At 67.4% G+C, this 187392-nt stretch carries 159 protein-coding genes, 1 pseudogene and 1 riboswitch; of the genes and pseudogenes, 63 read left to right on the top strand and 97 right to left on the bottom strand.

From position 1 onward, the window contains the following. A partial coding sequence (locus tag VFE83_RS14545) for a hypothetical protein (RefSeq protein WP_324907395.1) occupies positions 1–207 on the bottom strand: 207 nt, incomplete at its 3' end. A gap of 293 nt (positions 208–500) precedes the next feature. On the opposite strand from VFE83_RS14545, the gene VFE83_RS14550 reads away from it, so the two are divergent. From VFE83_RS14550 to VFE83_RS14575, 6 genes are all read left to right on the top strand, one after another. Beyond that, entirely contained in the window at positions 501–2654 is a 2154-nt protein-coding gene (locus VFE83_RS14550) for an alpha-glucuronidase family glycosyl hydrolase (RefSeq protein WP_324907691.1), read from the top strand. 7 nt (positions 2655–2661) lie between these two features. Next, positions 2662–4647, top strand: coding sequence for a sialate O-acetylesterase (locus VFE83_RS14555; protein WP_414674753.1), 1986 nt, complete (start codon positions 2662–2664; stop codon positions 4645–4647). Continuing rightward, entirely contained in the window at positions 4644–5900 is a 1257-nt protein-coding gene (gene manD / locus VFE83_RS14560) for a D-mannonate dehydratase ManD (RefSeq protein WP_324907399.1), read from the top strand. Before VFE83_RS14555 ends, manD begins: the two co-directional genes overlap by 4 nt. A 99-nt stretch (positions 5901–5999) precedes the next feature. Beyond that, a complete protein-coding gene (locus tag VFE83_RS14565) occupies positions 6000–7661 on the top strand; it encodes a glycoside hydrolase family 43 protein (RefSeq protein ID WP_324907401.1) in 1662 nt (553 codons plus the stop codon). A gap of 10 nt (positions 7662–7671) precedes the next feature. Continuing rightward, positions 7672–10368, top strand: coding sequence for a glycoside hydrolase family 3 protein (locus VFE83_RS14570; RefSeq protein WP_324907403.1), 2697 nt, complete (start codon positions 7672–7674; stop codon positions 10366–10368). Between the two features lie 343 nt (positions 10369–10711). Next, positions 10712–12187 carry a mannitol dehydrogenase family protein gene (locus VFE83_RS14575; RefSeq protein ID WP_324907405.1) on the top strand — a complete coding sequence of 492 codons (1476 nt, stop codon included), beginning with the start codon at positions 10712–10714 and terminating at the stop codon, positions 12185–12187. A 220-nt stretch (positions 12188–12407) separates the two neighbouring features. Here the strand turns inward: VFE83_RS14575 and VFE83_RS14580 are convergent, their stop codons facing one another. The 6 genes from VFE83_RS14580 to VFE83_RS14610 all read right to left on the bottom strand — a co-directional run bounded on the left by VFE83_RS14580 (position 12408) and on the right by VFE83_RS14610 (position 24180). Next, a complete protein-coding gene (locus tag VFE83_RS14580; RefSeq protein ID WP_324907407.1) occupies positions 12408–13586 on the bottom strand; it encodes an endo-1,4-beta-xylanase in 1179 nt (392 codons plus the stop codon). Between the two features lie 13 nt (positions 13587–13599). Then, entirely contained in the window at positions 13600–16320 is a 2721-nt protein-coding gene (gene galB / locus VFE83_RS14585) for a beta-galactosidase GalB (protein WP_324907693.1), read from the bottom strand. A gap of 165 nt (positions 16321–16485) precedes the next feature. Beyond that, positions 16486–17904: a glucuronate isomerase gene (uxaC, locus tag VFE83_RS14590; RefSeq protein ID WP_324907409.1), complete on the bottom strand. Its 1419-nt coding sequence runs from the start codon at positions 17902–17904 to the stop codon at positions 16486–16488. 153 nt (positions 17905–18057) lie between these two features. Continuing rightward, positions 18058–20664 carry a glycosyl hydrolase 115 family protein gene (locus VFE83_RS14595; protein WP_414674759.1) on the bottom strand — a complete coding sequence of 869 codons (2607 nt, stop codon included), beginning with the start codon at positions 20662–20664 and terminating at the stop codon, positions 18058–18060. A gap of 20 nt (positions 20665–20684) precedes the next feature. Then, the gene (locus VFE83_RS19515) at positions 20685–22721 is read right to left on the bottom strand and encodes an endo-1,4-beta-xylanase (RefSeq protein ID WP_414674754.1); all 2037 of its coding nucleotides are present in this window, start codon (positions 22719–22721) and stop codon (positions 20685–20687) included. Between the two features lie 136 nt (positions 22722–22857). Next, positions 22858–24180 (bottom strand): MFS transporter, encoded by a 1323-nt coding sequence (locus VFE83_RS14610; protein WP_414674755.1) that lies wholly within the window; start codon positions 24178–24180, stop codon positions 22858–22860. Positions 24181–24610: 430 nt separating this feature from the next. Between VFE83_RS14610 and VFE83_RS14615 the strand changes: the two genes are divergently transcribed. From VFE83_RS14615 to VFE83_RS14635, 5 genes are all read left to right on the top strand, one after another. Continuing rightward, entirely contained in the window at positions 24611–27535 is a 2925-nt protein-coding gene (locus tag VFE83_RS14615) for a TonB-dependent receptor (protein WP_324907697.1), read from the top strand. A 141-nt stretch (positions 27536–27676) separates the two neighbouring features. Then, positions 27677–29164: an MFS transporter gene (locus tag VFE83_RS14620; RefSeq protein ID WP_324907413.1), complete on the top strand. Its 1488-nt coding sequence runs from the start codon at positions 27677–27679 to the stop codon at positions 29162–29164. Positions 29165–29192: 28 nt separating this feature from the next. Then, positions 29193–30206, top strand: a complete 1014-nt coding sequence (locus VFE83_RS14625; protein ID WP_324907415.1) for a glycoside hydrolase family 43 protein — start codon at positions 29193–29195, stop codon at positions 30204–30206. A gap of 16 nt (positions 30207–30222) precedes the next feature. Continuing rightward, the gene (locus tag VFE83_RS14630; RefSeq protein ID WP_324907417.1) at positions 30223–31032 is read left to right on the top strand and encodes an aldose epimerase; all 810 of its coding nucleotides are present in this window, start codon (positions 30223–30225) and stop codon (positions 31030–31032) included. An 87-nt stretch (positions 31033–31119) separates the two neighbouring features. Beyond that, positions 31120–32202, top strand: coding sequence for a metal-dependent hydrolase (locus VFE83_RS14635; RefSeq protein ID WP_324907419.1), 1083 nt, complete (start codon positions 31120–31122; stop codon positions 32200–32202). A gap of 114 nt (positions 32203–32316) precedes the next feature. Here the strand turns inward: VFE83_RS14635 and VFE83_RS14640 are convergent, their stop codons facing one another. From VFE83_RS14640 to VFE83_RS14680, 9 genes are all read right to left on the bottom strand, one after another. After that, complete coding sequence (locus VFE83_RS14640; RefSeq protein ID WP_324907421.1) at positions 32317–32631, bottom strand: hypothetical protein; 315 nt, start codon at positions 32629–32631, stop codon at positions 32317–32319. A 215-nt stretch (positions 32632–32846) separates the two neighbouring features. After that, a complete protein-coding gene (locus tag VFE83_RS14645) occupies positions 32847–33677 on the bottom strand; it encodes a class I SAM-dependent methyltransferase (RefSeq protein WP_324907423.1) in 831 nt (276 codons plus the stop codon). 294 nt (positions 33678–33971) lie between these two features. Next, positions 33972–34982: a tRNA dihydrouridine synthase DusB gene (gene dusB, locus VFE83_RS14650; protein ID WP_324907425.1), complete on the bottom strand. Its 1011-nt coding sequence runs from the start codon at positions 34980–34982 to the stop codon at positions 33972–33974. Positions 34983–35017: 35 nt separating this feature from the next. Continuing rightward, on the bottom strand, positions 35018–36100 hold the full coding sequence (locus VFE83_RS14655; RefSeq protein ID WP_324907427.1) for a PepSY-associated TM helix domain-containing protein: 1083 nt from the start codon (positions 36098–36100) through the stop codon (positions 35018–35020). Positions 36101–36118: 18 nt separating this feature from the next. After that, complete coding sequence (locus VFE83_RS14660) at positions 36119–38299, bottom strand: TonB-dependent receptor (protein WP_324907429.1); 2181 nt, start codon at positions 38297–38299, stop codon at positions 36119–36121. A gap of 193 nt (positions 38300–38492) precedes the next feature. Next, positions 38493–39458 carry a ribokinase gene (locus VFE83_RS14665; RefSeq protein ID WP_324907431.1) on the bottom strand — a complete coding sequence of 322 codons (966 nt, stop codon included), beginning with the start codon at positions 39456–39458 and terminating at the stop codon, positions 38493–38495. 1 nt (position 39459) lies between these two features. Further along, entirely contained in the window at positions 39460–40758 is a 1299-nt protein-coding gene (locus VFE83_RS14670; protein WP_324907433.1) for a NupC/NupG family nucleoside CNT transporter, read from the bottom strand. Positions 40759–40955: 197 nt separating this feature from the next. Further along, the gene (locus VFE83_RS14675) at positions 40956–42059 is read right to left on the bottom strand and encodes a GGDEF domain-containing protein (protein WP_324907435.1); all 1104 of its coding nucleotides are present in this window, start codon (positions 42057–42059) and stop codon (positions 40956–40958) included. A gap of 172 nt (positions 42060–42231) precedes the next feature. Continuing rightward, complete coding sequence (locus VFE83_RS14680; RefSeq protein ID WP_324907437.1) at positions 42232–42810, bottom strand: TMEM165/GDT1 family protein; 579 nt, start codon at positions 42808–42810, stop codon at positions 42232–42234. A 321-nt stretch (positions 42811–43131) separates the two neighbouring features. Between VFE83_RS14680 and VFE83_RS14685 the strand changes: the two genes are divergently transcribed. From VFE83_RS14685 to VFE83_RS14700, 4 genes are all read left to right on the top strand, one after another. Continuing rightward, a complete protein-coding gene (locus VFE83_RS14685) occupies positions 43132–44097 on the top strand; it encodes an aldo/keto reductase (RefSeq protein WP_324907439.1) in 966 nt (321 codons plus the stop codon). A gap of 203 nt (positions 44098–44300) precedes the next feature. Beyond that, positions 44301–44516 (top strand): hemin uptake protein HemP, encoded by a 216-nt coding sequence (locus tag VFE83_RS14690; RefSeq protein WP_324907441.1) that lies wholly within the window; start codon positions 44301–44303, stop codon positions 44514–44516. A gap of 182 nt (positions 44517–44698) precedes the next feature. Beyond that, positions 44699–46996 carry a TonB-dependent hemoglobin/transferrin/lactoferrin family receptor gene (locus VFE83_RS14695; RefSeq protein ID WP_324907443.1) on the top strand — a complete coding sequence of 766 codons (2298 nt, stop codon included), beginning with the start codon at positions 44699–44701 and terminating at the stop codon, positions 46994–46996. 53 nt (positions 46997–47049) lie between these two features. Beyond that, the gene (locus VFE83_RS14700; RefSeq protein WP_324907445.1) at positions 47050–48003 is read left to right on the top strand and encodes a DUF6607 family protein; all 954 of its coding nucleotides are present in this window, start codon (positions 47050–47052) and stop codon (positions 48001–48003) included. A gap of 67 nt (positions 48004–48070) precedes the next feature. Here the strand turns inward: VFE83_RS14700 and VFE83_RS14705 are convergent, their stop codons facing one another. Genes VFE83_RS14705 through VFE83_RS14715 form a run of 3 tightly spaced genes read right to left on the bottom strand, consistent with a single transcriptional unit; the run spans position 48071 to position 50634 of the window. Further along, positions 48071–49189, bottom strand: coding sequence for a PDZ domain-containing protein (locus tag VFE83_RS14705; RefSeq protein WP_324907447.1), 1119 nt, complete (start codon positions 49187–49189; stop codon positions 48071–48073). A 37-nt stretch (positions 49190–49226) separates the two neighbouring features. Next, positions 49227–50051 carry a hypothetical protein gene (locus tag VFE83_RS14710; protein WP_324907449.1) on the bottom strand — a complete coding sequence of 275 codons (825 nt, stop codon included), beginning with the start codon at positions 50049–50051 and terminating at the stop codon, positions 49227–49229. Next, positions 50044–50634 (bottom strand): sigma-70 family RNA polymerase sigma factor, encoded by a 591-nt coding sequence (locus VFE83_RS14715; RefSeq protein WP_324907451.1) that lies wholly within the window; start codon positions 50632–50634, stop codon positions 50044–50046. The genes VFE83_RS14710 and VFE83_RS14715 overlap by 8 nt, the downstream gene beginning before the upstream one ends. Positions 50635–50756: 122 nt before the next feature. Between VFE83_RS14715 and VFE83_RS14720 the strand changes: the two genes are divergently transcribed. From VFE83_RS14720 to VFE83_RS14755, 8 genes are all read left to right on the top strand, one after another. Beyond that, positions 50757–51716, top strand: coding sequence for an SPFH domain-containing protein (locus VFE83_RS14720; RefSeq protein ID WP_324907453.1), 960 nt, complete (start codon positions 50757–50759; stop codon positions 51714–51716). A gap of 1 nt (position 51717) precedes the next feature. After that, positions 51718–52158, top strand: a complete 441-nt coding sequence (locus VFE83_RS14725) for an NfeD family protein (protein WP_324907454.1) — start codon at positions 51718–51720, stop codon at positions 52156–52158. Positions 52159–52177: 19 nt separating this feature from the next. Next, positions 52178–52681, top strand: coding sequence for a hypothetical protein (locus VFE83_RS14730; RefSeq protein ID WP_324907456.1), 504 nt, complete (start codon positions 52178–52180; stop codon positions 52679–52681). Between the two features lie 100 nt (positions 52682–52781). Next, complete coding sequence (gcvT, locus tag VFE83_RS14735; protein ID WP_324907458.1) at positions 52782–53903, top strand: glycine cleavage system aminomethyltransferase GcvT; 1122 nt, start codon at positions 52782–52784, stop codon at positions 53901–53903. Next, the gene (locus VFE83_RS14740; protein ID WP_324907460.1) at positions 53900–54547 is read left to right on the top strand and encodes a 2-hydroxychromene-2-carboxylate isomerase; all 648 of its coding nucleotides are present in this window, start codon (positions 53900–53902) and stop codon (positions 54545–54547) included. Before gcvT ends, VFE83_RS14740 begins: the two co-directional genes overlap by 4 nt. A gap of 85 nt (positions 54548–54632) precedes the next feature. After that, the gene (gcvH, locus tag VFE83_RS14745; RefSeq protein ID WP_324907462.1) at positions 54633–55028 is read left to right on the top strand and encodes a glycine cleavage system protein GcvH; all 396 of its coding nucleotides are present in this window, start codon (positions 54633–54635) and stop codon (positions 55026–55028) included. A gap of 317 nt (positions 55029–55345) precedes the next feature. After that, the gene (locus tag VFE83_RS14750; RefSeq protein ID WP_324907464.1) at positions 55346–55591 is read left to right on the top strand and encodes a hypothetical protein; all 246 of its coding nucleotides are present in this window, start codon (positions 55346–55348) and stop codon (positions 55589–55591) included. Between the two features lie 364 nt (positions 55592–55955). Beyond that, on the top strand, positions 55956–56381 hold the full coding sequence (locus tag VFE83_RS14755; RefSeq protein WP_324907466.1) for a hypothetical protein: 426 nt from the start codon (positions 55956–55958) through the stop codon (positions 56379–56381). A 759-nt stretch (positions 56382–57140) separates the two neighbouring features. Here VFE83_RS14755 and VFE83_RS14760 read toward each other — a convergent pair. Together VFE83_RS14760 and VFE83_RS14765 are read right to left on the bottom strand one after the other, a co-directional pair. Beyond that, positions 57141–58508 carry a serine hydrolase domain-containing protein gene (locus tag VFE83_RS14760; RefSeq protein WP_324907468.1) on the bottom strand — a complete coding sequence of 456 codons (1368 nt, stop codon included), beginning with the start codon at positions 58506–58508 and terminating at the stop codon, positions 57141–57143. A 202-nt stretch (positions 58509–58710) separates the two neighbouring features. Continuing rightward, the gene (locus tag VFE83_RS14765; protein WP_324907470.1) at positions 58711–60291 is read right to left on the bottom strand and encodes a choline dehydrogenase; all 1581 of its coding nucleotides are present in this window, start codon (positions 60289–60291) and stop codon (positions 58711–58713) included. A 170-nt stretch (positions 60292–60461) separates the two neighbouring features. On the opposite strand from VFE83_RS14765, the gene VFE83_RS14770 reads away from it, so the two are divergent. The 3 genes from VFE83_RS14770 (at position 60462) to VFE83_RS14780 (ending at position 63566) form a co-directional block, all read left to right on the top strand. Then, positions 60462–61787 (top strand): NTP/NDP exchange transporter, encoded by a 1326-nt coding sequence (locus VFE83_RS14770; RefSeq protein WP_324907472.1) that lies wholly within the window; start codon positions 60462–60464, stop codon positions 61785–61787. A 179-nt stretch (positions 61788–61966) separates the two neighbouring features. After that, positions 61967–62329, top strand: a complete 363-nt coding sequence (locus VFE83_RS14775; protein WP_324907475.1) for a YciI family protein — start codon at positions 61967–61969, stop codon at positions 62327–62329. Positions 62330–62336: 7 nt separating this feature from the next. After that, entirely contained in the window at positions 62337–63566 is a 1230-nt protein-coding gene (locus VFE83_RS14780; protein ID WP_324907477.1) for an RNA polymerase sigma factor, read from the top strand. A gap of 47 nt (positions 63567–63613) precedes the next feature. On the opposite strand, the gene VFE83_RS14785 is transcribed toward VFE83_RS14780, so the two are convergent. Together VFE83_RS14785 and VFE83_RS14790 are read right to left on the bottom strand one after the other, a co-directional pair. Further along, the gene (locus VFE83_RS14785; RefSeq protein ID WP_324907479.1) at positions 63614–64081 is read right to left on the bottom strand and encodes a hotdog fold domain-containing protein; all 468 of its coding nucleotides are present in this window, start codon (positions 64079–64081) and stop codon (positions 63614–63616) included. 64 nt (positions 64082–64145) lie between these two features. Further along, entirely contained in the window at positions 64146–66614 is a 2469-nt protein-coding gene (locus tag VFE83_RS14790) for an acyl-CoA dehydrogenase (RefSeq protein WP_324907481.1), read from the bottom strand. 205 nt (positions 66615–66819) lie between these two features. On the opposite strand from VFE83_RS14790, the gene VFE83_RS14795 reads away from it, so the two are divergent. The 3 genes from VFE83_RS14795 to VFE83_RS14805 all read left to right on the top strand — a co-directional run bounded on the left by VFE83_RS14795 (position 66820) and on the right by VFE83_RS14805 (position 69947). Beyond that, entirely contained in the window at positions 66820–67467 is a 648-nt protein-coding gene (locus VFE83_RS14795) for a TetR/AcrR family transcriptional regulator (protein WP_324907483.1), read from the top strand. Between the two features lie 64 nt (positions 67468–67531). Next, entirely contained in the window at positions 67532–69337 is a 1806-nt protein-coding gene (locus VFE83_RS14800; protein WP_324907485.1) for a phosphoenolpyruvate carboxykinase (GTP), read from the top strand. Between the two features lie 22 nt (positions 69338–69359). After that, complete coding sequence (locus VFE83_RS14805; protein WP_324907487.1) at positions 69360–69947, top strand: 2OG-Fe(II) oxygenase; 588 nt, start codon at positions 69360–69362, stop codon at positions 69945–69947. A 15-nt stretch (positions 69948–69962) separates the two neighbouring features. Here the strand turns inward: VFE83_RS14805 and VFE83_RS14810 are convergent, their stop codons facing one another. From VFE83_RS14810 to VFE83_RS14840, 7 genes are all read right to left on the bottom strand, one after another. Beyond that, a complete protein-coding gene (locus VFE83_RS14810) occupies positions 69963–70976 on the bottom strand; it encodes a hypothetical protein (protein WP_324907489.1) in 1014 nt (337 codons plus the stop codon). Further along, positions 70963–71646, bottom strand: a complete 684-nt coding sequence (locus tag VFE83_RS14815) for a putative 2OG-Fe(II) oxygenase (RefSeq protein WP_324907491.1) — start codon at positions 71644–71646, stop codon at positions 70963–70965. The genes VFE83_RS14810 and VFE83_RS14815 overlap by 14 nt, the downstream gene beginning before the upstream one ends. 6 nt (positions 71647–71652) lie before the next feature. Further along, entirely contained in the window at positions 71653–73215 is a 1563-nt protein-coding gene (locus VFE83_RS14820; protein ID WP_324907493.1) for a tetratricopeptide repeat-containing sulfotransferase family protein, read from the bottom strand. Positions 73216–73307: 92 nt separating this feature from the next. Next, positions 73308–76253, bottom strand: coding sequence for a TonB-dependent receptor plug domain-containing protein (locus VFE83_RS14825; protein ID WP_324907495.1), 2946 nt, complete (start codon positions 76251–76253; stop codon positions 73308–73310). Between the two features lie 260 nt (positions 76254–76513). Beyond that, entirely contained in the window at positions 76514–79621 is a 3108-nt protein-coding gene (locus VFE83_RS14830; protein WP_324907498.1) for a TonB-dependent receptor domain-containing protein, read from the bottom strand. A gap of 232 nt (positions 79622–79853) precedes the next feature. After that, positions 79854–80717, bottom strand: a complete 864-nt coding sequence (locus tag VFE83_RS14835; RefSeq protein WP_324907500.1) for a hypothetical protein — start codon at positions 80715–80717, stop codon at positions 79854–79856. A gap of 107 nt (positions 80718–80824) precedes the next feature. Then, the gene (locus tag VFE83_RS14840) at positions 80825–81739 is read right to left on the bottom strand and encodes an Hsp33 family molecular chaperone HslO (protein ID WP_324907502.1); all 915 of its coding nucleotides are present in this window, start codon (positions 81737–81739) and stop codon (positions 80825–80827) included. Between the two features lie 108 nt (positions 81740–81847). Here VFE83_RS14840 and mtgA point away from each other — a divergent pair, with 108 nt between their 5' ends. The 3 genes from mtgA to VFE83_RS14855 all read left to right on the top strand — a co-directional run bounded on the left by mtgA (position 81848) and on the right by VFE83_RS14855 (position 84126). Next, the gene (gene mtgA, locus VFE83_RS14845; RefSeq protein WP_324907699.1) at positions 81848–82567 is read left to right on the top strand and encodes a monofunctional biosynthetic peptidoglycan transglycosylase; all 720 of its coding nucleotides are present in this window, start codon (positions 81848–81850) and stop codon (positions 82565–82567) included. A gap of 32 nt (positions 82568–82599) precedes the next feature. Continuing rightward, a complete protein-coding gene (locus tag VFE83_RS14850; protein ID WP_324907504.1) occupies positions 82600–83616 on the top strand; it encodes a glycosyltransferase family 2 protein in 1017 nt (338 codons plus the stop codon). An 81-nt stretch (positions 83617–83697) separates the two neighbouring features. Next, positions 83698–84126 carry a CBS domain-containing protein gene (locus VFE83_RS14855; RefSeq protein WP_324907506.1) on the top strand — a complete coding sequence of 143 codons (429 nt, stop codon included), beginning with the start codon at positions 83698–83700 and terminating at the stop codon, positions 84124–84126. 7 nt (positions 84127–84133) lie between these two features. On the opposite strand, the gene VFE83_RS14860 is transcribed toward VFE83_RS14855, so the two are convergent. The 4 genes from VFE83_RS14860 to VFE83_RS14875 form a co-directional block, all read right to left on the bottom strand. Further along, positions 84134–86089: an AsmA family protein gene (locus tag VFE83_RS14860; protein ID WP_324907509.1), complete on the bottom strand. Its 1956-nt coding sequence runs from the start codon at positions 86087–86089 to the stop codon at positions 84134–84136. Between the two features lie 141 nt (positions 86090–86230). Continuing rightward, complete coding sequence (gene trhA / locus VFE83_RS14865) at positions 86231–86932, bottom strand: PAQR family membrane homeostasis protein TrhA (RefSeq protein WP_324907511.1); 702 nt, start codon at positions 86930–86932, stop codon at positions 86231–86233. Positions 86933–87064: 132 nt separating this feature from the next. Beyond that, positions 87065–87328, bottom strand: coding sequence for a DUF1294 domain-containing protein (locus VFE83_RS14870; protein ID WP_324907513.1), 264 nt, complete (start codon positions 87326–87328; stop codon positions 87065–87067). 10 nt (positions 87329–87338) lie between these two features. After that, positions 87339–88943: a peptide chain release factor 3 gene (locus VFE83_RS14875; protein WP_324907515.1), complete on the bottom strand. Its 1605-nt coding sequence runs from the start codon at positions 88941–88943 to the stop codon at positions 87339–87341. 242 nt (positions 88944–89185) lie between these two features. Here VFE83_RS14875 and VFE83_RS14880 point away from each other — a divergent pair, with 242 nt between their 5' ends. Continuing rightward, complete coding sequence (locus VFE83_RS14880; protein WP_324907517.1) at positions 89186–90265, top strand: HDOD domain-containing protein; 1080 nt, start codon at positions 89186–89188, stop codon at positions 90263–90265. A 779-nt stretch (positions 90266–91044) separates the two neighbouring features. Here the strand turns inward: VFE83_RS14880 and VFE83_RS14885 are convergent. Continuing rightward, the gene (locus tag VFE83_RS14885; protein ID WP_324907519.1) at positions 91045–91953 is read right to left on the bottom strand and encodes a M23 family metallopeptidase; all 909 of its coding nucleotides are present in this window, start codon (positions 91951–91953) and stop codon (positions 91045–91047) included. A 13-nt stretch (positions 91954–91966) separates the two neighbouring features. Then, complete coding sequence (locus tag VFE83_RS14890; RefSeq protein WP_324907522.1) at positions 91967–93085, bottom strand: phytase; 1119 nt, start codon at positions 93083–93085, stop codon at positions 91967–91969. A 118-nt stretch (positions 93086–93203) separates the two neighbouring features. Next, positions 93204–93341: riboswitch (SAM riboswitch) on the top strand. Positions 93342–93412: 71 nt separating this feature from the next. On the opposite strand from VFE83_RS14890, the gene metX reads away from it, so the two are divergent. The 3 genes from metX to VFE83_RS14905 are packed head-to-tail and all read left to right on the top strand — an operon-like array spanning position 93413 to position 96752. Next, positions 93413–94471, top strand: coding sequence for a homoserine O-succinyltransferase MetX (metX, locus tag VFE83_RS14895; RefSeq protein ID WP_324907524.1), 1059 nt, complete (start codon positions 93413–93415; stop codon positions 94469–94471). Beyond that, complete coding sequence (locus VFE83_RS14900; RefSeq protein ID WP_324907526.1) at positions 94468–95658, top strand: O-succinylhomoserine (thiol)-lyase; 1191 nt, start codon at positions 94468–94470, stop codon at positions 95656–95658. The genes metX and VFE83_RS14900 overlap by 4 nt, the downstream gene beginning before the upstream one ends. Further along, on the top strand, positions 95655–96752 hold the full coding sequence (locus VFE83_RS14905) for a homoserine dehydrogenase (RefSeq protein WP_324907528.1): 1098 nt from the start codon (positions 95655–95657) through the stop codon (positions 96750–96752). Before VFE83_RS14900 ends, VFE83_RS14905 begins: the two co-directional genes overlap by 4 nt. 12 nt (positions 96753–96764) lie before the next feature. Here the strand turns inward: VFE83_RS14905 and VFE83_RS14910 are convergent, their stop codons facing one another. After that, positions 96765–97769 (bottom strand): alpha/beta hydrolase, encoded by a 1005-nt coding sequence (locus VFE83_RS14910; protein ID WP_324907530.1) that lies wholly within the window; start codon positions 97767–97769, stop codon positions 96765–96767. A 192-nt stretch (positions 97770–97961) separates the two neighbouring features. Here VFE83_RS14910 and fabA point away from each other — a divergent pair, with 192 nt between their 5' ends. Together fabA and fabB are read left to right on the top strand one after the other, a co-directional pair. Next, positions 97962–98477 carry a 3-hydroxyacyl-[acyl-carrier-protein] dehydratase FabA gene (gene fabA / locus VFE83_RS14915; RefSeq protein ID WP_324907532.1) on the top strand — a complete coding sequence of 172 codons (516 nt, stop codon included), beginning with the start codon at positions 97962–97964 and terminating at the stop codon, positions 98475–98477. Then, positions 98477–99685, top strand: a complete 1209-nt coding sequence (gene fabB, locus VFE83_RS14920; protein WP_324907534.1) for a beta-ketoacyl-ACP synthase I — start codon at positions 98477–98479, stop codon at positions 99683–99685. Before fabA ends, fabB begins: the two co-directional genes overlap by 1 nt. Positions 99686–99781: 96 nt before the next feature. Here fabB and VFE83_RS19520 read toward each other — a convergent pair whose 3' ends face one another. The 4 genes and pseudogenes from VFE83_RS19520 to VFE83_RS14935 form a co-directional block, all read right to left on the bottom strand. Continuing rightward, on the bottom strand, positions 99782–101083 hold the full coding sequence (locus VFE83_RS19520; RefSeq protein WP_414674760.1) for a glycoside hydrolase family 18 protein: 1302 nt from the start codon (positions 101081–101083) through the stop codon (positions 99782–99784). 21 nt (positions 101084–101104) lie between these two features. Continuing rightward, positions 101105–101875 (bottom strand): annotated as a pseudogene (locus VFE83_RS19525) (Ig-like domain-containing protein); the annotation flags it as partial. A gap of 491 nt (positions 101876–102366) precedes the next feature. Then, complete coding sequence (locus VFE83_RS14930) at positions 102367–104763, bottom strand: EAL domain-containing protein (protein ID WP_324907536.1); 2397 nt, start codon at positions 104761–104763, stop codon at positions 102367–102369. Between the two features lie 405 nt (positions 104764–105168). Then, on the bottom strand, positions 105169–106566 hold the full coding sequence (locus VFE83_RS14935; protein WP_324907538.1) for an L-serine ammonia-lyase: 1398 nt from the start codon (positions 106564–106566) through the stop codon (positions 105169–105171). A gap of 105 nt (positions 106567–106671) precedes the next feature. On the opposite strand from VFE83_RS14935, the gene VFE83_RS14940 reads away from it, so the two are divergent. Next, a complete protein-coding gene (locus VFE83_RS14940) occupies positions 106672–106926 on the top strand; it encodes a glutaredoxin family protein (RefSeq protein ID WP_324907540.1) in 255 nt (84 codons plus the stop codon). 534 nt (positions 106927–107460) lie between these two features. Here VFE83_RS14940 and VFE83_RS14945 read toward each other — a convergent pair. From VFE83_RS14945 to VFE83_RS14955, 3 genes are read right to left on the bottom strand one after another with little or no spacing between them, the layout of a single operon-like run. Further along, on the bottom strand, positions 107461–108024 hold the full coding sequence (locus VFE83_RS14945) for a YceI family protein (RefSeq protein WP_414674756.1): 564 nt from the start codon (positions 108022–108024) through the stop codon (positions 107461–107463). Next, positions 108021–108602, bottom strand: a complete 582-nt coding sequence (locus VFE83_RS14950; protein ID WP_324907542.1) for a cytochrome b — start codon at positions 108600–108602, stop codon at positions 108021–108023. The genes VFE83_RS14945 and VFE83_RS14950 overlap by 4 nt, the downstream gene beginning before the upstream one ends. Then, a complete protein-coding gene (locus VFE83_RS14955) occupies positions 108599–109228 on the bottom strand; it encodes a YceI family protein (protein WP_414674761.1) in 630 nt (209 codons plus the stop codon). Before VFE83_RS14955 ends, VFE83_RS14950 begins: the two co-directional genes overlap by 4 nt. 281 nt (positions 109229–109509) lie before the next feature. Here VFE83_RS14955 and VFE83_RS14960 point away from each other — a divergent pair, with 281 nt between their 5' ends. Then, a complete protein-coding gene (locus VFE83_RS14960; RefSeq protein WP_324907544.1) occupies positions 109510–113034 on the top strand; it encodes a ligand-binding sensor domain-containing protein in 3525 nt (1174 codons plus the stop codon). Positions 113035–113432: 398 nt separating this feature from the next. Here VFE83_RS14960 and VFE83_RS14965 read toward each other — a convergent pair whose 3' ends face one another. From VFE83_RS14965 to VFE83_RS14990, 6 genes are all read right to left on the bottom strand, one after another. Then, positions 113433–113687 (bottom strand): hypothetical protein, encoded by a 255-nt coding sequence (locus VFE83_RS14965; RefSeq protein WP_324907546.1) that lies wholly within the window; start codon positions 113685–113687, stop codon positions 113433–113435. A 493-nt stretch (positions 113688–114180) separates the two neighbouring features. Then, positions 114181–115254, bottom strand: a complete 1074-nt coding sequence (hemE, locus tag VFE83_RS14970) for a uroporphyrinogen decarboxylase (RefSeq protein WP_324907548.1) — start codon at positions 115252–115254, stop codon at positions 114181–114183. Between the two features lie 126 nt (positions 115255–115380). Then, positions 115381–115635, bottom strand: a complete 255-nt coding sequence (locus VFE83_RS14975; RefSeq protein ID WP_324907550.1) for a WGR domain-containing protein — start codon at positions 115633–115635, stop codon at positions 115381–115383. A gap of 59 nt (positions 115636–115694) precedes the next feature. Then, positions 115695–116801 (bottom strand): 3-dehydroquinate synthase, encoded by a 1107-nt coding sequence (gene aroB, locus VFE83_RS14980; RefSeq protein WP_324907552.1) that lies wholly within the window; start codon positions 116799–116801, stop codon positions 115695–115697. Next, on the bottom strand, positions 116798–117379 hold the full coding sequence (locus tag VFE83_RS14985; RefSeq protein ID WP_324907554.1) for a shikimate kinase: 582 nt from the start codon (positions 117377–117379) through the stop codon (positions 116798–116800). Before VFE83_RS14985 ends, aroB begins: the two co-directional genes overlap by 4 nt. Positions 117380–117422: 43 nt before the next feature. Then, positions 117423–118235, bottom strand: coding sequence for a kinase (locus VFE83_RS14990; RefSeq protein ID WP_324907556.1), 813 nt, complete (start codon positions 118233–118235; stop codon positions 117423–117425). 17 nt (positions 118236–118252) lie between these two features. Between VFE83_RS14990 and pdxH the strand changes: the two genes are divergently transcribed. From pdxH to VFE83_RS15005, 3 genes are read left to right on the top strand one after another with little or no spacing between them, the layout of a single operon-like run. Next, positions 118253–118855, top strand: coding sequence for a pyridoxamine 5'-phosphate oxidase (gene pdxH / locus VFE83_RS14995; RefSeq protein WP_324907558.1), 603 nt, complete (start codon positions 118253–118255; stop codon positions 118853–118855). A gap of 53 nt (positions 118856–118908) precedes the next feature. Then, positions 118909–119301: an aminoglycoside 6'-N-acetyltransferase gene (aac(6'), locus tag VFE83_RS15000; RefSeq protein ID WP_414674762.1), complete on the top strand. Its 393-nt coding sequence runs from the start codon at positions 118909–118911 to the stop codon at positions 119299–119301. Further along, positions 119298–120098 (top strand): cobalamin-binding protein, encoded by an 801-nt coding sequence (locus VFE83_RS15005; protein ID WP_324907562.1) that lies wholly within the window; start codon positions 119298–119300, stop codon positions 120096–120098. The genes aac(6') and VFE83_RS15005 overlap by 4 nt, the downstream gene beginning before the upstream one ends. A 577-nt stretch (positions 120099–120675) precedes the next feature. Here VFE83_RS15005 and VFE83_RS15010 read toward each other — a convergent pair. The 3 genes from VFE83_RS15010 to VFE83_RS15020 are packed head-to-tail and all read right to left on the bottom strand — an operon-like array spanning position 120676 to position 122793. After that, on the bottom strand, positions 120676–121149 hold the full coding sequence (locus VFE83_RS15010; RefSeq protein ID WP_324907564.1) for a DUF4426 domain-containing protein: 474 nt from the start codon (positions 121147–121149) through the stop codon (positions 120676–120678). Between the two features lie 17 nt (positions 121150–121166). Further along, positions 121167–122018 (bottom strand): pyrroline-5-carboxylate reductase, encoded by an 852-nt coding sequence (gene proC, locus VFE83_RS15015; protein ID WP_324907566.1) that lies wholly within the window; start codon positions 122016–122018, stop codon positions 121167–121169. Between the two features lie 58 nt (positions 122019–122076). Further along, positions 122077–122793, bottom strand: a complete 717-nt coding sequence (locus VFE83_RS15020) for a YggS family pyridoxal phosphate-dependent enzyme (RefSeq protein WP_324907568.1) — start codon at positions 122791–122793, stop codon at positions 122077–122079. Between the two features lie 110 nt (positions 122794–122903). On the opposite strand from VFE83_RS15020, the gene VFE83_RS15025 reads away from it, so the two are divergent. The 4 genes from VFE83_RS15025 to VFE83_RS15040 all read left to right on the top strand — a co-directional run bounded on the left by VFE83_RS15025 (position 122904) and on the right by VFE83_RS15040 (position 126480). Further along, positions 122904–123941 (top strand): type IV pilus twitching motility protein PilT, encoded by a 1038-nt coding sequence (locus VFE83_RS15025; protein WP_324907570.1) that lies wholly within the window; start codon positions 122904–122906, stop codon positions 123939–123941. 98 nt (positions 123942–124039) lie between these two features. Further along, positions 124040–125206 carry a PilT/PilU family type 4a pilus ATPase gene (locus VFE83_RS15030; protein WP_324907572.1) on the top strand — a complete coding sequence of 389 codons (1167 nt, stop codon included), beginning with the start codon at positions 124040–124042 and terminating at the stop codon, positions 125204–125206. 291 nt (positions 125207–125497) lie between these two features. Then, positions 125498–126025: a hypothetical protein gene (locus tag VFE83_RS15035; protein WP_324907574.1), complete on the top strand. Its 528-nt coding sequence runs from the start codon at positions 125498–125500 to the stop codon at positions 126023–126025. Positions 126026–126033: 8 nt separating this feature from the next. Next, positions 126034–126480, top strand: coding sequence for a DUF421 domain-containing protein (locus VFE83_RS15040; RefSeq protein ID WP_324907576.1), 447 nt, complete (start codon positions 126034–126036; stop codon positions 126478–126480). 13 nt (positions 126481–126493) lie between these two features. On the opposite strand, the gene VFE83_RS15045 is transcribed toward VFE83_RS15040, so the two are convergent. Beyond that, positions 126494–127063: a DNA-3-methyladenine glycosylase I gene (locus VFE83_RS15045; RefSeq protein WP_324907705.1), complete on the bottom strand. Its 570-nt coding sequence runs from the start codon at positions 127061–127063 to the stop codon at positions 126494–126496. 270 nt (positions 127064–127333) lie between these two features. Then, positions 127334–129031: a dipeptidyl-peptidase 3 family protein gene (locus VFE83_RS15050; protein WP_324907578.1), complete on the bottom strand. Its 1698-nt coding sequence runs from the start codon at positions 129029–129031 to the stop codon at positions 127334–127336. Positions 129032–129116: 85 nt separating this feature from the next. On the opposite strand from VFE83_RS15050, the gene VFE83_RS15055 reads away from it, so the two are divergent. Genes VFE83_RS15055 through VFE83_RS15065 form a run of 3 tightly spaced genes read left to right on the top strand, consistent with a single transcriptional unit; the run spans position 129117 to position 131130 of the window. Then, positions 129117–129683, top strand: coding sequence for a YqgE/AlgH family protein (locus VFE83_RS15055; RefSeq protein ID WP_324907580.1), 567 nt, complete (start codon positions 129117–129119; stop codon positions 129681–129683). Then, positions 129683–130204, top strand: coding sequence for a Holliday junction resolvase RuvX (gene ruvX, locus VFE83_RS15060; protein ID WP_324907582.1), 522 nt, complete (start codon positions 129683–129685; stop codon positions 130202–130204). Before VFE83_RS15055 ends, ruvX begins: the two co-directional genes overlap by 1 nt. Next, positions 130201–131130: an aspartate carbamoyltransferase catalytic subunit gene (locus VFE83_RS15065; RefSeq protein ID WP_324907584.1), complete on the top strand. Its 930-nt coding sequence runs from the start codon at positions 130201–130203 to the stop codon at positions 131128–131130. Before ruvX ends, VFE83_RS15065 begins: the two co-directional genes overlap by 4 nt. A gap of 247 nt (positions 131131–131377) precedes the next feature. Here the strand turns inward: VFE83_RS15065 and VFE83_RS15070 are convergent, their stop codons facing one another. The 17 genes from VFE83_RS15070 to VFE83_RS15150 all read right to left on the bottom strand — a co-directional run bounded on the left by VFE83_RS15070 (position 131378) and on the right by VFE83_RS15150 (position 145549). After that, positions 131378–132073: a tetratricopeptide repeat protein gene (locus tag VFE83_RS15070; RefSeq protein ID WP_324907586.1), complete on the bottom strand. Its 696-nt coding sequence runs from the start codon at positions 132071–132073 to the stop codon at positions 131378–131380. A gap of 93 nt (positions 132074–132166) precedes the next feature. Continuing rightward, the gene (locus VFE83_RS15075; protein ID WP_324907588.1) at positions 132167–132973 is read right to left on the bottom strand and encodes a prolyl oligopeptidase family serine peptidase; all 807 of its coding nucleotides are present in this window, start codon (positions 132971–132973) and stop codon (positions 132167–132169) included. 103 nt (positions 132974–133076) lie between these two features. After that, a complete protein-coding gene (mgtE, locus tag VFE83_RS15080; protein WP_324907590.1) occupies positions 133077–134438 on the bottom strand; it encodes a magnesium transporter in 1362 nt (453 codons plus the stop codon). Positions 134439–134621: 183 nt separating this feature from the next. Beyond that, on the bottom strand, positions 134622–136343 hold the full coding sequence (gene ptsP, locus VFE83_RS15085) for a phosphoenolpyruvate--protein phosphotransferase (protein ID WP_324907592.1): 1722 nt from the start codon (positions 136341–136343) through the stop codon (positions 134622–134624). 7 nt (positions 136344–136350) lie between these two features. Continuing rightward, entirely contained in the window at positions 136351–136620 is a 270-nt protein-coding gene (locus tag VFE83_RS15090; RefSeq protein ID WP_324907594.1) for an HPr family phosphocarrier protein, read from the bottom strand. Positions 136621–136701: 81 nt separating this feature from the next. After that, positions 136702–137094 carry a PTS sugar transporter subunit IIA gene (locus VFE83_RS15095; protein WP_324907596.1) on the bottom strand — a complete coding sequence of 131 codons (393 nt, stop codon included), beginning with the start codon at positions 137092–137094 and terminating at the stop codon, positions 136702–136704. A gap of 163 nt (positions 137095–137257) precedes the next feature. Beyond that, positions 137258–137569 (bottom strand): hypothetical protein, encoded by a 312-nt coding sequence (locus tag VFE83_RS15100; RefSeq protein WP_324907598.1) that lies wholly within the window; start codon positions 137567–137569, stop codon positions 137258–137260. A gap of 56 nt (positions 137570–137625) precedes the next feature. Further along, entirely contained in the window at positions 137626–137934 is a 309-nt protein-coding gene (locus VFE83_RS15105) for an EF-hand domain-containing protein (RefSeq protein WP_324907600.1), read from the bottom strand. A gap of 178 nt (positions 137935–138112) precedes the next feature. Next, a complete protein-coding gene (gene rapZ / locus VFE83_RS15110; RefSeq protein WP_324907602.1) occupies positions 138113–138994 on the bottom strand; it encodes an RNase adapter RapZ in 882 nt (293 codons plus the stop codon). Between the two features lie 31 nt (positions 138995–139025). Further along, positions 139026–139976: an HPr(Ser) kinase/phosphatase gene (hprK, locus tag VFE83_RS15115; protein WP_324907604.1), complete on the bottom strand. Its 951-nt coding sequence runs from the start codon at positions 139974–139976 to the stop codon at positions 139026–139028. A 135-nt stretch (positions 139977–140111) separates the two neighbouring features. Continuing rightward, positions 140112–140438, bottom strand: coding sequence for a ribosome hibernation-promoting factor, HPF/YfiA family (gene hpf, locus VFE83_RS15120; protein ID WP_324907606.1), 327 nt, complete (start codon positions 140436–140438; stop codon positions 140112–140114). 148 nt (positions 140439–140586) lie between these two features. Further along, a complete protein-coding gene (locus tag VFE83_RS15125) occupies positions 140587–142005 on the bottom strand; it encodes an RNA polymerase factor sigma-54 (RefSeq protein WP_324907608.1) in 1419 nt (472 codons plus the stop codon). A gap of 84 nt (positions 142006–142089) precedes the next feature. Next, entirely contained in the window at positions 142090–142809 is a 720-nt protein-coding gene (gene lptB, locus VFE83_RS15130) for an LPS export ABC transporter ATP-binding protein (protein WP_324907610.1), read from the bottom strand. Next, entirely contained in the window at positions 142809–143309 is a 501-nt protein-coding gene (gene lptA, locus VFE83_RS15135; protein WP_414674757.1) for a lipopolysaccharide transport periplasmic protein LptA, read from the bottom strand. Before lptA ends, lptB begins: the two co-directional genes overlap by 1 nt. Further along, positions 143290–143859: an LPS export ABC transporter periplasmic protein LptC gene (gene lptC, locus VFE83_RS15140; RefSeq protein WP_324907614.1), complete on the bottom strand. Its 570-nt coding sequence runs from the start codon at positions 143857–143859 to the stop codon at positions 143290–143292. Before lptC ends, lptA begins: the two co-directional genes overlap by 20 nt. Beyond that, positions 143856–144437 (bottom strand): phenylphosphate carboxylase subunit delta, encoded by a 582-nt coding sequence (locus VFE83_RS15145; protein WP_324907616.1) that lies wholly within the window; start codon positions 144435–144437, stop codon positions 143856–143858. Before VFE83_RS15145 ends, lptC begins: the two co-directional genes overlap by 4 nt. A 92-nt stretch (positions 144438–144529) precedes the next feature. Further along, complete coding sequence (locus VFE83_RS15150) at positions 144530–145549, bottom strand: KpsF/GutQ family sugar-phosphate isomerase (protein WP_324907618.1); 1020 nt, start codon at positions 145547–145549, stop codon at positions 144530–144532. A 132-nt stretch (positions 145550–145681) separates the two neighbouring features. Between VFE83_RS15150 and VFE83_RS15155 the strand changes: the two genes are divergently transcribed. From VFE83_RS15155 to VFE83_RS15165, 3 genes are all read left to right on the top strand, one after another. After that, on the top strand, positions 145682–145924 hold the full coding sequence (locus VFE83_RS15155) for a BolA family protein (RefSeq protein WP_324907619.1): 243 nt from the start codon (positions 145682–145684) through the stop codon (positions 145922–145924). A gap of 75 nt (positions 145925–145999) precedes the next feature. Then, positions 146000–147295, top strand: a complete 1296-nt coding sequence (gene murA, locus VFE83_RS15160) for a UDP-N-acetylglucosamine 1-carboxyvinyltransferase (protein ID WP_324907621.1) — start codon at positions 146000–146002, stop codon at positions 147293–147295. A gap of 16 nt (positions 147296–147311) precedes the next feature. Continuing rightward, complete coding sequence (locus VFE83_RS15165; RefSeq protein ID WP_414674763.1) at positions 147312–147620, top strand: hypothetical protein; 309 nt, start codon at positions 147312–147314, stop codon at positions 147618–147620. A gap of 65 nt (positions 147621–147685) precedes the next feature. Here the strand turns inward: VFE83_RS15165 and VFE83_RS15170 are convergent, their stop codons facing one another. Genes VFE83_RS15170 through purM form a run of 4 tightly spaced genes read right to left on the bottom strand, consistent with a single transcriptional unit; the run spans position 147686 to position 150876 of the window. Next, on the bottom strand, positions 147686–148387 hold the full coding sequence (locus VFE83_RS15170) for a DUF3108 domain-containing protein (RefSeq protein ID WP_324907623.1): 702 nt from the start codon (positions 148385–148387) through the stop codon (positions 147686–147688). Next, the gene (locus VFE83_RS15175) at positions 148387–149106 is read right to left on the bottom strand and encodes a DUF3108 domain-containing protein (RefSeq protein ID WP_324907625.1); all 720 of its coding nucleotides are present in this window, start codon (positions 149104–149106) and stop codon (positions 148387–148389) included. The genes VFE83_RS15170 and VFE83_RS15175 overlap by 1 nt, the downstream gene beginning before the upstream one ends. A gap of 40 nt (positions 149107–149146) precedes the next feature. Then, positions 149147–149818, bottom strand: coding sequence for a phosphoribosylglycinamide formyltransferase (purN, locus tag VFE83_RS15180; RefSeq protein WP_324907627.1), 672 nt, complete (start codon positions 149816–149818; stop codon positions 149147–149149). Between the two features lie 8 nt (positions 149819–149826). Beyond that, positions 149827–150876, bottom strand: a complete 1050-nt coding sequence (purM, locus tag VFE83_RS15185) for a phosphoribosylformylglycinamidine cyclo-ligase (protein WP_324907628.1) — start codon at positions 150874–150876, stop codon at positions 149827–149829. A 130-nt stretch (positions 150877–151006) separates the two neighbouring features. Between purM and VFE83_RS15190 the strand changes: the two genes are divergently transcribed. Genes VFE83_RS15190 through hda form a run of 3 tightly spaced genes read left to right on the top strand, consistent with a single transcriptional unit; the run spans position 151007 to position 154025 of the window. After that, on the top strand, positions 151007–152134 hold the full coding sequence (locus VFE83_RS15190) for a DUF2066 domain-containing protein (RefSeq protein WP_324907630.1): 1128 nt from the start codon (positions 151007–151009) through the stop codon (positions 152132–152134). An 11-nt stretch (positions 152135–152145) separates the two neighbouring features. Next, a complete protein-coding gene (locus VFE83_RS15195; protein WP_324907632.1) occupies positions 152146–153297 on the top strand; it encodes an AI-2E family transporter in 1152 nt (383 codons plus the stop codon). Positions 153298–153302: 5 nt separating this feature from the next. After that, on the top strand, positions 153303–154025 hold the full coding sequence (gene hda, locus VFE83_RS15200) for a DnaA regulatory inactivator Hda (protein WP_324907634.1): 723 nt from the start codon (positions 153303–153305) through the stop codon (positions 154023–154025). Between the two features lie 813 nt (positions 154026–154838). Here the strand turns inward: hda and murU are convergent. From murU to cysG, 4 genes are all read right to left on the bottom strand, one after another. Then, positions 154839–155543: an N-acetylmuramate alpha-1-phosphate uridylyltransferase MurU gene (murU, locus tag VFE83_RS15205; protein ID WP_324907637.1), complete on the bottom strand. Its 705-nt coding sequence runs from the start codon at positions 155541–155543 to the stop codon at positions 154839–154841. Positions 155544–155565: 22 nt separating this feature from the next. After that, a complete protein-coding gene (locus VFE83_RS15210; protein ID WP_324907709.1) occupies positions 155566–156582 on the bottom strand; it encodes an aminoglycoside phosphotransferase family protein in 1017 nt (338 codons plus the stop codon). Positions 156583–156761: 179 nt separating this feature from the next. After that, on the bottom strand, positions 156762–157739 hold the full coding sequence (cysK, locus tag VFE83_RS15215) for a cysteine synthase A (RefSeq protein ID WP_324907639.1): 978 nt from the start codon (positions 157737–157739) through the stop codon (positions 156762–156764). Positions 157740–157862: 123 nt separating this feature from the next. Next, positions 157863–159287 (bottom strand): siroheme synthase CysG, encoded by a 1425-nt coding sequence (cysG, locus tag VFE83_RS15220; RefSeq protein ID WP_324907641.1) that lies wholly within the window; start codon positions 159285–159287, stop codon positions 157863–157865. 266 nt (positions 159288–159553) lie between these two features. Between cysG and VFE83_RS15225 the strand changes: the two genes are divergently transcribed. From VFE83_RS15225 to VFE83_RS15235, 3 genes are all read left to right on the top strand, one after another. After that, entirely contained in the window at positions 159554–160537 is a 984-nt protein-coding gene (locus VFE83_RS15225; RefSeq protein WP_324907643.1) for a LysR family transcriptional regulator, read from the top strand. 37 nt (positions 160538–160574) lie between these two features. Next, entirely contained in the window at positions 160575–160955 is a 381-nt protein-coding gene (locus tag VFE83_RS15230; RefSeq protein WP_324907646.1) for a tautomerase family protein, read from the top strand. Between the two features lie 84 nt (positions 160956–161039). Beyond that, positions 161040–161234 carry a hypothetical protein gene (locus VFE83_RS15235; protein WP_324907648.1) on the top strand — a complete coding sequence of 65 codons (195 nt, stop codon included), beginning with the start codon at positions 161040–161042 and terminating at the stop codon, positions 161232–161234. Positions 161235–161261: 27 nt separating this feature from the next. Here VFE83_RS15235 and VFE83_RS15240 read toward each other — a convergent pair whose 3' ends face one another. The 3 genes from VFE83_RS15240 to VFE83_RS15250 form a co-directional block, all read right to left on the bottom strand. Beyond that, positions 161262–162002 carry a phosphoadenylyl-sulfate reductase gene (locus tag VFE83_RS15240; protein WP_324907650.1) on the bottom strand — a complete coding sequence of 247 codons (741 nt, stop codon included), beginning with the start codon at positions 162000–162002 and terminating at the stop codon, positions 161262–161264. Further along, a complete protein-coding gene (cysI, locus tag VFE83_RS15245; protein WP_324907652.1) occupies positions 161999–163726 on the bottom strand; it encodes an assimilatory sulfite reductase (NADPH) hemoprotein subunit in 1728 nt (575 codons plus the stop codon). Before cysI ends, VFE83_RS15240 begins: the two co-directional genes overlap by 4 nt. Before the next feature lie 262 nt (positions 163727–163988). Further along, positions 163989–165806, bottom strand: a complete 1818-nt coding sequence (locus tag VFE83_RS15250) for an assimilatory sulfite reductase (NADPH) flavoprotein subunit (protein WP_324907654.1) — start codon at positions 165804–165806, stop codon at positions 163989–163991. A 194-nt stretch (positions 165807–166000) separates the two neighbouring features. Here VFE83_RS15250 and cysD point away from each other — a divergent pair, with 194 nt between their 5' ends. Beyond that, positions 166001–166912, top strand: a complete 912-nt coding sequence (gene cysD, locus VFE83_RS15255) for a sulfate adenylyltransferase subunit CysD (RefSeq protein WP_324907656.1) — start codon at positions 166001–166003, stop codon at positions 166910–166912. Positions 166913–166989: 77 nt separating this feature from the next. Then, complete coding sequence (cysN, locus tag VFE83_RS15260) at positions 166990–168924, top strand: sulfate adenylyltransferase subunit CysN (RefSeq protein ID WP_324907658.1); 1935 nt, start codon at positions 166990–166992, stop codon at positions 168922–168924. 1703 nt (positions 168925–170627) lie between these two features. On the opposite strand, the gene VFE83_RS15265 is transcribed toward cysN, so the two are convergent. Then, positions 170628–172121 (bottom strand): M20 family metallopeptidase, encoded by a 1494-nt coding sequence (locus VFE83_RS15265; RefSeq protein ID WP_324907660.1) that lies wholly within the window; start codon positions 172119–172121, stop codon positions 170628–170630. Positions 172122–172354: 233 nt separating this feature from the next. Between VFE83_RS15265 and VFE83_RS15270 the strand changes: the two genes are divergently transcribed. Then, positions 172355–172750: a ComEA family DNA-binding protein gene (locus VFE83_RS15270; RefSeq protein WP_414674758.1), complete on the top strand. Its 396-nt coding sequence runs from the start codon at positions 172355–172357 to the stop codon at positions 172748–172750. Positions 172751–172875: 125 nt separating this feature from the next. After that, the gene (locus VFE83_RS15275) at positions 172876–173508 is read left to right on the top strand and encodes a HutD family protein (RefSeq protein ID WP_324907664.1); all 633 of its coding nucleotides are present in this window, start codon (positions 172876–172878) and stop codon (positions 173506–173508) included. Here the strand turns inward: VFE83_RS15275 and VFE83_RS15280 are convergent. The 13 genes from VFE83_RS15280 to sufB form a co-directional block, all read right to left on the bottom strand. After that, entirely contained in the window at positions 173502–175148 is a 1647-nt protein-coding gene (locus VFE83_RS15280; protein ID WP_324907666.1) for a sulfite reductase flavoprotein subunit alpha, read from the bottom strand. The two genes, VFE83_RS15275 and VFE83_RS15280, sit on opposite strands and share 7 nt — an antisense overlap. Next, positions 175145–176110 carry an FAD:protein FMN transferase gene (locus VFE83_RS15285; RefSeq protein WP_414674764.1) on the bottom strand — a complete coding sequence of 322 codons (966 nt, stop codon included), beginning with the start codon at positions 176108–176110 and terminating at the stop codon, positions 175145–175147. Before VFE83_RS15285 ends, VFE83_RS15280 begins: the two co-directional genes overlap by 4 nt. Before the next feature lie 117 nt (positions 176111–176227). Continuing rightward, the gene (locus VFE83_RS15290) at positions 176228–177037 is read right to left on the bottom strand and encodes a DUF4198 domain-containing protein (RefSeq protein ID WP_324907670.1); all 810 of its coding nucleotides are present in this window, start codon (positions 177035–177037) and stop codon (positions 176228–176230) included. 104 nt (positions 177038–177141) lie between these two features. Then, positions 177142–177651 (bottom strand): DUF2271 domain-containing protein, encoded by a 510-nt coding sequence (locus VFE83_RS15295; protein ID WP_324907672.1) that lies wholly within the window; start codon positions 177649–177651, stop codon positions 177142–177144. Positions 177652–177671: 20 nt separating this feature from the next. After that, complete coding sequence (locus VFE83_RS15300; RefSeq protein ID WP_324907674.1) at positions 177672–178316, bottom strand: PepSY-associated TM helix domain-containing protein; 645 nt, start codon at positions 178314–178316, stop codon at positions 177672–177674. Between the two features lie 7 nt (positions 178317–178323). Next, positions 178324–179010: a Fe2+-dependent dioxygenase gene (locus VFE83_RS15305; RefSeq protein ID WP_324907676.1), complete on the bottom strand. Its 687-nt coding sequence runs from the start codon at positions 179008–179010 to the stop codon at positions 178324–178326. 64 nt (positions 179011–179074) lie between these two features. Next, positions 179075–181330 (bottom strand): TonB-dependent siderophore receptor, encoded by a 2256-nt coding sequence (locus tag VFE83_RS15310; RefSeq protein ID WP_324907678.1) that lies wholly within the window; start codon positions 181328–181330, stop codon positions 179075–179077. 438 nt (positions 181331–181768) lie between these two features. Beyond that, positions 181769–182107: a non-heme iron oxygenase ferredoxin subunit gene (locus VFE83_RS15315; RefSeq protein WP_324907680.1), complete on the bottom strand. Its 339-nt coding sequence runs from the start codon at positions 182105–182107 to the stop codon at positions 181769–181771. Further along, entirely contained in the window at positions 182104–182646 is a 543-nt protein-coding gene (locus VFE83_RS15320) for a GNAT family N-acetyltransferase (RefSeq protein WP_324907682.1), read from the bottom strand. Before VFE83_RS15320 ends, VFE83_RS15315 begins: the two co-directional genes overlap by 4 nt. Positions 182647–182905: 259 nt before the next feature. After that, entirely contained in the window at positions 182906–184147 is a 1242-nt protein-coding gene (locus tag VFE83_RS15325; protein WP_324907684.1) for a cysteine desulfurase, read from the bottom strand. A gap of 41 nt (positions 184148–184188) precedes the next feature. Beyond that, positions 184189–185484: a Fe-S cluster assembly protein SufD gene (sufD, locus tag VFE83_RS15330; RefSeq protein WP_324907685.1), complete on the bottom strand. Its 1296-nt coding sequence runs from the start codon at positions 185482–185484 to the stop codon at positions 184189–184191. Between the two features lies 1 nt (position 185485). After that, positions 185486–186250 (bottom strand): Fe-S cluster assembly ATPase SufC, encoded by a 765-nt coding sequence (gene sufC / locus VFE83_RS15335; protein ID WP_324907687.1) that lies wholly within the window; start codon positions 186248–186250, stop codon positions 185486–185488. Between the two features lie 149 nt (positions 186251–186399). Continuing rightward, the coding region (gene sufB / locus VFE83_RS15340) for a Fe-S cluster assembly protein SufB (RefSeq protein WP_324907689.1) at positions 186400–187392 on the bottom strand (993 nt) is incomplete at its 5' end.

Here is a 187392-nt window from a genome sequence, read left to right on the forward strand (position 1 = left end):
GCGCGCCGAGGTTTCCAGGCTGCCGCGGTAGCCGGTCACCTGCACGGTCTGGATCGAGCCCTGGGGACTTGGCGCCGCCTCCTGCGCGTACGCTGCCGAAACCAGCCCGGCGAGGATGGTCAGTTGAAGAATGCGGCCGCCGGGTTGACCGGGGCGCAGGAATCGCTGCTGGACCATGATTGTCTCCTGAATATTTTTATGCAACATGTTGTCGGCGACGCGACCAACATTTTCAATAACATAAATGTTATCGCAATCATTTTTAGTCTAAACTTCAACTTTTATACTTGTCAACTAATATATTTGCTGCGAAGGCGACCGCAGAAAAAGCGTGGCGCACACGCGAAATTAGTTACCGTTTAAAAAAGTTTGCGCTAACATCCGGATTCCAACATACGTCGGGCGCAGCTAGGCCGGACAACAAAACGACGGAGACTATCTTGCAGCGATCCCTCGCATCCGTGCTGGTTCGCGCCCTGGCAGCCTTGCTGCTGGGCGCCATGTTCGCAGCCGCCGCCCGCGCCGACGAAGACGGCTACCAACTCTGGCTACGCTATCGCCCCCTGCCTGCCGCCCAGGCAGCCGCAGTGCCGGCCAGTGCGATCGTCACCCTGGCGCCCGAGACCCCGACCGTGCTGGCCGCACGCACCGAACTGCAGCGCGCCCTGGGCGGCATGCTGGGCCGGGTGCCGCAGGCTGCCACCGCCATCCGCGCAGGCAGCGTGGTGCTGGCGCGCAGCGACGGCCTGCCCGCCGGGCTGCCTGCCGAGCTGCGCGGCTCCCTGGACCGCATCGGCCCGGAGGGTTACCTGCTTGCCCGCACCCGGATGCAGGGCCAGGACGTCTTCCTGATCACTGCGAAGAGCGACATCGGCCTCTTGTATGGCAGCTTCGCCTGGCTGCGCGCCCTGCAGGACGGCAGCGCCGCCTCCCTGGTGCGCAGTCCGCTGGTCTCGAACCCTGCCCTGCCGCTGCGCGTGCTGAACCACTGGGACAACCTGGACCGCAGCGTCGAACGCGGCTATGCCGGGCAATCGATCTGGAACTGGTGGGAACTGCCCGCCATCGTCGATCCGCGCTACCTGGACTATGCGCGCGCCAACGCTTCGCTCGGCATCAACGGCACGGTGCTGAACAACGTCAATGCCAAGGCCGAGGTACTGAGCCCGGCCTTCATCGCCAAGGCCGCCGCGGTCGCGAAGGTCCTGCGCCCCTACGGCATCCGGGTGTTCCTCTCGGTGCGCTGGTCGACCCCGCTGGACCTGCGCGAGACCGCCACTGCCGATCCGCTCGACCCGGCGGTGGCCGCCTGGTGGCGCCGCAAGACCGAGGAGATCTACCGCAGCATCCCCGACTTCGGCGGCTTCCTGGTGAAAGCCAACTCGGAAGGCCAGCCCGGCCCGCAGGACTATGGCCGCAACCACGTCGACGGCGCCAACATGCTGGCGCGCGCGCTGGCGCCGCATGGCGGCACCGTGATGTGGCGTGCCTTCGTGTACGAGCCGCCCGAGTCGCGCAAGCGCAAGGGCCTGGGGGACGATCCGAAGCACGACCGCGCCGCCCACGCCTACGACCAGTTCAAGCCGCTGGACGGCAAGTTCGACGCCAACGTGCTGGTGCAGGTAAAGAACGGCGCGATCGACTTCCAGCCGCGCGAGCCCTTCCATCCGCTGTTCGGCGCCATGCCGAAGACGCCGCTGATGATGGAGTTCCAGATCACCAAGGAATACCTGGGCTTCGCCACGCATCTCGCGTACCTCGGGCCGATGTACGAGGAGACCCTGCGCGCGGACACGCACGTGCGCGGCAAGGGCTCGACGGTGGCGAAGGTGGTGGACGGTTCGCTGCACGGCTACAAACTCACCGGAATGGCCGGCGTGGCCAACATCGGTAGCGACCGTAACTGGAGCGGCTCGCATTTCGACCAGGCCAACTGGTACGTCTACGGCCGCCTGGCGTGGAACCCGGCGCTGTCCTCGCGCGACATCGCCGAGGAATGGACGCGCATGACGTTCTCCAACGACGCCGACGTCGTGCAGCCCATCGTCGGCATGATGATGGGCTCGCGCGAGGCGGTCGTGGATTACATGACGCCGATGGGCCTGCACCACCTGATGGGACGCGGTCATCACTATGGCCCCGGTCCGTGGGTGGAAGGCGGTCCGCGCGCGGACTGGACATCGGTGTACTACCACCGCGCGACAAAGGACGGCATCGGTTTCGATCGCACGCGTCGCGGCAGCGATGCGGTGTCGCAGTACGCACCGCCCGTCGCGGCGCAGTTCGACGACGTGAAGAAGACGCCGGAGCAGTTCCTGCTGTGGTTCCACCATCTGCCGTGGGATTACACGACGCAATCCGGCCGTCCCCTGTGGGACGAACTGGTGCACCACTACTCGCGCGGCGTCGATTACGTGCGCGGCATGCGGCGTACCTGGGATGGGCTGGAAGGCCGCATCGACCCCGAGCGCCACGCGCAGGTCGCGACGTTCCTGGCCATCCAGGAGAAGGAAGCGCAGTGGTGGCGCGACGGCAGCATCGCCTACTTCCAGACGTTCTCCGGCCGACCGTTGCCGGCAGGCGAGGCGCTCCCGCCGCACGCGCTGGAGTACTACGAGTCGCTCGAGTTTCCGTTCGCCCCGGGGAATGGCTGAGATGAGGATGCGAGGGATGCGGATGTTGCTGGGCGGCGCACTGCTGGCCGCCGCTTTGAGTTCCAACGCGGCAGACGCGCAGGGTGCGCCGCTGCTGCACGCGATGTTCCAGGACCATGCGGTCGTGCAGCGCAATGCACCGATCCGGGTGTGGGGCCAGGCCGCACCGGGCACTGCGGTGAAGATCACCCTTGCCGGCAAGCGCGCGATGGCACGCGCCGATGCAGGCGGACGCTGGGAGGCGACGCTGCCCGCGATGAAGGCCGGCGGCCCATACCAGCTCACCGCCAGTGCGGGGAGCACGACGCAGACGGCCGACGACGTGCTGATCGGCGACGTGTGGCTGTGCTCGGGCCAGTCGAACATGGAACTGCAGGTGCACCGCACGCTCGATTCGCGCGCGGAGATCGCCGGTGCCGACAACGACCGCATCCGCCTGCTCACCGTGCCGCAGACCGGCAGTGCGGTGCCGCTGGAGACGTTCGCCACGCCGACGCGCTGGCAACCGACCACGCCGGAATCCGTGCGCGATTTCTCCGCGACCTGCTACTACTTCGCGCGCGAGCTGCAGAAGACCGTCGACGTGCCGATGGGGCTGATCAACGCGGCCTGGGGCGGTTCGCGCATCCAGGCGTGGACCAGCGGCGATGCGCTGCGCGCCACCGGCAACCACGATGCGGAACTCGACGTGCTCGCGCAGTACGCGGACGACCCCGTCGGTGCCGCCGCGAAGTGGGGCGAGCTGTGGCAATCGTGGTGGAGCGCGAGCAAGGACATCGCTGCCGACGACCGGCCGTGGAGCCCCGAACGTCCCGCCGGCACCTGGCGCAAGGCACCGCGCGAACTCGTGGCGTGGGAACGGTGGGGCGTGCCGGAACTGGCCGACTTCAACGGCATGGTCTGGTATCGCACGACGGTGAAGCTGACCGCCGAACAGGCGGCGCAGCCCGCCACGCTGGTGCTGGGCAACGTCGACGAGATCGACCAGACCTGGGTGAACGGTCGCGGTGTCGGCAGTGCCTACGGTGGCGCCGACCGCCAGTACACGCTGCCGCCCGGCCTGCTGCACGCCGGCGAGAACACCGTCGTCGTGAACGTGCTCGACACCTATCGCGACGGCGGCCTGTACGGCGATTCGCCGCGCGTGCTGCGCTTCGCCGACGGCTCGACGGTGTCGCTGGACGGCGCGTGGACCTACCGCATCGCGCCAAAGGACGTCGGCTCGCCGCCGCGTGCGCCGTGGCAGACCGCAGCCGGCCTGTCGACGCTGTACAACGGGATGATCGCGCCGATCGGCCGCTACGGCCTGCGCGGCATGCTCTGGTACCAGGGCGAATCGAACACCTGGGAGGCGGGACGTTACCGCGACCTGCTGCGCGTGTTCCGCAACGACTGGCGTTCGCGTTTCGGCAAGGACCTGCCACTGCTGGTGGTGCAGCTGGCCGGCTACGGCGCGGCGAATTCGAAGCCCACGGAGAGCGACACCGCGGCATTGCGTGAAGCGCAGCGCCTGGCCGTCGACGAGGACGCGCGCAGCGGTCTGGCCATCGCCGTGGACATCGGCGACCGCTACGACATCCATCCGGCCAACAAGCAGGAAGTCGGCCGTCGCCTGGCTCGCGCCACGCGCCATGTCGTGTACGGCGAAGCATTGCCGCCGTCGGGTCCGGTCCCGTCCGCCGTGCGTCGCAACGGCGACAGCGTGGACATCGACTTCGACGACGTGACCGGCGAGTTGCTCGCCTACGGCGCCAACGGTCCAGTCGGCTTCGAACTCTGCGGCGTGACGGCCGGCACCTGCCAATACGCCGATGCCACGATCCGCGGCCGCACCGTGTCGCTGCGCGCACCGAATGCCGCCACCGCTACGCGCGTACGCCACTGCTGGGCCGACAGCCCCGTCTGCACGCTTTACGACAGCGCCGGGCTACCGGCCGGTCCCTTCGAACTGCCGGTCACGCCGGCTTCCTCTTCCCACGAGTCCGCACGATGAGCACCGCCACTTCCGTTGAACCGTCCCGCCACAGTTCCGCACGCGATCGCGAGATCGTCGATGCCAGGGTCATCGTCACCTGCCCGGGCCGCAACTTCGTCACGCTGAAGATCACCACGCGCTCCGGCGTGACGGGTCTCGGCGACGCCACGCTCAATGGGCGCGAGCTGTCGGTGGCGTCGTACCTGCAGGACCACGTGGTGCCCAACCTGATCGGCCGCGATGCCGGCCGCATCGAGGACATCTGGCAGTTCTTCTATCGCGGTGCGTACTGGCGCCGCGGTCCGGTGACGATGACGGCGATAGCGGCCGTCGACGTCGCGCTGTGGGACATCCTGGGCAAGATGGCTGGCCTGCCGATCTACCAACTGCTCGGAGGCCGATCGCGCGAAGGCGCGCTGGTGTACGGCCATGCCAACGGTCGCGACATCGCCGAGACCAGCGAAGCCGTCGGCCGCTTCATCGAACAGGGCTTCATCGCCATCCGCGCGCAGTGCGGCGTGCCCGGCATCAAGAAGGCGTACGGCATTTCCACCGGCAGGGCGTACGAGCCGGCCGAAAGCGAGCTGCCGGCCGAAACCGTGTGGAACACGCCGAAGTACCTGCAGGTGGTGCCGAAGCTGTTCGAACAGCTGCGTGCCGATCACGGCCCGGACGTCGAACTGCTGCACGACGTGCACCACCGTCTCACGCCCATCGAGGCCGCGCGCCTGGCGCGCGACCTGGAGCCGTACCGCCTGTTCTGGCTGGAGGACTCCACGCCGGCGGAAAACCAGAAGTCGTTCGAACTGATCCGCCAGCACTCGGTGACGCCGCTCGCGGTGGGCGAGGTGTTCAACTCGATCTGGGACTGCAAGCACCTCATCGAGAACCAGCTGATCGACTACATCCGCACCACCATCGTGCACGGCGGCGGCATCACGCACATCCGCCGGCTCGCCGATTTCGCAGCCCTGCACCAGGTGCGCACCGGTTTCCACGGTGCGACCGACCTGTCGCCGGTGTGCATGGGCGCCGCGCTGCACTTCGATACGTGGGTGCCCAACTTCGGCATCCAGGAATACATGTTCCACAGCGACGAGACCGATGCGGTCTTCCCGCACGACTACGTGCTGCGCGACGGTCGCCTGCACGTGGGCGACACCCCGGGCCACGGCGTGGAGATCGACGAGAAGCTCGCGGCGAAATACCCGTACTCGCCCAAGCAGCTTCCGATCGCGCGCCTGGAAGACGGCGCGATGTGGGACTGGTGATTTCACCTGTAGGAGCCCAGCTTGCTGGCGACCACTGCCATGAGGTTGTCGCCAGCAAGCTGGCTCCTACAGAACAGGCACGTTCTCCCGAGGTTCACGATGAAACGCTTCCAGCTCGCCATTCCGCTTCTGCTGGCCACGTTTGTGTCACAGGCCGCCGAACCCGTCCTCTTCGACTGGTTCGAATACCGCGGACACGACAAGATGTTCGAACAGCCGCTGCCGCCCGGTCGTTACCGCAACCCGATCCTCGCCGGGTTCTATCCCGACCCGAGCGTGACGCGCGCGGATGACAAGTTCTATCTGGTCAACTCGACCTTCACGTACTTCCCGGGCATTCCGGTGTTCGAGAGCGCAGACCTGGTGCACTGGAAGCAGGTCGGCAACGTCATCGACCGGCCGTCGCAGCTCGACTTCGACGGGCTGGGCATGTCGCGCGGTGTGTTCGCGCCCACCATCGAGTACCACGCCGGCACCTTCTACGTGCTCAACACGTCGGTGGACGCCGGCGGCAACTTCATCGCCACCGCGAAGAACCCGGCCGGGCCCTGGTCCGACCCGATCTGGCTCAAGAGCATCGACGGCATCGATCCGTCGCTGTTCTTCGACGAAGGCAAGGTCTACCTCATCAACAACGACGCGCCCGAAGGCACGCCGCTGTACGAAGGCCATCGCGCCATCTGGATGACCGAGCTGGACCCCGACACCCTGCAGCCCGTCGGCCCGCGCAAGGTGCTGATCAACGGTGGCATGGACATCTCCCAGAAGCCGATCTGGATCGAAGGCCCGCACATCTACAAACGCGATGGCTGGTACTACCTGGTTTGCGCCGAGGGCGGCACCAGCCTGCAGCATTCGCAGGTGGTGGCGCGCAGCCGCGACATCTGGGGTCCGTACGCGCCGTACCGGCACAATCCCATCCTGACGCAGCGCGACCTGCCCGAAGACCGCGCGGACGCAATCGGCAACGCCGGCCATGCGGACCTGGTGCAGGCCACCGACGGCACGTGGTGGGCGATCTTCCTTGCAAGCCGCATGTACGACAAGGTGCGCTACAACACCGGACGCGAGACCTTCCTGCTGCCGGTGGAGTGGAAGGACGGCTGGCCGACCATCCTGCCGCACGGCACGCGCATTCCGCAGGTGGTCGACGGCCCCTCGTTCATGGCGCGCGACGCAACGCAGGCGCCTCTGAGCGGCAACTTCACCTGGCGCGACGACTTCGACAAACCGGTGCTGGATACGGCGTGGATGTTCGCGCGCGTGCCGAAGCAGCCGTGGGCCGACCTGAAGTCGCATCCGGGGAAACTGGCTGTCCATCCACTGGACGAAGGGCTGGACACGCTGCGCAATCCCGCGTTCCTCGCGCGGCGCCAGCAGCACCTCGCGTTCGACGCGAGCACGTCGCTGCAGGTGCCCGAGGAAGGCATCGAAGCGGGCCTGGCCGCGTTCCAGAACGAACGCTACTGGCTGGCCTTCGTCGCACGTCGCACGAAGGATGGCGTCGCATTGTCCCTGCGCGAACGGCGCGGCGATGCCACGCGCACGCTTGCCCGGGCAACGCTGCCGCGCGACACACGCGAACTGCGGCTGAAGGTATCCGGCGACGAGGGCGATTACGCCTTCGCCTATGACACCGGCAAGGGCTGGAAAACGCTGAAGCAGGACGTGGACGCGACGCTGCTGAGCACCGACGTCGCCGGCGGATTCGTCGGCGCCACGCTCGGCCCCTACGCGCGCCTGGTGCGCGCCGACCAGTAAGGAGACGGACATGCGCACTGTCGTGTTTCGGACGAAAGGGCTTCGCGTTGCCATCGCGACCGGCCTGCTGCTGATCTCCGCCTCGCTCTGCGCCCAGGGCAAGGCCTCGTCTTCGCCGGCGGAAAAGCCCTGGCTCGACACCACGCGCAGCTTCGAGGATCGCGCCGCGGCGCTGGTCGCGCAGATGACGCTGGAAGAGAAGGCGGCACAGATGGCCAATGGCGCACCGGCGATTCCGCGCCTGGGCGTGCCCGCCTACGACTGGTGGAACGAAGCGCTGCACGGTGTCGCACGCGCGGGCGGGGCGACGGTGTTCCCGCAGGCCATCGGCATGGCGGCGACCTTCGACGTGCCCCTGATGGCGCAGGTCAGCGAGGCGATCAGCGACGAGGCGCGCGCCAAGCACCACGAGTTCGCGCGCCAGGGGCAACGCGGCCGCTATCAGGGCCTGACGTTCTGGTCGCCCAACATCAACATCTTCCGCGACCCGCGCTGGGGCCGTGGCCAGGAAACCTACGGCGAGGATCCGTACCTCACCGCGCGCATGGGCGTGACGTTCGTGAAGGGCTTGCAGGGCGACGACCCGAAGTACCGCAAGCTGGACGCCACCGCCAAGCACTTCGCCGTGCACAGCGGGCCGGAAGCGGACCGCCACACCTTCGACGTGCATCCCAGCGAGCGCGACCTGTACGAGACCTACCTGCCCGCGTTCGAAGTGCTGGTGAAGGAAGGCCAGGTCGATGCGGTGATGGGCGCGTACAACCGTGTCTACGGCGAGTCCGCCAGCGCGAGCAGGTTCCTGCTGCAGGACGTGCTGCGTCGCGACTGGGGCTTCAAGGGCTATGTGGTTTCCGACTGCTGGGCCATCGTCGACATCTGGAAGAACCACAAGATCGTCGCCACCCCGGAAGAAGCCGCCGCACTCGCGGTGAAGAACGGCACCGAGCTGGACTGCGGCGACACCTACGCGCCGTCGATTCCCGTGGCCGTGCGCAAGGGGCTGCTGACCGAAGCCGAAGTCGACCGCGCAGTGACCCAGCTGTTCACCGCGCGCATGCGCCTTGGCATGTTCGACCCGCCGTCGATGGTGCGCTGGGCCGGCATTCCGTACTCGGTGAACCAGTCGCCGCAGCACGACGCGCTGTCGCGCAAGGTGGCGCAGGAATCCATCGTGCTGCTGAAGAACGACGGCGTGCTGCCGCTGTCGCGCGATCTCAAGCGCATCGCCGTCATCGGTCCGACCGCCGACGACACCATGGCGTTGCTCGGCAATTACTACGGCACGCCGGCGGCGCCGGTGACGATCCTGCAGGGCATCCGCGAGGCAGCGCCGCAGGCGCAGGTGGTGCATGCGCGTGGTGTCGACCTGGTCGAAGGCCGCGACGATCCCGCCGCCACGCCGCTGATCGAACCGCAATACCTGCGTCCGGCGGCCGGCTCGACCGAGCGCGGGCTCAAGGGCGAGTACTTCCGCACGCGCGATCTCTCCGGCACGCCCGCGCTGACCCGCGTCGATCCGCAGATCGGCTTCCGCTGGGATCGTGGTTCGCCGACCGACAACCTGATGGCGCGCGGCGAAGCGCACGGCGGCCAGTCCGTACCGTCCGACAATTTCAGCATCCGCTGGAGCGGCCAGCTGCTGCCGCCGGTGTCGGGCCAGTACCGCATCGAAACGGCCGCCAACGACGGCTTCCGCCTCTACCTGGACGGCAAGCTGCTGCTGGATCACTGGGACAAGACCGATCGCCTGCGCGCGGACAGCGCCACGGTGACGTTGCAGACCGGCCGCGCCTACGACCTGCGCCTGGAGTACTACGACGACGAACGCGACGCCGGCGTGCGCCTGGCGTGGAGCATGCCCGGTGCGAAGCCGCCCTTCGAGGAAGCGCTGCAGGTTGCGCGCGAATCGGACGTGGTGATCTTCGTGGGTGGCCTGACCGGCGACGTCGAAGGCGAGGAGATGACGGTCAACTATCCGGGCTTCGCCGGCGGCGACCGAACCGACACGCGCTTGCCAGCGACACAGCGCAAGATGCTCGAAGCGCTGCATGCCACCGGCAAACCGGTCGTGCTGGTGCTGACCGCCGGTTCCGCGCTCGGCGTGGACTGGGCCAAGCAGAACCTGCCGGCGATCGTGCTGGCGTGGTATCCGGGGCAGCGCGGCGGCAACGCCGTGGCGGATGTGCTGTTCGGTGACGTCAGCCCGGCCGGCCGCCTGCCGGTCACGTTCTACAAGGCCGACGAGAAGCTGCCCGCGTTCGACGATTACGCGATGAAGGGCCGCACGTATCGCTATTTCGAAGGCGAGCCGCTGTATCCGTTCGGCCACGGCCTGTCGTACACCCGCTTCGACTATTCGGGCCTGACGCTGGATCGCAGGAAGGCCGGCACGACCGATCGCGTGCAGGCCACCGTCAAGGTCAAGAACACCGGTCAGCGCGCCGGCGACGAAGTGGTGCAGCTGTACCTCAAGCCGGTCGACCCGAAGCGCGAGCGTGCGCGACAGGAACTGCGCGGCTTCCAGCGCATCCACCTGAAGCCGGGTGAGGAGCGCGCCGTGACCTTTACCTTCACGCCTGCGGACGACCTGCGCATCTACGACCCGCAACGCAAGGCGTACACGGTCGACCCCGGCACGTACGAGGTGCGGATCGGCGCGTCGAGTGCGGACATACGGGTGAAGCAGAAGGTCGTGGTGACGGAGTGAGCATGCGGTCGGCTTCTTGAAGCTGACGGCAGAACGGCCGGCTTCTCGAAGTAGAAAGCCCGCCATTCAAAGCTGTCATCCCCGCGAAGGCGGGGTCCAATGTGACGCGACCGTGGCCTTTGATGGTGCCGCCAATCGACGGTCCGGAAGAACCTCGCTTACGTGGGAATGGACAGCAAGAAAGGCGCCGATGTTTTGAAGCCGTCATTCCCGCGGAAGCGGGAATCCATCGGTCCGCTGCCGTACGGTCTCACGAAGGCATGACAAGTCTGGGCCATGGATTCCCGCCTTCGCGGGGATGACGGCTCGAACGGAAACAGCAGAAGCAAGAACAGCAAAGTCCATGACGCAATCGAATCTGCCACGCCTCGATCCAAGCAAGTTGCCTGCCCTACCCAATGCTGTCGCGCGGCCCGCGTACGACCGCGCCGCCACGCAGATCGGCATCGTGCATATCGGCGTCGGCGCATTTCACCGGGCACATCAGGCCGTCTATATCGACGATCTCCTGGCTGCAGAGCCGCGCTGGGCGATCAGTGGCGTGTCGCTGAACAGCCGCGACGTGCGCGATGCGCTGCAGCCTCAGGACGGCCTGTACACGCTGGCACTGCTCGGCGTAACGCCGCAGCTGCGGGTGATCGGCTCAATCCGCGAAGTGCTGGCCGCGCGCGAGCAGGGCGAGCAAGTGCTGCAGCGCCTGGCCGATCCGCACGTCCGTATCGTCATGCTGACCATCACCGAGAAGGGCTATTGCCTCATAGGCGAAAACCTCGACCTGGCGCATCCCGACATCGTCCACGATCTCGCCTCGTCGCAGACGCCCGTCAGCGCCATCGGCTACCTCGTCGAAGGCCTGCGTCGCCGCCGTGAGGAGGATCTTGCGCCGTACACCGTGCTCAGCTGCGACAACCTGGCCGACAACGGCGGGAAGCTGCGCCGCGCGGTGCTGCAGTTCGCGGAGAAGCTGGACGAGGAGCTGGCGCTGTGGATCGCCGGCAACGTGACGTTCCCGCGCTCGATGGTCGACAGCATCACGCCCGCCACCGACGACGCGCTGCGCGAGCGCGTGGATGCGCGACTGGGCGTCCACGATGCCTGGCCCGTGCAACGCGAGCGCTACACGCAATGGGTGATCGAGGACGCGTTCTGCAACGGGCGCCCGGCCTTCGAGCGCGTGGGCGTGACCATCAGCGACGAGATCGCCGGTTATGACCGCGCCAAGCTGCGCCTGCTGAACGCGCCGCACTCGGCGCTGGCATACCTGGGCTCGCTGCTGGAAATCGAAACCGTCACGCAGGCCATGGCTACGCCGGTGCTCGCGCAGTTCGTCGAGCGATTGATGCGCGAAGCCATCGTGCCCAACGTGATCGCGCCGCGCGGATTCGATGCGCAGGCTTACGTGAGCGCCATCCTCGAGCGCTTCCGCAATCCCGCCATCCAGCATCGGCTGGCGCAGATCGCGTGGGATGGCTCGCAGAAGATTCCCGTGCGGTTGCTGGGCACGATCTCCGATGCGCTCACGGCGGAACGCTCCATCGATCTGCTGTGCCTGCCCGTCGCGGGCTGGCTGCAGTTCGTGCGTCGCCAGGCGCGCAATGGCGTGGCGCTGGTCGACCCGCTCGACGCGTCGCTGAGCAGCATCGGCCGCGCGTGCACCGGCGATGCGCAGGCCGATGTCGCGGCGTTCCTTGCACTGGACACGGTATTCGCGCCGATCTCGGGCGATGCACGCTTTGTCCAGGCGCTACAGAACGCCTACGCGGCGTTGGGCGACGGCACGCCGGACGCTGTGTCGCGCGCCCTTCAGGACGCGCGCTGAGCCAGCCAGACGCCTGCCATCGCGCTCAGTCGATGGGGCAGGCGTCGACGCTTTGAGCTCCTCCCCCTGCTTGCAGGGGGAGGTTGGGAGGGGGTTGTGAGGCGCGTCAGCGCCGAGCTCGCCGCGGTGCGGCTCGAACCCCTCCCCAACCCTCCCCTGCACGCAGGGGAGGGAGCAAACCAGCAAAAGCAGGAGCGTCGACGCTTTGAACTCGTGGCTGTCAGCGGTCTGCCGACTGCGGCACCTTGAGCACTGCGTCCAGCGCGGGCTTCGGGTTACGTTCGCGATCGAACAGCAGCGGATAGTTGATGCGATGCGGGATCGGATAGTCGTTCTTCCATGACATTCCGTCGTGGATGCCCCACACACTCACCCGCGTGATCACGTCACGCTTGCGGTGGAAGATGCGGAACAGCTCCGCATAGCGTTCGGTCAGCTGGCGCTGCACGTCTGCCGGCAGACCGGCGCGGTAGGGGTCGAGGAAACGCTTGAACTCGGGCAGCTGGAACTGCGGATGCGCCATGCCGGTGCCGATGATCTGGCCTTCCCTGGTCAGTGGCAGCACGTCCACGTCCAGCTCGGTGATCATCACCTTCAGCCCGAGCGCGGCATAGGCGTCGATGGCGGCCTCGATGTCCGCCGTGGAAGGGTAGTTGAGGCCCCAGTGTCCCTGGATGCCGATGCCGTCGATGCGCACACCCGCCGCCTGCAGCATCTTCACCATGCGCACGATGCCGTCGCGCTTCTCCGGTCGCCACGCGTTGAAGTCGTTGTAGTACAGCTCCGCGTCGGGCGCGTAGCGCTGGGCGAAGGTGAAGGCCAGCCGCACCAGTTCGTCGCCGCTGCCGATGCCGGTCACCCATTTGGTGTCGCGGTATTGGCCATCCTCGCCCATCACCTCGTTGACCACGTCCCAGGCCTGCACGCGGCCCTTGTAACGGCCGGCGACCTGTTCGATGTAGGCGCGCATGCGCTCGATCAGCGCCTCGCGGCCAACCGGTGTGCCGTCCGGCTTCGTGAAGAACCAGTCGGGCGTCTGGTTGTGCCAGACCAGCGTGTGGCCAACGATGAACATGCGGTGGCGCTGGCCGAACTCGACGAAGGCATCCGCGGCCGCGAAGTCGTACACGCCGGGTTTCGGATTGATCACCTCGGCCTTCATCACGTTCTCGGCGGTGATCGCGTTGAAATGCAGGGGCACCAGGGCCTGCGACTTCGCGTCGCGCCCGGCCACGATGTCGTCGTTGACGGCCGTGCCGAGCAGGAATGCATCGGCGTAGGCGTCTTTCAGCGTGGCATGCGCGGCACGAGCGTCCTTCGTGGCCGCGCGGGGCGGGTCCTGCGTCGCATGCGCCGGCAGTGCGAGTGTCGCCAGCAGGAGCGGAATCATTCGGATCATGGGGCGCTTCTCCTCATCGTGCGGTCGGGTCCGCAACGGTTTTCAGTTCGATGGTGGCCGCCGGCAGCCCGTCGGCCTGCGCGCGCAGGATGACCTTGCCCGTGCGGCCGGGCACGCCGCGCACGATCGCCAGCGCCATTCCGCTGAACGCCGCGCGTTCGTGCGACGGAAATGCCTGCATGTCGGTCGGGTCGCCGTTGTCGGTGGCGACGATCTGCGCGGGACCTTCGACGCTGAAGCGGACGAGGTGGTCCGCCGTGGGCACGCGTTGTCCCTTTGCATCGAGCACGCGTACGGTGACGAACGACAGATCCTGTCCGTCGCCGTGGATTTCGCGCCGGTCCGCGACCAGTTCCAGCTTCGCTGCATCGCCGGCGGTACGCGTGCTCGCGCTCGCCCACGGCTTGCCGTCGCGGTAGGCCTGCACACGCAGCTCGCCCGGCGCGTACACCACGTCGTCCCAGCGCAGGCGATATTCGAACGGCGCCTTCCTCTTTCTTCCCTGCGATACGCCGTTGACGAACAGTTCGGCCTCGTCGCCGGAGGTGAACACGTGCACCGGCGTGACCTGGCCTTCGCGGCCGGGCCAGGTCCAGTGCGGCAGCAGATGCGCCATCGGCAGGTCAGGACGCCAGCGAGACTGGTACAGGTAATAGCGATCCTTCGGGAACCCGGCCAGGTCGACGATGCCCGAGTACGAACTGCGTGAGTCGTAGTACGGAGTCGGCTCGCCGAGATAGTCGAAACCGGTCCATACGAACTCGCCGGCCACGAACGGATGGCGATCCAGGCTGGCGAACACCTTGTCCGCGCTGGAGCCGAAGTCCACCGCGTGCAGCTCGTACGCGCTGACCTGGCGGATCGTCGAATCGCCGCCACGGCCATCGCGCACCGGCGCGCTCGTCGCACTCGTCACCGGAAACAGGTACACGCCGCGGCTGCTCAGCGCGGAGGCGGTCTCGGTGCTGACGATGGCCTTGTCCGGGAACCGCGCATGGAACGCGTCGTACTGCGGCGGCGTGCGGATGCGGTCGGTGCCTTCGAACTCCGGTTCCTGGCGGATGCCTTCGCCCTGGTAGTTCAGCCCAATCACGTCGAGTGTGCCCGGCAGCGGCATGTCCGGCTTGGCCCAGTTCATCGCGTTGAGGGTCGGGCGCGTGGGGTCTTCCTCGCGCACGATGGCGTGCAGGCGGCGCGCGATGGCCGCGCCTTCCTCGCCGGTGTACTGCTCGCCGACCTCGTTGCCCACGCCCCACAGAACGATGGATGGATGGTTGCGGTCGCGACGCAGCATCGCGCGCAGGTCGGGCTCGTGCCAGTCGGGAAAGATCAGATGGAAGTCCAGCGGCGTCTTCCTGCGCTCCCATGAGTCGAATATCTCGTCGATGACGAGGAAGCCCATGCGGTCGGCAAGCTCCAGCAACTCCGGTGCCGGCGGGTTGTGCGCCATGCGCACCGCGTTGGCGCCCATCTCGCGCAGGATCTCCAGCTGGCGTTGGGCTGCTCGGATGTTAAACGCGGCGCCCAACGCGCCCAGGTCGTGGTGGTTGTTCACGCCCCGGATGACGATGCGCTCGCCGTTGACGAACAGGCCTTGGCTCGCGTCGAAACGGAGCGAACGGATGCCGAACGGCGTCTCGACGCGATCGACCACGCGGCCGTCGCGCGTGACGGTGGTGACGGCGACGTAGCGGTTCGGCTGCTGCGTCGGCGGCGGGCCCCAGAGCCGCGGGCTGGCTATGGAAGCCGACGCGCTGAGCTTCGTACTGCCCCTCGCGCTGATGCGCGCGCGGCCGCCGTCGAGGCGGGCGACGGCACGTCCCTTCTTCGCGCCGTGTTCGTCCAGCGCGAACAGTTCGGTCGTGACCGCGACGTCGACCGGCGTGGCCGAATCGTTGTCGACTGTCACGTCCAGCGCGACGGTCGCCTGCTCCTTCGATACCTGCGGCGTACTCACGCGCGTACCCCAATGCGCCACGTGCACCGGGTCGGTCTTCACCAACCACACGTTGCGATACAGGCCCGCACCGGGATACCAGCGCGCGGATTCGGGCGGATTGTCCAAGCGGATCGCGAGCTGGTTCTGCCCGCCAGGCACGACATAGGGCGTGAGATCGACGCGCCAGGAGTTGTAGCCGTACGGCCAGCCACCGACGAGCTTGCCGTTGAGCCACACCGCCGAATACGACATGGCGCCGTCAACATCCAGGAACACCGAGCGCCCGCGGTCGCTCGCGGGAATGTCGAGCATGCGCCGGTACCACGCCGGTCCCCACGTCTGCAGCCGGCCCATGCCGCCATACGGGCCGTCCTTGAGGAAAGGGCCTGCGACCGCCCAGTCGTGCGGCAGCGTCACGCGCTGCCACGTGCCGTCGTCGAAGCCGGCCTGCACGAATGGCACGTCGCTGCCCGGATGACCGGGAGGACGTGTGTGACGCTTCGCGGGGTCGGCGATGAGCGGATTGGCGGTGGGCAGTATCCACGGCTTGAGCACGGCACCTGCGGGCGCATCCGCTCTTACCGCTTCGTCGGGCCGCGCATCGGCGTCCTTGCCATCGGCGCTGCGTTCGACCTTCGGACGCACGTTGTAGTCGAGGCCGGTGACGCCGGCCGGATCACCGCGATGGAAGCGCCAGTCGGTGTTGAGTGGCAGGCGTTCGCGTGAGGTGTCGGCGGCGAGGGCCGTGGTCGCATGCGAAGTGCAAAGCAACAGAACAGCGAGCGCCGCACGCATCTTGTCAGGCGAACCCTTCACGAACTTCGGCGTCACGTGTGTTCCTCGCCTTATTGCTGTCATCCCCGCGCAGGCAGGGATCCAACTCTGCCGGCCCGTCACGTTGGATTCCCGCCTACGCGGGAATGACAGCAATAGACCGGCGCGCACCCGCTACTCATCGACTCACAACCGATACGCCTGCTTCGGCAACCGGTACGCAAGGTCCGTGGCGACCTCCATCGCTTCGTCCTCGTCCATCCGGTGTTCGGCGACCAGCTTGGCCAGAACCGCGCAGTCGATGCGGCGCGCGACGTCGTGCCGCGCAGGGATCGAGAGGAACGCGCGCGTGTCGTCGTTGAAGCCGATGGTGTTGTAGAAGCCGGCGCTGGCCAGCGTCTGCTCGCGGAAGCGCCACATGCCTTCAGGCGCGTCGTGGAACCACCACGCCGGGCCGAGGAACAGCGACGGGTAGTGGCCGGCCAGCGGCGCCAGCTCGCGCGAGTAGGTGCTCTCGTCCAGTGTGAACAGTATCAGCGTGAAGTCCGGCTCGTTGCCGAAGCGGTCGAGCAGCGGCTTGAGCGCATGCACGTACTCGGTGCGCAGCGGGATATCGGCGCCCTTGTCGCGTCCGTAACGCTGGAACAGCCCATGGTTGTGGTTGCGAAAGCAACCCGGATGGATCTGCATCACCAGGCCGTCGTCCAGGCTCATCGCGGCCATCTCGGTCAGGATCTGCGCGCGGAACAGTTCGGCGTCCTGCGGCGACACGTTGCCGCGGACGACGCGGTCGAACAGGGCGCTTGCCTCCGTCGGGGACAGATCGGCGGTCGCCGACGTCGGGTGGCCGTGGTCGGTGGACGTGGCGCCCCTCGACTTGAAGAACTCGCGACGCTGGCGGTGTGCGCGCAGGTAGCCGTCCCAGGTGTACACGTTTTCGCCGGTGATCTCGCCGAATTGCTCCAGCGCGCCCGGGAACTGCTCGTGCTCGGGGTCGACCACCGCATCGGGACGATAGGCGGTGATCACGCGCCCATTCCAGCCGCTGTCGCGGATCGCCGCGTGATGCTGTAGCGGATCCAGCGGCGACTCGGTGGTGGCGATCACCTCGATGTTGAAACGCTCGAACAGCGCACGCGGGCGGAAGTCCGGCGTCTGCAGCGCGGCGGTGATCGTGTCGTAGTAATGATCCGACGTGCCCGCATCCAGGCGCACACGTAGGCCGAACACGTCATGGAAGACATGGTTGAGCCACATCGACGACGGCGTGCCGCGAAACAGATGGAAGTTCTGCGCGAACACACGCCAGGCCTCGCGTGGATCGACGCCGGCTCGCGAACCGTCCGCGTGCGGAATGCCGATGGCATCGAGCGGCACGCCCTGGCTGTAGAGCATGCGGAACACATAGTGGTCCGGCACCAGCAGCAGTTCCGTCGCGTTGGCGAAGGCCTCGTTGCCCGCGAACCAGGCCGGATCGGTGTGGCCATGCGGGCTGACGATGGGCAGGTGCGCGACCTGCGTGTACAACCGCCGTGCGATCGCGCGCGTAGGCGCGTCGGGCGGAAAGAGGCGGTCTTCGTGCAGGGCGAGGGGTTTTGCGTTCATCGGTGGGGCTCGAGGCTGGATGTTTCAATCGTCATTCCCGCGAAAGCGGGAATCCGTGTCTTGATGTCTCTCTTGGGCCGTGCGCTGTGGGCAAAGTCGCTGGATCCCGGCCTTCGCGGGGATGACGGCCAATGGCTGTGCGGTGGTCACGCCTCACTTCCGCACACTCTCCGGCGGTCCCAGATAACTCCGCGGTAGCCCGTCGCGTGCGATCTCGATGCGCTGGAACACCACGCCGGGGTCGATGCGCCAGAGCTTCAGCGTCTGTGCTCCTGCCTTCACGCGATGACGCGAGCCGGCGACATGCACGCTGTTGCGTACGGCCTCTTCCCAGGGGCGGAAATCCGGATGGCCCGGGGTCGGGTCCAGTCCGATCCTGACCACCTGTGGCGCGGCATCGCCAACCGACACGCCGAAGCGCAGGCCATCGCCACCACGCACGTCCAGGCTGGGCGAGACGATGACGCGTACCTCGACTTCGCCGTCTTCCTCGAACCACACCGGGTACTCCAGCCACGCCCCTTCCTGGTCCGGCGTTGCGGCCGGCGCGTCGGCGGGGAGTGCGACCACGCCGGACAGCGTACGGCCCAGGTTCGGGATCGTGGTCCATTGCAGGCCGTCGGGCGCCTGCTGGCGCACGTAGTGTGCGGCTTCGATGGCGACGATGCCGTTGCATTCGATGAAGCCGGTCGCGCCGACAGGCGGATCGCAGGGGGGCGCGGTGGAAGCGTCCGCGCTGGCGCTTGCAGGAGCCGTCCTGCCGCCGGAAGCCGCGACCCGCGTGGTGGCTGGTAGCACGTTTCTCTCCGGCTGCTGCCAGCCGGTGTAGCCGATGCGCACCTGCGACATCATGTGTGGCCACTTGCCGCCGGCGACGTCCTGTTCGTAGATGCGCTGCAGTTCGGCGTCGCGATCGAAGCGGCGCTGCACTTCGTCGGCCCAGTGGTTTGCCGATGCGAGCTTCGCGGCGGCATCGCGATGGTTGCGTGCCTGCGCGATGTACATCGAGTTCAGGTTGGCACTGGCGAGCACCGGGTACTCGACCAGCTGGAAGTAGGCATCGTGCATCTGCTGCGGCAGGTCACGCTTGACGGCTTCCGTCCGCTCGACGAGGTCGTTCCACTCCGTTTCCACGCGCGCGGCCTCGCCAAAGTTGTCCAGGCTGTAGGTGCGTGCGTCGATCAGCTCTGGTTTGCGGCGCGCGTTGTACTGCGTATAGCGCGTCAGCAGCTCGCCGATTTCCTGCGCGTGCGCATCGCCGAACTGCTGGGCCGCCCACCGTGCCGGGTACGCCGCCAGGCGGTCGGTCGTGAATTCCTCCGGCTTCCATGCATGGTCCAGGAAGAACGAGATCGGAAATTCCATCGGCTTGATGTCGCCGACGTTGACGATCCACAACCGGTCCACGCCATGCGCGTACGCGCTTTGCATTTGCTCCCAGGTGCGTTCGATCTGCACCGTGTTGAGCCACTTGTAGTTGCGCGGGCCGCCGACGTAATCGAAGTGGTAGTAGACCCCGTAACCACCGGCACGCCGGTCACCGGGGCGGGGCAGGCGGCGGATGTTGCCCCAGTTGTCGTCGGCGAACAGCAGCATCACGTCGTCGGGGACCTTCATGCCGTCGTCGAAGTAGTCCTGCACTTCCTTGTACAGCGCCCACACCTGGGGCGTGCGTTCGGCCGGCTTGCCGGTCACGCCGGCGATGATGTCGCGCTGGTCGGAGACGATGCCTTCCAGCAGTTCGATGGCCGTGTCCTGCGTCATCGGCTCGTCGCCGTCGCCGCGCATACCGATGGTGACCAGGCTCTCGTGCTCGCCCATGCGCTCGATGCCTTCGCGCCAGAACTGCCGCAGCGCAGGCGCGTTGCGCGTGTAATCCCACGGTCCCTGGCCGTGGCGTTCCCACTCCACGTGCGCGCGCATCATCGGCTCGTGGTGGCTGGTGCCGATGACGATGCCGTATTCGTCGGCCAGTTCGGGATTGCGCGGATCGTCGTCGGCGAACGCGCGTCCCCACATCGCCGGCCACAGGTAGTTGCCCTTCAGGCGCAGGATCAGCTGGAACACGCGTTCGTAGAACTGGTGGTTCGGAGTGCCGTACGTGGCGCGGATCCAGCCGCCGAGCGCGGGGTCTTCGTCGTTGATGAAGATGCCGCGGTAGCGCACGGATGGCGCGTCGGCGAAGCGGCCGGGCGCCACGTGCATCGAGGTGCGCCTGGGCACCGGCACGTCGGCCCACCACGTCCATGGCGAAACGCCGAGCCGCCGCGAGAGTTCGTAGATGCCGAAGGTCGTGCCGCGCCGGTCGGCGCCCACGATGAGCAGGGCGCGGTCGAGCCCTGGCTCGGGCCGCTCGACCACCTGGATCAGATGGCCTTCCCAGCGGCCCGCGACGTCACGCGTGTCGATGCCGTGCCCGCGCACGATGCGATCGATACGCGGGCTGCGTCCCAGCGTGCCGACGATGATCGCGGTGCGCGAGGACGGCTTGCCGGTCGAATACGCGGCGTGCGTGCCGGAAACGGCGGACAGGTCCGACTGCAGGTCGCGCGCGGCGCGCAACACCCCGGGATGGTCACGCGAATCGGCCAGCACTTCGATCGGGCGGCCCGCGTCGATCAGCGCGAGCGCACCGGGGACGGCCTGCTCGCAGACCGCGGCCGGTTGGCCGCAGTCCGTGGCGGCATGCAGCGGGGCGCTGGCCAGCAGCACGACCAGCGCAAACGCACTGGTCGCGGCGGCGTGCAACGTCGCGCCCAGTCGATGCCGGCGTTGCGTATTCAAGGCTTCGACCCTTCGTTCGCAGCCTCGGCCAGACGCACGCGGGCGAGCATGTCGACGGAGGTCAGATACAGCGTGCGGCCGTCGTCGCCCAGTGCGCAGTTCGAGATCGCCTTGCCCGTCGCGATAAGCCCCAGCCGCTTTCCATCGGGCGCGAACAGCAACACGCCGCCGGGGGCGCTGGCGAACAGATGCCCATCCGCCGTCACGCACATGCCATCGGGCAGGCCGGGCGCCTTCGGCCCGACCAGGTCCGTGGCATTGGCGAATTCGCGACGCGAGGCGACCTTGCCGGAGGCATCGAGCGAGTACGCCATCCACGCCGGCTGCTTCGCATCGGTGTTGGAGACGTACAGCGTGTTCTGGTCCGGCGACAGCGCGATGCCGTTGGGCATGCTGAGGCGGTCGTCGACCAGTTGTACGGAGCCGTCGCGCGCGATGCGATAGACGCCGTTGAACTTCTGCTCCTTGCGCGGCGACTCGTTGATACCGGCGAGCCCATACGGCGGATCGGTGAAGTAGACGCTGCCGTCCTTGCGTTCGACCAGATCGTTTGGACTGTTGAGGCGTTTGCCGTCGTAACGCGAGGCGAGGGTGGTGCGCTCGCGGGTTTTCAGGTCCATGCGGACCACCGCGCGGTTGCCCGAGTCGGCGAACAGCAGCTTGCCGTCGCCCGTAGGCAGCAGACCGTTGGCGCCGGCCTCGCGCATCGCCGGATCCGGCTTGCCCGCGTAACCCGACGGCTTCTCGAAGATGCCCAGGCCTTCCTCCGTCGACCAGCGATACATGGTGTTGCCCGGTACGTCGGTGAACAGCAGATACTTGCCGTCGGCAATCCACGCCGGACCTTCGGCCCAGGTGAAGCCTTCGGCCAGTTGCTCGACCACCGCACCCTTGGGCACGACGGCATCGAAGGCGGGGCCGAAACGCTCGATGCGGCCGATGACCGGCGGCGTCTCCGGAACCGCCGGCGCCTTCACCTCGCCGCGCACGTACTGGCGCAGCCATGTCAGTGCGGGCCGTTCGCTGCCGTCGGCGCGCACCAGCATGGCGCCTTCCTTCTCGCGCCAGAGGCCGGGGCGATAACCCCACATCGTGATGCCGCGCACCGCCGGATGTTCCCAGAACACCGGGAAGATGCGCTGGTAGTCCCTCAGCTGCTGCACGTCCGTGGCACCGTCGATGTCGAGTTCGGTCACGTAGATCGGCAGTCCGGTTTCGGCCAGCACGTCCAGGTTGGCCTTGTGCACCGACATGGGCACGCCGGGCTTGGTCTCGAACGCATGCGCCTGCACGCCGATGCCGTCGACCAGGTTCTCCTTGCGCAGCAGGTCGATGATTTCGCGGTAGCGTCTGGTCGCGTCCGGCTTGTTGGTGATGTTGTAGTCGTTGATCAGCAGCTTGGAATCCGGGAAGTACCGGCGTGCCATGCGGTACGACTCGACGATCCAGTCCCAGCCGCTGCCGCCGCTGCCGCCCAGTGCATTGACGTAGTTGCCACCGCCTTCGTCGTCCTTGCTTGGCGGATCGTTGAGCGGCTCGTTGACCACCTCGACGAAGTCGGCGTCCGGATAGCGTTTGGCCACCGCGGCGAACCACTCCTCGATCTCCTCGCGCTGCTCGGCCGGCGGAAGCTTCTCCATCCATTCCGGTTGCTGGTTGCCCCACACCATCACGTGCATGTGGAACGGGTAGCCGTGCTGTCGCGCAAACTTGTACGCAGCGTCGAGCGCGCTGAAGTCCATGCGGTCACGCACCGCCTCGACTTCGCCCCACTTGCCCGAGTTCTCCGGCGTGACCTTGTTCCAGTAGGAGCTGAAGTTGCGGATCTGCGTCGGGCTGTATACACCGCCCAGGAACTTGGGTTGGCCCGCCGCGAGCGGCGCGTCCTGCGCGTGCAGGACGAAGGGCGACAGCGTCAGCGCCGCGAACAGGGCGCCCACGATGTAGGAGCGAGCTTGCTCGCGACCCACCTCGCCGCGAACTCTGTCGCCAGCAAGCTGGCTCCTACGGAAGATGCCTGGATGTCTCTTCATGCTGCCCACTCCAGCAAGTTGGTTCTGTCACTGCGCCGATGGTGTCCCCACCCCGTAGGAGCGAGCTTGCTGGCGACCTGATCTTTCGGAAATGCTGTCGCCAGCGACCTGGCTCCTACGAAAGGCACGATGGTTGTCATGCCGAGGTTGCCTTCGCTTCCAGTCGCGCGGGCTGCAGCTTCGGTACCAGCAGGTGCACGACGAGCAGCGCGATCAGGTACGCCGCGCCGGCGATCAGGAAGATGCGTGCGTAGCTGCCGGTGGATTCGAGCTGTGCGCCGGTGAACATCGACATCAGCATGCCGCCCACCGCGCCAGCGAACCCGCCGATGCCCACGACCGACGCGACGGCCTGCCGCGGGAACATGTCGGAGGGCAGGGTGAACACGTTGGCCGACCAGCCCTGGTGTCCGGCCATCGCCAGGCCGATCAGCGCGACCGCGACCCACAGGTTGTCGACCTGCGTGACCAGCACGATCGGCGCCACGCACAGTGCGCACGTCAGCATCGCGCCCTTGCGCGCGCGGTTGACGTCCCATCCCAGCTTGATGAAGCGTCCGGCAAGCCAGCCGCCAGCGACGCTGCCCACGTCCGCCATCAGGTACACCACGATCATCGGCAGGCCGATGGTGCTCAGCGACAGCTTGTATTCGGACGCGAGGAACTTGCCCAGCCAGAACAGGAACAGCCACCACACCGGGTCGGTGATGAACTTGGCCGCGACGAAAGCCCATGCCTGTCGATGGCGCAGCAACTGCAGCCACGGGATCTTCACCGTCGCTTCCGGCGGATCGCTGCGGATATGCGCCAGCTCGGCGGCCGAGAGCTTGGGCTGCTGCTCCGGTGGGCGGTAGGTCAGCAGCCAGCCGGCCAGCCATGCGGCACTGAGCGCGCCGGTGAACAGGAACGCGGCCCGCCAGCCCCAGGTCGCGGCGATGATCGGCACCAGCAGCGGAGCCATGATCGCGCCGATGTTGGAGCCTGCATTGAAGATGCCCACGGCCAGCGCGCGCTCGCGGCGCGGGAACCACTCGGCGACCGTCTTGATCGCAGCCGGAAAGTTGCCGGCCTCGCCAAGCCCCAACGCAAACCGCGCGAGTGCGAAGCCGACGACGCTACCGGCCAGCGAGTGCGCCATCGCCGCCACGCTCCACACGCTGATCGCGATGGCGTAGCCGATGCGCGTGCCGAAACGGTCGATCACCGCGCCCGCGCACAGCAGGCCGATCGCATAGGCCGCCTGGAACGCCGTGACGATGTAGCCGTACTCGATCTCGTTCCAGCCGATCTCGTTCTGCAGGAACGGCGCGAGCACGCCCAGGACCTGGCGGTCGACGTAGTTGATGGTGGTCGCGGCCAGCAGCATCGCGCAGACGCGCCAGCGATACATGCCCGCTTTCGCACTCGTTGCGTTGGCGATGGCGTCGGCGTTTCCGGCGTGGTTGGTCGACTCGCTCATGCGCGAAGGGTTCCCCTTGTGCCCGCCGCATCCTGCGCTGGCGATTGCGTTGATGTTGGTCGGGCTGCGGGACGTGGTGCGCGTGCCCGTCGCATTGTCGTGCTGCAGTGCGCCATCGAATGCCTGGCGCGGTGATACCGCTATCATTAGCACAGCCCAAACGCACGAAGCTACGGAACAGCCCGGACGCCCGTCACGTAAGGCGCAGCAACGTGTTTTGAGCTGAACGCGCAACGCTGCACTGCAGCATGGAATGTGCATCGCGACCGACCGTGATCGAAGGGACTTGCACCACCAATTTGGTAGCGCTACCTTCGCGCCCACTTCGTTGAGCGTTCCACCGTTGTCCTAACCACAAACCAGTCACCGGCGTGCACTGCGTGGGACAAACGCAGGCCGTCTTAGCCACCAGAAACGGGAGGGGAGTATGGTGCAGAGCAGCATCGCAAGAACCGCGTTGTCTCGTGCGTTGAGCCTGGCGATCTTCAGCCTGGCAAGCAGTGCCGCATTCGCGCAGGCGGCCGACCAGACCGCGGCTCCGGCCGCCGCCACCGCGCAGCAGGACCAGGCACCGGCACAGTCGACCGAACAGACGGTCACCGAACTCGACCGCGTGGTTGCCACCGGTTTCCGCCAGAGCCTGGAGTACTCGACGCTGGCCAAGCGCGAGTCCACCGGTTTCGTCGACGCGATCTTCGCCGAGGACATCGGCAAGTTCCCGGACGTCAACATCGCCGAGTCGCTGGCCCGCATCCCGGGCATCCAGCTCAATCGCGACGTCAACAACGAAGGCCTCAACGTCGCCATCCGCGGCCTTCCCAGCAGCTTCACCAAGACCACCATCAACGGCCAGTCCGTGGCCACGGCCTCCATCGGTCTGGACGCGCAGAACGCGAACCGCGAAGTCGACCTGAACCTGTTCCCGACCGAGTTCTTCACCCAGTTGCAGGTCTACAAGTCGCCGACCGCGAATCTGCCCGAGGGCGGCGCGTCCGGCGTGGTCGACATGCGCAACGTGCGTCCGTTCGACAATCCCGAGTCGCAGGTCACCTACGTCCTGCAGGCCGACTACAACGACATCGCCGAAGAAGCGAGCCCGCGCGGCACGTTGATCGGCAGCTGGCTCAATGAAGACAAGACGTTCGGCGTTCTCGCCGGCGTGACGTCGGCACGCGGCAAGCTGGGCGTCGAAGGCTACGAGACGATCGGCTGGACGAATCCGAACCTGACCAATGCGCAATGTGGCAACGGCGCTTCGAACGGCACTGCGTTCCCCGCGCTGGGCCAGCCATGCAACCTGACCGGCGGTAACGGTTGGCGCATCCCCGACACGGTGCCGAACAACGCTTCGACGATCGCCGCGGGCCTGACTCCCGGGCAGCAGATCGACGCCGCGCTGCTGCAGCAGCTCAATCCCGGCCTGACGGCCGCACAGATCGGCGAAGCGCTGATTCCGCGTCTGGGCCGTCCGGTGCACATGTCGGGCGACCGTGATCGCGACGCCTTCCTCGGGTCGGTGCAATGGCGTCCGAACGAGAACACCGACCTGTACATGGATGTCCTGTACACGAAGGCCGAGCGCAGCAACGACCGCATCGACGTGAACCTGATCGGCCGCAACGGCGGCATGATCCCGATCGACATGCAGCTGGACGCCAACAACGTGGTGACCAGTGCCACGTTCACCAATGCGCAGTACTTCCTGGAAGCGCGTCCGTACAACGAGGAAGTGCAGTACTGGCAGGTCACGCCGGGCGGCACGTTCTACTTCGCCGACGACGTCAAGCTCGATTTCGCCGGCAGTTACAGCCGCAGCTGGATGCGTCGCGACTCGCCGACCATCGGCTTCAACTCGCCGTTCACCACCATCCAGTACACGAATGGCGGCGACCTGCCGGCCTGGACCACCGACATCGACCTGAACGACCCGAACGCGGGCTGGACCTGGACGGGCGGCCGCATCTGGGCGCAGAACGAGAAGCGCGTGACCGAGACGAAGGGTCTCAATGCCAGCCTGCGACTCGGCGACGACCGCAACAACGTCAGCTTCGGCATTGCCTACGACGAGAACTACCGCACCATCGTCGGCTTCGGCGACACCGGCACCAGCTGGCAGCCGTATGCGCAGGCGCAGGTGCCCGATTCGGCCCTGGCCGGTTACATCAAGCCAGGTCCGCTCGGCTTCGTGACGGTCGATTTCGACCGGTTCATGGCCGACACGAACTACGCCTTCTACCGCGACAACGCACCCGAGGCCAACAACGCCAACACCAGCGCATCGACCGGCGGCTTCGACGAGGCCAACACCGCGGCCTTCATCATGGTCAACGGCGAGTCGGAGATCTGGAACCGCAACCTGCGCTTCAACATGGGCGTGCGTTACGCGCAGACGGACCAGGACATCAGCGGCCCGGTCACCATCGCCGGCGTGCGCCAGTGGCGGACGCTGAGCAGCGATTACAACGAATGGCTGCCGTCGTTCAGCGCGGCCTGGGACGTGGCCGAGGACGTCGTGCTGCGCACTTCGGCCTCGCGCACCATGACGCGTCCCAATCCGAGCTCGATGTTGCCGGCCACCACCTTCAGCGACATCTCCGCCCAGGTGGCCAGCCAGGGCAACCCGGACCTCACTCCGTACACCTCGACCAACTTCGACATCGGCGGCGAGTGGTATACCGGCGGCGAGGGCTTCGTGGGCCTGACCCTGTTCAACAAGCGCATCGAGGGCTACACGTACCAGGGCGTGACCACCCGTCCGTTCACCGAACTCGGCATTCCGTTCGACACCCTGACCGACTCGCAGCAGGTCGCCATCAACTCGCGCGGTGGCCCGAACGTGGCGACCGTCAACGTGCAGCAGCAGGTCAACGCCGACGCCGAACTGGAGATCCGCGGCTGGGAAGCGATCTGGGTGCAGCCGCTGAGCTTCGTGCTGGACGGCCTGGGCTTCATGGCCAACTACTCGAAGATCGACATCTCCGCCATCGGCAAGGATGCGAAGGCGCTGGAATCCAACGTCTACGGTCTGTCTCCGTCGCTGTGGAACGCCACCGTCTACTGGGAGAACGACGTCGCCGCCGCGCGCCTGTCGTACAACTGGCAGGAAGGCGCGGCCGCCAGCGGCGCCAACCAGCAGGGCATCCCGTTCGCCCAGCTGTACGGCGAGGATCGCGGCCAGCTGGACCTGTCGACCAGCTACACACTGGTCAACGTGAAGTCCAAGCCGCAGATCTTCTTCAACGTCACCAACATCACTGGCGAGGAGCGTCGCTCGTTCTTTGCGTTCGAGAATGCGGTGAACGACTGGTACGACCCGGGCACCACGTACACGCTTGGCGTGCGCGGCACGTTCTGATCGATGCCGTCCTGATCCGGCGCACGTCGTGATCCAACAGCGGTAACCTGCGGCCCGTTCCGGTGCGACAGCACCGGGCGGGCCGCACCGCATCCGGAAGCGCCAGCGCTCCGGATGCAGAACCCCTCATCACCGGTGAACATGAACAGCACTTCCGAAATCCTCTCCGTGCGGGAAAAGGTGGGCTACAGCCTGGGCGACCTGGCGGCCAACCTGATCTTCCAGACGCTGGTCACGTTCCTGGCGTTCTTCTATACCGACGTGTACCGGATCCCGCCGGGCACCGCCGCAACGATCATCTTCATCGTCGGCCTGCTGGGTGCGTTCGTGTTCACGCCGATCATCGGCATTGCCGCCGACCGCACGGTTACGCGCTGGGGCAAGTTCCGGCCATGGATCCTGTGGACGGCGATCCCGTTCGGCGTGTTCTCGCTGCTGGCCTTCAGCACGCCCGACCTGGGGCCGAAGGCCAAGGTCGCCTATGCGTTCGCGACCTACACGCTGCTGGTGCTGGTGTACGCGGCCAACAACCTGCCGTATTCGGCGCTGAGCGGCGTGCTCACCGGCAGCATGGCCCAGCGCAACAGCCTGTCGGCGTACCGCTTCGTCGCGGTGATGGTGGCGCAGTTCATCATCCAGGCGCTGCTGCTGCCGCTGGTGCTGATCCTCGGCGACGGCGACAAAGTACGCGGCTTCCACAACACGATGATGCTGTTCGCCATCGTCGGCACCGTGTTCTTCCTGATCACCTTCTTCACCACGAAGGAGCGCATCGTCCCGGCGCCGGAGCAGAAGTCGAGCATCGGCCAGGACCTCTCCGACCTGGCGAAGAACCGTCCGTGGGTGGTGATGCTGCTGCTCACCGTGCTGGTGTTCATGACGCTCGCGCTGAAGGGCGGCATGTACGTGTACTACTTCAAGTACTACCTCAGCGAACCGCACCTGGCGAAGTTTCTCGATGACGTCGGCTTCAAAAACGGCTTCATCGCCGGACTCAACTCCGTGCTCACCGGCATCGGGCTGACCGAATTCCAGTGGCCGAAGGACGCGCCCACCTCGGCGCTGAGCCTGTTCAATGCCGGCGGCATCATCTTCATGATCCTCGGCATCGGCTTCTCCAAGCGCCTGGCCGACCGCTTCGGCAAGCGTGACGTGTTCGGCGGCGCACTGTTCGTGTCCACGCTGTTCATGCTGGCTTTCTTCGTGTTTCCGCCGCAGGCCACGTGGGTGGTGTTCGTCTCGCAGATCCTGCACGGCTTCTTCTACGGCATCACCATTCCGCTGCTGTGGGCGATGATCGCTGACGTCGCCGACTACTCCGAATGGAAGAACCACCGCCGTGCCACCGCCATCATCTTCTCGGCGATGCTGTGCGGCCTGAAGATCGGCCTGAGTTTCGGCGGCGCGCTCGTCGCGGGCATCCTGGCCTACTACGGCTACAACGCCGACGCCGCGATGCAGGCGCCGCAAACCGTGGACGGCATCCGCATGGCCGTGAGCGTGTACGCGTCGCTGCCGTTCCTGCTGTGCGTGGTCCTGCTGTTCCTGTACGAGATCAACAAGGCGATGGAATCGCGCATCGAGCAGGAGCTGAGCCTGCGCCGCTCGCATGCCGGCGCCGTGACCTGAGTCGACGAGTCCCCACGAGGCAACTGCCATGTCCGACATCGATAACGCCGAGCTGCAGGCGCTGGCCGCCAAGGCCATCTCGCAGCCGCTGGTTACCCACATCTACACGGCCGATCCGTCGGCGCACGTGTTCGAGGGCAAGCTCTACATCTATCCGTCGCACGACATCGACGCGGGCATTCCGTTCGACGACGACGGCTCGCATTTCGGCATGGAGGACTACCACGTCCTGCGCATGGATTCGCCGCGAGGCGAGGTCGTCGACTGCGGCGTCGCGCTGCACGTGAAGGACGTGCCGTGGGCGCAGCGGCAGATGTGGGCGCCCGACGCGGCGACGAAGGACGGCAAGTACTACTTGTACTTCCCGGCGAAGCGGGCCGACGGCATCTTCCAGATCGGCGTCGCGGTGGGCGACCGGCCCGAAGGTCCGTTCGTCGCGGAGCCGGAAGCCATCGCCGGCAGTTATTCGATCGACCCGGCGGTGTTCGCCGACGACGATGGCGCGTACTACATGTACTTCGGCGGACTCTGGGGCGGGCAGCTGCAGAAGTACCGGGACAACGCCTTCGACGCGGGCAACGAGGAACCGGCCGACGACGAGCCGGCACTGGGCCCTAAGATCGCGCGCCTCACCGCAGACATGAAGCAGTTCGCTCAGGCACCACGCGAGGTGGTGATCCTGGACGAAGCCGGCCAGCCGCTGCTCGCGGGCGATCACGACCGCCGCTTCTTCGAGGCCGCTTGGTTGCACAAGTACGAAGGACGCTACTACTTCTCGTATTCCACCGGCAACACGCATTACCTGTGCTACGCGGTGGGCGACAGCCCCTACGGTCCGTTCACCTACCAGGGACGCATCCTCGAGCCGGTGGTGGGCTGGACGACGCACCATTCGATCTGCGAGTTCGACGGCCAGTGGTACCTCTTCTATCACGACTCCATCCTGTCGGGCGGCGTCACGCACCTGCGCTCGATCAAGGTCGCGCCGTTGCAGCACGACGCGGACGGCCGCATCCGCACGCTGCGACCCTATGGCGAGTGATGCAGCGGCGTCGCTCATGCGCGATGCGACGGGACCGCTCGCGCCTGGCGAGCTGATCCAGCTCCATTGCGGCCAGCTGTCGGTGGAGGTCGCACCGGAGGCGGGCGGGCGCATCGCGCAGATCCGCTTCGACGGCATCAAGCAACTGGTCGGTCACGACGAAGCGGGCGGCAGCGCGATCGCCTGGGGCAGCTATCCGATGGCGCCGTGGGCCGGGCGCATCCGCCGCGGCGGTTTCGAATTCGACGGGCGCATGCATCAGTTGCCGATCAACCTTGGCGAGCACGCGATCCACGGCGTGGCGTTCGTACTGCCCTGGCAGGTCGATGCACGATCGTCGCAGCAACTGGAACTCTCGCTGTCGCTGCCCGAAGACGAGCGCTGGCCATTCGGCGGCACGTGCAGGCAGCGGTTGCTGCTGGACGAACGTGAACTGCGGTTGGAGTTGTCGGTGAGCGCCGACGAACGCGCAATGCCGGTGAGCTTTGGCTGGCATCCTTGGTTCCGCAAGCCGGAACGGCTGGAGTTCTCGCCGCAACGCATGTATCCCCGCGATGCGGAGGGTATGACGATCCTGTCTCCGTCCGAAGTTCCGCCGGGCCCGTGGGACGACTGCTTCATCAACGACGCACCGGTGACGTTGCACCGCGCCGGGCAATCCCTACGACTCACGTCCGACTGCACGCACTGGGTCGTCTTCGACGAGCTGGCGCATGCCACCTGTGTCGAGCCGCAGACCGGCCCGCCGGATGCATTCAACCTGGCGCCGCGCGTGCTCGAACCGGGCCAGGCCGCTTGGGCCTGGTACCGGATGGAATGGCTCTGACGAAGACCGTCGTCGTCTTGCGCACGCTGTGACGGATACCCCGTACGGCACACGTGATCGCACGGGCCGGGCGGTTAGCATCGGGGCATGGATTCGCTGACCCAGATCTTCCTCGGGGCCGCCGTCGCCGCGGCCATCGCACCGCCCGAGCATCGCCGCGCCGCATTGCTGGCGGGTGCGGCGCTCGGCACGCTTCCCGACCTTGACGTGCTTCCGATCAACCTGCTCACCGACGACCCGGTGGCGCGCATGACCTGGCACCGCAGCGTTAGCCATTCGTTGCTGGTGCTGCCGTTCGTTGCCTGGGCCATCTGGACCTGGTTCCGTGGTCGCGGCGGTCGGGTGACGCAGTCGCCGGTGCGATGGTTCTGGGCGATGCAGGCGGCACTGCTGACCCACCCGGTGCTGGACGCCTTCACCGTCTACGGCACGCAACTGTGGTGGCCGCTGCCGATCAAGCCGGTCATGTGGTCCAGCGTGTTCATCATCGATCCGCTCTATACAGTGTGGCTGCTGTTGGCGTGTGCGGCGGCCTGGTTCCTGCGCGAGCGGCGCGTCGCCCAGTCGGCGCTGGTGATCGGGCTAGCGATGAGTTCGCTGTACCTGGGCGCTTCGTTGTGGGCCAAGCATGCGGTGGAACAGGAGGCGCAACGCTCGCTGGCGCTGCACAACCTCGAGGACGCCCCGCGTTTCTCGGTCCCGATGCCGTTCAACATCCTGCTCTGGCGTGTCGTGGCGATGACGCCGGATGGCTTCGTCGAGGGCGAGCGCTCACTGGTGGCCGACAGCGGGCCGATACGCTTTCGTGAATACCCGTCGGACGTGCTCGAACTGGCGCGCGTATTCGACTATCCCAGCGTGCAGCGGCTGCACTGGTTCAACCATGGTTTCATGAAGGCGCAGGTGAGCGACGACCGCCTGGTGGTGTCGGACCTGCGCATGGGCGCCGAGCCCGACTACAGCTTCCGTTTTGCGGTTGCCCGTCGCGAGGACGACGGCTGGAACGAGATTCCGCCGGAGCAGCTGGAATGGCCGTGGGAAGCAGGTGATCGCCTCCAGGCGATGTGGCAGCGCATCTGGCGCACGCCCGAAAGGGCCGCCGACGTCGCCGAGATCGGCCGTCGTACCGCGCCGGTCCCGTCGACCGCTACGGCCGAACAACCCCGCTGAGGCCGCTTCGCGCCGCCTGGGCCGCGCGTGTCGCACGCGGCCCATGGTGGAAGTGGCAAGTCATGGTCTGTGTCACCGGTTTGCGTGTCGCACGCGTAAAGCGGGGCCTGGCCGTTACAGCGCGTTCTCTTCGTCCGCCTGCCTCAGCTGCACGATGTACTCGTTGCCGGCCTTGTCGCGCAGTGCCACGCTCTCTCCGTTCATCAGTCGCTGGTAGTTGGTGTCGCCCACGGCTTCGACGAACTTCTCCAGCGCACGGTCATAGGTGTACGGATATTCCGCAAACGCAGTGCGGTTGCCGAGGATCATCTGTACCTTGCGTTCGCTGAGTCCTGTGACTTTCGACAGATCGCCGATGGGATCTTCGGCAGCCCATGCCGGTGCCGCTGCGGCCATCGCCAATGCGATGAAGGCAATCTTCGCTTTCATGGTGGCCTCCTGGTCGCCGAGGCGCCGCAGGGAATCCGCGGTGGGGGAACGCCCCGACGGTGCCAGCTTCCGCCGCTACTGCGCCAATTACATCGGCCGAAGGGGGTTGTTACTTATGGCCTGCACCGCTCGTCGCGATGCGCGCGCATGCACATGCACGTGACGGTTTCATGCGAAACAGCCGTCGCAGCGCGGTGGTTGCGGATGCAACCGTCTCAGTACACCACCGCGCGCGCCTGCACGAACGCGTAGAAGAACACCGCGTTGGGATCGTTCTGCACCTGGTGCATCTCGCGTCGCATGCCGTCGACGATGTCCTGCGTAACCTTGCCCGCCGCAAGCAGCTGGTCGGCGGCCGACAGCAGGAGTTCTTCCCAAAACGCGATCATCGTCTTGCGTCGTGCCGGTTCGCGATTGTCGAAGTAGAACGTCTTGACCTCGGTGGTGACGTCGCGGAATCCGCCCGCCAGCAGCAGGTTGCCGAGCTTCGCGCCGACGAACGGATCGCCGCCGCTGTCGTACTGGAAATCGTTGAAGGCCATCCAGTAGCGCCACACGTTGGGCGAATACGGATCGAGCAGGAACGAGGAATTCATCACCTCGGTAATGTAGACCGGCGAGCCGGGTGCGAGCACGCGACGCACCTCGTTGAGCACGCGTGCGGGGGAGGGCACGTGTTCGAGCACCCAGCACAGGAAGGCCGCGTCGAAACTGCGCGGTTCGAACGGCAGGTTGGTGGCATCGGCGCGGTGCAGTTCGTAGCGGCCTTGCAGCCATGGCATCGCGCCCAGATTGCTGCGCGCTGCGGACAGCTGCGCGTCGTTGAGGTCGACGCAGGTGACCTGCAGCTCGGGGAATCGGCGCAGCAGGATTTCGGTCTGCGCGCCGACGCCGCTGCCCACTTCGAGCAGACGGGTGGCGCCGCCGTAATCGATGTCGTGGAAGATCGTGGACTCGGCCAGTTTTGCCTGCTTGACCAGGCGCGCCTGCTCGGTGGCGGAGAAGCCGTGCAGGTATGGAAAATCGCAGGTGGTGGAGGTCGACATGGTGGCACCGGCGTGTGCGAATCGGGATGCGCCGATGCTGTCACAGGCGGGTGTCAGGCGGTGTGTTGGCGCGTGCAACGATGCGTGGCCGGCAGCGTCCCTTGCCACGCTTTCGTGCGGCCGACAGCCGTCATTCCCGCGAAGGCGGGAATCCTTCTGTCCGCTTCGTTCCGTCCTCCGAACGGCGTGAGACGCCAAATGCATGGATGGTGCCGCCAATCGGCGGCCCAAAAGACCCCGCCTTCGCGGGAATGACGGCACAAAGCGCTCGTGTCTTCTTGTTTCTAAGCCCGGTCAGGCCGCCACACCCAGCGGCTGCACGCCTGCGATCAGCGCATCGAAGTAGTCGCGCGTCAAACGCAACTGGGCCTCCGCGGTTTCGGCGCGATTGACCACGGCGCGGAAGGCCGCGTTCTCGGGACGATCCTTGGCGTACCAGCCCAGGTGCTTGCGCGCGATGCGCACGCCGGACGGCTCGCCGTAGAACGCGTGCAGGTGTTCGAGGTGCTCCAGTAGCACGTCGCGTACTTCGGCCAGCGTGGGCTCGGGCAGGGTCTCGCCGTGCGCCGGGTAATGTGCGACTTCGCGGAAGATCCATGGGCGCCCCTGCGCCGCACGGCCGATCAGCACCGCATCGCATCCGGTATACGCCAGCACCTGCGCGGCCTTCCGCGGCGAATCGATGTCGCCGTTGGCGAACACCGGGATCGACAGCGCCGCCTTCACCTCGGCGATCGTGTCGTACTCGGCCACGCCGGTGTACTGTTGGTCGCGCGTGCGCCCGTGTACGGCCAGCGCGGCGACACCGGCATCCTGCGCGATGCGGGCGATCGCCAGTGCGTTGCGCTGGTCGGCGGCCCAGCCGGTGCGAATCTTCAGCGTAACCGGCACGTCCACGGCGTTCACGACGGCGTCGAGGATGCGCGCCACCAGGTCGGGCTCCCGCATCAGCGCCGAACCCGCCCACGCGTTGCACACCTTCTTGGCCGGGCAGCCCATGTTGATGTCGATGATCTGCGCGCCGTGGTCGACGTTGTGCCGCGCGGCATCGGCCATCACCTCCGGCACCGTGCCGGCGATCTGCACACTGACCGGCGCGGGCTCGCCTTCGTGGTCCATGCGGTGCAGCGACTTGGACGTCTTCCAGAACCGCGGGTCGGAGGTGGTCATCTCCGACACGCACAGCCCGGCGCCGAGGCGCTTGCACAGGATGCGGAACGGCTTGTCCGTCACGCCCGCCATCGGCGCGAGGATCACGCGCGGCGCGATCTCGTGGGATCCGATATGGAAGGAGGCCGTCGACATGCGGCCATTGTACCGGGCCCGGTACGCCGGCCTGTTCAGCGATGGCCGCGCCGGCGCCGCCAGAACAGGAAGCCGGTGACGAGCAGGAAGGCCGGCAGCAGGCCGATGATCGCGGTGATCCACTTCATGATGCTGCCGCCCACTGCACCGATGTGCAGCGGATAGAAGGCCTGGCTCATCCGCATGCCGAGCTTGTGCCCGGTGGCATCGACCGTCTGCAGCACGCGGCCCTGGCGATCCAGCGAGATGGTGCTGCGCCCGACCGGATGCCATTCGCCATTCGCCTGGGCGCGGAAGGAGAGCACGCCCTCGTCCGGATCGGGCACCGATACGCGCGCCACGCGCCCGTCGGGCAGTGCGGTGCGGGCCTGCGCGATGGCGTGGGTCCAGTCGATCGGCGTGGCGTCCGCGGGGCGTTCGGGCGGCTTGACGTTCTCGCCACCGAAGGCCGCGACCAGCACCTTCTGGAATCCCTTCGAATACACCATGCCCACGCCGGTCACCGTGCCCAGCAGCAGCAACGGCAGCAGGATCACGCCGCTGCTGCGATGCCAGGTGAGCCAGCGCCGCACGGGCGGGCCGGCGTGCATCTTCAGCTGCGCGAGATAGCGGCCTCGCTTCGGCCACCACAGGTACAGGCCGATCAGGATCATCGCCAGGCTGATCCAGCCGATCACGCCCCACACTTCGCGCCCGGTCTTGCCGCCCAGCAGGTCCACGTGCCACTCGTGCAGCCACAGCAGCACGTCGTCGTGATGGCTGCGGTAGAGCAGCAGCGCGCCGTCCTCCGGCGCGAAGTACTGGCGATGGCCGTCCTCGAAGTAGGCCTGCCACACCGGCAGTTCCTCGCGCGGCAGGTCGAGCGACCGCATGCCTTCCGGTGCCCAGCGTTCGATCAGTTGCGCCAGCACGCGGCCATCGGCCACCGGCTCATGCTGGGCGAGCTGCGGATGCTGCAGCTTGAGCAGATCGACATGGAACACCAGCACCGCACCCGCCAGCGACGCGAGCGCGAAGACCAGGCCGGCCGTCAGGCCCGTCCACAGGTGCAGCCACGACAGCACCGCCCGCACGCGCCGCCTGGGCGGTGCCTGCGTGGCGGTGCGTGCGGTGGCCATGTCCATGCCGACGGTGTATCAGAAGCGGTGCGACCAGCCCACCGTCAGCACGCGGCCACGGCCGGCGGTGTAGGTGTCCAGGCGCTGGCTGGCGAGGTTCCGCTGGTAGGTCGTCTGCGAGTAGTAAGTGATGTACTGCTCGCCGAACAGGTTCTCGACGCCCACGTTCAGCGCGCCCACCGGCAGCTGGAAGCGCGCCTGCAGGTCGACCGTGGTGTAGCCGTCGAAATCGTCCGGCAGCGTCTGGCCGCGGAAGTCGAACTCGCGGTCGAACGCGCGGCTGGCCTGCAGGCGGGTGGAGATGCCGGGCGTCCAGGTCTGTTCCCAGAACGCAGTCAGGCGATCGGGGCTGACGTTGATGCCGGGCAGGTCGCTGTCTACGCGATCGTCGCCATTGCTGTCGTAGCGTCCGTCGGTCTGCGCATAGGCCAGGCCCGCGCGCGTGTTGTCCGTGAACTGGTAGGCGACGTTGCCTTCGAAGCCCTTGATCTCGGTGCGCTCGCGCACGACGTTGTAGGTCTGCGTGGCGTTGTCGAAGGCCAGGCGCGAACCCAGGTCCGAATCGGACCAGTACGCCGCCAGGTGCACGAGCCAGCGGCCGTCGTCGTAGTCCAGGCCGATTTCCTGGTTGTCGGCGATCACCGGCTGCAGGTCGACCAGGTTGTCCACGCGCTGGTTCGGCTGCGTGATGGCGCGCAGCACGCGGCCGATGTCGGCCACGTTGTAGCCTTCCGAATACGAGGCATACAGCTTCAGCGTGTCCGTTGCTTCCCACACGATGCCGAAGTTCGGCAGCGTTTCGCTGGTCTTCGGCGAGCCACCGGCCACGAAGTAGCGCGTGCCATGGATGCCCGGCGTGGTGCGCTGGTCGGGGATGGTGAGGTAGTCGTCCACCTCGAGCTTGCCGCGCTCGTAGCGCAGGCCGCCGGTCAGCATCACCGAGTCGGCGACCCACCATTCCATCTGCACGAACGGCGACCACGATTCGTAGGTGGTTTCCGGCACCCAGTCGATGCCGGCGCGCACCAGTTCCTGCGCGGTCGTGTCGCGCGCCAGGTCCAGGCCCATCGTCGCGCGCAGGCGCAGCCCGAACAGGTCGCCGCGCGACCAGCTGAACTTGCCGCCCAGCTTCTCGGACACGTTCTGCGACTGGTCGTACCAGCTCAGGTCGCGACCGTCGCCCCAGAAATCGCCCCAGTCGCTGCCGCCGTACAGACCCTTGAAGTCGACCCAGTACAGCTGCGACTGGAAGTAACCGCCGGCGAGCGACTTGTCGGTGTAATCCAGAGTGAGCGAGGTGGAGCGGTTGCGCGGGCCTTCGCCCTCGCTGCCGCCTTCGGCCGACGTCGACGGCACGCACGGCACGCGCGGGCCGGTCGGGCAGATCACGGCGTTGACGGAGTGGTAGTTGTTGTCGCCCTGCAGCTCGTAGCGATTCGCGCTGAGCTGCAGGCGGCGGTCGTCATCGAAGTTCCAGCCGGCCTTGGCGAAGAGGTTGTAGCTCTCCGAATCCATCAGGTCGCCCTGCACGTCGTTGACCGCGATGGAGCGGCCGTCGCCGTCGTAATACAGCCCCTCGCTCGCATACGAGGCGCCGCCGACGAAGTCGAACGCCCCCTGGCGCGTGCCGAACACGTACGAGGCGCGGTAACCGGTGCTGTCGCTCTCGTGTGGAACCGCGGTGCTGGCAGCCACCGAGACGTCCTGGAACGTCTGCCCGTCCTGGCGCGGCGCGCGCTTGGTGATGATGTTGATGATGCCGCCCGATGCGCCCAGGCCCTGCAGCGCGTTGGCGCCGTGGATCACTTCGATGCGTTCGATCATCGCCGGATCGATCGTGTGGCCATCGCGTCCGCCGTCGCGCAGCGGCGTGGACTGCGGCACGCCATCGACCAGATACAGCGGCTTGCGGCCGCGCAGCGTCTCGCCGGCGTTGGTGAGCTTCTGGCGCGACGGAGTGAACGACGGGATCAGGTTGGCCAGGATCTGCGAGATGTCCTGGGTGACCGCGAGCTGCTGCTGCAACTGCTTCTGGTCGATCACCGTGATGGTGTTGGGCAGTGCGGCTTCCGAGTCTGGAATGCGGCTGGTGCTGGCTGAGACGGTCACGCGGTCGATGTCGACGGCGTCCTCGGCGTAGGCGGCAGGTGCGGCGAAAGCGGCCAGCAGAGCGCTGGCAAGGGCATGGCGGCGGAACATTGCGGGATCCGGAGACGGCGACAGCCCGCCATGTTAATGCGAAGCATTCTCGTTTGATAGTGCGCGCGCTCGGTACTGCAGCCGGGGGCATGAGAAGACGATGCTTCTTGGCGTGCCTTGATGACGCGAGAACTCGACAGGTAGCGACGCCCTAAAGTCCCTCTCCCGGTGGGAGAGGGGCTAAAGGAGCTCGTCAGCCAAACCGTGCGCGCACTTCGGCGTCGTGCGGCATCGCCGCAGCCGCGCCAGCGCGCTCTGTGGAGAGCGCGGCGTAGCGGTTGGCGTAATGCAGGTGGTCGGCGAACGCCTGGACGGGACGGCGCGTCCACGATGCGGCCAGCGCACCGTTGAACGCATCGCCGGCGCCGGTCGTGTCCACCGGCCGCACCCGCGCGGCCGGCACGCGGTAATGCTCACGCGCATCGCCGCGCAATACTGTTTCGGCATGCGAGACGAAGCAGCCGGCCGCGCCCAGCGTGACCACCACGGTCCCGTGCGGCAGCAGGCGCCGGCACAGGGCATGTAGCGCGGCGTCGTCCATCGAGCCGACCGAACGCGCGTCGACGCGTTCGCCGGCGTGCTGTTCCAGTTGCGCGCAGAACTCGGTCTCGTTGGGCGTGATCACGTCCGCCAGGGCCAGCAGCGATGCCGGAATGGCCGCATCTGCCGGGGCCGGGTTGAGGACGGTGTACACGCTGGCCGCACGCGCGGCGGCGAAGGCCGCCTCGATCGCCGGCAATGGCGATTCCAGTTGCGCCAGCAGCACGTTGGCGCTGGCGATCAGGTCCGCCTGCGTGGCCACGAATTCCGCCGACAGATCGGCGTTGGCGCCCGGCCCGATCACGATGGAGTTGCGCCCGGATTCGTCCACATAGATACCCGCGGTGCCGGTCGGCGCCTCGCTGGGCAGATCGTGCAGGTCGATGTCGTCGGCGACCGCCAGCGCACGGGCCAGTTGCCCGCCCAGGTCGTCGCCCAGCGCGCAGACGAACGACGCCGCCGCGCCCGCACGCGCCACGGCAGTGGCCTGGTTGAAGCCCTTGCCTCCGGGGCCGGTGTGATAGTGGCCGCTCAGCGTCTCGCCAGGACGGGGTAGATCCGCCACCGTCCACACGTGGTCGACGTTGAACGAGCCGACGACGACGACGCGCGCGCTCATCTCAGCTGCCGAACCAGGTCAGCACGCCCGCGATGGTCGCGGTCATGAACGTCGCGATGGAGCCGCCCAGCACCGCGCGCAGGCCGAAGCGCGCCAGATCCTGGCGGCGCTCCGGCGCGAGGCCGCCGATGCCGCCGATCTGGATCGCGATCGAGCTGAAGTTGGCGAAGCCGCACAACGCGTAAGTGGCGATCAGGCGGCCCTGATCGCTCAGCGTCACGCCGGCGACCTTGCCGTTGACGATGTCGGCCAGCTGCAGGTACGCGACGAACTCGTTGATGACGATCTTCTGGCCGATCAGGCTGCCGACGGTCGGTGCGTCCTGCCACGGCGTGCCGATCACCCACGCCAGCGGCGCGAGCACGTAACCGAAGATCGTCGCCAGGTCGAACGGCTTGCCGATCGCGGCGGCGATGCCGGTGACCTCGCCGAACCACGTCAGCGGCCAGTTCACCAGCGCGATCAGCGCGATGAAGGCCAGCAGCATCGCGCCGATGTTCAGCGCCAGGCGCAGGCCGTCGCCGGCACCGGCAGCGGCGGCGTCGATGATGTTGGCCGTGGTCTTCTCCACTTCCATCTTCACCGTGCCGCGCGTGAGCGGCTCGCCGGTTTCGGGGATGAGGATCTTGGCGATCACCAGCGTCGCCGGCGCGGCCATGATCGACGCCGCCAGCAGATGCTTGGCGTAGAACGCCTGCTGTTCCGGGTCGCCGCCGCCCAGCATGCCCACGTACGCGGCGAGCACGCCGCCGGCGATGTGCGCCATGCCGCCGATCATCATGGTGATCAGCTCGGACTCGGTCATCTTGGGAATGTATGGGCGCACCGTCAGCGGCGCCTCGGTCTGGCCGATGAAGACACTGGCGCAGACGCTGGTGGTCTCCGCGCCGGAGACGCGCATCACCTTGGTGATCACCCACGCCATGGCGCGCACCACGGCCTGCATCACGCCCAGGTGGTACAGCACGCCCATCAGCGCGGCGAAGAAGATGATGGTCGGCAGCACCTGGAAGGCGAAGATGAAGCCGTAGGTGTTCACGTCCATCAGGTTGCCGAAGATGAACTTCGAGCCTTCGCCGACGAAGCTGAGCACCTTCACGAAACCGTGGCCGATCGCGTCGAACGCATCCTTGCCGCCCGGCACCAGCAGCACCAGCGCGGCGAAGGCGACCTGCAGGCCCACGCCGGTGCCGACGAGCTTCCAGTCGACGCGACGCTTGTTGTTCGAGAACAGCCAGGCGATGCCGATCAGCACCGCAAGACCAAACAGGCCGAAGGCCACCCGCGCAATTGCTTCCACTCAGTTCTCCCCATGCAACCGGCGGCCGGCAGCGAAGACGTTGTTGTTCAGATTGATGGCCGCCCTGGCGCCACGCGAGGGGGCGGGCCACGGCTGCGGCGGAGCCTAGTTTACGTGGCGCGCGGCGGACAAGGCGGCGAGGCCGGATTTCGGGGCCCAACGACGTGGGCTTCGGCCGGAACCGCGCGGACGGGTCGTCAACCGTCGCGCGCGATCACCCGGTTGCGGCCCTGCAGCTTGGCCTGCTGCAGGCGGCCGTCGGCCCGGCGCAGCAGGCGCGAGAGGTCGGTGCCCTCATGCGGGAAGCCGGCCAGGCCGGCGCTGAAGCTCAGCGCCACGCTGTCGGCGCCACGCTCGGGCTCGAACGGGCGCTCGCCCAGGCCGCGCCGGATCGCATCCACACGCTCCCACGCGGTGCCGATGGGCTTGCGCATCAGCAGCACGAATTCGGCGCCGCCGATGCGGACCAGCCATTCGCCCGGCTCAGACAGCTCGCGCAGCGACGACACGACATGGCGCAGCGCACGGTCGCCGGCATGGTGGCCGTGGGTGTCGTTGATGCGCTTGAAGTGGTCCAGGTCGATCAGCGCCAGCGTCAGGCTGTCGCCGTCGTGGCGCACGCTGTCGAACAGGCGCGGCACGCGGTACATCAGCCAGGTTCGGTTCGGCAGCCGGGTGAGGCCGTCGGTGCCCGACATCTCAACCAGCCGTTGCATGCGGTAGACGACCATCGCGGTGATCAGCGTGAACACCATCAACAGCAGCACGCGCTGCGCCTGCCCGCCCAGGGTGATCGCGCCGTAGTCGCTGGAAATCAGCTGCTCCGGCGAATCGGCCGTGGCCATCACCACGAGCACCAGCAGGCTGTACTGCGCAATCGCCAACGCACCGGCGAACAGCGCGATGCGCCCGTCGCTGCGCGGCGCGGTCAGCACGATGGCGACCACGTAACCGCACCAGGCGGCGAGGTTGTTGAGGCCGGCTGGCAGGTGGTTCGCGCCCAGGACCATCAGCAGCACCGTCGTGGCGGTGACGTCGAACGCCGACGATGCGAAAGGCAGCCAGCGGAACAGCCGCCGGCGCCGCGCCAGCGCCAGCCACAGGTGGGCGAAGATGTTGACGATGAGCGCACCGCCCAGGCCGATCAGCGTGTCCTTGACGCTCCCGCCGCCCAGCACGTTGGCCAGCGGCAGCACCAGCAGCAGCGCGGCGATCACCACGCGCAGGCGCGCGACCATCAGTTCGCCGCCCGCGCCGATCTCCAGCATGATCTCGTCCGGCCGCGCCAGCAGAGCGGCCATGACGTCGCGCACCCTTCCGCCAGTGCCGAGCATCCGATTCCCCCAGGCGACCCTTTGAACGGCCGCGCCGAGCATAACGCGGCCGCGGCACCGTAGGAGCCAGCTTGCTGGCGACCCGATTCACCCGGCGTGTGCCCAGGTCGCCAGCAAGCTGGCTCCTACGGGAAGCGCGTCAGCCGACGCCGACGATCGCTGCCCAGGCGGCCAGCGCCAGGAACACCACCGCAGCCGTATAACGCGCGGCCTTCAGCGGGAGTCGGTCGGCGAGCTTGCTGCCCAGCAGAACCACCGGAACGTTGGCCAGCAGCATGCCGACGGTGGTGCCGACCACGACTTCCCACAGCGGCTGGTACTTGGCGGCCAGCAGCACCGTGGCGACCTGGGTCTTGTCGCCGATCTCGGCCAGGAAGAAGGCGAACGTGGTCGCGACGAACGCGCCGCGCGCCGGCAGCGCTTCGTCGCCTTCGTCCAGCTTGTCCGGCTTGAGTGTCCATAGCGCGACCGCGAGGAAGCTGCCGGCGACGACCCAGCGCAGCACTTCCGGACTCAGCCACTGTGCGACCAGCGTTCCGAACCAGCCAGCCAGCGCGTGGTTGAGCAGGGTGGCGACGAGGATGCCGGCGATGATCGGCAGCGGCTTGCGGAAACGCGCGGCCAGCAGCAGGGCGAGCAGCTGGGTCTTGTCGCCGATTTCGGCCAGCGCAACGGTGCCGGTGGAAACCGCGGCCGTCATCAAAGGGAAGTGTTCCATCGTGGCTCCAGGGTCGGGCTTCCGCGTGGACGCGAAAGGCAAACGCCACGCGGCCCGACCCGGCTCATGCCAGTTGCTCGCGCGACGCCTGCCTTCGGTCTTGCCCGTGGTCGCTGGCCGGTGATGCCGGCTGGCTGCCGCTCCTGCGCCATGGCCTGCGGGCCAAGTGTGTTGACGCAGATCCCCGCCTGGTGGACGTGCCGACTGGCGGAAGGGCTACTCCCCGGAGGAGGAAGTGCGCGCATTGTACAGGCCGGGCCCTCACCGCGGCAGGGCTAAACTGAACTGGATTGCCGTTTTTCCGCCTTCTGGAGCGCTCTCATGCAATACCGTCGCCTCGGTTCGTCCGGCCTGCAGCTTTCGGCCCTGTCCTTCGGGGCCTGGCTCACCTTCGGTGCGCAGATCGGACGCTCGACCGCCCGCGAGCTGATCGCCGCGGCCTGGGACAATGGCATCAACTTCTTCGACAACGCCGAGGGCTACGCCAACGGCGAGGCGGAGAAGGTCATGGGGGACGTGATCGCCGATCTGCGCCTGCCGCGCGACGGCTTCTGCGTCTCGAGCAAGGTGTTCTTCGGCTCGGCGGCGGAACCCGGCCCCACCCAGCGCGGGCTTTCGCGCAAGCACGTAACCGATGCCTGCCACGCCGCGCTCAAGCGCCTGCGTGTGGACTGTCTGGACCTGTACTACTGCCACCGGCCCGATCCCGACACGCCGATCGAGGAAACCGTCGGCGCGATGGACGTGCTGATCCGGCAGGGCAAGGTGCTGTACTGGGGCACGTCCGAATGGACCGCGGCGCAGATCCGCGAGGCGCACAAGATCGCCCGCGCACGCAACTGGTACGCGCCGACCATGGAGCAGCCGCAGTACAACCTGCTGCATCGCGAGCGCATGGAACTGGAATACGCGCCGCTGTACGCCGAGTACGGCCTGGGCACCACGATCTGGTCGCCGCTGGCTTCGGGCCTGCTCACCGGCAAATACAACGCAGGCGTGCCCAGCGAGGCGCGACTGGGTCGCGAGGGCCTGGGTTGGCTGCAGCGATCCGTGCTGGGCGAAGGCGAAAGGATCGAGCGGGCGCGGCGCTTCGTGGCTACTGCGGAGGAGTTGGGAGTGGCGCCGGCGCCGCTGGCGATCGCGTGGTGCCTGCGCAACCCGCACGTGTCCAGCGTGATCCTGGGGGCCAGCCGGCCGGAGCAACTGGTGCAGAACCTGGAGGCGCTTGAATTGGCAGAACGCCTCGAGGAGGGCCAGTGGCAGCGCGTGGAGGCGGCGGTGGGATGATGGGGCGCCGGGGCGGGTCGCGGGGGCAAGCCCGCTCCTACGCGATAGCTGTATTGGCTTAACGGGTGGTGTTCGTAGGAGCGGGCTTGCCCGCGACCTTGTGCTTCGCCCGGTGACTTTCGGCGGACTTTCCGGCTGCGCCCTGTTGACGCTTAAATGAGAATCATTATCATCAGTAGCTCGTCACCGAACGAGCCACGACCATGTCCCTGCGCCCCACGCTGCTGCAGCTCAAGCCCCGCTCAGAACGCCTGACTTCGCCCGTCGCCGCGGTCGCGTCGCCCGGCCTGCCGTTTGGCGGCGGACTGGTCGACAGCGACGAGCTGCTGCGCGGCAGCCGCGAAGTGCTGATCCGCCACGGCGGCGAGGTCTATCGCCTGCGCCACACGCGTAACGACAAGCTGATCCTCACCAAGTGAGCTGACCCGAGACCTCCCTGCCGCGCCGGCTCACCGGCTGCGGCGCTGTTTCTCCGTTCGCGCGTCCGCCTTGGGGAAGGCGGCGTGCGACGGCCGCACGGCCGCTTTCCAATCTCTCTCCCAAGGCCGCAAGCCCGCCGCACGACGGCTGCCAGCCCGCCTCGGTCTTTCCGAGTACGCGCATGCAACCCGTCCGTAATCCGCTTGTCCTTGCCTGTCTGCTGGCCCTTCCTTCGTTCGCCATGGCGACCGACGTTCCCGATGGCTCCAACGCCGCACCGGGTCTCGCCGCCGCTGCGGCCGCGGCGGGCGCTCCAAACGAGTTCGACCGGATCGTCGTCACCGTCACGCGCACCGAGCGCGCGCTGGACGACGTGCCCAGCGTGGTCACCGCCATCGATCGCGAGCGCATGGACCGCGAACTGGTCCGCAACCTGCGCGATCTGTTCCGTTACGAGCCCGGCATCACCGTGTCGGGCGCGAGCGGGCGCTTCGGCGGCTTCGGCGACATCCGCATCCGCGGCCTGGGCGGCAATCGCGTACGCATCGAAACCGACGGGGTCGCGGTACCCGACGCGTTCGCCATCGGCTCGTTCTCCAGCGCCAACCGCAACTTCGTCGATCTGGACACGCTGAAGGCCGTGGAAGTGGTGCGCGGTCCAGGCAGCGCGTTATATGGCTCCGACGCGCTGGGTGGCGTGGTTTCGTTCGTGACCAGGGATCCGGCGGATTATCTGGTGGAGGGCAAGGACGCCTACTTCGGTTTCAAGCTCGGTTACCTCGGCGAGGACAACGGTCTGTTCGGCAGTGCCACCGCCGCGTTCGGCGGCGAGCGCTGGTCGGGTCTGGTGAACATCGGCCACCACCAGGGCCAGGAGCGCGAGAACATGGGCGAGAACCGCGGCGTCGGTTCGACGCGCACCGCGCCCAACCCGCTGGAGAGCGACGGCCGCAGCCTGTTGACCAAGCTGGTGTTCGCGCCCAGCGCCAACCAGCGCTTCAAGCTGACCGTGGAGGGCAACGGGGACAGTGCGGACATCGACGTGCTGACCGCGCAAGGCGACAGCTCCACGGTGGCGAACACGCCGCCGTCGGTGCGCGTGTACTCGCAGACCGGAGATGACCACCAGACCCGGGCGCGCGTGGCGTTCTCGCACGAGGTGGATGTGCTGGACTCGGGGATCGCCGATTCGCTGCAATGGCAGATCTACCGCCAGGACAGCGAGACCACCCAGCGCACGCTCGAACACCGCGCGACGTTGCGCAACGGCGTGGCCATCAACCCGGTACTGCGCGATCGCGAATTCAACTTCGACCAGCGCCTGGTCGGCCTGGACGCCGTGCTGCACAAGTCGCTGGTTGCCGGTTCGGTGGAGCATGACCTGACCTACGGCGTCGAGTTCACCCGCACCGAGTTCAAGCAGAAGCGCGATGGCCGCGCGACCAACCTGCTTACCGGCACGGTAACCAGCGTGATCTCGCCGGACGTGTTTCCGGTGCGGGATTTCCCGGTCAGCGAGACCACGCAGGCTGCGGCCTACCTGCAGGACGAGATTTCCTTCGCCGATGGCGAATTCCGCCTGATCCCCGCCGTGCGCGTGGACTATTACAAGTTGGAGCCGAAGATCGATTCCATCTTTGCCGAGGACAATCCGGGCATCACGGTAGCCAAGCTCAGCGAGACCAGCGTGTCGCCGAAGCTGGGCGCGGTGTGGCACTTCAGCCAGGACTGGTCGCTGTTCGGCGGTTACCAGCACGGCTTCCGCGCGCCGCCGTACAGCGACGTCAACCTCGGCTTCACCAACCTGCAGTTCGGCTACACCGCGATCCCGAATCCGGATCTCAAGCCCGAGACCAGCGATGGCGTGGAGCTGGGCCTGCGTTTCTCCAGCGAAGCGGTGTATGCCGAAGTGTCGGGCTACTACAACCGCTATGACGATTTCATCGAGTCGTCGGTGCAGATCAGCCAGCCGCCGCAGACGCCACTGATCGTGTTCCAGTCGCAGAACATCGAGGACGCCGAGATCTACGGCGTGGAAGCGCGCGGCGGCGTCGACCTGGGCTATCTGCGCGACGGCCTGGCCGGCTGGTCGCTGAAGGGTGCGGTCGCATGGTCGAAGGGGGAGGACCGCTCGACCGGCCAGGCGCTGCCTTCGATCGATCCGCTGCGCGCGACGCTAGGCGTCGCCTACGACCGCGACACATGGGGCGTGGAACTGGCGGGTCGTTTCGCGGCGCGCAAGGACGAGCTGCCTGCAGCCAACCAGTTCGAGATTCCCGGCTACGGCGTGTTCGATCTGCTCGCGCACTGGAACTTCGCGCCGGCCGCGGTGTTCGACATCGGCGTGTTCAACCTGGGCGACCGCAAGTACTGGGATGCCGGCGACGTGCCCGCCGGCACGCTCGCCACCAGCGTGGTGCTCGACCGCTACACCAGCCCGGGACGCAACGTCGGCGTGAGCCTGGCGGTGAGCTGGTGATGCCAATGCTGCAACACGCTTCTTCCCTCCCATCCGACCATCACGGGCCAGCCATGAACCTTCGCACGCTCGCAACCGCCCTTGTCCTGACCGCCACGTCCAGCGTCGCGGTCGCCGCACCTTCCACCGGTATCGCGCGTGATCGCGGGTCGATCCTGGCGATGCAGGGCGAGTACATCGTCGACTTCGCCTTCGATGAGACCGTGCTGCTGCAGCCCGGCTACGAACGCCATCCGGCGATGCGCTCGGGCGGCAACGAGGTGGTGATCGTGGTGCAGGACACGCCAGAGCGGATCGTGCTGCAGCACATCCTGGTCGACGGGAAGAGCGGCCACGTGACCAAGCACTGGCGCCAGGACTGGACGTACGAGGCGCCCACGCGCTTCGAGTTCACCGCCGACCAGACCTGGCAGGTGCGTCCGATCCCGGCGGCGCTGAACCGTGGCGCATGGACGCAATGCGTGTACGAGGTCAGCGACGCGCCGCGCTACTGCGGCACCGGCAAGTGGACGTACGACAATGGCGTGGCGACCTGGACCAGCGACGTGAGCTGGCGTCCGCTGCCGCGTCGCGAATACACCAAGCGCAGCGACTACAACGCGATCAGCGCGGTCAACCGCCACACGCTGACGCCGGGCGGATGGACGCACGAGCAGTTCAACACCAAGGTGCTTCGCAAGCCAGACGGCACACAGGTGGAGCTGGCGCGCGAGTTCGGCTTCAACGACTACCAGAAGACGACCGAGGTCGACTTCGCGCCGGCCTACAAATACTGGGCCGCGACGAAGGACTACTGGGCGCGCGTGCGCACCCGTTGGGACCGCTTCCTTGCCCAGCCGCCGGGCCTGCACCTGAAGACGAAGATCGATGGCATGGCGATGATCATCCCGTTGTTCGAGCAGGCCGGGGAACTGGAGAAGGGCAAGCCGGTGGCCGACGCGAAGATCGACGAGGTGTTTGCCAAATGGGTCGAGCCGGCCGGCAACGAACCGGTCGCCACGAAGTAACCAGGACGCGGAACATCGACGGCTCCCGGCACGCGCCGGGAGCCGTCGATGTATTCACATCACCACTTCACATCACCACGAATACCGCGAACTCCGGCGCAGGCGGCGCGGTGGGCGGTGCGGGTGGTGCCGGAGGCACAGGAGGCTTGAATGCCTGCGGCGGCTCGGGCGCTTTGGGCGCCGCGGGCACGGGTGGCGCCTTCGGAGCCTGTGGTGCGGCCGGAGGCGCCGGCGGTGCCGGCGGACGCGGGATACGCAGCATCGCCGTCTTCGGCACGGTGACCTGGGTGGTGGTGCTCTTGCGGTCGCGCAGATAGCCCACCGCCACGCGGCTCTCGGCCGGCTTGGCGCGCAGCGCCGACATCACGTCGCGCGGCGAACGCACGGTCTTCCCGTCGACGCTCTGGATCACGTCGCCCGCCTGCAGGCCGGCGAGTTCGGGTCCGGTGCTCAGCACCAGCACGCCGCGGTCGGTGCCGAAGTAGCGGCCCAGTTGCGCGTCCACGCTGGCCAGGTTGAGGCCGTTCCAGCGGAAGGTATCTGCGAGCAGCGGCATGTGGCAGTCGTCGTCGTCCTCGCTGCAGTCCATGCGGATGAGTTCGCTGCGTACCTGCGGCGCGATGATGGGCAGCGGCCGCGCGATGGGCATGCCGTCGACGTCGCGCATCATCAGCACGCGTTCGCCGAGCTGCGGCGTGGCCCGCGCGGTGGCGCTGCGGCCATCGCGCAGGTAGGCGAGGGTGACCGGCGCGCCGGTTTCCATCTCGCGCAACTGCCGGCGTGCTTCGGCCAGACGCGCCTCGGGTTCGGACTGGTCGAGCTTCTTCCCCTCGATGGCGGTGAGCACGTCGCCACTGCGCAGGCCGGCCTTGGCGGCCGCGCTGTCCGGCGTCACCGCCGCGATGCGAACGCCCGACTTCGCGTCCGGCGAAAGAACCACGCCCAACACCGGGCGCTGGACGAACCGGCGTTCGAAGTCGCGTTCGAACTGCTCGCGGTCGAAGTTCGCGTTCTGGCGCGAGAGCTCCGCGTAGCGCTTGGCGGCACGGTCGAGCTCGGCGCGCGCGACCTCCAGTTCGCGCGTCTTGTCCGCGTCGCCCTTGGCGGTCTGCGCGCTGGCAGCGCAGGCGATCAGCAGCCCTGTCGCGGTGGCCAGCAGGGTGGGTCTGGAAAACAGGGAAGTCATGGGTTCGGTCCTGCCTTAGAAAGGGGGCGGTCGGCGCTCAGTCGATGCTGACCAGCGCGCCGTCGTAGCGTTCGCCGCGTGCGGTCAGCCAGCGCTGGGTTGTTTCGATGCCGGCCAGTTCGCGCATGGCGGTCACGCGCTCCTGCCACAGCGCCAGCCGGTCGGCGTCGCCCAGCGTGGGCTGCGACAGCGAGGCATCGATACGGCCGATGCGTTCGTCGAGCTCGGCGGTGAGCGCGGCGGCGTTTGCGGAGGCGACGCGCTCGTCGCGGGCCAGGGCGACCAGTGCCTCCAGCTGGGCCGACTCGGACTGCAGCGACTGCATGGCGAGTGCGTTGCGCGCGGCGGCTTCGGTGCTGTCATCGGTCGACGATGCCGCGGGCGCGGCCTCGGCCACCAGTCGGCGCGGCTCGGACTCGTGTGGCGGCGTGGTCGGCGACGGGCGACGCTTGCGAGGGGACGTGGCCGGCGTCTTTGCGACAGTCTCGGACGTATCGGCCTGCGCTGCGGGTGCGGTCGCGATGGTCGGCGCGTCGGTGTGCTCGACCGGACGCTGCTCCACCGTCGGCGGAGACATAGTGACAGCCGGCGTGCGCGTGGCCGTGCGCGTATCCGTCGGCGCCTCCGGCGTAGCGGTGTCGCGCATCAGCACCGGCACCAGCGCGACGGCGGACAGGGTAGCCGCTACCGCCAGCCACGCGGGCCAACGTGCGGTGCGCGCGCGCGCGCGGTGCGTAGGTGCGTCTAGGGCGCGTGCGATGCGCTGCCAGCCGTCGGCCGGTGGCGCTTCCATCGGCAGGGCGGCGAATGCGCTGCTCCAGTCGGTGGCGCGGGGATCGTGGTTGCGTTCGGCGTCAGGCATGGGCCGTCTCCGGTTCCAGCAGTTCGCGCAGGCGGCGGCCGCCGCGCGAGAGTTGCGATTTCGAGAAGCTCGGCGTGCGCTGCATCAGCGCTGCGATCTCCTCGTGCGTGTAGCCCTCGGCGTGATACAGCCACAGCACGCTGCGCGTGGCCGCCGGCAGGCGGGCGAGGGCGCGCGTCAGCACCGCGGCATCGGCGGCCGCCGCCGGCAATGGCGCCGGATCGACGGCGACGTCGTCGCCTTCCAGCGCGATGTCGAACGCGTGTCGTCGCTGGCTGCGCATGCGCATCAACGCCTCGTTCACGGCGATCTGCCGCACCCAGCCCCAGAACGGGCTGCCGCCATTGCCGCCACGGAAATCGCCGAGCTTGGAATAGACCTTCAGCATGGTTTCCTGCAGCACCTCGGCGGCCTCCTCGCGATCGCCCTGCGAACCGCCGAACATCCGCAGTGCCAGGTTGAACACCGGGCGTTCGAACCAGCGGTACAGCTGCTCGAACGCCGCGCGCTCGCCGGCGCGCGCACGGGCCAGCAGCGCCTCGGGCACGTCGATGGCGAAGCTGCTGCGGGGCGCGGTCGTCACGGTTTCCGGGGCGGGCGCTGGGCTTGGGGTCGGTGGCATGTCATTCCCCTAGATGCGCCGGTCCGGGAAACCGTCGCAGCGGGCGATGCGCCTATACTCGGACTGACGGCAAGGAGGGGATCATGAGCCTGAGTGCGGTACTGAGCGTGGTGCTGTTGTTCGCCGGGGTCATCCTGGTGCTGAAGGCGGTCCGGATGGTGCCGCAGGGCTATGAATGGACGGTGGAGCGCTTCGGCCGCTACACCCACACCATGGATCCGGGCCTGCATTTCCTGATCCCGATCGTCTACGGCGTCGGCCGCAAGATCAACATGATGGAACAGGTGATGGACGTGCCTAGCCAGGACGTCATCACCAAGGACAACGCCGTGGTGAAGGTGGACGGCGTGGTGTATTTCCAGGTGCTGGACGCGGCCAAGGCCGCCTACGAGGTGGCGCAGCTGGAGATCGCCATCCTCAACCTGGTGATGACCAACATCCGCACGTCCATCGGCTCGATGGACTTGGACGAGTCGCTGTCCAAGCGCGACGAGATCAACGCGAAGGTGCTGGTGGCCGTGGATGCCGCCACCCATCCGTGGGGCCTGAAGGTCAACCGCATCGAGCTCAAGGACATCCAGCCGCCGCGCGACCTGGTCGACTCGATGGCGCGGCAGATGAAGGCCGAGCGCGAGAAGCGCGCCAACATCCTGGAAGCCGAGGGCCATCGCCAGTCGGAAATCCTGCGTGCCGAAGGCGAGAAGCAGGCGGCGATCCTGGAAGCCGAAGGCAAGCGCGAGGCCGCCTTCCGCGAGGCTGAGGCACGCGAGCGGCTGGCTGAGGCGGAGGCGAAAGCCACGCAACTGGTGTCCGACGCGATCGCCAACGGCAACGTCAACGCCATCAACTATTTCGTCGCGCAGAAGTACATCGAGGCGTTCAAGGCGCTGGCGGAGGCGCCGAACCAGAAGTTCGTGATGATGCCCATGGAGTCGGCCGGTGTGATCGGTTCGCTCGCGGGCATTGCGGAACTGGCGAAGGAAGCGCTCGACCGCCAGCCGGCCTCGCGCGCCGTGCCACCGTCGCCGAGGGCGGGAGCCTGACATGCAGTGGAACTGGGAGACCGTGACCTGGGCGATCGTCGCGCTGCTGCTGTTCGCGGCCGAAGCGATGGCGCCGGGCGCGTTCATGCTGTGGCTCGGCTTTGCCGCCGCGGCGGTGTTCGCGATCGTGCTGGTGATCCCGGGCCTGTCGGTGCTGGCGCAGGTTGCCGCGTTCGTCGTGCTCAGCTTCGTCTCGATCCAGGTCTACCGCACGTGGTTCCGCGGGCGTGAACCGCGCAGCGACCAGCCTGCGCTGAACCGTCGCGCCGAAGCACTTGTCGGGCGCGTGGTGCCGCTGGAGCAGGCCATCGTCAACGGTCACGGCCGCGTGCAGATCGCCGACGCATACTGGGACGTGACCGGGCCCGAGCTCCCGGCGGGAACGGCCGTGCGCATCGTCGCGGCGCGTGGCATGAGCCTGCTGGTGCAGCAAGCCGAATAAAAGGACAGGGACACGACGCATGCGCGCGGCCTTCGCACTGGTGTTGTTCGGCATGAGTGCGCTGGCCGCGGCGGGTGAACCGCATCTGGTGGGCAAACAGGTCCCGCCGTATCCGGACGGCTTCCGCTCCAACACCGGCAGTTGCGTCGGCTCGGGCCCCGGACCGGAGCAGGTGTGCGCGCGCAGCATCGCCACGCTGGACGATGACGAGGACCGCAGCGTGCAGTTGCTGGCGGCGCAGTTCGTCGACCGCCTCGGTGACGAACCGCGCTGGCGTATCACCGACTCGGTGCCGTATCCGGCGCTGCGGCGCGACGAACTCGTCGCCATCGGTACCTGCCAGCGCGACGGCGTGGACGACGCCGGCGTGGTCGCCATCGTCGACACGGGAGCCGACGGCGCATCCGGACTGGACATGCTTCCCGCCGTGCGCTGGGCACTCAAGCTGGATCGCTCCAGCGGGCGCTTCCTGCGTATTTCGCCCGACCGCGTGCGCTGCTACAACGAAGGTTCGAGCGAATAGCCAGGGTCCATGCGCAGGCGTAGGTGCGCACGGCAAATCATGCGGCGGACGGTTCTGGGATAATCGCGGACTCTGCCTTCCCGCACAGGTTCCCGCCGTCATGACCCAGAAGACCATCCTCAATCAAACCCACCGCGACCTCGGCGCCAAGATGGTCGACTTCGGTGGCTGGGACATGCCGATCCACTACGGCTCGCAGATCGAGGAGCACCATCAGGTCCGCCGCGACGCAGGCATGTTCGACGTCAGCCACATGACCGTGGTGGACCTGCGCGGCGCATACGTGCGCGACTTCCTGCGCCGGCTGGTGGCCAATTCCGTCGACAAGCTGAAGGTGCCCGGCAAGGCGCTGTACACCTGCATGCTCAACCCGCAGGGCGGCGTGATCGACGACCTCATCATCTATTACCGCGCCGAAGACTTCTTCCGCCTGGTAGTCAACGCCGCCACGCGCGACAAGGACCTGGCGTGGATCACCGGGCAGGCTGCTGCCTTCGACGTGACGGTCACCGAGCGCCCCGACTTCGGCATGATCGCCGTGCAGGGCCCGAACGCGCGCGAGAAGGTGCTGGGCCTGCTGCGCGAGGAAGACCGCGCCGCGGTCGGCAAGCTGGGCAAGTTCGCCGCCGCCGAGGCGAAGACGGGCGACGGCATCGACGTATTCGTCGCGCGCACCGGCTACACGGGCGAGGACGGTTTCGAGGTGATCGTGCCCGAAGCGCAGACCGTCGCCTTCTGGAATGGGCTGCTGGAAGCGGGCGTCAAGCCGGCCGGACTGGGCGCGCGCGACACGCTTCGACTGGAAGCCGGCATGAACCTGTACGGCCAGGACATGGACGACAACGTGTCGCCGTACGAGGCGGCGCTGGCGTGGACCGTCGCCCTCGACGACCAGGCCGATGGAAAGCCGCGCGACTTCATCGGCCGCGACGTGCTGGAGCGGCAGAAGGCGGCCGGTGCGCCGCGCCAGATGATCGGCCTGGTGATGGACGAAAAGGGCGTGCTGCGCCACGGGCAGAAGGTGCTTACCGACAACGGTGAGGGCGAGATCCTCTCGGGCACGTTCTCGCCGACGCTGGGCAAGGCGATCGCCTTCGCGCGCGTGCCGGCCGGTGCACCGGGCAACGTGCGCGTGGACATCCGCGGCAAGGAAGTGCCGGTGCGCGTGGTGAAGTTCCCGTTCGTGCGCGACGGCCAAGCCCAGGACGGAGTGCTGGGTTGAACACGGCCTCCTCTCCGGTGGTCGTCGACTACTACTTCAGCCTGATCTCCCCGTATTCCTGGCTGGGGCACGCGACGCTGCTGGACATCGCCCGCGAGACCGGAGCGCAGCTGCGCTACCGGCCGGTGCGCATCTTCGAACTGTTCGACGCCAACGGCGGCCTGCCGCTGGGCAAGCGCGCACCCGCGCGGCAGCGCTACCGCCTGGTCGAGCTGCAGCGCTGGCGCGAGGCGCGCGGCCTCCCGCTCAACCTGGCACCGCGGTTCTACCCGGTCGACATCGCGCTGGCCGATCGCTGTGCCATCGCACTGGTCGAAGGCGGGCACGATCCGTCCGGCTACATGGAGCGCGTCTTCCGCGCGCTGTGGGCACAGGACCGCGACGTCGCCGAACGCGGAGTCGTCGCCGAGCTGCTCGCGGCGGAGGGCTTCGGCGCGGCTGCCGTGATGGAGCAGGCGGGCAGCGACGCGATCGATGCCCTGTACGCGGACAACACGCGCAACGCGATTTCCGCCGACCTGCCGGGCTTGCCCGGTTACGTGCTCGATGGCGAGCCGTTCTGGGGACAGGATCGCCTCGACGCACTTCGCGAGGCGCTGCTGCACCCGCGGCCGCCGTACCGCCCGTCCATCGATCCGCGCTGATCCGGCGACACTTGTCGCGCACGTCTTCCACGCCGTTAAACTAGGCGCCGTTCCCGCCGCCCCCGCAAACGTTTCGAGGCCCGTCATGAGTGAAATTCCCGGCGATCTGAAGTTCATGAAGTCCCACGAGTGGGCACGCATCGATGGCGACGGCAAGGTGACCGTCGGCATCTCCGACCACGCACAGGGACTGCTCGGCGACCTGGTCTACGTCGAACTGCCCAACGTGGGCGACCGCGTCGAAGCGGGCAATGCCTGCGCCGTGGTGGAGTCGGTGAAGGCCGCATCCGACGTGTACGCCCCGGTGACCGGCAAGGTCATCTCGGTGAATTCGGCGCTGACCGACAAGCCGGAGACCATCAACGAGGACGCCTACGGCGAAGGCTGGATCTTCACCGTCGAGATCGAAGACGCGGACCAGCTCAACGAGCTGCTGGCGCCGGACGACTACGCCGAGCTGCTCGAGGAAGAAGATCACTGAGTCTTCACTCCGCGGCGACGCCGCGAACATGCAGTCCACCACCGGCCGCCTCGTGCGGCCGGTGTCGTTTCAGGCATTCGCCGTCGCGATGCCGGCGCACGGCACACGCGAATCGAGAGGCGCGAGTGGGTCGTGCGAGCGGCCATCGCACCTCGTCCGGCATCTCGATGCGGTCGTGCAGCGGATGTGCCGAGCGCGTTCGACGACGTCGGAAGGGGCGTTGGAGTTCGCGCACTTTCGCGCAAATCGACTTGTGCGACGCCCAATCGGCGCCGGCGAACGCACCTTCGGAAGAACTGTTTGCACCGGTCCGAAGCATGCCCCCGAAGCACCCGCGCGAACGCGTGCGCGGTCGGACCGAAGAAGCTGCGCAAGCGTGCGTGCTTTTCAAAACCCCTGAAAAAAAGCTATTTGCTGAAAGCGCGCGGCGTGCGGCGTTCGACATCACTGCGCAGGCGCGTCGTCGTCGGACGCGGCTGGCGAGCCGAGGCCGCCGACGCGGCGACCACATCGCTGAAAAAAAAATGAGCCAAGTTGTTGACAGTGCGAAAAAGCGTGATTAGGTTTCGCCCAGCAGACGTCTCCTGCGGAAGCGAGTGAGTACAACCAACGCGACAACTCGCGGCACAAAACGAACCTCCGACCGGGCAGTCGAAACGGTGGACGCAGGATTCGTTTCCCTCGCGAAAGGCATCGCGTCCTCGCAGGCACCGCACCACATCGACCCGGTCCGCTCGCGGAGCGCCGGGTTTTTGTTTGCCCGGTCCATCGGGCAACACCCCATCCGTTCCGGCGCGCACCGCGCGTCGGCGGCTGCTCGCGGGTCCGACTCCCGCGGCTCTGGTAACACCAGACTGGTTCTACTGGGCTATAGACCTGCAAGACCACTGATCAGTCACTGATCAACCACTGACGAGGAGCCATACCATGGCCATGAAGAAAGCTGCGAAGAAAAAGACCGCCGCCAAGAAGGCGACCAAGAAGGTAGCCAAGAAGGCTGGCGCCAAGAAGACCGTGAAGAAGGCCGCCAAGAAGGCGACCAAGCGTCCGGCCAAGAAGACCGCGAAGAAGGCGACCAAGAAGACCGCCGCTCGCAAGGGCGTGAAGAAGGCCGCGAAGAAGGCCACCAAGAAGACCGCCAAGAAGGCTGCCAAGAAGACGGCCAAGAAGGCGACCAAGAAGACCGCCAAGAAGGCTGCCAAGCGTCCTGCCAAGAAGGCCGCGAAGAAGGCTGGCAAGAAGACCGCCAAGAAGGCGGCTCCGAAGAAGGCCGCCAAGAAGAGCAGCCGCAAGAAGGCCTCCAAGAAGCAGGCCATGACCTCGATGCCGGCCACCCCGGCGCCGATGATCTAAAAAAGCCCCGAAAGCCGTAATCCAGCTCTCTCCCCGCAGCCCAGGCGGGGGGAGAGTTTTTTTTGGGGCCTTTCGAATGTGGTTCGTCGTTCCGGAGGGTGCCGGTGCGGCATGCAGCGAGAGCGGCTGCAAGGACTTCAGGTCAGTCATTCGTCGGTGGCCGTTCGGACCAGGCTGACCCGACCTGTAGTTGCGCGACCGCGAGATCCGGCGCGGCAGGATCCCAAGAGCGTCGAGCCGGCTTGCGGTGTCGCTTCGGTCGAGGCACACGATGGGCGCGTGATCGATGCCTGGTGGTCCCCTGGATACACACGACGACGTCGCTGGCCCGATGTTGCGGTGGTGCCGCTAGTGGTCGACAGCGCCGGGCGCGGGCGCTCTTCATGGGCACGCCTGGCCAACGAACAGCTGATCTCCGGGTTTGTCTCTGCGGCATGCAACCGGGCCTGGGATCACCGGCTGGTTGAACGATGCCAGTCGGTCGTAGAAGCCTTGCCTCCATCGCATGCATCGCACGGCGTGTCACGAATGCGCCCCAGCAATCGACTACGCCACGAAGGCGCGCGCCAAGTGGCCGTGAGTTGAGGGACACCACTGTCCGTCACCGAAGCCCACCCGCCACGCGCATAGTCGATGGGGCAGCCAACGCCGTGGCCTCCAGGCCGCGACGCCGCCGACATCCGCGCGTTGGTTCTGCTGACCGCAGAAACACGAACGCCGCCCTGCGGCGGCGTTGTGTGGTGTTGCGAGGGCGTGCGATCAGTGCGGCGCGGCAGTCGCCTTCGACACGTGCGTGCCGGGCGCGTCGGGACCGGTCTGTTCCGGCGTCGCTTCGGCGTAGAGTGTCGGGTCGATGTCGTCGTCCAGCCACTGGCCCGGCGGCAGGCCGAGTGCGCTGTCGAGCATGGTCGGCAGCAGGCCCGAGGGCAGCGAGCTCTCGCTGTTCCAGAGCATGGCGACGCCGAAGTCGAGCTCCGGCACCATCGCGATCAGGCCGCGGTAACCCTGCACCGCGCCGCCATGGAACACCACGCGATGGCCGGCGTAGTCGTACGTGCGCCAGCCCAGTGCATAACCGGCGGAGCTCAGGCGGGTGCGACGCCAGGACGAGCCGCGGATCTCGCCGGGTGTGTCGACCAGCGGCTGATGCAGCGTGGCCAGCAGCGGCGCGGAAAGCACGTCCTGGCGGTGGCCGAGGTGCGCGAGCAGGTACTGCGCCATGTCGCTGGCACTGGCGTTGACGCCGGCCGCGGGCAGTACCTGGTAGTAGGTGGTCTTGGGCATCAGCGACACCCAGCCGCCGCGACCGCGCACATGCGGACGCGCCCAGCTCGGACTGGCCTGGATGCCTTCCAGGCCGAGGCTCGCATCGTTCATGCCCAGCGGCTTGAAGATCCGGCGCTGGACTTCCTGCGCGTAGAAGTCGCCGGTGGCGGCGAACACCATGTCGCCGATCAGGCTGAAGGCGACGTTCTGGTAGCTGTAGCAGGTGCCCGGCGCGCACTTGAGCGGCGCGTACGCCAGCTTCTGGGTAAGCGTGCGGTAGTCGACGTACTGCTCCAGGTCGCGGTCGAACGCATTGTGGGTCAGGCCGACGCGATGGCTCAGCAGGTCCGCCACCGTTAGCTGCTGCGCCGCGGCGGCATCGCTGAGGCGGAAGGTCGGCATGTAGTCGACCAGCTTGCTGTCCCAGCGCAGCATGCCGTCGTTGACCAGCAGGCCCGCCATGGTGCCGGCGAAGCTCTTGGACAGCGAGGCCAGGCGGAACACGGTGTGGCCATCGACCGGCTGCGCATGGCTGGTATCGGTGATGCCGTAGCCGCGTGCGCTGACGACCTTGCCGTTATGCACGATCGCCATCGCCATGCCGGGGACGCGCTGGCCGGCGACGAGCTGCTGCGCCATCGATTCGAACTGGCGCACATCGAAACCGGCCGCGAGGGGCGCGACCGGCGGAAGGTTGGCGGGACGTGACGCGGTGAGCGTTGCGGTCTGCACTACGGGCGTGGGCGACGAAGGCGAATGCTGCGGCGTCTGCGCGGTGGAACCCAGTGTCAACGGCAACGACAGCGCGACTGCAGCGATGCGAGGCAGCACGCGCGAGCGCCGCTTGTTGGATGGATTCATGGCCTCGACCCCTGTGGTGCGCAATCTGCGGGGATCATAGCTCCGATATCAGGGGACGGGGCAACATTGGTCGCCAGTAGCCTGATTTTGCAGGCTTTAGTGCACTGCATCGCACTTCGCGACCCGCTCGTTTTCCCGTTCACTTTTGTGGATGCGCGAAGAGCGCGTGAAGCCGGGATTGCAGATGCGCGAAACCGGCCGCTCAGCCGGCGAGGATCAGGTCCGCCGCGCGCTCGGCGATCATGATCGTCGGCGCGTTGGTGTTGCCGCCGATGAGCTTGGGCATCACCGACGCATCGACCACGCGCAGTCCCTCCACGCCGCGCACGCGCAACTGCGGATCCACCACCGACAGCGCATCGCTGCCCATGCGGCAGGTGCCGACCGGGTGGTACACGGTTTCGGCCTTGGCGCGGATGAACTCCATCAGCGCGGCGTCGTCCAGATCGTCGCGGGCCGGGAAGATCGGCGCGCCGCGGATCGAGTCGAACGCCTTCTGCGCCAGTACCTCGCGCGAGAGCCTGGCGCATTCGACCATCATCTTCAGGTCGAACCCTTCCTCATCGCTCAGGTAGTTCGCCTCGATCCGCACCTTGTCGCCGGCGCGTCCGCTGGCCAGCGTGATGCGGCCGCGGCTGCGCGGGCGCAGGAAACAGGCATGCACGGTGTAGCCGTGGCCGGGCAGGCGGTTGCGGCCGTGATCGTCCAGCAGCGCAGGGATGAAGTGCATCTGCACGTCCGGACGCTCGTCCGGCGCGAAGCGCGAGCGGAGGAACGCCCCCGCCTCGGCGATGTTGCTGGTGCCTACGCCGGTGCGACCGCGCAGGTAGTAGTCGAACGCCACGCGCACGTCGCTGAGCCGGTCGTAGGTGACCGGCTGCGTCGCCTCGCGCAGGGTGCAGATGTCCAGATGGTCCTGCAGGTTCTCGCCGACCTGCGGCGCGTCGGCGACCAGTTCGATGCCGTGCCGGCGCAGCTGCATCGCCGGGCCGATGCCGGACAGCATCAGCAGCTGCGGCGAGTTGATGGCCCCGCCGCACAGCAGCACCTCGCGAGCAGCCGCTTGGTGGAAGGCCGCACCGCGCGCGACGTACACCACGCCGCTCGCGCGCCCACGCTCGAAGGTGATGCGGTTGACCTGCGCCCCGGTGATGACGGTGAGGTTGGCGCGTGCGCGTGCGGGGTCGAGATACGCCACCGCGCTGGAGCAGCGTGCGCCATCTTTCTGCGTGACCTGGTACAGGCCGAAGCCTTCCTGCCGCGGACCGTTGAAGTCGCGGTTGCGCGGGAAGCCCGCCTGCTCGCCGGCCTCGATGAAGGCATGCGACAGCGGATTGGTGTAACGCAGGTCGGAAACGTACAGCGGGCCGTCGCCGCCGTGCAGCGCATCGGCACCACGCTCGTTGTGCTCGCTGCGGCGGAAGTAGGGCAGGACCGTGTTCCAGTCCCATCCTTGCGCGCCGAGTGCGGCCCATTCGTCGTAGTCGCCGGGCACACCGCGCGCGTAGCACATGGCGTTGATCGAGCTGGAACCGCCGAGCACCTTGCCGCGCGGCCACCACAGCGTGCGGCCATCGAGTTGCGGCTCCGGCGCGGTGTGGTAGTCCCAGTTGATGCGCAGGTTGTTCGGCAGCTTCGCCAGGCCCGCGGGCATGTGGATGAAGGGATGCGAGTCGCGCGGACCGGCCTCCAGCAGCAGCACCTTCACGTTCGGGTCGGCGGACAGCCGGTTGGCGAGCACGCAGCCGGCGGAACCGGCACCGATGATGATGTAGTCGAACACGTCCGCCCTGCGCCTTGGATCCGGTCTGCCTGTAGCTGGCACAGGCGACCGTAAGAGCGCCCATTAGAGCAAATGCTCCCGCCGCGCACGGGCCGGTGGTCCAGGCGGTTGCGGTGGCGATCGGTAGGCTTCATCGGCTAACGTGCCGCCAGCATTTCCGGAGCGATGCGATGGCATCCAGCCAGACCAGGCAAGAGCCGCAACGGCGGGTCCACAGCGGCGAGTGGCACGCGGTCGCGCTCTCGTTCACCTATTTCTTCTGCGTGCTGGCCGCGTACTACGTGATCCGGCCGGTGCGCGAGCAGCTCTCGGCCGCGGTTGGCTCGACCCAGCTGCCGTGGTTCTACGCAGCGACTTTTCTGGCCACGCTGCTGCTGACGCCGGTGTTCGCCTGGCTCATCGCGCGCTGGCCCAGACGCGTGGTCGTGCCGCTGGTGTACGGATTCTTCATCGCCTGCCTGCTCGGCTTCGTGCCCCTGTTCACCGCGCAGGGCCTGCTCAGCCCGCGCGCGCTGGGCACGCTGTTCTTCGTCTGGGTGAGCGTGTTCAACCTGTTCGTGGTGTCGGTGTTTTGGAGCTTCATGGCCGACATCTGGAGCAGCGAACAGGCCAAGCGCCTGTTCCCGATCATCGCCGTTGCCGGCACCTGCGGCGCGCTTGCCGGGCCGGCGCTCACGCGCGCGCTGGTCGAAGTAATCGGCGTGGCGCCATTGCTGGTGGTGTCGGCGACGCTGCTGGGCATCGCGGTCGCGTGCATCGTGCTGCTCGGGCGCTGGGCGCGGGTGCATGGTGCGCGCCGCTTCGAAGTGGCACACGAGGCAGCGGTGGGTGGCAGCATGTGGGACGGACTGCGCCAGGTGTTCGCCGATCCCTTCATGCGCGGCATGGCCATCCTGCTGCTGCTGGCCGACGGCATCGGCACGGTCAATTACGCACTGGTCGCCGACTATTCCGGTGCGACATTCACCGACGCGGTAGCACGCACGCGCTTCGCGGCCGAGGTGGACCTGTCGGCCAATGCGCTCACGGTGATCACGCAACTGACGCTCACGCGCTGGCTGCTGCCGCGCAAGGGGCCGGGTGCGGTGATCCTGGTGTGGGCGGCCGTCAGCCTGCTCGCGCTGTCGGTGGTGGTGTTCTCGCCCGATCCGCATGCGCCGCTGCTGATGGGCATGCCGGCGGTGGCGATCGCGCTGATCGTCAGCCGCGGCCTGGCCTATGGCATGGCCGAGCCGGCGCGCCACAGCCTCTACACCCGCGTCCCGCGCGACGTGCGCTACAAGGGCCAGAACGCCGTGGACACCGCGGTGTGGCGCTTCGGCGACACGGTCATCGCCGTGGGCATGAACGGCTTGCGCATGCTGGGCGTGACCACGGGCGGTTTCGCCGGGATGAGCGCGCTCGCGGCGTTCACGGCCGCCATCATCGGCTGGCGCATGTCGCGCCGCGTGGAAGAAGCACCGCCGACCGCACCGGCGCAGCCCGCCACTTCATGACTTCCGGCGCATGGCGGCATCGCGCCGCCAGCGCAGGCTGCGGTGGATTTCCGCCACGCCGGCAATGACGCGAAGCAGGGCCGAGCATTGCCTTCGCGCAGGCTGTCGATTCCGGTCCCGCCGGAACGACCAGATACGAGGGCGGCATCCGGCCGCCCCGCAACCGACTGGAGAGCCTCGTGAAATACATCTGCCTGATCTACGACGACGAGAAAGCCTTCGAAAGCCTGCCGCAGGAGCAGGTCGACGCGGTGATGAGTGAGTACTTCGATCTGAGCGATGCCCTGACCGGAAGCGGACAGCTCATCGCGGCCGAGGCCTTGCAGCCGGTCTCCAGCGCCACGGTCGTGCGGGTCCGCAGCGGACGGCTATCGACCACCGACGGCCCATATGCCGAAACCAAGGAACAGCTCGGTGGTTTCTATCTGGTCGAAGCGAAGGACCTGGACGAGGCGATCCGCATCGCCGGGCGCATTCCGTCCGCGCGGTTCGGCAGCATCGAGGTGCGCCCGATCTTCGAATGCCAGCGACCCGGCACGTAGCCTCACCGTGGACGATCCGGTCCGCGTGCAATTGGAGGCCGTATACCGGCGCGAGTCGCGTCATGTGCTGGCCACGCTGATCCGCCTCCTCGGCGACTTCGAACTCGCCGAGGAGGCGCTGCACGACGCGTTTCGTGCCGCTGCGGAGCAATGGCCGGTTGGAGGCATTCCGGAACATCCGCGCGCCTGGCTGGTCTCGGCGGGGCGGTTCAAAGCCATCGACGGACTGCGCCGGCGGGCGCGTTTCGATGCGTCGCTGGCGCAGATCGCCGAGCAGCTGTACCGCGACATCGAACGCGACGATGACGAGGAACTCGAGGACGACCGGCTGCGGTTGATCTTCACGTGCTGCCATCCGGCGTTGCCGGCCGATGCGCAGATCGCGCTGACCCTGCGTGAGGTGTGCGACCTGACGACGGAGGAGATCGCGCGGGCCTTCCTCACCACCGCGCCTACGGTGGCGCAGCGTATCGTGCGCGCGAAGGCCAAGATCCGGCAGGCACGCATTCCCTACCGCGTGCCTTCGCGCGAGGAACTGCCGGAGCGGCTGGACATCGTCCTGCACGTGGTCTACCTGGTGTTCAACGAGGGCTATGCGGCCAGCTCCGGGGAATCGCTCACGCGTCTCGAGCTCAGCGCGGAAGCCATCCGCCTCGGGCGCCTGCTCGTCGAGTTGCTGCCTGATCCGGAGACGCTGGGCCTGCTCGCCCTGATGCTGTTGCACGAATCGCGGCGTACCGCGCGCGCCACTGCCGACGGCGATCTCGTGCTGCTCGAGGAGCAGGACCGCGGCCTCTGGGATCGCGCATTGATGGAGGAAGGGCGTGCACTCGTCCAGCGCATCTGGAGCGCGCGCCGCTTCGGGCCGTACGGTCTGCAGGCGTCGATCGCCGCCGTGCATGCCGCCGCGCCATCCGCGGATCGCACAGACTGGTCGCACATCGTCGCGCTCTACGATCTGCTCCAGCGCGCCGATCCCTCGCCGGTGGTGCAGCTCAACCGCGCGGCGGCGATCGCGATGCGCGACGGTCCGGAAGCGGGCCTGGCATTGATCGAACCACTGGTGCAGAACGACGACCTGCAGCGCTATGCCCCGGCGCACTCCGCACACGCCGAACTTTGTCGCCGACTGTCACGTCACGACGAAGCGCGTCTCTCGTACCGGCGCGCGCTGGACCTGACGCAGCAAGAGGCGCAGCGGCGCTTCCTGGAGCGGCGGTTGCGGGAACTGCCCTGAGCTCCGGCTGGAGCGCTGCGCATCAGCAGCAGCGCACGCGAGCGCGGTCATCGCTTCGGCGATACCCACATGTCGATGCGCGCACGGAACACGGCTTCGCCGGCGCCGTCGGTCACCACCACGCTGACCGGGAGGTCGTAGCCCCGGTCGGATTCGACCAGCGGCTGGTCGGGCGTGGCGACGCCGTGCAGCGTGCCTTTCGCCTTCTTCAAGTACTCGACCGTCATGCCCTTTGGTATCCAGCGCATCGAGGCCGGAAGGCTCGCGTCGGTCATCACGCCGGCGGCGAGTTCGGCCAGGTTGCACAGGGCGATCGCGTGCACCGTACCGATGTGGTTGTGCACGCGCCGACGGTCGCGGATGCGCACCTCGCAACGGCCCGGTTCGAGCGAGACGAAACGCGGCGAGATGGTGGAGAAATACGGCGCCTTCAGGCACACCGCGCGCGAGAACAGCCAGTGGCCGGCCGGCCAGCGCGTGATGCGGCGGTACATCGACAGCAGTGGCGTCGACATGCGGAACTCCGGAAAAAGCGACGGCGGGACATGCCCGCCGTCGTGAGGTTCATGATGGACGGCGTCAGGCCGCCGCGCGGCTGTCGCGCTTGTCGGCGTGGTGCGACTCGGCGCGCAGTTCGGAGGGGTCGAAGTCGTCCACGCTGATCGTGTCGATGGTCAGCTCGCGCAGCTCTTCCAGCTGGCGGCGTTCCTCGGCGGTGATCCAGCCTTCGCGCACACCCTCGTCGAGCTGGGCGGCGAAGTCGTGCGCCTCGATGCCCTTCTGCTTGAGCGCCTTCAGGAACTTGCGCTCCACCGGTTCGGCCAGCACCGCCTTCTGCAGGTAGCTGGCGATGCGGCCACCCGGGTTGTTGGCGGTCGGCGTCAGGAACACGCCGCGACCCAGGCGGTCGCGCGCCTCGTTCGGCGACATCAGCAGCGAGGCGACCTTGTGGCCCAGGCGATCGCTCGGGTACTGCGCGCGACGGCCCAGCGGGAACACCAGCGCCCACAGCAGCCAGCCGATCGGACGGATCGGGAAGTTGCGCAACGCGCCGGAGAACGCCTTCTCGATCTTGAAGGTGGCGTTGTGGATCGACCACGCCAGCAGCGGCTGGTCGGTCACCGGGCGGCCTTCGTCCTCGTAACGCTTGAGCAGGGCGCTGGCGATGTACAGGTTGCTCAGCACGTCGCCCAGGCGGCCGGACAGCGATTCCTTGAACTTCAGCTTGCCGCCCAGCAGCAGCATCGAGGTGTCCGCGCACAGCGCCAGCGCCGCCGAGTAGCGGTTGAGCTTGCGGTAGTAGCGGCGCGTGTAGGCATCGCCCGGTGCCTTGCCGAACTTCGCCGAGGTCAGGCCGAACCAGAACGAGCGCACGGCGTTGGAAATCGCGAACCCGATGTGGCCGAACAGGTTGCGGTCGAACTCGCGCAGGCGCTCGTCCGGATCCGGCAGCGTTGCGGCCTTCATTTCCTTCAGCACCCACGGATGGCAGAGGATCGCGCCCTGGCCGAAGATCATCAGCGAGCGCGTCATGATGTTCGCGCCTTCCACGGTGATCATGATCGGCGCGGCCTGCCAGTTGCGGCCGGCGAAGTTGCGCGGGCCCAGGATGATGCCCTTGCCGCCGATGATGTCCATCACGTCGCGGGCCACTTCACGGCCCATCTCGGTGCAGTGGTACTTGGAGATGGTCGACGGCACCGCCGGCAGTTCGCCGCGGGCCACGGCCGCGGCCGAAGCCTCTGCCAGCGCGCTGATGGTGTAGGCGTTGCCGCCGATGCGTGCCAGCGCTTCCTCCACGCCCTCGAAGCGGCCGACCGACAGGCCGAACTGCTTGCGGATGCGTGCGTAGGCACCGGTGACGACGGCACCGAACTTCGAGCCGCCGCTGGCGGTGGAGGGCAGGGTGATGGAACGGCCGATGGACAGGCACTCCACCAGCATCTGCCAGCCCTTGCCGGCATAGGCTTCGCCGCCGATCAGCTGGCTCAGCGGAATGAAGACGTCCTTGCCGCGGATCGGGCCGTTCTGGAACGGGCTGTTGAGCGGCATCGCGCGGCGGCCGATCTCGACGCCGGCGGTGTCGCGCGGCAGCAGCGCCAGGGTGATGCCGATGTCTTCCTTGTCGCCGATCAGGCCTTCGGGGTCGTACATGCGGAAAGCCAGGCCGATCAGCGTGGCCACCGGAGCGAGGGTGATGTAGCGCTTGTCGAAAGTCAGCTTCACGCCAACCACGCGCGCACCGTTCCACTCGCCCATGCAGACGATGCCGTAGTCGGGGATCGACGTGGCGTCGGAGCCGGCCCACGGACCGGTCAGGCCGAAACACGGCACTTCACGGCCATCGGCCAGGCGCGGCAGGTAGTGATCCTTCTGCTCCTGCGTGCCGTAGTGCATCAGCAGTTCGGCCGGACCGAGCGAGTTGGGCACGCCGACAGTGGAGCTGACCACCGACGACATCGACGCCAGCTTCTGGATCACCTTGTGGTTGCCCAGCGCGGTGAAGCCGAGGCCGCCGTATTCCTTCGGCACGATCATGCCGAAGAACTTGTTCTTCTTGATGTAGTCCCACAGCTCCGGCGACAGGTCGGCGTCGACGTGGGTGATCTTCCAGTCGTCGACCATCTTGCACAGTTCTTCGACCGGGCCGTCTAGGAACGCCTGCTCGTCCGGACGCAGCGTGGGCTTGGGCTGGTTCATCAGCACGTCCCAGTCCGGCTTGCCGGAGAACAACTGGCCTTCCCAGCCCACGGTGCCGGCTTCCAGCGCGACGCGCTCGGTTTCCGACAGCGGCGGCAGGATCTTCGTGTAGAAGCCCAGCAGCGGCTTGGTGATGAACGGCAGCCGGAACTGCGGCAGCAGCAGCGGCACCGCGATCAGTGCGGTGACGATGGCCGCGACCACGGTGGCCGTGGCGTTGGCACCGAGCAGCCAGCAGGCCACCAGTGCGGTGGCGGTCAGTGCCGCCCACACGGGAAGTCGCAGGCGGTGGTAGGCGGCGATGGCGCCGACCAGCAGGAAGGCAATGAAGGGAATCGCGATGCTCATGACGGCGCTCCGGACGGTGCGGCGATGTCGATGTAATCAGGTGGAAGGGCGATGCGCCGTCGCGGACGACATTCAAGCAAGCGCATCAAACGCACAACATACGGGCGAGTATGGTAAGGTGGGCCGGCCGCTGTCAACCGGGCCCAACGTTCCCTTGACGCGGTGCATACTGTTCCCGCCGCAGGCGTATGGTTAAACTTGCCCGATGAGCTCGAACGCGCAGACGAAGCAGGAAGGAGCCGGGCAAGGCCGCGCCGGCGAGCGTAACGGTCCCGAGCGCAGCGGTCCGGAGCGGACCGGGCGCCTCAGCGCGGACGACTGGGCCCAGGCCGCCTTGGACCTGATCGCCGAACAGGGCGTGGCCGCGGTGGCGGTCGAGCCGCTGGCCCGGCGCCTGGGGGTCACCAAGGGCAGCTTCTATTGGCATTTCCCGTCGCGCGACGCGTTGCTGATCGCCGCGCTGGAGCGCTGGGAGAAGGTCGAGCAGGAAACCGTGTTCGGCCAGCTCGAACCCATCTCCGACCCGCGCGAACGCCTGCGCGCGCTGTTCACGCTGGTCGCGCACGAGTTCAAGTCGCACGTCATCTATTCCGAGCTGCTCAAGGCGCTCGATCATCCGGCCGTCCAGCCGGTCATCGGCCGCGTGTCCGAGCGCCGCCTCGAATACCTCACCGCGTCGTTCCGCCAGGCCGGGCTCAGCCGCACCGACGCGCAGCACCGCGCGCGACTGCTGTACGCCGCCTACGTGGGCTTCCTGCAGCTGAACCTGCAGTTGCACCAGGCCCGCATGCAGCACGACGAATTCGAAGCCTATGTCGAGCACATGATGGCCACGCTGATCCCGGCAGCATGATCCATCAGCATGACCCGTCAGCACGATTTCCCTTGAAACCAGCCCCCGCTGGAGGACCTTGCCCGTGAATGCCATTTCCCATGACGTCTCGAAACCTGCCGTCGCCCCGGGGAGCGAAGGCAGCAAGCTCGCCGCCCTGAATGCCTGGGTCGCCGAAGTCGCTGCGCTGACCAAGCCCGACGCGATCTACTGGTGCGACGGCAGCGATGCCGAGAACGCCAGGCTGATCGCGCAGATGCAGGCCGACGGCACGCTGGTCAAGCTCAACGAGCAGACCCACCCGAACAGCTGGCTGCACCGCTCGCACCCGGACGACGTCGCCCGCGTCGAACACCTGACCTTCGTCTGCACCACGCAGCAGGACGATGCCGGTCCGAACAACCACTGGATGTCGCCGGCCGACGGCCACGCGAAGATGGATGCGCTGTTCGACGGCTGCATGAAGGGCCGCACCATGTACGTCATCCCGTACTGCATGGGCCCGATCGACTCGCCGCTGTCGCGTTGCGGGGTTGAGATCACCGACAGCCCGTACGTGGTCGCCAACATGCGCATCATGACCCGCATGGGCGCGCCGGCGCTGGCGCGCATCGAGCGCGAAGGAAAGTTCGTCAAGGGCCTGCACTCGATCGGCGAACTCGATCCCGAGCGCCGTTTCATCATGCATTTCCCGGAAGAACTCACGATCAAGTCGTACGGCTCCGGCTACGGCGGCAACGCGCTGCTGGGCAAGAAGTGCCATGCGCTGCGCATCGCCTCGCACCAGGCCAAGTCCGAAGGCTGGCTGGCCGAGCACATGCTGATCCTGGGCCTGGAGAACCCGCAGGGCGAGACGCACTACATCGCGGCGGCGTTTCCTTCGGCTTGCGGCAAGACCAACCTCGCCATGCTGATCCCGCCGGAAGGCTATCGCGCCCAGGGCTGGAAGGTCTGGACGGTGGGCGACGACATCTGCTGGATGCGCCCCGGCGCCGACGGCCGCCTGTACGCGATCAATCCGGAAGCGGGGTTCTTCGGCGTCGCGCCGGGCACGTCGGCCAAGTCGAACCCGAACGCGCTGGCCTCGATCCAGCACGACACCATCTTCACCAACGTCGGCGTCACCGCCGACAACCAGCCGTGGTGGGAAGGCATCGACAACGGCCTGCAGCCAGCGACCGACTGGCGCGGCAATCCCTATGACGCCGCCAAGGGGCCAGCCGCGCACCCGAACTCGCGCTTCACCGTCTCGGCTAGGCAGTGCCCGAGCTACTCCGAGCAGGCCGAGAACCCGGCCGGCGTGCCGATCAGCGCCATCGTGTTCGGCGGCCGCCGCCCGTCGCTCGTGCCACTGGTGTTCGAAGCGCGCGACTGGACGCACGGCGTGCTGGTCGGCGCCGCGATGGGTTCGGAAACCACCGCCGCCGCCACCGGTGCGGTCGGCGTGATGCGCCGCGATCCGATGGCGATGAAGCCGTTCTGCGGCTACAACTTCGCCGACTACTTCAGCCACTGGCTGTCGTTCGACAAGCCCGGCGCGAAGCTGCCGAAGATCTTCCACGTCAACTGGTTCCGCAAGGGCGACGACGGCAAGTTCCTGTGGCCCGGCTTCGGCGAGAACCTGCGCGTGCTGGAGTGGATGATCAAGCGCGTCACGGGCGCGGCCGGTTCCGTGGAAACGCCGATCGGGCACCTGCCGGCGGAGGGTGACCTCAACCTGGCGGGCGTCGCGCTGGACGAGGAAGCCAAGGTCAAGCTGTTCGGCTTCGATCGCGCCGGCTGGCAGGCGGAATTCGCCAGCATCGGCGAGTACCTGGACGAATATGGCCCGCGCATGCCGCAGGCCCTGAAGGACGAGCAGCAACGCATCGCCAGTACGCTGGCAGGCTGAGAAGAGGCAGGCCGAGGGCCGCATGACAGCAAACCCCGCCGCGCTCGCGGCCAGTCGTGAATTCGTGATCGACGGCCGCCCGCTGCGGGTGTTCGATGGACATCTGCCCAACGTCGGCGATTACGTGCGCGGCCTCTCGCGGGCTGCGTTCACGCGCACCGAGATCGCCCGGCCCGAGACCGCCGAATACCGGCACTGGGCGACCGAGGTAAAGCTGGACGGACTGGTCCAGCAGCCGATCTTCGAGATCACGCGCCGGGCAGTGCTCGGTTTCACCACGCGCGAGTACGGCTACGCCCCGTACCGCGCGTACACCAACGTTGCCAGCTTCGGCGACATGCTCTTCACCCACACCGACTGTCTGCCCGACCAGCACGACCTGACCGCGCTGTGGTACCTGTGCGAGCGGTGGGACATCGAGTGGGGCGGCGAGACGATGTTCTTCGACGCCCAGGACGAGGTCGCGTGCGCCGTGCAGCCGCGCCCCGGCCGCCTGGTCATCTTCGACGGCGCGATCAAGCACGTCGGCCGACCGCCCAACCGCATCTGCTACGCGCCGCGGTACACGTTTGCGATCAAGTTCCAGCGCGCCGCCGTACCGCGCGGCTGAGTCAGCGGCAAGGCTTCACGTCAGTGGCTTCCATTGGGGCATCTCGACTGCCGGAGCCATGACCTCGCTGGCCCAGCACATCGCGCGGTCAATCGTCGGGCCGAACATGTCGAGCACCCGCGCGTTTTCCTGCTCTCGATCGAGCGCGTCGTAGGTGCCGGCGGTGGCCTTGGAATGGCGTGAGAAGGCGGCATGCACGCGTTCATCGAGCCCGTCGTCGTCCAGCAACAGCCATCGCGCACACGCAGCGGTGCTGTCCGCCGGTGCTGCCAACACTTGCGCGAAGTCGAGGCTGCGAAGGCGGTCGTCGCCGACGTCCTCGCGCAATGCCTCGCCGTAACGCTCCATCTGGGCATACCACGCAAGCGCACATGACTCGACGAGATTGAAGTTCGCGCTCGGATCGATGCCCAGGCGCGTTGCCAGTTGCGAGTCGTGCAGCAGCGCCTGGGCCATCCAGCGGATGCGCTGTTCGGAAGCAGGCAGCTTCTTGAAGCAGGAAATCATGAACGAGCGAAGGTCTGAGTAGAGCAGGACCGCGCGGGATCGGGGCGAGGCAGAGAGAATCCGCGCCATCCAGCCGTTGATCTGGTTGGCCGGCTTGATCAGCACCCGGCCACCGGGTGTCCATGGCCGTGAAAGCAGTGCCAGGGCGCTCGCAAGATCCTCCGCGATCCGGTTGCGATCGGAGCCAGCCGGGGCGCGCATGCCGGCTGTGGCCAACGAATGCAGGATCAACGGCTCCTTGAGCGCCACCGCCCTGGGCGGCGCATGCAATGCGCGCGCCAGGAGCGTCGATCCGCAGAAGGCGGTATGGAAGAGAAACGAAGGCGCCGGCAGCTCACCGCGCGATATCGAAGCAGGATCGAGGACCTCGCTGGTCGCGGAATCGACCCTCAGGCCGCGGCGGTCCAGGAACGTGGCGGAGCCCAGTTCCTCCAGCGTGACCCGCAGCATCTGAAACCGCCCCGAGGTGGCTTCATACGCGAGGGGAAACCAGCGCGGATCGGACGCGTCAGGCGCCGCCATTCTCGTTCTCGCGCATCGAGAACCAGCAGTTGAAGGCGATGGTGATGCGCTCGTCGCTCCCGTAGAACGGCAGCACTTCATGCTGCAGCCATGACGGAAACAGGATCAGCTGCCCGGCGCCGAAGCGCACGTTGTAGGTTCCGTGGCTGTAAGGCATCTGCAGCCGCACGTTGCCTGGATCGAGGAAGTAGTTCGCGTAGTGGTGCGGGTTGTGGAACCGCAGTACGCCCGACTCGGGACGGTCTTCAGGCATCTCTCCGGGCGCCACGCAGTACACGCCGGACCACGAGGCCATCGGATGCGTATGCAGAATGGTGAAGCCACCGTTGCGCGTGACGTGGAACCACGTGTGGGAGTAGATCTGAAGCCGGGACATCTCTTCCTGGCTGTAGTTGTTGATCTGCTGGAGTGTGCGCCCCAGCACGCCCCAGCAGAACTGGCGAAGCCGCTGCACGCATGGCTCCTGCCACGAAAACAGGTTGAAGTCGCTCTCGAATACGCCGGGCTGCTGCTTCAGCGACGGATTCGGGTTGGCATACCTGGCGCCTTCCGCTTCGCGAGCCAGCAGGAGCGTCTTCAGTTCGGCATTGAGCGACTCCGCATTGGGCAAAAGATCCTGCGCCATCGGCACCGCGAAGGCGGGAAACAGTTTGTAGTTGGACTGGGACATGCGAGATCAGGTCACGCCGAAGTGGTTGGCGAGCGGACGGAGCTGTTCGGCATATCGCCGCCATGCGTCCAGTCCCTTGCGGTTGATCGGTTTGCGCACCTGCGCGCTCGAGGCCGTGGAGACAGTGCGCTGGTTGTTCTCGATGCGCCACGCATCGGCGATGACCGGCAGCCCGCAATGCGCCAGCAGATCGGCGGCAGAACGCTCGGGATCGGTGACCAGGTCGACGTAGTCGACGTGGTACACACGCCCGGGATGCAGCTCGTCCCATCGCGCCATCATGTCCCGGTAGGCGTCGAAGTATGCGGCCATGTCCAGCTGCGAATAGCAGGCGCCGTACTGCCCCGAGAACAGCTGTTTGAGATTGCTGAAGCACGTGTCCACCGGGTCGCGTCGCAGGTGGATGATGCGCGCCTGCGGAAACGCCCGCACGATCCAGGGCACCAGCATGAAGTTGAACGGGTACTTGTCCGACAGGAACCGCTTGCCCGTGCTCTTGAACGAGGTCAGCTGGCGGTAGCGCTCGGCCAGTCGCGCGTACGACACCGGCTTGGCCAGATAATGCGTCGGCGTGGCGGTGAGCATCGGGTTGACCACTTCAACGCCCCACTGCTCGCGAAGCGCGCCAGAGAAACAGGTCATCTCGCCACCGGTGGCGACGTCGGGATGATTGCCGAGGATGCGTTCGACCAGGGTCGTGCCCGAACGCGGCAGGCCCAGGATGAATATCGGACAGACGTGCTGCGTCGCCGCGGGAAGCTCCTCGTCCGTTCCGATCGCATTCGATGCGGCCGCGATCGCGCGCAGCGCTTGCGTGTCCTCGCCCTGGTAGCGCAGGCGTGTGCGCTGCAGGCGCATGCCGTGCTCGAGTTCGGTGAACGCCTCGTCCGTGCGGCCGAGTGCATCGAGCGTGTTGAACAGCGCGTAGCAGTACATCACCTCGTCGATCGGGCTCTTTGCCCGGCGCAGTGCGCCGTACAGGATTTCGAGCCGGTCCGCGTCGGCCTCGCCGCGGCGCAACGAACTGAGCGACCAGTGCGCCTTCGCGAAATCGGGAAAGCGCTCGATCAATGCGACGAACGCGGCCCGCGACGCCTCGACTTCGCCGATGTAGAGCAGGCCCTGCGCACGGTTGTAGGCGTACGTGGACATGTCCGGTGCGCGCTTGGCGGCCGCGTCGAACCACGGTTGCGCCTCCTGCTCCAGGCCGCTCAACGAGAGGATCGAGCCGATGGAGTTGGCGATGCGCGGTTCCAGCGTCGACGGATCGAGCGGACGTAGCGGAGCGATGGTGTCGAGCGCATCGCCCCATAACCCGTAGCTCAGTTGGGCTTGTCCGAGGTGCGCGCGGTACAGCGCCCGCGACGGTTCCAGCGCGACCGCTTCGCGTGCGGAGGCGATGGCCGTGAGTCCGCGGGCGAGCCCGACTTCGAGGCCACTGCGATAGAACCAACCCTCGGCATAGCGTGGAAACGCCGTGGTGAGCCGGACGAACGTCTCCAGCGCCGCGTTCGGCTGCTTCCGCTGGATCAGCTGCTGCGCCTGGGCGAGCAGGGCAGGCGCGTTCATGGGAGGGGCCTTGGTTGCCATCCGGATGTTATCGGACAAAAGATGCAAAATAAGAAGGCCCCTGTCGGGGCCTTCTTTGGGTACTGCAAAGATCAGAACTTCTGGTCGTAGCGGATGTAGTAGAACTGTCCAGGCAGTTCGTACTGCGGGTCGAAGCTGTTGGCGAACGCCGTGTACGACACCGGCGGATCCTCGTCGAACACGTTGTTCACGCCGAGGGCGACGCGCGCGTTCCACGGCAGCTTCGTGCCGACCTGCACGTCCCAGTACATGGTTTCGTCCAGGGTGTTCTCCGGCGTGACGGCCGGGGTTCCAGTGAAATCCTCGGTCGGGCGACGCGGAGCCGAGCAGAGGTTCTCGAACGCCGGATTCTCCTCGTAGACCGCGGCCAGCACCGGGCCTTCGCATTCCTCGTCCAGTGCCGAGTAGTAACGGCCCATGAGCGAGGCATCCCAGTCGCCGCGTTCCCACGACAGGTCGATGTTCGAGCGCCAGCGCCAGACCGGGAAGTTCGTGGAGATGTTGCCCACGCGCGACACGATGGCCGAGCCCTCGGCAATCTGGGTTTCATACTTGGAAATGTACGAGTTGTCCCAGTTGATGCGGAACCGGCCGACGCTGGTCTCGAAGCTGTAGTCGAGGGTGAAGTCGTAACCTTCGACATTGCGGAAGCCCTGGTTCTGCAGGGTCGCATCGACGTCCGCGACGTCGCCGGTGACCGCATCGCGGGTGAACACCGCGCAGGCGTTCAGGTCACGCGCGCCCGGCACGGCCAGATAGCACGCGTCGATCGCTTCCTGGATGTCGATCACCTGGATCGGATCGTCGATATCGACCTTCCACCAGTCCAGGCTTGCGCTGAAGCCTTCAAGGAAGCTAGGGCTCCACACGAAGCCGAAGGTGGTGGACTCGGAGGTTTCCGGCTGCAGGTCCGGATTGCCACCGATGGTGGTGCGGATCTGCGGGTTCGGCTGCGAGTAGTCAGCCGGAACGCCGTCGGCCAGGCAGTTCGCCGCTACCGCGGCAACGCCTGCATCGCTGAGCTGTCCGGTGACCGTTGCAGCGTAGAGGTTGTTCGTGTCGCACGGGTCGTACAGGGTCGGGAAGTTGTCCGCCTCGCCGGCGAACAGTTCGTTGATCGACGGTGCACGGAAGCCCTTGCTCCAGTTGCCGCGGACCAGCAGGTCCTCGATCGGCTTCCACTTGAAACCGAACTTCGGATTGAACGTGTTGCCGAAGGTGGAGTAGTCGGAATAGCGGCCCGCCAACTGGAACTCGAGCAGGTCAGCGCCCGTCACGCCCTGCAGGATCGGCAGGTTGAGTTCGAGGTACAGCTCGTCGACCTTGTACCCGCCCGACGTCGCCGTAGCCTGGCTGCCAGTGGTGAGGCCCGAGGAAGCCAGTGCATCGGGGCTGAACGCACCGTTGACTTCACGACGCTCGTAACCGGCCGCGAACGCTGCCATGCCACCAGGCAGTTCGAACATGTCGCCCGAGATGTTGGCGGTGTACGACTTCTGCTCGTCCTTGATGGTGCCGTGGTCGACGTAGTTGATGTAATCCATCATCTCCTGGGAGATGTCCTCGGCGTTGCCCATCACGTTCAGCGGGACGCAGCCCAGGATGGCCGTGGTGGGATCGCCTGGGGTGCTCACGCAGATCGGCACGCCGTCGACGATCATCGAAGGACCGACCGCATCGCGGATGCGGGCTAGGTTCTGCAGGCCGGTGGTGGTGTCGTCCTCGTGGTTGTCGGTGTAGGACATGCCCACATCCCACGAGAAGTAGCGCTCGCCGAGTTCGAAGGTGCCGTCGAAACCGCCGGCGAAGCGGTACGTGTCGACGTCCTGCGAGAACCTGCGCGGAGAGAAGCTCGGGCCGCGGATCTGCACACGGTCGATTTCCTCACCGAACGGGTTGTAGATGCTGTCGGCCGAGATGTTGAAGGTGTACGCCAGCGACGTGGGCGAGTTGAAGCCCGCCGGCAGTGCCAAGCCCCAGCTGATCGGCTGCGGTGCCAGGTATTGCTCCGAACGGCGCTCGTTGTACAGCGCTTCGGCCTTGAACGACACGCGCTCGGTGATGTCGAAGCGGGCCTGACCGAACAGGCCGGTGCGCTCCTGCGGCGTCGACAGGTAGTTTTCCGGCGCGAAGTTGAAGCCGTCGGTGGCCAGGTTGAACGGACGGAACTGGCTTGCAACTGAGGGATCGCAGACTTGGCCGTTGATGCAGCCTTCCGCGCCTGGAATCAGGGTCGAGGTGCCAGGGTTGCCCGTGAAATCGAAGCGACCGAAGCGGCTGGTCGAAGACGCGCCGGCCAGCACGCTGTTCGCCGGCAGGCCGTAGGACGGAACCGAGGAGATTTCACGGTCGCCGGCGAAGATCGGCTCCTGCTTGACGTAGTTGACACCCAGCATCACGTTGGAGCGCTCCGACGTGCTGCCGATGATGAAGTCGTACGCCTGCTGCGTGCCGTCGCCCTTGCTGGTCGTGCCAAAGAATGCCGACGCGGAAGCACCGTCGAAATTCTGGCGCGTGATGATGTTCACGACACCGGCGATGGCATCCGAACCGTAGATCGCGGACGCACCGTCCTTCAGCACCTCGACGCGCTCGACTGCCGCGATCGGAATCGTGTTGAGGTCGACGGCGCCCGCCAGGCCGGTCACCCAGCGACGGCCATTGACCAGCACCAGCGTGCGGTTCGAGCCGAGGTTGCGCAGGTCCACCTGCGTCTGGCCGTTGCCGCCGTTGTTGAAGCTGGTGTTGAGCGCGGAGCCGTTGGTCGAGATCTGCTGCAGCACGTCACCGATCGAGGTCACGCCGGTGCTCTCGATGGCCTGACGGTTCAGCGTCAGGATGGGCTGCGAGGTTTCGGTGTCGACCCGCTTGATGCGCGAACCGGTTACTTCCACGCGGCCAAGCGTAGTGGCCTCCTGCTCGCTTTCCTGTGCGAATGCAGCGCCGGTTACAGCCGTGGCGCTCACCGCTAGGGCAACCGCGATGGCATCGCGGAGCTGGGTGGTCTTCAAGGTCATCTCTCTCTCCAAGTTTGGGTCTTGGTTTCCCGGGAACCCGGCCGTTGAGGTCAATTAGGACGCCAAATTCGGCAAGGTCGACTCGATACTAGCCCGGTCCGCCCGACAATTAAAGTGTCGTTAACATTTCGTCTCGTTCCCGTTTGAGACGGCGGCAAGTCCACCTGGAAGGGGCGGAGGGAGTGGCCCGCAGTGCCGGGGCACAAAAAAACACGGCCCCTTGCGGGGCCGTGTCTCGTTGCAGCAGGACCAGCAGTGGATCAGAAGCGCTGGGTGTACTTCATGTACCAGAAGCGACCGATGTCGTACTCACCGTCGAAGCTGAAGTTCGAGTTCGGCTGCGAGTACATGACCGGCGGCTGCTTGTCGAACACGTTGTTCGCACCGATGGCGACCGTCGCGTTCCACGGGGCTTCCCAGCGGGCTTGGACGTCGTGGAACGTGACCGAGCCCGAGTTGCGGCGACGCGACAGCGAGCTGGCCGGCGTGCCGTTCGCGTTGAACGCGCCGGTCGGGGCATAGACGATCTCGTCGCATTCCAGGTGCGGCTCGGTGACCGGCGGAGCCGGCACGGTGTTCGGCGTCGGGGTGAAGTACGTGCACGCTTCCTTCATGCCCGAGTAGTAGCGCGCCATCCAGCTTGCACCGAACGAACCCATGTCCCAGCTCAGGTTGAGGTTCGAGCGGATGCGGTGCGGATTGCCGGCACCGGCCTGGCCCACGGTCGACAGGGCATAACGCGGGTCGTTGGTGCTGACCAGGTAGTCCTTGGCGGTATAGGTGCTGGTGGACGACACCGTGAAGTTGCCCCAAGCCTCGGTACGCAAGCGGTAGGTCAGGTCGACGTCGAAACCTTCGACCTTGCGGAAGCCGGCGTTGCGGCTGGCGAAGAACACGGTCGGAACGCCCGTGGCCGGGTCACGCGTGAAGCCCGGTGCGCCGCCCGTCGGAGCGACGCAGCGCGACGCGATGCCCACGACGTAGCAGTCGTTGAGCATGGTGGTCGGGGCGTCGGCAACGATGGTGTCGGAGATGCGGATCTTCCACCAGTCCACGGCCATGTTGAAGCCGTCGATGAAGCCCGGGCTCCACACGAAACCGATGGTCTGCGACTTCGACAGTTCCGGCGTGAGGTTCGGGTTGGAACCGTTGGTGAAGGCCACCGGGGTCTGGGCGGGCACCGTGCCGACCGGGCTACCACCTTGCCCCAGCTGACGGTACGTGTTGCCCAGCGCGCCCAGGGCGCCGTTGCCGCCGACGCCGTTGATGCAGTTGTTGCGCACCGCGGCGTTGGAAGCTGCGGCGCCGAGGTTCACGTCGCAGGGATCGGTGAACTGCGCGAACGTCTGCGAACCGCCACCATAGAGGTCGGCGATCGTCGGTGCGCGGAAGCCGTCGGCATAGGTGGCACGGAACAGCAACGAGTCGATCGGCTTCCACTTCAGGCCGAACTTGTTGTTGGTCGTGTCGCCGAAGGTGTCGTAGTCCGAGTAACGGCTGGCGACACTGAAGGTCAGTTCACGCGCGAACGGCATGTCGGCCAGGATCGGAATCTGCAGCTCGGCGTAGATTTCGTCGACGGTGTAGCTGCCGCGGGTCGGACCGGCCGCCAGGTTGGTCGAGCCACCGGTCACCGCGAGTGCGTCCGGCGTGAACTCGCCTTCTTCCTTGCGGTTTTCGATACCGAGCGCGAAGCCGAGGTCACCCGCCGGCATGGCGAAGATGGTGCCGGCGAGGTTGGCCGACATCACAGTGGTTTCGGTTTCGCCGGTCGAATGCTCTTCCTGGAAGAGGAAGTTCTGCAGCGCCTGGTTGCCGGTCAGAGCACCCGGTCCGGTGGCACCGAACGGTGCAAACGGATTCCAGGGCACGCAGCCGGCGATGATGTTGCCCGGTGTGCCGCACACCACCTGGCCCTGGGTGGCGCCCGGTGCCGTGTTGAGGAACGACGGACCGACGGCCGCACGCACGTTGGCGAGGTTCAGGTTGCCAAAGGCCGACTGGACGTTGCGGTTCGTGTTGTTGAGGTACGACACGTCCCAGTCGAAGGTGCGGTCGGCGAAGTCGAAGCTGCCCTCGAACGCACCGGCGAAGCGATACGTGGTCAGGTCACTCTCGGTGACACGCGGCACTTCCCACGTACGGCGCCACCAACTGCCGATCGAAGCACCGACCGGGTTGAAGTAGCTGTTGGCCGCCATCGGCGTGGCGAAAGACGCCGCCTGCATCGGGTAGCCCGCGATGCTGCGCGTGCTGATGCGATGGCTGTACAGCAGGTTGGTGCGGAAGCGGACGTTGTCCGTGATGTCGTAGATGCCGTCGATGTTCAGCGCTTCGCGCTCGATCGGCTGGCGCAGGGTCATCTGCTCGTTCGAGTTCGACTTGTGCAGGGTCGAACCCGGGGTGCAGATGCCCGGACCCGGATTGGCCACGGAGTTCGGGGCGCACGATCCGACGGCGGTGTTCTGCGAGATCCAGTCGGCCGGATTGCGCGGATCGCCACCCTCCCGCAGCACGACGCGCGTGGAGCGAGTCGGGTTAGTCGTGGTGGCCGGCACGTACACGACGTTCGGCAGGCCCTGCGCGAAGACGCTGTTGAAACCGCCGACGTCACCGACCGTGGTCCAGTTGTCGTCGGGATGGTTCTGCGAGCGCGGGAATTCGCTGTATTCGCGATCCTTCGCCCAAACTTCGTCTTCCTTCGACCACTCGCCAGCAACCGTCAGCGAGCCGCGGTCGCCCGCGAAGCCCATGATGAAGCTGCCGTTGGTGATCGCGCCGTCGCCTTCGTCGAACTGGCCGTAGTAGACGCTGGCAGCGGCACCTTCGAAGTTGCTGCGGGTGATGATGTTGATCACGCCCGCGATCGCGTCCGAGCCGTAGATCGAGGAGGCGCCGTCCTTCAGCACTTCGATGCGCTCCACGGCCGCGGCCGGGATCGTCGAGATGTCGGACAGACCGCCAGTGGTCACGCCCAGGCGCTTGCCGTTCATCAGCACCAGCGTACGGGCAGCGCCCAGGTTGCGCATGCTGATGAAGGTGCCGCCCGAAGCTTCACCGGCCGACAGCGGCGCGGCGCGGCTGATCGGCGGCGAACCGGTGGCGGTGATGTTCTGCAGGATGTCGCCAACGGACTGGAAGCCCTGCTTCTCGATGTCCTGACGGGTGATCTGCAGAACCGGCTGCGCGGTTTCCAGGTCGACCTGGCGGATGCGCGTACCGGTGACTTCAATGCGATCGAGCGTGGTGGTCTGCTCGTTTTCGGCGTCCTGCGCACTGGCCGTACCAGGCGCCGCGACGAAAGCGAGGGTGCCCGCGGTGAGGGCGAACGCGATCGCCTCCCCGAGCTGGGTGGTCTTCAAACTCATCTCTCTCTCCAAGATCGGTTTAACCCCTAGAACCCTTGCAGCGGGCGGCGTCAAACAAGGCGCCAAATACGGCAAGGAGTCCCGATCCTACCCCGTGTCGGAACGAAGTGAAAGGTTCGTTAACGACAAATGAGGGGCCAAATAACGAAAAGTGTGTCAGGGAAAACCTGACCCACTTCGGAGAGAGATGGAAAGGGATGGTCGGCCGGAACCGGCTAGACCGAAACGCAGGTCACAGATCCTGCTCGTACCTGACGTACGGGACGGTGCCTTCGTCCTTCTCGCCGTTGTCCGGCGCGAAGGGGTTCTTGCCGCGGGTGACGACGTTTTCGGCGCCGACGGTCAGCTGGCCGCTCCACGGGGTGCGCCAGGTCAGGCCGACCCCAAGGCCCTCCCACTGCCCGGGCTCACCCGGGGTGTCGACCACTCGGCCGACGATGTTGGCGCTGAAGTTGCCCAAGCCCGCGCCGACGGTGACGCTCTTGGTGCTCCAGCGGTCGGCCAGCGCTGGCATCTCGCCTGCAGGGATCAGCCGGGCCTTGGCCCAGGTACCGCCGATGGAAACCGTCGCCTCGCGGCCAATGTTCTTCTGGCCGTAGACGGTGAGGGTGTTCTGGTCGACCTTGCCCGGGCGGTTGTTCGGGCTGAGCCAGGCGGGCAGGGTGTCGCGGCCGCTGCCAAAGGATAGGCCGACCTTGCCGCCGGCGCGGGTCAGGCTGGCACCGACGGTTCCCTGGCGTGCAGCGTTGACCTCTTCCTCGTCCAGCGAGGCGAGCAGGCAATGGTTGGCAAGATTGCCGATGGCGCCGGCCAGGCCGGTCTTGCGATCGCAGACCAGACCGAGCGTATCGCCGGCTTCAAGGCCGAACGCCGCGTCGAGCGTATTGCTGCCGACCTGCCATCGGGCGCCGGCGACGGGTGCCCCGGTGGGCTCCAACTGGAGCAGGTATTCGACCTTGCCGCTGTTCTGGTTCCAGACCGGGAGGTAGGTCGTGTCGGTGACCACGCGGCGTGGCGCCGTCTGCGCATGAACGCCCGAAGCCACGCCGGCGGCGAGCATCAGGGTCAACGGCAGTCGCAGGAAGCGCGCGTTCATGGCCTTGTTACGACCGGGTAAAACCGGCGGAGTTCCCTTCTCCCAGGAGCCGAGACTATAGAGCGTTTATGTTTATTTAACAATTACTCCCCAGTGGCCCGGATGCGCTATTGCAGGCGTTCCGGGGCGGCGACTTCCGCCGTGGCCACTGCAAACAAGCTAGCGATTTCCTCTGCGTTGAAACGGTAACTCTGTCCGCAAAACTCGCAACGGACCAAGGCCTGTCCACCGGCCGCCGTGACGGCCGCCTCGGCTTCGGCTTCGCCCAGGGACACCAGCATGGACTCCACCCGCTCGCGCGAACACGAGCAGGCGAAGCGCAGCGGCTTGCCGACCATCACCGTGACCCCGTCCTCGTGGAACAGCCGGGTGAGCAGGTCGTCCGAGGTCCATTCCAGCAACTCTTCCGGACGCAGCGTGTCGAACAGGGCCCCGGCGCGGTTCCAGCCGTCGTCGTCGCCATGGTCGCCCGGCAACTTCTGCAGCATCAGGCCTGCAGCCTGCCGTTCGTCGGCTGCCAGCAGCAGGCGGGTCGGCAACTGCTCGGACTGGCGGAAGTAGTCTTCGAAAGCGCCGGCCAGCGAATCGGATTCCAGCGCGACGAGTCCTTGGTAGCGCATCGGATCGCGGCCATCCACCGAGGGGTTCTCAATGGTGATGGCCAGTACCGCATCCGGGCCGAGGGACTGGAGGTCGCGGCGGACTTCACCGTGCTCGTCCAGCTGGGCGATGCCGCGCAGGGTGCCGGCGGCCGTGCATTCGGCGAACAGCGTGCGCAAGGCGCCGCTGCCCCGAAGCTGGACCGAAAGGCGGCCGTCGACCTTGGCATGCCCGGTGAACAGCGCGGCCGCAGCGGCGGCTTCGCCCAGCAGTTCCGCGGCGGCCGCCGGATATTCGGCGCGGCTGCGGATCTGCTGCCAGGTGTCCTGCAAATGCACCCGGACGCCGCGCACGCCCGCGCCCTCGATGAGGAATCGGGTCAGCTGGTCGCGGTCGGTGGAGGAGGGCTGTGGCTGGGTCATCGTCTACTCGAGCGGATGGCGCGCCGCATTTGGGGATAATGCGCGCGAACGTGTGAAGGGGCGTGGACACAAGATGGGGATGGAGCAAAGGCCGTGCAAGCCGTGAGGATGGATGAGGCCGCACCGCGGAAGCGCCGCCGTTGGTTGCGCTGGTTGATCGCGGTGCCGCTGCTGTTCCTGGCCGTCACCGTGGTGCAGGTGGCCACCCTGCGCTTCATCGATCCGCCGGTCAGCGCGTTCATGGTCTCGCGCCAGCTGGAGGCCTGGGGCGCGGGCGACTGGAGCTTTCGCATCGCCTACGACTGGCGCGACCTCGACGAGATCTCGGCCCATGTCCCGCTGGCCATGGTGGCATCCGAGGACCAGAACTTCGCGGAGCATTTCGGCTTCGACATAAAGGCCATCGAAAAGGCCCGCAAGAGCAACGCGCGCGGGCGCAAGGTGCGCGGCGGCAGCACCATCAGCCAGCAGACGGCGAAGAACCTGTTCCTGTGGAGCGGGCGCAGCTGGGTGCGCAAAGGCATCGAGGCCTGGTACACGCTGCTGATCGAGACGATGTGGCCCAAGCACCGGATCATCGAGGTGTACGCCAACATCGCCGAGTTCGGCGACGGCGTGTATGGCGCGCAGGCTGCGGCGCGGACGTATTTTCGCAAGGACGCCAGCCGGCTGAGCGCCGCCGAGGCCGCGCGCATGGCCGCCGTGCTGCCCAGCCCCCGCCGGTACAGCATCACGCGCCCCGGGCCGTACGTGCAGCGCCGCACCAATGCCATCCAGCGGCAGATGCGCAACATCGGTGGCAGCGACTATCTGAAGCGGCTCGACTGACGCCGGCAGCGGCCACGACTACCATTGCGCGCATGACGAACCGTGATCGCCTGACCGTCCTGGTCGCCGCCTACAACGAGGCGGACAACCTGCCGTTGCTGCAGCCGCGCATTGCCGCGGTACTGGATGCGCTTGCAGCCGACCATCGGGTCGATGGCCAGGTGCTTTACGTCGACGACGGCAGTTCCGATGCGACCTGGGAGGTGATGCGGGCGCTGGCCGCCGCCGATCCGCGCATCGCACTGCTGCGCCTTTCGCGCAATTTCGGAAAGGAGCTTGCGCTGACCGCGGGGCTCGACCGCATCGACGAAGGCGCGGCGCTGATCCTCGACGCGGACGCGCAGGACCCGCCGGAGCTGATCCCACAGTTCGTCGCCAAGTGGCGCGAAGGCTACGACGACGTGCACGGCACGCGGCTGGAGCGCGAGGGCGAAGGCTGGCTCAAACGATCGACGGCACACGCGTTCTACCGGGTGATCGGGCGCTTGTCGAAGACGCCGATTCCCGCCGACACCGGCGATTTCCGCCTGCTTTCGCCGCGGTCGCTGCAGGGCCTGCGCCAATTGCGCGAGCGCCACCGTTTCATGAAAGGCCTGTTCGGCTGGGTCGGCTACAACCGCGTGTCCATCGCCTACCACCGCGATCCACGCATGGCCGGACACAGCAAGTTCAATTTCTGGAAGCTGTGGAACCTGGCGCTGGAAGGCATCACCAGCTTCTCGACTGCGCCGTTGCGGCTGGCGACCTATCTGGGCCTGCTGACGGCGTTGGTGGCTTTCCTCTACGGCGTGCTGATCATCGTGAAGGCGCTGGCGTGGGGCGACCCGGTGGCCGGCTGGCCCTCGATGATGGCCGTGATCCTGTTCCTCGGCGGCGTACAGCTGATCGCGTTGGGCCTGATCGGCGAGTACCTGGGGCGACTGTACGAGGAGTCCAAGCAGCGGCCGCTTTATCTCATCGACGTGTGGCAGCCGGCGCAGGTCTCGCGCATGCCCGACGAGGCGCGCGCGGACGTGGTGCGCGACATTACGGGTCGGACCGGTAGTTAGTTCCGCTGCATCAGGCGCCTTCGCATGCGCCCCGACCACGTTGGAGTATGCTCGGCCCGTGCCCAGCGGAAGGAGACGGATATGCGCACCGTGCGACAACTGCTCGAAGCCAAGGCGCCTGAAATATTCGCGATCGGCCCCGATTCGCCGGTCATCGAAGCGATACGGCTGATGGCGGAAAAGCGCATCGGCGCCGTACTGGTGATCGAGGGTGGGCGCCTGGTGGGCATCCTTTCCGAACGCGACTACGCGCGCAAGATCGTGCTGCAGGGACGTTCTTCGGCCGACACGCCGGTGCGAACCATCATGACCGGCCAGGTGATCACCGTCGGGCTGGACGACAGCGCCGACCACTGCATGCAGATCGTCACCGACCACCGTATCCGCCATCTGCCGGTCGTGCACAACGGCCAGGTGCTCGGTGTCGTGTCGATCGGCGACCTGGTCAAAGCGGTCATCGAGGACCAGCAGCTGGAGCTGGACCAGCTGCAGCGCTACATCGCCAGTTGATGGCGGCTCATTTGGCGTAACGCCCGCCGCAACCGGAGTCCTCGCCCGGGCCGGTTTCGATGGTCGCCAGCAGTGCCGCCGGCGGCGTGATGGTGCCCAGCGTCAGCGCGATCGCACCGCGCAGCCCGACGCGCGCGAGATCCGGATGCACCTTCGGTTGGCGGAAGCTGCCGTCCACCTTCAGCGGCGTGCGGAAGGCCAGCAGGCTGCGGTCCTTCGGGCGCGGGCGGATGGTGAGGTCGAGCTTCTCCTCACGCAGGTTGATGGTGCCCGAGCCGACCAGGATGGTGTCGCTGGTATCGAAGGCCAGCGAGCGCGTCGTCATCACGCCATCGTCGACCGCGAAATCCGCGAACGCGCAACGCACGGGGATCTGCTGGTCGCCGCCGAGCTTGAACTTGATGATTTCCGCCAGGTCGATGCCGGCCATTTCCATCAGCAGGTTGCTGATGCGCCCGCGTCCCATGCCGACGGTCACCGCGCCATCGCTGCTGCCGAGCATGGCGGCGATCGAGTTGCCCGTGCCTTCCAGCGTGACCTTGCCGCCCACCTTTCCGATCGCGTTCTGCGCCAGTTCGACCGTGGGCAGCAGCTTGGAGATGTTGAGCCCGGCCAGGTCCGCGTCGGCGCGCGTGCGGATCGTGCTGGTGCGCGCGTCCATGCGGATGCGCGAGCGGATGTCGCCGTCAGCCACGCCGAAGTTGAGCGGATCCAGCCGCAGCAGGCCGTTTTCGAGCAGCAGGTGCGCGTCCATGTCGTCCAGCGGCAGCTTGGGGGCGTTGATACGCGTGGCGCGCAGGCGCACGTCCGCGTCCATGGCGCGCAGCTTTTCCAGTTCGTACGGCGTATCCGGGAGCAGGCGGCTGCGGGCCTGTCTGCTGGCAGCCTCGCGCGCCTGCTCCGCGTTGGCCGTTTCGCCCCTGCCGGCCTGTGGTGCCCCGCCGACGAAGCCGGCCAGGTCGTCGAAGTCCAGGCGTTTGGACTGCAGATTGGCGCGCAGATACAGGCGCTCGCCGCTGGTGTCGACGCTCGCGTCGCCGTGCATGTCGCTGTCACCGATCCGCCCGTCGAAGTCGCGGTAATGCCAGACCTCGCCTTCGCGGCTGAAACGCCCGTCCAGCGAATACGGCGGCGTCGGTGGAATCGCCAGGCCAAGCAGCGGATACAGATCGGCCATGTCGCGTCCGGCCAGCATCATCTGCAGGTCGAAGCCGCGCAGGCGCAATGGATCGAGCAGCGTGCCGCGCGCATGCGCACGGGTCGCGCCGGCGGATGCGCGCACGTCGATGCGATACGGCGCCTCACGATCGCGCAGCAACAGCGGGGATGCGGCGGTGCCCTGCATCTGGAATGCGTTGCCTTCCCACCGTCCACCCCCGACCACGGCAACCGGGGCGGAGTGTTCGCGCGACTTCGCGCGCTGGCTGCTCACCCCGACGCGGATGTCGGTGCGGGCAGGCCGGTCGAGGTAGCGCAGCAGGCCGCGCTGGATGTCGACCCGCCGGAACTGCACCTTGCTCTCGCCCGTCTGGCCACCGAACACCCAGTTGCCCGAACCGCCCTTGGGATTGGTTTCCAGCAGCAGCCGTGGATGATCCAGCCGGATCATCGGCAGCAGCACCTGGCCACGCAGCAGCGGCCACAGGGCGATGGCCAGCTCGGCGCGCTCCGCGGAGGCCATCACCGGATCACGCGACCACGAGGCATTGCCGAAACGCACCTTCTCGGCGGAGACCACCGGCGTCCAGCCCAGATCGACGTCGAGGTTTCCGCCGATGTCGAACGAACGCCCGGTGCGTGCTTCGACCTGCCGTTCAACTGGGCCCTTGAACCAGTTCCAGTCCCAGATCGCGATCAGTATGACGATGAGCAGCGCGATCACGCCGAGGGCAGCAAGCACCGGATGACGGCGCACCCACACGGTCGGAGGTGAAGCTTCGGCGGTGGCGTCGCGCGCTGCCACGGCTTACCTCCGCGCGCGGAGACCGCGTGGAATGCGCACCGCGATGATCGGAACGAAAACGCCCACCTCGTGCTTCCATGACGGACCGGCCCCACCATCGGCGGAGTCCGGTCAAGCGAGGGTGAATGCGTTGCCGGCAGTTCAGGCCGGAATGATTTCGCCCGGCGTCACCACCTGCGCCATTACGGAAACGTAATGGCACACACTGCCGGCGATAACGAACATGTGCCAGATCGCGTGCGAGTAGGGCAGCGATGGCCGGTGGTAGAACACCGTTCCCAGCGTGTAGAACAGGCCGCCGGCGAACAGCCAACCGATGGTCCAGCCGTCCAGCGCGCCCCACATCGGCTCGATGGCCACCACCACCAGCCAGCCCATCGCGATGTAGATGGCCGTGGACAACAGCTTGAAGCGGCCGGTGAAGAACAGCTTGAAGATCACGCCGGCCACCGCCAGCGTCCAGATCGCCGCGAACAAGCCCCAGCCCCATGGACCGCGCAACCCGATCAGGGTGAAGGGCGTGTAGGTTCCGGCGATCAGCAGATAGATCGCACAGTGATCGAACACCTTGAGCCGCGCCTTGGCGACGGGATGCTGGATCGCGTGGTACAGCGTCGATGCGAGGTACAGCAGCAACAGGCAGATGCCGAACACGATGGCGCCGGCCAGCTGCCAGCCATCGCCGAACAGCGCCGCCAGCGTGATCAGGACCGCGCCACCGGCGAGTGCGGCGGTCGCGCCCAGACCGTGGGTGAGCGCGTTGAAGAATTCCTCGCGCACCGAGTGGACCTCGTGCGGGGCAGAGGACAGCGAGCCGTCGTGGACGGAGCGTGCGGGGGGCATGGTGCGAGCATCGTAGCGCAGGCTGGAGCAAATGCTCAGTGACGGCCGTCATTGCACGGCGGGCCGGTGGCGCTGGTTGATCGGAGTCGTACCCGTCGTGTTCGCGCGAAAGGCCTCGATTCCGAAAGGTCACTACAGCGTGTACACCGCCGCAACGGCCAGAACCTGCAAGGTGAGGATCACTGCAACCTTGTTGCGGAAGCTCCGCTTGGCCGTCTTGTGCCGGAACATCCACATCGCCATCAACGCACCGGGCGAACCACCGAGCAGGGCCAGGCCGAGCAGTGTGCGCTCGGGTACGCGCCGACGCGGACCGCCGGCGATTGCCTTGTCGTAGCCATACACCAGCACGGTGGCGGTGTTCAGCGCCAGCCACCACGCCAGCCACGCGGGCATCAGGCGCCGGTCAGTCGATGGTCGTCGCGTGCGCGTGTTCGCGCGTGGCGAGGAAGGTCACATCCGGCGCGCGTTCCTGCGCAAGCTGCAGGTTGACGCGCGTGGGTGCGAGGTAGACCAGCTGGCCGGCGGCGTCCACCGCCAGGTTCATCGCGTTCTTGTCGCGGAACTCTTCCAGCTTCTTCTCGTTGTCGCAGCGGATCCAGCGCGCCGTGGCGACGCTGACCTGCTCGAAGCTGGCGTCCACGCCGTATTCGTCCTTGAGGCGATAGGCGACCACGTCGAACTGCAGCACGCCCACCGCGCCGAGGATGAGGTCGTTGCTCATCAGCGGGCGGAAGAACTGCGTGGCGCCTTCCTCGGACAACTGCGCCAGGCCCTTCTGCAGCTGCTTGAGCTTGAGCGGGTCGCGCAGGCGCGCACGGCGGAAGAGCTCCGGTGCGAAGTTCGGGATGCCGGTGAAGCTCAGTGACTCGCCTTCGGTGAACGTGTCGCCGATGGAGATGGTGCCGTGGTTGTGGATGCCGATGACGTCACCCGGCCATGCACTCTCCGCGATCTCGCGATCGCTGGCCATGAAGGTCAGCGCGTTGGCCAGCTTCACTTCCTTGCCGCTGCGCACGTGGAAGGCCTTCATGCCGGCGCTGAACTGGCCCGAGCACACGCGCATGAACGCCACGCGGTCGCGATGCTGCGGGTCCATGTTCGCCTGGATCTTGAACACGAAGCCGGTGAGCTTGGGTTCGTAGGCGGCCACCTCGCGCGAGGTCGTCGCGCGCGGCTTGGGCGAGGGCGCGTGCTCGACGAAGAAATCGAGCAGCAGCTGCACGCCGAAGTTGTTGACGGCCGAGCCGAAGAACACCGGCGTCTGCTCACCCGACAGGTACTTGGCCAGGTCGAACGGATGCGACGCACCTTCGACCAGTTCCAGTTCGTCGCGCAGTTCCTGCAGCATCTGCGCGCCGATGCGTGCTTCCAGCGCCGGGTCGTCGATGGACGCGAAGATGGTCGAATCCTGGCGCGTGAAGTTGCGGCCCTGTTCGTACAGGTGCACCTCGCCGGTGACCAGGTGCACCACGCCCTTCAGGCGCTGGCCCATGCCGATGGGCCAGGTGATCGGCGCGCACTGGATCTTCAGCACCGACTCCACTTCATCCAGCAGTTCGATCGGGTTCTTGCCCTCTCGGTCGAGCTTGTTGATGAAGGTCATGATGGGCGTGTCGCGCAGGCGGCACACCTCCATCAGCTTGATGGTGCGCTCTTCCACGCCCTTGGCGACGTCGATGACCATCAGCGCCGAGTCCACCGCGGTGAGCACGCGGTAGGTGTCCTCGCCGAAGTCGGCGTGGCCGGGGGTGTCGAGCAGATTGACGATGCGTCCCTCGTAGGGGAACTGCATCACCGAGCTGGTCACCGAGATGCCGCGTTCCTTTTCCAACGCCATCCAGTCGGACGTCGCGTGGCGCGCGGCCTTGCGGCCCTTGACCGAGCCAGCCATCTGGATGGCGCCGCCGAACAGCAGCAGCTTTTCGGTCAGCGTGGTCTTGCCCGCGTCGGGGTGCGAGATGATCGCGAACGTGCGGCGGCGGGCGGCTTCGAGGGAAACGTCGGACATGGCAACGGCGGTCGCGGGCGGGTCGGGCGACCGGTCCGCGGATCGGAGATCGGGAAAGACCGGCGATTATACGCGTCCCGCCCAGGCCGCCTCCGGAGCGCCGGTCCGTGTCGTTCCGGCAGTCCGTGACTGAGGAAGTGTGCGCCGGTTGGCAGTTTGCGGTTTCCCCGTTCATCCGCCCCTAAAGAAGGCCTCCGCGCGGCCGCTATCCGCCGTGAATGTCGGCTTCTGCTGGAGGCGGTGTGCGCATTGTCATCGTGGGTGAGGACGCCGGCCGCGCCGGCGAGCTGGAAGAGTCGCTGGGGTTCTTCGGCCAGGACTGGAACGTGAGCTGGCTGGCCCAGGCCGACGCCGCGCTTTCCATCACGGACCCGGTGGACGTGTTCCTGTGCGGCCTGCGACCGGGCGGACTGCCCGGCACCGTGCTGCTGTCGCAACTGGCCGCACTGCACCCGCAGGCGGTCCGCATCCTCCTGCTGGACCAGGACGAGGACGCGGTGATGCTGCAGGGGCTGGATTGCGCGCACCGTCTGCTGTCGCGTCCGCTGGATGCAGGCGAGCTGATCGAAGCCGTCGACAGCGTGGCCGAACTGCGCCAGGTGCTGGGCAACGAGGAACTCAAGCAGACCATCGGCCGGATCGGTTCGTTGCCGCCGCCGCCGCGCCTGTACCTGGAACTGAGCCGCCTGCTGCGCGATCCCGATGCCAGCAACGCGGCGATCGCGCAGATGCTGTCGCAGGACCCTGCCATCGCGGCCAAGGTGCTGCGCCTGTGCAACTCGGCGTACTTCTCCGGCGGTCGCGAGATCACCGACATCCGCGCCGCGGTGACCCGCCTGGGCCACCAGACGCTGCTGCGCCTGGTGCTGGCCAGCGAAGCCTTCGGCCCGATGCACCTGGGCGGCAAGGAGCGTGAGGCCATCCAGGACCGCTCGCTGCGCACCTCGCGCCTGGCGCGTCGCCTGCTCGCTGGGCCGAGCGCTGAACTCGCCGCCACCGCCGGCCTGCTGGCCGAAGTGGGCCGCCTGCTGCCGGGCGTGTCCGGCGGTCCCGATCAGCCGGGTCCTCACTACGCCGAAGCGGGTGCCTACCTGCTGGGCCTGTGGGGCCTGCCGATGCCGATCGTCGAAGGCGTGGCGTTCCAGCATCGTCCGGGTCGCCTCAAGGCGAGCGGCTTCTGGGTGGCTGGCGCGGTGCACGTGGCGTCAGCGCTCGTTGCCGAGACGCCGGTAGACGAGGCGTACCTGCGCAACGTCGGCGTGATCGACAAGCTGCCGCAGTGGCGGGACATGGTGGAGCCGGCGGCGGCCGAGGCAGCGTAAGTCGGCCTTGCTCTTCGCTTTTCGCCCGTCATCCCGGCGTAAGCCGGGATCCAGTGACTTGCTCGGCGACAAGCGGGTGGTGGGACGATAAGACACAGGTGGAGGCGTTCGACCGCATCTGCTGTTGCTGTTGAACGCCAACCACATCCCAAGCCCCGGAGGGCAGCGCAGGACGTGCGCTGCTGAGCGCGGAGGCATGGAGTGAGGGCAATGCGTGTTGCGAGCCACTGGCTCGCGCATTGCCCGAACGCCCGCACCGCAAGTGCGGGCCACGTGGCCAAAGGCCACGTCCGACTCGCGAAGGCACCGACTCCTCTGCCGGTCGTGGGATTGCTGTGTCGATTCTTTTGGTTACGTTTGACCGAAGGGAATCCAGTCGGACTTTGGGTCAGCAAAGAAAAGTGACCCGGTCGGCTTTAGACGGACGGAAGCTTTGGCTGTTGCTCCTGACAGAGCAACGTGAAAGCGTGAAAAGTCCATGGATCCCCGCCTTCGCGGGGATGACGAGCAAAAGCATCGACTTTCATGGCGCCTTCGCGGGGATGGCTGGCGGGCGATGGTTCTCGCCGTATTGCCTGCGCTGGAATCCGCGCTTTGTGTGGATGGCGATTAATCGATTGGGCACGTGCGGCGGTTCGGCTCTCCGGCGTGGCGTGCAGTAGTTCTTATTGCGGCGTGGCTTGATGGATGCGAACGGCGCAGTGCGTCACGCCCAGCCCAAACGCATGGCGTTTGGGCGTTCGGCGACGCGCGAACCAGTGGTTCGCAAGCGCGTCGCCTCACCCGCCCGATATCCGCAGCGGACCCTGCGGGCCGATCATGCGGAACGGGATGGACTCCAGCTTCATGCCGCGGTTCACCTGCACCGCGAAGTGCAGATGCGGGCCCGTGGTGAAACCGGTATTGCCCGACAGGCCGATCTGCTGGCCGGCGCGCACGCGTTGGCCCACGCGTACCAGCACGCCTTCGGACTTCAGGTGCGCGTACAGGGTCATCGTGCCGTCCTCGTGCAGGATGCGCACGAAGTTGGCGCGGCCGCCGTAGCGCTCCAGGTTGAGGCCGGCCTTGTCGAAGTCGGATTCCACCTGCATCACCACGCCGTCGCGTGCTGCGACGACCGGAGTCCCGATGTCGGCGGCGAAGTCCACCGCGTAGCGGTTCTGTGCGTCGCGGTGACTGAATTGGCCGCCGTAGCCCTGGTCGATGCGGAAGGCGGCCTGCTGCAGCGGCAGCAGGTAGTCGACGTTGCTCGGCCGTGCATTGGGATCACCGGGCAGGCTTTCCATCTGCAGTTCGAAATCGAAGCCGCGCTCGGGATCGGCCGAACTCAGCACTGCCACCAGGGCGCTGCCGCGTGCGGCGACGGTGGCGCGCGCGGGCAGCATCGGCTGGCCGATCACGTTGTCACTGCGGCTGAAGTCGAGCTGCACTTCGATGGGGCCCGAAAGCCGGTTGTCGGCGAAGGCGAGGAAGCGGTCGCCGTCGTTCTCGATGCGCAGCCGGGCGATCGCGCCCGGCTCGCCCTCCACCGGAATGGTCTTCACCGCCGCCGGCGGCGCGTCCGGCACGTGGTCGCCGTAATGGGTGATGCCGGCGCGGTCGGTCCAGCGGTAGATCTTGGCCGCGCCTGCGCCAAACGCCGTCAGCAGTGCCGCACTGCCCAGCAGCCATGCCCAGCGTCGGTGCATGCCGGCCATCGTGTTATTGCGTGCAGGTGGGCGACAGGCTCAGCACGCGCGCGACTTCGGCCAGGTCGAACGCCGCGACCGACTTGTCGTCGTGCACGGCGAACAGCGCGCCGGAAGGGAACGTCGCGGTGCTGGCCGCGTGCAGGGCGACGCCGTCGGTGTGCGCGGTCGTCTCGCCCTCGAAGCTGCCGCGTGGTTCCAGCGTGGTGCGATCGAACAGATGGAAGATCGTCAGCGGCGCCAGCTGGTCCACGGCGATCCAGTAACCGGTGCCGTCGGCGCAGCTCCACAGCGCGACGCCTTCGGCCTCCGCGCCGAAGCTGTCCTGCGGCAGGCTGCGGCCGGTGTACTTGCCGCTGAAGCTGTACTCGCGCAGCGTCGATTCGTGGCGACGATCCTCGTCGGCGATCAGGAGGCGGTCGTTGGCCGGATCGCCGGCGATGGATTCGACCATGCGCAGCGCGGCGTCCGGCGTGGTGTCGCCGAACGAGCCCGCGTAGCTGCTGCGCAGGTGGCCGGCCTGGTCGAACTGCACGCGAAAGCGACGCACACGCTGGTCCAGCTCGGCCCACGGCGGCACCTCATCGAACTTCTTGCCGTACATGAAGCTGTCGGTGACGTACACCTCCAGCTCGCCGGGTTCAGTCTCTGTCAGCCACAACCCGTACGGGCTGCGTAGCTGCGCGTCGCCGAAGCTGCCCAGCGGTTTGAAGTCCGGCAGCGACATCACCTGCACGCGATGGTTGTCGCGTTCGACCACGAACAGCATGTCGCCGTACACCGCGATGCCATTGGGTCGGTCGAATTCGCCGAGCCGCTGTCCCTCGCCGCCGACCTCGCGCAGCCGCTCGCCGGTGTCGGCATCGAACACGACCAGGCGATGGGTCGACTTGGCGGTGGCGATCAGCCAGGTGCGGCCGTCCTCGGTGGGCCAGGTGGCCAGCGAGTCGAGCTCGTCCTGCGCGCTTTCGGCCGAGACGTAGCGCTCCAGCACGGTGCGCAGTTCGGGCGTCGCGGCGGCGTCCGCCTTCTGCGGAGCGGCGGGGGCGGTGGGGCGGGTGGTGGAGCAGGCGGAGATCAGGACCGCCAGCACCGGAGCGATGATGGCGGCGGACGTGAGGCGTGGAGTCATGGCCGAAGTGTATTCGGGCTCCCTTCACATTGTGAGCCGGCAGCGTGACTGAAATAATAAATCGCTATATGCGGATAGAGCGATTGACATGCCCGGTCCCGCGGTTGCAGACTGCGGCCATCCATCGAGACCGGCTGAGGGACAGGCCCTTTGAAGCCGGGGCAACCCAACCCAGGGCTGCGACGCTGCACGGGTGAAGGTGCCAATTCCTGCGACAGGTCCCGCCTCCGCGGCGGCGCCGGTCGAAAGATGGTTGCGCGTGCACCCCTTCGGCGGGTGCGCGAGCGACTCGCAGGCTCGGTGGCCCCGTAACCAAGGATGCCCGCCATGAGCCTCGCCCCCATCTCCGCCCAGTCCGAACACCCCTGCGCCGAGCGCGTCGACGTGCTGGACGCCATCGCGCACGCCACCCGCTTCGCCTCCACCGTTCCGGCTCTGCGCGGCGAACTCCAGGTCGAACTGCCGCTGCGGCATGCCGGTACCCGCGCGGTGACGCTGCGCTACGAGATCCTCGGCAATCGTGCGCAGCCGGCGGTGTTCGTTGCCGGCGGCATCTCCGCGCATCGCCATCTGGCCGCCAGCGAGGCGTTCGCCGAGGCGGGCTGGTGGGAGCAGCAGGTCGGTGCGGGCAAGCCGCTGGATCCGCGCGAGCACTGCCTGATCGCGTTCGACTGGATCGGTGCCGACGGCACGCTGGATGTGCCGCTGGATCCTGCGGATCAGGCCGATGCTGTCGCGGTACTGCTCGATGCACTGCGCGTGCAGCGGCTGCGCGCGTTCGTGGGCTGTTCGTACGGCGCGATGGTGGGACTGCAGTTCGCTTCGCGCCACGGCGCGCGCCTGGAACAGCTGGTCGCCATCAGCGGCGTGCATCGCGCACACCCGTATGCCAGCGCGTGGCGCGCGCTGCAGCGTCGTGCGGTCGCGCTGGGCGCATTGCAGTGCGATGAAACCCACGGCCTGGCACTGGCGCGGCAGTTCGCCATCCTCAGCTACCGCACGCCGGAAGAGTTCGCCGCCCGCTTCGAACCGGCGCAGGTAAGCGATGGCCGCGTACGCGTGGGTGCCGAGGATTACCTCGACCATTGCGGCGCCACCTACGTCGCGCGCACGTCACCGACCGCGTACCTGCGCCTGTCGGAGTCCATCGACCTGCAGGACGTGGATCCCGGCACGATCCGCCTGCCGGTGACCGTGGTCGCCGTCGCCGAGGACCGCCTGGTGCCCGTGTCGGATTCCTACGACCTGGTCGAGCGCCTGCGCGGCGAGACGCGGCTGCGCGTGGTGCGCTCGCTGTACGGCCATGACGCCTTCCTGAAGGAGGAGCAGGCCCTCGCGGCCATCCTCGGCGAAGCGCTGGACGACGTGGTGGAGGTGGCGGCATGAGCACGCGCAATCGCTGTACCTCGGCGGTCCGCGCCGGAATCGACCGCGACGCTGCCTTCGGTGCGGTGACGCCGCCGATCGTGTTGTCCTCCAACTTCAGCTTCGCGGGCTTCAACGAGAAGCGCACCTACGACTACACCCGCAGCGGCAACCCCACGCGCGACCTGCTGGGCGAGGCGCTGGCCGAACTGGAAGGCGGCGCGGGCGGCGTGATCACCGCGACCGGCATGGGCGCCATCACGCTGCTTCTGCACGCGCTGCTCAAGCCGGGCGACCGGTTGGTGGTGCCGCACGACTGTTACGGCGGCAGCTGGCGGTTGTTCAACGCGCTCGCACGCAAGGGCGCCTTCGAACTGGTCACCGCCGACCTCACCGATCCGCGCGCGCTGGCCGAAGCGCTGGCTGGCGATCCCGCCGTGGTGTGGATCGAGACGCCTTCCAATCCGCTGCTGCGCGTGACCGACCTGCGCTTCGTCATCGAAGCCGCGCATGCGCACGGTGCGCAGGTGGTGGTGGACAACACCTTCCTTTCGCCGGCGCTACAGCAGCCGATCGCCTTCGGCGCGGATTACGTCGTGCATTCCACGACCAAGTACATCAACGGCCACAGCGACGTGGTCGGTGGCGCCGTCGTGTCGCGCGATGCGCAGCAGCACCAGCAGCTGGTCTGGTGGGCCAACGCGCTGGGCCTGACCGGTTCGCCGTTCGACAGCTTCCTCACGCTGCGCGGCCTGCGCACGCTGGATGCGCGCCTGCGCGTGCACCAGGAGAACACACAGGCGCTGGTGGCGTTGCTGGATGCACACCCGGCCGTGCTTGCCGTGCATTACCCGGGCCTGGAATCGCATCCCGGCCATGCGGTGGCCGCGCGCCAGCAGACGGGCTTCGGCGCGATGCTGAGCGTGGAACTCGACGGCGGCGTGGACGCGGTACGCGCGTTCCTCGATGGCCTGCAGTGCTTCACGCTGGCCGAATCGCTCGGCGGCGTGGAAAGCCTGGTCGCGCACCCGGCGACGATGACGCACGCCGCGATGTCGGCCGAGGCGCGTGAAGCCGCCGGCATCGGCGAGGGTCTGCTGCGTCTGTCGGTGGGCATCGAGCATGCCGACGATCTGGTCGCCGACATCGCCGCGGCGCTGGAACGTGCCGAGCAGGCGGTGGCCTTCGCCGAGCGCGTCAAACGATGAGCGTCGCGGCGGTCGAACTGGCGCGCGACGTCGCCGCACTGACGCAACCAGCGCACGCACGCATCGCGCTGCTCGGTACGGGCACGGTGGGCAGCGCCGTGCTGGCCCGCCTGGCCGCATGGCACGGCACCGCGTTAGAGCGACGCCTGCAACTGGTGCACGTGGCGAACTCGCGTCATGCCGCGAGCGACCGTTCCGGCCTCGCGTCCGCCGAGGCGGGACAGCGGCTCGCACTGGCGGCCCAGCCCAGTTCGATCGAAGCGGTGGAAGCCGCACTGCAGGGCCAAGGCACGCGCATCGTCATCGACGCCACCGCCAGCGAGACCGTCGCCGACCGTCACGCGCACTGGCTGGCGCAGGGCATCCACGTCGTCACGGCGTGCAAGATCGGGCAGGGCACTTCGCTGACGCGGTGGCGTGCGATCCGCAACGCGACGTCCGTCGGCAACAGCGGTTATGGCGACAGCGCTACCGTCGGTGCCGGCCTGCCGCTGCTGCGCACGCTGCGCGAACTGCAGGCCGGTGGCGATCGAATCCATGCCATCGCGGGCGTGCTGTCGGGCTCGCTGGCCTGGCTGTTCAACCATTACGATGGCATGCGTCCGTTCTCGGCGCTGGTGCGTCAGGCGCGCGATGCCGGCTATACCGAACCGGATCCGCGCGATGACCTGTCCGGCGAGGACGTGCGCCGTAAGCTGCTGATCCTGGCGCGCACCGCCGGCGTGGAACTGGAAAGCGATGCGGTGGACGTGACCTCGCTGGTGCCGCCCGCGCTGGCGATCCTGTCGAAGGACGGTGTTGACGCCGCGTTACCCGCGCTCGACACGTCGCTGCGCGAGCGCTACGCCGCCGCGTACAAGCGCGGCGAGAAGCTGCGTTTCATCGCGCGCCTGCAGGATGGACGCGCCCGCGTCGGCCTGGAGTCGCTGCCGGCGGATCACCCGCTCGCGGGCGGCGCCGGCACCGACAATCGCGTGGCGATCTGGTCGGACCGCTACAACGACCAGCCGCTGGTGATCCAGGGCCCCGGAGCAGGCGCGGGCGTCACCGCGGCCGGCCTGCTGGACGATGCGCTGCGGTTCGCGGCGCGTTGAGGCCCGCGCGAATCACTTCGACTGCAGCGCCTGCAGCAATGCCTGGTTGAAGCGCTGCGGCGCTTCGACCTGCGGCGAGTGGCCCAGGTCCTCGAACTCCACCAGCGTCGCGCCCGGTATCGCCTGCGCCGCGCGCTTGCCGAGCGCCGGATAATCGCCCAGCCGCGTACGCAGTTCCGCCGGCGCGCGATCACGGCCGATGGCGGTTCGGTCGCGTTGGCCGATCAGCAGCGTGGTCGGCACCCGTACCTGCGGGAACTCGTGCACCATCGGCTGCGTGAACACCATGTCCGACGTCAGCGCCTGGTTCCATGCCACGCGTTCCTTGCCGGCGCCTGCATACATGCCCGCAAGCATGCCGACCCAGCGGTCGTATTCCGGCTTCCACTGCCCGCCGTAGTAGACCTGCTGCTGGTAACGCTTGATCGACTCGAAACTCGTCTTCAGCTCGCCGGCGTAGTTCGCATCGACGCTGGCCCACGGCACGCCCAGGGCCTTCCAGTCTTCCAGCCCGATCGGGTTGACCAGCACCAGGCGTTCGGTCGCATCGGGATACATCAGCGCGAAGCGCGCCGCGAGCATGCCGCCCATGGAGTGGCCGACCACGGTTGCGCGCTCGATGCCAAGCGATTCGAGCAACGCATGCGTGTTCGCGGCCAACTGGTGGAAGCTGTACTGATGCTGCTGCGGCTTGGTCGACTTGCAGAAGCCAACCTGGTCAGGCGCGACCACGCGGTAGCCGGCTTTCGACAGTGCGGCGATGGTCTGCTCCCACGTCGCCGCGCAGAAGTTCTTGCCGTGCAACAGCACCACCGTGCGTCCATTCGGAGTGCGCGGCGCCACGTCCATGTAGGCCATCCGCATCGGCGTGCCTTGCGAGGTGAACTCGTAATGCTTCACCGGATGCGGGTAATCGAAGCCTTCAAGTTCTGCACCGTAGGTCTGCGAGGTTTCGTTCGCCAACGCGACGCAGGGCAGGGACGCGACGAGTGCGAAGGCGAGGATCGACAGGCGCATGGGAGTCTCCTTGTGGGGATGGCACACCATAACCGCGCATGCCGTACGGCAGCGCATGCAGGATCGGGCGTGATGCCGTGCAAAGTCCCGGTTGCCGTACGGGCGCGCATGGATATGCGCCGTTGATGTGAGTCAAGGCAACACCGCAATGCGTGCGCGACGCTGCGGCGCCTTCCACACCTATCCATCGAGATGACCCAGTCTGCTTCGTTCGATCTCGCGCAGCTGCGTGCCTGCGCGCAGGGCGAACTGTTTGGTCCCGGCAATGCGCGACTGCCGGCCGCGCCCATGCTGATGTTCGACCGCATCACCCACATCGCCAGCGAAGGCGGTCGCCACGGCAACGGCGAAATCCGCGCCGAACTCGACGTGCGGCCGGACCTGTGGTTCTTCGGCTGCCACTTTCCCGGGGATCCCGTGATGCCCGGCTGCCTCGGCCTGGATGCAATGTGGCAGCTGGCGGGCTTCTACCTGCCGTGGCTGGGCGAGCAGGGACGCGGGCGCGCGCTCGGCGTCGGCGAGGTGAAGTTCACCGGGCAGGTACTGCCGAGTGCCCGCCTGGTCGCGTACACCATCGACATCCGCCGCGTGATGCGCGGTCGCCTCAACCTCGTCATCGCCGACGGTACCACCAGCGTCGACGGGCGTGAGATCTACACCGCGAAGGATCTGCGCGTGGGGCTGTTCAAGTCGACGGAGGGCTTCTGATGCGCCGTGTCGTCGTGACGGGAATGGGCATCGTGTCGTGCCTGGGCAACGATGCCGACGCGGTGGCCGCGTCGTTGCGCGAGGGACGCTCGGGAATCACCCACCAGCCGGCATACGCGTCGGCCGGATTGCGCAGCCAGGTCGCGGGCGTGCCGCAGATCGACCTGGAGTCGGCGATCGACCGCAAGCTGCGCCGCTTCATGGGCGATGCCGCCGCGTGCGCGTACGTGGCCATGCAGCAGGCGTTGGCGGACGCCGCACTGACGGCGGAGCAGGTGCGCAGCGAACGCACGGGCCTCATCGCGGGCTCCGGGGGCGGTTCGCCGCACTGGCAGATCGAGGCCACCGACATCCTGCGCGAACGCGGTGTGCGCAAGGTGGGGCCGTACATGGTGCCGCGCACGATGTGCTCCACCGTTTCCGCGTCGCTGGCCACCGCGTTCGGCATCCGTGGCGTGAGCTACTCGCTGTCGGCGGCATGTGCCACGTCGGCGCATTGCATCGGAGCAGGCGCCGAGCTGATCCGCAGTGGCCGGCAGGATGTGGTGCTGGCCGGTGGCGGCGAGGAGGCGCACTGGGGCATGGCGTTCCTGTTCGATGCGATGGGTGCGCTTTCCACCGCGCACAACGAAACGCCGTCCTCTGCGTCGCGCCCGTACGATGCGCACCGCGACGGCTTCGTCATCGCCGGGGGCGGCGGCATGCTGGTGCTGGAGGAACGCGAGCATGCACTGGCGCGCGGGGCACGCATCCATGCCGAACTCGTCGGCTATGGCGCGACGTCCGACGGTGCGGACATGGTCGCGCCATCCGGCGAGGGTGCCGTGCGCTGCATGCGCCAGGCACTGCAGGACGTGCGCGAGCCCGTCGATTACGTCAACGCACACGCCACCGCCACGCCGCTGGGCGACGTGGTCGAACTGCAGGCCATCGCCGAGGTGTTCGGCTCGCGCGTTCCACCGATCTCCGCGACCAAGGCACTGTCGGGTCATTCGCTGGGCGCGGCCGGCGTGCACGAGGCGATCTACTGCCTGCTGATGATGCGCGACGGGTTCATCGCAGGATCGGCCCACATCGACCAGCTCGACGCGCGCGCGGAAGGTTTCCCGATCGTGCGTGCCAGCCGCGATGCCGTACTGCGCACCGTGGTGTCCAACAGCTTCGGATTCGGCGGCAACAACGCCACGCTGGTGTTCGCCCGTCACTGAAGCGGGCACAAACACGCAGGCTGCACGAGAAAAAAGCGCCGGTCACGAGGACCGGCGCGGAGGGAAACCCGTCGTCCGGGTCTGGAGAGCGCTCGTTTACTTCAGTCCGTTGTTGATGGCGTTCACCAGCGTGCCGCTGGCGTCGTCGCCGCTGAACTCCCAGAAGAACGCGCCGCCAAGGTTCTGCGCCTTCACGTAGTTCATCTTCTCGGTGACCATCGCCGGCGTGTCGTAACTCCAGAACGTGTTGCCGTCGTACTTCCAGGTCGCACGCGCATTGGCGTCGGTGTACACGGTGCCGGGGCGGTCCTTCAGCACCTTGTAGTCCTCGTTGCCTGCCTCATACGTGCCCGGCGCGGCGCTGCCGGTCTGGTACAGACCGTTGTTGACGCTGGCCACGCCCGTCCAGCCACGGCCGTAGAAGCCGATGCCCAGGTTCAGCTTGGATGCCGGCACGCCACGCGTGAGGAAGGCTTCCATCGCATCGTTGCTGTTGTAGAGCTTCTGGTCGCCCGTGCGCGGATCGTTGGGCGAGTCGAACAGCGGCGAGTGATGGTTCGTGCGCGGATCCCACGTGCCGTGGAAGTCGTACGTCATCACGTTGATGTAATCCAGGTATTGGCTGTACGTGCCCGGATCGGTGACGCGGATCTTGTCCACGCCCGCACCAGCAGCGATGGTCAGCAGCAGGCCCGGACGCACCGCATCCAGCTGGCGGCGGAACTCGGCCAGCAGCGCGGTGAAGTTGGCGCTTTCCTCCGGCGTCCCGCAGGTCAGGCCGCACGCAGCCGGATACTCCCAGTCCAGGTCGATGCCGTCGAACACGCCTGCCGCCGCACCCAGACCGCCGGCCCCGTCGGTGACGGGCAGGTTGCCGCGGATGTAGGCGTCTATGCACGAGGACACGAACGCCACGCGGTTCTCGGGCCGCGCCGCGCTGGCGAAGCCGCGCGACCAGGTCCAGCCGCCCAGCGAGATCAGCACCTTGATGTGCGGGTGCTTGGCCTTGAGCTGCTTGAGCTGGTTCCAGTTGCCGCGCAGCGGCTGGTCCCAGGTGTCCGCGGTGCCGCTCACGCTTTCGGCCGCGCCGAAGGCCTTGGTGTAGTCGGCGAACGCATCGCCACCGGCGCCGGTGTTCGGATCGGACGGTTGCGTGATGCCGACTTCGCACCGGTTGTTGCGCACGTTGCCGAAGGCGTAGTTGATGTGGGTGACCTTCGACGCCGAGCCGCTGGTGTCGATGTTCTTCACGCGGTAGTTGCGTGCGTAGATGCCCCACTGCGCGAAGTAGCCGATCACGCGCTTGCTGCCGCCGCCACCGCCGTTGAGCGTGGTCGCGCTGACCGGCGCGCTCTGCGCCGATGCGTTGGACGGACTGGCGTTGTCGCGTGCGCGCACCGTGTACGAATACGTGGTGCTCGCCGCCAGGCCGTTGTTGGTGTAGCTGGTGGTGGTTGGCGAGGCGATCAGGTTGCCGTTGCGGTACACGTCGTAGCCGGCGACGCCGGTGCCACCGGTGTTGTCGGTGGAGGCGTTCCAGCTCAGTGCGATGCTGCTGGACGACAGCGCGGTCGCCGACAGGCCCGTGGGCACGCTGGGCGGCGTGGTGTCGGTGGGCGGCGTGCCGTTGACGGTGATCGTCGCCGTGGCCGACGTCGAGCTGGCGCCCTGGTTGTCGGTGGCCACCGCGCGGAAGGCGTGGCTGCCGGTGGTGGCGTTGCTCCAGGTCACCGCATACGGCGCGCTGGTGTCCACGCCCAGCGACGCGGTGCCGCGGAAGAACTCCACGCGCGCCACGGTGCCGTCGCTGTCGCTCGCGTTGGCGGTCACCGCGATGTTGCTGCCGGCGTTGTAGGTGGCGCCGTTGGCGGGCGAGGTCAGTGTCACCGAGGGCGGCTGGTTGGTGCCGCCGGTGCCACAGGCACCCAGGTCGGTGTACCAGCCGCACGTCGGGCAGTGCGTCGGCGGCGCGTTCCAGATCTGGATGTTCGCCTGGTAGAGGCGGTTCTGATAGACCAGCTTGTCGCCGGGGTTGTAGATGGTGGACGCCGTCCATGCCGGCACGCCGGCGCAGGAAACGGTCTGTGCGTGGGCCGCGGGTAGTGCGGCGAAAGCAAGCAGCGCGTACAGCGTCGCTGCGACGGGTCTTGCGGCATTCCCTGGTGCGTATCTCACGAGCTTCCCTCCCATACGAGATTGACCGCCACAAGCCGGCCCGGTCGGGCCGGCGCCTATTGCCTGGTTGCAGAAATCGCGACCGGCCCGAGGCCGGGCAGACGCGACAGGGCAGGCCCGTGGCCTGCATGCGGGAGGGAGCCGGACTGGATGCGGTTCGAATGCGACACGCTCACCTCCGTCAGAAGCGCGACCCGGCCGTGGCAGTGCCGATGTGCGAGGCAGGTCGAAGTGCTGACAACGTTGTCAGCGAGGATCGGCCAATTCCGTGATCGAAATCGCTTTCCCGGTGGTGGCGCAGGTCAATCCGACGAACGCGCTACACCTATCACGCCACCAATGGCTGACTGTCACAGGGGGTTAACGATTGGCTTGCGGTCAATTGTTAAGCCTGGCAGGACAGGGTCGGCGCCGCAGCAAGGTGTAGGAGCCAGCTTGCTGGCGATGCGTCTTCGTCCAACACGTGTCGCGAGCGAGCTCGCTCCTACATAGGAGCGGTCGCCTGCTCACGCGTTCACTGGCCGCAGCAGGCGGCGTTCGAATTCCGCCGCCGACATCGGCGCGCCGAACAGGAATCCCTGCACCAGGCTGCATTGACTGGCAAGCAGCGCACCGACCTGCGCCTCGCGTTCCACGCCTTCGGCCACGACCTGCATGCCGAGGTTGCGGCCCAGTTCGACCACCGCGCGCACGATGGCCAGGCCCTGCGCGTCGCGGTCGATCTGGTCGGTGAAGGCGCGATCGATCTTCAGCTTGCGCAGCGGGAATTCGCGCAGGTGGCTGAGGCTGGAATAGCCGGTGCCGAAGTCATCCAGCGCCATCGCCACGCCCAGGTCCGACAGCGCCAGCATCGTGGCGACGCTGGATTCGGGATCGCTCATGATTTGGCGCTCGGTGATCTCCAGCTCCAGTCCATCGGCGGGATAGCCGTGGCGGCGCAGCACGCGGTCCACCGTATTGCGCAGGCGCTGCGCCTCGCGGAATTGCGCGCACGACACGTTGACGGCCAGGCGCAGCGGCTGCATGCCGCGCGCGCGCCACGACGCGGACTGGCGCACGGCTTCCTCCAGCACCCATTCGCCCAGCGACTCGATCAGACCGTGTTCTTCCGCCACCGGAATGAACGTCGAGGGGGTGATGCGTCCGTGCCGTGGGTGGTCCCAGTACACCAGCGCCTCGGCACCGACCACCTGGCGCGTGCGCAGCTCCACCACCGGCTGGTACAGCAGCACCAGCTGGCCCAGTTCCTGCGCGTTGCGCAGCTCGTTGAGCAGGGCGAAACGCCGCGTGACCGATTCTTCCATGTCGGGCAGGAAGCGCAGGTGCACGTTCTTGCCTGCGCCCTTGGCCTGATACAGCGCGATATCGGCGCGCTTGAGCAGCACGTCGAGGTCACGTCCGTGCTGCGGATGCCGCACGCTGCCCAGGCTGAGCGTGACGCCGAGCTGCTCGCCCTCCATCCAGATCGGCACGGCGACGCGGCGGATGAGTTCCTCCGCGATGCCCGCGTCGCGGGTCGGCGTGCCGCCGGGCAGCAGGATGATGAATTCGTCGCCACCGAAGCGGAACACTTCGCCGCGTTCGCCGACGCCTTCGCGCAGGCGGTGCGCGATCTGCGCGAGCACGCGGTCGCCGGCGCTGTGGCCCAGCGAATCGTTGATCTCCTTGAAGCCGTCCAGGTCGGCGAAGATCAGCCCGAAACCATCCGGGTCGCCTTGTGCCAGCACGTCCGCCAGGCGCAGTTCGAAGCGGCTGCGATTGGGCAGCCCGGTCAACGCATCGAAGTAGGCAAGACGCGCGATCCGGTCCTCGGCCTGCTTGCGTTCGGTGAGGTCCATGATCGAGGCCACCATCACGCCGCGACCCTGCACCGTCAGCGGGTTCAGGCCCAGTTCCACCGGGATTTCCGTGCCGTCGCGACGCAGGCAGTACAGCTCGTTCTCGCCGCCGCCCAGATGCAGCTTGCGTTGCACGCGCAGGAAGCGGGAGCGCTCTTCCGGGCATTGCGGCAGCAGGCGCTGGGGCACCAGTACTTCGATCGGCTGGCCGACGAGTTGTCCACGCGCGTAGCCGAGCAGGCGCTCGGCCTCGATGTTGGCCAGCGAGATGCGTCCGTGCGCATCGACGATGATCATCGCGCCCGGCGCGCCGTCCACCAGCGCGCGGAAGCGCTGCTCGCTGGCGTGCAGATCGCGTTGCGAGCCGATGGTGATGGCCGCCAGGTACAGCAGCGCGATGCTGACGATCACCAGGCTCAGCTGCTCACCCGGCACGACGCCGGGGCCGGTGAGGCAGAACGTGCCCGGTCCGATCTGCAGCGCGGCCATGCCGGTGTAGTGCATGCCGCAGATGCCCAAGGCCATCAGCGCCGCCGCGCCCAGCTGCACGCCGAAGCGGGGCTCGTTGCCGATCCACGAGAACCGCGTGAGCAAATGCAGCGCGACCAGCGACACCGCGATTGCCACGACCACCGACGCCGCAATCCAGAACGGCGAATACGCCGCGCTGGGCGTGAACGTGATGGCCGACATGCCCATGTAGTGCATGGTGCAGATGCCCACACCCATGACCATGGCGGCCAGCAGCAGTTGCGGGAAGCTGCGCCGTCGCGTCCCGGCCACGTACAGCGCCAGCACCGAGCTCAGCACCGCCGGCAGTACCGAGAGCGCGGTGATGCGCACGTCGTAATACATCGGCACCGGCAGCCGGAAGGCCAGCATGCCCATGAAGTGCATCGACCAGATGCCCAGGCCGAAGGCGGTGCCGCCCATCCACACCCAGATCGAGGCGTGCCGGGTCGCGGCGTTGCGCACGCGCCCAACCAGCTGGACCGCCACGAAGGCCGCGAACCACGCGATGAGAAACGACAGGACGACAGCCCTGAGGTCGTAGATACCCTGCATTGCCGCTCCCCTCCCCAGAGAAGCAGACCGTTGGTCGCATTGGTTATCGGCAGGGCGGTCCCGGGCTTTAGGGCGATTTCTTGACGGCGCCGGGCGGATCGACCGGGCGGCGCATTCAGGTTCGCGGGCGGTGGTTGGGCTACCCGGCTGCGTGGGCGATCGCGAGCAAGCTCGCTACTACGCCGGGGCTGATCGGTTCGCATCGTGCTTGTAGGAGCCAGCGTGCTGGCGACCAGCAGCCGGGAATGCGAAGGCGCAATCGCGAGCAAGCTCGCTCCTACGGATACGTCGACGAGCGCGAAACCTTTCTCTGTAGGAGCCAGCTCGCTGGCGACGCGGCGCCGAGAGCCCGCGGTCAAGCCCGCTTCTGCGGCATGTCGGCGGGCCGGAGAGCCCGCGCGACCCTCAGCACTCGATGACGTTGACGGCCAGGCCGCCGCGCGAGGTTTCCTTGTACTTGTCCTGCATGTCGCGGCCGGTGTCGCGCATGGTCTTGATGACCTTGTCGAGCGACACCTTGTGCTTGCCGTCGCCGCGCATGGCCATGCGGCTGGCGTTGATCGCCTTCACCGCGCCCATGGCGTTGCGCTCGATGCACGGGATCTGGACCAGCCCGCCGATCGGGTCACAGGTCAGGCCCAGGTTGTGTTCCATGCCGATCTCGGCGGCGTTCTCGATCTGGCTGGGCGTGCCGCCGATGGCCGCGGTCAGTCCGGCGGCGGCCATCGAACAGGCCACGCCGACCTCGCCCTGGCAGCCGACTTCGGCGCCGCTGATCGAGGCGTTTTCCTTGTAGAGGATGCCCACCGCCGCCGCGGTCAGCAGGAAGCGGCGCACTCCCTGGATGTTGGCGCCGGGGCAGAAGCGGTCGTAGTAGTGCAGCACCGCCGGGATGATGCCGGCCGCACCGTTGGTGGGCGCGGTGACGACGCGACCGCCGGCGGCGTTCTCCTCGTTCACCGCCAGCGCGTACAGGTTCACCCAGTCCAGCGTGGTGAGCGGGTCGCGCATCGCGGCTTCCGGCCTGGAGGACAGCTCCGCGTGCAACGCCGGGGCACGGCGCGACACGTGCAGGCCGCCCGGCAGCGTGCCCTTCTCACGGATGCCGCGCGCGACGCAGGCCTGCATCGCGTTCCAGATCTCGTCCAGGCCGGCGTCGATCTCCTCCGGACGACGCCACACCTGCTCGTTGGCGTACATCAGCTCGGCGATGCCCAGGCCGGTTTCGCGGCAGCGCGCGAGCAGTTCGTCGCCCGAATGAAACGGGTAGGGCAGCTCGGTCGTATCGGCGACGATGCGGTCTTCGGCCGCCTCGTCCTGGTTGACCACGAAGCCACCACCCACCGAGTAGTAATCGCGCGTGGCGATCACGTTGCCATCCGCGTCGAACGCGGTGAAGCGCATGCCGTTGGTGTGGAACGGCAGCTTCTGGCGCTTGTTCATGATGAGGTCGTGCTTCTCGTCGAAGCCGATCTCGTGGCGACCGAACAGGCGGATGCGCTTGGACGCGCGGATGCGCTCGAGCGCGTCGGGAATGATGTCCGGATCGATCTGGTTGGGCAGGTGGCCTTCCAGTCCCATCAGCACGGCCTTGTCGGTGCCGTGGCCGCGGCCGGTCAGCGCGAGCGAGCCGAACACTTCGGCGCGCACGCGCGCGGTGCGCGCAAGTTCGCTGCCATCGCCCGCGCCGCCTTCGATCAGCCAGCGCTGCACGAAACGCGCGGCCGCACGCATCGGCCCGACGGTGTGCGAGGAACTCGGCCCGATGCCGATCTTGAAGAGGTCGAAACTGCTGACGGCCACGTACTGCTCCGGAAGGGATGTCCGCACGCACATGGAGCGCGGCGGGAATCCCGCTATTCTACGCGCCCCGTCGGGCCCGCCCCGCCATACCGTGCCGCATTGCCGATGCATGACGTGATCCCCGCCGTCGCACCCGCACTGACGTTGTTCCAGCGCGACGACTGCCATCTGTGCGACCTGGCGCTGGAGGTGCTGGCGGCGGCACGGGCGCCGGAATTCGAAAGCGTGTTCATCGACGACGACGAGGCGCTGGAAAGCCGCTACGGCATCCGTGTGCCGGTGCTGCGCGACGAGACGCGGGGGGTGGAACTGGATTGGCCGTTCGACGTGGAGACGTTGCGGGCGTTTCTGGCGGAGTGAGGTGGAGCGGCGGCGCGGCGTCGGCGCGCGTTGACGCGTCGCAATGACTTGCGCCAGTTATCCCGGCTTAGCGAAGAGCGGTCGATGCCAGATTGCTTTTGCTCGTCATCCCGGCGAAAGCCGGGATCCATGTCGCTCTTGCTGATCCGGCGTTGCCCAAGCTCGTCTCCCGCTGCTCTTGCTCGTCATCCCCGCGAAGGCGGGGATCCATGGACTTTTCACGCTTTCACGGTTGCATATGAGAGGCAACAGCCAAAGCTTCCGTCCGTCTAAAGCCGGCCGGGTCACTTTTCTTTGCTGACCCAAAGAAAAGTAACCCAAAGAAAGGGTCTTCCCCGACACAGCAATCCCACGACCGGATAAGGGGTCGCTGCCCCGCAAGTCGGCATCCGTGCCTCCTTGCTAAGCGCCGCACATCCATGTGCGGCGCCCTACGGGTCTAGAAATGTGGTTGGCTGTTCAACAGCAACAGCAGTGCGATTTACATCGTTGGACATCAGAGCACTGGTTCGATGACGCTGATCACACACCCACTCACTTCACCGCCGCAAACACCACCTTCGTGCTTACCGCGACTTCGTTCGGCAGGGTGTCGGTGTCTGCCCAGTCGCCGCCGCCTACGCCGAAATCCAGGCGCTTCACGGTGGCCTTGCCGGTCAGCACGGGCTGTGCGCCCGGGGTCCAGATGAAGGTCAGCGTGACCGGCTTGCTGATGCCGCGCAGGCTGAGGGTGCCGTCGGCGGCGTACTGGTTACCGCCGAGGCTGCGGAACTTAGCCGCCGTGTAGCGCGCCTGGGGGAACTTGGCGATCGAGAAGAAGTCCGCGCCTTTCAGTGCGTCATCGCGTTCGGCATTGGCGGTGGTGACGCCGGTCAGCGGAATGGTGACGTCCAGCTTCGACGTCGCCAGTTGCTTCGGATCGAAGCTGAATTTCGTGGCGAAGTTGGGGAAGCGGCCGGTGAACACCTCGCCTTCGTACGTGCTGGCGAAGGTCAGGCTGGAGCCGGCGGCCTGCACGTAGTCGGCGGCGGCAGCGGGCGTGGCGATCGCCAGCGCAGCCAGGGCCATTGCGATCGGGGTGGACGGCTTGGACATCATGGGGTCTCCGAAGCGGGGGAAGCGGAAGCGCGACGACGCGGCAGCATGCGCGTGAGCGTGTCGTCGCGCTGGAACAGGTGGTGCCAGAACGCAGCGGCGGCATGCACGGCCACCAGCGCGATCAGCGCCCAGAACAGCCATTCGTGCCAGTCGCGCACCAGCGGGCGCAGGGCCTGGCTGGGGTCGGCGAGCTTTGGCACCTTGAACGACCAGAACCATCGCAACGGGCGCAGCCCGCTCACCGAGTCGTACAGCCAGCCCGAAAGCGGCACGGCAAATGTCAACGCATAGAGCAGGCCATGTGTGACGGTGGCGATGCGTTCCTGCCAGTGCGGCGTTCCGGCGACGGGGCGTGGCGCGCCGGCGAACCAGCGCCACAGCAGCCGCAGCGTGACCAGCGCGAGCACGGTCAGGCCGAACGACTTATGCAGGTCGTACACCCAGAACCAGCGCGGCGACTTCGGCAGTTCGACCATCACCAGGCCGATCACGCCCAGTCCGAGGATCAGCAGCACGATGAGCCAGTGGAGCAACTGGCTGACGGGGCCCCAGCGGTCCTGGGAATTCTTGAGGATCATGGCGTGGGCTCTGCTGTGGATGGATCGGGCTCGACCGGTTCGGCTTCGGGTGCCGTGGCGGGTTCGCCGCGTTCGCGCACGGCCTCGGCTTCGATACGAAGTTCCACCGCATCGCCGATCACCGTCTTCCATGCACTCATGCCGAAGTCCGCGCGGCTGAGCGTGGCGGTGGCGGAAAAACCGGCCGTGCGCCGGAACGGCGGCATCGGATGGCGCTTGAGTGCGTTGAGCATGACGTCCATGCACAGCGGCCGCGTCACGCCGCGCAGGGTGAGGTCGCCGCAGACGCGTGCGTGATCCGCGTCAACGGGCTCGACGGCGGTGGAAACGAAATGCGCTTCCGGATGGCGGCGGGCGTCGAGCAGGTTGGCGGCCAGTGCCGCCTCGTTCCATTCCGCATCGCCCAGGTCCAGCCGCTGCAGCGGTACGCGCACGTCCAGCCGCGCGCTGCGCCAGTCGTCGCGGTCGAACACCAGCGTTCCCGTGCTGCCCGAAACCGTGCCCAGCGCCTTGGAGAAGCCGGCGTGCTCGATCGCGAACAGCACGCGCGTGTGCACCGGATCGAGGGCGTAGGTCTGCGCTTGTTCCGCGAACGCTGGAACGGACGCCACGACCATCGCCAGCATCGCGGCGAACACGCATCGGCGCGCGCCTGCCGGGGCGGGGCGGTCATGCGGCATGGGCGGCTCCGGAAAGAGGACGAGGGGATTCTAGGCGCAGGCCGGTGAACGGGTCGGGCGATCCCCGTAACGAACCGTTGCAAACAGCGCGGCCCGATGGCGCTCTTGCCAGCGGCTGGCGCTTGCCCGAGCCTAGCGCGGGCATGCTTTCCCGCGGGGAAGGCGCTGTATTGCACGGACGGGCTGTCGCGGCCTCCGTCACGATCCGGAAGGGGCGGTTCGACGTCATGCTGGCAAGGGCGATCCTGTGTTGCGTACTGCTGTTCTCGATGGCTTGGCCACTGCGGGCCGCGATGCCAGAGACGCCGCGCCTGCGCCAGATCACCGTGGCCGACGGGCTGCCCTCCAACCGCATCAACGGCATCACGGAAGACCGCAACGGGTACCTGTGGATCGCCACCAGCGATGGTCTGGCCCGCTACGACGGCATCGGCTTCCGCGTCTGGCGCGCGGAGCAGGGCCTGCGCGACAGCTTCGTCTGGGCCGTGCACGTGGATGCGGCCAACCGCGTGTGGGTGGCGACGGCCGAAGCCGGGCTCGCGATGCTCGATGTCGAGCGCAAGCACTTCCGCTACTACAACCGCGCCAACACGCCCGCCATGGGTAGCGACACCATCTGGACGGTCACGTCCACCCGCGACGGCGCGGTGTGGTTCGGCACGCCGTTCGGCGGCCTGCATCGCCTTGACCCGCAGGGACGCATCACCCGTTTCATGCCGCGCGAGGGCGACGTTCGCAGCCTGCCGCACGCCGAGGTCAGCCAGCTCACGGTCGCGCCTGACGGCACGCTGTGGGTGGGGACCAAGGGGGGCGTCGCGCGCTGGACCGGACGCGATTTCGAACGCGTGCCCGATGGCGCGCTGGCCTCGCCCCGCATCAACGGCATCACCGCCGACCGCGACGGCACGCTCTGGTTCGCCACGCCCGACGGCGTGGGCGTGCGGCGCGCCGACGGTTCGTATTCCGCGACGCCATGGACCGATGCCGGCATGCGCGACACCATCCTGCACGTGCTGTTGCGCGATCGCGGTGGCATGTACTGGTTCGACGTGCCTCAGGGGCTGGGACGCGACAACGGCGGCCGGATGAGCGTGGTGCCGCTGTACAGCGGCAGTGCGCAGGGGCTGGTGCGTCCCTCGTGGGTCGGCGCGTACGAGGACCGCGAAGGCGGCCTGTGGTTCGCCAGCAGCAGCAACGGCCTGTGGTATCTGGCCGGCAACTGGCGCCAGTTCGCGGTGCTGTCGCGACGACTGGACGACACCGCCTCGCTGGCCAACGCGCATGTGCGCGGCATCGCTCCGGCCGCGAACGGCGACATGTGGCTGGTGGGCACCGGCGGCGTGCTCGACCGGTTCGATCCCGATAGCGGATCGGTGCGCCACGTGGCGCAGGGCGTGGGCCATCGCTACGTGCTTGCCGACGTGGTCGAGGACGACCGCGGCGCGGTATGGGTGAGCTACATCGGTGGACTGGCGCGCGTGGATCCCGTCACCGGTGCGGTGCGACGCTGGGAAGAAGGCGACGGGCGCGACGCACCGCCGGCCGGCGAAGCGAAGCTCGTGCAGACGGCCGACGGCATGCTGTGGCTGGCGACCGAGGACGGCGAACTGCAGATGCGCGACCTCGATGGCCGCGTGTTCGAGCGGCTGCATCCGGGCCAGGGCACGGGCCTGCCGGAAGGCGTGTTCATCGAGCAGATCGCGCGCGGGCCCGACGGCGCGCTATGGGTCTCCGGTACTCACGGACTGTCGCGCTGGAACCGCCAGGTGCGCCGCTTCGAACCGATCGACGGGCTTTCGGGCGAACGCATCTACGGGTTCGCGATCGATCGGCAGGGGCGTGTCTGGGTAGCGCGGCTCGGCAAGGTCGAGGCATGGCGGTGGCAGGGCCCGGCGCTGCATCGTGAGTTGCTGCTGGATGCGGAAGCAGGCGTGCCGCTGATGGCGCCCGCCGGCATCACGGTCGATGCCGCGGGCATCGTCTGGCTGACCAGCGTGCGCGGCATCATGCGCATCGATCCGGAAGCGCGTTCCACGCGCGTCTATGGCGTGCGCGACGGGTTGCCCAGCCAGGAATTCGACGCGCAGCCCAAGGTGCGTCCGCGCGATGGCCGCATCCTGGTCGGTTCGCCCGACGGGCTGGTGATGTTCGACCCGGCCAACGTGCGGCCGGGCACGCAGGCGCCGCATCTGGTGGTGGAGAGCATCGAGGCGCGGCGCGGCGACCAGCGCGTCGCGTTCGATCCGTCGCAACCATTCCGCATCGAGCACGACGACCGCGACCTGCGCATCGTCGCGCGCCTGCTCTCGTTCAACGACGCGCGCAACAACGTGTACCGGTTCCGCCTGCTGGGATACGACCCGCAATGGGTGTCGGTGGACTCCGCCGGCGAGCGCGTGTTCTCGCAGCTGCAGCCCGGCGAGTACCGGCTGCAGGTGTCCGCACGCGCGGCCGACCACGTGTGGTCGGTGCCGCAGACGATCTCCTTCAGTGTCGCGCCACCGTGGTGGCAGACCTGGGGCGCCATCGCCGGCTTCATCGGCCTCGCGCTGCTGCTGGTGTGGTGGTGGGCCGATGCCTATCGCAGGCGGCTCAAGCGCCGCCACGCGTGGCAGCTGGCCCAGCACGAACGCGAGGTCGCCAAGGAAGCATCGCTGGCCAAGACGCGCTTCCTCGCCACGCTGGGGCACGAAGTGCGTACGCCCATGACCGGTGTGCTGGGCATGAGCGAGCTGCTGCTCGACACGCCGCTCGATGCGCAGCAACGCGGTTATGTCGATTCGATCCGTCGCGCCGGCCGGCATCTGCTGCGGCTGGTCAACGACGCACTGGACCTGGCGCGCATCGAGTCCGGGCGTCTGGAACTCGCCGACGAAGCGTTCGACCTGCGCACGGTGGTCGACGAGGCCGCATCGCTGATGGCGCCGCTCGCGCGCAAGCGCGGTCTCGCGTTCGTGATCGACGTGGCGCCCGATGCGCCCGCCGGCCTACGTGGCGACGTCAACCGCGTTTGCCAGGTCCTGCTGAACCTGCTCGGCAACGCCATCAAGTTCACCTCCGAGGGACTGGTGTCGCTGCGCGTGTCGGCGATGGAGCCGAACGGCGTGCGGTTCGAGATCGCCGATACCGGCCCCGGCCTGAACGAGGAGCAGCAGGCGCGCCTATTCCGCCGTTTCGAGCAGGCCGAGGGCGCGCGCACGGCGGCGCGCTACGGCGGCAGCGGACTGGGCCTGGCGATCTGCCAGGAACTCGCCGCGGCGATGGGCGGCACGATCCGCGTCGACAGTGCGCCGGGACAGGGCGCGCGATTCATCGTCGAGTTGCCGCTGGAAACCGCGGCGCCAAGCGTCGCACGCGACCGCGGCGAGGCGCTGCTGGCCCGCCGCAGCGGTCCGCTGTCGCTGTTGCTGGTGGAAGACGACCCGACGGTCGCCGAAGTCATCGCCGGCCTGCTGCGCGCGCAGGGACACCGTGTCACGCACGTGGGCCATGGCCTGGCTGCCATGGCGGAAGCGGCGACGGGTACTTTCGATGCGGCGCTGCTCGATCTCGACCTGCCCGGCATGGACGGCCTGGCGCTGGCCGAGCAACTGCGCCTGCAGGGTTTCGATCGGCCGCTGCTGGCGATCACTGCCCGCGCGGATGCCGATGCGGAGCCGCAGGCGATGGCCGCCGGGTTCAAGGGCTTCCTGCGCAAGCCGGTGACGGGCGCGATGCTGGCGGGTTTGCTGGAGGGTGTGCCGAGGCGGTAGCGGGTGAAGCTTTTCCGGTGCTTCCGCGAGCGCAGCGCCTTTGTCTTTCGCTCTCTCGCATACCCGCGAAGGTGGGAGCGGCGATGTTGCCCTTCGCTTCTGTTCGTCATCCCGGCGAAAGCCGGGATCCATTTTGCCGTTGCTTCTGCTCGTCTGCGGTTGCTCTTGCTCGTCATCCCCGCGAAGGCGGGGATCCATGGACTTTTCACGCTTTACCGGTGTCGCGCAGTCGCGATGTTCACGCTCTTCCGTCGTCATCGAGCGAAGGCGGGTTCATTTGCTGTTTCCCTTGGCCCGTCATCCCTGCGAAGGCGGGGATCCATGGACCTTTCACGCCTTACCGGCTTTCCGTCAGAAGCGGAAGAGCCACAGCTTCCGTCCGTCTAAAGCCGGCCGGGTCACTTTTCTTTGCTGACCCAAAGAAAAGTAACCAAAAGAAAGGGTCTTCCCCGACACAGCAATCCCATGACCGGAAGGGGAATCGGTGCCTTCGCGAGTCGGCATCCTGCCTCCGCGCTCAGCAGCGCACGTCCTGTGCGCTGCCCTTCGGGGCTTGAATTTGTGCTTGGCTGTTCAACAGCAACAGCAACAGCAACAGCAACAGCACAGCTAGGCATCAGCAACTCGACAACGTTTCCGCGTTTGATCGTCATTCCCGCGAAGGCGGGAATCCATGGACTTTTCACGCTTTACTGTTGCGCTGTCAGAAGCAACAGCCAAAGCTTCCGTCCGTCTAAAGCCGGCCGGGTCACTTTTCTTTGCTGACCCAAAGAAAAGTAACCCAAAGAAAGGGTCTTCCCTGACGAAGCAATCCCACGATCGGAGAGGAAGTAGGCGCCCCGCAAGTCGGCATCCATGCCTCCTTGCTCAGCGCCGCACATCCCTGTGCGGCGCCCTCCGGGTCTAGAGGCGCGCTCGGCTGTTCACAGCAACAGCAACAGCGAGGCATCAGCAACCCGACAACGTTTCCGCGTTTGATCGTCATCCCCGCGAAAGCCGGGATAAAAGTGACCCGGCTGGCTTTAGACGGACGGAAGCTTTGGCTCTTTCGTTGCGGACACGCGAACGGTAAAGCGTGAAAGTCCCTGGATTCCCGCCTTCGCGGGAATGACGAGCAAGAGAAACATTACCTCGTCGCCCATCCCCTCAACGCGCACTCAGCTCATGCACCGCCTGCACCAGGGCCGCGACATGGTCGGGGCTCATGTCGGGCGACATGCCGTGGCCGAGGTTGAAGACGTGGCCTTCGCGGGAGCCGCCGTTGCCTGCGGCGTAATCGTCCAGGGCGCGGCCGACTTCGCGGCGGATGGCATCGGGCTGTGCATACAGCGTCACCGGGTCGAGGTTGCCCTGCAGCGCGACCTTGCCGCCGGTGCGGCGGGCGGCGTCGCCCAGGCCGACGGTCCAGTCGACGCCGACTGCCTCGGCGCCGGTCGCCGCAAGTTCCTCCAGGTACGCGCCATTGCCCTTGCCGAACAGGATCAGCGGGGCGTTCTCGTTGCCGCGCGGCAGGGCCTGTGCGATGCGGGCCAGGTAGCGCAGCGAGAATTCGCGGTACATCGACGGCGACAGCACGCCGCCCCACGTGTCGAACACCTGCAAGGCCTGCGCGCCGGCCTGGCGCTGTGCATCCAGGTACGCGATCACCGCGTCGGTGACCACTTCCAGCAGCTTGTGCATCGCGGCCGGATCGTTGAGGGCCAGCGACTTCACCTTGGAGAAGTTGTCGCTGCCGCCGCCTTCGACCATGTAGCAGGCCAGCGTCCACGGACTGCCGGAAAAGCCGATCAGCGGCACCGAGCCGTCCAGTTCGCGACGGATCGTGCGCACCGCGTCGGTCACGTAGCGCAGCTCACGGTCCATGTCGGGCACCGCCAGCTTCGCGATGTCCTCGTAGGTGCGCACGGGACGCTCGAACTTGGGGCCTTCGCCCTCGACGAAGTACAGGCCCAGGCCCATCGCGTCGGGCACGGTGAGGATGTCCGAGAACAGGATCGCCGCGTCGAGCGGAAAGCGGCGCAGCGGCTGCAGCGTGACCTCGCAGGCCAGCTCGGGATTCTTGGCCATGCCCAGGAAACTGCCCGCGGCGGCACGCGTGGCGCGGTACTCCGGCAGATAGCGACCGGCTTGGCGCATCAGCCACACCGGCGTATGGTCCACGGGCTCGCGGCGCAGGGCGCGCAGGAAACGGTCGTTCTTCAGGGGCGTGGCGGAGCTCATCGTGATCCTTGGCGCGTGGGGCGCCGTGGGGCGCGGGGGGACGGGGCGGCATTATCGCGGCTGGCGCCGCAGCTGGACCGACGCGCCCGGCCGTGCACGCGCATCGGACTGTTGCGCGGGCGGCGTTTACTTCGGTGCGTCCGCGCCCTGCACGAACATCAGCTGGAACCCGCGCTTGAGTTGCTGGTCGCGCGCCGATTCCAGCGCGGCCAGCGCACTGGCGTGATCGAGGAACTGCTCTCGCCGCAGCGTGCTGCGGCCGCCGATCTGCCCGCTTTCGCGCACCAGCGTCCAGCCGCCCAGAAGGTCGGGCTGCAGCATCAGTTGGACGAAGCGCGGGGCCTCGCGGCCGTCGGGCCGTTGTTGCAGAAGCAGTCGCATGGGGCCGCCATTCTACGAGGACTGGCGCAGCGGGGCGAAAAGAGGCCGCGACGGCGGCCTTAGCACGCCCGCAGTACCGCCAGCACCTGTTCGTCTGGCACGCCGCTGACCACTTTCGCCTGGCCTGCCCGGTCCCACAGAATGAAGCGCAAACCACCCGCATCGGCCTTCTTGTCCAGGCGCATGCGCGAGAGCAGGGCGTCGGGTTCCAGTCCGTCCGGCACCGTGGTTGGCAAACCGAGCCGCTGCAGCAGGTGCGCGAGGCGCTCGGCATCGGTGGCTGGAGCACGACCCAGTGCAGCCGAGAGGCGTGCGGCCAGCACCATGCCCACGGCGACGGCCTCACCATGGTTCAGCGCGTCGCTGCCCGCGCCGGAATAGCCCTGTTCCGCCTCGATGGCGTGGCCGAAGGTGTGGCCGAAATTCAGAAGCGCGCGCTCGCCGTGCTCGTACGGGTCGCGCGAGACCACCTCGGCCTTGTAATGGCACGAGCGGGCGATCGCCTCAGCCAGCACCGCGTCCTGGCCCGACAGCAGCGAGGCGGCATTCGCCTCCAGCCAGGTCAGGAAATCCGCTTCGAAAATGGCCCCGTACTTGACCACCTCGGCCAGCCCGGCGCGCAGTTCGCGCGGCGGCAGCGTACGCAGCGTGGTGGTGTCGGCGATCACCGCGCGCGGCGGATGGAACGCACCGACCAGGTTCTTGCCGGCGGGCAGGTCCACAGCGGTCTTGCCGCCGACGGACGAGTCCACCATCGCCAGCAGCGTGGTGGGCACCTGGACCACGTCGACACCCCGCATCCAGCAGGCCGCGGCGAAGCCGGCCAGGTCGCCGACCACGCCGCCACCCAATGCGACGACCGCCGCATCGCGCGTCGCGCCGAGCGTCGCCAGCGCGTCCAGGCACTGGCAGAACCGCGCCAGCGTCTTTTCCTGCTCGCCCGGCGGCAGCACGAAGCGCTCGATCTTCAGCGCCGGCCGCGCCTTGCGCAGCGTGGCTTCCACTCGTTCGGCGTACAGCGGCGCCACGTGCTCGTCGCTGACGATTAGCGCGTGCTTGCCGCGCAGGGCATGCGCGAACAGGCCGGCCTCGTCCAGCAGGCCGGGGCCGATGCAGATGTCGTAGCGGGCCTCGCCGTCGACCTTGACGGTGCGCATCGTGCTCATGTGGTTTCCGTCCGGATCATGCGTGCCTCGGCGGGCGCGTGGGTCGCATCGGTGCGCTGCCACTGTGTGGTCAGTTGCTGCGCGAGCCGCATCGCGGCCTCCTGGCTGTTGCACGCATCGGTGTCGAAGTACAGGTCCGCCACTTCGCGGTACAGCGGCGCGCGAAGCTCGGACAGCGTACGCAGCACGTCCTCGCGATCGCCGCGTGCCAGCAGCGGCCGGCTGCGGTCGCGCGCAAGCCGCTCCAGCTGCTGCGGCACGCTGACGTGCAGGTGTACGACGAAACCGCGTTCGCGCAGCAGCCTGCGATTGTCGGCATCGAGCACCGCGCCGCCGCCGGTGGCCACGACCAGGCCGTCCTCGCGCACCAGGGTGGCCAGCGCCGCACGCTCGCGCGCACGGAAACCCGCTTCGCCTTCGTGCTCGAAGATGGTGTTGATGCTGGTGCCCGCCTGCTGCTCGATCTCGCGGTCGGCATCCACCAGGCGCAGGCCGAAGTGCTCGGCCAGGCGCTTGCCGATGCAGGTCTTTCCAGCGCCCATCGGGCCGACCAGGATCAGGTTGGAGGCGGGGTTCATGAGGCGATTGTAGCCAGCCGCGCTGCATGGGCGGCGTGTGTCTTCAGCTACGCGGACGGCGTTCGTCGTCCAGCGGCAGGGTCCACTCCGCGATGCCCGGCAGGCAGCGCAACGCCTGCCGGCTCACCCGCTCGAACAGCTGGACGAACCGTTCCACGCCGGCACGGTCCATGCCGTGCGGATTGCGGGTGGCGCGGGCCTGCAGCGCCGCCTCCTGCTGCCAGCGCCAGCGTGGCACCGACTCGAAGCCCGGCGGCTGCAGGAACAGCATGCGGTCCAGTCGCGACCACAGCGCCGGGTAGTCGCTGGCAAGCGCATCGTTGCAGTGGCGACGCCACCTGCCGTCCGCATCCTCGTCGCGTTCGACGCTGTTGATCGGTTCGCGCAACTCGTCGGCGGCCTGCGCGGGCGTCTTCAGGAACCAGCCTTCCAGCAGGACCAGGTCGGTGCCGCGTACCGTCGGCCAGCGTGAGGGCGGCAGGCGCGTGTCGGCGAGCTTGTCGAAGCGTGGCAGGCGAACCGGCGCGCCTTCGCGCAGGGCATCCAGCGTGTGGCAGGCGAGCGGGACCTCGTGCGTACCCGGCGGCCCGCGCGTGGCCAACAGCGGGTGCACGTGGCGCGCCAGGCGCTGGCGCTCACGCCGGCCCAGGTAGAAGTCGTCGATGGACAGCACCGCCACGCGCAAGCCGCGCGACTGCGCCAGCGCCGCGACCTGCGCCGCGAGCGTCGATTTCCCGGAGCCCTGCAGGCCGGCGATGGCGTGGACGCGACTGCCGTGCGCGAGTGCGTCGTCGAGCACGCGGCCCACCAGCGCCGCATCGAAGCCCGGCATGGATGGATGCAGTCGTGGCGACATCGGCCCACAATAGCGCAATGGACACGCCCGACCTGTTGAAAGAAGCCCTCGCCACGTTCGATGCGCTGTTCGACGAAGCGCAACGTGCCGGTGAGCCCGACCGCACCGCGATGACGCTGGCCACCGCCAGTCTCGACGCACGTCCTTCCGCGCGTGTCGTGCTGCTCAAGGCGCACGACGAGCGTGGCTTCGTGTTCTACACGCACCTGGACGGACGCAAGGGCCGCGAACTGCAGGCCAATCCGTACGCGGCCCTGCTGTTCCACTGGCCACGCGTGCGCAACGGCGTGCAGGTGCGGGTGGAAGGCGCGGTGGAAATCGTCAACGACGATGAAGCCGATGCCTACTTCGCCTCGCGCCCACGCGGCAGCCAGCTCGGTGCCTGGGCATCCAAGCAGTCCGAAACGCTGGAATCGCGACAGATCTTCGAACAGCGCCTGGCACAGGCCGAGCAGGAATTCGAAGGGCGCGATGTGCCGCGCCCGCCACGCTGGACCGGTCTGCGCGTGCGGCCGGACGCGATCGAGTTCTGGTACGGCGCGGACTTCCGCCTGCACGAGCGCCAGCACTACGAGCGTGATGTCGCAGGCGAATGGCAGCGCCGGATGCTGTTCCCGTGAGTTTCGCGGGCGTGCGTCGCGCCGGTGCGGCCGATCTGCCGGCCTGGAACGCGATGCGCGTGGCGCTGTGGCCCGACGCCGACGACACGCCGGAGCAGCTGCTCGCACAATTGGCGCGCGACGATGCCGGCGTGTGGCTGGGGTTCTGCACGAACGGTGAAACGGTCGGCTTCGCCGAGGCGAGCATCCGCCGCGACTACGTCAACGGCACAGGGACATCGCCGGTGGGCTTTCTGGAAGGGCTCTACGTCGAGCCGGTCTGGCGGCGGAGCGGTGTTGGTCGCGCGCTGGTGGAAGCCGTCGAGCAATGGACGCTCCAGCAGGGCTGCAGCGAACTCGCATCCGATGCGCTGATCGACAACACGGCCAGCCATGCCGCGCATGCGGCGTACGGCTTCGAGGAAACCGAGCGCGTCGTGTATTTCCGCAAGCAGGTCGGCCCATGAAGCACGGTCCGCAGCGCATCGTCTGTCTCACCGAAGAGCCCACCGAAACGCTGTACGCGCTGGGCGAACAGCACCGTATCGTCGGCATCAGCGGCTTCACCGTGCGTCCACCGGCGGCGCGCAGGGAGAAACCCAAGGTCAGCGCGTTCACCAGCGCGAAGATCGGCGAGATCCTCAAGCTGCGCCCGGATTTCGTCATCGGCTTTTCCGACATCCAGGCCGAGATCGCCGGCGAACTGATCCGCCACGGCGTGGAAGTGTGGATCAGCAACCACCGCAGCGTGGACGGCATCCTCGACTATGTTCGTCGGCTGGGGGCGCTGGTCGGCGCGGCGGAGCGCGCCAAGGAGTACGCGGACGAGTTGCGCCGTGGGCTCGATGACATCGCCGCACAAGCGGCCACGCTGTCGCGCCGGCCGAAGGTGTACTTCGAGGAATGGGACGAACCGCTGATCAGCGGCATCCAGTGGGTGGCCGAACTGGTCCGCATCGCCGGCGGCGACGACATCTTCCCCGAACGCGCCGCCGAGTCGCTGGCGAAGCAGCGCATTCTGGAAGACCCCGGCGAAGTGGTGCGCCGCGCACCCGACATCATCCTGGGCTCCTGGTGCGGCAAGAAGTTCCGTCCGCAGAAGGTCGCCGCGCGCGAGGGCTGGGCGTCGATCCCGGCCGTGCGCGACGGCGAACTTCACGAGATCAAGTCGCCGATCATCCTGCAGCCGGGCCCTGCGGCGCTGACGGATGGGGTGCGGGAGATTGCGGCGGTGATTCGGCAGTGGGCGCAGCGGCAGGGGTGAGGGTGGCGGGCTGATCAACTGAAGAGTTCATCACGCGAAGGCGCTTTGCTTTCCGTCGTCATGTTGCCTTGCACTGCCCTGGTGGTCGTTGCTGTTGCTGTTGCTGTTGCTGTTGAACAGCCAAGCACAATTCAAGCCCCGGAGGGCAGCGCACAGGACGTGCGCTGCTGAGCGCGGAGGCAGGATGCCGACTCGCGAAGGGCACCTACTCCGTTTCCGGTCGTGGGATTGATTTGTCGGGGAAGACCGTTTCTTTTGGTTACTTTTCTTTGGGTCAGCAAAGAAAAGTGACCCGGCCGGCTTTAGACGGACGGAAGCCTTGGCTCTCGTCGTTCAAGCGCATCGGGAAAGCGTGAAAAGTCCATGGATCCCCGCCTTCGCGGGGATGACGAGCCATAGACGCCCTGTGACCGGAGACCATGCTTTAGCAGTCGTCCGTGAGCGGCAACAGACGACCTTTCCGTCCAGCCGGCAACCAGTCTGGGCCGAGTTCCCCTTCCGCGCAGAAGGCCGCGGACCGGACCTTTTGCCCAGTGCGTCATACCCGCGAGGCGAGCTTCGCGTTACTCAGCCTCCCTCACCGCGGATAAAAATCCCGCGTGAACTGCATCGTCGAGCTCGCGCCGCCGTCGCGCACGACGGTGAGGTCGAAGCGCAGCGTTTCCGGTGGAGAGACTTCGACCGTGCCGACGTAGTCCAGCAGCTCGCCGCTACGCAGTTCACGCATGGCGATGTCCTGGCGGCGGCCGCGCAGGTCGGAGACGGTGGCGGTGATGCGCGCGGGCAGGGCGACTTCCTGGGCGTCGCTGCCCTGGCGCACGCCGATCAGCAGCATCACGGTGCTGTCGGCGCGCGTGATGCCGTACTGGGTGGCGACCTGCTCGCTCAGCGTGGTGGTAGGCACGGCGGTCGCGCGGATGGTCACGTCGCCGATCCGGCTGACGGCTTCCTGCGCGGTGTCCGATCCGCCACTCGACGGCGGCGGCGCACCGCCGCCTCCGCAGGCGACCAGTGCCAGAGGGAGTAGGGCGGTCAGCAGTCGAATTCGCACGATGGGCTCCGGTGTTCTCAGTCGTTGGCGGCCGACAGTTGGCGGCCGCGCTCGGTGGCGGCCGCGATGGCACGGGCGACGAGGTCGCGGAAGCCGCCGGCCTCGAACGTTTCGATCGCGGCCTGGGTGGTGCCACCGGGCGAGGTCACGCGTGCACGCAGCACATCGGCGGGCTCCTCCAGACGGGTCAGCATCGTGGCCGCGCCGAGCAGGGTCTGCTGGACCAGCGCACGCGATGCCTCCGGCGAGAGCCCCTGCGCGACGCCCGCGGCCTGCATGGCTTCGGCCAGCAGGAAGACGTAGGCGGGACCGCTGCCCGACACGGCGGTGACCGCATCCATGCGAGATTCGTCGTCGATCCACACCGTTGGCCCGACCGCCTCCAGCAGCGCTGCGGCGCGCTCGCGCTGCGCCGCGTCGGTGCGCGGGTTGGCGAACAGTCCCGTGATGCCGACGCCGAGCAGCGCGGGCGTGTTCGGCATCGCGCGGACCACCGGCAGGCCGCCACCCAGCCAGCCGTCGAGCTGTGCCGTGGTGATGCCCGCGGCGATCGAAATGACCAGCGGGCGCTGCGCCTGTGCGAGCGAAGCCAGGCCGGCGCACACCTCGCGCATCACCTGCGGCTTGACCGCGAGCAGCCAGACGCCGGCCCCGGCTGCGGACGTTGCGGCACTGTCGGCGCACTCCACGCCGAAATCGCGCTGCAGCGGGTCGCGCAGTGCCTCGACGGGTTCGGCCACGTGGATGGAGGCAGGCGCCTGTCCGCGCGCGATCAGCCCGCCGATCAGGCTGCGCGCCATGTTGCCGCCGCCGATGAAGGCGATCGTGGCGGGACTCGGGACTCGGGGCTCGGGACTCGGATGGGGCATGGAGGTCGACAAACAACACGAAGGGGATGCGGTGGTGAAGATAGCAACGACGAAAGTCTCAGTCGCCCTTCTCCGGGTCCCGAGTCCCGAGTCCCGGGTCCCGGGTCTTGCGTGCGCCAAACAGCGCCGTGCCGATGCGCACCATCGTCGCGCCCTCGGCGATGGCGATCGCGAAGTCGTCGCTCATGCCCATCGAGAGTGTGTCGACGTCGGGATGTTCCGCGCGCAGCGCCTCGAACAACTGGCGTGTGCGGCGGAAGGCGTCGCGGCGCTGCTCGGGATCGGGATGCGGCGTGGGGATGACCATCAGCCCGCGCAGCTTCAGGCGGGGCTGTGCGGCGATGGCCGTGGCCAGGGCCGCCACGTCGCCGGGCTGGCAGCCGTGCTTGCTGGCCTCGTCGTCGATGTTCACCTGGATCAGGACATTCAGCGGTGGCCGGTCCGGCGCGCGGTGCCCGGCCAGCGCGGCGACCAGCTTGGGCCGGTCCACGGTCTGGACCCAGTCGAACAGCGTGGCGGCTTCCCGCGCCTTGTTGGACTGCAGGTGGCCGATCAGGTGCCACTCCAGCCCCCGGTCGGCCAGCGCCGGCTGCTTGCCGGCGGTCTCTTGGACGTAGTTCTCTCCGAACGCGACCTGGCCTGCGTCGGCCAAATCCGCGACGGCCGTCGCATCCTGGGTCTTGCTGACTGCGAGCAGCCGCGGCACTGGCCTGCCGGCCGCCGCGGCCGCGTTCTGCAACTGGAGCGCGATGTCCTTCAGGGCGCCTGCGCGCACGTCTCAATTCCCGTCGAAAGTGCTGGAAATCCAGCGTGGGGTGACGGCTATACTGCCGTCCGGGGTAGTTCCGTTCCAGTCTTCAGTTCCAGCAGTGCAGGGGAGCACGCATGGATATCGCCGAACTTCTGGCGTTCTCGGTCAAGAACAAAGCATCCGACCTGCACCTTTCCGCCGGCCTGCCGCCCATGATCCGCGTGGACGGCGACGTGCGTCGCATCAACATTCCCGCGCTGGACCACAAGCAGGTGCACGCGCTCGTGTACGACATCATGTCGGACAAGCAGCGCCGCGACTACGAAGAGTTCCTCGAGGTCGACTTCTCGTTCGAGATCCCGGGCCTGGCGCGCTTCCGCGTCAACGCGTTCAACCAGAACCGCGGCGCGGGTGCGGTGTTCCGTACCATTCCGTCGGAAGTGCTGTCGCTGGACGACCTGGGCTGCCCGCCGATCTTCCGCGAACTCATCGACCAGCCGCAGGGCCTGATCCTGGTGACCGGCCCGACCGGTTCGGGCAAGTCCACCACGCTGGCAGCGATGCTCGACCACATCAACAAGAACGAATACGGCCATATCCTCTCGGTCGAGGATCCGATCGAATTCGTGCACACCTCGCAGAAGTGCCTGATCAACCAGCGCGAGGTGCACCGCGACACGCACGGCTTCAACGAGGCACTGCGTTCGGCGCTGCGTGAGGACCCCGACTACATCCTCGTCGGCGAGTTGCGCGACCTGGAAACGATCCGTCTGGCGCTGACCGCCGCGGAAACGGGCCACCTGGTGTTCGGCACGCTGCACACCTCGTCGGCCGCCAAGACTATCGACCGCATCATCGACGTGTTTCCCGCCGGCGAGAAGCCGATGGTGCGCTCGATGCTGTCCGAATCGCTGCGCGCGGTGATCTCGCAGGCGCTGCTGAAGAAGGTCGGCGGCGGCCGTACCGCGGCGTGGGAAATCATGGTCGGCATCCCGGCCATCCGTAACCTGATCCGCGAGGACAAGGTGGCCCAGATGTATTCGGCCATCCAGACCGGCCAGCAGTACGGAATGATGACGCTCGACCAGCATCTGCAGGATCTGGTCAAGCGCGGCCTGATCCTGCGGCCGCAGGCGAAGGAATACGCCAGGGACAAGCGTCTGTTCGAGTAATGCACAAGCCCTCTACCGCGCGCGGTGGAGGATGGGGAATCGGCTGTTTTGCAGTTCACACGCCGTGCGGCGCCTGCCGGCGGCAGGGGAGTTAGCGCATGAGCACCACCAACACGGGTACGCCGGCCGCCGGTAGCGGCAGCATCGACTTCACTTCGTTCCTGAAGCTGATGGCGCATCAGCGCGCCTCGGACCTGTTCATCACCGCTGGCATGCCGCCGTCGATGAAGGTGAACGGCAAGCTCTCCCCGATCACGCAGAATCCGCTGACGCCGCAGCAGAGCCGCGACCTCGTCCTCAACGTGATGACGCCGCAGCAGCGCGAAGAGTTCGAGAAGACCCACGAGTGCAACTTCGCCATCGGCGTGGCCGGCGTAGGCCGCTTCCGCGTGAGCTGCTTCTACCAGCGCAACCAGGTCGGCATGGTCCTGCGTCGCATCGAGACCAAGATTCCGACGGTGGAAGAGTTGAACCTGCCGCCAGTGATCAAGACGCTGGCGATGACCAAGCGCGGCATCATCATCTTCGTCGGCGCCACGGGCACGGGCAAGTCGACCTCGCTCGCGGCGATGATCGGCTACCGCAACCTCAACTCGACCGGCCACATCATCACCATCGAGGACCCCATCGAATTCGTGCACAAGCACGAGGGCTGCATCATCACCCAGCGCGAGGTCGGCATCGACACCGACAGCTGGGAGGCCGCGCTGAAGAACACGCTGCGCCAGGCGCCGGACGTGATCATGATCGGTGAGGTGCGTACCCGCGAGGGCATGGACCACGCGATCGCCTTCGCCGAAACCGGCCACCTGGTGCTGTGCACGCTGCACGCCAACAACGCCAACCAGGCGATGGACCGCATCATCAACTTCTTCCCCGAGGATCGCCGACAGCAGTTGCTGATGGACCTGTCGCTGAACCTCAAGGGCGTGGTCGCACAGCAGCTGATCCCGACGCCGGACGGCAAGAGCCGTCGCGTGGCGATGGAGATCCTGCTGGGCACGCCGCTGGTGCAGGACTACATCCGCGACGGCGAGATCCACAAGCTCAAGGAAGTGATGAAGGAATCCGTGCAACTGGGCATGAAGACCTTCGACCAGGCCCTGTTCGAGCTGTACCAGGCCGGCGAGATCAGCTACGAGGACGCGCTTCGCTACGCCGACTCGCAGAACGAAGTGCGCCTGCGCATCAAGCTGGCGCAGGGCGGCGACGCCAAGACGCTGGCCGCGGGTCTGGACGGCGTGGAAGTGGCCGGACTGCGCTGAGGCCACGTCACGTTGCACCGTAGAAGCCCCGCGCAAGCGGGGCTTTTTCTTTGCGCTGCACATCATTGCGGGCCGCATTCACGAGCAGGCTAGAAATGTGAACGCGGCACTGATTGCTGCGCATCGATGCATTGCGCACGCCCGCTTACACGCCATGTGCACCGAGCTGATGTGATCTTTCATGCCATCCCATCGACGTGGCACGCACATGGCACGAAACGATCTCAACATCCTCCAGGGCGAGCTCGATGTATTGACGGCCACCGCCACATTGCATGCCGGGTGACACGAATGGCCGGCTCAGTACGCACCAAGCGCGAAAAGACGGCGGATGAGAGCGACTTCGCGGACCTGATGCGTCACCACCGCGCCGCGTGGCGCGTCGAGCGCATCGGCTGGACGATCATGGGGCTGCTGTTGGTGGCCACGTTGCTGGGCGCGTTCGGCGATGGTCCGCTCAGTCACGCCCGCAGCGGGTCAGCGCAGGGCCTGTCCGTCGAATACGATCGCCTGCTGCGCTCCAGTGCGCCCTCGTTGTATCGCTTCGAGGCCAGTCCGTCGCTTGCGCGCGATGGAGTCATTCGCCTGCGCTTCGATGGCTCGCTGATCGAGAACATGGAACTGGAGTCCATCGTGCCCGAGCCCGACCAGCAGGAGGCCGGGGCTGGCTTCACCGAGTTCGCGTTCCGCGTCGCCCCCGGCGATACGCCGGCGAGGTTCGATTTCCGGTTCCGGCCCGCCACGTTCGGGCGTCGCGCGGGCGATGTGTCTATTGCAGGTGCGCATGCCGTGCCGATCAACCAGTTCGTCTATCCGTGAGGTGACCCATGGAATCCGTCATTCGCGGCGTCACGGTGTATCTCTTCCTCTGGCTGATCTTCCGCATCTCGGGCAAGCGCACGCTGGCGGAGACATCTCCGTTCGAGCTGGTACTGCTGCTCATCATTTCGGAAGTCACCAACCAGGCGATGGTGGACAGCGATCATTCGATCACCAACTCGTTCCTGCTGATCATGACCCTGGTGGGCATGAGCGTCCTGCTGTCCTTCATCAAGCACCGCTGGCCCGCAGCCAGCCGCATCTTTGAGGGACTGCCGCTGCCTTTGATCCGCAACGGCGAACGGCTGCAGAAGAACATGGACAAGTCGCGCGTGGACGAAGAGGAAATCCTCATGTCCGCACGCCTCAACCAGGGCGTGGAGAAGATGGACGACATCAAGGAAGCGACCGTCGAAAACGACGGCCAGATATCGATCGTCCCGCGTTCGCAGTAAACGGGATGCGCGCTCAGACCTTGCGCCGCCATGCCGGATCGAGCGGTGGCCTGAGCTTGAGGATGCGCTGGTAGGCGGGGCAGTCCTCGCGATGCGCGCCGGGCAGGTAGCCCAGGCTCATCAGGAACTCGTTGGTGATTTCGCCGCCGGTGAAGCGGAAGGTCTTCTTGAAGAGCCTGATCCATCCGGCCTTGTCGCGGCGCTTCCCATGCTCGTCGAGGATGTTCGCGTCCAGCCACTGTGCGAAGCTGCCATGCGGCGCCCGCAGTTGCTGGATCACCTGCGCGTTGTAGATGGCGGCATCCACTTTCAGCCGGTTGCGGATGATCCCGGCGTCGTTGAGCAGGCGTTCGCGATCCTTGTCGCCGTAACTGGCCACCTTGTCGACATCGAAACCGTGGTAAGCGTGATGGAAGCCTTCGCGCTTGCGCAGCATGGTTTCCCAGCTGAGGCCCGCCTGGTTGATCTCCAGGATCAGGCGTTCGAACAGCACAGCTTCGTCGCGCTGCGGAAAGCCGTACTCGGTGTCATGGTAGGGGCCGTGAAGCGGGTGGCCGGGAGCGTAGTCGCAGTAGCCGGACATATCGGTAGAGACGAGGTTCGGGAGCGTTATCGTCATCCCCGCGAAAGCGGGGATCCAGTGACTTTCGTCGGGTGCGACGCTATGAAAGATGGATTCCCGACTTCGCGGGAATGACGGCCGAAAAACATGAAGAAGCAAATGCAAAATGGATCCCGGCTTTCGCCGGGATGACGGGGCAGCAGCTCGCGTAGCCCGGGTAAGGCCGAACGCCGCACCCGGGGCGGTCGCGTTCCCGAGTGCGCTGCGCTTATCCGGGCTACAACAGCATGGTTACTTCCTGCTCGCGAACTCCTGCAACCCCAGCGTCTCCAATCCCTGCTCGAAGCGGATGTCCACCGGGATCTTCGCGTCCTTCAGGCGGGCCAGGTCCGCGGCGAGTTCCGGCTTGATCGTGCCCATGGTCTCGGTCATGCGCTGGGCTTCCGCGTAGTCGCCGTCCCCCTGCACGGTGAGCAGGCTGGCGCTGAGCGCATTCATCGCTTCGCGCATCTTGTCGAAGTCCACGCGATAACGGCCATCGGCGTCGCGTGTGAAGGCGCCGCGCTCGGCGAAGAAGTTGAAGCGCACCATGTTGGCCTTGCCATGCGCGTCGCTGGCGCCAAAGCGCACTGATCGCAGGATGCCAGCGAGGAAGGTGACGTAGCCGTCCATCAGCTTGCTCTCGTCGAGTTCACCCTGGCGGCTCAGCGCGTCGATCATGTACAGGCCCAGGATGTCGGCCTTGCCTTCCTCGAAGCTGGACGCGTATTCCTTCAGCGCTTCGTCGACCGTGCCCTTGCCGTCCAGCGTCTTCTTGATGCCCAGGCCGTGCGCCACTTCATGGAACATCACGTCCTCGAAGAACGCATCGAACGTCACGTGCCTGAGCTGGTCCTTGGCGATCAGCTCGTTGGCGATCGGCACCAGGATGGCGTCGAACTTCGCCTTCATCACGTTTTCCAGCTGCAGGCGTCGCGTGCCCTTGGCCAGCTGCACTTCCTCATCATTGGGCAGGTTGATCGCGATGGTCTTGCCGCCGACGTTGGCGTTGCCACCGTAATACACCACCTGGTACGCGTTGAGGTCCGCGTTGGATCCCGGCATCTCGGCCTTGTATTTCGCGTCCACCGGCAGGCCCTTCTGCAGCGCAGGCAGGAAGCTGGCGAAGCGTGCGAGCTTCCGGCTCCATTCGATGTCCTTGATCAGCACCAGGCCTTCATACGCGGCCTTGTAGCCGAACAACTGATCTTCGTAGGTCTCGATGGGGCCGATGACGATGTCGACCGGGTTCGTCTTCATGTCCATCCAGGCCATGTCGCTGGGGCGGAAATCGTCGTCCAGCAGCGCGTCGGCGCGCATGCGCAGGTAGGCGGCGAAGGACTTGTCGGTGCTCAGCTCGGCGGCCTCGCGCAGCAGCGCGGCGGCGCGCTCCAGTTCGGGCTTGTACGCCACGTGGTAAGGCACGGTGACCAGCTTGCCGTTCTCGCGCCGCAGCAGCGTGTAGTTGGAGGTCTTGTCGGGGAGTGCCGCGGCCTCGAACTCCTCCCTGGTCATGTCCGCCGGATAGAACGGGCCGCCGGGCGGACGCGGTCCCACGCCGTCGATGAAGGGCGCGTCCTCGTTCAGACGATCCCACGGACCGAAGTTGATCTGCGCCAGTTCGCGCGTGGCCGCATCGGGCGCGCGCGCCAGCAGCGCGGCGCGGTCGCCATCCCACGACTGCTTCCAGTAGATGTCGTTCATCACCTCGCTGGCCTCGACCAGCCGGGCGATCATGCGCCGGGTGTTCTCGTCGAAGCGCGAAAGATCGGCCTTCAGTGGCACCACCGCATAGTCGCCGGCGTGGGCCTGCGCATAGCTTTCCTTCGCCGAAGCCGCAGGCTGCGCGGCGGGCGAGGCGGTTTCCTGCGTTGCGGGGCGCTGGCAGGCCGCCAGCGAGAGGACGACAAGGCAGGCCAGTCCGAGCGGACGGAGCGACGGGAGCGGCATGAGGGCGTGGCGGCTGGGGAAAGCCGTCATCCTACGCCGGCCACGATGCGGCACGCATCACACGGCCCGCGATAGAATGCAGTCCATGTCCGTGACGCCTACCCCACTGGCCAATCAGCTGCTGATCGCGCTGCCCTCACTGGCGGAGTCCAACTTCGCTCGCAGCGTCGCGCTCATCTGCCAGCACGATGCCGACGGCGCGATGGGCATCGTGGTCAACCGTCCTTCCGAGTACACGCTGGGCGAGGTGTTCGGCCAGATGGGCCTGGAGGGCGGCGACGAGACACTGCTCGCGCAGCCGGTGCTTGCCGGCGGCCCCGTGCATCCGGAACGCGGCTTCGTGCTGCACGACGGCGGCATGCAGTGGGACTCCACGATGGCCATCACCGATCAATTGTTCCTCACCACCTCGCGCGACATCCTCGAGGCGATGGCGCGCGGCGAAGGGCCGGACAACGCCATCGTCGCGCTGGGCTGCGCGGGCTGGGGCTCGGGCCAGCTCGAACACGAGCTCACCGAGAACGACTGGCTCACCGCGCCCGCCGATGCCGAACTGCTGTTCAAGCTGCCGCTCGACGCGCGCTGGGAAGCCGCGGCCGGTCGCATCGGCGTGGATTTTGCGTACCTGGCGGATTACTCCGGTCACGCCTGATGGAGGCGACGCCGGACAAACCGGTCCGCATCCGGCGCGACGGCACGGTGCTGGGTTTCGACGTCGGCGCGCGCCGCATCGGCGTGGCGGTCGGCAGCGCGTTCGGCCATGGCGCACGCGCGCTGGCCGTGATCGACGTGCATGGCCATGGACCCGACTGGGCCTCCATCGACCGATTGCGCAGCGAGTGGCGTCCCGACGGCCTGATCGTCGGCGATCCGATGACCCTGGACGGCAGCGACCAGCCGATCCGCCAGCGCGCGCATGCCTTCGCCCGCGAGCTGCAGCGCCGCTACGGATTGCCCGTGGTGCTGGTGGACGAGCGCATGAGTTCCATCGAAGCCGCGCAGCGTTTCGCTTCCGACCGGGCCGAAGGCCGCAAGCGCCGCCGCGATGCCGAGGCGCTCGACGCCGTGGCCGCCGCGGTGATCATCGAACGCTGGCTGGCCGCACCCGACGACGCGCTCGACATTTCCGAAATTGAACGGCCCGCACGGCCGAGCCAACCGCCCATCGCATGAACGCATCGCATACGCCATTGCCGCGCCACCTCCTCACGCTCGACGGACTTGGCGCGCAGGCGCTGACCGCGCTGCTGGTCCGCGCGCAGGCCTTCGCCGAAGGGCATTACGACCGCCGCGCGCTGGATGGTGTGGCCGTGTGCACGCTGTTCTTCGAACCGTCCACGCGCACGCGCATGAGCTTCAGTCTCGCCGCGCAGCGCCTGGGCGCGGACGTGCTGAACTTCGATGCCTCCACCTCGTCCACCCGCAAGGGTGAAACCGCCCTGGACACGGTGAAGAACCTGGAAGCGATGGGCGTGCGAGGCTTCGTGATCCGCCATCACGAGGACGGCGCCGTCGCGGCGCTCGCGCCGCACGTCAACCACGACACCGTGCTGGTGAACGCCGGCGACGGTCGCAGCTCGCACCCCACGCAGGGGCTGCTCGACATGCTGACCCTGCGCCAGGCGAAGGGCGCGGATTTCTCGAAGCTCAAAGTGGCGATCGTCGGCGACGTGAAGCACTCGCGCGTGGCGCGGTCCGACCTGCAGGCACTGCGTACGCTCGGCACGGGCGAGATCCGCGTGTGCGGCCCGGCATCGCTGTTGCCCGACGCGGACACGTTGCAGGGCTGCGTGGTCTCGCACGACCTCGATGAGGCGCTGCAAGGCGTGGATGCCGCGATGATGCTGCGCTTGCAGCGCGAGCGCATGGAAGAAGGCCTGATCGCCTCGCTGGACGACTACCACCGCGACTACGGCCTCACCGCCGCCCGCCTGAAGCGCGCTGCGCCCGACGCGGTCGTGATGCACCCCGGCCCGATCAATCGCGGCGTCGAGATCACCGACGAAGTGGCCGACGGCCCGCAGTCGCTGATCCTGCGCCAGGTCAGCAACGGCGTCGCCGTACGCATGGCCGTACTGGAAGCGCTGTTGAGGGGGTGAGGCCGCGCGCTTGCGAGCCACTGGCTCGCGCGCGGCCGAACGCCCGGCCATGGACGGCCGGGCAGGGCGACCCGAAGCCTCGGCGCTGCGCCATGGACGGCAGGCTGGACACACCAAAGACGCTACTCGTGCGGCGCTGCCGCGTGGCCTGCCGAACGCCCGGCTAGGGATGGCCGGGCCGAGCGATCCGTAGCCGCCATCGGCCACGCTCACGCGAATGCCAGTTGCCCAGCCCCAGCCTCCATGGCTATTGCGGCAACTGCGATCGCTCCCTCTGCTGGCGGATGTACTCGAGTTCCCGCTCGGCTGTCGAATTGCCCGGATCGACCTGCAACGACTGGCGGTAGAGATCCTCGGCGCGATCGAGGTCGTGCAGCTCGATGTAGGTGTAACCGAGCCCGCGTAGCACCAGCGCCCTGGCGTAGTCGTTGCTCTCATAGCGCTCGACGAGTTCCCACGCACGCTGGTAACTGGCGAGCCCCTCCGACACGCGACCGAGCTGGTTCAGCAGGTAACCGCGTTCCGCGTGCGGCTCGGCCCAGTACGGCGCGATCGCGCTGGTCTTTTCCAGCATTGCCAGCGCCCTCTCATGGTCCCGGGTTTCGATATCCACGAACGCTGCCATCTTGTACGCACTAGGGCATGCGGAATCGATCCATTCAACAGGCTTGCCGCTCGTCGCGGCTGTCACGAAGGCCTCGTACTCTGCGGCGTTGGCCACGCTGACAACGTCGCGCGTGGGCGTGGCGAGCTGGTCGCAATAGGCGATCACCGGCGCTAGGCGCTTGCGCGCCTCGGTGTAGTCGCGCTGCATTGCGGCGCGTGCGGCGGCATTCGCGTCGGCGCGGAAGCGGGCGCCCAACTGAAACGGAGAATGCGCGCGCTTCAATGAGGTGATGACGGTTTCCACCTGCGCGCTCGCGCACCCGGGCAGCAGCGCCATGCACACCAGGAATGCGATCCTTCGACCCATGCGCTGATCCTCCCCAAGGATGGACCGGTTGTACCGCATCCGCGTGGCGCGCGGGAGGCTACATCATCGCCTCTGCAACCAGGCCCAGCCCCAGAGCTCCTGCGTCGCATAGGCCGCATCCCAGCTGTTGTGTCCCGCTTCGGCGAACTCGGTGTAGCGCACGTTGCCGCCGATGCGGCGCAGCGCTTCGACCATGTGGCGGGACTGGTCGGGCGTGACCGTCTCGTCCCTGGCGCCGTGGAAGACCCAGATCGGCATGCGCTGCAGACGCTGCGCGGCGGCGGCGAACGGGTCGGGCGCTTCGCTTACGCCTTCGACGACCAGACGTTCCTTCAGTGCAGGCGGCTGGGTGATGCCGCCGCATACCGGGACCAGCGCCGCGAAGCGTCGCGGTTCCAGCATCGCCAGTTCGTACACGCCGTAGCCGCCACGGGAAATGCCGGTGAGGATGACGCGATCGTCGTCGCCGTCGAACTCGTCGAGCGAGGCATCGAGCGCAGCCAGGGCCACGCGCGCCTGCGCTCCGGTCCACGATGTGCCTTCCGGCGCCTGCGGGAACACCACCACCGCGGGGAAATCCCCCGCATGCGCGCGCACGTATGTGCCCAAACCCACCTGCAACTGGCGCTGGTTGTCGGTGCCGCGTTCGCCGGAACCGTGCAGGAACAGGATCGTCGCGGGGCTGCGGCCTGCGGCTTTGCGCGAAGGCACGAACACCTGGTACCGGTGCGCGGTGCCATCGACCGTGACACTTCGTTCGACGAAGTAGCCGGGCGGTTCCTCGCGAGGCGCGTGCGCGCAGGCGCCCAGCAGGAGCGTCGCCGCGAGCACGAGAAAGCGGAACGGATTCAGGGCGGATCGAAGGCGCATCGGTGCAGACTCCAGCAGGCGGCCCGCATGATTGGGTTTCCCTCTGCGGGCCGCAATGCACGGCGTCGCATTTCCGCGATCAGGCGCGCTCAGCGCCGCAGGGTCAGCGCAACAGGATCAGCGTGGCCAGGCCGAGGAAGGTGAAGAAGCCCATCACGTCGGTCACCGTCGTTAGGAAGATGCCGCTGGCCAGCGCCGGATCGTAGCCGGCACGCTTGATCGCCACCGGCACCAGCACGCCCGCCATCGCCGCGAACAGCAGGTTGGCGGTGAGGGCGACGCCGATCACCACCGACAGCCCGACGCTGTGGAACCACACCAGCACGATCACGGCGAGCAGCGTGCCCAGCATCAGGCCGTTGAGCAGCGCCACGCGCACTTCCTTCCACAGCAGCGTGCGCACGTTGGACGCGCCGACCTGTCCCAATGCCAGGCCGCGCACCATCAGCGCCAGCACCTGCGTGCCGGCGTTGCCGCCCATGCCGGCGACGATGGGCATCAGCACCGCCAGCGCGACCAGCTTGTCGATGGTGTCGGCGAATTCGCCCACCACGCTGGCCGCGAGGAACGCGGTACCCAGGTTGATCGACAGCCAGATCAGCCGGCGGCGCATGGCGCGCCACACCGGACTGAAGAGGTCCTCGTCCTCGTCCAGGCCGGCGGCGCTCAGCGCCTGGTGCTCGGCCTGGTTGCGGATGATGTCGACAACGTCGTCGATGGTGATGCGGCCGAGCAGGATGTTGTTCTCGTCCACGACGGGCGCACTGAGCCAGTCATGGTCGGAGAACTTGCGGGCCACTTCGTTCGCCGACTCCTCCACGTCGATCGCCGGCTGCTCGTCGTCGATCAGCTTGTTGATCGGCGTGCCCGGCTCATGCGTGAGCAGCGCGGCCAGCGCGATGCGGCCCAGGTACTGGTGGCGGCGGCTGACCACGTACAGGTGGTCGGTGTGCTCGGGCAGTTCGCCGCGCAGGCGCAGGTAGCGCAGGACCACGTCGATGGTGGTGTCGGTGCGGACCGTCACCACGTCGGGGTTCATCAGTCGGCCGGCGGTGTCCTCCGGGTACGACAGCACCTGCTCCAGCCGCTCGCGGTTCTCGCGGTCCATCGACTTGAGGACTTCGTCGATGACCGTGTCCGGCAGGTCCTCGACCAGGTCCGCGAGGTCGTCGATGTCCAGGTCCTCGACCGCCGCGACGATCTCGTCCGGGTCCATCTCGGCCAGCAGACTCTCGCGTACCTCGTCGCCGACATGCACCAGCACTTCGCCGTCGTCCTCCGCATCGACCAGCCCCCACACCACCGTGCGCTTGGCCGGCGGCAGCGATTCGAGGAGGTTGCCGATCTCCGCAGGGGAGAGCGTATTGACCAGCCGACGCACCGGGCCAAGCCGACCGCTGTCGAGCGCATCGGAAAGCAGGCGCAGTTGGCGCGCGGTCTTGTCGTGGCGGACGGCTTCGGCCATGCGGGCTTCCCGGCTTCGTGAGAAGCGTGGTCGCGTCGGGCCGCTCGGGCACGACAGGGTCAGGCGTTCATCGCAGCATTATCGCCTCGATCGGCGGGGATGCCCACCCCTTAGGAGTGTTGGGACCTGGTCGTGATGGCGAAGTGGATGTGCCGTCGCCGTTCCGCGTTCGCGCTCGCCGTTTCAAGCCGGCCTGTTCGCTTCCATCCATTCCACGATCGCCGCGCGGTCGCGTGCGCGCAGCAGGGCGGCGGCGCGCGCCTGCAGTTGGGCCAGATCGCATTGGCGGATGACGTGGCGCAGTTCAAGCAGCGTGGCCGGATGCAGGCTGAATTCCGTCAGTCCCAGCGCCAGCAGCATCGGGGCGAAGTGCGGGTCGCCCGCCATCTCGCCGCATACGGCCACGGGCTTGCCGCGTGCGTTGCCCTGGCGGATCACGTCACGGATCAGGCGGATCACCGCGGGATGCAGCGGGGTATAGAGACTGGTCAACGCCTCGTTGTTGCGATCGGCGGCCAGCAGGTACTGCACCAGGTCGTTGGTGCCAATGGACAGGAAATCGACGCTGCCGACGAAGGCGGGCAGGGCGATGGCGGCGGCCGGCACTTCGATCATCGCGCCCAGCGGAATCTGCTCCGCGGTCTCGTGGCCCTGCGCGCGCACTTCCTCGATGACGCGCTTGAGCCGCTTGCGCACGGTGCGGATTTCCTCGCGCGTGGACACCATCGGCAGGAGGATCCGCAGCGGCCCATAGGCCGAAGCACGCACCAGCGCCCGCAACTGGGTTTCGAGCAGTCCGTCGCGCGCCAGCGACAGGCGTACGCCCCGCAGGCCCAGGGCGGGATTGGGCTCGTCGCGCAGTGCCAGGCCGGTGCGGTCGGCCTTGTCGGCACCCAGGTCCAGCGTGCGGATGGTGACCGCCCGACCCGTCATGCCGAGCACGACATCGCGATACACGCGGAACTGCTCTTCCTCGTCGGGCAGCTCGTTGCGCTGCAGGAACAGGAATTCGGTGCGGTACAGGCCCACGCCCGCGGCGCCCAGCGCATGCGCCTCGGCGACGTCCTCGCGCGATTCGGCGTTGGCGTACAGCTTGATGTCGACGCCATCGAGCGTGCGCGTGGGTTCGCGGCGCAGGCGGTGCAACTGCTTGCGCTCGCGTGCGAGGTCGCGCACCCGCGTGCGGTGCGCGCGCAGGTCGTCGGCGTTGGGCTCGAGGATCACGCGGCCGCTGGCGCCGTCCACGGCCAGCACGTCGCCGTCGTTGATCTTCTGCATGGCCTGCGAGGCGCCGACCACCAGCGGCAGGTGCAGGCTGCGCGCCAGGATCGCGCTGTGCGAGAGCACGCTGCCCGTGGTCGTGACGATGGCCATCACGCCCTGCGCCTGCAGTTGCGCGATCTCGGCCGGCGCGACGTTGTCGGTGACCAGGATCTCGCCGGCCACGCCGGGCATGCCGTTGTCGTGCCGATGCAGCGCGGCGTGGACACGGCCGATGACCTGGTCGATGTCGTCCACGCGGCTGCGGAAGTAGGCATCGTCCATGGCCTGGAACACGGACGCGATGCGGTCGCGCTGCAGGCGCAGCGCGTAGTCGGCCGAGTAGCGACCGGTCCGGATCAGTTCGTCCAGCCCCTGCAGCAGTTCGGGGTCGTCGAGCAGCAGGCTGTGCAGGTCGAGGAATTCGCCGACTTCCTGCACCAGCGCGCCATGGAGGCGTTCGCGCAGCGCGACCATCTCGCCGCGCACGGTGGCGATGGCGGCATGCAGGCGCTCGACCTCGGCCTCGACTCGCTTGGCCGGGATCTGTTCCTCGGCAACCTCCAGCACGTGCGGCAGGCGCACACGGGCACGACCGAGCACGCTTCCGCGTGAGGCGCCGTGTCCGAGGAACTCCTGCCTCATCGGCGCCTCAGCTGTCTTCGTCGAAGCGGCGTTCGAACAACGAGATCACCGCTTCCGCGGCGCGCTCCTCGTCCTCGCCTTCGACCCGCAGGCGGACCTGTGTGCCGAGGCCAGCCGCCAGCAGCATCACGCCCATGATGCTCTTGGCGTTGACCTCGCGTCCCTTCGCGGTGAGCGTGGCGGAACTGCGGAACGCGGACAGCGTCTGCACGAGCTTGGCCGTCGCCCGCGCATGGAGTCCCAACCGGTTGGTGACGGTGAGTTCGCGTTCGATCATCGCCACATTCTCCGCTTCGCCGCTCCGCTCATCCTTCGTCCAGTTGCAGGCAATCCAGGCCCACTGGTTTGGCCTGCCTGCTCATGCTTCATCCAGAACCACGCCGTTGCGCGCGCCTGCTGAAGCCACCGCCGGCAACTCGTCCAGCGTCAGGTCCGCGTAGTTCATCACCCGCAACAGCATCGGCAGGCTGACCGCCGAGACGCGACGCACCGGAGTGCCCAGTCGCGCGACCTTTGCCGCCAGGTTGCTCGGCGTCGCGCCGTACAGGTCGGTCAGCACCAGCACCCCTTCGCCCGTATCGACGCGGCGCAGTGCCGCACTGGCCTGCGGGAGCAGGGCATCCGGGTCGCCGTCGAACGGAACCTCCAACGCCTCGGTCCGCAGCGGCAGCTGACTCAGCAGACGGCGGGCCACCGCGACCAGCGCGTTGCCGATGCCTTCGTGGGTGATGAGGAGGATGCCGACGGCCATGCCGTCAAATTAACAGAGCGGGGTGACGGCCCGAAAGCAGAACGGCACGCATCTGCCCCGCGTCGTCACGATCTTCCGACGCCGACCGGGCGGCCACAAAAAAGAGAGCGGCCCGCATTGCTGCGGGCCGCCCGTGCCGGAGCGCATCGTACGAGGATTCCGATCAGCTCCGTGGCGGGGTGGTCTGGTCCTCCGGCGGGGTCTGCGTGCCTTCGGTGGGAGGAGGCGTGGCCGGCGGGGTGGTGTCGGTCGGCGGAGGCGTGGTGGCGTCCGTCGGCGGCGTGGTCGTGGTGTCCGCAGGCGGCGTGCTGCTCGGGGGCGGCGTCGTCTCCGGCGGAGGCGTGGTGTCGGCCGGCGGAGTTTCAGTGGCCGGCGGTACGGCGTCGGTCTCGTTGCGCTGGCAGCCGCCCAGCAGCGCGGCACCGGTCAGGGCCAGCGCGAGGGCGCCGGCGAGCTTGGAGTGGTTCGATTTCATGAGGTTGTCGTCTCCTTATGGTCCGTCGGAATGGGTCTGGTCGCGACCGGGCTCGGTCAATGGGGCTTGCCGGTGCGGTCGTGGCCCGCGGCGAATTCCGTCTCGGACACCTGTCCGTCGCCATCGCGATCGACCTGCGCGAAGTGGCTGGTCAGCTTGGCGTCGGCCGCCGCCTCGTCCTTGCTCACCTTGCCGTCGGCATTGACGTCCAGATCGCGGAAGCTGAGCGAGCGCGGCGTCGTATCGGTGGTGCCGCTGGTCGGTGGCGGAGTCGTGGTGGGCGGCTCGGTACGTTGGGCCAGCGCTGCGGCGGGCACCAGCACGGCAGCCAGCGCAAGCACCAGGATCGGTGGATGGTTCTGCATTGCACTCTCTCCGTTCGAATGTCCGCGCTGGGGCAGCGCATCACAACCGTAACGTCGCGGGTGCAAGGCCGACGCAAGGGAGGTGCGAAATTTTTGTAAGCCGGTTCAGGCGGCGCACGAGATCAGCGCGGATTCACCGCGTGCGTGCTCAAGCCGTGTCCACGCCGTGAAGGGGACGTCAGTCGAGTTCGCGATGGTGTACCGCGACTTCCGGCCAGCCTTGCGCGCGCGCGTGCTCCGCGAATCGTTCGGCCAGGTACACCGAGCGGTGTCGTCCGCCGGTACAGCCGATGGCGATGGTCGCGTAGCTGCGCGTGCTGTCCACGTGCAGGCGCGGCAACCATGTATCGAGGAACTGGCTCACCTGTTCGACGAACAGGTTCACGTCCGGCTGCGCTTCCAGATATTCGCGGATCGCCGCGTCGCGACCGGAGAGCGGACGCAGTACCGGATCCCAGTGCGGATTGGGCAGGGCGCGCGCATCGAACACGAAGTCCGCATCGGCGGGAACGCCGCGCCGGTACGCGAACGATTCGAACAGCAGCGACATGCCCGCATCGCCACCGATGCCGAACTCGGTGATTACCTGGCGCCGCAGCTGGTGCACGTTGAGCTTGCTGGTGTCGACCACGGCGTCGGCAATGGAGCGCAGCGGCTTGAGCACCTGGCGCTCCAGCGAGATCGCATCGGCCAGCGACAGGCCCAGATGGCTCAGCGGATGGCGGCGGCGCGTGTCGGCGTAACGCTTGAGGATGGTCTCGTCCGACGCGTCGAAGAACACCAGGCGCGGGTCGAGCCCCTGCTTGCCCACTTCGGACAGCCACTCGGGAATGTTGCTCAGATCGTGGTGGCGATTGCGCACGTCGATGCTGACGGCGAGCTTGGCCGGCGCACCTTCCGCGGTCCGCACCAGGCTGGCGACGAACTGTGGCAGCAGGTCCGCCGGCAGGTTGTCGACGCAGAAGAAACCCAGGTCCTCGAAGGTCTTCATCGCCACCGATTTGCCCGAACCGGACATGCCGCTGACGATGACCAGGGTGGAAGTGGGCGTTTCGCTCATGGTGCGTTGGGTCGCAAGGTGGTGGTCGCGGTCAGGTGTCGCCGCGTTCGAGGAAATTGCTGTGGCGCGCGATGAAGGCCGCTGCAGGATCGAGACCCTTCATGCGCAGACTGTGCAGGCGCGTCGCCGCCTCGGTCAGCACCGCGAGGTTGCGGCCGGGCATGACGGGCAGGGTGATCATCGGCACGTCCAGGTCGAGCACGCGCCGTACGCCGCTGTCGCCGGTCAGGCGTTCCATGCCCATCGGCTTGGGTTCGGTCATCGGCTTGGCCAGGTGCACGATCAGCCGCAGGTACTTGTTGTTCTTCACCGCGGTGTCGCCGAACATCTGGCGGATGTTCAGCACGCCCAGGCCACGCACTTCCAGCAGGTCCTGGAGCATCTCCGGACACGTGCCGTCCAGTACGTCCGGCGCAATCTGGGTGAACTCCGGCGCATCGTCCGCGACCAGGCGATGTCCACGCGTGACCAGTTCCAGCGCGAGTTCGCTCTTGCCCGATCCGGATTCGCCGGTGATGAGCACGCCGATGGAGTAGATCTCCATGAACACGCCATGCAGCGTCACGCGCGGCGCCAGCGTGCGCGCCAGGTGGTATTGCAGGTGGTTGAGCAGTTCATGGCCGCGCCGGGGTGACACCCACAACGGCGTATGGCTTTCCTGCGCAGCGATGCGCAGGTCTTCGGGACAGGTCTGGTCCTTGCTGATCACCAGCGCCAGCGGGCGGAACTGGATGATCTTCTCGATCGTCTCCCAGCGCAGGCGTGGTTCCAGCGCATCCAGCCACGCAAGTTCCTCGGTGCCGAGGATCTGCACCTTGTTGGGATAGATCGCATTGAGGTAACCGGCCAGCGAGGGCCGGCGCGCGACGGTTTCCACCGCTTCGAGCATGCGGCGCTGGCCGTCCTGTCCGGCCAGCCAGCGCAGCGCCAGACGCTCGCGCTGCTGCTCGAACAGCTCCCCCGCGCTGATGCTGGTGCTCATGCGCGTCCCCGGACGACCGCGCATGCGTCTGTCACAAAACACGCGCGCCCCGAGGGGGCGCGCGTGGTCGGCTTGGCGGCGGATGCCGCGCTCAGGCAATGATGCAACCGCATGGTGAGGTGGGTATCTGAGGGATCAGCCGAAGCTTTCGCTGCGTGCGGCGCTCTCGCCGCGATGATGATCGACGACCTTGCTGCGATGCTCCCGCAGCAGGCGGTCCAGCTTGTCGCTGAGCAGGTCGATGGCGGCGTACATGTCGATCGCCGCGGCATCGGCGTGCAGGGTGCGCCCTGCGATGGTGATGGTGGCCTTCGCGCGATGGTTTGGCTTGTCCAGGCTCAGCTGGGTTCGCACTTCGAAGGGTTGTTCACAATGCCGTTCCAGTCGCGCCAGCTTGTTTTCCACGTAGTCCCGCAGGGCGGGTGTGACCTCGATCTGCTGACCGTAGGTTTCGATACGCATCGGAAGCCTCCTTTACGTCGCGACGGGAGTTCAGGATGGCACGACCGCCCGGTTATGCAAGGGGCATGGGTCAAGGATCAGCAGGGTTTGTCATGGAACGCATTGATCCGGCAAAGGTTTCCTACGGAACCTTCACATTCGGCGGGAATCAACCGATGCGGACACGATCCTGGGACGAAGGAATGCTCATCGCCTCGCGGTACTTCGCGACGGTGCGCCGCGCGACCGGCACGCCGGTGGCCTTGAGCGTTTCCGCCAGGCGCGCGTCGGAGAGCGGCTTGCGCGGGTTCTCCGCTTCGATCAGCCGGCGGATCATCGCCTGGATCGCGGTGCTGGAGGCTTCGCCGCCGGCGCCGGTTTCGATGCCCGATGCGAAGAACGCACGCAGCGGGATCGTGCCCCGCGGCGTGCGTGCGTACTTGCGCGCGATGGCGCGCGAGACGGTGGATTCGTGCAGGCCGACTTCGGCCGCGACTTCGCGCAACGTCAGCGGCCGCAACGCGCTGTCGCCGAATTCCAGGAACGCGGCCTGTTGCTTGATCAGGCAGCGAGATACCTTGATCAGCGTTTCGCCGCGTGCTTCCAGGCTCTTGAGCAGCCAGCGTGCTTCCTGCAGGTGTCCGCGCAGGTAGCTCGCGTCGGAGCCGCTCGCATGCCGCAGCATGCTTTCGTAACCGCGGTGGATCGCGATGCGCGGGCGCATGCCATCGGCCAGCGCCACGCGCCACAGGCCATGCTGGCGCCAGATCACCAGGTCGGGCGCGATGTACGTGTCGCTGGCGATTGCGCCGATCTGCGCGCCGGGGCGCGGATCGAGCGAGCGCAGGAGCTGTACGGCGGTCTCCGCTTCGGCCAGGTCCAGCCTCAGCTCCGCCGCCAGGCCCGCCACGCCGATGCGCGGCAGGCGTTCCAGCGGACCGTTCGCCAGCTGGTAGGCGAGGTCCTTGCCCGGCGTTCCCGCGGGGAATTGCGTCAGTTGCAGCCGCAGGCATTCGCCCAGGGTGCGTGCGCCCACCCCGACAGGATCGAACTGCTGCACCTGATGCAGCACGGTCGTGATTTCGTCTTCTTCGCACTCCATCGCCGGCCTGAGGGAAGCAGCGATGGAATCCAGCGGCTCGCGCAGGTAGCCATCGTCATCGATCGACTCGATCAGGGTAACGCCGATCAGCCGGTCGCGCGGCGACAGCGGGCTCAGGTGCAGTTGCCACAGCAGGTGATCGTGCAGCGTGTCGGATTCGGCGACCTGCTCGGCGATGGGCGTGTCGTCGTCGCTGTCCGAAGGGCCCAGCCGCTCGTACCACGGCTCGCCGTCGTTGGCCCATTCCGCCTCGGGCGGCAGGTGCTCGGTGTCCGGAGCTTCCGTCTGCGGCGCGTCGCCACCGGTGTCACCGTTGGCAACGCTGATCGCCGTCTCGGTCCAATCCAGCAACGGATTGCTTTCGACCGCCGCCGCCAGTTCAGCCTCGAGTTCGACAGCGGACAACTGCAGCAGGCGAATCGCCTGACGCAATTGCGGCGTCATCACCAGCTGTTGTCCGAGTGCGGCTTGTAGGCGCGGTTTCATCGTCGAAGGCTAACGCGACCAGGGGGAACCGACGGCCGTCGCGTGCGGGATGTGCGGAGGATCCGCACCCTTCGACTTCAATACTTACAGCCGGAAGGTTTCACCCAGGTAAACACGACGTACATCGGGGTTCGCCAGCAGCGCGTCCGGTGCACCCTGTGCGAGCACGCCGCCTTCGTTGAGGATATACGCCCTGTCGCAGATTCCCAAGGTTTCGCGGACGTTATGGTCCGTGATCAGTACGCCGATGCCTCGATTCTTGAGGTGGCGCACGATTCTCTGGATCTCGCCGACGGAAATCGGGTCGACGCCTGCGAAGGGTTCGTCCAGCAGCATCAGCCGCGGACGCGCCGCGAGTGCGCGTGCGATTTCCACGCGGCGACGTTCGCCGCCCGAGAGGCTGGCGCCGATCTGGTCGGCCACGTGGCCCACCTGCAATTCGTCTAGCAGGCTTTCCAGCTCACGCTCGCGACCCTGGCGGTCCAGATCCTCGCGCAATTCCAGCACCAGGCGGATGTTGTCGGCCACGCTGAGCTTGCGGAACACCGACGGTTCCTGCGGCAGGTAGCCCACGCCGTATTTGGCGCGCGCGTACATCGGCTCGGCCGTGATGTCCTTGCCGTCCAGCACGATCTGGCCGGCATCCGCCGGGACCAGGCCGACGATCATGTAGAAGCAGGTCGTCTTGCCGGCACCGTTGGGACCCAGAAGGCCCACCACCTCGCCCGCATCGAGGCTGAGGCCGAAATCCTTGACGACCTCGCGCGAGCGATAGGCCTTGCGCAGGCCCTGGGCGACCAGCATCAGGTGCCTCCCTGCGTGTTCTTCGGCTGGATGCGGATCTTCACGCGTCCGGCATCCTGCCCGCCGCCCTGCACCTGGCCGGTCTTCATGTTGTAGACCACGCGCTGTCCGGCGATCGAGCCGGTGGGCTGCTGGATGTCGACGTTACCGGTGAAGGTGACGATCTCGCTCTTGAGGTCGTAATCCACCCGATTGGCTACCGCGGTCATCGGCTTGCCGTCGTCGAGTTCCTGTTTCATCTTCACCGGGCCGCCGGTGAGCACGGCGCGCACGGGCTCGCCGTTGGCCGAATGGATCACCGCTTGGTTGGAGCGGATGTCGAGCGTGCCCTGCGTGATGATCACGCCGCCGCTGAGCGTGGTCGGACGGCTATCGTCCATCGAGTAATCGCTGTGGCCGGCGTCGATGTCCATCGGCTTGTTGCGATCGGACGTACGCGCCAGCGCGGCCGCCGGCGCGAGCGCCAGGGCCAGCAGCAGGCTAAGGTGCAGCACGTTCATATCGGGCCTTGACGTCGTTCTGGAGGATGATGCGCTTGGCATCGAGGTCGGCTTGGAGCCCACGGCCGTTCAGTATAAGGCCCGGCTGCGTGACGGTTACCTTGGCGGTCGACGTGGCACGCCGGTCGTTCGGGAAAACGTTCAGTTCCTCCGTCGCGACCTTGATCGGCTTGCCGTCGGCGTTGGTGCTCTTCGCCTGGACTTGGCCGCGCAGGCGAAGTTCCTCGCCCCGTGCACTGACCCAGCCGGTCTGGGAACGCACTTCCCACGCGGAGGCCTGGCTGCCTTGGCGCGGCGGGATGTGGAAGATGGGAGTCGCGATGTCCATCGTCTTCACGGTCGGGTCGCGCTGCAGGCGCGGCGCCGTCAGGGTGAACGCTTCGCGGCCGTTCTCGTCGAGGGTCACGATCTCGAAATCGTGCAGCACGTAATCCGGTCGTTCCGCGACGGGGCCGCCTGCCTCGCTGCGGTCGCGCTGGACCCACCATGCCCAGCCGCTCAGCAGTGCGCCTGCCAGCAACACGATGGTGAGAATGGCGCGCCAGCTCACGCGTTACCCTCCACCCGCAGACCTTCGACATGGGTGAGTTCGGCCAGCAGTCGTTCGGCGTGGCCCTGCGCAGCGAGCAGCAGGTCGCAGAACTCGCGCACCGCGCCATTGCCGCCGTGTGCGGCAGTGCGCCAGTGCACGCGCTCGCTCACCCAGCGATGCGCATCGCCGGGCGACACGGCAAAACCGGTCTGCAGCATCACGCGCAGGTCCGCGAGGTCGTCGCCCATGAAGGCCACTTCATCCAGGCCCAGGCCCAGGCGGCCGGCGATCTCGCGCACGCACGCGAGCTTGTCGCGCACGCCCACGTGTACCTCGGCGATGCCCAGGTCACCGCCGCGTCGTTGCGCGACGGTGCCGCCGCGCGCCGTGATGAAGGCGACCTCGATGCCACACTTGCGCAGCAGCGTGAGACCCTGGCCGTCATGCACGTGGAATGCCTTCATCTCCACGTCGTCGTCGGTGAAGTACAGGCGGCCGTCGGTCAACGTGCCGTCGACGTCGAAACACGCCAGGCGAACGCGCGCTGCGCGTTCTCGGATGTCGGCCGGATAGTCGTTGAGATGGCTGTAGGGCACGTGGTCGGATTGGTGATTGAACGTTGGGAAATCAAGCCGGCGGCGAGGGATGTCGGGCGGCCGAGGAGCTCCGCGAGCCCCGATCCACGCGGTTAAACCACCCGCGCGCGCAACAGGTCATGAATGTTGAGCGCACCAACGACGCGGCCTTCGTCGTTCACCACCAGCAGGCCGCTGATCTTGTGCGCTTCCATCAGTTGCGCCGCCTCGATGGCCATCGCATCCGAACCGATGGTCTTGGGCGAGCGGGTCATCACTTCGACGATGCGCGTGTTGCGCAGGTCGACGCGATCGTCGTCCAGCGTGCGGCGCAGGTCGCCGTCGGTGTACAGGCCCAGCAGGCGACCGTCGCCGTCGACCACCGCGGTCATGCCCAGGCGCTTGCGGCTCATCTCCACCAGCGCTTCGCTGATGCTGGCGTCGGCATGCACGCGCGGCACGTCGTCGCCGGCATGCATGATGTCGGCGATGTGCAGCAGCAGGCGGCGGCCCAACGAACCGGCCGGATGCGAGCGCGCGAAGTCGTCGGCCGTGAAGCCGCGGGCGTCGAGCAGGGCCACCGCGAGCGCATCGCCCATCGCCAGCGAGGCAGTGGTGCTGGACGTCGGCGCCAGCGCCAGCGGACAGGCCTCGGCTGGCACGCTCACGTCCAGGTGCACGTCGGCCTCGCGCGCCAGCGAGGAAGCCGGCCGTCCCGTCATCGCGATCAGCCTGTTGCCCTGGCGCTTGAGCACCGGCAGCAGCATCAGCACCTCGTCGCTTTCGCCCGAGTACGAAAGCGCCAGCACGATGTCGACGTCGGTGATCATGCCCAGGTCGCCGTGACCGGCTTCACCCGGATGCACGTAGAAGGCCGGGGTGCCGGTGGACGCCAGCGTCGCCGCGATCTTGCGCGCGATATGGCCGGACTTGCCCATGCCCGTGCACACCACGCGCCCCTGGGAGGCGAGGATCAGCCGGCAGGCGGCGCTGAAGTCGCCATTGATGCGGGCAGCGACCGCGGACAGGGCCTGGGCCTCGGTCTCGAACACGCGGCGGCCACTGGCGGCCAGCGCGGCCGGGTCGTCGACGTAGTCGGCATGTACGGGAGCAGGGACGGGGATGCTTGCCATTTCGGACCGGGGGCCTTTCCGCTAGGCTAATCCGTCAATTCTAAGCGGTTCGTCCGCCAAACGCCCGTCAATGCCGGGCAACGGTCCTCCGCGACGTGCGTGGCCGCTGCCGGCCAGCCATCGAGGTCCCGAGTGAATCCCGACACCATCCGCCAGCTGATCGAACAGGGCCTGCCCGGCGCACGCGCCGACGTCCACGGCGACGACGGCGTGCATTTCGAGGCCACCGTCGTGTCGGAGGCGTTCCGCGGCAAGCTGCCGCTGGCGCGCCATCGCATGGTTTACGCCACCCTGGGCGAGCGCATGGGCGGCGAGATCCACGCCCTCGCACTGAAGACGCTCACGCCGGAAGAAGCGGGCAGCGGGAATTCGTGATCCGGGCTTCGGTAGGCCCGTGACGCGCGAACACCCGCACCTTCGTTCCCCCAATCCCGAATCGAATCCCCGAACATGCAGAAGATCGTTGTGGAAGGCGGCGCCGCGCTCAACGGCGAAGTACAGATTTCCGGCGCGAAGAACGCCGTGCTGCCGATCCTGTGCGCGACGCTGCTCGCCGATGGTCCGGTGTCGATCAGCAACGTGCCGCACCTGCACGACGTGGTGACCACGGCCAAGCTGCTGGGTGAGCTGGGTGCGGGCATCACCGTCGATGAAGGCACCATCAGCGTCAACGGAAAGCCCGGTCGCGGCCGCGGCATCGTGGTCGATCCGACCACCGTGCACAGCCACGTCGCGCCGTACGAGCTGGTCAAGACCATGCGTGCATCGGTGCTGGTGCTGGGCCCGCTGCTGGCGAAGTTCGGCGCGGCCGAAGTCTCGCTGCCGGGCGGCTGCGCGATCGGCTCGCGTCCGGTCGACCAGCACATCAAGGGCCTGCAGGCGCTGGGCGCGGACATCACCGTCGAGAACGGCTACATCAAGGCGCGTCGCAACGGGCGCCTGAAGGGTGCCCGCTTCGTGTTCGACATGGTCACCGTCACCGGTACCGAGAATGTGCTGATGGCTGCCGCGCTCGCCGAAGGCACCAGCGTGCTGGAGAACGCGGCGATGGAGCCGGAGATCGTCGACCTGGCCGATTGCCTCAATGCCCTGGGCGCCAACATCGAACATGCCGGCAGCGGCCGCATCGTCGTGCACGGCGTGGAGCGCCTGCATGGTGGCAGCCACGACGTGCTGCCCGACCGCATCGAGACCGGCACCTTCCTGGTAGCGGCCGCGATGACCGGCGGTCGCGTCACGGTGCGCCGCACGCGCCCGGACACGCTGGACGCGGTGATCGACAAGCTCAAGCAAGCCGGTGCCGACATCACCATCGACGGCGATCGCATCACCCTCGACATGCAGGGGCGCCGTCCGCGTTCGGTCGACCTCACCACCGCACCGCACCCGGCGTTCCCGACCGACATGCAGGCGCAGTTCATGGCATTGAACTGCATCGCCGACGGCGTGGGCGTGATCAACGAGACCATCTTCGAAAACCGCTTCATGCACGTGTCGGAACTGCAGCGCCTGGGCGCGGACATCCGCGTAGAAGGCCACACGGCCATCGTGCGCGGCGTGAAGCGCCTGAGCGGTGCGCCGGTGATGGCCACCGACCTGCGCGCGTCGGCCTCGCTGGTGCTTGCCGGCCTGGTCGCCGAAGGCACCACCACCATCGATCGCATCTACCACCTCGACCGCGGCTACGAGAACATCGAGGAGAAGCTGTCGGGCCTGGGTGCGAATATCCGCCGTATCGCAGGCTGAGGCGCGCATGGCACTGATCGATCTCACCGGCAAGCGCGCCCCGCTCACGGCGCGGCGCATTGCCACCCTCGGTTTCTTCGTGATGCTGCTGATCATCGTGGCGTGGCTGCACTTCACCGGCGCGGCGGCCACGCGTGGCATCGAACGCAAGGACATGGACTGGAACGGCGACGGCACCGTGTCCATGAGCGAAATGCTGCAGTCGTTCTACGCGGTGACGGTGGAGGTCACGCACGACGGTGCGCGCGAGTGTCGCGCGTATTCGCGGCGCGGCAGCGACGAAACCCTGCGCGTGGACTGCCGCACGGTGCTCAAGCCGCAGTGACGCACTGAAGACGCGGCTACAAAAAAGCCCCGCATGTGCGGGGCTTTCTGTTTCGCGGTGGAAGCTCAGCGCACGCCGACCACGCGCAGGTCGATGGCATCCTCGCCCTTGTCGCGCTGCAGGATGCGCGCCGGCACCGGCATGCCGTCCACGATCCAGGCGATGGTCTGCTTGTCGCCGTGCGTGCTGACGATCTTGGTGGCCTGCTTCGCCTGTCCGCCGATGGTGATCTGCTCCTTCCCGGCAACGGAATAGCTCAGCTCGCGCACGCGGCCGTCCTCGACCATGCGGTAGTTCATCGGCTTGCCGGCCTTGAGGTCGCGCACGACGGCCAGGTTGATCAGCAGTGCGTCCATGTCGCCGCTCTGCAGCTTGATGGGGCCGGCACGTTCGGGCTTCACGTCGCCCGTCCACGTCGCGACGCCGCGCGACCAGTCGTAGGTCGCGTTGCGCGTCTGGTTCTTGGTGAGCACCTTCGAGCTGTCGCTGCCCGACAGCGGGCGCCACTGGCCGCCGTTCTCCTCGAACACGGTGGACTGGCGCAGGTTGGCCAGCGGGCTGCTCACGCTCAGGCTGTACTTCCAGCGGTTCGCGCCATCGGCGGCGAGGGTCATGCGGCCGTTGCCCTGCATGCCCATGTAGCTGGCCTGGTAATCGGCGGTGAATGGCTTCACGGCCAGTGCGGGCAGGCTGGCGGCGCACAGGGCGAGGGCGACGAAGGCCGCGGCCGTTCGCTTGCGGATCGTTCGGGACAGGGTCTGGGCCATCACGGAACTCCTTTGTAGTCGACCAGGCGCAGGTCATAGGTGTCTTCGCCGTTGTCGCGCTGGAGGACGCGGACCGGCGTGGGCACGCCATCGACGACCCACACTACCGTCTCATCGTTGCCTGCCCCCTGAACGCGGCTCACGCGCATGGCATTGAAGCCCATGCCGTCGATGCTCACGCCCTCGAGCTCCTGCGCGACGGTGTACTGGTGGTCGCGCGCGCGACCGTTGTCGACGAACCGGTACTGCAGCGTCTTGCCGGGCTGTGCGTCGCGGATGATGGCGAGATTGATCAGCAGGCCGCTCATGTCGCCGTCCTGCAGCGGCACCGGCGCCTGGCGGGTCTTCTTCAGATCGCCCGTCCACCGCGCCGTGCGCGTGTTCCAGTCGTAGACGCCGGTGATCTGCTTGCCCAGGAACACGGCCTTGCGGACCGTGCTCTGGCTGAGCGGGCGATAGGTCTCGCCGATCGTGTCGAACACCGTGCTCTGCTGGGCGTTGACCGCCGCCAGGCCGACCAGTCCGCGGGTGCCGCGCATGTTGAGGTCCATGCGCCAGCGGCCGGGGGCGCTGTCGTGCACGACCTGCATCGTCGCCTCGCCCATCGGTTTGCCGTTGGCAAAGATCTGGTAATTGGCGACGAACGGCTCCAGCGCGAAGGCCGGTGCGGAGAACGTGGCAAGAACGAGGAGGGGCAGGACGCGGTGGAGGCGCTTCATCGAACGTCGCAGGAGAGGGGCGCCGGCGTCAGGCGGGGCGTCAGAGTGGTGTGCCGGCGTCCGGGGACCGCAGCGCACCGGCGGAATCTAGGAGCAGCGGTGTAAACAAAGGATGACCGTCGACGGCGACGTTGGTTCCCCGTTCAGCCAGCCGGCCGGCCACCGCCAGCCGCAGCACGGCGATCAGCAACGGATGTTCGACCTCCAGCACCCGCGCGGCCAGCGTGTCGGCATCGTCGCCCGGATGCACCGGGACGCGCGCCTGCGCGATGACCGTGCCCGCGTCCAGTTCCGGGATCACGAAATGCACGCTGGCGCCGTGCTCGCGGTCGCCTTCGGCGATGCAGCGTGCGTGCGTGCGCAGCCCGCGGAACTTGGGCAGCAGCGAGGGATGGATGTTGAGCAGGCGACCGCGGAAGCGCTCGACGAACGCATCGCCCAGGATCCGCAGGTAGCCAGCGCAGACGATCCAGTCCGGCTGTACGGCCGCGATCGCATCGCCCAGCGCGGCATCGAAGCCTTCGCGCGATGCGAACGACTTCGGGTCGGCGCTCCAGCGCAAATCCGCGGGCACGCGTTCCAGCGCCGCTGCGCCCGGCTTGTCCGAAAAGACGCCGACCACCTGCGCCGGGAGCGTGCCGGACGCGATGGCGTCGAGGATGGCCTGCAGGTTGCTGCCCCGGCCCGAGGCGAGCATCGCGATGCGCTGCATGGAAGGTCTCAGCCGATGCGCACGCGTTCGCCGCCGCCGGCCTTCACCACCTGGCCGATCGGACGGTGGCGCAGGCCGAGGCGATCGAGGTCCGCACCGATCTTGGCCGCTTCGTCCGGCGCGACGACCAGCACGAAACCGACGCCGCAGTTGAAGGTGCGCCACATTTCCTCGCTGGGCACCGCACCTTCGCGCTGCAGCCAGTCGAACACCGGCGGCAGCACGATGGCGGTTGCTTCGATGTCCAGGCCCAGGCCGTCCGGGATCACGCGGATGATGTTCTCGGTGAGGCCGCCACCGGTGATGTGCGCCATCGCATGCAGGTCGTGCGCGGCCAGCAGTTCGAGCACCGGCTTCACGTACAGCGCGGTCGGCGCCATCAGCGCATCGATCAGCTTCACGCCACCGACGTCCACGTCGGCCGGGCGGCCCGCTCGGTCGTAGATGCGGCGGACCAGCGAATAGCCATTGGAATGCGGGCCGCTGGAGGCGATGCCGATGAGCACGTCGCCTTCGCGCACCTTGCTGCCGTCCAGCAGCTTGGACTTCTCCACGGCGGCCACGCAGAAGCCGGCCAGGTCGTATTCGCCCGGCGGGTACATGTCGGGCATCTCCGCGGTCTCGCCGCCGATCAGCGCGCAACCCGACAGCTCGCAACCCTTCGCGATACCGCCCACCACCGCGACCGTGGTGTCCACGTCGAGCTTGCCGGTCGCGAAGTAGTCGAGGAAGAACAGCGGCTCGGCGCCCTGCACCAGCACGTCGTTGACGCACATCGCGACCAGGTCGATGCCGATGGTGTCGTGGCGGTTGAGCTGTTGCGCCAGCTTGAGCTTGGTGCCCACGCCGTCCGTGCCGGAGACCAGGACCGGCTCCTTGTACTTGCCCGACAGGTCGAACAGCGCGCCGAAACCGCCCAGGCCGCCCATCACCTCCGGACGGAAGCTGCGCTTGACGAGGGGCTTGATGCGCTCGACCACTTCGTTGCCCGCGTCGATGTCGACGCCGGCGTCACGGTAGGTGAGCGGAGTGGGGACGGAGGGGGAGTTCGGGGACACGGCGGCCTCGGCGGTCGCGGAAAGATGAAGCGGCGATTTTACCAGTCGCAGCGGCTGTGACGGCCGTGAATGGACGGGCCGACGCCGCTGCGGCACCATTTCGGGTCATTACGCACCTCCAGGGACAGCGATGGTTCGGGCAATCCGCACGGGAAATCCGCGCACGCGCAGGGGTATCGCCCTGCTGCGGCAGATCCACGGGCTGGCGATCACCGCCGTCCTGCTGCTGGCCAGCTTCGCCGCGACCGCGCAGCGCGTGGAAGGCGATCGCGCCCGCGCTGAGGGCATCTACGCCACCGAAGTGCGGGTGAACGGGCAGGGCGAGGCCGAGCGCAACGGCGCGTTCGCGCGTGCGCTGGCGCAGGTCCTGGGCAAGCTGTCGGGTGACCGCAGCGTCGCTTCGCGACCGGGCGTCGGCCAGGAACTGCGCCAGGCCAGGACCTACGTCGAAGGCTACGACTACCGCCAGGACGAGGGCCTGGGGCCCACCGGTGCGCCGAGCTTCAACACCATGCTGGTGGTGCGCTTCGACGAGGAGGCGGTCAACGACCTGATCGCCACGCTGGGCATCCCGATCTGGCCGCAGCCGCGGCCCAAGCCGGTGCTGTGGCTGGCCATCGACGACGGCAGCGGCCCGCGCCTGGTGGGCCTGCCCCAGGTCAACGCAGCACGTCCCGCGCTGAACCGTGCGGTGGAGCGCGGCTACAAGCTCGGCCTGCCGGCCGGCAATGCGGCCGAGCAGGCCGCGGTTGGCGCGATCTGGCGTGGCGACAGCGCCGCCGTCGCGCGCGCTTCGGCCCGCTACAGCCCCCCGATGCAGCTGATCGGCAAGCTGTACCGCGACGCCACGGCCGGCTGGAAGGCCGACTGGACCTTCGTTGACGCCGGCAAGGTCCTCGCCAACTGGTCGCAGACCGGCGCCGATGCGCGCCAGCTGATGGCCAGCGGCGCCGACGGTGCGGCCGACGCGCTGATGAAGCGTTACGCCAAGCGCGCGCCGACCGGCGAGCCGGGCGCGTACCGCGTCACGTTCGCGGGCGTCGACAGCAGCGACGACTTCATCCGCCTGGCCGCGTACCTGCAGAAGCTTTCCGTCGTGCGCCGCGCGACGCCGGTGCGCGCGACGCCGCAGGGGCTGGAGTACGAACTGGACCTGGTCAGCGGCTTGCCGGGCCTGCACCGCCTGCTCGGCCGCGATGGCGTGGTCGATGTGCTGGAAGGCCTGGAAGGCCAGCCGCCGGTTTACCGGCTGCGTTGACGGGGACACGCATGCAATCGCAAGCACTGGACGACATCGCGCGATTCCTGCGCCGCCTGCAGTGGGCGGCGCTGGGTCTTGGCGTTTTCTGGCTGATCTGGCTGCTCGCGCCGATCCTCTCGCCCTTCGTGTTCGCGCTGATGCTGGCGTGGCTGGGCGATCCGCTGGTCGACCGGCTCGAGCGCGCCGGGCGTTCGCGCAACACCGCGGTGACGCTGGTGTTCACGATGATGGCGCTGATCGTGCTGGCAGCGTTGCTGATCCTCGTGCCGTTGATCGAGCGCCAGATCGCCACGCTGATCGAATCGCTGCCGCATTACCGCGACTGGTTCATGCTCACCGCGGTGCCGTGGGTGGAGCAGCGCCTGCGCGTGGAAATCAGCGAGTGGCTGGACTTCGGCCACCTGTGGCAGTTGCTGCGCGACAACTGGGACAGCGCCGGCGGCGTGGCGACCACGCTGCTGGGCTACCTGTCGCGCTCTGGTTTCGCGGTGATCGGCCTGGTGGCCAACGTCGCGCTGCTGCCGATCATCACGTTCTTCTTCCTGCGCGATTGGGACAACCTGGTGGAGCGCGTGGCCTCGCTGATCCCGCGCGACCACCTGCCCACCGTGAACCGGCTGGCGCGCGAATCCAGCGACGTGCTCGGCGCGTTCCTGCGCGGGCAGTTCCTGGTGATGCTGGTGCTGGGCGTGATGTACGGCCTGGGCCTGTGGGCAGTGGGCCTGGACCTGGGCATCCTCATCGGCCTGATCGCCGGCCTGCTGACCTTCGTCCCGTACCTGGGACCGGCCAGCGGCATCATCCTGGGCGTGATCGCCGCACTGGTGCAGTACGGCGACTGGCAGCACGTTGCCGGCGTGCTGGTGGTGTTCGGCATCGGCCAGGTGATCGAGAGCTACGTACTGACACCGAAGCTGGTGGGCGATCGCATCGGCCTGCATCCGGTGGCGGTGATCTTCGCCGTGCTCGCTGGCGGCCAGTTGTTCGGCTTCCTCGGCATGCTGCTGGCGCTGCCGGTGGCGGCGGTGGTCAACGTGCTGCTGCGCTACGCGCAGGAGCGCTATCGCCACAGCAGGCTGTACGTGGGTGAGCACCCACTGTCGGACGAGCCGGTGATCATCACCGACGTGACGCCGCCGGTGGAACGCAAGCCGGAGTGATCGCAGTGAGTGTTCCGCAGTTGCCGCTGGCCCTGCGTTATCCGCCGGACCAGCGGCTGGACGCGTTCGTGCATGCGCCTGCCGGTGCGATCGAACAGCTGCGCGCGCTCTCCCAGGGCACGCATGCGCAGGGCGCGCACGCGAGCCGCGACAGCGTGTACGTCGCCGGCCCCGCGGGCGTGGGCAAGACCCATCTACTGCTGGCGACCTGTGCGGCCACCGAAGCGGCCGGACGGCGCGCGGCCTACCTGCCGCTGGTCGCGGCGGCGGGGCGCCTGCGCGACGCACTCGAAGCGCTGGAAGGCAACGACCTGATCGCACTGGACGGACTGGATGTCATCGCCGGGCAGCGCGAGGACGAAGTCGCCCTGTTCGACGCGCACAACCGCGCGCGGGCCGCCGGCGTGGTGCTGCTGTACGCCGCGCGCGACATCCCCGACGCGATCGGACTCGGCCTGCCGGACCTGCGTTCGCGACTGGGTCAGTGCACGCGCATCACGCTGGGCCCGCTCGACGAGGAAGGGCGACGCGAAGTGCTGCGCCAGCGCGCGCAGCGGCGCGGCCTGATGCTGGAGGACGCGGCACTGGACTGGCTGCTGCGGCGTGTGGGGCGCGACCTGGGCGGACTCACGGCACTGCTCGACCGGCTGGATCGCGCATCGCTTGCCGCGCAGCGGCGCATCACGGTGCCGTTTTTGCGGCAGACGCTGGAGAAGGGCGAGGGTTGAAGTGCTGTCATCCCACGAAGGCGGGATGCGACGGTCGCTCGATATCACCAGCGCGTCGGACGTTACCTGACTGTTGCTCGCCATTCCCGCGAAGGCGGGCTCCGCTTTAATTCGGCGTAGCCGAACATCCAGGGAACGCTTCACGCTTACGCAACGGCGTGGTGAGCCGCGTGCTGTTCGCCATCGCGCGAAGGCCGGACGCGAAGGTGCCTCGAACATCACCGGAAGCATTGCTGTTGCTCGCCATTCCCGCGAAGCGGGGATCTAAGAACGTTTCGCTTACGCAATGACGCGGGAAGCCACGTGCCGTTCGTCATTCCCGCGAAGGCGGGACGCGACGGTGCCTCGAACTTGCCGGAGCGTTGTTGTTGCTCGTCATTCCCGCGAAGGCGGGAATCCAAGGACGTTTCACGCTTACGCAATGACGCGGGAAGCCACATGCCGTTCGTCACTCCCGCGAAGGCGGGACGCGACGGTGCCTCGAACTTGCCGGAAGCGTTGTTGTTGCTCGTCATTCCCGCGAAGGCGGGAATCCAAGGACTTTTCACGCTTACGCAATGACGCGGGAAGCCACATGCCGTTCGTCATTCCCGCGAAGGCGGGACGCGACGGTGCCTCGAACTTCACCAGAAGCGTTGCTGCTGCTCGTCATTCCCGCGCAGGCGGGAATCCAACTTCGACTGCATCATCCCCTCCGCTGCATCGGTTAATCGCGACTTGGGCCGTGTCTGCGCGTCCCGACCCTCACCCCAACCCCTCTCCCGGGGGAGAGGGGCTCGAAGCACGGGACGGGACTCGTAGTAGGGGGAGGGACTAAATTGCTTCGGCGAGTTCCTGCTCCAGTTTCGCCAGCCGTTCAGGCGTGCCCACGTCGGTCCAGCGGCCGCGGTGATGTTCCCCGGTGATACGCCCTTCGGCCATGTGCGCGCGCAGGATCGGCGCGAGGCGAAAACGTGGTGGAGCTTCGTCCGCACCGGCATCACTGCTGTGCGCGCGCCATCCATCGAGTAACTGCGGCCGATATACTCCGATGCCGGAGTACGTGAGGCGATACGCGCCTTCACTGCGGACAAAGCCTTCGTGATCCAGTGCGAAATCGCCCTGAGTCGCCTGCGGCGGCCGATCGACCATCACCAGATGGGCAAAGCCCGAAGGTTCGCCCGGCAACCGCCCAAAGTCGTAATCCGTCCAGATGTCGCCGTTGACCAGCAGGAAGGGCTCGTCGCCCAGCAGCGGCAGCGCATGCAGCATGCCGCCGCCGGTTTCCAGCGGCGTGCCGCCTTCGTAGGACCAGTGCAGCGACAGGCCCCAGCGCGAGCCGTCGCCGAGCGTCTTCGGGAACTGCTCCGCCAGCCAGCTGGTGTTGATGACCACGTCGCGCACGCCGATCGCCGCGAGCTTCTCCAGGTGCCACTCGATCAGCCGCTTTCCGCCGGCTTCGAGCAGCGGCTTGGGCGTGTGGTTTGTGAGCGGCCGCATGCGTTCGCCGAGGCCGGCGGCAAAGATCAGCGCTTTCAAGCAGGGCTCCGGTGCGTGAGGTTCAAGGCGACGGCAGTGGCATGCGTTCCATCGCGGGGCGGATGCGCACGTCCAGCACCTCGCGCAGCGGATCGAGCTCGCGGTAGCGCGGCAGCACTTCGTCGAGATAGGTGATGAAGCGCGGTGCGTCCGGCAGGTAGCGGCTCTTGCCGTCGCGGTAGTGCAGGCGCGCGAAGATGCCCAGGATCTTCAGGTGCCGCTGCACGCCGAGCCAGTCGGCGTCGCGGCGGAACTCTGGCAGGTGCGGCACCGGGATACGCGCCTGCAGCGCACGCGCGTGGTAGCGCGCCAGCCATTCGTCCACGCGTTCGATCGGCCAGCTCAAAAACGCGTCCTTGAACAGGCTCACGGGGTCGTACGCGACCGGACCGACCACGCAGTCCTGGAAGTCGAGCACAGCCGGGCCGTCGTCGACCGGCATCAGGTTGCGCGGCATGAAATCGCGATGGGTGACCACGCGCGCCTGCTGCAGCGCGTTGTCCATCAGCAGGCCCTGCGCTTCTTCCAGCCGCTGCAGATCGTCGGCATCGAGTTCCAGGCCGAGATGGCGTCGCAGGAACCAGTCCTCGAACAATCCGGCGTCGCGCTGCAGCAGCGCATGGCCGAACTCGCCCATACCCAGCGGCGGCTGGATCTTCTGCAGGCGCAACAGCTGTTTGATGGCCGCGTCGAACTGCGCGTCGGCGTTGTCGGCATCGATGACCTGCGCCAGCGTCGGCCCGCCCAGGTCTTCCATCAGCACGAAGCCGTTCGCGGTGTCCTCCATCAGGACCTGCGGCACGCGCACGCCGCCGCTGGCGAGCAGGGCGCGCATGCGCAGCCACGGGCGCACGTCTTCGAGTTCGGGCGGCGAGTCCATGACGATGCGGCTGCCGTCGCCGACCTGCGCGCGCCAGTAGCTGCGGTAGCCCGCGTCCACCGATGCGCGCTGCAGTTCAAGCTCCTTCACGTCGGTGGCGTTGCGCGCCCAGGCCAGGCGCGCGTTGGCGCGCTCCTCCGCCGCGGCGGCATCGGGCAGGGACGTGGCAACGGTGGGTCCGGGCACAGCGCTCATGCATTCTCCGTGCGGCATCGGCCGCAGGCGCACAGGGTAGCGGGCCGGCGCGTGACGGGGAATGCAAGAACGGAGGAAGGGCGCAGACACGCGAAGGGCCGGCCCACGCAGGCCGGCGCCGTGTCAGCGGCGTGAGGCCGACATCAGGCGGCGACGGCTTCCTTGTCCAGCGACGCCAGCCATTCGTCGTCCGAACCCTCGGCCACGCCTTCGAACAGGAACGTCGACAGATAGCGCTCGCCGGTGTCCGGCAATACCGCCAGCAGCACCGAACCTTCTGGCGCCTGTTCGGCCACCTTCAATGCAGCCGCCACGGTCGCGCCTGCGGAAATGCCGACGAACAGGCCTTCCTCGGCAGCAAGGCGGCGTGCGGTGTCGCGCGCCAGCACCTCGTCCACCGGCAGCACTTCGTCGGCGATGGTGCGGCTGAGCACCGCCGGCAGGAAGTCCGGCGTCCAGCCCTGGATCTTGTGCGGCTGCCACTCCTTGCCCGACAGCAACGCGGCGCCCGCCGGTTCGCTGGCGATGATGCGCAGGTCGGGGCGCGCCAGCTTCAGCACTTCGCCGGCACCGGTGATGGTGCCGCCCGTGCCCCAGCCGCTGACGAAGTAATCCAGGCGCTTGCCGGCGAAGTCGCGCAGGATTTCCGGACCGGTGGTGCTGCGGTGATAGGCTGGATTGGCCTCGTTCTCGAACTGGCGCGCGAGGAACCAGCCGTGCTTCTCCGCCAATTCCTTCGCCCGGCGCACCATGCCCGTGCCGCGCTCGGCGGCCGGCGTCAGGATCACCTTGGCGCCGTAGGCGCGCATCAGCTTGCGGCGTTCGATGGAGAACGTTTCCGTCATCACCGCGACGAAGGGATATCCGCGTGCGGCGGCGACCATCGCCAGTGCGATGCCGGTGTTGCCCGACGTCGCTTCCACGATGGTCTGGCCCGGCTTGAGCAGGCCCCTGCGCTCGGCATCGAGCACGATGGCCAGTGCGAGGCGGTCCTTGACCGAGCCGCCGGGGTTGAACGACTCCACCTTCGCGTACAGCGTCACGTGCTTCGGCGCGATGCGATGCAGCTTGACGATGGGCGTGCTGCCGATGGTGTCGAGGATGTTGTCGTAGATGGCCATGGGGTCTTTCCTTCTCTGGGTTCCGGGTGCCGATCCTGTTGGACACGGATGTATCGGCCGAAGCCGGTCAAATCGCGTGGTGCCCGGCTATGCGTTCGTTCATGAAATCGTATTCGTGATGCGTCAGGCCGCCTCCGCGATGTCCTGTGACGCGCCCAGCGGTGCATCGCCGAACCAGTGCAGCGTTCCGGCCAGCGCGGCGACTTCGCCGACGATGAGCAGCGCGGGCGACTGCACGTCGTGCTGCCGCGCGTGTTCAGCCAGCTGGTCCAGCGTCCCGGTGATGACGCGCTGGTTCGCGCGCGAGCCGTTCTCGACGATCGCGAACGGCGTGGATGCACCGCGACCGTGCGCAACCAACTGCGAAGCCAGTTCGCCCAGTCCCGCCACGCCCATGTACACCACGAGCGTCTGTCGTTCCTGCGCCAGCGCGGCCCAGTCCAGGCTGGTCAGCGAATCCTTGTGGTGCGCGGTGACCAGGCGGACGGACTGCGCATGTTCGCGATGGGTGAGCGGCACGCCCGAATAGGCGGCGCACGCCAGCGCGGCGGTGATGCCAGGCACGACTTCGTAATCGATGCCGTGCGCACGCAGCACTTCGAGCTCCTCGCCGCCGCGGCCGAACACGAACGGATCGCCGCCCTTCAGTCGCACCACGCGCTTGCCTTCGTGCGCGTGCTGCAGCATCAACGCATGGATCTGCTCCTGCGTCGCGTGATGGTTGCCGGCCTGCTTGCCGACCTCGATGCGCTGCGCGTCGCGGCGCACCAGCTGCAGCACCTCATCGCTGACCAGGCGGTCGTGCAGCACCACGTCCGCCTCGTTCAGCACGCGCAGGCCGCGCAGCGTCAGCAGGCCGGGGTCGCCGGGGCCCGCGCCGACCAGTGCGACCGAGCCGCGCACGTCGAACGCGGGTTGGTTGAGTGCGCTGGCGAGTTCGCGCTCGGCGGCCAGGTGCCGACGCTGCCGCAGCAGGCGCGGGATCGGACCATCCAGCAGGCGCTCGAAGAAGCGACGCCGCTGCGACAGTTGCGGATGGCGCGCACGGATGCGCGCGCGCTCGCGGCCGAGCAGTTCGGCCAGTTCGCCCAGCGATTCGTCGAACTGCGTTTCCAGTCGCTCGCGCACGTGACGCGCGAGCATTGGCGCGGCGCCGCTGCTGGAAATCGCAATCTGCAGCGGACCGCGGTCGACGCGCGCGGGAATCTGCACGCTGGACGCCTGCGCGTCGTCGACCACGTTGACCCACACGCGTCGCGCGTCGCCGGCCTCGGCCACGGCGCGATTGACTGCCTCGTCGTCGGTGGCGGCGATGACCAGCCATGCGCCATCAAGCCAATGCGGCTGGAACTCGCCACGCAGGTGTTCGATGCGCGCCTGGTCCACCAACGCGGCCAATTCCGCATTCAGCACGGGCGCGCCCACGCGCACCACGGCGCCAGCGTCGAGCAGGGCAGTGGCCCTGCGCAGCGCCACCGTCCCGCCGCCCACCACCAGCACGGCGCGGTCGCGCAGGTCGGCGAAAACGGGAAACAGTGGGCTGGCCATGGCGTCGATGCCGGGACGAGGGGGGCGATATCGTGGACGCTACCCACCCGGTTCCTCGCGCGGAAATGACGCAGGCGTCTGGCGTCATACCCATTCGGAATGATCGCCGCGCGTGCTGGACAGCGCGGGCCGGGCGGGGTAGTTTTCTTCCATCCCTTTATTCGTATCGAGCGATATATGAACGCGGTGAGCTGTCGACGGCCGTCCCGACCGACCTCCGCCCGCCTGCGCGGGCCCGCCCCGACCTCGCCTCCGTTCGCTTCGACATGACCCTTACCCAGCTCCGCTACCTCGTCGCCATCGCCGACTCCGGCCTCAACATCACGCTGGCCGCCGAGCGCGTGCACGCCACCCAGCCCGGCCTGTCCAAGCAGCTCAAGCAGCTGGAGGACGAACTGGGCTTCCAGCTGTTCACGCGCAAGGGCCGCAGCCTGGAATCGATCGCGCCAGCGGGCGAGCGCGTGCTGATGCACGCGCGCCGCATCCTCGAGGAAGCGGGCAACATCCGCGCCTACGCCGCCAACGAACGTGGCCAGCACAGCGGTCAGCTGGTGCTCGCGACCACGCACACGCAGGCGCGCTTCGTGCTGCCGGACGTGATCGCCGCGGTGAAGCGCGAGTTCCCGCAGGTCAGCATGCACCTGCAGGCGGCGGCCGATGGCGAGGTGCTGGAACAGCTCGCGCGCGGCGAAGCCGACCTGGCCGTCATCAGCACCGCCGGTGGCGAACCCGAAGGCGGCGTGGCCGTGCCGCTGTACCGCTGGCGCCGCGTAGTGCTGGTGCCGCGCACGCATCCGCTGGCCAGGCTGCAGCGCGCACCGACGCTGGCCGAGCTCGCCGAGCATCCGCTGGTCAGCTACGAGTCCTCGCACAAGCCCGAATCGTCGCTGCGCCGCACCTTCGTCACCGCAGGCCTGGAACCGCAACTGGCGATGACCGCCCGCGACGCCGACCTGATCAAGACCTACGTGCGCGCGGGACTCGGCGTGGGCGTGCTGGCCGAGATGGCCGTGGGTGCGCGCGACGACGACCTGCGCGCATTGCCCGCACCCGATGCGTTGCCCGAATGCGTGACCTGGGCGGTGATCCCGCGTGCGCGCGTGCTGCGCGAGTACGCGTTGGCGCTGCTGCATGGCGTCGCGCCGCAGCTGGATCGGCGCGACCTGAGGCGCGTGCTCGAAGGCAACCTCGAACCGCACTGGCCGAAGGCGCCGAGCTGGCGCGAACTGAGCCAGCCGATCACGACCTGACGGCCGCCCGGCCGAACGTAAACACGGAGCATTCGTCATGCCCCTCGTCACGTTGACCGTCCGCAAACCCAAGCCGGTGGAGTTCAAGACGACGGTACTCGACGCCGTGCACGGCGCGCTGGTGGCGTCCGGCGTGCCCGAAACGGACCGCTTCCAGCGTGTGTTCGAGCTGGATGCGGACGACTTCCGCTACGACGGCACCTATCCCGACGCGGCCTCGCCGCGCGGCGACGACTTCGTGCTGATCGAGATCCTGTGGTCGGTCGGCCGCAGCGTGAAGGTCAAGAAGAAGCTGCTGGCCGATCTGATGGAACGCCTGTCACGCGCGGGGCTGGACCCCGAACACGTGATGGTGGCCTTCAAGGAAACGACCTGGGAGAACTGGTCGTTTGCGGGCGGGCGGCTGATCCACACCTGAGCCGTCCGATGCGCCTCACGTCCGTCGCCGTCATCCCGGCGAAGGCCGGGATCCATCTTGATTGGATGGCAATGCGACGCGCGAATGGATTCCAGCTTTCGCTGGAATGACGGCGAGTGTCTGTGTGCACCGGCGTGCTGGACAAGCATGCATGGCGAATACCTCAGTGCCGCACTCATCGCCAGTCGCACCGTCATCCCGGCGGAAGCCGGGATCCATTTTGATTTTGATGACACGAACGCGCAAAGCGCGAATGGATTCCAGCTTTCGCTGGAATGACGATAGACGCTGTGACTCACGCCTGGCTCACGCCGCATTCGGCTCGCTGTCGAAGTGCAGGCCGCACTCACGCTTGAGGCCGAAAAAACGCGTGTCTTCCTCGTTCATGCCGGGCTGCAGCGGACGCGTGGTGTGCACGTCGCCGATGGAGACATAGCCTTGGTGCCACAGCGGGTGATAGGGCAGGTCGTGCTGCTGCAGGTACTGCCAGACTTCGCGATCGCTCCAGTCCGCGATGGGGTGCAGCTTCCAGCGGCCGTCGCGCAGTTCCAGGAAGTCGATGTTGGCGCGCGAGCGCGTCTGGCTGCGGCGCAGGCCGGCGATCCACGTGCGCACGCCCAGGTCGGCCAGCGCGCGCTGCATCGGTTCGACCTTGCGCATGCGGTTGTAGCGCTCGATGCCTTCCAGCCCGTTCTCCCACAGCCGCCCCATGCGCGCTTCCATCCAGGCGATGCCGATCTGCGGGCGATACACCTTCAGGTTCAACTGCAGGCGCTCGGTGAGGTCGTCGATGAAGCGGTAGGTTTCCGGGAACAGATAACCGGTGTCGATGAGGATCACCGGAAGGTCGTTGCGCTGGCGCGTGACCAGGTGCAGCGACACCGCGGCCTGCGCGCCGAAGCTGGACGACAGTGCGTGTTCGCCTGCGGTGTGTTCCAGCGCCCAGGCCACGCGCTCCTCCGCGCTGCGCTGCGCGAGCCAGGCATTGAGCTCGGCCAGCGCGCGCGGCGACTCGGCGGCGGTGACGGGATCGGGCAGGGTGCTCATGCTGCTTTCTCGGTGGGCGTGGGTGCGTACAGGTGGATGGGAATGCCCGGCTTCGGCGCGACGATGTCCTGCCGCACCAGGAAGTCGCCGAAGCCTTCGTCGGCGATGCGTTCGGCCGCATAGCGGGCAAGCAGTGGATCCAGCGCGGCGAGGATCTCGCTCTCGACCACGTTCTCGCGGTACAGCGTGTTGAGGCGCTGGCCACGGTGGTCGGCGCCGAGCATCAGGTTGTATCGGCCCGGGGCCTTGCCGACCAGCGCGATCTCGCCCAGGTACGGGCGCGAGCATCCGTTCGGGCAGCCGCTGATGCGCAGGTGGATCGGCGCATCGGCGATGCCATGGCGAGCCAGCAGCGATTCGACCTGACCGAGGAAATCCGGCAGGTAGCGCTCGGCTTCGGCCATCGCCAGGCCGCAGGTGGGCAGGGCGACGCAGGCCAATGCATTACGGCGCAACGGACTGGCCTGCTCGTGGCCTTCGAGCCCGTACTGCGCCACCAGCGCGTCGACCTGCGCGCGCAGCAGCGGCGGAATGCCGGCGATGGTCAGGTTCTGGTTGGGCGTGAGGCGGAAGCGCACTTCGTCGTCGCCGCTCTCGTGCAGCACGCGCGCGATCTCGCGCAGGCCGCTGAGGTGCGCCACGCCGTCACGGTCCCAAATGCGACCGGAGAGGATGCGCAGCGTCAGGTGCGCGCGGCCGTCGTCGCCCTCGATCCAGCCGAAGCGGTCGCCGTTGTGCACGAAGCCGAACGGACGCGCCGGAGAGAGAGGGAAACCGGCGCGCCGTTCGACTTCCTGCCTGAACCAGTCCAGACCGCCGTCGTCGATGGTGTACTTCAGCCGCGCGCGCTTACGCAGCACGCGATTGCCGAAGTCGCGCTGCGTGGTCACCACGGCGGTGGCCACCGCGGTCAGCTGCGCCGGCGTGACGAAGCCCAGCACGTCGGCAAGGCGCGGGTAGGTCTCCGGGTCGCCATGCGTGGCGCCCATTCCGCCGCCGACCGTGACGTTGTAGCCGACCACTGCACCATCCTCGACGATGGCGATGAGGCCCAGGTCCTGCGCGAACACGTCCACGTCGTTGTACGGCGGTATCGCAAAGCCGATCTTGAACTTGCGCGGCAGATAGGTCTCGCCATAGACCGGCTCGTCCTCGCTGCCGCTGCCGGCGACGCGCTCCTCGTCCAGCCAGATCTCGTAATAGGCGCGGGTGTTGGGCAGCAGGTGTTCCGACAGCGCGGCCGCGTCGGCCCACACCGAGGCGTGCGCGGACGACTGCTGCGGATTGGCGGCCACCGCGACGTTGCGGTTGACGTCGCCGCACGCGGCCAGCGTATCGATCAGCGCCGCGTTGATGGCCTGCATGGTGGCCTTCAGTTCGGTCTTGATGACGCCGTGGAACTGGAACGCCTGGCGCGTGGTGATGCGCAGGCCGCGTTCGGCGTAACGCGTGGCGACGTCGTCCAGCTGCAGCCACTGCTTCGGCGTGACCACGCCACCCGGCGTGCGCGTGCGGATCATGAATGCGTAGGCGGGCTCGAGCTTCTGCTGGCGGCGCTCCTCGCGGATGTCGCGGTCGTCCTGCTGGTAGCTGCCGTGGTACTTGATCAGCGTCTGGTCGTCCTCGCCCAGCGCGCCGGTGACGGGGTTGGCCAGCGACTCCAGCAGCGTGCCGCGCAGGCGCGCGCTGCGCTGCTTGATGTCCTCGACGGAGTGGGCGCTCATGCGGTGGTCTCCGCCGGGCCAATCCCCCTGTATCCCCCTTTTCCAAAGGGGGAAGAAGCGAAAGACAGCGGGCTGGCAAAGAGGGAAGAAGCGAAAGACAGCGGACTGGCAAAGAGGGAAGAAGCGAAAGACAGCGTATTGGCAGAGGGGGAGAAAGCGAAAGAACGCGCGCTGACAGGGGATGAAGAAACAATGGGCGTCGCGCTGTTCTCCCTCCTTTGGAAAAGAAGGGCCGGGGAGGATTCGAGCCGGTGGTCACGCATCAGTACACGTCCCGCGCGTAGCGCCCCTGCTGCTGCAGGGTATTGAGGTAGTCGTTGGCGTCGTCGGCCGACTTGCCGCCGTGCTGGGCGATGACGGCGAGCAGCGCGGCGTGCACGTCCTTGGCCATGCGCGTGGCGTCGCCGCAGACGTACAGGTGCGCGCCGTTCTCCAGCCAGTCGTACAGGTCGCGCCCGTTGTGCTGGATGCGGTGCTGCACGTACACCTTCTGCTGCTGGTCGCGCGAGAACGCCAGGTCCAGGCGGTGCAGCACGCCGTCCTTCAGCGCCTGCTGCCATTCCACCTGGTAGAGGAAGTCGCTGCGGAAATGCGGATTGCCGAACAGCAGCCAGTTGCGCCCGCCCGCGCCGATCGCTGCGCGTTCCTGCACGAAACCGCGGAACGGCGCGACGCCCGTGCCCGGGCCGATCATGATCACGTCGCGGCTGGTGTCCGCAGGCAGGCGGAAGCGCTCGTTGTGTTCGATGAACACGCGCAGGCGTGCGCCTTCCTCGCTAGCGGCCAGCTGGTGCGAGGCCGCGCCCCAGCGCGGGCCGTGGCCGTTGTCGTACTCCACGTGCGCCACGGTGAGGTGCGTTTCGTCGCCGACTTCCTTCTGGCTGGACGCGATGGAATACAGGCGCGGCACGAGTGGACGCAGCGCCGCCACGATCTCCTCGGGCGACCAGCCCGCCGGGTACTGTTGCAGCAGGTCGATGACCTGCGCGTCTTCCAGCAGTCGCGTGAAGCCTTCGGCCTGGTCCGGCGCGAGCAGGCGGTTGAGCGCCTCGCTGCCGGCATGCGCCGCGTGCTGCGCCACGAACGGGCGCGCCAGGCGCGTGATCTCCCGCTTTTCCGACAGCCACTGCCGCAGCGGCAGGCTCTGTCCTGCGTGGGTCACGGACGCATCGCCGTCGAGTTCCAGCGCCGACAGCACCGCATCGACCAGCGCCGGCGGATTCACCGGCCACAGGCCCAGCGCGTCGCCGGGTTCGTAATGCAGCCCGGAACCTTCCAGCGACAGTTCGACGTGGCGGATGTCCTTGCTGCTCCCGCGTGCGGTGATGCGCTGGTTGAGCAGCACCTCGGCCGCGAAGGGCGCATCGCGATGGTGTGCCGGCGCGGCGGGAACCGGTCGCAGCGGTGTGACGGTGGCCAGCGGCGCGGACGGCTTCAGCGTCTCCTTCGCCTTCGCCACGGCCTGTTCCAGCCACGGTGTGGACACCGTCTCGATATCCAGGTCGGCATCGCCGCGCGCGAACAGTCGCGTGGCGCCCAGTTCGGCCAGGCGCTCGTCGAGGCGGCGCCCGATCGCGCAGAACTGCGGGTAGCTGGAATCGCCCAGTGCCAGAACGGCGTAACGCAGCTGCTTCAGTTCGGGTGCGCGCTTGCCGGCGATGAACTCGACCAGGCCGCGCGCGTCGTCCGGCGGATCGCCGTCGCCCTGCGTGCTGATGACCACGTACAGCGCACGCTCGTCCTTCAGCTCGCGGGTGGGATACGCGTCGGCGCGCAGCAGGCGCGCATGGACGCCGGCGGTTTCGGCCTGGCGCGCCAGCTGTTCGGCCAGGCGCCTGGCGTTGCCGGTCTGGCTGCCGTACACGATGGTGAGGCGTCCCGCCGCCTGGGCCTCGGTCGCGGGCGCTGGAACCGTTTGCACGGCAGCGCTGGAGCGGCTGGCGAGACCGGCGGCGTAGCCCGACAGCCACCACAGACCGTTCGCGTCCAGGCCGTCGGTGACGCGCGAAAGCGCCACCAGCCGCTCCTGCGTGAGTGGAGTGGCAAGCGCGGCCGGAACGTTGGGGAGGGAAGCCGACATCGGTGGTGGACTGGGCGGCGGGAACCGTTGCAGGCTAGGCCCCGCGCGTTGCCATATGAAAGGAAGCACGGTTATGCGCTCATGCCCGGGGCTTATTTCCGGGCGCAGGCCCCGCCGTTCCTACAATGTGCCCCGATGTCGCAGGCGCCCTTTGCCGAAGGCATTCAACCGCGGTTCCGCCAGATCAAGACCAGATGAGCCTGCCCGTCGACCTGAGCCACCTCGATCGCCTCGAAGCCGAGAGCATCCACATCCTGCGCGAGGTCGCCGCGGAGTTCCGCCATCCGGTGATGCTGTATTCAATCGGCAAGGACAGCTCGGTCCTGCTGCACCTGCTGCTCAAGGCCTTCCATCCGGCACGTCCGCCGATCCCGCTGCTGCACGTGGACACCGGCTGGAAGTTCCGCGAAATGATCGCCTTCCGCGACCGCCGCGCCGCCGAAACCGGCGTCGAGCTGCGCGTGCACACCAACGCCGATGGCGTGGCGCAGGGCATCGGTCCGATCTCGCACGGCGCCACCGTGCACACCGACGTGATGAAGACGCAGGCGCTGAAGCAGGCGCTGGATCGCCATGGCTTCGACGCGGCCATCGGCGGCGCGCGCCGCGACGAGGAGAAGTCCCGCGCGAAGGAACGCATCTTCTCGTTCCGCAACGCGCAGCACCGCTGGGATCCCAGGAGCCAGCGGCCCGAGTTGTGGAGCCTGTACAACACGCGCATCCACAAGGGCGAGTCGGTGCGCGTGTTCCCGCTGTCCAACTGGACCGAGCTGGACGTGTGGCTGTACATCTACCGCGAGAACATCCCGGTGCCGTCGCTGTACTTCGCCGCCCCGCGTCCCGTGGTGGAGCGCGACGGCGCGCTGATCATGGTGGACGACGAGCGTCTGCCACTCGCGCCGGGCGAATCGCCGCAGCTGCGACAGGTGCGCTTCCGCACGCTGGGCTGCTATCCGCTCACCGGCGCGATCGAATCCGACGCCGACACGCTGGAGAAGATCATCGCGGAGATGCTGGTGGCCACCACGTCCGAACGGCAGGGCCGCGTGATCGACCACGACCCGTCGGCTTCGATGGAGAAGAAGAAGCAGGAGGGGTATTTCTGATGAGCGTGATGAAGCCGGGACTCGGGACCCGGGACTCGGGACTCGGGGAAAGGCAAGCCTCCGGGCCCGCGGGCTCGATGGGCAACGGGTCCGGACATACCGCCGCGGCTGCGCCCACGTCCCGCGAGTCCCGAGTCCCGAGTCCCGAGTCCCGCCATGTAGCCGCCTACCTCGCCCAGCACGAAACCAAAAGCCTGCTGCGCTTCATCACCTGCGGCAGCGTGGACGATGGCAAGAGCACGCTGATCGGGCGGCTGCTGTTCGAAACGCGCGCGTTGTTCGCCGACCAGTTGTCGGCGCTGGAATCCGACAGCCGTCGCCACGGCACGCAGGGCGAGGCGATCGACTACGCGCTGCTGCTCGACGGCCTGTCCGCCGAACGCGAGCAGGGCATCACCATCGACGTGGCGTACCGGTTCTTCAGCACCGGCAAGCGCAAGTTCATCGTCGCCGACTGCCCGGGGCACGAGCAGTACACGCGCAACATGGCCACCGGCGCATCCACGGCCGATGTCGCCGTGGTCCTGGTGGATGCGCGCAAGGGCCTGCTGCCGCAGACGCGCCGGCACAGCTACATCGTCTCGCTGCTTGGCATCCGCCACGTGCTGCTGGCGGTGAACAAGATGGACCTCGTCGGGTACGACTTCGCGGTATTCGACCAGATCGTCGAAGGCTACCGCGCGCTCGCCGCGCAGCTCGGCATTGCGAACGTGCAGGCGGTGCCGCTGTCGGCCTTGCAGGGCGACAACCTGCTGCAGCGTTCCGCCAACACGCCGTGGTACGACGGCCCCAGCGTGCTTGAGTACCTGGAGACCGTGGACGCCACGCGCAGCGGAGCCGATGTCGGCTTCCGCCTGCCGGTGCAGTGGGTCAATCGTCCGAACCAGGATTTCCGCGGCTTCGCGGGCACCGTCGCCGCCGGTTCGATCCGTTCGGGCGACGAGGTGGTCGCGCTGCCGTCGGGCCGGCGCTCGGTGGTCGAGCGCATCGTTACCGCCGACGGCGACCTGGAAGGCGCGCGCGAAGGCCAGGCGATCACGCTGACGCTGCGCGACGAACTGGACGTCAGCCGTGGCGACGTCATCGCCGACGCGCACCGCCCGCCGCAGGTCGCCGACCAGTTCGCCGCGCACGTGCTGTGGATGGGCGAGCAGCCGCTGCTGCCGGGCCGGCCGTACTGGCTGAAGATCGGCACGCGCACCGTCAGCGCCAGTGTCACCGAGATCAAGCACAAGACCGACGTGAACACCCAGGAGGCCCTGGCCGCCAAGCACCTGGAGCTCAACGAGGTCGGCTTCTGCAATCTCTACCTCGACCAGGCGGTGGCGTTCGAGGCGTATGCCGACAACCGCGCGCTGGGCGGCTTCATCCTGATCGACCGGCAGACCAACGCGACGGTCGCCGCGGGCACGCTGGAATTCGCGTTGCGCCGCGCCGGCAACATCCACTGGCAGCACCTGGACGTCGACAAGGCGGCGCGTGCGCGCATCAAGGGACAGACGCCGCGCGTGCTGTGGTTCACCGGCCTGTCAGGCTCGGGCAAGTCGACCATCGCCAACCTGGTGGACAAGCGGCTGCATGCGCTGGGCTACCACACCTTCATCCTCGACGGCGACAACGTGCGCCACGGCCTCAACAAGGACCTGGGCTTCACCGACGAGGACCGCGTGGAGAACATCCGCCGCGTGGCCGAAGTCGCGAAGCTGATGAGCGACGCCGGACTGATCGTGCTGGTGAGCTTCATCTCGCCGTTCCGTGCCGAGCGCCGCATGGCGCGCGAACTGTTCGCGCCGGGCGAGTTCGTCGAGGTCTTCGTCGACACGCCCCTGGCCGTGGCCGAACAGCGCGACGTGAAGGGTCTCTACGCCAAGGCGCGTGCCGGCCAGCTGCGCAACTTCACCGGCATCGACTCGCCCTACGAAGTGCCGGAAGCGGCGGAGCTACAACTGGAAACCGTCGGCGACACGGCCGAGGCACTGGCGCAGAAGGTGATCGATTACCTGCTGGGGTAGGGGCGTGCAGTTGCCCGGTTGGGTGCCGGCGACCTTTGCGCATCGTGAGTCCGCGTCACCGTCATCAAGAAGGCGGACTGTGGGCCTTGCCTCATCGTCATCCCGGCGAAAGCCGGGATCCATTTTGATTTTCCCGGCGTGCAGGCAATTGCAAAGAGCAAATGGATTCCAGCTTTCGCTGGAATGACGGCGAAGATCCTCGGGCGCTCACCACGACGTGTGGAGGTCCGTCTAAGTTCTTCGTACATCGCTCCGCACATCCGTGCTCCTTGCCATCGCGCCCCATCACCGTCATCCCGGCGAAAGCCGGGATCCATTTTGATTTTCCATTCGCGTAGGCACGTCTGAAGAGCAGATGGATTCCAGCTTTCGCTGGAATGACGGCAAGGATCCTCGGGCGCTCACCACGACGTGTGGAAGTCCGTCTAAGTTCTCCGTACATCGCTCCGCACATCCGTGCTCCTTGCCATATCGCACCCATCATCGTCATCCCGGCGAAAGCCGGGATCCATTTTGATTTTCCCGGCGTGCAGGCAATTGCGAAGAGCAAATGGACTCCAGCTTTCGCTGGAATGACGGCGAAGATCCTCGGGCGCTCACCACGACGTGTGGAGGTCCGTCTAAGTTCTTCGTACATCGCTCCGCACATCCGTGCTCCTTGCCAGCCGGGATCCATTTTGATTTTCCATTCGCGTAGGCACGCCTGAAGAGTAGATGGATTCCAGCTTTCGCTGGAATGACGGTCCGGTGGCTGGGAGTCACTCGGGCTGCGTGGGGCGCATGCGTAAGTTTCTGCGCCTGGTCATCGTGCTTAGCTTCGCCATCGAGCACGCCCAAGTTTTCGCGTACAGGAGAAGGGAGCCAGGCACGCGAGCCCCTCTCCCACCGGGAGAGGGGTTGGGGTGAGGGCCGGCGGGACGGAAGCGTCGATATCGGCGGTGCTCCGCGCATCGGCATTTCTGTACTGCCGCTACGTTCCCCCTCATCCGCCCTACGGGCACCTTCTCCCGAGGGGAGAAGGGATGGCGCCCGTGAGCACGGCGATGCCTTCGCGCAGGCAACGCGATGCCCTCGCGCAGACACGGAGGTGGGTTCGAGCACGCATTCAAGTGCCGTCGCACAGGCACACGAGCGGGTTCGCGCGAGCATCCCGATGCCCTTGCACAGGCACCCGAGCGGGTTCGCGCGAGCATCCCGATGCCCTCGCACAGGCACACGGCTGGGTTCGCGCAGGCATCCCGATGCCCTCGCGCAGGCACCCGAGTGGGTTCGAGCAGGCACCCCGATGCCCTCGCGCAGGCACCCGAGCGGGTTCGCGCGAGCATCCCGATATCCTCGCCCAGGCACCCGAGCGGGTTCGAGCAGGCACCCCGATGCCCTCGCGCAGGCACCCAAGCGGGTTCGAGCAGGCACCCCGATGCCCTCGCGCAGGCACCGAGGTGGGTTCGAGCAGGCACCCCGATGCCCTCGCGCAGGCACCGAGGTGGGTTCGCGCAGGCACTCCGACGCCCTCGCGCAGGCATCCGGGTGGGTTCGCGCAGGCATCCCGATGCCCGCGCGCAGGCACCGAGATGGGTTCGCACGCGTACTGCGATGCCCTCGCGCACCCGCTCCTGCGCTCATCCCGTCGTACGGCGCCGGACAGGCGCCAAAAGAAAACCCCGCCGAAGCGGGGTTTTCCAGGCATGAGGAACGCAGCAGCGTCAGCAGCAGCCATGCCCGCCGTGGCGGTCGCCGCTGTCCGGGGCGACGGCGGCGCCCATGGTTTCGCCGCGCTGGCTGGCGTGATGGTGCTCGGCGATCACACGCGACACCGATGCGGTCACGCGCTTGCCCATCGGGATGTGCAGGAACTCGTTGGGGCCGTGCGCGTTGCTGTGCGGGCCCAGCACGCCGGTGATCATGAACTGTGCGCCGGGGAACTTCTCGCCCAGCATGCCCATGAACGGGATCGAGCCGCCTTCGCCCATGTACATGGCCGGGGCGCCGAAGAAATCGCGGCTGGCCGAATCGATCGCCCTGGTCAGCCACGGCGACTGCGCCGGGGCGTTCCAGCCGGTGGAGGACTTCTCCAGGTCCAGCGTGACCCTGGCGCCGTTGGGCGGGTCGCGGGTGAGCACGTCCTTGAGCAGTTCGCCGGCCTTCTTGCCGTCCAGCGTGGGCGGCAGGCGCAGCGACAGCTTCACCGAGGTGTGCGGGCGCAGGACGTTGCCGGCCGACGCCAGCGGCGGCATGCCGTCCACGCCGGTGACCGACAGCGCCGGACGCCAGGTGCGGTTGAGCACCAGCTCCGCCAGGTCATCGGCCATGGGCTTCATGCCGGGGAGGAACGGGAACTTGTCGAACACCGCCGTGTCCAGCACCTTCGCCGCCTGGCGCGCCTGCTCCAGTCGTTCTGCCGGGATGTCCACGAACAGGCCCTCGACGCGCACCTTGCCGGTGTTCTCGTCCTCCAGGCGCGACAGCAACTGGCGCAGCAGGCGGAAGCTCGACGGCACGATGCCCGACGCATCGCCCGAGTGCACGCCTTCCTCCAGCACCTTCACCGTGAAGTTGCCGCCGGCCAGGCCGCGCAGCGAGGTGGTGCACCACAGTTGTTCGTAGTTGCCGCAGCCCGAATCCAGGCAGACCACCAGCGACGGCTTGCCGATGCGCCCGGCCAGGTGGTCCACGTAGGCGGGCAGGTCGTAGCTGCCGGACTCCTCGCAGGCTTCGATCAGGATCACGCAGCGCGCATGCGGCAGCTTCTGCTCCTGAAGCGCCAGCACGGCGGTCAGCGATCCGAAGATCGCGTAGCCGTCATCCGCGCCGCCGCGGCCGTACAGGCGGTCGCCCTTGATCACCGGATTCCACGGGCCGAACTCCGGGTCCCAGCCGGTCATCTCCGGCTGCTTGTCCAGATGGCCGTACAGCAGCACGCAGTCGTCGTTGCTGCCGCCGTTGGCGGCCGGGATCTCGATGAAGATCAGCGGCGTGCGGCCTTCCAGGCGCACCACCTCGACCTGCATGCCCGGGATGGGCTGCTTCCTGGCCCAGGACTCCATCAGGCGGACCGCGTCGTCCATGTAGCCGTGCTTGACCCAGTCGGCGTCGAACATCGGCGACTTGTTGGGGATGCGGATGTACTCGACGAGCTGGGGAACGATCTCGTCGTCCCATTTGTCGCCGACGTACCGGTCGACCTTGCTGGTGTCCATGGCGCGGAAAGCCTCATTGCGGGGAACGGCAAGTTTACGCCCCCGGCCGTGGCCGACCGATGCGGCACCGGGCGGAACGCCGATGGCGAGGCCGCCATCGCACCTCGGAGTTGGCTTACCGGCGCCCGCGGAATGCTCCGTCGGCACGTGGGGATGAACGGCGATCCGTGGCGCGGCAGCCGGTTGCCGACACTGCCTCGCCGCCTGCCGCGAAGGCGCGGAGGGCGGAACGGATGCCACCCATCAACCATACGGAGATCACCATGAAACCCACCCGCCTCATCGCCCGCGCCCTGCTGCCGTTGCTGCTGCTGGCCGGCACGGCCTTCGCCGCGGAGAAGGTGAACATCAACACCGCCGACGCGGCCACGCTGGACCGTGTGCTGCTCAACGTGGGCCCGTCGAAGGCCGAGGCGATCGTCGCCTACCGCAAGGCCAACGGTCCGTTCAAGACGGCCGAGCAGCTGGCCCAGGTGAAGGGCATCGGCCTGAAGACGGTCGAGAAGAACATCGACCGCATCGTCGTCGGCGGCGGCGCGTCGGCCGCCAAGCCAGCCACTGCCGGGAAACCCGGTGCCGCACCGGCCAGGCCGGCCACGGCGCAGAAGCCGGCACCGGCCCGACACTGACTCCCTCCATCGCGACCCACACGGCCCGGCGCACTGCGACCGGGCCGTTTCGTTTCTGCGGACCGTTACCGCGTGCGCGTCGATGCGCTCGCTAGACTGTGCGGCGTCGGGTTGACGGTGGTGCGATGGACATCGAACAGGGCAGCCGGTCGTGGGTGATCCCGGCCAACGAATACCGCCGCGAACGCTGGCGCAACCAGCTTGGCTGGACGCGCGAGATCCTCGCCGCGCGCATGCCCGGCGCGGCACCGGATGCGCCCTGGGACTGGCGCCTGTCCATCGCCGAGATCGAGCGCGATTCGGCGTTTTCCTCCTTCCCCGGCATCGACCGCGAACTGGTGCTGCTGTCCGGCAACGGCGTGCGCCTGCGCTTCGACGACGGCGAAGTGCACGAACTGCTGCCGCCGCACGACCGCCTGCGCTTCGCCGGCGAGCGCACCGTCACCGGCGAACTGATCGACGGCCCCACGCACGACTTCAACCTGATGTGGCGCCGTGAACGCGTGCGCACCGCGCTGTGGCATCGCCCGCTCGTGGGGCCGATGGTCGTGTTCGTCGAGCCGGGCACGCTGTGGGTCGCGCACCTGATGGCGGGGCAGGCGACGTTCGCCGACGATTCCGGCCTGCCGCCGCTGGCTGCCGGCGATACGGCGTTCTTCGCCGCCGGTTCGCAGCGCCTTCGCCATGTCATCGACGGCGGTGGCGAACTGCTGCTGATCCGGATCGAGCCCCTGGAGCAGGCCGAACAGGCTCAGTAGACGTCGCGGCAGTAGCGGCCTTCGGCGGCCATCGCTTCCAGCGCGCCCAGGCCGACCGCTTCACGCAGGACTTCGTCCACGGCCGGTGCCATGCCGGCGAGGCTGCCGCAGACGTAGACCGCGGCGCCGCTGGCGATCCATTCGCGCAGGCGGGGGAGTTCGCCGCGAAGCGTGTCCTGCACGTAGGTGCGTTGCGTCGTGTCGCGCGAGAAGGCGAGGTCCAGACGTTGCAGGAAGCCGTCGCGCAGCCATGCGTCGAGATCGCTGCCGAAGTGGAAGTCGTGTTCGCGCTGGCGTTCGCCGAACACCAGCCAGTTGCGGCGATGGCCTGCGGCGATGCGTGCCTTGAGCAGGGCACGCAATCCGGCGATGCCGGTGCCGTTGCCGACCAGCACCATCGGGCGGTCGTCCTGCGGCGGATGGAATCCGGGATTGCGGCGGATGCGCAGATCGATGCCGCCACCGACCGACGCGTGCGACGTCAGCCAGCCGCTGCCGCTGCCCAGTCGGCCGTCGGCGTGGCACATCTGGCGCACCAGCAATTGCAGGCTGCCGTCGGACGGCAGCGAGGCGATGGAGTACTCGCGATGCGGCAGCGGCTGCAGTGCGTCGGCGACGGCCTGCGGCGACTGGCCCTGCACGGTGGCGGCATCGGGCAGCCGCGAACGCTGCAGCAGTTGCGCCAGCTCCAGCGTCTCGTCGTCGACGGTGACGCGTGCGGTGCCGTCGAGCTGCGCGACTTCCAGCCACGCGTCGATGTCCACGTGTGCATGGCGCGGACCGATCTCGGCGATGTCGCCGGCCTGCCACTGCAAGTCGCGCGGATCCACCGGCGCCAAGGCGAGGTGGTAGGCGCGGCCGCCGAGGCTGCCCGGATTGAGCCAGCGTCGCTCCACCAGGCGCCACGGCCGGTAGGCGGGCGCGCTCCAGTCGGCGAACTCGACGTGGCCGGCCAACTGGCCCAGATGATGCTGCCAATGACGCAAAGCACCGGCGTCGCCGGCATCGACATCGATGCGGTCGAACAGCGGCCGCGCACCGTTGTGATGCAGCCACTGGTCCAGCCGCCGGCCGAAGCCACAGAACTGGTCGTACGCGCGGTCGCCCAACGCCAGTACCGCGTACTGCAGCCCGTCCAGCGACAGCTGCGTGCCGAGCATGTGGCGGGTGAAGGCGAGCACGTGGTCCGGCGGATCGCCTTCTCCGGTGGTACTGGCGATGAACAGTGCGCGGCGGTGCGTGCGCAGCCGCTGCGCATCCACCCGATGCAAGGGCAGCACGTGCACGTCCAAGCCCGCGTCGCGCAGCGCCTGCGCGGTGCGTTCGGCCAGTTGCTGTGCGAAACCGGTCTGGCTCGCCCAGCCCAGCAGCACCGAGTCGGCGTCCGGTTCCGTGCTGTCTTCGAGTTGCGGAACGGCCTGCCCGCGTGCCGAGCGATACGTCGCCACGCACAGGCCGACGAACGCCAGCACGACCACGATGGCCAGCACCCAGCTGCCCGCGCGCGGTGACGCCATCCACCATGGATCGGCCTGCCAGCGGGCGAAGGCGAGCGCGGATACGAGCAGCAGCGCGAGCACGCCGCCGTTGCCGAGCCACGGCTTCCAGTTGGCTTCGCGAAGGGCGGGTCGCGTGCTCATGCCGCCAGCAGGACCTCGAACGCCGGCGTCATGCGCTCATCGATGGAACCATCGGCACGCACGTCGACAAAACGCGCGGCAAGGCCGTGTTCGACCGCGAACGCGTGGCCTGCGTGCATGCCCAGCACGGTGAGCGCCGTCGCCCAGCCATCGGCATGCATCGCATCGCGCGCGGCCACGGTGACGGCCACCGGTGCGTTTTCCACCGGACGACCGCTGCGCGGATCGAGCGTATGACTGAACTCCCGATCCTGCTCGAAGCGGCGATGCCAGCGGTCGCCGGACGTCGCCACCGCCAGGCCGTCGAGTGCGAGCACGCGCGGTTCGTTCGCATCTTCCTCGTCGCCCTGCCAGCCCTCGACGACGACGCGCCAGGGCGAGCCGTCGGGCTTGTGGCCGAAACCGTAGAGTTCGCCGCCGACCTCGACCAGCGCGCTGTCGATGCCGAGCCTGCGCAGTTCGCCCGCCACCGCATCGACGGCATGGCCCTTGGCAATGGCGCACAGGTCCAGCTGCACGCGGCCGGGCTGCAGCACGCGCTGTTGTGACGCATCGACTACCACGCGGGTCCAGCCGACGCGTTCGTGCGCGGCCTCGCGCGCGGCGAGTTCCAGACAACGCGCGCTGGGGCCGAAACCCCACGCGTCGACCAGCGGACCGACGGTCGGGTCGTATGCGCCACCGCTGGTGCGGGCGATGTCCAGCGCGCAGGAAAGCACGGTCCAGAACGCGTCCGGCAACACATGCCACGTGCCCGCTGGCGCAGCGTTGTAGCGGCTGATGTCCGAACCCGTTTCCCAGTTGCTCATCTGCGCGACGACGCGGTCGAGTTGCGCCTGGATCGCGGCATGCAGCACGTGCAGGTCGTTGCGCCGCGCAGTGACCAGCTTCACCGACCACGTCGTGCCCATGGTCGCGCCACCCAGGATGTCGATGTGGGCGCGCGTCGTGTCGCTGTGCATCGCGGGCAGGTTCATCGGTGCACACCGCATGGCGGAACGTCGCAGACGACAGGCATCGCTCCCTCATGCCGAGGGAGCGAAGGCGCGGAACCTTGCACGGACATCAAAGCGCGACCGTTACTGCGGCAGCACTTCCAGCGTCGCGACGTATGCCAGGCGACGCTGCCTGGCCTGCGGCACGCTGGTCTTGTCGTCCTGCGTGGTGGCTTCCAGCCAGTACATGCCGGCTTCCGGCCAGGTCACGATGAACTCGCCCTGCGCGTCGGTCTTCACCTTCACCTCGTCCTGCGCGTTGCGGTAACGGGTGCCGCCGCGCACGACTTCCACGTCCAGGCCGGCGGCCGGCTTGCCGTCGATCTGCAGGCGGAACTTCGCCGGCTCGCCCGCGAACAGGTCGTTGGGATGCGTCAGCGGCACCATCTCCAGGCCCTGGCCGCTCGGCTTGAGCGCGGTCTCGTTGGGCGAGCCGTTGGTGACGAAGGTCTCCACGCGCATCACCGACTGCGAGACCTGCAGGTTCTTCGCGTTCTTCGGCACCTCGGTGGCGAAGGCGGCCGGCGTACCGCGCCAGCGCTTGAGCTGGCCGTTCTCTTCCCACTGGCCGATCACCGACTGGTTGACCACGCCGATGCGGTAGGTGCCGGACTGCTTGAGTTCGACGTCGAACACCGAGCGGTACTTGCCCGTCGCGCTGTTCTGCGGCGCGACCTGGCTGCCATCGGGAGCCGTGATCGCCAGGCTGTCCAGGCGCAGCGGCACATGGTTGAAATAGAACAGGTCGTTGGACACGGCCGCGTCCACCGTCACCCACGGGTTGTTGCCGGCCAGCACCGTCTGCGACGGCTGCAGCCAGGCCTTGTGCGCCTGCGCGGCGAAGGGCAGGGAGAGGGCGAGTGTGAGTGCGGCGAACTTGAGCGAGGACTTCATTTGGACACTCCGTATGAATGACGTTCGGTGTCTTTGTAGGAGCCAGCTTGCTGGCGACAGGCCAGCGCACCGGTCGCCAGCAAGCTGGCTCCTACGGAGATGGGTCAGGGCTTGCTCGCCAGCGTCACCAGGCCGAGCTCGCTGCTGCCCTGCGCCTGGCCATTGCTGGCGCCGCGCCACTTGAAGGGAATCTTCAGCAGTTCGCGGCCGCCGACTTCGCGCGCGGCCTCCACCACCAGCGTGTAATCGCCGGCGGGCAGCTTGCCAAGTTCCGGATGCTTGTCGGTGAACTGCACCGCGTGCTTGCCGACCGGACGCGTCGGTCCGGTCACGCCGTCCACCGGCACCTGCAGCGTGCGTCCGCTGCGCCGCCACCACTGGCGCAGGTCAGGCAGCCACTTGGTGCCGTGGCCTTCGGCCGTGGACTTCTGCTGGTACCACACGGCGAGGTTGGCCGCGGCCTTCTGGTCGGGGCCTTCCACCCAGATCGCCACGTACGGGCGGTGGTACTCGGCGACGTTGAGCTGCGGAATCTGCACGTCGACGTTGATCTCGGCCGAGTACGCCGGCAGCGCGAGCAGTCCGCTCAGCGCGATGGTCAGTTGGACGCGCATGGAAACTCCGTGGTTCGTGGTCAATGGATGAAAAGAAGCGCGAGCAGCAGCGGTATCACCAGGCCTAGCGCGACGTACGGCCAGGTCATGCGCCGCTGGCGCGCGTGCATCTGCAGCAGGAACAGGCCGGTCACGCAGAACACCAGGCAAGCCAGAGCGAACACGTCGATGAACCAGCGCCACGCAGCGCCGGCATTGCGGCCCTTGTGCAGGTCGTTGAGATACGCAATGGCGCCACGTGTGGTGCGCTCGTATTCCACCGCGCCGCTCGCGCGGTCGATGCTCAGCCATGCATCGCCACCGGGACGCGGCAACGAAAGGTAGACCTCTTCCGGCGACCATTCCGCGTTCTGCCGGCCGATCGACACGGGCAGCACGTCGCTCAGCCAGTCGCCGACGGTCGCGGGCAGCGGCGCGTTGCCTTCCTCGCGATCGCCCAGCGCACGCAGCACCGAGGCGGGCATCTCGACCTTGCGCGAAAGCGTCTGCGGCTTGGCTTCGATGGCGGCGGAGTGATTGAGCGTGATGCCGGTGACGGTGAACAGCAGCATGCCGATCAGGCAGATCGCCGAGCTGATCCAGTGCCAGGAATGCAGCGTGCGCAGCCAGAAGCCGCGACGCTGCTGCCGGGCGGCCAGATCCTGTGAGGGCGGGGACGGACTCACGTACGGCTCAGGTGTCGGCCCAGCGCCGCAGCAGGTTGTGGTAGACGCCGGTCAGCTGCACCAGCGCCGGATGCTCGGGCACGTCCTGCGTGAGGCGACGGATCGACGTGTCCAGTTCGAACATCAGCCGGCGTTGCGCGTCCTCGCGCAGCAGGCTCTGGATCCAGAAGAACGAGGCGAGCCGCTCGCCGCGCGTGACCGGCGTGACGCGATGCAGGCTGGTGCCGGGATACAGCACCATGTCGCCGGCCTGCAGCTTCACGCGCTGCATGCCGTAGGTGTCCTCGATCATCAGCTCGCCGCCGTCGTAGTCCTCGGGTGCATTGAGGAACAGCGTCGCCGACAGGTCCGTGCGGACCGGCTCGGCGCCGCCCTGGCTGCGGTCATAGCGGATCGCATTATCGACATGGAAGCCGAACGACTGCCCGCCGCTGTAACGGTTGAACAGCGGCGGGTAGATGCGCTGCGGCAACGCCGCGGAAAAGAACGTGGCGTTGCGTGCCAGCGCTTCCAGGATGATGCCGCCCAGTTCACGCGCCACCGGATCGTTTTCCGGCAGCTGCGCGTTGTCCTTGGCCTGTGCCGACTGGTAACCGGCGGTGATGCGTCCGTCCGCCCAGGCGCCATGCGCCAGGCGATCGCGGAAGTACGCAACCTGTTCGGCGCTCAGGACCTGCGGGATCGGCAGCAGCATGATCGTCTTTCCTCAATGCGACCGCCCGGACGATGCCGGGCGGTGCGCGGACCGGGTTGCCGGATTAGAACCTGTACGTGGCGGCCAGCACCACTGCGCGCGCGTCGCCCGGCGTTGCCCAGCCGTTGTTGCGCACGCGGATGTAGTACTCCTTGTCGAACAGGTTGTTGGCGTTGAGCTGCAGGGTGAGGCGTTCGTTGATGTCGTAGGCGACCATCGCGCGATGCGTGGTGTAGCCCTTGATGTCGCCGGTGGCGCCGCCGCTGGCGTTGTACCACTCGTACCCGCCCTGGTAGGTGATGCCGTAGCCGAAGGTCCACTGCGACAGTTCGTACGTGGTCCACACGCTGCCGGAACGTTCCGGCGTGCCGCTGAGCGGCCGCCCGGCGAGCGGATCGACCACGCCGCGGTTCCTGTCGTAATCGGAAATGCCCTGCAGTACTTCGCTGTCGAGCCAGGTCACGTTGGCGAACACCGACCACGCGTCCGTCAGCTGGCCCGCCGCGCCGAGCGTCACGCCGTCGACGCGCGCCTGGCCGTCGAGCTGCTGCTCGCCGCTGGGATTGTCCGGGTTCAGCGGGTCGGCGACCTTGAATTCCTCGCGATCGTTGCGGAACACCGCGGCGGTCAGGGCAAGGCGGTTGTTGACGTCCCACTTGCCGCCCAGCTCGATGTTGACGGCGGTTTCCGGATCGACGTTGCAGGTCTGCGCGGTGCACGAACCGTTGACCGAAGCCTTCGACGGCGTCTTGCTGTTGGCGTACGACAGATAAAGGCTGGCGTTTTCGACCGGCTTGAAGATCAGGCCGGCGCGGTACGAGAACAGGTCATCGTCGTTCTGGAACGCGGTGCGCCCGGTCACCTGGCCCAGCTGTGGGCTGCCGGCGGTGGTGTTGAACGTGTAGGCGACGGTATCGCCCTTGTTGTGCTCGTAGCGCGCGCCCAGGTTGAGCATCCAGCGTTCGCTGAACGTCAGCGTGTCGAAGACGTAGATGGCCTGGTTGTCGAGCGTGCCCTGCGTGATGCCGCTGCGGATGAAGTTGATTGGGCCGGTGTAGACCGAGAACGGGTCGCTGATCGACATCGGCGGCAGCGGCACCGTCGCGCCCGTGGCCGTGCGGAACAGGTTGCCGGTGTCCAGGTCGAACTCCTCGCGCGAGATCGACACGCCGGCCACTAGCGAATGCCCCACCGCACCCGTCTGGAAGCGGGAGATCACGTCGGTCTGGCTGACCGCGAGCGTGTTGCGCGTGTCGCGCTGCAGGCCGCGCGGGCCGCTGGGCTGATAGGTGTTCGGTGCTGCGCAGGCGGCGCCGGTGGCCGCGTTGATGCCGTTGGCGAGGCACCACGTGCCCTGCGGTGCGTCGACGATGCTCAGCTGGTCCACCTGCTGGTAGCGCGCCAGGCTGCGCAGGGTGGTGTTCGGGTTGAAGTCGTGCTCGAACGTGCCGGTCAGCATGTCGACTTCGACTTCCTGCGTGTCGACGTTGTGGTAGCCGTAGTAATTCCCAGGATCCACACCCGGCAGCGGACCACCATAGGCGCTGAAGTACGGCACGCCGTACTGCGGGATGTTGTCGTCGCTTTGGTGCAGGTAGCTCACGGTGAAGCGCGTGTCGCTGTCCAGGCCGATCGCGAGCGAAGGCGCGATGCCCCAGCGCTCGAAGGTCTCGTAATCCCGGCCCGGTGCGTCGTTCTGGTGGACCATGGCGTTGACGCGGAACGCCGAGCCTTCGTCGAACTCCGTATTGCTGTCGACCGTGATGCGGCCGTAGCTGTCGGTGCCGGCGCCGGCCTGCAGCACGGTGAAGTCGCCCGAACGCGCGACCTTGCTGACCAGGTTGATGTTGCCGCCGACGGAACCCGCGCCGGAGTACACCGAGTTGGCGCCGTTGACCAGTTCGATGGCTTCCAGGTTGAAAGTGTCGCTGCGCGTGTACTGAGCGCTGTCGCGCACGCCGTCGGTGGTGATGTCGCTGTTGGCGTTGAAGCCGCGCAGCGTGATGCTGTCGCCGTAACCGCCGCCGCCTTCGCCCGCGCCGAAGGTGATGCCGGGCAGGGTGCTGAGCACGTCGCGCAGGCCGAGCAGGTTCTGCTGGTCCATCACGTCCTTGGTGACCACGGTGATGGTCTGGGGCGTGTCGAGCAGCGGCTCGGTGTACTTAACCGAGGAGGGCTTCTCCACGTATTCGCCGTGGACCTCGATCTTGTCCAGGTCGGTGGCCTGCGGTTCGCCGGCAGGATCGGCCAGTGCCGGGGTGACGGCCGCCAGGGCCAGGGCGCCGGCGAGCGGCGAGACGACGAACTTCCTGTTGGACATGGGATTCCCGATGCGAGGCTTTGGCGCGGCCAGGACCGCTTCGGGGGGCGATGTTAATGAGAGCGATTCGCATTTGCAACGAAATGCGAACGATTTGGGCCGTCGACGGGCGAGCGGTGGGCTGGCGGCAGCGACCAGGCTCCGTGGATGCGGGCAATCCATCGGCTGCGCTCATCGCGCGCCGCGCTGCAGAGCGGGCTTGCTCGCGACCTCCACGCACATCGCCGAGCGGCTGATGATGGGCGAAAGAGCGCAGGTCGCGAGCAAGCTCGCTCCTACGAAGTCACCTCATCGAGGGGGCTTCCGGCACGTCGTTCGCGAAGCCAGGCGCGTGCGACGTCAATCGGGCTGCAAGCCGCAACGTCCCCATGGATGTAGATGGCAAGTGCCGCCCTGCATGCGGCGAGGGGAAAACTGCCGGAAAGAGAGATCGCAGACTCAGCCCCGGTCGTCGCGCGTCCACACGCCACCGTCTTCCACCTTGACCGGGAACTTCACTACCGGCTCATAGGCGGGCGCACACAGGGCCCGGCCGTCGCGCACGTCGAACTTGGCGCCGTGCAGCACGCATTCGATGGTCGCTTCCTCGCCGTCGAAGTTGCCTGCGGACAGCTCGAAGTCCTCGTGCGAGCACTTGTCCTCCAGCGCATAGAAGTCGCCGTCGTAGTTCACGACGAGGATGGCGGTGTCACCGTCCCATGCCACCGTGCGCTCGCCTGGCAACAACTGCGAGGTCGCGCAGACGAACACCCAGGGCTTCTCGGCGGGCTGGCTCACAGCATCTTCTCCAGCACTTCGAAGCGCAGATCGCCGCGCTTGGGCAGGCCGAAACGCTCGTCGCCGTAAGGGAACGGCTTCTTGATGCCGGTGCGGCGATAGCCGCGGCGTTCGTAGAAGGCGATGAGCTCGTCGCGAATGTCGATGACCGTCATGCGCATCGTGGGGATGCCCCAGTCCTCACGCACGATGCGTTCGGCCTCGGCGATCACGGTCTTGCCGATGCCGCCGCCCTGCTGAGTGGGACGCACGGAAAACATGCCGAAGTAGCCGGCGCCGTCCTCCACCGCCACGTGCGCGCAGGCTATGAGTTCCCGCCCGGCGGCACCGTCGCGTTCGGCAACCAGGATGACGCTGCGCGGACGGTCGATGCAGGCCTGGATATCGTCGGGACCGGTGCGGCGTCCGTCGAGCATGTCGGCTTCGGTGGTCCAGCCCTGCTTGCTGGCATCGCCGCGATAGGCCGATTCCACCAGCGCGACCAGCGCATCGGTGTCGGCATGGGTGGCATGGCGGAATTGCAACTGGCTGGTCGTCATGGCTCTGTTTTTGGACGCAGATTTACGCTGAAGAACACGGATGAAGCGCAGGGATGGACTGTCGCCTGGATTCGACGGCGTCAGTCGCGCCCCATTCTCGTGCCTGGTTCCATCGCTGTCATCTGCATCCGCCGTGTCGGAGAAAGGCCTCGGTATGACGCGGAGCCGACAGGGCGGCTTGAACCTGCCTGCGCCCGCTTCATCCGTGTCATCTGCGTTCCGCCGCGTCCGCAAACACCGGCTCCGAGCGCGGCAAGGATCAGCCCAGTAGCGTGCGCACCTTCCGCAACGCCGCGACGAAGGACTCGATCTCCTCGTGCGTGTTGTAGAAAGCCAGGGACGCGCGGCAGGTGGCGGGCACGCCGAAGTGCTGCATCAATGGATGCGCGCAATGGTGTCCGGACCGGATGGCCACGCCTTCGAGGTCCAGCAGCGTGGCGAGGTCGTGCGCGTGCGCGCCCTGGACGAGGAAGCTGATCACCGCGGCCTTGTCGCGGGCCTGGCCGAAGATGCGCAGGCCTTCCACCTTCGACAGCTCTTCGGTGGCGTGCGCCAGCAGTTCCTGCTCGCGCGCTTCGATGTGCTGCATGCCCAGCGCGGACAGGTAGTCCACCGCCGCGCCCAGGCCCACGAAACCGGCGATGTTGGGCGTGCCGGCCTCGAACTTGTGCGGCGGCTCGTTGAACACGGTGCCCTCGAAGCGCACTTCCTTGATCATCTCGCCGCCACCGATGAAGGGCGGCATCGAGGCCAGGTGCTCGCGCCGCGCCCACAGCGCGCCGGTACCGGTGGGGCCGGACATCTTGTGGCCGGTGATCGCGTAGAAGTCGCAACCGATGGAGGCAATGTCGAGCGCGCGATGCGGCGCGGCCTGCGATCCATCCACCGCAGTTACGATGCCGCGCTTGCGCGCCTCGCGGCAGATCTCGCGCACCGGGTTCACCGTGCCCAGCACGTTGGAGACGTGCGCCAGCGACAGCAGCTTCACCTCGGGCGTGAGCAGCGCGTACAACTGCTGCAGGTCCAGTTCGCCAAGCTCGTTGAGCTCGGCGACCTTGATGGTGGCGCCGGTGCGCTGTGCAACCAGCTGCCAGGGCACGATGTTGGCGTGGTGCTCCATCCGCGTGAGCACGATCGCGTCGCCCGGCTGCAGGCGCGGCAGCGCCCACGAGTACGCGACCAGGTTCAGCGCGAAGGTGGTGCCGCTGCAAAGCACCAGTTCGTCGGCGCGCACGTTGAGGAACTTTGCCAGCTTGGTGCGCGCGCCTTCGTAGGCGTCGGTCGCCTCGGTGCCCAGCGCGTGCACCGCGCGGCTGACGTTGGCGTTGTGGCGGCGGTAGAAGTCGTCCACTGCCTCGATGACCGATTCCGGCTTCTGTCCGGTATTGGCCGAGTCGAAGTAGATCAGCGGCTTGCCGTGGACCTGGCGGGTCAGCAGCGGGAAATCACCGCGGACGCGGGCCCAGTCGATGGCGGCATCGGATGCGGCGGGCAGGTTCATGCGGACTCCAGTCAGGCCGGTTTCAGTCAGGCCTGTTTCATTCAGGCCTGTCCCAGGCGTTCCAGGGCGGCGTCGAGGCGCGCTTCGAGCACGGCGCGCAGCGGGTCGCCGGCCTCGAACACGGCCAGGGTTTCGCGGCAGAACGCGGCGGTCAGCAAGGCGCGGGCCTGTTCGGCGGGCACGCCACGGCTGCGCAGATAGAACAGCGCGGTCGGATCCAGGCGGCCGACGGTCGCGCCATGCGCGGCCTGCACTTCGTCGGCGTGGATTTCCAGCACCGGCTGCGTGTCGATCTCCGCGCCTTCGCTGAGCAGCAGGTTCTTGTTCGACAGCATCGCGGCCGTGCCGTCCGCTCCTTCGCGGATCAGGATGCCGCCATGGAAGGCGGCCTTCGAGCGGCCCGCGCCCATGCCACGCCAGGTCAGCTCGCACGAGGTGTCGCGGCCGACGTGGTCGATGCCCAGTCGCGTATCCAGGTGGCGCTTGCCGGACGCGAGCAGCACGCCGTTGGCATGCAGGCGCGAGGACGCACCGTGCAGCGCGACGTTGAGCTCGTGGCGCGACAGGCCGGCGCCCAGTTCCAGATCGACGCGGCGATACTCGGCCTGAGTGGCCAGCACGGCGTCGGTGCGCGAAATCGCCGTCGCGCCGGCGCCTTCGTCCTGTACGCGCGCGTGGCGCAGCGTGGCATTCGGGGCCAGGTGTACGTGCGTCAGCGCATTGGCCAGATGGTTGTGCGCGCCGGAGCCGACGTGATGCTCCACCACGGACACACCAGCGCCTTCGCGAAGTTCGATCAGGTGCCGCAGGTGCCAGGCGCGGTCGGCATCGGACGTGGTACCGATGAACACCAGGTGGATCGGCGCCGCATGGCGGACGCCGGCCTCCACGCGCAGGACGATGCCATCGTCGGCGAGCGCGGCATTGATGCGGGCGAAGATCTCGTCGGCGCGCTCGAAGCGTCGGGCCAGGAAATTCGATTCGCGCGCTTCGCCTTCGACCAGCACCTGCGACAGCGGACGCAGCTCGATGCCCTCGGGCAGGCCAGCGATGTCGCTGTGCGCGGCGTCGAAGCGGCCGTTGACGAAGACCAGCCGCGGGCCATCGATGCCGGCCAGCACCGACGTGTCGAACGCGGCGACGGCAGTGGCGGGAGCGAACGCGCGGCGTTCCAGCGAGCGTAGCGGCGTGTACTTCCACGCTTCGACGCGCGCGTGCGGGACGCCGTCACGCAGTGCGGCGTCCAGCGATGCGCGGCGGCTTTCGCCCAGGCCGGCGGCGTCGCGTGCGGCGAGCGTGTCGAATGCGGCCGAGAAGGAATCGAGCAACGCGCTCATGTCAGGCGGCCGCTCCGGGCTGGATGCGATCCTTCAGCCAGGCATAGCCGTGCTGTTCCAGCTGCAACGCGAGTTCCGGACCGCCGGTCTCGACGATGCGGCCTTCGGCCAGCACGTGCACCACGTCCGGCTTGATGTAGTCGAGCAGGCGCTGGTAATGCGTGATCACCAGGAAGGCGCGCTCCGGCGAGCGCAGCGCGTTGACGCCGTCGGCGACCGCCTTGAGCGCATCGATGTCCAGGCCCGAGTCGGTCTCGTCCAGGATCGCCAGCTTCGGCTCCAGCAGGGCCAGCTGGAAAATCTCGTTGCGCTTCTTCTCGCCGCCGGAGAAGCCTTCGTTGACGCCGCGGTGCAGCAGTTCGTCCTTCAGGTGCAGCACGGCGAGCTTCTCCCGCACCAGCTTGAGGAACTGCATGGAGTCCAGTTCGGCCTCGCCGCGCGCCTTGCGCTGTGCATTGAGCGCGGCACGCAGGAAGTAGGTGTTGTTGACGCCGGGAATCTCGACCGGGTACTGGAAGGCCAAGAACACGCCCATCGCGGCGCGCTCTTCGGGCTCCAGCGCCAGCAGGTCCTGGCCTTCGAACGTCACGCTGCCCTCGGTGACCTCGTAGCCTTCACGGCCCGCCAGCACGTTGCCGAGCGTCGACTTGCCCGCACCGTTGGGACCCATCACCGCGTGCACCTGCCCGGGCGTGAGCTCCAGCGAGAGTCCCTTGAGGATCTCCTTGCCGGCGACGGAGACGTGGAGGTTTTCGATTTTCAGCATGATTCGATTCCGATCCTGTTAGAGCCCCTCTCCCACCGGGAGAGGGGTTGGGGTGAGGGGCGGAGCATCGCAACCCGCAGGCTCGCGACTGCGTTGCCCCTCATCCGGCGCTGCGCGCCACCTTCTCCCGGCGGGAGAAGGGAAAAACATCAACCGACAGATCCTTCCAGGCTCACTTCCAGCAACTTCTTCGCTTCCACCGCGAACTCCATCGGCAGCTCGCGGAAGACGCTCTTGCAGAAGCCGTCGACGATCATCGACACCGCGTCCTCCTCGCCGATGCCGCGCGAGCGGCAATAGAACAGCTGGTCCTCGCTGATCTTGGAGGTGGTGGCCTCGTGCTCGACGGTGGCAGTGGGGTGCTTGACCTCGATGTACGGGAAGGTGTGCGCGCCGCACTTCTTGCCGATCAGCAGGCTGTCGCACTGGGTGTGGTTGCGCGCGCCTTCCGCGCCGCCCGCCACCTTCACCAGGCCGCGGTAGGTGTTCTGGCCGCGGCCGGCGCTGATGCCCTTGCTGACGATCTTGCTCTTGGTGCGCTTGCCGACATGGATCATCTTGGTGCCGGTGTCGGCCTGCTGGCGATGGTGCGTCAGCGCGACGGAATAGAACTCGCCGACCGAGTCGTCGCCCAGCAGCACGCAGGACGGATACTTCCAGGTGATGGCCGAACCGGTCTCGACCTGCGTCCAGCTGATCTTGCTGCGCGCCCCGCGGCATTCGCCGCGCTTGGTCACGAAGTTGTAGATGCCGCCGCGGCCTTCCTCGTCGCCGGGGTACCAGTTCTGCACGGTGGAGTATTTGATCTCCGCATCGTCCAGCGCCACGAGCTCTACCACCGCGGCGTGCAGCTGGTTCTCGTCGCGCATCGGCGCGGTGCAGCCTTCCAGGTAGGACACGTAGGCCTTGTCCTCACACACGATCAGGGTGCGCTCGAACTGGCCGGTGTGGCCGGCGTTGATGCGGAAGTAGGTGCTCAGCTCCATCGGGCAGCGCACGCCCCTGGGAATGAACACGAAGCTGCCATCGGAGAACACCGCCGAGTTGAGCGCGGCGAAGTAGTTGTCACCGACCGGCACCACGGTACCCAGGTACTGGCGCACCAGTTCCGGATGTTCCTTGATGGCTTCGGACATCGAACA

The organism is Lysobacter sp., from assembly GCF_035655815.1.
GTDB lineage: Bacteria > Pseudomonadota > Gammaproteobacteria > Xanthomonadales > Xanthomonadaceae > Lysobacter_J.

Excerpts from the sequence above, each read along its gene's own strand:
- VFE83_RS14550 (WP_324907691.1), top strand. The coding sequence starts at position 501 with ATGTTCGCAGCCGCCGCCCGCGCCGACGAAGACGGCTACCAACTCTGG.
- VFE83_RS14555 (WP_414674753.1), top strand. The coding sequence starts at position 2,662 with ATGCGAGGGATGCGGATGTTGCTGGGCGGCGCACTGCTGGCCGCCGCT.
- manD (WP_324907399.1), top strand. The coding sequence starts at position 4,644 with ATGAGCACCGCCACTTCCGTTGAACCGTCCCGCCACAGTTCCGCACGC.
- VFE83_RS14565 (WP_324907401.1), top strand. The coding sequence starts at position 6,000 with ATGAAACGCTTCCAGCTCGCCATTCCGCTTCTGCTGGCCACGTTTGTG.
- VFE83_RS14570 (WP_324907403.1), top strand. The coding sequence starts at position 7,672 with ATGCGCACTGTCGTGTTTCGGACGAAAGGGCTTCGCGTTGCCATCGCG.
- VFE83_RS14575 (WP_324907405.1), top strand. The coding sequence starts at position 10,712 with ATGACGCAATCGAATCTGCCACGCCTCGATCCAAGCAAGTTGCCTGCC.
- VFE83_RS14580 (WP_324907407.1), bottom strand. The coding sequence starts at position 13,586 with ATGATCCGAATGATTCCGCTCCTGCTGGCGACACTCGCACTGCCGGCG.
- galB (WP_324907693.1), bottom strand. The coding sequence starts at position 16,320 with ATGCGTGCGGCGCTCGCTGTTCTGTTGCTTTGCACTTCGCATGCGACC.
- uxaC (WP_324907409.1), bottom strand. The coding sequence starts at position 17,904 with ATGAACGCAAAACCCCTCGCCCTGCACGAAGACCGCCTCTTTCCGCCC.
- VFE83_RS19515 (WP_414674754.1), bottom strand. The coding sequence starts at position 22,721 with ATGAAGAGACATCCAGGCATCTTCCGTAGGAGCCAGCTTGCTGGCGAC.
- VFE83_RS14610 (WP_414674755.1), bottom strand. The coding sequence starts at position 24,180 with ATGAGCGAGTCGACCAACCACGCCGGAAACGCCGACGCCATCGCCAAC.
- VFE83_RS14620 (WP_324907413.1), top strand. The coding sequence starts at position 27,677 with ATGAACAGCACTTCCGAAATCCTCTCCGTGCGGGAAAAGGTGGGCTAC.
- VFE83_RS14625 (WP_324907415.1), top strand. The coding sequence starts at position 29,193 with ATGTCCGACATCGATAACGCCGAGCTGCAGGCGCTGGCCGCCAAGGCC.
- VFE83_RS14630 (WP_324907417.1), top strand. The coding sequence starts at position 30,223 with ATGCGCGATGCGACGGGACCGCTCGCGCCTGGCGAGCTGATCCAGCTC.
- VFE83_RS14635 (WP_324907419.1), top strand. The coding sequence starts at position 31,120 with ATGGATTCGCTGACCCAGATCTTCCTCGGGGCCGCCGTCGCCGCGGCC.
- VFE83_RS14640 (WP_324907421.1), bottom strand. The coding sequence starts at position 32,631 with ATGAAAGCGAAGATTGCCTTCATCGCATTGGCGATGGCCGCAGCGGCA.
- VFE83_RS14645 (WP_324907423.1), bottom strand. The coding sequence starts at position 33,677 with ATGTCGACCTCCACCACCTGCGATTTTCCATACCTGCACGGCTTCTCC.
- dusB (WP_324907425.1), bottom strand. The coding sequence starts at position 34,982 with ATGTCGACGGCCTCCTTCCATATCGGATCCCACGAGATCGCGCCGCGC.
- VFE83_RS14655 (WP_324907427.1), bottom strand. The coding sequence starts at position 36,100 with ATGGCCACCGCACGCACCGCCACGCAGGCACCGCCCAGGCGGCGCGTG.
- VFE83_RS14660 (WP_324907429.1), bottom strand. The coding sequence starts at position 38,299 with ATGTTCCGCCGCCATGCCCTTGCCAGCGCTCTGCTGGCCGCTTTCGCC.
- VFE83_RS14665 (WP_324907431.1), bottom strand. The coding sequence starts at position 39,458 with ATGAGCGCGCGCGTCGTCGTCGTCGGCTCGTTCAACGTCGACCACGTG.
- VFE83_RS14675 (WP_324907435.1), bottom strand. The coding sequence starts at position 42,059 with ATGGCCGCTCTGCTGGCGCGGCCGGACGAGATCATGCTGGAGATCGGC.
- VFE83_RS14680 (WP_324907437.1), bottom strand. The coding sequence starts at position 42,810 with ATGGAACACTTCCCTTTGATGACGGCCGCGGTTTCCACCGGCACCGTT.
- VFE83_RS14685 (WP_324907439.1), top strand. The coding sequence starts at position 43,132 with ATGCAATACCGTCGCCTCGGTTCGTCCGGCCTGCAGCTTTCGGCCCTG.
- VFE83_RS14690 (WP_324907441.1), top strand. The coding sequence starts at position 44,301 with ATGTCCCTGCGCCCCACGCTGCTGCAGCTCAAGCCCCGCTCAGAACGC.
- VFE83_RS14695 (WP_324907443.1), top strand. The coding sequence starts at position 44,699 with ATGCAACCCGTCCGTAATCCGCTTGTCCTTGCCTGTCTGCTGGCCCTT.
- VFE83_RS14700 (WP_324907445.1), top strand. The coding sequence starts at position 47,050 with ATGAACCTTCGCACGCTCGCAACCGCCCTTGTCCTGACCGCCACGTCC.
- VFE83_RS14705 (WP_324907447.1), bottom strand. The coding sequence starts at position 49,189 with ATGACTTCCCTGTTTTCCAGACCCACCCTGCTGGCCACCGCGACAGGG.
- VFE83_RS14710 (WP_324907449.1), bottom strand. The coding sequence starts at position 50,051 with ATGCCTGACGCCGAACGCAACCACGATCCCCGCGCCACCGACTGGAGC.
- VFE83_RS14720 (WP_324907453.1), top strand. The coding sequence starts at position 50,757 with ATGAGCCTGAGTGCGGTACTGAGCGTGGTGCTGTTGTTCGCCGGGGTC.
- VFE83_RS14725 (WP_324907454.1), top strand. The coding sequence starts at position 51,718 with ATGCAGTGGAACTGGGAGACCGTGACCTGGGCGATCGTCGCGCTGCTG.
- VFE83_RS14730 (WP_324907456.1), top strand. The coding sequence starts at position 52,178 with ATGCGCGCGGCCTTCGCACTGGTGTTGTTCGGCATGAGTGCGCTGGCC.
- gcvT (WP_324907458.1), top strand. The coding sequence starts at position 52,782 with ATGACCCAGAAGACCATCCTCAATCAAACCCACCGCGACCTCGGCGCC.
- gcvH (WP_324907462.1), top strand. The coding sequence starts at position 54,633 with ATGAGTGAAATTCCCGGCGATCTGAAGTTCATGAAGTCCCACGAGTGG.
- VFE83_RS14750 (WP_324907464.1), top strand. The coding sequence starts at position 55,346 with ATGCCCCCGAAGCACCCGCGCGAACGCGTGCGCGGTCGGACCGAAGAA.
- VFE83_RS14755 (WP_324907466.1), top strand. The coding sequence starts at position 55,956 with ATGGCCATGAAGAAAGCTGCGAAGAAAAAGACCGCCGCCAAGAAGGCG.
- VFE83_RS14760 (WP_324907468.1), bottom strand. The coding sequence starts at position 58,508 with ATGAATCCATCCAACAAGCGGCGCTCGCGCGTGCTGCCTCGCATCGCT.
- VFE83_RS14770 (WP_324907472.1), top strand. The coding sequence starts at position 60,462 with ATGGCATCCAGCCAGACCAGGCAAGAGCCGCAACGGCGGGTCCACAGC.
- VFE83_RS14785 (WP_324907479.1), bottom strand. The coding sequence starts at position 64,081 with ATGTCGACGCCACTGCTGTCGATGTACCGCCGCATCACGCGCTGGCCG.
- VFE83_RS14790 (WP_324907481.1), bottom strand. The coding sequence starts at position 66,614 with ATGAGCATCGCGATTCCCTTCATTGCCTTCCTGCTGGTCGGCGCCATC.
- VFE83_RS14795 (WP_324907483.1), top strand. The coding sequence starts at position 66,820 with ATGAGCTCGAACGCGCAGACGAAGCAGGAAGGAGCCGGGCAAGGCCGC.
- VFE83_RS14805 (WP_324907487.1), top strand. The coding sequence starts at position 69,360 with ATGACAGCAAACCCCGCCGCGCTCGCGGCCAGTCGTGAATTCGTGATC.
- VFE83_RS14810 (WP_324907489.1), bottom strand. The coding sequence starts at position 70,976 with ATGGCGGCGCCTGACGCGTCCGATCCGCGCTGGTTTCCCCTCGCGTAT.
- VFE83_RS14815 (WP_324907491.1), bottom strand. The coding sequence starts at position 71,646 with ATGTCCCAGTCCAACTACAAACTGTTTCCCGCCTTCGCGGTGCCGATG.
- VFE83_RS14820 (WP_324907493.1), bottom strand. The coding sequence starts at position 73,215 with ATGAACGCGCCTGCCCTGCTCGCCCAGGCGCAGCAGCTGATCCAGCGG.
- VFE83_RS14825 (WP_324907495.1), bottom strand. The coding sequence starts at position 76,253 with ATGACCTTGAAGACCACCCAGCTCCGCGATGCCATCGCGGTTGCCCTA.
- VFE83_RS14830 (WP_324907498.1), bottom strand. The coding sequence starts at position 79,621 with ATGAGTTTGAAGACCACCCAGCTCGGGGAGGCGATCGCGTTCGCCCTC.
- VFE83_RS14835 (WP_324907500.1), bottom strand. The coding sequence starts at position 80,717 with ATGAACGCGCGCTTCCTGCGACTGCCGTTGACCCTGATGCTCGCCGCC.
- VFE83_RS14840 (WP_324907502.1), bottom strand. The coding sequence starts at position 81,739 with ATGACCCAGCCACAGCCCTCCTCCACCGACCGCGACCAGCTGACCCGA.
- mtgA (WP_324907699.1), top strand. The coding sequence starts at position 81,848 with ATGGATGAGGCCGCACCGCGGAAGCGCCGCCGTTGGTTGCGCTGGTTG.
- VFE83_RS14850 (WP_324907504.1), top strand. The coding sequence starts at position 82,600 with ATGACGAACCGTGATCGCCTGACCGTCCTGGTCGCCGCCTACAACGAG.
- VFE83_RS14855 (WP_324907506.1), top strand. The coding sequence starts at position 83,698 with ATGCGCACCGTGCGACAACTGCTCGAAGCCAAGGCGCCTGAAATATTC.
- trhA (WP_324907511.1), bottom strand. The coding sequence starts at position 86,932 with ATGCCCCCCGCACGCTCCGTCCACGACGGCTCGCTGTCCTCTGCCCCG.
- VFE83_RS14870 (WP_324907513.1), bottom strand. The coding sequence starts at position 87,328 with ATGCCCGCGTGGCTGGCGTGGTGGCTGGCGCTGAACACCGCCACCGTG.
- VFE83_RS14875 (WP_324907515.1), bottom strand. The coding sequence starts at position 88,943 with ATGTCCGACGTTTCCCTCGAAGCCGCCCGCCGCCGCACGTTCGCGATC.
- VFE83_RS14885 (WP_324907519.1), bottom strand. The coding sequence starts at position 91,953 with ATGCACCGACGCTGGGCATGGCTGCTGGGCAGTGCGGCACTGCTGACG.
- VFE83_RS14890 (WP_324907522.1), bottom strand. The coding sequence starts at position 93,085 with ATGACTCCACGCCTCACGTCCGCCGCCATCATCGCTCCGGTGCTGGCG.
- metX (WP_324907524.1), top strand. The coding sequence starts at position 93,413 with ATGAGCCTCGCCCCCATCTCCGCCCAGTCCGAACACCCCTGCGCCGAG.
- VFE83_RS14900 (WP_324907526.1), top strand. The coding sequence starts at position 94,468 with ATGAGCACGCGCAATCGCTGTACCTCGGCGGTCCGCGCCGGAATCGAC.
- VFE83_RS14905 (WP_324907528.1), top strand. The coding sequence starts at position 95,655 with ATGAGCGTCGCGGCGGTCGAACTGGCGCGCGACGTCGCCGCACTGACG.
- VFE83_RS14910 (WP_324907530.1), bottom strand. The coding sequence starts at position 97,769 with ATGCGCCTGTCGATCCTCGCCTTCGCACTCGTCGCGTCCCTGCCCTGC.
- fabA (WP_324907532.1), top strand. The coding sequence starts at position 97,962 with ATGACCCAGTCTGCTTCGTTCGATCTCGCGCAGCTGCGTGCCTGCGCG.
- fabB (WP_324907534.1), top strand. The coding sequence starts at position 98,477 with ATGCGCCGTGTCGTCGTGACGGGAATGGGCATCGTGTCGTGCCTGGGC.
- VFE83_RS14930 (WP_324907536.1), bottom strand. The coding sequence starts at position 104,763 with ATGCAGGGTATCTACGACCTCAGGGCTGTCGTCCTGTCGTTTCTCATC.
- VFE83_RS14940 (WP_324907540.1), top strand. The coding sequence starts at position 106,672 with ATGCATGACGTGATCCCCGCCGTCGCACCCGCACTGACGTTGTTCCAG.
- VFE83_RS14945 (WP_414674756.1), bottom strand. The coding sequence starts at position 108,024 with ATGATGTCCAAGCCGTCCACCCCGATCGCAATGGCCCTGGCTGCGCTG.
- VFE83_RS14950 (WP_324907542.1), bottom strand. The coding sequence starts at position 108,602 with ATGATCCTCAAGAATTCCCAGGACCGCTGGGGCCCCGTCAGCCAGTTG.
- VFE83_RS14955 (WP_414674761.1), bottom strand. The coding sequence starts at position 109,228 with ATGCTGGCGATGGTCGTGGCGTCCGTTCCAGCGTTCGCGGAACAAGCG.
- VFE83_RS14960 (WP_324907544.1), top strand. The coding sequence starts at position 109,510 with ATGCTGGCAAGGGCGATCCTGTGTTGCGTACTGCTGTTCTCGATGGCT.
- VFE83_RS14965 (WP_324907546.1), bottom strand. The coding sequence starts at position 113,687 with ATGACGATCAAACGCGGAAACGTTGTCGAGTTGCTGATGCCTAGCTGT.
- hemE (WP_324907548.1), bottom strand. The coding sequence starts at position 115,254 with ATGAGCTCCGCCACGCCCCTGAAGAACGACCGTTTCCTGCGCGCCCTG.
- VFE83_RS14975 (WP_324907550.1), bottom strand. The coding sequence starts at position 115,635 with ATGCGACTGCTTCTGCAACAACGGCCCGACGGCCGCGAGGCCCCGCGC.
- aroB (WP_324907552.1), bottom strand. The coding sequence starts at position 116,801 with ATGAGCACGATGCGCACCGTCAAGGTCGACGGCGAGGCCCGCTACGAC.
- VFE83_RS14985 (WP_324907554.1), bottom strand. The coding sequence starts at position 117,379 with ATGAACCCCGCCTCCAACCTGATCCTGGTCGGCCCGATGGGCGCTGGA.
- VFE83_RS14990 (WP_324907556.1), bottom strand. The coding sequence starts at position 118,235 with ATGTCGCCACGACTGCATCCATCCATGCCGGGCTTCGATGCGGCGCTG.
- pdxH (WP_324907558.1), top strand. The coding sequence starts at position 118,253 with ATGGACACGCCCGACCTGTTGAAAGAAGCCCTCGCCACGTTCGATGCG.
- VFE83_RS15005 (WP_324907562.1), top strand. The coding sequence starts at position 119,298 with ATGAAGCACGGTCCGCAGCGCATCGTCTGTCTCACCGAAGAGCCCACC.
- proC (WP_324907566.1), bottom strand. The coding sequence starts at position 122,018 with ATGCCCCATCCGAGTCCCGAGCCCCGAGTCCCGAGTCCCGCCACGATC.
- VFE83_RS15025 (WP_324907570.1), top strand. The coding sequence starts at position 122,904 with ATGGATATCGCCGAACTTCTGGCGTTCTCGGTCAAGAACAAAGCATCC.
- VFE83_RS15030 (WP_324907572.1), top strand. The coding sequence starts at position 124,040 with ATGAGCACCACCAACACGGGTACGCCGGCCGCCGGTAGCGGCAGCATC.
- VFE83_RS15035 (WP_324907574.1), top strand. The coding sequence starts at position 125,498 with ATGGCCGGCTCAGTACGCACCAAGCGCGAAAAGACGGCGGATGAGAGC.
- VFE83_RS15040 (WP_324907576.1), top strand. The coding sequence starts at position 126,034 with ATGGAATCCGTCATTCGCGGCGTCACGGTGTATCTCTTCCTCTGGCTG.
- VFE83_RS15045 (WP_324907705.1), bottom strand. The coding sequence starts at position 127,063 with ATGTCCGGCTACTGCGACTACGCTCCCGGCCACCCGCTTCACGGCCCC.
- VFE83_RS15050 (WP_324907578.1), bottom strand. The coding sequence starts at position 129,031 with ATGCCGCTCCCGTCGCTCCGTCCGCTCGGACTGGCCTGCCTTGTCGTC.
- VFE83_RS15055 (WP_324907580.1), top strand. The coding sequence starts at position 129,117 with ATGTCCGTGACGCCTACCCCACTGGCCAATCAGCTGCTGATCGCGCTG.
- ruvX (WP_324907582.1), top strand. The coding sequence starts at position 129,683 with ATGGAGGCGACGCCGGACAAACCGGTCCGCATCCGGCGCGACGGCACG.
- VFE83_RS15065 (WP_324907584.1), top strand. The coding sequence starts at position 130,201 with ATGAACGCATCGCATACGCCATTGCCGCGCCACCTCCTCACGCTCGAC.
- VFE83_RS15070 (WP_324907586.1), bottom strand. The coding sequence starts at position 132,073 with ATGGCGCTGCTGCCCGGGTGCGCGAGCGCGCAGGTGGAAACCGTCATC.
- VFE83_RS15075 (WP_324907588.1), bottom strand. The coding sequence starts at position 132,973 with ATGCGCCTTCGATCCGCCCTGAATCCGTTCCGCTTTCTCGTGCTCGCG.
- mgtE (WP_324907590.1), bottom strand. The coding sequence starts at position 134,438 with ATGGCCGAAGCCGTCCGCCACGACAAGACCGCGCGCCAACTGCGCCTG.
- ptsP (WP_324907592.1), bottom strand. The coding sequence starts at position 136,343 with ATGAGGCAGGAGTTCCTCGGACACGGCGCCTCACGCGGAAGCGTGCTC.
- VFE83_RS15090 (WP_324907594.1), bottom strand. The coding sequence starts at position 136,620 with ATGATCGAACGCGAACTCACCGTCACCAACCGGTTGGGACTCCATGCG.
- VFE83_RS15095 (WP_324907596.1), bottom strand. The coding sequence starts at position 137,094 with ATGGCCGTCGGCATCCTCCTCATCACCCACGAAGGCATCGGCAACGCG.
- VFE83_RS15100 (WP_324907598.1), bottom strand. The coding sequence starts at position 137,569 with ATGAAATCGAACCACTCCAAGCTCGCCGGCGCCCTCGCGCTGGCCCTG.
- VFE83_RS15105 (WP_324907600.1), bottom strand. The coding sequence starts at position 137,934 with ATGCAGAACCATCCACCGATCCTGGTGCTTGCGCTGGCTGCCGTGCTG.
- rapZ (WP_324907602.1), bottom strand. The coding sequence starts at position 138,994 with ATGAGCGAAACGCCCACTTCCACCCTGGTCATCGTCAGCGGCATGTCC.
- hprK (WP_324907604.1), bottom strand. The coding sequence starts at position 139,976 with ATGAGCACCAGCATCAGCGCGGGGGAGCTGTTCGAGCAGCAGCGCGAG.
- hpf (WP_324907606.1), bottom strand. The coding sequence starts at position 140,438 with ATGCGTATCGAAACCTACGGTCAGCAGATCGAGGTCACACCCGCCCTG.
- VFE83_RS15125 (WP_324907608.1), bottom strand. The coding sequence starts at position 142,005 with ATGAAACCGCGCCTACAAGCCGCACTCGGACAACAGCTGGTGATGACG.
- lptB (WP_324907610.1), bottom strand. The coding sequence starts at position 142,809 with ATGCTGGTCGCCCAGGGCCTGCGCAAGGCCTATCGCTCGCGCGAGGTC.
- lptA (WP_414674757.1), bottom strand. The coding sequence starts at position 143,309 with ATGAACGTGCTGCACCTTAGCCTGCTGCTGGCCCTGGCGCTCGCGCCG.
- VFE83_RS15150 (WP_324907618.1), bottom strand. The coding sequence starts at position 145,549 with ATGGCAAGCATCCCCGTCCCTGCTCCCGTACATGCCGACTACGTCGAC.
- murA (WP_324907621.1), top strand. The coding sequence starts at position 146,000 with ATGCAGAAGATCGTTGTGGAAGGCGGCGCCGCGCTCAACGGCGAAGTA.
- VFE83_RS15170 (WP_324907623.1), bottom strand. The coding sequence starts at position 148,387 with ATGGCCCAGACCCTGTCCCGAACGATCCGCAAGCGAACGGCCGCGGCC.
- VFE83_RS15175 (WP_324907625.1), bottom strand. The coding sequence starts at position 149,106 with ATGAAGCGCCTCCACCGCGTCCTGCCCCTCCTCGTTCTTGCCACGTTC.
- purN (WP_324907627.1), bottom strand. The coding sequence starts at position 149,818 with ATGCAGCGCATCGCGATGCTCGCCTCGGGCCGGGGCAGCAACCTGCAG.
- VFE83_RS15190 (WP_324907630.1), top strand. The coding sequence starts at position 151,007 with ATGGTTCGGGCAATCCGCACGGGAAATCCGCGCACGCGCAGGGGTATC.
- VFE83_RS15195 (WP_324907632.1), top strand. The coding sequence starts at position 152,146 with ATGCAATCGCAAGCACTGGACGACATCGCGCGATTCCTGCGCCGCCTG.
- cysK (WP_324907639.1), bottom strand. The coding sequence starts at position 157,739 with ATGGCCATCTACGACAACATCCTCGACACCATCGGCAGCACGCCCATC.
- cysG (WP_324907641.1), bottom strand. The coding sequence starts at position 159,287 with ATGGCCAGCCCACTGTTTCCCGTTTTCGCCGACCTGCGCGACCGCGCC.
- VFE83_RS15225 (WP_324907643.1), top strand. The coding sequence starts at position 159,554 with ATGACCCTTACCCAGCTCCGCTACCTCGTCGCCATCGCCGACTCCGGC.
- VFE83_RS15230 (WP_324907646.1), top strand. The coding sequence starts at position 160,575 with ATGCCCCTCGTCACGTTGACCGTCCGCAAACCCAAGCCGGTGGAGTTC.
- VFE83_RS15235 (WP_324907648.1), top strand. The coding sequence starts at position 161,040 with ATGGATTCCAGCTTTCGCTGGAATGACGGCGAGTGTCTGTGTGCACCG.
- VFE83_RS15240 (WP_324907650.1), bottom strand. The coding sequence starts at position 162,002 with ATGAGCACCCTGCCCGATCCCGTCACCGCCGCCGAGTCGCCGCGCGCG.
- cysI (WP_324907652.1), bottom strand. The coding sequence starts at position 163,726 with ATGAGCGCCCACTCCGTCGAGGACATCAAGCAGCGCAGCGCGCGCCTG.
- VFE83_RS15250 (WP_324907654.1), bottom strand. The coding sequence starts at position 165,806 with ATGTCGGCTTCCCTCCCCAACGTTCCGGCCGCGCTTGCCACTCCACTC.
- cysD (WP_324907656.1), top strand. The coding sequence starts at position 166,001 with ATGAGCCTGCCCGTCGACCTGAGCCACCTCGATCGCCTCGAAGCCGAG.
- cysN (WP_324907658.1), top strand. The coding sequence starts at position 166,990 with ATGGGCAACGGGTCCGGACATACCGCCGCGGCTGCGCCCACGTCCCGC.
- VFE83_RS15265 (WP_324907660.1), bottom strand. The coding sequence starts at position 172,121 with ATGGACACCAGCAAGGTCGACCGGTACGTCGGCGACAAATGGGACGAC.
- VFE83_RS15270 (WP_414674758.1), top strand. The coding sequence starts at position 172,355 with ATGCCACCCATCAACCATACGGAGATCACCATGAAACCCACCCGCCTC.
- VFE83_RS15275 (WP_324907664.1), top strand. The coding sequence starts at position 172,876 with ATGGACATCGAACAGGGCAGCCGGTCGTGGGTGATCCCGGCCAACGAA.
- VFE83_RS15280 (WP_324907666.1), bottom strand. The coding sequence starts at position 175,148 with ATGAGCACGCGACCCGCCCTTCGCGAAGCCAACTGGAAGCCGTGGCTC.
- VFE83_RS15285 (WP_414674764.1), bottom strand. The coding sequence starts at position 176,110 with ATGCACAGCGACACGACGCGCGCCCACATCGACATCCTGGGTGGCGCG.
- VFE83_RS15290 (WP_324907670.1), bottom strand. The coding sequence starts at position 177,037 with ATGAAGTCCTCGCTCAAGTTCGCCGCACTCACACTCGCCCTCTCCCTG.
- VFE83_RS15295 (WP_324907672.1), bottom strand. The coding sequence starts at position 177,651 with ATGCGCGTCCAACTGACCATCGCGCTGAGCGGACTGCTCGCGCTGCCG.
- VFE83_RS15305 (WP_324907676.1), bottom strand. The coding sequence starts at position 179,010 with ATGCTGCTGCCGATCCCGCAGGTCCTGAGCGCCGAACAGGTTGCGTAC.
- VFE83_RS15310 (WP_324907678.1), bottom strand. The coding sequence starts at position 181,330 with ATGTCCAACAGGAAGTTCGTCGTCTCGCCGCTCGCCGGCGCCCTGGCC.
- VFE83_RS15320 (WP_324907682.1), bottom strand. The coding sequence starts at position 182,646 with ATGACGACCAGCCAGTTGCAATTCCGCCATGCCACCCATGCCGACACC.
- VFE83_RS15325 (WP_324907684.1), bottom strand. The coding sequence starts at position 184,147 with ATGAACCTGCCCGCCGCATCCGATGCCGCCATCGACTGGGCCCGCGTC.
- sufD (WP_324907685.1), bottom strand. The coding sequence starts at position 185,484 with ATGAGCGCGTTGCTCGATTCCTTCTCGGCCGCATTCGACACGCTCGCC.
- sufC (WP_324907687.1), bottom strand. The coding sequence starts at position 186,250 with ATGCTGAAAATCGAAAACCTCCACGTCTCCGTCGCCGGCAAGGAGATC.